The sequence below is a fragment of the Novosphingobium sp. ERN07 genome (genome assembly GCF_012641335.1).
In the GTDB taxonomy this organism is placed as follows: domain Bacteria; phylum Pseudomonadota; class Alphaproteobacteria; order Sphingomonadales; family Sphingomonadaceae; genus Novosphingobium.
Genome location: NZ_JABAID010000002.1, coordinates 227,391 through 458,076 on the forward strand (window position 1 = coordinate 227,391; position 230,686 = coordinate 458,076).

Annotated in this window: 186 protein-coding genes, 2 tRNA genes and 1 pseudogene (1 of these 189 running past the window's edge); 88 read left to right on the forward strand and 101 right to left on the reverse strand. The window is 61.6% G+C overall.

Annotation, left to right across the window (positions count from 1 at the left end; all coding sequences use genetic code 11):
* The first annotated feature begins 3 nt into the window (after positions 1–3).
* The 5 genes from HGI47_RS04255 (at position 4) to HGI47_RS04275 (ending at position 2,806) form a co-directional block, all read left to right on the forward strand.
* The gene (locus HGI47_RS04255) at positions 4–402 is read left to right on the forward strand and encodes a hypothetical protein (RefSeq protein WP_206065987.1); all 399 of its coding nucleotides are present in this window, start codon (positions 4–6) and stop codon (positions 400–402) included.
* Positions 402–893 (forward strand): transcriptional regulator NrdR, encoded by a 492-nt coding sequence (gene nrdR, locus HGI47_RS04260; RefSeq protein WP_168851553.1) that lies wholly within the window; start codon positions 402–404, stop codon positions 891–893. Before HGI47_RS04255 ends, nrdR begins: the two co-directional genes overlap by 1 nt.
* Positions 890–1,645: an RNA methyltransferase gene (locus HGI47_RS04265; RefSeq protein WP_168851554.1), complete on the forward strand. Its 756-nt coding sequence runs from the start codon at positions 890–892 to the stop codon at positions 1,643–1,645. Before nrdR ends, HGI47_RS04265 begins: the two co-directional genes overlap by 4 nt.
* Positions 1,646–1,848: 203 nt before the next feature.
* Positions 1,849–2,460 carry a 30S ribosomal protein S4 gene (rpsD, locus tag HGI47_RS04270; RefSeq protein WP_168851555.1) on the forward strand — a complete coding sequence of 204 codons (612 nt, stop codon included), beginning with the start codon at positions 1,849–1,851 and terminating at the stop codon, positions 2,458–2,460.
* 124 nt (positions 2,461–2,584) lie between these two features.
* The gene (locus HGI47_RS04275; protein ID WP_240949974.1) at positions 2,585–2,806 is read left to right on the forward strand and encodes a hypothetical protein; all 222 of its coding nucleotides are present in this window, start codon (positions 2,585–2,587) and stop codon (positions 2,804–2,806) included.
* Here the strand turns inward: HGI47_RS04275 and tgt are convergent.
* Entirely contained in the window at positions 2,803–3,927 is a 1,125-nt protein-coding gene (tgt, locus tag HGI47_RS04280) for a tRNA guanosine(34) transglycosylase Tgt (protein WP_168851556.1), read from the reverse strand. The genes HGI47_RS04275 and tgt overlap by 4 nt on opposite strands.
* A 62-nt stretch (positions 3,928–3,989) precedes the next feature.
* On the opposite strand from tgt, the gene HGI47_RS04285 reads away from it, so the two are divergent.
* Positions 3,990–4,778, forward strand: coding sequence for a TSUP family transporter (locus tag HGI47_RS04285; RefSeq protein ID WP_168851557.1), 789 nt, complete (start codon positions 3,990–3,992; stop codon positions 4,776–4,778).
* 27 nt (positions 4,779–4,805) lie between these two features.
* Here HGI47_RS04285 and HGI47_RS04290 read toward each other — a convergent pair whose 3' ends face one another.
* The 3 genes from HGI47_RS04290 to HGI47_RS22875 form a co-directional block, all read right to left on the reverse strand.
* The gene (locus HGI47_RS04290; protein ID WP_206065988.1) at positions 4,806–5,666 is read right to left on the reverse strand and encodes a hypothetical protein; all 861 of its coding nucleotides are present in this window, start codon (positions 5,664–5,666) and stop codon (positions 4,806–4,808) included.
* Between the two features lie 36 nt (positions 5,667–5,702).
* On the reverse strand, positions 5,703–24,014 hold the full coding sequence (locus HGI47_RS22550; RefSeq protein WP_168851558.1) for an S-layer family protein: 18,312 nt from the start codon (positions 24,012–24,014) through the stop codon (positions 5,703–5,705).
* Between the two features lie 343 nt (positions 24,015–24,357).
* Positions 24,358–24,480 (reverse strand): hypothetical protein, encoded by a 123-nt coding sequence (locus HGI47_RS22875; RefSeq protein WP_255460642.1) that lies wholly within the window; start codon positions 24,478–24,480, stop codon positions 24,358–24,360.
* 169 nt (positions 24,481–24,649) lie between these two features.
* Here HGI47_RS22875 and HGI47_RS04300 point away from each other — a divergent pair, with 169 nt between their 5' ends.
* The 3 genes from HGI47_RS04300 to HGI47_RS04310 are packed head-to-tail and all read left to right on the forward strand — an operon-like array spanning position 24,650 to position 29,247.
* Positions 24,650–26,386 carry a type I secretion system permease/ATPase gene (locus HGI47_RS04300; protein WP_168851559.1) on the forward strand — a complete coding sequence of 579 codons (1,737 nt, stop codon included), beginning with the start codon at positions 24,650–24,652 and terminating at the stop codon, positions 26,384–26,386.
* Between the two features lie 10 nt (positions 26,387–26,396).
* Positions 26,397–27,731, forward strand: a complete 1,335-nt coding sequence (locus HGI47_RS04305; RefSeq protein ID WP_168851560.1) for an HlyD family type I secretion periplasmic adaptor subunit — start codon at positions 26,397–26,399, stop codon at positions 27,729–27,731.
* The gene (locus HGI47_RS04310; RefSeq protein ID WP_206065989.1) at positions 27,724–29,247 is read left to right on the forward strand and encodes a TolC family protein; all 1,524 of its coding nucleotides are present in this window, start codon (positions 27,724–27,726) and stop codon (positions 29,245–29,247) included. The genes HGI47_RS04305 and HGI47_RS04310 overlap by 8 nt, the downstream gene beginning before the upstream one ends.
* Here HGI47_RS04310 and HGI47_RS04315 read toward each other — a convergent pair.
* From HGI47_RS04315 to HGI47_RS04340, 6 genes are all read right to left on the reverse strand, one after another.
* On the reverse strand, positions 29,244–30,434 hold the full coding sequence (locus tag HGI47_RS04315; protein WP_168851562.1) for a cytochrome P450: 1,191 nt from the start codon (positions 30,432–30,434) through the stop codon (positions 29,244–29,246). The genes HGI47_RS04310 and HGI47_RS04315 overlap by 4 nt on opposite strands.
* A gap of 62 nt (positions 30,435–30,496) precedes the next feature.
* Positions 30,497–31,525, reverse strand: coding sequence for a tRNA preQ1(34) S-adenosylmethionine ribosyltransferase-isomerase QueA (gene queA, locus HGI47_RS04320; RefSeq protein WP_168851563.1), 1,029 nt, complete (start codon positions 31,523–31,525; stop codon positions 30,497–30,499).
* Between the two features lie 42 nt (positions 31,526–31,567).
* Positions 31,568–32,248, reverse strand: a complete 681-nt coding sequence (locus tag HGI47_RS04325; protein ID WP_168851805.1) for a peptidylprolyl isomerase — start codon at positions 32,246–32,248, stop codon at positions 31,568–31,570.
* Between the two features lie 92 nt (positions 32,249–32,340).
* On the reverse strand, positions 32,341–32,853 hold the full coding sequence (gene coaD, locus HGI47_RS04330; protein ID WP_168851564.1) for a pantetheine-phosphate adenylyltransferase: 513 nt from the start codon (positions 32,851–32,853) through the stop codon (positions 32,341–32,343).
* A complete protein-coding gene (locus tag HGI47_RS04335; protein WP_240949975.1) occupies positions 32,853–33,767 on the reverse strand; it encodes a polyprenyl synthetase family protein in 915 nt (304 codons plus the stop codon). Before HGI47_RS04335 ends, coaD begins: the two co-directional genes overlap by 1 nt.
* Positions 33,764–34,015, reverse strand: coding sequence for an exodeoxyribonuclease VII small subunit (locus HGI47_RS04340; protein WP_168851565.1), 252 nt, complete (start codon positions 34,013–34,015; stop codon positions 33,764–33,766). The genes HGI47_RS04335 and HGI47_RS04340 overlap by 4 nt, the downstream gene beginning before the upstream one ends.
* A 72-nt stretch (positions 34,016–34,087) precedes the next feature.
* On the opposite strand from HGI47_RS04340, the gene HGI47_RS04345 reads away from it, so the two are divergent.
* From HGI47_RS04345 to HGI47_RS04355, 3 genes are read left to right on the forward strand one after another with little or no spacing between them, the layout of a single operon-like run.
* On the forward strand, positions 34,088–34,486 hold the full coding sequence (locus HGI47_RS04345; protein WP_168851566.1) for a DUF2177 family protein: 399 nt from the start codon (positions 34,088–34,090) through the stop codon (positions 34,484–34,486).
* A 39-nt stretch (positions 34,487–34,525) separates the two neighbouring features.
* The gene (purL, locus tag HGI47_RS04350; protein WP_168851567.1) at positions 34,526–36,709 is read left to right on the forward strand and encodes a phosphoribosylformylglycinamidine synthase subunit PurL; all 2,184 of its coding nucleotides are present in this window, start codon (positions 34,526–34,528) and stop codon (positions 36,707–36,709) included.
* Positions 36,694–37,452, forward strand: a complete 759-nt coding sequence (locus HGI47_RS04355; RefSeq protein WP_206065990.1) for a DUF72 domain-containing protein — start codon at positions 36,694–36,696, stop codon at positions 37,450–37,452. The genes purL and HGI47_RS04355 overlap by 16 nt, the downstream gene beginning before the upstream one ends.
* A 3-nt stretch (positions 37,453–37,455) precedes the next feature.
* Here the strand turns inward: HGI47_RS04355 and HGI47_RS04360 are convergent, their stop codons facing one another.
* Positions 37,456–38,265 (reverse strand): Coq4 family protein, encoded by an 810-nt coding sequence (locus HGI47_RS04360; RefSeq protein WP_168851808.1) that lies wholly within the window; start codon positions 38,263–38,265, stop codon positions 37,456–37,458.
* A 144-nt stretch (positions 38,266–38,409) separates the two neighbouring features.
* On the opposite strand from HGI47_RS04360, the gene HGI47_RS04365 reads away from it, so the two are divergent.
* Positions 38,410–38,994 (forward strand): hypothetical protein, encoded by a 585-nt coding sequence (locus HGI47_RS04365; protein ID WP_168851568.1) that lies wholly within the window; start codon positions 38,410–38,412, stop codon positions 38,992–38,994.
* Position 38,995: 1 nt separating this feature from the next.
* On the opposite strand, the gene serB is transcribed toward HGI47_RS04365, so the two are convergent.
* Positions 38,996–39,883: a phosphoserine phosphatase SerB gene (gene serB, locus HGI47_RS04370; RefSeq protein WP_168851569.1), complete on the reverse strand. Its 888-nt coding sequence runs from the start codon at positions 39,881–39,883 to the stop codon at positions 38,996–38,998.
* Between serB and miaA the strand changes: the two genes are divergently transcribed.
* From miaA to HGI47_RS04400, 6 genes are all read left to right on the forward strand, one after another.
* The gene (gene miaA / locus HGI47_RS04375; RefSeq protein WP_168851570.1) at positions 39,876–40,850 is read left to right on the forward strand and encodes a tRNA (adenosine(37)-N6)-dimethylallyltransferase MiaA; all 975 of its coding nucleotides are present in this window, start codon (positions 39,876–39,878) and stop codon (positions 40,848–40,850) included. The two genes, serB and miaA, sit on opposite strands and share 8 nt — an antisense overlap.
* Before the next feature lie 187 nt (positions 40,851–41,037).
* Entirely contained in the window at positions 41,038–42,786 is a 1,749-nt protein-coding gene (gene ilvB / locus HGI47_RS04380) for a biosynthetic-type acetolactate synthase large subunit (protein ID WP_168851571.1), read from the forward strand.
* 12 nt (positions 42,787–42,798) lie between these two features.
* The gene (gene ilvN, locus HGI47_RS04385) at positions 42,799–43,317 is read left to right on the forward strand and encodes an acetolactate synthase small subunit (protein WP_168851572.1); all 519 of its coding nucleotides are present in this window, start codon (positions 42,799–42,801) and stop codon (positions 43,315–43,317) included.
* A gap of 46 nt (positions 43,318–43,363) precedes the next feature.
* Entirely contained in the window at positions 43,364–44,383 is a 1,020-nt protein-coding gene (gene ilvC / locus HGI47_RS04390; RefSeq protein ID WP_168851573.1) for a ketol-acid reductoisomerase, read from the forward strand.
* A 297-nt stretch (positions 44,384–44,680) separates the two neighbouring features.
* Positions 44,681–44,896, forward strand: coding sequence for an I78 family peptidase inhibitor (locus HGI47_RS04395; RefSeq protein ID WP_168851574.1), 216 nt, complete (start codon positions 44,681–44,683; stop codon positions 44,894–44,896).
* A gap of 158 nt (positions 44,897–45,054) precedes the next feature.
* Positions 45,055–45,639, forward strand: coding sequence for a YceI family protein (locus HGI47_RS04400; RefSeq protein WP_206065991.1), 585 nt, complete (start codon positions 45,055–45,057; stop codon positions 45,637–45,639).
* A 3-nt stretch (positions 45,640–45,642) separates the two neighbouring features.
* On the opposite strand, the gene HGI47_RS04405 is transcribed toward HGI47_RS04400, so the two are convergent.
* A complete protein-coding gene (locus HGI47_RS04405; RefSeq protein ID WP_168851575.1) occupies positions 45,643–46,776 on the reverse strand; it encodes an epoxide hydrolase family protein in 1,134 nt (377 codons plus the stop codon).
* Positions 46,777–46,986: 210 nt separating this feature from the next.
* On the opposite strand from HGI47_RS04405, the gene leuA reads away from it, so the two are divergent.
* The 3 genes from leuA to HGI47_RS04420 all read left to right on the forward strand — a co-directional run bounded on the left by leuA (position 46,987) and on the right by HGI47_RS04420 (position 50,900).
* Positions 46,987–48,657, forward strand: coding sequence for a 2-isopropylmalate synthase (gene leuA, locus HGI47_RS04410; protein ID WP_168851576.1), 1,671 nt, complete (start codon positions 46,987–46,989; stop codon positions 48,655–48,657).
* A 123-nt stretch (positions 48,658–48,780) separates the two neighbouring features.
* Positions 48,781–49,827, forward strand: coding sequence for an amidohydrolase (locus tag HGI47_RS04415; RefSeq protein WP_168851577.1), 1,047 nt, complete (start codon positions 48,781–48,783; stop codon positions 49,825–49,827).
* A gap of 77 nt (positions 49,828–49,904) precedes the next feature.
* The gene (locus HGI47_RS04420) at positions 49,905–50,900 is read left to right on the forward strand and encodes a nitronate monooxygenase family protein (RefSeq protein ID WP_168851578.1); all 996 of its coding nucleotides are present in this window, start codon (positions 49,905–49,907) and stop codon (positions 50,898–50,900) included.
* 32 nt (positions 50,901–50,932) lie between these two features.
* Here the strand turns inward: HGI47_RS04420 and HGI47_RS04425 are convergent, their stop codons facing one another.
* From HGI47_RS04425 to HGI47_RS04440, 4 genes are all read right to left on the reverse strand, one after another.
* Entirely contained in the window at positions 50,933–51,472 is a 540-nt protein-coding gene (locus tag HGI47_RS04425) for an AHH domain-containing protein (RefSeq protein ID WP_370521626.1), read from the reverse strand.
* Positions 51,463–52,224, reverse strand: coding sequence for a hypothetical protein (locus tag HGI47_RS04430; protein WP_168851579.1), 762 nt, complete (start codon positions 52,222–52,224; stop codon positions 51,463–51,465). The genes HGI47_RS04425 and HGI47_RS04430 overlap by 10 nt, the downstream gene beginning before the upstream one ends.
* 101 nt (positions 52,225–52,325) lie before the next feature.
* Positions 52,326–52,832, reverse strand: a complete 507-nt coding sequence (locus HGI47_RS04435) for a flavodoxin family protein (RefSeq protein ID WP_240949977.1) — start codon at positions 52,830–52,832, stop codon at positions 52,326–52,328.
* Positions 52,822–54,060, reverse strand: coding sequence for a hypothetical protein (locus tag HGI47_RS04440; RefSeq protein WP_206065992.1), 1,239 nt, complete (start codon positions 54,058–54,060; stop codon positions 52,822–52,824). The genes HGI47_RS04435 and HGI47_RS04440 overlap by 11 nt, the downstream gene beginning before the upstream one ends.
* A gap of 132 nt (positions 54,061–54,192) precedes the next feature.
* Between HGI47_RS04440 and recJ the strand changes: the two genes are divergently transcribed.
* The 19 genes from recJ to HGI47_RS23025 all read left to right on the forward strand — a co-directional run bounded on the left by recJ (position 54,193) and on the right by HGI47_RS23025 (position 81,130).
* Positions 54,193–55,971: a single-stranded-DNA-specific exonuclease RecJ gene (recJ, locus tag HGI47_RS04445; protein ID WP_168851580.1), complete on the forward strand. Its 1,779-nt coding sequence runs from the start codon at positions 54,193–54,195 to the stop codon at positions 55,969–55,971.
* 80 nt (positions 55,972–56,051) lie between these two features.
* Positions 56,052–56,126, forward strand: a tRNA-Glu gene (locus tag HGI47_RS04450).
* Positions 56,127–56,197: 71 nt separating this feature from the next.
* Positions 56,198–56,272 (forward strand) — tRNA-Glu (locus tag HGI47_RS04455).
* Between the two features lie 84 nt (positions 56,273–56,356).
* On the forward strand, positions 56,357–56,935 hold the full coding sequence (locus HGI47_RS04460) for an ANTAR domain-containing response regulator (RefSeq protein WP_168851581.1): 579 nt from the start codon (positions 56,357–56,359) through the stop codon (positions 56,933–56,935).
* A 14-nt stretch (positions 56,936–56,949) separates the two neighbouring features.
* Entirely contained in the window at positions 56,950–58,155 is a 1,206-nt protein-coding gene (locus HGI47_RS04465; protein ID WP_168851816.1) for an ABC transporter substrate-binding protein, read from the forward strand.
* 216 nt (positions 58,156–58,371) lie between these two features.
* Positions 58,372–59,751, forward strand: coding sequence for a CmpA/NrtA family ABC transporter substrate-binding protein (locus HGI47_RS04470; RefSeq protein WP_168851582.1), 1,380 nt, complete (start codon positions 58,372–58,374; stop codon positions 59,749–59,751).
* Between the two features lie 16 nt (positions 59,752–59,767).
* The gene (locus HGI47_RS04475) at positions 59,768–60,778 is read left to right on the forward strand and encodes an ABC transporter permease (protein ID WP_168851583.1); all 1,011 of its coding nucleotides are present in this window, start codon (positions 59,768–59,770) and stop codon (positions 60,776–60,778) included.
* A gap of 14 nt (positions 60,779–60,792) precedes the next feature.
* Positions 60,793–62,472 (forward strand): ABC transporter ATP-binding protein, encoded by a 1,680-nt coding sequence (locus HGI47_RS04480; protein ID WP_168851584.1) that lies wholly within the window; start codon positions 60,793–60,795, stop codon positions 62,470–62,472.
* Positions 62,473–62,562: 90 nt separating this feature from the next.
* On the forward strand, positions 62,563–63,822 hold the full coding sequence (locus tag HGI47_RS04485; RefSeq protein WP_168851585.1) for an alginate export family protein: 1,260 nt from the start codon (positions 62,563–62,565) through the stop codon (positions 63,820–63,822).
* Between the two features lie 233 nt (positions 63,823–64,055).
* Positions 64,056–66,551 (forward strand): nitrite reductase large subunit NirB, encoded by a 2,496-nt coding sequence (gene nirB / locus HGI47_RS04490; protein ID WP_168851818.1) that lies wholly within the window; start codon positions 64,056–64,058, stop codon positions 66,549–66,551.
* Positions 66,548–66,889 (forward strand): nitrite reductase small subunit NirD, encoded by a 342-nt coding sequence (gene nirD / locus HGI47_RS04495; RefSeq protein ID WP_168851586.1) that lies wholly within the window; start codon positions 66,548–66,550, stop codon positions 66,887–66,889. The genes nirB and nirD overlap by 4 nt, the downstream gene beginning before the upstream one ends.
* Positions 66,886–69,420 (forward strand): molybdopterin-dependent oxidoreductase, encoded by a 2,535-nt coding sequence (locus HGI47_RS04500; protein WP_168851587.1) that lies wholly within the window; start codon positions 66,886–66,888, stop codon positions 69,418–69,420. The genes nirD and HGI47_RS04500 overlap by 4 nt, the downstream gene beginning before the upstream one ends.
* A complete protein-coding gene (gene cobA, locus HGI47_RS04505) occupies positions 69,417–70,202 on the forward strand; it encodes a uroporphyrinogen-III C-methyltransferase (protein WP_168851588.1) in 786 nt (261 codons plus the stop codon). Before HGI47_RS04500 ends, cobA begins: the two co-directional genes overlap by 4 nt.
* Positions 70,203–70,500: 298 nt before the next feature.
* On the forward strand, positions 70,501–71,448 hold the full coding sequence (locus tag HGI47_RS04515) for a hypothetical protein (RefSeq protein ID WP_240949978.1): 948 nt from the start codon (positions 70,501–70,503) through the stop codon (positions 71,446–71,448).
* Between the two features lie 35 nt (positions 71,449–71,483).
* Complete coding sequence (locus tag HGI47_RS04520; RefSeq protein WP_168851590.1) at positions 71,484–71,951, forward strand: hypothetical protein; 468 nt, start codon at positions 71,484–71,486, stop codon at positions 71,949–71,951.
* A gap of 72 nt (positions 71,952–72,023) precedes the next feature.
* Positions 72,024–73,085, forward strand: a complete 1,062-nt coding sequence (locus HGI47_RS04525; protein WP_168851591.1) for a hypothetical protein — start codon at positions 72,024–72,026, stop codon at positions 73,083–73,085.
* A 48-nt stretch (positions 73,086–73,133) separates the two neighbouring features.
* Positions 73,134–78,209, forward strand: a complete 5,076-nt coding sequence (locus tag HGI47_RS04530) for an isopeptide-forming domain-containing fimbrial protein (RefSeq protein ID WP_240949979.1) — start codon at positions 73,134–73,136, stop codon at positions 78,207–78,209.
* The gene (locus HGI47_RS04535) at positions 78,206–79,369 is read left to right on the forward strand and encodes a hypothetical protein (RefSeq protein WP_168851592.1); all 1,164 of its coding nucleotides are present in this window, start codon (positions 78,206–78,208) and stop codon (positions 79,367–79,369) included. The genes HGI47_RS04530 and HGI47_RS04535 overlap by 4 nt, the downstream gene beginning before the upstream one ends.
* A gap of 96 nt (positions 79,370–79,465) precedes the next feature.
* Positions 79,466–81,130, forward strand: coding sequence for a DUF11 domain-containing protein (locus HGI47_RS23025; RefSeq protein WP_168851593.1), 1,665 nt, complete (start codon positions 79,466–79,468; stop codon positions 81,128–81,130).
* Here HGI47_RS23025 and HGI47_RS04545 read toward each other — a convergent pair.
* Positions 81,123–81,719, reverse strand: coding sequence for a rhodanese-like domain-containing protein (locus HGI47_RS04545; RefSeq protein ID WP_240949980.1), 597 nt, complete (start codon positions 81,717–81,719; stop codon positions 81,123–81,125). The two genes, HGI47_RS23025 and HGI47_RS04545, sit on opposite strands and share 8 nt — an antisense overlap.
* A gap of 130 nt (positions 81,720–81,849) precedes the next feature.
* Here HGI47_RS04545 and HGI47_RS04550 point away from each other — a divergent pair, with 130 nt between their 5' ends.
* Together HGI47_RS04550 and HGI47_RS04555 are read left to right on the forward strand one after the other, a co-directional pair.
* Positions 81,850–82,623 (forward strand): quinoprotein dehydrogenase-associated SoxYZ-like carrier, encoded by a 774-nt coding sequence (locus tag HGI47_RS04550; protein WP_168851594.1) that lies wholly within the window; start codon positions 81,850–81,852, stop codon positions 82,621–82,623.
* Complete coding sequence (locus tag HGI47_RS04555) at positions 82,623–83,573, forward strand: quinoprotein relay system zinc metallohydrolase 1 (RefSeq protein ID WP_168851595.1); 951 nt, start codon at positions 82,623–82,625, stop codon at positions 83,571–83,573. The genes HGI47_RS04550 and HGI47_RS04555 overlap by 1 nt, the downstream gene beginning before the upstream one ends.
* A gap of 4 nt (positions 83,574–83,577) precedes the next feature.
* On the opposite strand, the gene HGI47_RS04560 is transcribed toward HGI47_RS04555, so the two are convergent.
* From HGI47_RS04560 to HGI47_RS04575, 4 genes are all read right to left on the reverse strand, one after another.
* Positions 83,578–85,839: a TonB-dependent receptor gene (locus tag HGI47_RS04560; protein WP_168851596.1), complete on the reverse strand. Its 2,262-nt coding sequence runs from the start codon at positions 85,837–85,839 to the stop codon at positions 83,578–83,580.
* Positions 85,840–85,862: 23 nt separating this feature from the next.
* Positions 85,863–87,890: a TonB-dependent siderophore receptor gene (locus HGI47_RS04565; RefSeq protein ID WP_168851597.1), complete on the reverse strand. Its 2,028-nt coding sequence runs from the start codon at positions 87,888–87,890 to the stop codon at positions 85,863–85,865.
* Positions 87,891–88,011: 121 nt separating this feature from the next.
* A complete protein-coding gene (locus tag HGI47_RS04570) occupies positions 88,012–89,424 on the reverse strand; it encodes a porin (RefSeq protein ID WP_168851598.1) in 1,413 nt (470 codons plus the stop codon).
* A 129-nt stretch (positions 89,425–89,553) separates the two neighbouring features.
* Positions 89,554–90,522, reverse strand: coding sequence for a PQQ-dependent catabolism-associated beta-propeller protein (locus tag HGI47_RS04575; RefSeq protein WP_168851599.1), 969 nt, complete (start codon positions 90,520–90,522; stop codon positions 89,554–89,556).
* Positions 90,523–90,689: 167 nt separating this feature from the next.
* On the opposite strand from HGI47_RS04575, the gene pedF reads away from it, so the two are divergent.
* From pedF to HGI47_RS04595, 4 genes are all read left to right on the forward strand, one after another.
* Positions 90,690–91,133 (forward strand): cytochrome c-550 PedF, encoded by a 444-nt coding sequence (gene pedF, locus HGI47_RS04580; protein ID WP_168851600.1) that lies wholly within the window; start codon positions 90,690–90,692, stop codon positions 91,131–91,133.
* Positions 91,130–91,996, forward strand: coding sequence for an ABC transporter substrate-binding protein (locus tag HGI47_RS04585; protein ID WP_168851601.1), 867 nt, complete (start codon positions 91,130–91,132; stop codon positions 91,994–91,996). Before pedF ends, HGI47_RS04585 begins: the two co-directional genes overlap by 4 nt.
* Positions 91,997–92,285: 289 nt before the next feature.
* Positions 92,286–94,031 carry a methanol/ethanol family PQQ-dependent dehydrogenase gene (locus tag HGI47_RS04590; protein WP_168851602.1) on the forward strand — a complete coding sequence of 582 codons (1,746 nt, stop codon included), beginning with the start codon at positions 92,286–92,288 and terminating at the stop codon, positions 94,029–94,031.
* 149 nt (positions 94,032–94,180) lie between these two features.
* Positions 94,181–94,834, forward strand: coding sequence for a response regulator transcription factor (locus tag HGI47_RS04595; protein ID WP_168851603.1), 654 nt, complete (start codon positions 94,181–94,183; stop codon positions 94,832–94,834).
* Here the strand turns inward: HGI47_RS04595 and HGI47_RS04600 are convergent.
* The 5 genes from HGI47_RS04600 to adh all read right to left on the reverse strand — a co-directional run bounded on the left by HGI47_RS04600 (position 94,831) and on the right by adh (position 100,657).
* Positions 94,831–97,050: a PAS-domain containing protein gene (locus HGI47_RS04600; RefSeq protein ID WP_168851604.1), complete on the reverse strand. Its 2,220-nt coding sequence runs from the start codon at positions 97,048–97,050 to the stop codon at positions 94,831–94,833. The genes HGI47_RS04595 and HGI47_RS04600 overlap by 4 nt on opposite strands.
* Positions 97,047–98,240 (reverse strand): FIST N-terminal domain-containing protein, encoded by a 1,194-nt coding sequence (locus tag HGI47_RS04605; protein WP_168851605.1) that lies wholly within the window; start codon positions 98,238–98,240, stop codon positions 97,047–97,049. Before HGI47_RS04605 ends, HGI47_RS04600 begins: the two co-directional genes overlap by 4 nt.
* Before the next feature lie 64 nt (positions 98,241–98,304).
* Complete coding sequence (locus tag HGI47_RS04610) at positions 98,305–98,679, reverse strand: DUF779 domain-containing protein (protein WP_168851821.1); 375 nt, start codon at positions 98,677–98,679, stop codon at positions 98,305–98,307.
* A 47-nt stretch (positions 98,680–98,726) separates the two neighbouring features.
* Positions 98,727–99,035, reverse strand: coding sequence for an EthD family reductase (locus tag HGI47_RS04615; protein WP_168851606.1), 309 nt, complete (start codon positions 99,033–99,035; stop codon positions 98,727–98,729).
* 101 nt (positions 99,036–99,136) lie between these two features.
* Entirely contained in the window at positions 99,137–100,657 is a 1,521-nt protein-coding gene (gene adh / locus HGI47_RS04620) for an aldehyde dehydrogenase (RefSeq protein WP_168851607.1), read from the reverse strand.
* A gap of 233 nt (positions 100,658–100,890) precedes the next feature.
* Between adh and HGI47_RS04625 the strand changes: the two genes are divergently transcribed.
* From HGI47_RS04625 to phoB, 7 genes are all read left to right on the forward strand, one after another.
* Positions 100,891–102,087 carry a cell wall metabolism sensor histidine kinase WalK gene (locus HGI47_RS04625; protein ID WP_168851608.1) on the forward strand — a complete coding sequence of 399 codons (1,197 nt, stop codon included), beginning with the start codon at positions 100,891–100,893 and terminating at the stop codon, positions 102,085–102,087.
* A gap of 57 nt (positions 102,088–102,144) precedes the next feature.
* Positions 102,145–103,191, forward strand: a complete 1,047-nt coding sequence (locus HGI47_RS04630; protein ID WP_240949982.1) for a substrate-binding domain-containing protein — start codon at positions 102,145–102,147, stop codon at positions 103,189–103,191.
* Between the two features lie 23 nt (positions 103,192–103,214).
* Positions 103,215–104,597, forward strand: coding sequence for a phosphate ABC transporter permease subunit PstC (pstC, locus tag HGI47_RS04635; RefSeq protein ID WP_168851609.1), 1,383 nt, complete (start codon positions 103,215–103,217; stop codon positions 104,595–104,597).
* Between the two features lie 10 nt (positions 104,598–104,607).
* Positions 104,608–105,873, forward strand: a complete 1,266-nt coding sequence (pstA, locus tag HGI47_RS04640; protein ID WP_240949983.1) for a phosphate ABC transporter permease PstA — start codon at positions 104,608–104,610, stop codon at positions 105,871–105,873.
* Between the two features lies 1 nt (position 105,874).
* On the forward strand, positions 105,875–106,690 hold the full coding sequence (gene pstB / locus HGI47_RS04645; protein ID WP_168851611.1) for a phosphate ABC transporter ATP-binding protein PstB: 816 nt from the start codon (positions 105,875–105,877) through the stop codon (positions 106,688–106,690).
* A gap of 28 nt (positions 106,691–106,718) precedes the next feature.
* Positions 106,719–107,405, forward strand: coding sequence for a phosphate signaling complex protein PhoU (gene phoU, locus HGI47_RS04650; RefSeq protein ID WP_168851612.1), 687 nt, complete (start codon positions 106,719–106,721; stop codon positions 107,403–107,405).
* A gap of 75 nt (positions 107,406–107,480) precedes the next feature.
* Positions 107,481–108,170 carry a phosphate regulon transcriptional regulator PhoB gene (phoB, locus tag HGI47_RS04655; protein ID WP_168851613.1) on the forward strand — a complete coding sequence of 230 codons (690 nt, stop codon included), beginning with the start codon at positions 107,481–107,483 and terminating at the stop codon, positions 108,168–108,170.
* 4 nt (positions 108,171–108,174) lie between these two features.
* Here the strand turns inward: phoB and HGI47_RS04660 are convergent, their stop codons facing one another.
* The 24 genes and pseudogenes from HGI47_RS04660 to HGI47_RS04775 all read right to left on the reverse strand — a co-directional run bounded on the left by HGI47_RS04660 (position 108,175) and on the right by HGI47_RS04775 (position 131,082).
* Positions 108,175–109,602, reverse strand: coding sequence for a mannosyltransferase (locus HGI47_RS04660; RefSeq protein ID WP_168851614.1), 1,428 nt, complete (start codon positions 109,600–109,602; stop codon positions 108,175–108,177).
* 71 nt (positions 109,603–109,673) lie between these two features.
* Positions 109,674–109,946: a DUF1467 family protein gene (locus tag HGI47_RS04665; protein ID WP_168851615.1), complete on the reverse strand. Its 273-nt coding sequence runs from the start codon at positions 109,944–109,946 to the stop codon at positions 109,674–109,676.
* A 9-nt stretch (positions 109,947–109,955) separates the two neighbouring features.
* Positions 109,956–111,608 carry a ribonuclease J gene (locus HGI47_RS04670; protein WP_168851616.1) on the reverse strand — a complete coding sequence of 551 codons (1,653 nt, stop codon included), beginning with the start codon at positions 111,606–111,608 and terminating at the stop codon, positions 109,956–109,958.
* Complete coding sequence (locus tag HGI47_RS04675; RefSeq protein ID WP_168851617.1) at positions 111,605–112,387, reverse strand: type III pantothenate kinase; 783 nt, start codon at positions 112,385–112,387, stop codon at positions 111,605–111,607. Before HGI47_RS04675 ends, HGI47_RS04670 begins: the two co-directional genes overlap by 4 nt.
* A complete protein-coding gene (locus HGI47_RS04680; RefSeq protein ID WP_206065995.1) occupies positions 112,371–113,102 on the reverse strand; it encodes a biotin--[acetyl-CoA-carboxylase] ligase in 732 nt (243 codons plus the stop codon). Before HGI47_RS04680 ends, HGI47_RS04675 begins: the two co-directional genes overlap by 17 nt.
* A gap of 4 nt (positions 113,103–113,106) precedes the next feature.
* Entirely contained in the window at positions 113,107–114,570 is a 1,464-nt protein-coding gene (gene nuoN / locus HGI47_RS04685; protein WP_168851619.1) for an NADH-quinone oxidoreductase subunit NuoN, read from the reverse strand.
* A complete protein-coding gene (locus HGI47_RS04690; RefSeq protein WP_168851620.1) occupies positions 114,570–116,138 on the reverse strand; it encodes an NADH-quinone oxidoreductase subunit M in 1,569 nt (522 codons plus the stop codon). Before HGI47_RS04690 ends, nuoN begins: the two co-directional genes overlap by 1 nt.
* On the reverse strand, positions 116,135–118,186 hold the full coding sequence (gene nuoL, locus HGI47_RS04695) for an NADH-quinone oxidoreductase subunit L (RefSeq protein WP_168851621.1): 2,052 nt from the start codon (positions 118,184–118,186) through the stop codon (positions 116,135–116,137). Before nuoL ends, HGI47_RS04690 begins: the two co-directional genes overlap by 4 nt.
* A gap of 7 nt (positions 118,187–118,193) precedes the next feature.
* Positions 118,194–118,499, reverse strand: a complete 306-nt coding sequence (gene nuoK / locus HGI47_RS04700) for an NADH-quinone oxidoreductase subunit NuoK (protein ID WP_168851622.1) — start codon at positions 118,497–118,499, stop codon at positions 118,194–118,196.
* Positions 118,496–119,113 (reverse strand): NADH-quinone oxidoreductase subunit J, encoded by a 618-nt coding sequence (locus tag HGI47_RS04705; protein ID WP_168851623.1) that lies wholly within the window; start codon positions 119,111–119,113, stop codon positions 118,496–118,498. Before HGI47_RS04705 ends, nuoK begins: the two co-directional genes overlap by 4 nt.
* A gap of 12 nt (positions 119,114–119,125) precedes the next feature.
* On the reverse strand, positions 119,126–119,611 hold the full coding sequence (nuoI, locus tag HGI47_RS04710; RefSeq protein WP_168851624.1) for an NADH-quinone oxidoreductase subunit NuoI: 486 nt from the start codon (positions 119,609–119,611) through the stop codon (positions 119,126–119,128).
* Between the two features lie 398 nt (positions 119,612–120,009).
* Positions 120,010–121,044: pseudogene (gene nuoH, locus HGI47_RS04715) on the reverse strand (NADH-quinone oxidoreductase subunit NuoH); the annotation flags it as partial.
* The gene (gene nuoG / locus HGI47_RS04720) at positions 121,041–123,044 is read right to left on the reverse strand and encodes an NADH-quinone oxidoreductase subunit NuoG (RefSeq protein ID WP_168851625.1); all 2,004 of its coding nucleotides are present in this window, start codon (positions 123,042–123,044) and stop codon (positions 121,041–121,043) included. The pseudogene nuoH and the gene nuoG, both read right to left, overlap by 4 nt.
* Positions 123,037–123,198: a hypothetical protein gene (locus HGI47_RS04725; RefSeq protein ID WP_168851626.1), complete on the reverse strand. Its 162-nt coding sequence runs from the start codon at positions 123,196–123,198 to the stop codon at positions 123,037–123,039. Before HGI47_RS04725 ends, nuoG begins: the two co-directional genes overlap by 8 nt.
* On the reverse strand, positions 123,195–124,481 hold the full coding sequence (nuoF, locus tag HGI47_RS04730; protein ID WP_168851627.1) for an NADH-quinone oxidoreductase subunit NuoF: 1,287 nt from the start codon (positions 124,479–124,481) through the stop codon (positions 123,195–123,197). Before nuoF ends, HGI47_RS04725 begins: the two co-directional genes overlap by 4 nt.
* A gap of 1 nt (position 124,482) precedes the next feature.
* Positions 124,483–125,151: an NAD(P)H-dependent oxidoreductase subunit E gene (locus HGI47_RS04735; protein ID WP_168851628.1), complete on the reverse strand. Its 669-nt coding sequence runs from the start codon at positions 125,149–125,151 to the stop codon at positions 124,483–124,485.
* Positions 125,144–125,341 carry a hypothetical protein gene (locus HGI47_RS04740; RefSeq protein WP_168851629.1) on the reverse strand — a complete coding sequence of 66 codons (198 nt, stop codon included), beginning with the start codon at positions 125,339–125,341 and terminating at the stop codon, positions 125,144–125,146. The genes HGI47_RS04735 and HGI47_RS04740 overlap by 8 nt, the downstream gene beginning before the upstream one ends.
* A complete protein-coding gene (locus HGI47_RS04745) occupies positions 125,338–125,688 on the reverse strand; it encodes a nuclear transport factor 2 family protein (protein WP_168851630.1) in 351 nt (116 codons plus the stop codon). Before HGI47_RS04745 ends, HGI47_RS04740 begins: the two co-directional genes overlap by 4 nt.
* Positions 125,685–126,896 (reverse strand): NADH-quinone oxidoreductase subunit D, encoded by a 1,212-nt coding sequence (locus HGI47_RS04750; RefSeq protein WP_168851631.1) that lies wholly within the window; start codon positions 126,894–126,896, stop codon positions 125,685–125,687. Before HGI47_RS04750 ends, HGI47_RS04745 begins: the two co-directional genes overlap by 4 nt.
* Complete coding sequence (locus tag HGI47_RS04755; protein ID WP_168851632.1) at positions 126,893–127,696, reverse strand: NADH-quinone oxidoreductase subunit C; 804 nt, start codon at positions 127,694–127,696, stop codon at positions 126,893–126,895. The genes HGI47_RS04750 and HGI47_RS04755 overlap by 4 nt, the downstream gene beginning before the upstream one ends.
* Before the next feature lie 13 nt (positions 127,697–127,709).
* Positions 127,710–128,270 carry an NADH-quinone oxidoreductase subunit B family protein gene (locus tag HGI47_RS04760; protein ID WP_206065996.1) on the reverse strand — a complete coding sequence of 187 codons (561 nt, stop codon included), beginning with the start codon at positions 128,268–128,270 and terminating at the stop codon, positions 127,710–127,712.
* 5 nt (positions 128,271–128,275) lie between these two features.
* Positions 128,276–128,662 (reverse strand): NADH-quinone oxidoreductase subunit A, encoded by a 387-nt coding sequence (locus HGI47_RS04765; RefSeq protein ID WP_168851634.1) that lies wholly within the window; start codon positions 128,660–128,662, stop codon positions 128,276–128,278.
* A gap of 162 nt (positions 128,663–128,824) precedes the next feature.
* Entirely contained in the window at positions 128,825–130,258 is a 1,434-nt protein-coding gene (locus HGI47_RS04770) for a coniferyl aldehyde dehydrogenase (RefSeq protein WP_168851635.1), read from the reverse strand.
* Positions 130,259–130,299: 41 nt separating this feature from the next.
* Positions 130,300–131,082 (reverse strand): A24 family peptidase, encoded by a 783-nt coding sequence (locus HGI47_RS04775; protein WP_168851636.1) that lies wholly within the window; start codon positions 131,080–131,082, stop codon positions 130,300–130,302.
* Positions 131,083–131,197: 115 nt separating this feature from the next.
* Here HGI47_RS04775 and HGI47_RS04780 point away from each other — a divergent pair, with 115 nt between their 5' ends.
* Positions 131,198–132,394, forward strand: a complete 1,197-nt coding sequence (locus tag HGI47_RS04780; RefSeq protein WP_168851637.1) for an acetyl-CoA C-acyltransferase — start codon at positions 131,198–131,200, stop codon at positions 132,392–132,394.
* Between the two features lie 204 nt (positions 132,395–132,598).
* On the opposite strand, the gene HGI47_RS04785 is transcribed toward HGI47_RS04780, so the two are convergent.
* Complete coding sequence (locus HGI47_RS04785) at positions 132,599–133,021, reverse strand: SH3 domain-containing protein (RefSeq protein WP_370521627.1); 423 nt, start codon at positions 133,019–133,021, stop codon at positions 132,599–132,601.
* Positions 133,022–133,181: 160 nt separating this feature from the next.
* Here HGI47_RS04785 and HGI47_RS04790 point away from each other — a divergent pair, with 160 nt between their 5' ends.
* From HGI47_RS04790 to HGI47_RS04800, 3 genes are all read left to right on the forward strand, one after another.
* On the forward strand, positions 133,182–134,201 hold the full coding sequence (locus HGI47_RS04790; RefSeq protein ID WP_168851639.1) for a D-glycerate dehydrogenase: 1,020 nt from the start codon (positions 133,182–133,184) through the stop codon (positions 134,199–134,201).
* A 122-nt stretch (positions 134,202–134,323) separates the two neighbouring features.
* Complete coding sequence (locus HGI47_RS04795) at positions 134,324–135,643, forward strand: ammonium transporter (RefSeq protein ID WP_168851640.1); 1,320 nt, start codon at positions 134,324–134,326, stop codon at positions 135,641–135,643.
* Between the two features lie 144 nt (positions 135,644–135,787).
* Complete coding sequence (locus HGI47_RS04800) at positions 135,788–136,366, forward strand: hypothetical protein (protein ID WP_168851641.1); 579 nt, start codon at positions 135,788–135,790, stop codon at positions 136,364–136,366.
* Positions 136,367–136,714: 348 nt separating this feature from the next.
* On the opposite strand, the gene HGI47_RS04805 is transcribed toward HGI47_RS04800, so the two are convergent.
* The 6 genes from HGI47_RS04805 to HGI47_RS04830 form a co-directional block, all read right to left on the reverse strand.
* Positions 136,715–138,124, reverse strand: coding sequence for a nitronate monooxygenase family protein (locus tag HGI47_RS04805; RefSeq protein ID WP_168851642.1), 1,410 nt, complete (start codon positions 138,122–138,124; stop codon positions 136,715–136,717).
* Entirely contained in the window at positions 138,124–138,882 is a 759-nt protein-coding gene (locus HGI47_RS04810; RefSeq protein WP_168851643.1) for a class I SAM-dependent methyltransferase, read from the reverse strand. The genes HGI47_RS04805 and HGI47_RS04810 overlap by 1 nt, the downstream gene beginning before the upstream one ends.
* Positions 138,882–140,009: a peptide chain release factor 2 gene (gene prfB / locus HGI47_RS04815; RefSeq protein WP_168851644.1), complete on the reverse strand. Its 1,128-nt coding sequence runs from the start codon at positions 140,007–140,009 to the stop codon at positions 138,882–138,884. Before prfB ends, HGI47_RS04810 begins: the two co-directional genes overlap by 1 nt.
* A 242-nt stretch (positions 140,010–140,251) precedes the next feature.
* Positions 140,252–140,800: a peroxiredoxin gene (locus HGI47_RS04820; protein WP_168851645.1), complete on the reverse strand. Its 549-nt coding sequence runs from the start codon at positions 140,798–140,800 to the stop codon at positions 140,252–140,254.
* Positions 140,801–140,885: 85 nt separating this feature from the next.
* Positions 140,886–143,420: a penicillin-binding protein 1A gene (locus HGI47_RS04825; RefSeq protein ID WP_168851646.1), complete on the reverse strand. Its 2,535-nt coding sequence runs from the start codon at positions 143,418–143,420 to the stop codon at positions 140,886–140,888.
* A 72-nt stretch (positions 143,421–143,492) separates the two neighbouring features.
* Positions 143,493–144,416: an N-acetylmuramoyl-L-alanine amidase gene (locus HGI47_RS04830; RefSeq protein ID WP_168851647.1), complete on the reverse strand. Its 924-nt coding sequence runs from the start codon at positions 144,414–144,416 to the stop codon at positions 143,493–143,495.
* Between the two features lie 589 nt (positions 144,417–145,005).
* Between HGI47_RS04830 and HGI47_RS04835 the strand changes: the two genes are divergently transcribed.
* Positions 145,006–147,786: a ribonuclease E/G gene (locus HGI47_RS04835; protein WP_168851648.1), complete on the forward strand. Its 2,781-nt coding sequence runs from the start codon at positions 145,006–145,008 to the stop codon at positions 147,784–147,786.
* Between the two features lie 54 nt (positions 147,787–147,840).
* On the opposite strand, the gene HGI47_RS04840 is transcribed toward HGI47_RS04835, so the two are convergent.
* Positions 147,841–148,473, reverse strand: a complete 633-nt coding sequence (locus HGI47_RS04840) for a class I SAM-dependent methyltransferase (protein WP_168851649.1) — start codon at positions 148,471–148,473, stop codon at positions 147,841–147,843.
* 186 nt (positions 148,474–148,659) lie between these two features.
* On the opposite strand from HGI47_RS04840, the gene HGI47_RS04845 reads away from it, so the two are divergent.
* Together HGI47_RS04845 and HGI47_RS04850 are read left to right on the forward strand one after the other, a co-directional pair.
* Entirely contained in the window at positions 148,660–150,039 is a 1,380-nt protein-coding gene (locus tag HGI47_RS04845; RefSeq protein ID WP_240949984.1) for an amino acid permease, read from the forward strand.
* Positions 150,040–150,149: 110 nt separating this feature from the next.
* Entirely contained in the window at positions 150,150–151,115 is a 966-nt protein-coding gene (locus HGI47_RS04850; protein ID WP_168851650.1) for a YdiY family protein, read from the forward strand.
* Positions 151,116–151,181: 66 nt separating this feature from the next.
* Here the strand turns inward: HGI47_RS04850 and HGI47_RS04855 are convergent, their stop codons facing one another.
* The 3 genes from HGI47_RS04855 to HGI47_RS04865 all read right to left on the reverse strand — a co-directional run bounded on the left by HGI47_RS04855 (position 151,182) and on the right by HGI47_RS04865 (position 154,104).
* Positions 151,182–151,988 (reverse strand): outer membrane protein assembly factor BamD, encoded by an 807-nt coding sequence (locus HGI47_RS04855; protein WP_168851651.1) that lies wholly within the window; start codon positions 151,986–151,988, stop codon positions 151,182–151,184.
* 74 nt (positions 151,989–152,062) lie between these two features.
* Positions 152,063–152,497, reverse strand: a complete 435-nt coding sequence (locus HGI47_RS04860) for an Rrf2 family transcriptional regulator (protein WP_168851652.1) — start codon at positions 152,495–152,497, stop codon at positions 152,063–152,065.
* A 113-nt stretch (positions 152,498–152,610) separates the two neighbouring features.
* Complete coding sequence (locus tag HGI47_RS04865) at positions 152,611–154,104, reverse strand: carboxylesterase/lipase family protein (RefSeq protein WP_168851653.1); 1,494 nt, start codon at positions 154,102–154,104, stop codon at positions 152,611–152,613.
* Positions 154,105–154,325: 221 nt separating this feature from the next.
* On the opposite strand from HGI47_RS04865, the gene HGI47_RS04870 reads away from it, so the two are divergent.
* Entirely contained in the window at positions 154,326–155,381 is a 1,056-nt protein-coding gene (locus tag HGI47_RS04870; protein WP_168851654.1) for a LacI family DNA-binding transcriptional regulator, read from the forward strand.
* Between the two features lie 9 nt (positions 155,382–155,390).
* Here the strand turns inward: HGI47_RS04870 and HGI47_RS04875 are convergent, their stop codons facing one another.
* Together HGI47_RS04875 and HGI47_RS04880 are read right to left on the reverse strand one after the other, a co-directional pair.
* Entirely contained in the window at positions 155,391–155,789 is a 399-nt protein-coding gene (locus HGI47_RS04875) for a cytochrome c family protein (protein ID WP_168851655.1), read from the reverse strand.
* Between the two features lie 68 nt (positions 155,790–155,857).
* Complete coding sequence (locus HGI47_RS04880) at positions 155,858–156,337, reverse strand: MarR family winged helix-turn-helix transcriptional regulator (protein WP_168851656.1); 480 nt, start codon at positions 156,335–156,337, stop codon at positions 155,858–155,860.
* A 168-nt stretch (positions 156,338–156,505) separates the two neighbouring features.
* On the opposite strand from HGI47_RS04880, the gene HGI47_RS04885 reads away from it, so the two are divergent.
* A complete protein-coding gene (locus HGI47_RS04885; protein WP_370521628.1) occupies positions 156,506–157,042 on the forward strand; it encodes a DUF3237 domain-containing protein in 537 nt (178 codons plus the stop codon).
* A gap of 3 nt (positions 157,043–157,045) precedes the next feature.
* Here HGI47_RS04885 and HGI47_RS04890 read toward each other — a convergent pair whose 3' ends face one another.
* The 4 genes from HGI47_RS04890 to ahpC form a co-directional block, all read right to left on the reverse strand.
* Complete coding sequence (locus HGI47_RS04890; protein ID WP_168851657.1) at positions 157,046–158,512, reverse strand: ATP-binding protein; 1,467 nt, start codon at positions 158,510–158,512, stop codon at positions 157,046–157,048.
* 87 nt (positions 158,513–158,599) lie between these two features.
* Positions 158,600–160,528, reverse strand: a complete 1,929-nt coding sequence (locus HGI47_RS04895; RefSeq protein ID WP_168851658.1) for a glycoside hydrolase family 3 protein — start codon at positions 160,526–160,528, stop codon at positions 158,600–158,602.
* Positions 160,529–160,687: 159 nt separating this feature from the next.
* Complete coding sequence (ahpF, locus tag HGI47_RS04900; protein ID WP_168851659.1) at positions 160,688–162,247, reverse strand: alkyl hydroperoxide reductase subunit F; 1,560 nt, start codon at positions 162,245–162,247, stop codon at positions 160,688–160,690.
* 177 nt (positions 162,248–162,424) lie between these two features.
* Positions 162,425–162,988: an alkyl hydroperoxide reductase subunit C gene (gene ahpC, locus HGI47_RS04905; RefSeq protein WP_168851660.1), complete on the reverse strand. Its 564-nt coding sequence runs from the start codon at positions 162,986–162,988 to the stop codon at positions 162,425–162,427.
* Positions 162,989–163,339: 351 nt separating this feature from the next.
* On the opposite strand from ahpC, the gene HGI47_RS04910 reads away from it, so the two are divergent.
* From HGI47_RS04910 to HGI47_RS04925, 4 genes are all read left to right on the forward strand, one after another.
* Complete coding sequence (locus HGI47_RS04910) at positions 163,340–164,485, forward strand: HlyD family secretion protein (RefSeq protein WP_168851661.1); 1,146 nt, start codon at positions 163,340–163,342, stop codon at positions 164,483–164,485.
* The gene (locus tag HGI47_RS04915; RefSeq protein ID WP_370521629.1) at positions 164,482–166,071 is read left to right on the forward strand and encodes a DHA2 family efflux MFS transporter permease subunit; all 1,590 of its coding nucleotides are present in this window, start codon (positions 164,482–164,484) and stop codon (positions 166,069–166,071) included. Before HGI47_RS04910 ends, HGI47_RS04915 begins: the two co-directional genes overlap by 4 nt.
* Complete coding sequence (locus HGI47_RS04920) at positions 166,071–167,516, forward strand: efflux transporter outer membrane subunit (RefSeq protein ID WP_168851662.1); 1,446 nt, start codon at positions 166,071–166,073, stop codon at positions 167,514–167,516. Before HGI47_RS04915 ends, HGI47_RS04920 begins: the two co-directional genes overlap by 1 nt.
* A 223-nt stretch (positions 167,517–167,739) precedes the next feature.
* Complete coding sequence (locus HGI47_RS04925; protein WP_168851663.1) at positions 167,740–168,525, forward strand: TetR/AcrR family transcriptional regulator; 786 nt, start codon at positions 167,740–167,742, stop codon at positions 168,523–168,525.
* Here HGI47_RS04925 and HGI47_RS04930 read toward each other — a convergent pair.
* Entirely contained in the window at positions 168,494–169,756 is a 1,263-nt protein-coding gene (locus tag HGI47_RS04930) for a YceI family protein (RefSeq protein WP_168851664.1), read from the reverse strand. The two genes, HGI47_RS04925 and HGI47_RS04930, sit on opposite strands and share 32 nt — an antisense overlap.
* A gap of 145 nt (positions 169,757–169,901) precedes the next feature.
* On the opposite strand from HGI47_RS04930, the gene HGI47_RS04935 reads away from it, so the two are divergent.
* A complete protein-coding gene (locus tag HGI47_RS04935; RefSeq protein ID WP_168851665.1) occupies positions 169,902–170,735 on the forward strand; it encodes a TIGR00266 family protein in 834 nt (277 codons plus the stop codon).
* A gap of 69 nt (positions 170,736–170,804) precedes the next feature.
* Here HGI47_RS04935 and HGI47_RS04940 read toward each other — a convergent pair whose 3' ends face one another.
* From HGI47_RS04940 to HGI47_RS04980, 9 genes are all read right to left on the reverse strand, one after another.
* Entirely contained in the window at positions 170,805–173,306 is a 2,502-nt protein-coding gene (locus HGI47_RS04940) for a TonB-dependent receptor (protein WP_168851666.1), read from the reverse strand.
* Between the two features lie 100 nt (positions 173,307–173,406).
* Positions 173,407–173,592: a YezD family protein gene (locus tag HGI47_RS04945; RefSeq protein WP_206065998.1), complete on the reverse strand. Its 186-nt coding sequence runs from the start codon at positions 173,590–173,592 to the stop codon at positions 173,407–173,409.
* A 425-nt stretch (positions 173,593–174,017) separates the two neighbouring features.
* Positions 174,018–174,221: a hypothetical protein gene (locus tag HGI47_RS04950; protein ID WP_168851668.1), complete on the reverse strand. Its 204-nt coding sequence runs from the start codon at positions 174,219–174,221 to the stop codon at positions 174,018–174,020.
* Between the two features lie 473 nt (positions 174,222–174,694).
* Positions 174,695–175,207: a cytochrome C gene (locus HGI47_RS04955; RefSeq protein ID WP_168851669.1), complete on the reverse strand. Its 513-nt coding sequence runs from the start codon at positions 175,205–175,207 to the stop codon at positions 174,695–174,697.
* Positions 175,208–175,217: 10 nt separating this feature from the next.
* Positions 175,218–175,760 (reverse strand): methylamine dehydrogenase light chain, encoded by a 543-nt coding sequence (locus HGI47_RS04960; protein WP_168851670.1) that lies wholly within the window; start codon positions 175,758–175,760, stop codon positions 175,218–175,220.
* A 25-nt stretch (positions 175,761–175,785) separates the two neighbouring features.
* Complete coding sequence (locus tag HGI47_RS04965) at positions 175,786–176,388, reverse strand: methylamine utilization protein MauD (RefSeq protein ID WP_240949985.1); 603 nt, start codon at positions 176,386–176,388, stop codon at positions 175,786–175,788.
* Positions 176,388–176,936, reverse strand: a complete 549-nt coding sequence (locus HGI47_RS04970) for a MauE/DoxX family redox-associated membrane protein (protein ID WP_370521631.1) — start codon at positions 176,934–176,936, stop codon at positions 176,388–176,390. The genes HGI47_RS04965 and HGI47_RS04970 overlap by 1 nt, the downstream gene beginning before the upstream one ends.
* The gene (locus HGI47_RS04975) at positions 176,933–178,096 is read right to left on the reverse strand and encodes an amine dehydrogenase large subunit (RefSeq protein WP_240949986.1); all 1,164 of its coding nucleotides are present in this window, start codon (positions 178,094–178,096) and stop codon (positions 176,933–176,935) included. Before HGI47_RS04975 ends, HGI47_RS04970 begins: the two co-directional genes overlap by 4 nt.
* 97 nt (positions 178,097–178,193) lie before the next feature.
* Positions 178,194–178,877, reverse strand: a complete 684-nt coding sequence (locus HGI47_RS04980; RefSeq protein WP_240949987.1) for a TetR/AcrR family transcriptional regulator — start codon at positions 178,875–178,877, stop codon at positions 178,194–178,196.
* A 180-nt stretch (positions 178,878–179,057) separates the two neighbouring features.
* Between HGI47_RS04980 and HGI47_RS04985 the strand changes: the two genes are divergently transcribed.
* Genes HGI47_RS04985 through HGI47_RS05000 form a run of 4 tightly spaced genes read left to right on the forward strand, consistent with a single transcriptional unit; the run spans position 179,058 to position 183,268 of the window.
* Positions 179,058–179,564, forward strand: coding sequence for a (2Fe-2S)-binding protein (locus tag HGI47_RS04985; protein WP_168851672.1), 507 nt, complete (start codon positions 179,058–179,060; stop codon positions 179,562–179,564).
* A complete protein-coding gene (locus HGI47_RS04990) occupies positions 179,561–181,723 on the forward strand; it encodes a molybdopterin cofactor-binding domain-containing protein (RefSeq protein WP_168851673.1) in 2,163 nt (720 codons plus the stop codon). Before HGI47_RS04985 ends, HGI47_RS04990 begins: the two co-directional genes overlap by 4 nt.
* Before the next feature lie 10 nt (positions 181,724–181,733).
* Positions 181,734–182,711, forward strand: a complete 978-nt coding sequence (locus HGI47_RS04995; RefSeq protein ID WP_168851674.1) for an XdhC family protein — start codon at positions 181,734–181,736, stop codon at positions 182,709–182,711.
* Positions 182,708–183,268, forward strand: a complete 561-nt coding sequence (locus HGI47_RS05000; protein WP_168851675.1) for a nucleotidyltransferase family protein — start codon at positions 182,708–182,710, stop codon at positions 183,266–183,268. The genes HGI47_RS04995 and HGI47_RS05000 overlap by 4 nt, the downstream gene beginning before the upstream one ends.
* 28 nt (positions 183,269–183,296) lie before the next feature.
* Here the strand turns inward: HGI47_RS05000 and HGI47_RS05005 are convergent, their stop codons facing one another.
* The gene (locus HGI47_RS05005; RefSeq protein ID WP_206065999.1) at positions 183,297–184,229 is read right to left on the reverse strand and encodes a DNA-binding response regulator; all 933 of its coding nucleotides are present in this window, start codon (positions 184,227–184,229) and stop codon (positions 183,297–183,299) included.
* Positions 184,219–187,581 carry an ATP-binding protein gene (locus HGI47_RS23030; protein ID WP_370521632.1) on the reverse strand — a complete coding sequence of 1,121 codons (3,363 nt, stop codon included), beginning with the start codon at positions 187,579–187,581 and terminating at the stop codon, positions 184,219–184,221. Before HGI47_RS23030 ends, HGI47_RS05005 begins: the two co-directional genes overlap by 11 nt.
* Positions 187,582–187,925: 344 nt before the next feature.
* Here HGI47_RS23030 and HGI47_RS05015 point away from each other — a divergent pair, with 344 nt between their 5' ends.
* The gene (locus tag HGI47_RS05015) at positions 187,926–190,304 is read left to right on the forward strand and encodes a TonB-dependent receptor (RefSeq protein WP_168851677.1); all 2,379 of its coding nucleotides are present in this window, start codon (positions 187,926–187,928) and stop codon (positions 190,302–190,304) included.
* 116 nt (positions 190,305–190,420) lie between these two features.
* On the opposite strand, the gene HGI47_RS05020 is transcribed toward HGI47_RS05015, so the two are convergent.
* A complete protein-coding gene (locus HGI47_RS05020) occupies positions 190,421–192,004 on the reverse strand; it encodes a sulfotransferase (RefSeq protein ID WP_370521633.1) in 1,584 nt (527 codons plus the stop codon).
* 161 nt (positions 192,005–192,165) lie between these two features.
* On the opposite strand from HGI47_RS05020, the gene HGI47_RS05025 reads away from it, so the two are divergent.
* The 4 genes from HGI47_RS05025 to HGI47_RS05040 all read left to right on the forward strand — a co-directional run bounded on the left by HGI47_RS05025 (position 192,166) and on the right by HGI47_RS05040 (position 194,840).
* Complete coding sequence (locus HGI47_RS05025) at positions 192,166–192,354, forward strand: DUF3008 family protein (RefSeq protein WP_168851678.1); 189 nt, start codon at positions 192,166–192,168, stop codon at positions 192,352–192,354.
* A 5-nt stretch (positions 192,355–192,359) separates the two neighbouring features.
* Positions 192,360–192,770: a low affinity iron permease family protein gene (locus tag HGI47_RS05030; RefSeq protein ID WP_168851679.1), complete on the forward strand. Its 411-nt coding sequence runs from the start codon at positions 192,360–192,362 to the stop codon at positions 192,768–192,770.
* Positions 192,767–194,149 (forward strand): class II fumarate hydratase, encoded by a 1,383-nt coding sequence (gene fumC / locus HGI47_RS05035; RefSeq protein WP_168851680.1) that lies wholly within the window; start codon positions 192,767–192,769, stop codon positions 194,147–194,149. The genes HGI47_RS05030 and fumC overlap by 4 nt, the downstream gene beginning before the upstream one ends.
* Positions 194,150–194,225: 76 nt before the next feature.
* Entirely contained in the window at positions 194,226–194,840 is a 615-nt protein-coding gene (locus HGI47_RS05040) for an alpha/beta hydrolase (protein ID WP_168851681.1), read from the forward strand.
* On the opposite strand, the gene HGI47_RS05045 is transcribed toward HGI47_RS05040, so the two are convergent.
* From HGI47_RS05045 to HGI47_RS05090, 10 genes are all read right to left on the reverse strand, one after another.
* Positions 194,837–195,880, reverse strand: a complete 1,044-nt coding sequence (locus HGI47_RS05045) for a hypothetical protein (RefSeq protein ID WP_168851682.1) — start codon at positions 195,878–195,880, stop codon at positions 194,837–194,839. The two genes, HGI47_RS05040 and HGI47_RS05045, sit on opposite strands and share 4 nt — an antisense overlap.
* Positions 195,881–195,994: 114 nt before the next feature.
* A complete protein-coding gene (locus HGI47_RS05050; protein ID WP_168851683.1) occupies positions 195,995–197,629 on the reverse strand; it encodes an AMP-binding protein in 1,635 nt (544 codons plus the stop codon).
* A complete protein-coding gene (locus HGI47_RS05055) occupies positions 197,626–199,029 on the reverse strand; it encodes an aldehyde dehydrogenase family protein (RefSeq protein WP_168851684.1) in 1,404 nt (467 codons plus the stop codon). The genes HGI47_RS05050 and HGI47_RS05055 overlap by 4 nt, the downstream gene beginning before the upstream one ends.
* A gap of 41 nt (positions 199,030–199,070) precedes the next feature.
* Positions 199,071–201,278, reverse strand: a complete 2,208-nt coding sequence (locus tag HGI47_RS05060; protein ID WP_168851685.1) for a TonB-dependent receptor — start codon at positions 201,276–201,278, stop codon at positions 199,071–199,073.
* A gap of 17 nt (positions 201,279–201,295) precedes the next feature.
* Positions 201,296–201,769, reverse strand: a complete 474-nt coding sequence (locus HGI47_RS05065; RefSeq protein ID WP_370521635.1) for a cytochrome C — start codon at positions 201,767–201,769, stop codon at positions 201,296–201,298.
* A complete protein-coding gene (locus HGI47_RS05070) occupies positions 201,766–202,224 on the reverse strand; it encodes a cytochrome c (protein WP_168851686.1) in 459 nt (152 codons plus the stop codon). The genes HGI47_RS05065 and HGI47_RS05070 overlap by 4 nt, the downstream gene beginning before the upstream one ends.
* A complete protein-coding gene (locus HGI47_RS05075; protein WP_168851687.1) occupies positions 202,221–202,778 on the reverse strand; it encodes a methylamine dehydrogenase light chain in 558 nt (185 codons plus the stop codon). Before HGI47_RS05075 ends, HGI47_RS05070 begins: the two co-directional genes overlap by 4 nt.
* A 3-nt stretch (positions 202,779–202,781) precedes the next feature.
* Positions 202,782–203,369 (reverse strand): thioredoxin fold domain-containing protein, encoded by a 588-nt coding sequence (locus HGI47_RS05080; protein ID WP_206066000.1) that lies wholly within the window; start codon positions 203,367–203,369, stop codon positions 202,782–202,784.
* Positions 203,369–203,857, reverse strand: coding sequence for a MauE/DoxX family redox-associated membrane protein (locus HGI47_RS05085; RefSeq protein ID WP_168851688.1), 489 nt, complete (start codon positions 203,855–203,857; stop codon positions 203,369–203,371). Before HGI47_RS05085 ends, HGI47_RS05080 begins: the two co-directional genes overlap by 1 nt.
* Position 203,858: 1 nt before the next feature.
* The gene (locus tag HGI47_RS05090; RefSeq protein ID WP_168851689.1) at positions 203,859–205,040 is read right to left on the reverse strand and encodes an amine dehydrogenase large subunit; all 1,182 of its coding nucleotides are present in this window, start codon (positions 205,038–205,040) and stop codon (positions 203,859–203,861) included.
* Between the two features lie 149 nt (positions 205,041–205,189).
* Here HGI47_RS05090 and HGI47_RS05095 point away from each other — a divergent pair, with 149 nt between their 5' ends.
* Positions 205,190–205,891 carry a TetR/AcrR family transcriptional regulator gene (locus HGI47_RS05095; RefSeq protein WP_168851690.1) on the forward strand — a complete coding sequence of 234 codons (702 nt, stop codon included), beginning with the start codon at positions 205,190–205,192 and terminating at the stop codon, positions 205,889–205,891.
* On the opposite strand, the gene HGI47_RS05100 is transcribed toward HGI47_RS05095, so the two are convergent.
* Complete coding sequence (locus HGI47_RS05100; RefSeq protein WP_168851691.1) at positions 205,860–206,315, reverse strand: Lrp/AsnC family transcriptional regulator; 456 nt, start codon at positions 206,313–206,315, stop codon at positions 205,860–205,862. The two genes, HGI47_RS05095 and HGI47_RS05100, sit on opposite strands and share 32 nt — an antisense overlap.
* 145 nt (positions 206,316–206,460) lie before the next feature.
* Here HGI47_RS05100 and ald point away from each other — a divergent pair, with 145 nt between their 5' ends.
* On the forward strand, positions 206,461–207,576 hold the full coding sequence (gene ald / locus HGI47_RS05105; protein WP_168851692.1) for an alanine dehydrogenase: 1,116 nt from the start codon (positions 206,461–206,463) through the stop codon (positions 207,574–207,576).
* 27 nt (positions 207,577–207,603) lie between these two features.
* Here the strand turns inward: ald and HGI47_RS05110 are convergent, their stop codons facing one another.
* The 4 genes from HGI47_RS05110 to HGI47_RS05125 form a co-directional block, all read right to left on the reverse strand.
* A complete protein-coding gene (locus tag HGI47_RS05110) occupies positions 207,604–209,217 on the reverse strand; it encodes an NAD(P)/FAD-dependent oxidoreductase (protein WP_168851693.1) in 1,614 nt (537 codons plus the stop codon).
* Between the two features lie 132 nt (positions 209,218–209,349).
* Positions 209,350–210,201, reverse strand: coding sequence for a p-hydroxycinnamoyl CoA hydratase/lyase (locus HGI47_RS05115; protein WP_168851694.1), 852 nt, complete (start codon positions 210,199–210,201; stop codon positions 209,350–209,352).
* Positions 210,202–210,229: 28 nt separating this feature from the next.
* Positions 210,230–211,630 (reverse strand): aldehyde dehydrogenase, encoded by a 1,401-nt coding sequence (locus HGI47_RS05120; RefSeq protein ID WP_168851695.1) that lies wholly within the window; start codon positions 211,628–211,630, stop codon positions 210,230–210,232.
* 374 nt (positions 211,631–212,004) lie between these two features.
* On the reverse strand, positions 212,005–212,988 hold the full coding sequence (locus HGI47_RS05125; protein ID WP_206066021.1) for an NADPH:quinone oxidoreductase family protein: 984 nt from the start codon (positions 212,986–212,988) through the stop codon (positions 212,005–212,007).
* Between the two features lie 30 nt (positions 212,989–213,018).
* Between HGI47_RS05125 and HGI47_RS05130 the strand changes: the two genes are divergently transcribed.
* Positions 213,019–213,225 carry a hypothetical protein gene (locus HGI47_RS05130; protein WP_168851697.1) on the forward strand — a complete coding sequence of 69 codons (207 nt, stop codon included), beginning with the start codon at positions 213,019–213,021 and terminating at the stop codon, positions 213,223–213,225.
* A 239-nt stretch (positions 213,226–213,464) separates the two neighbouring features.
* A complete protein-coding gene (locus tag HGI47_RS05135; protein WP_168851698.1) occupies positions 213,465–213,779 on the forward strand; it encodes a UrcA family protein in 315 nt (104 codons plus the stop codon).
* A gap of 65 nt (positions 213,780–213,844) precedes the next feature.
* Here HGI47_RS05135 and HGI47_RS05140 read toward each other — a convergent pair whose 3' ends face one another.
* The 3 genes from HGI47_RS05140 to HGI47_RS05150 all read right to left on the reverse strand — a co-directional run bounded on the left by HGI47_RS05140 (position 213,845) and on the right by HGI47_RS05150 (position 216,742).
* Positions 213,845–214,774: a DNA-binding response regulator gene (locus HGI47_RS05140; RefSeq protein WP_168851699.1), complete on the reverse strand. Its 930-nt coding sequence runs from the start codon at positions 214,772–214,774 to the stop codon at positions 213,845–213,847.
* Positions 214,775–214,776: 2 nt separating this feature from the next.
* Entirely contained in the window at positions 214,777–216,495 is a 1,719-nt protein-coding gene (locus HGI47_RS05145; protein ID WP_240949988.1) for a hybrid sensor histidine kinase/response regulator, read from the reverse strand.
* Between the two features lie 103 nt (positions 216,496–216,598).
* Positions 216,599–216,742 (reverse strand): hypothetical protein, encoded by a 144-nt coding sequence (locus tag HGI47_RS05150; protein WP_240949989.1) that lies wholly within the window; start codon positions 216,740–216,742, stop codon positions 216,599–216,601.
* Positions 216,743–217,048: 306 nt separating this feature from the next.
* Between HGI47_RS05150 and HGI47_RS05155 the strand changes: the two genes are divergently transcribed.
* The 7 genes from HGI47_RS05155 to glgX all read left to right on the forward strand — a co-directional run bounded on the left by HGI47_RS05155 (position 217,049) and on the right by glgX (position 228,739).
* A complete protein-coding gene (locus HGI47_RS05155) occupies positions 217,049–217,591 on the forward strand; it encodes a cytochrome b (RefSeq protein ID WP_168851701.1) in 543 nt (180 codons plus the stop codon).
* A gap of 329 nt (positions 217,592–217,920) precedes the next feature.
* A complete protein-coding gene (locus tag HGI47_RS05160; RefSeq protein ID WP_168851702.1) occupies positions 217,921–220,332 on the forward strand; it encodes a glycogen/starch/alpha-glucan phosphorylase in 2,412 nt (803 codons plus the stop codon).
* 8 nt (positions 220,333–220,340) lie between these two features.
* On the forward strand, positions 220,341–222,506 hold the full coding sequence (gene glgB / locus HGI47_RS05165; RefSeq protein WP_168851703.1) for a 1,4-alpha-glucan branching protein GlgB: 2,166 nt from the start codon (positions 220,341–220,343) through the stop codon (positions 222,504–222,506).
* Positions 222,507–222,524: 18 nt separating this feature from the next.
* The gene (gene glgC / locus HGI47_RS05170; RefSeq protein WP_168851704.1) at positions 222,525–223,784 is read left to right on the forward strand and encodes a glucose-1-phosphate adenylyltransferase; all 1,260 of its coding nucleotides are present in this window, start codon (positions 222,525–222,527) and stop codon (positions 223,782–223,784) included.
* 88 nt (positions 223,785–223,872) lie between these two features.
* Positions 223,873–225,330, forward strand: a complete 1,458-nt coding sequence (glgA, locus tag HGI47_RS05175; RefSeq protein ID WP_168851705.1) for a glycogen synthase GlgA — start codon at positions 223,873–223,875, stop codon at positions 225,328–225,330.
* Positions 225,327–226,955 (forward strand): alpha-D-glucose phosphate-specific phosphoglucomutase, encoded by a 1,629-nt coding sequence (locus HGI47_RS05180; RefSeq protein WP_168851706.1) that lies wholly within the window; start codon positions 225,327–225,329, stop codon positions 226,953–226,955. The genes glgA and HGI47_RS05180 overlap by 4 nt, the downstream gene beginning before the upstream one ends.
* Positions 226,952–228,739, forward strand: coding sequence for a glycogen debranching protein GlgX (gene glgX, locus HGI47_RS05185; protein ID WP_168851707.1), 1,788 nt, complete (start codon positions 226,952–226,954; stop codon positions 228,737–228,739). Before HGI47_RS05180 ends, glgX begins: the two co-directional genes overlap by 4 nt.
* 3 nt (positions 228,740–228,742) lie before the next feature.
* Here the strand turns inward: glgX and HGI47_RS05190 are convergent, their stop codons facing one another.
* Together HGI47_RS05190 and HGI47_RS05195 are read right to left on the reverse strand one after the other, a co-directional pair.
* Positions 228,743–229,396 carry an alpha/beta hydrolase gene (locus tag HGI47_RS05190; protein ID WP_168851708.1) on the reverse strand — a complete coding sequence of 218 codons (654 nt, stop codon included), beginning with the start codon at positions 229,394–229,396 and terminating at the stop codon, positions 228,743–228,745.
* A 118-nt stretch (positions 229,397–229,514) separates the two neighbouring features.
* A protein-coding gene (locus tag HGI47_RS05195; protein WP_168851709.1) for an FAD-binding oxidoreductase crosses the window boundary here: on the reverse strand, positions 229,515–230,686 show its 3' portion. 460 nt of this gene lie beyond the right edge of the window; 1,172 of the gene's 1,632 nt are visible here — the last part of the coding sequence; the start codon falls outside the window, past its right edge; the stop codon is at positions 229,515–229,517.

Genomic DNA, 230,686 nt, shown 5'->3' on the forward strand with positions numbered 1-230,686 from the left:
GCGATGTTCAGATTTCTCTTTCGGCCTTCGCACGAAAAGCAGTGCCTCAGAGTTTTGGACATCTTTGCCACTGATTTTGCGCAAGAGTGTGCTTGGGAAGATATTCAACGCAAAGTTAGGCACGCCGTCCGCCAGCATTCAAAAGACCTTGAGCGTCGGATCGTTTTTGAAGGTCACCGCCCTAAAGATGTCGTTGGAGATATGATCGCGAACATCTGCTTGAACGATATTGAGATTGGATTCGACCATACCTATCGCGGCGTCCTGAGTATGAACGGCCAATGCAAACGAAACATCTTCGCCAAGGTAATTACTCAACAGTTTGCCGATGGTTGGATAGACGCAACCGAGTTGGGTATAGCGAATGAGAATATGAAAAGCGCAGTTGCAGGTGCAGGATAATGAGGTGTCCGTTCTGTGCCCACGATAACAGTCAGGTAAAAGACAGCCGGCCGAGCGAAGACAACACCTCGATCCGCCGGCGTCGCCAGTGCGAAGGCTGCGGCGCGCGCTTCACCACGTTCGAACGTGTGCAACTGCGCGAAGTGGTCGTGGTCAAAAGCGGGGAGCGCCGTGAACCGTTTGATCGGCTGAAGATCGAACAGTCCGTATCGCTCGCCTGCCGCAAACGTCCGGTGTCGCAGGAACGGCTCGACCAGCTTGTTTCGGGCATCCAGCGCCAGATCGAAACAATGGGCGATGCTGAAGTGCCGTCAAAAGCCATTGGCGAAATGGTCATGGAAGGCCTGCGCCAGCTTGATAGCGTTGCCTATATCCGTTTCGCCAGCGTCTATCGCGATTTCACCGAAGCGCGCGATTTCGAAGAGTTCGCCAGCAGCGTTCAGGAAATGAGCGCAGAGGAAATGCAGCGCCGCGAAAGCCTGCGCGAATGAGCGGGACGCCATCTTCAGACAAGCGCCCCGTAATCGTTCTCGTGCGTCCGCAGCTTGGCGAAAACATCGGCAAGGCGGCGCGCGCGATGCTCAATTTTGGCCTCGTTGAGATGCGGCTCGTCAGCCCTCGGGATGGCTGGCCCAACCCTTCTGCCGGGCCTGCTGCCGCCGGAGCAGATGTGGTGCTGGAACAGGCGCAGGTCTTCGATACGCTAGCCGATGCGGTCAGCGATTGTGCGCACGTCTATGCCACCACGGTGCGCAAGCGCGGCGTGACCAAGCCCGTGCTGACGCCGGAACAGGCCGCAAAGGACGTGATCGGCGCCACGGGCCGCAGCGCGATCATCTTTGGGCCGGAACGTTCAGGCCTTGAAACCGATGACGTGGCCCTTGCCCGTGCAATCATCACCGTTCCGATCAATCCCGAATTCGGCTCGCTCAATCTCGCACAGGCGGTTATCCTCTGCGCCTACGAGTTTTCGAAGCACGTCGATCTGGTGCAGCCCACCGTCGAAGACCTGCTGCCACCTGCCCCGCAGGAGGAATTCGAAGGCATGTTCGAACAGCTTTGTACCCTGCTGGAACCGCGCGGCTATTTCGAACCCGCCGCCCGCGCCACCGCCACGCGCCGCACGCTGCGCACGATGATGACCAAGCCGGGCTGGAATCACCTCGAACTGCGCACCTTTCGCGGCGTCCTCAGCTCCCTGCGCCGCAAACCTGGCTCCCGCCCCGGCGACGCGCTGGAATAGGGCGCCAATCTCACGTCTAGTTATCGTTGCAAGTCTATCCCCCTTGACAACACATCGCATCTCTGTTCTTGGCCGCGCTTCGCAATTGGCCTCGCACACCCGGTGAAGCGGTGGCCGCATCCGAATATCAGGTCGGATGGTGCGGTTCCGGGTCCAGAAGCATCAGCCACGTGGCCGGTGCATTGCAAATTGAAAGGCAGCGCATGTCCAAGCGCAAGGCATCCAAGTACAAAATTGACCGCCGTCTTGGCGAGAACATCTGGGGCCGTCCCAAGTCCTCGGTGAACCGTCGCTCCTATGGCCCCGGCCAGCACGGCCAGCGCCGCAAGAGCAAGGTCTCGGACTTCGGCATCCAGCTCCGCGCCAAGCAGAAGCTCAAGGGCTACTACGGCGATGTGACCGAAAAGCAGTTCAAGCGCACCTATCAGGAAGCGTCGAAGATGAAGGGCGATACAGGTCAGAACCTGATCGGCCTGCTCGAACAGCGTCTCGACATGGTCGTGTACCGCGCCAAGTTCGCACCGACCATCTTCTCGGCCCGTCAGGTCGTTTCGCACGGTCACATCTATGTGAACGGCGTGAAGTGCAACATCGCGTCGCGTCGCGTTCGCCCCGGTGACGTGATCAGCCTCGGCAAGAAGGCCAAGGAAATGGCCCTGATCGCTGAAGCGCAGACTCTGCCTGAGCGTGAAGTTCCCGATTACGTCGCCGCCGAAGGCGACAAGGTCACTTTCACCCGCGTTCCGACGCTCGACGAAGTGCCCTATCCGGTGAAGATGGAACCCAATCTGGTCGTCGAATTCTATTCGCGCTGATCGGTTTCGGATCACTGACCGAACAAGGAAAAGGCGGGGCGCAAGCTCCGCCTTTTTCGCGTTTGGAAACAGCGTGTTATTTCGGATTTCTGCACCCTGTTTTGCGCCGTGTCGTGGAACTGAAATGCGCCTTGGCCATTGGCAGGGCATGACGCACTATCGCTTCGTTACCCCGCACCGCACCGGAAAATGGTATCCCGATCTGATAACCGCCCAGCAACAGGCCTTCGCGATTGGCGCAGGCTTCTACGATGCGCGCACGGGCACATTCTATCCCTACAAGGAAACGCGGCTTGAAGTGGACGGTACTGTCGTTGCTGGACCGCCGGAGGGCATTGCGGCCTAACGCGCGAAGTAGTCGCGCCGGAAATCCGCTGCGAACGCCGCAAAGCGCCCCTCGGCAATTGCCGCACGCATTCCGGCCATAAGCTGCTGGTAGAACCACAGGTTATGTTCGGTCAGCAGCATCGCCCCCAGCATCTCGCCCGACTTGTGCAGGTGGTGCAGATAGGCGCGGCTGTATTTCGTGCAGACGGGGCACGGGCAGCGTTCGTCCAGCGGGCGGGTATCTTCGGCGTGGCGGGCGTTGCGCATGTTGAGCGGGCCGTTCCACGTAAACGCCTGCCCGTTGCGGCCAGATCGCGTTGGCAGCACACAGTCGAACATATCGACCCCGCGCTCCACCGCGCCCACCAGATCGTCGGGCTTGCCCACACCCATCAGATAGCGTGGACGGTCCGCAGGCAATTGCTGCGGCGCAAAGTCCAGCGTGGCGAACATCGCTTCCTGCCCTTCACCCACGGCAAGGCCGCCGATAGCATAGCCATCAAAACCCACGTCGATCAGCGCATCGGCGCTGGCCTTGCGCAGTCCCTCATCCAGCGCGCCCTGCTGGATGCCGAACAGGGCCGACCGTTCGGCATGTTCGCCGCCAGCATCGAAGGCGTCGCGACTACGCTTTGCCCAGCGCATCGACATTTCCATCGACTTGGCGATCACCTCACGCGGCTGATCGGCGCGGGGGCATTCGTCGAAACACATCACGATGTCAGACCCCAGCAGCCGCTGAATTTCCATCGAGCGTTCGGGGCTTAACAGGTGACGCGATCCATCAAGGTGGCTGGCGAAGGTCACGCCTTCCTCGGTGATCTTGCGCAGATCGGAAAGGCTCATCACCTGATAGCCGCCGCTGTCGGTCAGGATCGGGCGGTCCCAGCCCCCGAACTTATGCAATCCGCCAAGCCGCGCCACACGCTCCGCACCGGGCCGCAGCATCAGGTGGTAGGTGTTGCCAAGAATTATGTCCGCCCCCGCCGCGCGCACATCCTCCATCTTCATCGCCTTGACCGTCGCTGCCGTGCCCACCGGCATGAAGGCAGGCGTGCGGATATCGCCGCGCATCATGCGGATCGTGCCGGTGCGGGCCTTGCCGTCAGTGGCGTGGATATCGAAGGCAAAACGGTTCATCGTGCGGTTTCTCAGGCCAAAAGAATGTTGCGGCCCTTAGGCGCAATCGCCAAGAGGCGCAAATGCCCCATTTTTTGCTGATCGATCCCGTAACGCTCGACCTCTGGCTCTATCCCGCGCTGACGCTCGTGGCAGTGCTGACGGGCTTTATCGACGCGGTGGCGGGCGGCGGCGGGCTGGTGATGATGCCGGTGCTGCTATCCACCCCGCTGCCGCCGCATGTCGTGCTTGGGACAAACAAGGTGCAATCGATGTGCGGCACGGCGATGGCAACATGGCGCTACCACAAAGCGGGCCTGTTCAGCTTCCGCAAGAGCGCGCCGACGGCCCTAATCGTGTTTGTCGGCGCGATGGCAGGATCGCTGGCAATTCAGCGACTTAGCGCCGATGTACTGAAGCTTGTCGTGCCCGCGCTCCTCATCGCCGTCGCGCTCTACACCGTGCTTTCGCCCAACATGACCGACGACGACCGCCACGGCCACCTCTCCGAACGCGGTTACATGCCGGTCGGCGCGGGAGTGGGATTCTATGACGGCTTTTTCGGGCCGGGCGCGGGGCAGTTCTTTGCGACAACATTGGTCGGCCTGCGCGGGTTGGGGCTGACGCGGGCGACGGGGTTGACGAAGTATCTGAACGTCACCAGCAACATCGCCAGCGTGATCGTGTTCACCATCGGCGGTCAGGCGATGTGGGTGTTGGGTTTGTGCATGGGTGCAGGCGCGATGACGGGGGCATGGATCGGCTCGCACTTCGCCACAAAGTTCGGTGCAAAGATGATCCGCCCGCTGCTGGTTGTTGTGAGCATCGGATTGACGGTTCGGCTCATCTGGGGGTGGTTTGCCGCCCCCTAGGTGCAGTTAGGTGCATCTAGGTGCACATCAGGAATCATAGGGACACTCGGCTGGCGGCTCGTCCGTTTTGGCCCGCGGCTTGCGTACCAGCAGGTGTTCAGGACGCCGTTCCTGCGCCACTTTGAACAGTTGCGACGTCTGGTTGACGTAGTTCGCGACCGAGCTTGCCCCTTGCATATGTTCGACAAGTTCAGGCGTCCGCTCTGCCTCGAACATGCGTAGAGGCCGCGTCGGATCGTGCGCTTCGAAGCGGGCATAGAACCACGGCTCCCCGCGCCGCAGTGCCAGTTCCTTTTTGGTATCGTACCATTCGAAAGCCCACATCAGCGGGCGCTGCCAGACATGGATCGGCAAGCGCCCGCCGATTACCGCGCCGGGCCAGGGTTCCGGGCGGTAGTGCAGGAACGGCGGCATCTGGGTCATCCAGACGGGTTCGTCGCTGAGGAAAATATAGGGCGTGATGATCTGGATGACAGGCCGTTCTGGGTGCCGCCATTCCTTTTCCGAAACCATCGCCATCATCGCGTTCAGGTGCTTGTTGCGGATCGTGGATTTGTCGCCATCGGCATTGACGAGAACGGGCGCGCCCTTTTCGTTGCGAGCGAAGCGCAGGCGCAGGTCGATAGGGCATGTGATCTCGAACAGGCGGGCTTCGTGATCGATCACGCCGGGGCAATAGTTCACGGACTTGGCATGGCGCGGCGGCGGATCGCCACGACGGACGCGGCGCGGTTCAGCCCAGATGAACCGCGCTTTGTCAGTATCGAGAATCCAGCCGACATCAACCGCGCGCGAAGCAGGCGGGGTTGATCCCACCTGCTTGCCTGCGTCGTCTTCGGCCTTCGCCACACCATTGCCCGAAAGCCAGCTTTTCAAACGTCCCAGCACATCAACTCCGGCATGGCTTGCATCTCCAGTCCTTCCTTAGAGGACGAATTCCGCCCCAAGGAAAGCGGTCAATCCATCGACCTGGAACTGGAAGTCCGCCACGCCATCGCCATCGACATCGCCATAGACGATCGAGTTCGCTCCGATCGCATCATAGCGCAGTTCACCTGCCGTGCCGCTGAAGGCAGCCGTGCCGATAAACGCGAAGGCCTGATTGCCGCCAACAACGCTGTTGGCATCAATGGTATCGAGACGGATGCGGTCCCCTTCGGCCAATGAGAAGTCAGCGATACGGTCGAGCGGTCCGGCGCTGAATTCGGCAAGGCTGGTGAAGACGAACCTGTCCGCCCCGGCTCCGCCAAACAAAACGTCTGCCCCGGCCCCGCCAACCAGACGATCGATGCCGTCCATGCCGAAAAGCGTATCGTTGCCGTCACCACCGGTCAGGCTGTTGTCCAGCTCGTTGCCGGTGCCAGTGAAATCGGCTGCGCCACCCGCAGTCAGATTTTCGACATTCGCGCCGAGCGTGTAGCTGGAAAGCGTCACCCGAACCGAGTCCGTGCCTTCGCCACTGGCTTCGATCACCTCGTCGCCCACATTGTCGACGAAGTAGCGGTCGTTGCCCTGACCGCCGGTCATCGTATCGGCACCCGCATCGCCATCTAGGCCATCGTTTCCGGTGCCGCCAAACAGAACGTCGCTGCCGGCCCGGCCGAAGAGGTTATCGGCACCATCGCCACCATAGAGCGTGTCGTTGCCATTGCCGCCATCAAGGCGATCATTGCCATCATCGCCAAACAGGGTGTCGTTGTTGTTGCCCCCTTCAATCGTGTCGTTCTGGTCGCCACCGTGCAGTTCATCGTCGCCATCATGACCAAAGATGCGGTCGTTCCCGGCACCGCCGAAGACCACATCGATCCCGTTGCTGCCGTTGATGATGTTGTTCGATGCGTTGCCGGTGCCAACAAGACCGCCAGTGCGCAGCGTGAGGTTTTCCAGATCCGCTGCCAGCGTATAACTGACAAAGGATTCCACGGTATCAACGCCGCTGCCACCGGTTTCGTCCACCACATCGCCAAGGCTATCGACAACATAGATATCGTTGCCGTGGCCGCCGAGCAGGGTATCGGCACCGGCACCACCATCAAGGCGGTTTCCAGCGTTGTTGCCGACCAGGACGTTCGCCAGTTCATTACCGGTCAGGTGTACGTTCGCCGCACCGGCTACCGCCTGAACCCGTTCGATTTCCATCCCGGCACCAATCGTCCAGTCCATCCCGGCGATGACAGTATCGTTTCCTTCGCCGGCAAGTTCGACAACCGTATCTTCCGGGCGGTCGAGATAGTAAACGTCGTCCCCGCCCTTGCCCCGCAGGGTATCGGCACCATAACCGCCGTCGAGCGTATCGTTGCCAGCGCCACCATCGATCATGTTGGCCTTGGCATTGCCCGTGCCAACGAAATTGCCAGCACCGATGAACACCAGATTTTCGGTTGCACCCGGCAGGACATAGGTGTTCAGCGTGGTGCGGACCGTATCGGCATCACCACCGCTGTCACCAATCAGATCGCCCACGTTGTCGACGACGAAAGTATCGTTGCCGTTGCCGCCATAGAGCCTGTCTGCGCCAAGCCCGCCATCGAGCACATTGCCGAAGCTGTTGCCGTAGATCGCGTTGTCCAGATCGTTGCCGGTTGCCTCGATGGCCGCAGCGGCACCTTCGACCAAGTAGAGGTTTTCGACATTGGCCGACAAGGCATAGCTGACGGTGGCATAGACCGAATCCGTTCCCTGCGCTGTCTGTTCGACCACGACATCGCCGGCATCGTCAACGAAGTAGCGATCATTTCCGGCAAGGCCGACAAGACGGTCTGCGCCTTGGCCTCCATCCAGCGTATCGTTCTGATTGCCGCCGGTGATCTCGTTGGCAAGAGCATTGCCCGTGCCGGTGAAGTTGCCGAAATCGCGCGTATAAACAAGGTTTTCGACGTGCGGCGTTGTCATCAGCGAGAAGCTGCTGATTTCCGATTCGATGGTATCGATGCCCGCGTCGGCATTTTCGATCACGACATCGTTCACATTGCCGACACGATAGCGATCATCGCCGGCACCGCCGTCCATCGTGTCGATGCCATCGCCGCCATCAAGCAGATCATCGTCGGCACCGCCATAGAGGCTGTCGTTGCCGCCATCGCCATAGAGCGTGTCATCGCCCTCGTTGCCATAGAGGGTATCGTTGCCACCAAAGCCACGCGCCACATCAGGCCCGATGCTGCCGTTGTAGGTATCGGCATAGTTGCCGCCGTCGAAAATATCGCCGGTGGTATCGGGGCTGAGCACGAAAAGCTGATCAGAGAACTGAATGGCTTCCACACCGACCAGATGATCCTCGCCAAAATCGCCGTTTTCGGGGAAGTTATCGACGACGATGTAGCCACCCGAACCATCATAGGTGACCGTGAACTGCGAGCGCGGACCATTGATGTAGAAGATATCGTTGCCATCACCGCCTTCGACGGTCTGGTTGCCCGCGCCGCCGGTGATCGCATCATCGCCAGCCCCGGCATCCACCACATCGGCACCGCTGCCGGTGCGGATCACATCGTTGCCGCTGCCGCCAAAAATCGTGTCAACGCCATTGCTGCCGTTGATCTCGTCATTGTCGTCACCGCCATCAAGCGTGCCGGAGCCGTTGATCAGATCCTGTCCCGCACCGCCATAAAGGCTGCCATTGCCTGACAGCGTATCGTTGCCGGCATCACCATACAGGTTGCCGTTGCCGGTGATCGCATCGTTGCCAATGCCGCCCTGCAGGGTGTTGGTGCCTTCGTTGTCGACGATGACATCATCGCCATCACCGCCGGAAATCGAATCATTGCCATGTTCGCCGCGCAAATCGTCGTTGCCGCTACCGCCGAACAGGGCGTCATCGTTGTTGCCGCCACGGATCAGGTCGTTGTCATCACCGCCATAAAGGATATCCGCGCCGAAGCCGCCGAACATCTCGTCCATGCCTGCTGAACCGGAGATGGTATCATCGCCATCCTCCCCAAAGAGCTGGTCGTCGCCCGCACCGCCATCAACGGTATCGTTGCCGGTGCCAGCAAAGACCACGTCGTTGCCTTCGCCCGACTGAACGTCGTCATTGCCTTCGAAGCTATCGATCCGGTCATTGCCCGTGCCGGTATCGATGGTGTCGTTACCGGTGCCGGTTTCAAGGATATCATCGCCCGCCGTTACGCGCGTTTCGAAAGGTGTGCTGACCAGCAGCGTTTCATCGACTAGCGAAGCCGAAAGATCGGTGGCACGACCGACGTTGAGCGTGCCGAAGGTCAGCGTAGTTGCGCCGAAGACATATTCTTCGATGCCTTGCACCAGATCGTCGCCGCCATTGCCGCGGTTATCGACGATGCGGATGCCCCCGATGTCCTGTGCGACCGTGAAGGTGCTGCGTACGGCCGCGTAGGTAACGCGATCAACATCTTCAGGCAGGCCGGAATCGAGGATGCGATCATCGCCATCGCCGGTAATGTAGCTATCGCTGCCAAGCCCGCCATAAAGGTTCTGGCTGCCCGCAACACCGGTCAGCGCGTCATCACCAAGGCCGCCGTAGAGATCGCCCGTGCCGGTGACGGCATCATTGCCTTCACCGCCATCCAGCACGTTCGCGCCTGACGTATCCGAAAGGATATCGTCACCGATACCGCCATCAAGCGTATCGTCTCCGAAACCGCCGAACAGCGTATCGTTACCGGACAGGCCAAGCAGGTAGTCATCTTCACTACCGCCATCGAGCAGATCGTTGCCATCGCCGCCCAGCAGCAGATCGTTCTGGCTGCCACCATAGAGACTGTCGTCTTCAGTGCCGCCGTAGAGATTGTCTTCGCCCTGCCCGCCGTAAAGCGTATCGGTTCCGGCACCACCGGTGATTTCATCGTCACCGTCATTGCCGCTGAGCACATCGGCCCCGGCGTCACCGTGGATCGAATCCGCCTCGGTTCCGCCATTGATGGTGTCGTTGCCGTCACCGCCATAGAGGGTATCACTGCCGGCAAGGCCTTCGATCAGATCGTTGCCACCATTACCGCGAACGAAATCGTCACCCGAACCAAGATTGATCAGCGGCGGATTGGGCGCGCTGTGATCGTTGATCACGTCGTCACCTTCGGTGCCGTTCACTTCTACCCCATAGTTGGGTGACGTGACGTAATCGGCATCGAGGAAGCGGACATCGTAAATGCCGTAGAGCGTGTCTACGCCATCAGGTGAACCGGGACGATTGTCCGTGACGATGGTTTTTCCGTCGATCGTGACGATCGTGTAGTCGTTGCGGTTCCCGTAATAGTAAACGACGTCGGGGTTTTCCTCGGTCTGGCCGCCGCCGTAGATCTTGTCGTCTCCGCCGCCGCCATAGAAGGTATCGCCGCCAAGTCCTCCGTAGAGACGGTCATGGCCCTGACCGCCATAAAGCGTGTCGTTGCCATCGTCACCGCTGAGGTTGTCGGTGCCGTAGCCGCCATAAAGGGTGTCGTTGCCGGCGTTGCCGTGGAAGGTGCCATCGCCATCGTTGTAGATCCACGGAGCAATCAGGTCATCGCCATCGCCGCCTTCGGCCAGCGTGGTGCCTTCGGCAATGATGCTGTCGTTGCCGTCGCCACCATAGATTTCGAAGCCGCCCTGCAACTGGTCGTTGCCATCGTCACCGAAGACGCGACCGTAACCCCGGATGGTGTCGTTATCGGTGCCGCCGTAGAGGTCTCCGTTGCCGCTCAGGCTGTCATTGCCGGAGCCGCCATAGAGCACGCCATTGCCGGTGATATTGTCGTTGCCATCATCGCCGTAGAGGATGTTGTCACCCTCGCTGTCTACCAGAACGTCGTTGTCCGCACCGCCAGAGAGCAGATCGTCGCCTGAGCCGCCCGCGATGTAGTCGTTGCCGAGTTCGCCGTAGAGAAGGTCGCTGCCTTCGCCGCCGATGATCTGATCGAGGCCGTTGCCGCCATAGATCGCGTCGTCGCCATTTTCGCCAAGGAGGACGTCGTTGCCTTCTTCACCACGGATCGTGTCACTACCGACACCGCCGTAGACGTGATCATTGCCGGTGCCAGCGAACACGCTGTCATTGCCGTCAAGCAGCGAGATCACATCGTCCTGCGCGGTGCCGAGCAGATCATCAAGGCCTGCGGTGCCGGTGATGGTCTGGCCTGCCTGCGCTTCGCCAATGGTCGTATCGGAGAAGGCCAGTTGCTCTACGCCCGTGAGCGTATCGGTGCTTTCCGATGTGAAGTTGGCGATGACGGTGAGAACGCCTTCGGCATTGCGCACCACGGTGTAACGATCACGGCGTTCTGCATAGGCGGCGGTATCGGTATCCGCGCCACCATCGATGGTGTCATCACTGCCATGCGCGAAAGGATCGCTGCCGTTGCCGACGGTCGCGCCGACGCCGTAGACCACATAGTCGCCACGGATCGTGTCGTTGCCGGTGCCGCCATAGAACGTCTGGCTGCCATCGGCCGAGATCTCGTAAAGCGTGGAGCCGCGCAGGTAATCGTCCCCGGCATCGCCGTGGCCAGTGGCTCCGGCATAGACCATGACGGTATCGTCGCCATCATCGCCATGCAGTTCGCCGCTGCCCTTTACGCTGTCGTTGCCTTCATCGCCGTGGGTGAGCGCGGTGACGGACAGGATGCTGTCGTTGCCGGTGCCGCCCGATGCGAGCGCACCTGCGGCGTAGATCGTATCATCATCAGCGCCGCCGTAGATTGTGCCTTCGGCATAGTTGTAGAAATGGCCGATACGGTCAGCCCCGGCATCGCCGTAGATCTCGCCATCGGCATAGATCGTGTCGTTGCCATCGTTGCCGTGAATGACGTTGAGGCCATTCTCGTCATAGATTTCGTCGTTGCCGCCATCGCCAGCGATCTGATCTGCGCCCTGGCCACCGTAGATGATATCGCCGTCTGCGCCGCCAGAAACCACGTCGGAGCCGCTGCCCGCATAGATGTGGTCGATGCCTTCATCGCCGCGCAGGTCGTCATTGCCCGAACCGCCATCCAGCACATCGTTACCAAGGCCCGCGACGATGCTGTCATTGCCATCGTCACCGAACAGACGGTCGTTTCCGGCAAAGCCGGTGATGGTATCGTTACCCGAATCCCCGATCAGGATATCGTCGAACGGCGTGCCCAGAATAGTCATGCCGAAATTCGGATCGGTGGGATAAGGATTGGCGAGTTCGTCGTCGTTGAACACGAAGAGTTCGATACCGGTAAGCGTATCCGTGCCCAGCGGCGAACCGGGGCGCAGATCGACCACGGTGACCGTGCCATCAGCGTTGCCGGTGATACGGAACGTGGCGCTGAGGTATTCGAACTGGCCCGCGCCAAGATCGGTGAAGGTATAGGCACCGATATTGGCTGCGTAATAGGCCTTGTCATAGCCCGAACCGCCATAAATCTGGTCGTCGTGTTCAGCACCGGTCAGGTCATCGTCACCTGCGCCGCCAACGACGATATCCGCGCCGTAACCGCCGTTGATGGCGTCGTCGCCGCTGCCTCCGTAAAGCGTTTCGCTGCCGGAGCTGTAGTAGTAACCCGTCCAGCCCCGGATAGTGTCGTTGCCCTCACCACCATAGGCGATGGAGTAGATGGTGGCGATATCGTCGTTGCCTTCGCCACCGTCAAGTTCGCCCGTGCCCGACATGATGTCGTTCCCGGCATCGCCGAAGAGCTGGCCATCGCCGGTGATGATGTCGTTGTCGTCACCACCACGGACCACGCCATAGCCGGTGATATTGTCAGCCCCTGCACCGCCTTCGATGGTGTTTTCGCCCTGGGTATCGACAATGCGATCCGCGCCAGCGCCGCCATAGATGGCATCGTCGCCCGCGTTGCCGAACAACTGGTCGTCGCCCTCGCCGCCGTCGATCGTGTCGTTGCCATCGTCGCCGTTCACGATGTCGTAACCGGCACCGGTGGAGATCACATCATCCCCGCCACCGCCGTAGACCACATCGTTGCCGATCCCACGGAAGTCGGCAATCAGGCCGGGAACTTCGTTGCCGTCGGCCTCAATGCGATCAGCCCCTTCGCCGCCATAAATGCGGTCGTTGCCCGATCCGGTTTCGATCTGGTCGTCGCCACCTTCGCCCCGCACGATATCGTCATACTGGGTGCCGCTTATCAGGTTCGCGTCGCCATCACCGCCAAAAGTCTGGCCGCTGTTGCCGTCATTGACCTGAAAATCGATGTCGGTGAAGCGCAGGGTTTCGACGTCGGTTACATCGTCCTGCCCTTCGTTGCCGTGGTTATCGACGACCGTGTAGCCACCTGCACCGTTCTGGGTAACCGTGAAGTCTCCGCGAACGCGAGCATAGACCGCAACGTCATCATTGGCACCGCCATCAATGGTGTCATTGCCCGTGCCACCCGTGATCCGGTCTTCACCTGCACCGCCGCTGAGCGCGTTGTCGCCGGAGTAGATGCCTGCGCTGATGATATCATCGCCATCATCGCCAAAAGCGGTGTCGCCGCCATAGATGATCGAGATCGCATCGTTGCCTGCGCCGCCGTAATAGGTCGCGTCACCCTCGTGGAAGATGTTTTGCGCGAAGCTGTCGTTGCCGTCGCCACCATAGGCCGTGGACGAACCATAGGGGACGAGCACATCGTTCCCGGCATCGCCATAGAGCACGCCCGTACCGCTGACGGAATCGTCCCCTTCGCCGCCGCGCATTTCGCCTGTACCGGTAACGCTGTCGTTGCCGCCATCGCCATAGCCGGTGCCGATAACGTTCACGCTATCGTTGCCAGAGCCACCGTAAATCTCGCCCGACCCTGCCAGCACGTCCGCCCCGGCATCGCCGTGGATCAGGTTGGTGCCTTCAAAGTCGGAAATGTCGTCGTTGTTGTTACCGCCATAGAGCGTGTCGTCATGCAGGCCGCCGCGAATAACGTCGTCTTCCTCACCACCGTAAATGGTATCGAGGCCAGAACCGCCATAGAGGTCGTCATCGCCTTCTTCGCCATAGAGCGTGTCGTTTCCGGTGTTGCCATAAAGCACATCCGGCCCGCCCGCGCCGATGACGGTATCGTTGCCGCCACCGCCATTGATCTGGTCGAAGCCCGGCCCGGCATTGATCGTGTCATCGCCCATCAGATCGTAATCGGTAACGGGGTTCGAGATATCGAAGCCGGGTTCGCTACCCGGAATGATCGCGCCGGGCTGCACATAAAGCGGCGTGCCGGGCACGCTGTCGTCCGCGCTTGATCCGTACCAAGTGTAGCCGGCGAACGTGGCCAACGGCAGTTCCTGATCATCGAAGACCAGCACTTCAACGCCTTGCAGCGTATCGGTGCCTGCTGGTGAACCGGGACGATTATCGATGACGGTGAATGTGCCATCGCCATTGTCGGTAACGGTAAAATCGGCGCGGTTGCCGAAATAGCGGGCGGAGTCATAGCCCGAACCGCCCTGAAGGCTGTCGTCGCCAGCCTCGCCATTCAGTTCATCATCGCCAGCATCGCCGGAAAGCAGATCGTTGCCTGCGCCACCGCGCATCGTATCGACGCCATCGCCGCCATAGAGCGACTGCGCGCCGTTGCCGCCACGCACATCGTCGTTGCCAGCATCGCCATAGCCAGTGCCGCCTTCGGTGGTGACCGTCACCACGTCGGCATCATCGCCACCATAGAGCGTGCCCGAACCGGAGAGAGTGTCGCGCCCGGCATCGCCGTAGTAATCGCCAGCGCCGCTGCTCTGGATCGTGTCGTCGCCTTCGTCGCCATGCACCGTACCGCTGGCGACGGCGATGTAGTCATCTCCATCTCCACCGCTCACAGTGGATGTGCCGAAGGAATCGAGGATCGTGTCGTTTCCGTCACCGCCATAGAGGCCATCGTTGCCCTGGCCGCCCTGAAGATAGTCAGGGCCGGTGCCGCCATAGATGCTATCGTCGCCCGAACCGGCGTAGATCGTGTCTGCCCCGCCAAGGCCGGAAATCGTATCGTTCGAGGCAGTGCCGTAAAGAACTTCGCCCTCTGACGTACCTTCGAGCGTTACGCCCGTGCCGCCCGGTGAGTAGTTGGGATCGAAGCTGTCGAGCGTGAAATCCCCGACCGAGACATTCTGCATCCGCACCAGCGCAACAGCAGCGCTTGCGCCCGAACCATCGCGATCAAACATCAGCAGCACGTCTGCACCGTCCTGCACCAGCGCGAGATGGCCGGTAAGGAACGGATTTTCGCCCGACGTATAGCCGATGGTCTGGCTGAGGATCGAGTGCAGATAGAGTTGATCGCCACCGGGGCCGGTGGTGAAATCGGTGATGACGTCGGTCATCCCGCCGACACGCCAGAGAAGCTGGTAGACATCCGCTCCGGCACCACCGGTCAATTGCGATCCGGTATCGCCGTAACCAACCTGCTGGAAGGTATCGTTGCCTTCGCCGCCTTCGATAGTGTTGGCACCTTCGATATCGATCAGCGTATCGTTGCCGATGCCGCCATAAAGCGCATCAGAACCGCGCTGCCCGGCGAGGTAATCAGCACCGTTGCCGCCAAAAAGCTGATCGTTTCCGCGGTCCCCGTAAAGACCGTCGTTGCCATCGTTGCCGTTGATGATGTCGTTGCTGGGCGTGCCATAGAGCGAGTTGCCGCTTGCCCCATCGTTGATCGTCGCGCCCGTGCCATCGGGGCCGAACTGCGGCGTGAAGTTGGCGTATGTGAGCGTGGCCGCATCAACATTTTGCAGGCGCAGAACGGATTCCCAGACGGTGCCTGAAGCATCAGCGCTGTATTGCAGCACTGTGTCCAGACCATCCTGCAACAGGCGTAGATATCCGGTGACGAACGGGTTGTCCGACCCACCGAAATAAAGCGAGTTGATATAGGAAACATCGATCACATCGCCGCCAAGACCGGCAGCGAAATCAGTCACCACATCGGCAGGACGGCCCGTCGTCCACGAAAGGACATAACTGTCGCTGCCCGTGCCGCCGGTAAGAGTATCGACCTGCGTGCCACCGCTGACGTAATAGAACGTATCGTTGCCCTCGCCGCCATCAGCGGTGTTGGCACCGGAATTGTCATAGAAGGCATCGTTGCCGATGCCGCCGAAAAGGGCATCGTTGCCGGTGCCGCCATCAAGCACATCGTTGCCGCCTTCCCCGCGCAGGGTGTCAAGACCGGCACCGCCATAGAGCGTATCGTTGCCGTTGCGGCCTTCGATTATGTCATTGCTGACCGTGCCATAGAGGTTTTCGCCATTGGCCGTGCCGATGATCGTCGCGCCCGTGCCATCAGGGCCATATTGTGGGATGAAGTTATCGTAGCTGAAGCTGGCAGGCGTAGTGCCCTGAAGGCGGAGCACGCTTTGCCAATCATCCCCGATGCCATCGGCGTTGAATTGCAGCAGCGTATCGGCACCATCCTGCTGAAGACGCAGGAAGCCGCGCAGGAAGGGGTTCTCCGCGCCAAGATAAATGCCGCCGACACTGGAAATGTCGATCACGTCACCGCCGATGCCGGTGGCGAAATCGGTCACCACATCAGCCGGATTGCCCGATGCCCAGTTCAGGCCATAGCTGTCACGCCCCAAACCGCCGGTATAGGTATCCGTGCCGCTGCCCTGCCCGACCGTGCCGAAGGTATCATTGCCATCGCCGCCATAGAAGGTGTTGTTGCCTTCGGTATCGGCAAGGTAATCGTTCCCGCCATCGCCATAGAGCGTGTCATCTCCGGCCTGGCCGAAGACGGAATCGTCCCCTTCGCCACCGTGAACCTCGTCCGTGCCATCATCGCCATAGACGATATCGTTGTTGGCATCACCGAACACGAAGTCGTTGCCACGACCGCCGTAGATGACGTCGCTTCCGGTGCCACCATCGGCAAGGTCATCGCCACCACCGGCATAGATCGTGTCGTTTCCGCCCCCGCCATAGATCGCATCGCCGCCAGAGGTGCCGACGATGATCGTGCCGCTGGCACCATCGGTAATCTCGATCCCCGAACCATCGGGGGCATGTTGCGGCGAGAAGTTTTCGCGCGTCAGATCCTCTGGCGACACGCCTTCGAGAACGAGCACGGTCTGCCAGCTATCGCTGCCGCCATTGGTATCGACCTGCACCAGCGTGGCCGACAGGTCTTCATTCGCGACTACCCGCATGAACCCGGCGGCAAAGGGATTGTCACCACCAGGAAGGCCGATTGTCGATGCCAGAACCAGCGAGATATCCAGCACGTCGCCACCGGCCCCGGCTGCAAAGTCTGTCACCACATCGGCGGTGCGCGAAATGTTGACGTAATCGATGCGGTAGCTGTCACGTCCGGCCCCGCCCGTCAGCGTATCGACCGCTCCACCATCGTGGCTGACTTGCAGGAAGATATCGTCCCCTGCATCACCGATGAAGGTTGCACCTGCGCCGTTGACGACAAGCGTATCGTTGCCTTCGCCCCCTTCGACATGCGAACCGGATGTGCCGGAAAGGTAATCATCGCCCAGCCCGCCGTAGATCTCGTCGTTCGGACCGGCGCCGCTGTAGATCGTATCATTGCCATCGCCGCCGGTCAGGACGTCTGCGCCATCGCCACCGTCGATGGTGTCGCCGCCCTCGCCACCCTCGATATTGTCGTTACCGCTGCCGCCATAGAGATAGTCGGCCTCTGTCCCGCCCGCGATAACGTCATCGCCGCCCTCACCATATATGCTGTCGTTGCCGGCATCGCCGTCCAACGTATCGTTGCCGAGGCCACCTGAGATGGAATCCTGACCGGCGCCGCCATATACGGTATCATCGCCAGCCAATGCGTTGACTACATCGTCGCCGCCATTGCCGCTGATCGTGTCATCGTCAGCCGTGCCGGTGAGATTGCCGGGGCCATCGCCGTCGTTGATCGTCACCCCATCGACGCCAGTGGGCGAATAGGCCTGGACGATGTTGTCGCGCACCAGCGTTGCCGGATCGAGGCTTTCGAGCCGCAGCACGGTCGTCCAGTTGTCGGCACCGCCATCGGTATCGATCTGCAGGAGCGTGTCTGCGCCATCCGCCACGAAGCGCATGTGACCACTGCCAAACGGGTTGGTGCCGGTTGCATAGTTGCCGAGCGAGGCAATGAGATAACCAAGATCGAGCCGGTCCCCGCCAAGGCCCGCGCTGAAATCGGTGATCACGTCTGCGGTGTAGGTGGAGTTGAAATAGTACGGCCGGAACACATCGCGACCGTCACCGCCAGTGAAGCGATCGGCAACGCCGCCGCCCAGCGTCAGCCAGGTGAAGAAGTCATCGCCTTCGCCACCGTCGGCGGTGCCGCCACCGCTGCCGGTGAGGTAGAGCTCGTCTGCCCCCGCGCCGCCATAGAGCGCGCCGCTACCGCTCTGGATATAGTCGTTGCCGCCATCGCCGTGGAGCGCATCCCCGGCGTTGCCGCTGCCATAGATGGCATCGTTGCCTTCGCCTGCGTGAACGGTATCGTCCCCGCCGCCATCGTAGATCGTGTCGTTGCCGCCGTTGCCGTTGATGGTGTCGTTGCCACCATCGCCATAAAGCGTATCGGCACCTTCGCTGCCTTCGATGGCATCGTTGCCTTCGCCGCCGCTGATCACGCCACCGTCGCTGTCCGCGCCAAGCCCGATGGTATCGTCACCGCCTTCGCCATAGAGCACGTCATAGCCCGCACCGCCGCCGATCTGGTCATTGCCGCTGCCCGCATAGACCGTATCGTTGCCATCGCCTGCATCGATCACATCGGCCGATGCGCCGGCATAAATCGTATCGTTGCCGCCGTTGCCATTGATCGTATCGGCATCGGGCGTGCCATTGATCGTATTGCCATTGTTATCATCGTTGATGGTCAGGCCGGTGCCATCGGGCGAATAGGCTGCGGTGAAGTTGTCGCGCGTCAGCGAGGCTGGGGCCACGTTCTGCAGACGCAGGATAGTGTAAAGGCTGGAGGAACCGCCTGCATCGCCGTCATAATCATACTGGACGAGCGTGTCCGCGCCATCGGCCACAAACGTGATGTGACCACCGGTGAAGGGATTGCCGCTTTCGGGCAGACCGGAAAACGGAATGGACGCAAAGTCAAGCAGATCGCCGCCTGGACCTGCTGCAAAATCTGTAATTGTGTCGACCGCATAGCTGGGCGAGACATAGGTAAAGATGTAGGTGTCACGGCCGTCGCCGCCGGTAACCGTGGTGAAACCGGCCCCAGCGCTGATGTCGCGGATCACATCGTCACCGTCACCGCCATAGACGGTGTCGGTGCCGTAATCCGCACCGCCGTAGCTCAGATAGATGGTGTCGTTGCCGCCAGCGCCATAGACGGTATCGTCACCTCCACCGCCGTAATAGATTTCGAGCGTATCCGCCCCTTCGCCACCGCGCACCACATCGGCGCCTTCGCCGCCGCGAACGTCATCATTGCCCGCGCCGCCATCGAGATCGTCGTTGCCGACTTCGCCAAAGACGTAGTCGCCATCATCGCCACCGGTGATCGTATCCGCGCCAGTGCCACCGTAAAGCGTATCGAAGCCCGCGCCACCCTGGATATCGTCACTGCCGCCTGCGCCGTAAACGACATCACCGCCGCCGTTGCCGAGGATCGTATCGCCATCGTCGGTGCCATAGAGGTAGTTGCCTGCCTCATCATCGTTGATGGTAATACCGGTGCCGTCGGGCGACCAGTTCTGGACGAGGTTTGCGCGAGTCAGATTCGTGGCGTCAACGCCTTCGAGACGCATCAGCGTGACCCAGCCATCCGACGTGCCAGAACCATCGCGATCATATTCGAACAGCGTGTCCGCGCCATCCTGAACGAAACGCAGATAGCCGTTGGTAAAGGGACTTTCGCCGCTTGGCAGGCCATCGAACGGCAAGCCGCCGAAATCGATGCGATCTCCGCCTTCGCCGGCGGTAAAGTCAGTCACAACATCGGCATCAGAGCCGCTGCCGGGTGCCGCCACCTGATATGTATCGACGCCAAGACCGCCTGTCAGCGTGGCAATGCCCGGCCCGGTGCCGACCTGTGTGAAAGTATCGTCGCCAGCGCCGCCATCGACGGTATCGGTTCCGCTGGTGGAGGAACTGCTGATCGAATAGCCGCGCAGCACGATTGTGTCGTTGCCATCGCCGGCCTCAACAACATCGTCACCACCGGCACCGCCATAGTAGATGCTGTCGAGGTAGATCGAATCGTTGCCGGCACCGCCAAAGATCGTGTCGCTGCCTTGCGTTCCACCGCCGGAGTAATCGTCGCCAATCAGCGTATCGTCGCCGTCGCCGCCGGTGATCGTATCGTCGCCAGCGCCGCCCTGAACATAGTCACCGGTCGCACCGGCATCGATCTGGTCGTTGCCGTCTTCGCCGTAGATTTCGTCATAGCCATCGCTGCCGGTAACGGTATCGCCGCCTGTTCCGCCATAGACTGTCGCGCCATCCGCGCCGGTCTGGATCGCGTCGGCCCCGCTGCCACCATAGAGGTAATCGTAGCCCGAACCGCCATCGATCTGGTCGGGACCGTTGCCGCCGAAGATATAGTCAGTACCGCCAAGCCCGGTGATGGTATCGCCAACCGCGCCGCCATAAAGCTCGTCATTGCCTTCGGTGCCGACGATCGTCAGCGATTCATCGGCAGCAGGATCGAACCCGCCGAAGTTGTCTGCCACGAAATCGGCAACAAGGTGGTTCTGGAAACGCACCAGTTCGACGAAATCGTAGTCTGTGCCATCAGTGCCGTCATAGTCGCCCATCAGGACAACATCGTCGCCATCCTGATCAAGACGGAGATGGCCGGTGGCAAAGGGATTTGAACCATAGGAGTAGTTTGGCGGATTGCCGAAATCGTTCAGACGGAAAACGTCTCCACCTACGCCAGTCGTGAAATCGGTAACGACAACTGCGCCAGGCGCGCTGGACCAGCTAAAGCCGCGATAGTCGTAGGTATCGACGCCTGCGCCGCCAGTATAAGTGCGCGATTGCGAGGAATAGCCGACGCCTTCGAAGGTGTCATCGCCATCGCCGCCATCGACTATGCCGGAACCAGTGGACGTGTAAATCCGGTCGTTTCCGGCCCCGCCGTAGATATCAGCCGAACCGCCATAGACGTTGATATTGTCGTTACCATCACCGCCGATAATGGTGCCAGTGTCCGCGCCTCCTGCTGGCGGGCCAACGACAAGAGCAGCAATCGAAGCCTCGCTGCCGCCACCGCCGCTGCTTGGTGCATAATAGTTGATGGTGTCGTTGCCTTCGCCGCCATCAACCGTGGAAACGCCGTTCTCGGCAGACATACTGTCATCGCCAGCGCCACCATAGAGCGAGTTGGTGCCACCGCCGTAATCATAGATATTGTCGTTGCCTTCGCCGCCATAGAGCGCGTCGTCACCCTGACCGCCATAGAGCGAGTCATTGCCAGTGCCACCGTAGAGCGTATCATTGCCGCTGCCGCCTTCGAGGTAATCGTTGCCATCCCCATTGGTGGGAAGGCCGATCAGCTCATTGCCGCGAATCTGGAACGCCCATACGCCGGGCTGCCCGACATTGCCCGTGCTGGTGTGCAGCGCGTTGTTGATCGGCAGCGAATAGTTGACGCCGCTGAGCGTTATCGTGGGATTACCGAACGAGAAGCCCTGCGCCTCATACCGCAGAACGACATCGAAATCCCCGTCGCCCAAGGCTGTAATCTGAACCTGCGCGGCGACCGGGGTGGTCCCGAACGAAAAGCGGCCAACGTCATCCCAGGTGACGGTGATGGTATTGGCCGCTGCATCGAAATCATACCACGCAAGATTGCTACCGGTGCTGTTGCCACCGGGGCTGGGCTGCATGGCGGAATTGCGCGTGTCGACGTCTGTCGGGATAAGGCCAATCGAAAGGCCACTGAAAGTAACATAACCGTTATTGTTAAGGTTGAAGGCAGTGTTTTGGTTGCCAGCGAACACCCATCCGGTCGAGTCGAACTCGGCAGGGAACACGATGTTGAAGCTGTTATCGTCGTTGCGGCCGACGGTCGCCTCACCAAATCCGGCGGTGCCGCCAAGCCCGTTGATCAGCGCATTGTTCAGCGCGCCGAAATAGCTGGTGAGATCAGCAGGCAATGGCGAAACGTAGACGCCTTCGTCACCGCCGTGGAGGGTGTCGTTGCCGCTGCCGCCATAGAGATTGTCGTCGCCAAGGCCGCCTTCGATGAAGTCGCCCGCCAGACCACCTTCGGCGTAGTCGTTGCCTCCCAGTGCCTCAATCGAGTCCGGGCCAAAGCCGCCATAGAGTGAATCGTTGTCTTCGGTTCCGGTGATCGTCTGGGGATCACCAACAAGCGGGAAGCCGAGATCGATGTTCGCCGCTGTCAGCGTGGCAGCATCAACGTTCTGCAACCGGACGAGATCGAGATAGCCATACATACGGATGAGCGTATCGGGGCCATCCTGCACCGCTTCGAGCGTTCCGTTCTCGAACGGATTGCTACCGCTGGAGATGTTGCCCGAATCAAGCAGGCGGGCAAGACCGATGACATCTTCGCTGACATCGAAGTCGGTCACTACATCGGTCACGCCGGTATCGCTGTTGTATTCCAGATAATAGATATCGGCGCCTGCGCCACCAGTCATGATGTCGACACCAGAATCGCGGAAGTCGCCATGATCATTCTGGGCACGGAAATCTGCGGCATTTACATCGCCCACCGCACTCTCGGGCTTATTCACACGCAGTTCGGGATAGGATGCAGGGCTATCTCCGAATACATCGTTGCCATCGCCGCCGAATAGCTCGTCGGCTCCTTCGCCACCATCAAGCAGGTCGTCTCCGGCCTCACCGTTCAGCACGTCATTGCCCCAGTCGCCAAATACGCGATCGTTGCCTCCTCCGCCGCTGATCGTATCGGTTTCGCCCGTACCGAAGAGGTAGTCGTCTCCACTCCCACCGCCGGATGAGGTGGAGAAGCCCGTGCCATTCCGGGCAATAGCCGGCGTGAAGTTTTCGATCTGCCAATCGTTCAAATCGACATTGGCAAGGCGCAGCATCGTCTGCCAGTTGTCGCCGCTGGCGTTGTAATCCACCTGCAGCAGAACATCGGCCCCATCCTGCACAAGCTGCATATGGCCGCTTTGGAAGGGGTTCGTGCCATAGGTATAGTTGTTCAGATAACCGCTGGAGAGGAAATTGCGCAGATCGATCGTATCGCTGCCATTGCCCGTATCGATCATCTGGAAATCGGTGATGACATCCTCGAAGTTCCCGAAACCATAGCTCAGCACATAGCGATCAGATCCGGTGCCGCCGGTCATCGTATCGTGCGCATAGTTTCCGTTTTGCTGGATGAAGGTGTCATCGCCAGCTCCGCCGAACCATTCGATGGCGTTGCTGCTAACGCTCGATAGCTGGTCGTTGCCTTGGTCGCCGTGAACCTGCGATCCGGTTGAAGATGCCTCGATCCGGTCATCTCCTTCGCCGCCATAGATCGTGTCGGGGCTACCTTCGGAATAATCATAGCTGTAGATAGCGTCGTTTCCGGCACCGCCATAAACGATGTCTTCGCCGCTGCCGGTATCGATCTGGTCATCACCATCTTCACCGGAAAGCGTATCGTTCCCGTCACCGCCCGACACATAGTCGTGCCCTGCCCCTGCCAGAACCTGATCGTTCCCGGAACCGCCATAGATCTGGTCGCCCTGCCCTTGCTGCAGATTGCCGTAAATGTCGTACGATGGTTCGACCACGCCATCGGACCCGGTGATCAGGTCGTCGCCATCATCGCCATTGATATAATCCAGTCCCCCGCCACCGATCAGCGTATCATCGCCCGATCCGCCGCTGATACTTTCGCGCTGAACCGATACGTAGCCGCTTTCGTCAACCGAGATGGCTCCAGTGGCCGAGCCGGTAATCGCATCGTTGCCATCACCGCCATAAAGATATCCGATGCTTCCGGCACCGGCGGCCGTGATCGTATCGTCACCGCCCTGCCCTTCGATCTGATAGCCGCCCGAAGCGGTTGCCACGATCGTATTGTCCAGTTCGTTGCCGCCGCCATACTGAACAGTGGTTTCCGCAAAGGTCAGGTTTTCGACGTTCTCAGGCAGGTAGTAGCCATAGCCTTCGGGATAGGTGGACTGCACGACGACCGTATCGATTCCCTCATCCGCGCCCTCAATCACAAGGTCATCGGGGCTATCGACCTGATAGGTATCGTTGCCGGTGCCGCCGCTCATGGTGTCGTTGCCCGACCCACCATCCAGCGAATCTTCACCGCCAAGGCCGTTCAGTTCGTCATTGCCTTCCAGGCCCTCGATCGTCTCGGCAGCTTCGGTGCCGTTGAGGATGTCGTCATTGTTGGTGCCCAGAACGTCCATGACCAGATCTCCATTCCAACTGGACGGAAGATCAGCGCGGTTGCCAGCAGTTTGCTTGCGGGTGCCTGTGCAAGGTCGGGTATGAACCCATCAATGGATGCCACAATGCAGGAGGCAGCACTCGTAACAAGACTGACAACCCGCTGGCTCTTTTCTGCCGGACGTTAACCACGTCCGCCCCGCCTTACGCATTAATCCATATTCGTGCAGTCAGGCTCTTGCAAGTGATCTGGTTCAACCCCGGACAAGGTTACGCCACTTGTCATCTTTCTAACAACATCGCCAATGGGGTGCTTTCGCAGTCATGAAAATGACAAAATGCGTTGAAAATTCTCTATATTTGTCAATCACAAACCAGTCCAAAATAAGCATATGGATGTTTTGCTTCGATTTGGGCATCGCCGTGGGACATGGGCATTGGAATGGAAGTCGTCCCGATACCGATCAAATTTGCAAATTTGATCACGTGTCCCGGATTGGACCCAAGCTATGCCTTGGCAATAAACTGCAATCCAGACTAGCACACGATTAGCAAGGCCGGGCGAATCGGGGTGCAATGGCAGAAATCCTGCCAATGCGCCGATAATGCAAGCCATGCCCGCAGTTCAGCGATGGTCCGAAACAGGGGAAATTCGGTGTTCTTGACCCGGCCGATGCGCAGTGGCGAACTGTGGGAAGCAGCAAAGGCTTACCGGCGCGTATTCTTTGCGGTAATTGCAGCAAGCGCTGTTTTGAATGTCCTGCTACTTGGCGGGTCGTTCTACATGATGCTGATCTACGATTCCGTTTTGCCAAGCCGTTCGCTGCCCACGCTGTTCGGTTTGCTGGTTCTGCTCGCTGCCGTTTACCTTTTTCAGGGCTATTTCGAAACGGTTCGTGCCGGAATGCTGGCTGACGTCGCCAACGCGCTCGACCGGCGCATGTCGCGGCGGGTGCAGGATGCGATCTCGCAGTTGCGCCTTCAGGGAAACCGTTCGCTGGGCGATGGACTGATCCCGATGCGCGATCTGGAACAGGTGCGCGCCTTCCTTGCAGGTGGCGTCGCGACGCTTATCGATCTGCCTTGGATCGTGTTCTTCATCGCGGTGTTGTTTGCCCTGCACTTCTGGCTGGGCGTCACCACACTGGTCGGTGCGGCAGTTATCTTTTCGCTGACGATCCTGACCAATCGCACCATGCAGCAGCCGTCATCCCAGGTCGCGCAGCTTGCTGCGTGGCGCAACGGGGCGGCTGAGGCGAACTTGCGACATGTCGAGCTTCTGGCAGCGCTTGGTATGCGCGAACGGATGCAGGACAGGTTTGAGGGGATCAACCGCCGCTATACCGGCACACAAAACGCCCTGAACCGCACCGCGACTGCTTTTACCGGCCTCAGCAAGATCCTGCGCCTTGCGCTGCAATCCATTATCCTGACGGTAGGCGCGCTGCTGGTGATCAATGACCGCGCAAGCGGCGGCGTGATCTTTGCAGCTTCGATCCTTTCAGGACGTGCGCTGGCCCCCGTCGATCAGGCGATTGCCAACTGGAAGAACATGATCGCGGCGCGCAACGGCTGGCAACGGCTGACCGAGATGCTTTCCAAGGTTCCTCCAGCAGCCGAAGTTGCCACAACACTGCCTGCACCAAAGGAACGGCTCGAGGTTGAAGGATTGTTCGCGGGGGCACCAGGTTCGCAGACCCCCATCGTCAATGGCGCGCGCTTCTCCCTCAAAGCGGGCGATGCCTGCGGGCTGATCGGGCCAAGTGGTGCTGGCAAATCGAGCCTTGGAAAAGCGCTCGTCGGCATATGGCCAGCCTTGCGCGGGCATGTGCGGCTTGATGGGGGCGCGCTGGATCAATGGACCGAGGCGGCGCGCGGGCGGTTTCTTGGCTATCTGCCGCAAACCGTGGAGCTTTTGGAAGGCACCGTGGCCGAGAACATCTCGCGCTTCGATCCTTTGCGCGACAATGATCCGCAAAGCGTTTCCGAAGCGGTCATCGCCGCCGCGCGTGCTGCCGGCGTTCACGACCTGATTACGCGCCTGCCGCAGGGCTATGATACGCCGGTTGGTGCCGGTGGAGAAACACTGCCGGGCGGACAGCGCCAGCGCATCGGGCTTGCGCGAGCGCTCTATGGCGATCCGTTTCTTGTGGTGCTGGATGAGCCGAATTCGAATCTCGATGCCGATGGCGATGCTGCATTGGAGCAGGCGGTTCTGGCTATTCGCGAACGCGGCGGCATCGCCGTGATCGTATCGCATCGCCCCGGCATCATGGAGCGCACGACCCATGCCATGATCATGCGCGATGGCCAGATTGCCGCTTTCGGGCCGACGCAGGAAGTGCTGGCAAAGCTCATCCCTGCGAAGGCTAACCCGGCGCCGGTCAACTGAAAGGTCTGACATGCAGCAAAGCCTGATTCCCGCGCCGGAACTCGCACTCAACGTGGACTATGATCCCGAAGCCGATGTCGAACGCAAGCTTCGCGCCGTTTCCATCGCCATTGCCGCCTTGCTGGCAATCTTCCTGCTAGCTGGAATACTGGTGCCGATTGGTGGCGCGGTAATCTCTGGCGGGCAAGTTGGCGTGGAATCCCATGTGAAGCGCATCGCCCATCCCAATGGCGGAGTGATTGCAGAAATTCTCGTGCGCAATGGCCAGCACGTGCGCAAGGGGCAGGTGCTGATGCGGTTTGACGACCGTGTGACCGGGGCCGACGCACAGTTTTCCAGCCTTAGCGTCGATCAGATGCTGGCCCAGCGTGCCCGACTTGAGGCGGAGCGTTTGGGCGCATCGAACATCGCGTTTCCTGCTGAACTGCGCCGAGGCGATCCATCTGCGTCCAAAGCGATGGCCGACGAGGAAAAGCTGTTTCGCATCCGCCAGTCTGAACAGGCAGGCCTTACCTCGCAACTCAACGCTCGCATCGCGCAATACAATCAGCAGATCGTGGCGCAGCGTTCGCAGATCCGCAGCCTTGAAAAGCAGTCTGTGCTGATCGAACCGGAGCGCAAGGGCGTGCGGGAACTGTGGGAGCAGGATTTGGTCACGATCAGCCGCCTCAATCAGCTTGAACGCACCGCAGCCGACATCGAAGGCAATATCGGCGCAATGCAGGCCGAAATCGCGCAGGCACAAGCCCGCATTACCGAAGCACGCCAGCAGATAATTCAACTTGGCGAAACGCGCCGCTCCGAAGCGGGAACCCAGCTTGCGCAGTTGAATGCCGTGTTGAACCAGCAGCAGGTTCGCAGCGTTTCGGCAGGCGATGCGCAGGACCGCAGCCTCGTTCGCGCACCCCATGATGGCGTGGTCGATAAGCTGGCGTTCAACACCATCGGCGGCGTCGTCCGCCCCGCCGAAGTAATCATGGAAATCGTGCCCGACAGCGACACCCTGATCATTGAGGCGGCAGTCGCTCCTATCGATATCGACAGAGTTCGCGATGGCCAAACCGCACGCATCCGCTTTACCGCGTTCAGCAACACCGCCACCCCCGAAATTACTGGCAAGGTCGTGTTCGTGGCGGCTGATCGCACCACTGACGCGGAATCAAAGGCAAGCTTCTATCCGGCACGCATCGCGATTTCGGAAACCGAACTCAAACGCTATCCAGAACTGGCACTTAAGCCTGGTATGCCCGCCGAAGTGTTCATCGAGACGGGCAATCGTTCGATGATCTCCTACATCACCAAGCCATTGCGGGACCAGTTCGCACGGGCCTTCCGCGATGATTGATGCGCGATTGCTTAAGGTCGGCTTGGCCGCAGCGCTGTGCGCTGCTTTGCCCGTGCACGCACAGGAAGCCACCGGCACTTCCTCGACGGATCAGGCCACCCAGCCTGTAACCCGGCTGGAACAGGCCTTGGCGCTGGCCTATGATGCCAATCCAAACCTGCTGGCCCAACGTGGCGTTTTGCGATCCACTGATGCGCTCTATCCTGGAGCGAGGTCGGCCTATGGCCCGCAAGTCAGCCTTGAAGGGCGTCACCAGTTTGCGTGGGATCGCACGCAATTGCAAACCGGGAACTATGCCGCAATCGATGGCTTTGCATCTACCGCGGCGCTGATCTTCACGCAGCCTCTATTCAGCTTTGGCCGTCGTTTCGCTTCGGAACAATCGGCGCTGGCGCAGATCGATCTTGGCCGCAACCAGTTGCGCCTGACCGAAGCGCAAACGATGTTCACCGTAATTCGCGATTACGTGTTCCTTGTGCGTGACCGCGCCGTGGCCGATATCAGCGCTGAGAACCTTGATCTGTTGAACCGCCAGCTTTCGGCCAGCGCCGCGCGGTTCAAGGTTCGCGAAGTGACGTCAACCGATCTGCAGCAGGTGGAAACGCGCGTTGCGGTCGGGAGAGCGCAATTGCTCAACGCGCAGGGCAGCGTCGGGGCCAGCCAATCACGCTTTTTGCAAAGCGTTGGCGCGCTGCCCGGCACTCTCGCGCCGCCACCGCCGCTCGACCCCGGAGTGGCGACGCTTGATGAAGCTTATGCCATTGCCGAAGCAGAGAGCGCGCTCATTCAGGCAGCAAGCGCGCGAGAGAGAGTTTCACGCGCCGAACTCGCCGCAGCGCGGGCCGAACAGTATCCCAACGTCACGCTGCAAAGCAGTGGTGCCTATGGCACGGTCACGCCTTATTCGAACAACCGCCGCACCACCGAACTTCGCTCTGCCATCGTGGTCGGTGTCCCCCTGATCGACGGGGGTAGCCGCCGCGCACGGATCGAAGCGGCCGAACAGGCAAACGATGCCGATTGGCGCCTGCTTGATGCAGCGCTGCGCGATACCCGGCAGACCGTTGCCGAAGCGTGGAACACATGGCGCGCGTCCGGGCAATCGGTAGAGCATTTCCGCACCGCCGCGGAAGCCGCACGCAAGGCCTATGACGGCGCGGTCGTTCAGGAAAAGGCTGGCGCACGAACAACGCTCGATGTGCTTGATCTGGCGCGTGATCTGCTCAACGTGCGCACCAGTTATGCCGGGGCGCTGGCGAACGAATATGTCGCGCGGGCGCAGCTTCTGGCGGCGATGGGGCGTCTTGAAGCGCCGCTACTTCTGCCTGATGTGCGCCGATATGATCCTGAGGACAACTTCCGCAACCAGCGCTGGCGCGGTGATGTGCCGCTGATCACCACTATCCTTTCAGGCATTGATTCTGTGCCGGTTCGTGATCTGGAAACCGACCGCACCTATCGCGATGCCGCCGCCAATCTTCGCAGCGGCAGCACCGTGCCTGCCGGTCAGCGCTAGGCCTGCCAAATCAGCGGCAGTCGCGTACAAGCACCGACATTGCCGCCTTTCATGGTCACCGGCTTGTCGGGCGAAAGGCCGAATTCGGGCATCCCCCCCAACCATTCGCGCAGGAACACGATCACCTCCATCCGCGCCAACCCCGCACCGACACAGCGATGCGCGCCGACGCCCATCGTGGTATGGCGGATGGGGGTAAGGCCACGGTCAAAGCGCACGTCTTCGGGCGCATCGAAACTTGCGGGATCGAGATTGTGCAGCACACTAGGCAAGTAAACCAGATCGCCGCTGCGGATCGTCACCCCATCGATCTCCACATCGGCCACCGCATTGCGGCTCACCGCGACGGTGGGATAGCGCCGCATCAGTTCATCCGCCGCATCGGGGATCAGTTCCGGCCGCGCCCGTAGCAATCGCTGGTCTTCTGGATGACGCGCCAGATGGAGCGTAACCATGCCAATCATAGCCGCTACGGTATCAAGCCCGCCGAACAGAAGATTGCGGCACATGCGCTGCGCCTCGTCCACCGTCCATGCCCTGCCCTTAACCGGTTCCGACAGGATGCGGCTGAACAGATCATCCCCCGGCTCGGCCATGCGCTTTTCAATGAACGGCCAGAGGTAGTCATCCGCCGCCTGCCGCAGTTGATCGACTGTCATCGAGCCATCGGGCCGCGTCAGTTGCACGCCCAGCTTGCGCAAGGCGGGGCGGTCCTCAAGTGGCACGTCGATAAGCGACAGGAAGATGTTAAGCGGCAGTATTTCCGCAAAATCGGCCACGAAATCACATGCCCCGCGCGGACGCAGCTCTTCCATCAGTTCCCGCGCAACCGCCGCAACCTTTGGTTCCAGCGCAACGACAAAACGCGAAGCCAAGCCCTTCATGACAGGGTTGCGGAAAGCCTTGTGCTCGGCCCCATCCTGCTGGAGCGGGATAAAGCGCATCACCTCGCCAAGGCCGGGCGTAACGGCAAGGCACTCGCTGGAAAGCCGTTCAGCATCGCCCCACAATTGCCGCACCACATCGCCGCGAGCCGCGATCCAGTGCCCGCCGTTGGCGGTGCTCCAGACCAGTCCCGCCCCACCGGTCAATGTCTTCCAAGCAGCGAAGTAGTCCTGCTCAACACCGGGAGGATTGAAGATGTCAAAATCGACCACACGCGTGGCCGGAACATGTGCCGGAATCATCTGCCTGCTCCCATATCTTTGAACAGCAGGCTAAACACCCAGGATCATGTCGAAACTGGGCATTATGGCAGGAGCAGACTGGAATCCCCGTAACTGTAAAAGCGATAACCCTGCGCAATCGCATGGGAATAGGCTGCCTGCATCCGGTCCAGCCCCATCAGCGCCGAAACCAGCATGAACAGCGTGGATTTGGGCAGGTGGAAGTTGGTCATCAGCCCATCGATAGCCCGGAACGTATATCCCGGCGTGATGAAAATTGCAGTGTCGCCCTCGAACGGGCGGATCACCTTGTCCTCTCCAGTCGCACTTTCCAGCAGCCGCAGCGATGTGGTTCCGACCGCGATCACGCGGTTTCCGGCAGCCCGTGCAGCGTTCAACCGCTCAGCCGTTGCAGCGTCGATGGTGCCCCATTCGGCGTGCATCCTGTGGTCCTGCGTATCCTCAGCCTTGACCGGCAAAAAGGTGCCCGCGCCCACATGCAGCGTCAGCGTTTCCGTGCCGACACCGCGCGCCGCCAGCGCTTCCATCAAGCGCGGGGTAAAATGCAGCGCTGCGGTGGGAGCCGCAACCGCGCCATCCCTTGCCGCAAACATCGTCTGATAGTCTTCGCGATCCTGCGCGTCGGTGGGGCGTTTGCCTGCGATATAGGGTGGCAGCGGCATTTGGCCTGCCCGTTCGAGCAGCACTTCCACCGGCTCGTCTCCGGGAAAGAACAACGTCCAGCTACCATCATCAAGGCGGCTTTCGGCGTGGGCCGCCACGCCATTGGCAAAGCGAATCTCATCGCCTTCGCGCAGGCGTTTGGCGTTGCGCACGAAGGCCTGCCAGCGGCGCAGGTCGATGCGCTTGTGCAGCGTGGCACCAATGCGCGCTTCGCCGCGCTGCCCTTCGAGTTGCGCCGGGATAACCCGTGTGTCGTTGAAGACCAACACATCGCCGGGATTGAGCAACGAGGGCAGGTCCAGCACGCTCAGGTCTTGAAACGGGCCATCCCGCTTCACACCCAGAAGCCGCGCCGAATCGCGCGGCTTTGCTGGGCGAAGGGCAATGTTTTCTGTCGGAAGTTCGAAATCAAAGATATCTACGCGCATGGCCCGCGCCCTATCCGCAAACGCGCGCTTGTGCGACCCCCGTCAGTTCGAGGAGGAGTTGTTCAGCATGTCTGCGGTAAAGGTCTTGGTCTGCTGCGGGGCCTGCACAGCGGGCGCAGGCTTGTTGTCCGACGCGATGGATGCCTGCACGATCTTTGTCGGATTCGCAGGCGGTTCGCCCCTGACGATCGTGTCCACGATGTCCATGCCAGCAATCACGCGACCGAAATTCGTGTATTTGTGATCCAGCGCAAAACGCGGATAGAACACGATGAAGAACTGGCTGTTCGCCGTGTTCGGTTCGTTAGTACGGGCCATCGACACCGTGCCGCGCAAATGCGGGACCGAATTGAACTCCGCAGTCAAATCAGGGAGTTGTGATCCGCCCTGCCCGGTTCCCGTCGGATCACCGGTCTGCGCCATGAAGCCATCGATCACACGGTGGAAAATGATGCCATCGTAGAATCCTTGCCGCACCAGGGTCTTGATCCGCTCGACATGGGCCGGTGCCCATTCCGGCATGAGGCGGATCGCGACACGACCGCCGTTGGAAAGATCAAGGTACAGGATATTCTCACGATCAACGCTTTGATCGGCGTTGACCACATAATTGACCGGCTTGGGCGCAGCTTCGGTTGCCTCAGCCTTCTTGTCCTGCGCCAGAAGCGGGGAAGCCGTCAGGGCAGCGCCGAGCGCGAGTGCGGTGATAAAGCGCGAAACCATGAAAACGTCGAACTCCCGAATGCGTGAAGCGCCGATAGGCTGCTCGCGCTGTCGCTGCAATGAACGATTGCCGTTTGTTTCCGCTGGGGAAATCAATAATCGCCGAGACGGCCCATCTTTTCCACCCGCGCGACAACCTCGTCCCGGACCTTAGGCGTCACGAAATCCGCGATTTCGCCACCGAACAGCGCGATTTCCTTGACCAGTTTCGATGCGATCGGCTGCAAGCTGACATCGGCCATCAGAAACACCGTCTCGATTTCTGCATCGAGCTGCTGGTTCATCCCGGCCATCTGATATTCGTACTCGAAATCCGCAACGGCGCGCAGCCCGCGCACGATCACGCTGGCACCTTGGGCACGAGCGAACTTCATCAGTAGAGCGTTGAAACCAACGACCTCGACATTATCGATACCCTGATCTGCAACTTCGCGCGTGACCATATCCATGCGCTCATCGGTTGAGAACATGGGGTTTTTCGAAGGATTGGTCGTCACCCCGATAATCAGCTTGTCGACCAGCTTGGCCCCACGCCGAATGATATCGAGATGGCCGAGCGTGATCGGATCGAAAGTGCCGGGATAAACGCCGATGCGCTGCGCCATCAGTGATTCCTCTCCACGATGAAGCGCGCCAGTTCGCGCAGCAGATCGGCCTCCGGGCCATAACTGGAAAGATGCTGTATTGCCTGATCTACCAGCAGGCGCGCCTGTTCACGCGCGCGATCCGCCCCGAGCAGAGAGAGAAATGTTTCCTTGCCCTGCGCCTCGTCCTTGCGCAGCGCCTTTCCGGCAGCAGCCTCGTCCCCTTCGGCATCGAGCAGGTCATCGGCAATCTGGAACGCCAGGCCGATATCGCGCGCGTAGCCGCGCAAATGGGTGCGCCCTTCTGGCGGAACCTTGCCGAGAATCGCCCCCATCTCAACCGCAGCAGAAAGCAGTGCTCCGGTCTTCAACTGCTGCAGGCGCGTAACCGTTTGCAGATCAAAGCTGGAACTTTCGGCCACGATATCCATCATCTGGCCACCGCACATGCCGTTCATCCCGCTTGCCGTCGCCAGCGTGCGGATCAGTTCGATACGGGTGAAGGGATCGCCGCTCGTTGCCGGATCGGACAGCACTTCGAAAGCGAAGTCATGCAGTGCATCGCCCGCCAACACGGCAGCGGCATCGTCGAAAGCCAGATGAACCGTAGGCTTGCCGTGGCGCAACGCATCGTTGTCCATGCAAGGCAGATCATCATGGATCAGCGAATAGACGTGGATCGCCTCAATCGCGGTGCCAACCCGAACCGCCGCTTCGCGCGAAACGCCGTGTAGCGCAGCAGAAGCGCAGACCAGCAAGGGCCTGATACGCTTCCCACCGCCAATCGCGGCATAGCGCATCGCCTCTACCAGACGGTCACGCGGATCGCTTGGCACCGGCAGCAGCAGGTCGAAGCTGTTGTCGATATCCTCGGCAATCGCCCTCAGCGCTGGCTTCAACAGTCCGGTTTCAGCCACGATTGTCGCCTCGCTCAACCCTGGTTTTCGTCAAATGGCCGCAAGCCCTGTGGCTTGCCATCGCGGTCCGCCACGATCGCTTCAATCCGGGCCTGTGCTGCATCAAGCCGCGCCTGACAGTGCGCACGCAGGGCATCCCCGCGCGCATACAGGTCGATCGATTCATCCAGCGGAGCATCGCCGCTTTCGAGTCGGCGCACGACGTTTTCGAGTTCCTTCAGCGCTTCTTCGAAACTGAGGCCGGCGATATCAGGTACGGTTCCCATCGGGGCAGCATTGACGAGGCATAAGGGTGCGGTCAAGCTTCGATCCGTGTCCAACGGGGAGAGATGCCGACGATGCAATACCTTATCGCCTATGTCGCTGCCGCGGTGGTGTTCGGTGCGCTCGATGCAGTCTGGCTTGGCTGGGCGGGACCACGACTCTATCGCCCCGCTCTCGGAGACTTGCTTGCCGCGCAGTTCCGTCTTGCGCCAGCGGTCGTTTTTTATGTCCTGTATCTTGCCGGCATGGTCTGGTTCGCCATTCGGCCAGGCCTTGTCCAAGGTGTCGGATCAGCGGCCCTGAACGGCGCGATACTCGGCGCGATGTGCTACATGACTTATGACCTCACGAGTCAGGCCGTGCTGGCACGCTGGCCAGTCCATCTGACGGTGATCGATGTTATCTGGGGCACGTTCGCCACGACCGTTGCCGCAACGGCAGCCACATGGATCGCGCTCAAATTCGCAGGTTAAGACTAGCCTCTTGCGCGCCATATCGCTAAGGCGCGCGCCATGTCCGAGATCACCGCAGATGTCGTCGCCGCCCACGGGCTGTCCGAGGAAGAATACCAGCGTGTCCTGCACGCGCTTGGTCGTGAGCCAAACCTTGTCGAGCTTGGCATCTTCTCGGTCATGTGGTCAGAGCATTGCTCTTACAAATCGAGCCGTATCCACCTGAAGAAGCTGCCCACCTCGGCGCCTTGGGTGATCTGCGGCCCCGGCGAAAACGCGGGCGTTATCGATATCGGTGATGGACAGGCTGCCATCTTCAAGATGGAAAGCCACAACCACCCGTCCTACATCGAACCCTATCAAGGCGCGGCAACCGGTGTTGGCGGCATCCTGCGTGACGTGTTCACGATGGGCGCGCGCCCCGTAGCCAACATGAATGCGCTGCGCTTTGGCCGCCCTGATCACCCCAAGATGAAGCACCTCGTCCAAGGCGTCGTCGCGGGTATCGGCGGTTATGGCAACTGCGTCGGCGTGCCGACCGTTGGTGGTGAAACGAACTTCCACCCCGCTTATGACGGCAACATCCTCGTCAACGCGATGACCGTTGGCGTGGCTGACACGGACAAGATTTTCTATTCTGCCGCCACCGGCCTTGGTAACCCCATCGTCTATGTCGGATCGAAGACCGGCCGCGACGGCATCCACGGCGCAACGATGGCCAGCGCCGATTTCGGTGAGGATTCAGAAGCCAAGCGCCCCACCGTTCAGGTGGGCGATCCCTTTACCGAAAAGCTGCTGATCGAAGCCTGCCTCGAGCTGATGGCGACCGACGCGATTGTGGCGATTCAGGACATGGGCGCGGCGGGCCTTACCTCGTCGTCGGTCGAAATGGCGACCAACGGCAAGGCTGGCATCATTCTCGACATGGACAAGGTTCCGTGCCGTGAAGAGGGCATGACCCCCTATGAAATGATGCTGTCGGAAAGCCAGGAGCGTATGCTCATGGTGCTGAAACCCGGCAAGGAAGCGATGGCCGAGGCGATCTTCCGCAAGTGGGAGTTGGACTTCGCCGTGATCGGTGAAGTGACCGACACCGGCCACATGGTGCTGACCTTCAAGGGCGAAGTGGTGTGCGACATTCCGCTCGGCCCGCTGGCCGAAGACGCACCGCTTTATGATCGCCCCGCCCTGTCGCTGGCTGAATACAAGGCATGGGCCAACGTCGCACCGCTCGGCAATGTCCCGCAAAGCGCAGACCTTGGCGCAGATCTGGTCAAGCTCATCGGCTGCCCTGATCTCGCCAACCGTCGCTGGATTTTCGAACAGTACGATTCGCAGGTTGGCGCCGACACATTGCAAAAGTCTGGCGGAGACGCCGCCGTCGTGCGCATCCACGGCACGCAAAAGGCGCTGGCCATCAGCACCGATTGCACCCCGCGCTATTGCTATGCCGATCCTTACGAGGGCGGCAAGCAGGCCGTCACCGAAACCTTCCGCAACATCTGCGCAGTGGGCGCGCGGCCGCTGGCCATCACCAACTGTCTGAACTTCGCCAACCCGCAGCGGCCTGAAATCATGGCACAGATCGTCGAAGCGCTGAACGGCATGGGCGATGCCTGCCGCGCGCTCGACTATCCCATCGTGTCAGGCAACGTCTCGCTCTACAACGAATCGAAGGCCACTGGCGGCGGTTCGGCCATCCTGCCTACGCCCGCCATCGGCGGCGTCGGCCTGATGCTCGATCACGAAATCATGGCCACCGTCCCGTTCAAGGCTGAAGGCGAAGCGATCTTCGTGATCGGCCACAACAACGGCCATCTTGGCCAGTCGCTCTGGCTGCGCGAAATTCATGGCCGCGAAGATGGCGACGCTCCCAAGGTCGATCTCGCCGCCGAACGCCGCCACGGCGAATTCGTGCGTGACCTGATCGCACAGGGCAAGGTTAGCGCCGTGCACGATGTTTCGGACGGCGGCCTGCTTGTCGCCCTTGCCGAAATGGCGATGGCCAGCGGCATCGGCTGCCAGCTTGAAGAAATTGGCGACCAGTTCACCGCCTTCGGTGAAGATCAGGGCCGCTACATCGTAACCAGCGCGGTTGCCGATACCATTCAGGCGGCAGGCATTCCGATGACCCGCATCGGCACCACCGGCGGCGATGCCGTCTCTGGCCCTGGTTTCTCGGTGCCGGTTGCCACGCTGCGCGAAGCCAACGAAGCCTTCTTCCGCGATTGGATGGAAGCGTGACTCAAGGGTCCATCCGTGTCGGTATCGGCGGATGGACCTACGAACCGTGGCGGGATGGCGAATTCTATCCAAAAGGCCTGCCGCAGAAGCGTGAACTGGAGTACGCTTCTGCCCAACTCACGTGCATCGAAATCAACGCTACGTACTATGGCCGCCAGAAGCCGCAGAGTTTTGCAAATTGGGCAGCCGCAGCACCGGATGGCTTTCGCTTTAGTTTGAAGGCCTCACGCTTCACGACTGTACGCAAGGTCTTGGCGGAAAGCGCGGACTCAATCGCCACTTTCATGAATCAGGGCTTCACCGAACTTGGCGATAAGCTTGGTCCAATTCTTTGGCAATTCCGAGACGGCAAGCGCTTTGATCGAGACGATTTTGCTCGATTCCTTGGTCTGATTCCCGGGTCACAGGCTGGCCTCACGCTGCGCCATGCGCTTGAAGTGCGCGACGAAAGCTTCCGGGACGAAGCCTTTTTCGATCTCTGCCGCGAACGCAACATGGCGGTGGTATTCGCAGACAGTGCCTATTTTCCGGCATTTGAAGAGCAAACGGCTGACTTTACATACGCTCGGTTGCAGCAATCATCCGCAGATTGCCTTACCGGATACGACAACGCCGAAATTGCACACTGGGCCAATCGCGCTCATCAATGGGCAGCTGGCGGTCGTGATGCCTACGTCCTGTTCATATCAGGCGCCAAAGAGCGAAACCCCGCTGCGGCCCAAGCATTGATTGCGGCGGTATGAATTTCAGGCGGCCGCGTTTGCCGCCGCACTATTGCCCAGCAAGTCATAAGGATCGATCCCCATCCCCCGCCAGATCGCGTGGGCTTCGCGATAGCGCTCTGCGGGCGTGACGTTCAGACGCTGGCGTACCTCTTCAATCGGTAGCGGCAGCAGTTCGGTGATCGACTGTTCACACAAACGCGGGCACGCCTTGCCCAGCTTCTGACCTTCGCGCACCGCGCGCAACACCGGTGCGCTGCGCCGCGTCTGCTTGTTGATGTTCAGCCCGGCCATATATCCGATGAACAGATGCGCTGGCGATGGTTGCTGGCTGTAGGTGAAGGCCAGCACGCAAGCCTCGCCCAACGCATCGCGGCCATAACCGGTCAGTACGTGCAACATGTCATGCACATCACGCATCCGGTTAAGATACCACAGGAACTGGTCGTCAAAACGCTCGCGCTTGCTGGCAAAGCGTTCGAACTCGTCAACCAGCCCTTGCGCCGTCAGCCCTTCGCCCTCCATGAAATCGCAATAGGCATGGGCCAGCGATCCCTTCGGTGTCTGGCGCAGCATGGCGTGATCATCGAGAATGGCCGGAAGATAAGGCTCGCGCGCCCGCAACGCCTGTCCGCGCTCGCTCAGCAGAAACGCTTCGGCCCGCCCGCGCAGATTGCGCCACGGCAGAGCTTCGAAGATGTAGAAAACCTCTTCGGTGTTTTCCTTGTCTTTCAGCAGGTTCTGGAAATGGTGCCACGCTTTGAGCGGCTGCATCCGCATTTCAGGGCGGCGCTCGTCATAGATCGGCAGGTCGGCACTCAACGCGCCCGTCATAGCGTTCACGATGATTCTCCCACATTTCTCAATCGTCGCCATATTAACAATACTGTAAATAGATCGTCAATCGCTCATACGACAATCCCGCTTGCTCATGCGTCAGTCACGATGCACCCTGTCGTACAGGGACGGGGAGAAACTATGCCACGCACATGGCCAACCGCGTTTGCAACAATTGCAGCGCTTACGATATTCGCCGCAGGCTTGTTCAGCGGCGGCAACACGTTGGAAGGCTGGAGCCTCGCCGCACGCTGGACTGCACGCGCTGGTTTTCCCATTTTCCTCGCGACCTACCTCGCCTCTTCGCTGGTAAGGTTGGCCCCTGCGCCGTGGAGCCGCGCCCTCATGCGTGACCGGCGCTGGTGGGGCCTTGGCTTTGCCGCAAGCCACACAGTGCATTTCGTGGCACTTGTCGTCGCCACCAACCTCAACCCCGAACCGCGTACCATCGCATCGCTGGTTCCCGGCGGTATCGCTTATGCCTTCATTGCGCTGATGGCGCTAACCTCCAGCAAAGCCGCCATGCGCGCGCTGGGGCAGAACTGGAAGCGTCTGCACAGCACCGGCATCCACGTGATCTGGCTGATCTACACGCTCGCCTATGCAAAGCGGATTCCCGCGCCCGAAACTCGCGCTATCGGCATCGTCATGACGGCGCTGGCCATAACTGCACTCATACTCAGGCTGGCAGCGCGGCAAAAACGCGCAGCCCCCGCCTTCGCCTGACTCAGTCGGCCAGCACCCATTCCGAACGCGGCACGCCCAGCAACGAAAGGATCGCGGTCAGATCGCCCCGGTCGATCCAGCCATCAGCCGCGGCGCGCGCTTTGGGCTTGGCGCGATAGGCAAGGCCGTAGCTGGCCACTTCAATCATCGGAATGTCGTTCGCGCCATCACCGGTCGCAAGGCTAAACACTTCACCACCCAAACGTTCCGTCTCTTCGAGCAGAACCTTCTTCTTGACCGAACTGTCCACGATTCCGCCGACCAAACCTCCGGTCAGCACGCCATCGTGCAGCCCAAGGCGATTGCCTACCACCCGATCAAAACCCAACAATTCCGCCACCGGATCGGCAAAGGAATGGAAACCACCCGTGACCAGCACGGTATGGCACCCGCGCGCCTTCAGCGTCGAAACCAGTGTGCGTGCGCCCGGCACGGGGCGAATGCGTTCATCAAGACACTGCGTGATTGCGCTTTCGGGCAAATCCTTGAGCAAGCCCACTCGTTCGCGCAACGCCGATTCAAAATCGAGTTCACCCTGCATCGCGCGTTCGGTGATCGCCGCAATACGGTCTTTCAGGCCTGCGAAATCGGCCAGTTCGTCGATGCATTCCTGCCCGATCATCGTCGAATCCATATCCGACACGAACAGGTTCGGCACTTCGATAGCGCCTTCGCTGAGCAGCACGTCGCTGTCGGGGAAACATTGGTCGAGGATTTCGCGGATACCTGCAGGATTGCCTTCGACCACTTCGAGTTCCAGCACGTCCTCACAGGATTCGAGCATCCCTGCCCCCGCCACTTCCCAGTCGCGCGCTTCGATCATCTCCATCGCGAGCGAGAGATTGTCACCAAGCGTCTCCGGGTCTGCTATCAGGCGCGCGATGATCAACGAAGAATCCTTCCAGAGCGAGAACGTGAACGGTGCAGCTTCAAAGCCGCGCGTCGCGCTCATCGCAGGGCCGACCGCCAGCGGCAAGAGCGATCTGGCGGTAAAAATCGCCTTGCGCACGATGGCACGGGGGCGCGAGGCCGTGGTGATCAACGCCGACAGCGCGCAAGTCTACGCCGATCTTGCCATGCTGAGCGCAAGACCATCGCCTGATGAGATGCAGGGCGTGCCACATGTGCTGTTCGGCGCATGGGATGGCGCGCAGCCCTGCTCCGCTGCCGATTGGGCCAGAGCCGCCCGGCAGGAAATCGCCACCGCCCATGCCCGCGATGCCCTGCCGATCCTTGTTGGCGGCACCGGCCTTTATATACGCACCTTGCTAAATGGCATTGCCCCGGTGCCCGAAATCGACGCCAACGTGCGTGAAGCCGTGCGCGCCCTGCCCGTTGCCGAAGCTTATGCTGCGCTTCAGGCCGAAGATCCTGACCGCGCTGCACGCCTCGCCCCTGCTGATGTTCAACGCATAACCCGCGCGCTTGAAGTGGTGCGATCCACCGGCCTCCCACTGGCGCACTGGCAGCAACAGCTAAGCGGCGGCATTGGCGATGCCATTGATCTTGCACCGATCATTCTCCTGCCTGAACGACAGTGGCTCTATCGCCGCTGCGATCTGCGCTTTGACCTGATGTGGCAGAATGGCGCGCTGGCCGAGGTCGAAGCTCTTCTGGCGCGGAACCTGCCCGATTCGGCCCCGGTGATGCGTGCCATCGGCGTGCCGGAGATTGCGGCCTTCCTGCGCGGCGATATCGCCGCGCAAGCAGCCATCGCCGCCGGGCAGCAAGCCACACGCAACTATGCCAAGCGGCAATACACCTGGCTCAGACACCAGAATCCGGTAGATTGGCCACGGGTTGAGTACGAAAATTCCATTGACATCGAATATGTAGCAAGTTTATTGCGCACATAGCCGCTTGACACCTCATTTTATGTCAAGTAGCAGGCCGTCAATTGCCTGATCCATCTTGCATGTCGATCAAGCACCCGAAAGGGAGAGACGGCCCGGCGCGGTTAACACCGCAGCCGGGCCGAAATTTTTGTTTTTCCGGCGTGGTATCGGGGCTATCGGCCCCTCACGCGAAGAAGGATGAAGTAACGTGACAACCGAGCGCAGCGGCGCGGAGATTTTGGTCGAAAGCCTTGTCGCCAAGGGCGTCGAATTCGTGTTCGGCTATCCCGGCGGCGCGGTATTGCCGATCTACGATGCGCTGTTTGGCGATGAACGCATCCGCCACATCCTGGTCCGGCACGAAGCAGGCGCGGCCCATGCGGCCGAAGGCTATGCCCGCGCCACTGGCAAGCCGGGCGTTGTCCTTGTCACCTCTGGCCCCGGTGCAACCAATGCCGTTACCGGCATTGCCGATGCCTTCATGGATTCGATTCCGATGGTCGTCATCACCGGGCAGGTTCCCACTGGCCTGATCGGATCGGATGCGTTTCAGGAAGCCGATACCGTCGGCATCACGCGCCACTGCACCAAGCACAACTATCTGGTCAAAGACCCAGCGCAGCTTGCCGCGACGATTGACGAAGCCTTCCGCATCGCCACCGAAGGTCGCCCCGGCCCGGTCGTGATCGACATTCCCAAGGACGTGCAGATCGCAACCGCCGCTTGGAACAGCGCGGCCCCGCAGCAGCGCAATCGCTATTCCCCGCAGACCGAAGGCGGCGCGGACGAAATTGCCGAAGCCATCGAAATGATCGCCAAGGCCAAGGCCCCGGTGTTCTATACCGGCGGCGGCGTGATCAATTCCGGCCCTGAAGCCACGCGCCTGCTGCGCGAACTTCAGGCGCTCACCGGCGCACCCGTCACTTCCACGCTGATGGGCCTTGGCGCGTTTCCTGCGGATCATCCGGCATGGCTGGGGATGCTGGGGATGCACGGCACCTATGAAGCCAACCTGACGATGAACCAGGCCGACCTGATCGTCTGTGTCGGCGCCCGCTTTGATGATCGCGTGACCGGCCGTCTCGATGCCTTCGCGCCCAACAGCAAGAAGATTCACATTGATATCGATCGCGCTTCGATCAACAAGACGGTTGCGGTTGATCTGCCTGTCATCGGTGATTGCGGCAAGGTTCTGGCGCAGTTGATCGATGCCTGGAACCAGCGCGGATTCAAGGCTCAGGATCTTACCGATTGGCACGCCCGCATCGATGGCTGGCGCACGCGCAAGAGCCTCGCCTATCCGCGCAAGTCCAGCGCAATCATGCCGCAATATGCCATCGAACGCCTCTATGAACTGACGAAGGCACACGATCCGATCATCTCGACAGAGGTCGGCCAGCATCAGATGTGGGCGGCACAGTATTTCCACTTCATGAAGCCGAACAAGTGGCTCACGTCAGGTGGCCTCGGTACGATGGGCTATGGCCTTCCCGCTGCCATCGGCGCACAGGCCGGTTTCCCGGAAACGCTGGTGATCGACATTGCGGGCGATGCCTCGATCCAGATGAACATTCAGGAATTGGGCACCGCCACGCAGTATCGCCTGCCGGTGAAGGTATTCGTCCTGAACAACGAATGGATGGGCATGGTCCGCCAGTGGCAGGAACTGACCTACGAAAGCCGCTATTCGAACTCCTATTCGGACAGCCTGCCCGATTTTGTCGCGCTGGCCGAAGCCTATGGCTGGAAGGGCATCCGCATCACGGATGAGAGCGAACTGGACGCCGGAATTCAGGCCATGATCGATCACGATGGCCCGGTCTTCGTCGATTGCCTCGTCGCCAAGGAAGCGAACTGCTTCCCGATGATTCCATCGGGCGCCGCGCATACCGACATGATCCTCTACGGCGATGAAGTGGCCGGCACGATGGACGATGAAGCCAAAGCGCTGGTCTGAGGAACCTTTGACATGATCCATATCCCGCAGGAGGCGCAAGAGCGCCACGTCCTCACCATCACGGTCGACAACGAAGCCGGCATCCTTGCCAAGATCGCCGGCCTGTTCACCGCGCGCGGCTACAACATCGACAGCTTGACCGTGGCCGACATCACCGATGGCCACGATGTCAGCCGGATCACCATCGTCACGCACGGTCCGCCGCCGATCATCGACCAGATCCGCGCGCAGCTTGAACGCCTCGTGCCGGTGCACAAGGTCACCGATCTCACCGAAGTCGGCCCATTCGTTGAACGCGAACTGGCGCTGATCAAGGTTTCGGGCAAAGGTGAAAACCGCGTCGAAGCGCTGCGTCTGGCCGATGTGTTCCGCGCCAAGGTGGTCGATACCACCACGTCCAGCTTCATCTTCGAACTGACGGGCGCGCCCGACAAGATCAACAGCTTCGTCGCATTGATGAAGGAACTCGGCCTTGTCGAAGTGGGCCGCACCGGCATCGTCGGCATGATCCGCGGCGCCACCGCCGCCTGAACAATTCACCCGCCATTTCAACGATTCAACACAGATTGGGAATGACATGAAGGTCTATTACGACGCAGACTGCGATCTGAACCTCATCACCGACAAGAAGATCGCCATCCTCGGCTACGGTTCGCAAGGCCACGCCCACGCACAGAACCTGCGCGATTCGGGCGTGAAGGAAGTGGCCATCGCGCTGCGTCCGGGTTCGGCTAGCGCCAAGAAGGCCGAAGCTGCCGGCTTCAAGGTTCTTGCCAACGCCGATGCCGCCGCATGGGCCGACGTGCTGATGATCCTCGCACCCGACGAACATCAGGCCGCGATCTATGCCGATGATCTGCACGCCAACATGAAGCCCGGCGCGGCGCTAGCCTTCGCGCACGGCCTTAACATCCATTTCGGCCTGATCGAAGCGCGCGCCGACATCGACGTGATCATGATCGCACCCAAGGGCCCCGGCCACACCGTGCGCAGCGAATATCAGCGCGGCGGCGGGGTGCCCTGCCTCGTTGCCATCCACCAGAACGTGACCGGCAATGCCCATGACGTCGCGCTCGCCTATGCTTCGGGCGTTGGCGGTGGCCGTTCGGGCATCATCGAAACAAACTTCCGCGAAGAATGCGAAACCGATCTCTTCGGTGAACAGGCTGTGCTGTGCGGCGGCGCAACGGCGCTGGTGCAGGCCGGTTTCGAAACCCTGGTCGAAGCCGGTTACGCGCCGGAAATGGCCTATTTCGAATGCCTTCACGAACTGAAGCTGATCGTCGACCTGATGTATGAAGGCGGCATTGCCAACATGCGCTACTCGATTTCGAACACCGCCGAATACGGTGACATCACCATCGGGCCGCGCATCATCACCGAAGAAACCAAGAAGGAAATGAAGCGCGTTCTGGCTGATATTCAGTCGGGCCGTTTCGTGAAGGCCTTCGTGCTTGATAACCGCGCTGGTCAGCCGGAACTCAAGGCTGCGCGCGGCCTCGCCAAGCGTCACCAGATCGAAGAAACCGGTGCAAAGCTGCGCGCGATGATGCCGTGGATCGGTGCGAACAAGCTGGTCGACCAGAGCAAGAACTGATCTTCGGTCCAACTCGGACAGAAAATCCCGAAAGGGGCGGCCCCGCGCCGCCCCTTTTTTTGCCGCAATCACAACCTCTTCCACGAAAGCCCCAGACCGCTCGACGAATGGAGTGGACGGGACCACCGCAATCGGTATCAATCCAATTTGGTGTGACCTAGATCACAGGGTTGAGAGATGCGAAAAAGGGTTGCCATAGCCGCGGGTGCGGCACTCAGCCTTTTGGGCAGCCCGCTTCTTGCTGGGGCCGCCGCAGATCTTGCGCGCCCGCCGGTTGAACCATCCAGCCCCAAGCCAATGGCGGAACACGACACCTGCAACCAGCGTCAGGCCCGCCGCTTCATCGGGATGAAGATCACGGGGAAAGTGCAGGATGAAATCGCGCAGGCAATCCGCCATTACCGCATCCGCCTGATCCGCCCCGGTGCGGTCATCACGCAAGAGAGGCGCGCGGACCGCATCAACCTGATTCTCGATGATCAGGGAAAACTCACCACCATGCGCTGCGGCTAGGCTGGCTTTCCAGACTGTTATCAAATCCAGCTTGTGCGCTCTGCCCGGCTTTGGCATCCACCGGTCTCCTTCCTCGCTGGAGATCCCTCCCCATAATCAAGCTTTCCCGCGCACTCCGTCTTGCCCTTCCGCTGGCACTCGTCGCTGCCGCTGCACCGATGGTCGCGCAGATGCCCGAAGTTCCGGGCAAGGCCGACAAGGCGCGCGTAACCGCAGGCACTTACACCGCCGACGCCGGTCACTCGCTCGTCGCGTGGAAGGTCAACCACTTCGGCTTCAATGACTATTTCGGCCTGTTCGGTGATGTCAGCGGTTCGCTGACGATTGACCTGGCCAACCCTGCCTCATCCAAGGTTTCGGTCAAAATACCCGTCTCGAAAGTCGTTACAGCGAACGCTGGCCTCACCGCTCACCTGCTCAAGCCCGGTGCCGAGGGCAAAAGCGCCGACTTCTTCGGTGCGGCCCCTGCGGATGCCACCTTCGTCTCCACAAGCGTCACCCCCGGTGCCGATGGCATGAGCGCAAAGGTCACCGGCGACCTCACGCTCAATGGCGTGACCAAGCCCGTAACCGTCGACGCTACCTTCGCAGGCGCGGGCACCAATCCGTTCAGTAAGGCCGCAACGCTTGGCTTCCACGGCAAAGCCACGATCAAGCGCTCGGACTTCAACATCAAATACGGCCTGCCCTTCGTTTCCGACGACGTGACGCTCGACATCACTGCCGCCTTCGAAAAGAAGTAAGCGCTACTTCATAAACCCAAACGCAACCCGAAGCTCTTTCACAAAGGCTTCGGGTTGTTCCCATGCGGCAAAGTGCCCGCCCTTCTCCGGCTCACCCCAATGCACCAGATTCGGGCAATGCCGCTCGAACCACTTTCGCGGTGCCGGGATAATCTCTTTGGGAAAAGCGCTCGCCCCAACCGGCAGCGGAATGTCCTTCGGCCCAAAGCTCCCGAAGCTTTCCCAGTAAAGCCGAGCCGATGAAGCGCCGCTCGACGTCAGCCAGTAAAGCATGATGTTATCGATCATATCGTCGCGGCGCAGCGCGTCCTCGGCCCTGCCCTCGTTGTCGGTCCAGGCCCACATCTTCTCATAGATCCAGCCCGCCAGCCCCACCGGCGAATCGACCAGCCCGTATCCCACGGTTTGCGGTCGCGTGGATTGCTCCTTGGAGTAACCCGAATCCCAATCTTGATAGCGCTGCATCTTCATCAGGGCCTGCGCCTCATCCGGTGCCGGACCAGCCATATCTTCGGGCAATGGCCGTGCGATGGGCATGTTGAGGTGAATGCCCGCACAGCCTTCTATCTGCTGCACGGCAATCGCAGTCGTCACCGCCGAACCCCAGTCTCCCCCTTGTGCAAACCAGCGCGAATAGCCGAGCCGCCGCATCAGTTCGCCCCAGCTCTGCGCAATCTTCTCAACGCTCCAGCCCTTCACCGCAGGCTTTCCTGAAAAGCCATAACCCGGCAGGCACGGGATCACGACATGAAACGCATCCGCTGCCGTGCCGCCATGCTCTTCAGGGTTCGTCAGGGGTGCAATGCAGCGGCGGAATTCAAGGATTGAACCTGGCCAGCCATGTGTCAGGATCAGCGCCCTCGCCTCTGCGTGCGGTGATCGCACATGCAGGAACCGGATTGCCACGCCGTCGATCTCGGTTTCGAACATGCCCCAGTCGTTCAACAACTTCTGGCAAGCATACCAGTCATAATCATTGCGCCAGTAGCCCACAAAGTCCTGCAACGCCGCCAGCGGCACGCCCTGCGACCAATCGTCCACCGTCTCCCTCTCTGGCCAGCGCGCCATGTCGATCCGGCGGTGCAGATCGTCGATATCCGACTGGGGAATATCCACCACAAACGGGGCAACGGTCATGCAGCATCTCTCCCATTTCGTTTGCAAACATTCTGGACAAGTGCGCTGCAAATCACCATAGGCTTCCTGCATGACCGCTCGACTGGACCTTACCCTGCGACTTATCCGCCCTTGGGCGTGAGCTGACGTGTCGGTCCGTCCCGGCGCGCACGGCGCTCAGGGGATGAAGAACCAGAACCGGCAAAATCCAGATATTTCGAGTGCAATCACATGACCATGCTCAAGAACCCTTCGGTAAAGTACCGTCCGTTCCCTCAGATCGACCTGCCGAACCGCCAGTGGCCCAACCAGACGATCACCAAGGCCCCGCGCTGGCTCTCCACCGATATGCGCGATGGCAACCAGTCGCTGATCGATCCGATGGACGCCGACAAGAAAAGCCGCTTCTTCGATCTGCTGCTGAAGGTTGGCCTCAAGGAAATTGAAGTCGGCTTCCCCTCGGCTGGTGCCACCGAGTACGATTTCATTCGCGGACTCGTCGACGCCGGGCGTATTCCCGATGACGTGTTCGTGCAGGTGCTCACCCAGTCGCGCGAAGATCTGATCAAGACCTCGTTCGAAAGCCTCGCCGGAGCCAAACAGGCCATCGTCCACGTCTACAACGCGGTATCGCCGCTTTGGCGGCAGGTCGTGTTCGGCATGGACCGCAAGGACGTGCGCGATATCGCCGTCGCTGGCGCAAAGTTCCTACGCGATCAGGCTGCGCGCTTCCCGCAGACCGACTGGCATTTTGAATATAGCCCGGAAACCTTCTCCACCGCCGAACTCGATTTCAGCATCGAATGCTGCGAAGCGGTGATGGAAGTTCTCCAGCCCACCACTGAAAAGCCGATCATCCTAAACCTGCCCGCCACGATTGAGGCTGCAACGCCGAACATCTATGCGGACCAGATCGAATATTTCTGCCGCAACCTCCCCAATCGCGATCGTGCGGTGATCAGCCTGCACACCCACAACGATCGTGGCACTGGCGTTGCTGCTGCCGAACTCGGCCTGATGGCAGGCGCAGATCGCGTTGAAGGTTGCCTGTTCGGTAACGGTGAGCGCACGGGCAACTGCTGCCTCGTCACAGTCGGCCTGAACTTGTACACACAAGGCGTTGATCCTGAACTGGATTTCTCCGACATTGATGAAGTGATCCAGACGGTCGAATACTGCAACCAGTTGCCCGTCCACCCGCGCCATCCCTATGGTGGCGAGTTGGTCTTCACGGCGTTTTCGGGCAGCCATCAGGACGCGATCAAGAAGGGCTTCGCCGCGCAGGAACAGCGCAATGACGAACTCTGGGCGATCCCCTACCTGCCCATTGATCCCGCCGATCTGGGCCGCAGCTACGAAGCCGTGATCCGCGTCAATTCGCAGTCGGGCAAAGGCGGCTTTGCGTGGGTGCTGGAACAGGATCAGGGCCTCAAGCTGCCCAAGAAGATGCAGGCTCACTTCTCCCGCCATGTGCAGGAACTGGCCGACGAACTGGGCCGCGAACTGCAGGCGGGCGATATCTGGGGCGTCTTCCGCAAGGCCTATCGCCTCGATGCGCCGCAGCACCTGCAACTGGTCGATTACGAAGAGACGCGCGGCCCCGATGGCACACGCATCTTTGCGGGCAAGATCGAAGTCGATGGCAAAGTGCAGACCGTTTCCGGTCGCGGCAACGGCCTGATTTCCTCGGTCGTCGCCACGCTCAAGGACGGCTTCGGCGTCGATATCGATATTACCGACTATTCAGAACACGCGATGGGCGCTGGTAGCAACGCCCGCGCTGCCGCCTATGTCGAATGCAAGACTGCCGATGGCCGCACGATCTGGGGCGTCGGCATCGATGAAGACGTTGCGACGGCATCGGTCCGTGCCGTGCTTAGCGCAGCCAATGCGGTGAACTGATCAGGTTACGGGCGGTTCACGTGGACCGCCCGTTCAACCGATCGCTTAAATCGCACTTGCGGTCATTAATCGATCCGCCATAGTCCCGCAGCGCCCGCCAGAGGCGCGCAATAGGGACAGGACATGGCCGAAGAAGCGATTCTCGAACCCGATCTGCCGATTATCGATCCGCACCACCATTTGTGGGATCTACGCCCGCTGATCGGTGCCTTTCCGCAGCCGCGCCATCCCTTCCTCGAAGCGCTGACCCATTCGGCCTATTACACGTTCGATCAACTGCTTGCCGATGCGCGTGGCGGGCACCACATCATCGGCACCGTCTTTATGGAATGCGGTGCATTCTACCGCGCTGATGCCGATCAGGCGATGAAGCCAGTGGGCGAAGTCGAATATGTGAATGGCGTCGCCGCGCAGGGTGCCAGCGGCCTCTACGGCGATTTCCGCCCCTGCGCCGCCATCATCGGCCACGCCGACCTTACGCTGGGTGATGGGGCAAGACCAGTGCTGGAAGTCTTGGCGCAGGCCGGCAACGGTCGCTTTCGCGGCATTCGCCATCAAGGCGCATGGGATGCCGATCCCGACCTTCTCGGCCCGGCCTTCCACACCCCTGCCCGCGTCTATCACGCAGACGAATTTCGCAAAGGTTTCAAACACCTTGGCGAAATGGGCCTGACCTTCGATGCCTGGGTACTCGAACCACAACTGCCCGATGTTCTCGATCTCGCCCGCGCGTTTCCCGATCAGCCGATGTGCCTGGATCACTGCGGAACCCCGCTTGGCAGCGGCAGCTATCATGGCAAGTTGCACGAACGCTTTGATATCTGGCGCGAAAACATCCGCGCCATCGCACAATGCCCAAATGTGAACATCAAGCTCGGCGGCCTCGCGATGGCGTTCTGCGGGCTTCCCGAACAGGGTCCGATGGCGGGCCTTTCGTCCGAGACGCTGGCGGCAATGTGGCGGCCCTATATCGAAACCTGCATCGAAGCCTTCGGCCCGGACCGCGCCATGTTTGAAAGCAACTACCCGGTGGACAAATGGGGCGCGAGTTACAACACGCTGTGGAACGCCTTCAAACGTTTGGCCCACGGCGCGTCAGACTCTGAAAAGAAAGCACTTTTCGCAGGAACGGCAGCGCGGTTCTACGGCATCGAACATTCGCTTTCCTGAACCCCTTTGACAAGCGCGGCGGCTTGGCATAGCGATTTAATCAAGCAATTAAATTCAGATAAGAGGACCGGAACCGGATGTCTCAGGCCCCACGTTCATTGCCACCGCTGTTCGCCAACCTGCGCCTGCCTGTCATCGCTTCACCGCTGTTCATCATTTCCTGCCCGGAACTGGTGATCGCGCAGTGCAAGTCCGGGATTGTCGGCTCTTTCCCGTCGCTTAATGCCCGCCCGATCAGCCAGTTGGACGAATGGCTGCACCAGATCACGGAAGAATTGGCCGCACACAATCGCGCCAACCCCGACCGCCCCGCCGCGCCCTTTGCGGTCAACCAGATCGTGCATAAGACCAACAACCGCCTGGACGAAGACATGGCGCTTTGCGCCAAATGGCAGGTGCCGATGCTGATCACCTCGCTTGGCGCGCGCGAGGATGTCTACAATGCAGCCCATAGCTGGGGCGGAATCGTGCTGCACGATGTGATTAACGATCGCTTCGCCCGCAAGGCGATTGAAAAGGGCGCGGACGGCCTGATTCCGGTGGCTGCAGGCGCAGGCGGCCACGCCGGGGCGCAATCGCCGTTCGCCTTGATGCAGGAAATCCGCGAATGGTTCAACGGCCTCGTTGCCCTGTCTGGCGCGATTGCACACGGACGATCTGTCCTTGCAGCTCAAGCACTTGGAGCCGACTTCGCATATATCGGTTCAGCATGGATCGCGACCGAGGAAGCCAACGCCAACGCCGCCTACAAGCAATCCATCGTCGATAGCCGCGCCGACGATATCGTCTATTCCAACCTCTTCACAGGCGTCCACGGCAACTACCTGCGCTCCTCCATTGTCAACGCCGGGCTTGACCCGGACAACCTGCCCGTGAGCGACCCCAGCGCGATGAACTTCGGGTCGGGCGGCAACACCGAAGCGAAGGCGTGGAAGGATATCTGGGGGTCTGGTCAGGGGATCGGCGCGATCAGCGCGGTCGAACCGGTCGCTGTCAGGGTCGATAGACTGGAAGCGCAGTACCGGGATGCCGCAGCGGCGCTTTCGGGCAGTTCTGCACCCTTCCTACGGTAGGTTGCGTGCGATTAGGTGCATTTAGGTGCACTTCAGGCCGCGTGCTGCACCCCGCTGGTTTCAGACCAGAAAAGATCAGTCATTTCATCAAGATGGCTGAAATCCAGGGCCGGGTCACGGGTGTTTAACGGCACCCGCGACCATGTGCGCGGATCAAGGAAGCGTCTGCGCAGCGCACGCTGCAAAAGATCGAACCGCATCAGCGCCACATAGTCGGCCTCGGCACCCTTGCGCCGGTCGCGCGACCAGTCAGCCTCGATCTGGCCGATGCGTTCGATCACCAGTTCGTTGTACGCGCGATGCGGGCCGCGATGGAGCGGCAGTCCGATGCGCCGGGCCACCTGTTCACAACCCGGCAGCAACTGGCCGTTGCGGCGGAAATCGTGGATGCCAAGTCGCTCCACCCCCAATTGCGACACGAATTGGGTCAGTGCGGCAACGTGCAAGATTTGCCGGGGCACAAGATGATGACGCTGCAGCTGCGGCGCATAGCCCGGCTTTCCGGGAACATTGACGCTCCCGAAGGGCAGCTTGCGCCGCTTATGCCTGGAAAGATCGAAGCTCAGTCGCACCGGGCAAGGATACGACCGCCAGTGTCCACCTCAAGAAGGACTGCTCCCGTTCCGGCAAGAACTGCCTCCGTAGGACTACTTATAGGTCCGTGCGCCACAAGCCAGTCAATCAGCCGAATTGCCACGCGGGGAAGCTGTCCGGCATTTTCCGGCGCCGCAGATTGGAGCAAAAATTCTTGTTCTATGAAGAAGTTAAGACCAGTGCTCTGCAAACCAACTTCTGCATTGCCATGCAACGCGACGAAAGCCGGTGCGGGAAACGGCCCCCCCTCCAACCACGGCAACACTGCCCTTTCGAAGAGGTCCACCCTTATCAAAAGTTTGGCTGGAAGCCATGCGATGGCCTTCGCCGGGCCGATTCGCGCCAGATCGAGCAGCAGATTCGTTGCCACGCGAATCACCGGCAGCAGGCGCTGCGCGCCAGCCAGATGCGGCCCTGGTGCCAGTGAGAGGCTTGCCAGCCCATCCAGTTCCGCAGGACTGATGCCGACCCCGGCGTTGACCGATGGCGCGGTCTGCGCCGGACCACCGGCAAGGCCGTTAATATCAAACGTCAGCCCATCGCGCAGGACTTCTGCCCAGCCTTCGACCGCATCATCGGGAGCGTGCGAAACCGAAAAGCCTGATCCGCGCAGCGATTCAGCTTCGAGATCAGACAAGGCCGGCAGGTCCGACGGATCGAGCAGAATCGCAGCAAGGGGCGCACAGTTCATCGGTCGGTCACTGGCGTCAGACCGGTCACTGGCGTCCACGAGCGTCCCTTTTCACAGCATTCCCATTTGTCACATGCAAGACCGGCTTCGAGTCTGGCTATCGCAGTATGCTTCGCGATGGACCTTATAGGCACGAAAGGTCAAAAAACTCCCAGATTGAGCGCAGTTGAAAACGCCTGTCCCAGATCGTGACATCTTTGCAATTGATCGGGTGAGAGCCGCTTGGCGCCAAGGATTTCGTTGGGCGTCTGCGCCTTGGTGCAAATGATCAGCGGTTCCGCCACGCGCCGCAGACGCCATCCGGTAACGATCCGGTCGATCTGCCGCTCTGCCCCGGTTCCATCCGAACCGGCGGCGATCATCGTGGCATAGGGTCGCCCTTCAATCAGCCCAAGCACAGGATAATAGCAACGGTCGAAAAACTCCTTCATCGCGCCGGTCATGCTGCCAAGGTTTTCGGGACAGCAGAAAACATAGCCGCCTGCCGCCAGCAGATCGGCAGGCGTGACGTTCTCGGCAGGTAACAATGTGCACGGCGCAGCGGACGATGCGCCTTCGCCCGCCGCATCCGCCATCGCGCGCGCCGCACCGGTGCGGCTGTGCCAGATGATGAGAAGCCCCTCCCCCATTCCTATGTCAGCAACCATCCCCACCCGCGCCCGGCACGCCCAGCGCTCCGGCCACGGCACCGCCCAACAAGCCACCCAGCCCCTTTTTCTTGGGCTTGCAAGCAGGTGCTGGCTGTTGCGCCCCGGCTGCGGCAGACGCACCGAAACCCTCCATCCCGACAAGGAAGCCGGTGGTGGAGCGATGGCGGATGCGCGCCGTCCATTCCGGCACCCATTTCACTTTGGGATCAGCAGGGCGCGGTGGATAGGCGAACGATTCCTCCGGCCCATAAGCATGCAGCGTACCGAACATGAAATCGGGCGCGGCGGCCTTTACCTCGGCCGGGACAGTGCAGGTGGTGGTCTGTGGAGACAGCACGGTCTTGTCATTGACCAGCTTTGCCACGGTGGCAGGCGCCAACCAGTCGGCCAGACCGCCGCCGAACTGGCGGCTCGCGCTGGACGACCACCAGACGACATCCGACATTTCGCCGCCTTGGCCCGATTGCTTGCCGCCGATCATCATCGCGTAATAGCCGGTTGCATCGGCCACCGCGCCCCAGCGGAGCAGCGTGGAACCGCTGGGCTGCAAAGCGTTCGAGGCATTGAGCGGAGCCATGAAATCCTTGGCCAGCGTAAAGGCCATGTCCGGCGAATAGTTGCCCGCCACCCGGTGTGCACCGATCAGCGATGAATCGGGCTTGGCCGATTTGCCGTCTTCGCCGGGCCAATAGCCGTATGTCTTGCTGGATGATGGCGAAACCCAGCGGTCCATCGGCACGGCGGTGGTAAACAGGCCGGCAGGCACCTGCCCCGCCGCCAGCTTGCTGAAATCGATGACCACGGGCTGCCCTTTGGGCGCGTGTTCACCGCAACCCCAGAAGATCAGCATCCGGCCCTTCGGACGCTGAAAATCAGCTTCACCGGGATCACGCTTCGCGGCTTGCGGCGTGCGCAGCAGCACCGATTTTCCCAGCTTTGCGCCTGCTGGCATGAAATGTTCGGCCTTGGGCTTGCCATCGGCAGCGGCACGGGACGAACCGAGATCGAGCCAGAGCATGTGCTGCGCCTTGGGCGTACCGCCAAAGGCCATCGACATGGCCGCGCCCATGCCGCCGCCACCCGCCATGCCGCCAAGGCCAGACATCGTTTCGGCCCGCATCTCGTATCGTGCCACAGGCACTGCCGCCTGTTGGGCCAGAACCGTTGCCGCTATGGTGCAAAGGGCAGTGCCCCCCACCATGACCGGAATCGCAAACCTGCGCATCGCGTGGATCCTCCTGAAAGCGCCACGAAGCGCGGCGCGGACCGATGCAACCCTATGCCGTGGCTCGCTGTCATTGCGCGTGCGCAAGAGCACAGCCTTTCCGAGCCTCGTCCGATGCTATAGCGCAGCGCCATGATTCCCGTAACGGCGATAACGCACTCTTTTTCCGGTCAGGCTTGGCGCTGGCGCGGCGGCAACATGGATCTCGGCCAAGGGAACGGGACCGGCGACGATATCGTCACGCAGCTCCTGCTTTCGCGCGGGGTAGAGCGCGACGATCTTGATCGTCACCGCCGCCCGACCCTGCGCGATTTCCTGCCCGATCCTTCGATCTTCCGCGATATGGACAGCGCCGCCATCCGCCTGAGCGATGCCATCGAGCAGGCCGAGCGTATCACGATCTATGGCGATTATGACGTGGACGGCGCGACCAGCGCCGCGCTTCTGGTGCGGCTGTTGCGAACGATGGGGGTGACAGCAGGGCATTACATCCCCGACCGCCTTCTGGAAGGGTATGGCCCATCGGGCGAAGCGCTGGTGCGATTGGCACGGGATGGGTCGCAACTGATCGTGACGGTCGATTGCGGCGCGATGGCGCATGAGGCGCTGGCGATGGCCGCTGCCGAGGGTGTGGACGTTATCGTGGTAGACCACCACAAATGTTCGTCTGAACTGCCGCAGGCCACTGCGCTGGTGAACCCCAACCGGCTTGACGAATGTGACGAGGCCGCGTCGCACGGGCACCTTGCTGCGGTGGGCGTGGCCTTTCTGCTGGCCATTGCGACTGTGCGCGAATTGCGCGGGCGCGGCTGGTTCGAGCGCGTGGGGCGCAAGGCCCCCGATCTGATGAATCTGCTCGATCTGGTAGCACTGGGCACTGTGGCCGACGTTGCGCAGCTGCGCGGCCTGAACCGCGCGCTGGTTTCGCAGGGTCTGAAAATCATGGCACGGCGGGAGAACGTGGGCCTTTCCGCATTGATCGACGCAAGCCGCCTGAACCGCGCGCCAACGTGCAGCGATCTGGGCTTTGCACTGGGACCACGCATCAACGCGGGTGGGCGCGTGGGTGAAGCGACGCTTGGCGTCAGACTTCTCACCACCGAAGACGCAGGTGAAGCGCGCGAGATTGCGGCGCAGCTATCACACCTGAACGAAGAGCGCCGCGCGATCGAACAGGAAGTGCAGGAAGCCGCCGAAGCGCAGATTGCCGCGCAGCACAATCGCGCGGTCATGGTCCTGGCAGGGCGCGGCTGGCATCCCGGCGTGATTGGTATCGTGGCGGGGCGCATCAAGGAAAAGACCGGGAAGCCCGCGCTGGTGATCGCACTCGATGCAGAAGATGCGGGCAACGGCAAGGGATCGGGCCGCTCCATCGCGGGTGTAGACCTTGGCGCAGCAATTATCGCCGCACGTGAAGCCGGTCTGTTGGTGGCAGGCGGCGGTCACGCGATGGCTTGCGGGCTGACCATCGAGCCTGACCGAGTCGACGCGCTGGCAGACTGGCTGGATGAACGGCTTGCGCGCGAAGTGGGCGGCGCACGCGCCACGCAATCGCTGCTTCTAGATATCTCGCTCAGCCCCGGGGGCCTGACACCGGAGCTGGTAGAGACGCTGGAGGCAGCAGGCCCCTTTGGCGTGGGCTGGCCGGGGCCGCGCGTGGCCGTGGGACCGGTGCGGCTGGTCAAATGCGATCTGGTGGGCGCCGATCACGTGCGCATGGTTGCAGCGGGCGCGGACGGTCGTTCGTTCAAGGCCATCGCCTTTCGCGCGGCGCATAGCGAGATGGGCCAGGCCTTGCTGCACGGTTCACGCGGGCGGCAGTTCTGGCTGGCAGGGCGTGCAAAAATCGATGATTGGGGTAGCCGTCCGGCCGCCGAACTCCATGTAGAGGATGCCGCTTTTGCCGATTGAAACTTTTCTGCAATTCGCTGCTTGACGCCCCGCAATGATCCCCTTAGAGGCGCGGACCTGCCCAGCGGCGCAAGCCCAGTGGCCCCTTCGTCTAGCGGTTAGGACGCGGCCCTTTCACGGCTGAAACACGGGTTCGATTCCCGTAGGGGTCACCACTTGCTTCTTCCTGAAAGGACCGAAGCAACGGTGCAGAAATTGCCCTCCTGTAACGAGGGTCATGGCACAAGGCCCCTTCGTCTAGCGGTTAGGACGCGGCCCTTTCACGGCTGAAACACGGGTTCGATTCCCGTAGGGGTCACCATCCTTCCACCCGAAAAATACGTGACAAGGCGGCTTGAAACCTGCGCGCCTCCCGCGCACTAGGCTGGGCCATGCGGATCGCCCCATGCGGATAGCCATCGTCGATGAAAGCGCCAGTCGCGCGGCTGTGATCCGCGAAGGGCTGGCCGCGCTTGATGACTGCGAGATTTTCGTGGTGACCGAACGGCGCGGCCTGGTTGCCCGCATTGGCGAGATCGCGCCCGATATCGTGCTGATGGACCTCGGCAACCCCTCGCGCGACGTGTTGGAAGAATACTTCGCCGTCAGTCGCGTGCTGGGCCGCCCGATTGCCATGTTCGTGGATGAAAGCGACGAGGAATCGATCGCCGCCTCGGTCGATGCCGGGGTTTCGTCCTATGTTGTCGATGGACTTGCCCCGCATCGCATCCGCCCGATTCTCGATCTCGCGGTGCGCCGCTTCAATGCCTTTGCCCGCCTGCAGAACGATCTGGCCGAAGCAAAAGGCAAGCTGGCCGACCGCGAAGTGGTGGACAAGGCCAAGCGCATCCTGATGGACAGCCGGTGCCTTACCGAACCGCAGGCCTATGCAGAACTGCGCAAGACCGCGATGAATCAGGGCAAGCGCATTGCCGACATTGCCGAAGCGGTCGTTACCGCGCACCAGTTGATGGGAGGGAAATGATGGCGTCCGAAGCCGTGCGGGGCGAACTGACCATCGGGTTTCTGCCACTGGTCGATGCCTGTCTGCCGATCCTTGCCCGCGAACATGGCTTTGCCGAAGCCCAAGGCCTGTCCCTGCGGCTTGTCCGCGACATGAGCTGGGCGACCGTGCTGGACCGCCTGCTTTATGGGCATAGCGACGCGGCGCACATGGTCGCCCCGCTGGCTATTGGCACCACGCTGGGGCGTGGCCGTCCGGCGCAACCGCTGTCGGTCCCATTCGTGCTGGGGCTGAACGGCAATGCAATCACGATGCGGCCCGATCTGGCGCGCACGACCAATCCCGCTGGCGGATTGGGTGATCCTGCGACGGTTGGTGCAGCGCTGAAAGCCCATATCGTTGCGACCGGACAGAAGTTGCGCTTCGGCGTGGTTCACCGCTATTCCAGCCACAACTACATGCTGCGCTATTGGCTGGCCGCCTGCGGCATTCGCCCGGACGAGGATGTCGAGATCACGACCGTCGCCCCGCCCTTCTGCGCCGATGCGCTGGAGTATGGCGAGGTTGACGCGATCTGCGTGGGCGAACCGTGGAACAGCGTGGCCGTGGAACGCGGTGCGGGCGAAATCGTTCTGGTCACCGCGCAAATCTGGCGGCGCGGCGTGGAAAAGGTGCTCGCGTTTCGCGAACCGGTGCTGGAGGATCGCCGCGACGAAGTGGAAGCGCTGGTCCGCGCGCTGCGTATGGCGGGCGCGCATTTCGTCGATCCCGCCAATCTTGAAACCAACGCTGCAATTCTTGCCCGCGCCGAATATCTCGATGGCGATGCCACGCTGATTCGCCGCGCCATTTCCGACCGGCTGCTGCTGCGGCGCGGCGGCGAACTGTTGCACTATCCCGATTTCATGTTCCAGCACCGCGAAGCGGCGAACTTCCCGTGGGTGAGCCAGGCCGAATGGCTCTACAGCCAGATGGTCCGGTGGGATGGTTTGCCCTTCGATTCTGCGGATGCGGCAAAAGCGGCGCACGTTTTCCGCCCCGATGTTTACCGCAGCGCACTATTGGGAACTGCTGACCCCCTGCCGGGTGCTAGTTCAAAGGTGGAAGGCAGCCTTGCCGGGCCGACGTCAATATCGATGCAACAGGGCATTATTACGCTGGAAAACAACAGCTTCTTTGATGGGAAGGCGTTTGACCCACTGTTGCTGGAATCCTACATCGCTGGGCAGCGTCAGGCATAAAATTCTATTGCAGCGCAAAAAACACTTGCCGGAAGCGGTACGAATCACATAGCTTTCATCCCAAGCCGAACGGTGCCGCCCAAGGATGGTCGGGAATATCACCGCTCGGACCAGCAATTTCATCGCGTGGCAACGTCGCCGCCCAGACCTCCCCTTTCGGGATGCGTTCGGGCGGCTTTTTTGTGTTTGCCACGCCGCTTTCGAGGGGTGGTCGAAATGAACGGACGGAACACATTTGGTCGGCGCAACGTGGTTGCGGCCTTGCTCGCCGGGATCGCTCTGGCAAGCTGCGGCAAAAGCGGCAATGCCCCGGAAAAGCCCGCAGCTTCGGCCAATGGGATTGAAAAGCCCGCTTTAAAGCTCGGCTTCATCAAGCTGACCGATATGGCCCCTCTAGCCATTGCGCAGGAAAAGGGGTTCTTCCGCGAAGAGGGGCTGACCGTCACACTTGAACCGCAGGCCAACTGGAAAGTTCTGGTGGATGGCGTCAGCAGCGGTCAGCTTGACGGCGCGCACATGCTGGCAGGACAGGCAATTGCCACGGCTGCCGGATTTGGTGGCAAGGTTCCCCTTATAGCGCCGCTGAGCCTCGATCTTAACGGCAATGCCATCACAGTGTCGAACAAGGTGTGGAGCCAGATCGAACCGAAGCTGCCCAAGGGGCCGGACGGCAAGGTAACCCACCCGATTTCCGCCGCCGCGCTGAAAGACATGCCGCTGAAGTGGGGCATGGTTTTCCCAACCAGCCCGCACAATTATGAACTGCGCTATTGGCTGGCCGCTGGCGGCATCAACCCCGGCTTCTATCTGCCGGGTGACGTGGCTGGCACCACCTCTGCCCAGATGCAGCTTTCAGTCACCCCGCCGCCCCAGATGCCCTCCACGATGGAAGCCGGCACCATCGACGGCTATTCGGTGGGTGAACCGTGGAATCAGGCTGCGGTCAAAAAGAAGATCGGCGTCCCGGTCATCACCGATGCTGAAATTTTCCCGGGAAACCCCGAAAAGGTGCTCGGCCTGACCGCGGCCTTTGCCGAAAAGAACCCGAAGACGGTCAAGGCCCTGCTCCGCGCGCTGATCAAGGCGCAGCAGTGGCTTGATGCCGATAACGGTGCCAACCGCGCCGAGGCCGTAAAAATCCTCAGCCAATCGAACTATGTGGGTGCAGACGCCGATGTGCTGGCTGCGTCGATGACGGGCCAGTTCACCTTCGGCCCCGGCGACACCCGCCCCGCTCCCGGCTTCAACGTGTTCTTCAAGCAGAACGCCGGCTATCCGTTCTATTCGGACGCCGTGTGGTTCCTCACACAGATGCGCCGCTGGGGTCAGATCCCGGCGGACAAGACCGACCAATGGTATTTCGACACCGCCAAGGCCGTCTACAAGCCAGAGCTTTACATGGCCGCGGCCAGCGAACTGGCGGAACAGGGCGTCATTCCGAAGGATGCCGTGCCGCAGACCGATGGCTTCAAGCCCGAACAGTCCGGCTTCATCGATGGTCAGACCTTCAACGGCAAGCAGCCTAATGCCTATCTCGCCAAGTTCACCATCGGCCTGAAGCAGGGTCAGACGGTGACCCCAGCGGGCGTCAAGTAAACCAAGGATCAGACCGATGAACGCCGTTCCGCTTCGCAAGGACGAAATCTTCGCTACGACGTCCCCGGATCAGGATGAGGGGATCGCCCTCATCCCCGTAACGAAGGAAGACGCGCCCGTGACAACTGCCCCGAAGCTGCCCTTCGGCGTGAAGCTGCCCGATGCACGCAGTGCGTTCGAAGCGCTCTGGCCACCACTGGCGGGGATCGGCGGGTTCCTGGCACTCTGGGCCTTGGCGGCACCGATGGTGCAGACATCGCTCGGCGCATTGCCGGGGCCGGGCGATGTGTGGTCGGCGTTCATAGGGCTGATCGATGAATATCTGGCGGCGCGGGTGACGGCGGCAGACGCCGAAGCGGCGGGCTATGCCTTCACCGGCCCGCCGACGTTTATCGACCAGATCGTCACCAGCCTTGAAACCGTTGGCGCAGGCTTTCTTCTGGCCACGCTGGTCGCGGTGCCGCTCGGTCTTATGGCGGGCATGTCGAAGCGGGTGAACGCGGCGATCAACCCGTTGGTGCAGGTTATGCGCCCGGTCAGCCCGCTGGCATGGTTGCCCATCGTCACGATGGTCGTCTCTGCCTCGATGGTCAGCGATGATCCCACGCTGCCCAAGGCCTTCGTGATCTCGGCTGTGGTCGTCATGCTCTGCTCGCTCTGGCCCACGCTGATCAACACCGCCATCGGCACCGCCAGCATCGACAAGGATCTGATCGCCGTGGGCCGCGTGCTGCGGCTTGGCTGGTTCGCCCGCCTTACCCGCCTCGTCCTGCCTTCATCGCTGCCCTATATCTTCACCGGTATGCGGCTTTCGCTGGGCACCGGCTGGATGGTGCTGATTGCCGCAGAAATGCTCAGCCAGAACCCCGGCCTCGGCAAGTTCGTGTGGGATGAATTCCAGAACGGTTCGGAAAAGTCGCTGGCGCGCATCATGGTTGCCGTCGTGGTGATCGGCCTCATCGGCTTCGGCCTCGACCGGGTGATGATGGCGATGCAGTGCTTCGTCAGCCGAAACCGCACCGTCTGAGAAAGGGTAACGACATGGCCACGATCCTCTCTCTCAAAGGTCTTCGCAAAAGCTATACCGGCAAGGCGGGTGGCGTTTCGGAAGTTCTTGGCGGCATTGATCTGGATGTTGAGGAAGGCGAATTCATCGCCATCCTCGGTTTCTCGGGCGCAGGCAAGACCACGCTGATCTCGGCCATCGCCGGACTTGTCGAACCCGATGCAGGCGAGATCCTGCTGCGTGGCAAGGCGATTGATGGGCCAGACAAGGATCGCGGCCTCGTCTTCCAGTCCTATTCGCTGTTTCCCTGGCTGACGGTCGAACAGAACGTGGCGCTGGCGGTAGATGCTGTCCACAAGGATCGCAGCAAGGCGGATCGGGCGGCACTGGTGCGGCAGAAGGTCGAACTCGTTGGCCTCGGCCATGCGATGGATCGCAAGCCCGCGCAGCTTTCTGGTGGGATGCGCCAGCGCGTTTCGGTGGCCCGTGCCCTGGCGATGGAACCCGAAATTCTCCTTCTGGATGAACCACTTTCCGCGCTGGACGCCCTCACCCGCGCCAAGTTGCAGGATGAGATCGACCGCATCCGTGAAGAGGAAAAGCGCACGATCATCCTTGTCACCAACGACGTGGACGAAGCGCTGCTACTGGCAGACCGGGTGGCCGTGCTCACCCCTGCTCCTGCAGCGCGGATCGGCAGGATTTTCCCCGTCACCCTGCCCCGCCCGCGTGATCGGGAAGCCGTGAACGACAGTCCGGCCTTCCAGTCGCTGCGCACCGAAATCGTCAATTACCTTGGCGGTCTGGCGGGTGAAAAGGCGGCGCTTGGCAGTGACTTCGGCAATCTGCCCAATGTCACCCCGCTCGACCTTGCCCTGCCGCCAAAGGCCTATCAGGACGCGGCGAAGAAGGGCGCAACGCGGCGCTACATGGAGTTCTGGAAGCTCCATAAGGTCTACCCGACGCCCAAGGGTCCGTTGACCGTGGTTGAGGACTTCAACCTCTTGATGGACAAGGGAGAATTCATCTCGCTCATCGGGCATTCGGGTTGCGGCAAGTCCACCGTGCTGACGATGGCTGCCGGCCTGAACGAAATCAGCAAGGGCGGCATCATCCTCGACAACCGCGAGATCGACGTGGCGGGGCCGGACAAGGCGGTGGTGTTCCAATCGCCCAGCCTGATGCCGTGGCTTACCGCGCGGCAGAACGTGGCGCTGGGGGTGGAGCGTGTCTATCCGCACGCAACCCGTTCTGAACGGCGGGAAATCATTGACTACTACCTTGATCGCGTGGGCCTTGCCGATGCGAAGGACAAGATGGCGGCGGAAATGTCCAACGGGATGCGCCAGCGCGTCGGCATCGCCCGCGCCTTTGCGCTTTCCCCGCGTCTGCTGCTGCTCGACGAACCGTTCGGCATGCTGGACAGCCTGACGCGCTGGGATCTGCAGGACGTGCTGGTCGAAGTGTGGAACCGCACCAAAGTGACCGCCATCATGGTGACCCACGATGTCGACGAAGCGATCCTTCTGGCCGACCGTGTGGTGATGATGACCAATGGGCCGAACGCAACCATCGGCAAAGTGCTGAAGGTGGACCTTCCGCGCCCGCGTGACCGCAAAGAATTGCTAAAGCATCCAATGTTTTACGCTTATCGTCAGGAGGTCTTGCACTTCCTTGCCGAATACGATCACGGGCCGAAATCACACGCGGCCTGAAGTGCACCTAGATGCACCTAGAAACACCTAAGCGCTCTTAAAGCGCACGAGAGGATGCCTGATCGGCCCAATCATGGGGGTTCAGGGACTATGAAGAATACCACATTCGCGGCGACGCTCCTCGCGTCGTCGATCGCATTCGCACATCCGGCGCACGCCGGCGGGAAAACCGCTTTCGGTGATCCGATTCCGGTCGCCGATGGCCTGACGCTCGATCCGATCATCGACGCGCGCATTCGCTACGAAGGCGTCGATCAACCGACTGTCGACGCCGATGCGCTGACCGTGCGGTTGCGCACCGGACTGGAATTGAAGCACGCGCCTTCGCACCTTTCGGTGCTGGTGGAGGCCGAAGGCACGCTGGGATTGAACAACGAATACAATGCCTTCCCCTTCGCACTTCCGGGCAGCTCACAGCGCCGCCCGCAATTTGCAGTGGTGGCCGATGGCGAAAGCATCGATCTCAACCGTGCGCAGATCATGTACAAGGTGAAGAACTTTGCGCTGACCGTGGGGCGCCAGCGGATTAACCTTGATGATCAGCGCTTTGTCGGGTCCGTCGGCTGGCGGCAGAACGAACAGACGTTCGATGCCGTCCGCGCCGAGGCGACTATCGGGCCGGTCAGCTTCGACGGCACTTATGCAATCCAGCAGGATTCAATCTTCGGATCGGAAGCCGGGCCGCGCCGGTCGATGGACGGGGACTTCGTGTTCCTTGGCGCGAGCGCAAAGCTCGGACCGATGACCGCCAAGGCCTTCTCCTACATCCTTGATTATGATGAAGCTTTTGCCTTCGCCAACTCTTCGCAAACTTATGGCGCGCGTGTTTCGGGCAGCTTCCCGCTGTCGAAGGCAGTGAAGCTGAACGTTCTGGCCAGCTACGCCCGCCAGTCCGGCATCGGCAGCGCGCCGGTAGCCTATGACGCGGACTATGTGCTGGGTGAACTTGGGCTGGGTTATCAGGGCTTTACCCTGACCGGTGGTTACGAAAAGCTGGGCGCGGACAAGGCCGTGGGCAAATCGTTCCAGACACCGCTGGCCACGCTGCACAAGTTCAACGGCTGGGCCGACCTGTTTCTTACCACGCCGGGAAATGGGCTTGAGGACTATTACGTCACGCTGGCCAAGGTTTTCCCGAAAGTGAAGGCCGTTCAGGGCCTTAACGCCAATGTGACCTATCACGAATTCCGCAGCGATGTGGGCGGTGTGAAGTTCGGCACCGAATTGGACGCCAGCCTGGGTTTCAAGACCAAGAAGGTCGGCTGGCTGGTGAAATATGCCAACTACAACGCCAACAAGCTTGGCGTGGATCGCGAGATTCTGTGGTTGCAGGCTGAGGTGGCGTTTTGATTTGAGTGTGCTGCACTGCAAAATAACACTTGCAGTGCAGCGCCCGAATCGGTTAGCCAAGTGAACGAAGGCCGATGTGCCGCCCAAGGTCGGGCGATCCAGCGCAAAGCCTGAACAATCAACATCGCGTGGCAATGTCGCCGCCCAGACCTCCCTATCGGGATGCGTTCGGGCGGCTTTTTCGTGTTGCGCGTCTGGCCAAGGAACCTCAAGTGAACGCGCCTTCGACCCTGATGGAAAAGGACCGCACCGCGCCTGTGAAGGAACGGCTGGTGGTGATCGGCAACGGTATGGCCGGGTGCCGCGCGGTGGAGGAAATCCTCGCCCGTGATTCGGCCCGCTTCGATGTGACGATCTTCGGCGCGGAACCGCGCGTGAACTATAACCGCATCATGCTTTCGCCGGTACTGGCGGGCGAGAAGGCGTTTGAAGACATCGTGATCAACGGCGATGATTGGTACGCCGACAATGCGATCACGCTGGTTTCGGGCGATCCCATTGTCAGCATCGACCGCGCGACGCAGACCGTGGTGGCCAAATCGGGCCGGGTGGAGCCTTATGACCGGCTGCTGATCGCAACGGGTTCTGACCCGTTCATCATTCCTGTGCCGGGCAAGGATCTGGCGGGCGTGGTGACGTTCCGCGATCTGGACGACGTGGATAAAATGCTGGCCGCAGCCGAAAAGGGTGGGCCAGATGGTCCCGGGCGGGCCGTGGTGATCGGCGGTGGCCTGCTCGGGCTGGAGGCAGCGCATGGCCTCTCGCTCCGTGGTATGAAGGTCACCGTCGTTCACCTTATGCCGACGCTGATGGAACGCCAGCTCGACGAAGCCGCCGGATACCTGCTCAAGACCGAGCTTGAACGGCGCGGCCAAACCATCGTGACTGGCGGTGACACGGCCGAGATCGTCGGAAAGGACGGCCACGTTTCCGCCGTGCGCCTGAAGGACGGGCGCACCTTTGACGCAGACATCGTGGTTATGGCCGTGGGCATCCGCCCTGGCACGACGCTGGCGAAATCGGCTGGGCTGGACGTGGAGCGCGGCATCGTGGTGGATGACCACATGGTGACAAGCGACCCCGCGATCATGGCGGTAGGCGAATGCGTGCAGCATCGCGGAGCCTGCTACGGCCTTGTCGCGCCGCTGTGGGACATGTGCCGTTCGCTGGCCGATGCCGCCTGCGATGCCCCTTCGGGCTACGAAGGTTCGGTCACCTCAACCAAGCTGAAGGTTTCAGGGATCGACCTGTTTTCCGCCGGGGACTTTTCGGGCGGTGACGGGGCCGAAGATATCGTGATGCGCGATGCGGCGCGCGGCATCTACAAGCGGGTTGTCGTGAAGGACAACAAGCTGGTCGGCGCAGTGCTTTATGGCGATACGGCAGACGGGAACTGGTACTTCGACCTGCTGAAAAAGGGCGAAGACGTTTCGGATATCCGCGAAGCGCTGATTTTCGGTCAGGCCTTCGCTTCCGGGGGTGCCCTGCTGGACCCTAATGCCGCCGTTGCAGCCCTTTCGGACGACGCAGAAATCTGCGGCTGCAACGGCGTTTCCAAGGGCAAAGTGATCGGAACCATCAACGCGGGCGCGTGTAGCCTTGATGCGGTGCGCAGCACCTGCAAGGCTTCGGCATCCTGCGGAAGCTGCACCGGCCTTGTCGAAAGCCTGCTGGCGCTGACGCTGGGTGGCGAGGTCCAGTCCGGGCCGAAGACCATGTGCAAGTGCACCAGCTTCAGCCACGACGATGTGCGCCGCCTAATCGGTGAAAAGAACCTCAAGGCGATCCCGCAGGTGATGCAGGAACTGCACTGGACGACGCCGGATGGCTGTTCTTCGTGCCGCCCCGCTCTCAACTACTACCTGCTCTGCGCATGGCCGGGCGAGTATGAGGACGATCAGAAGAGCCGCTTCGTGAACGAGCGTCTCCACGCCAATATCCAGAAGGACGGCACCTATTCGGTCGTCCCACGCATGTGGGGCGGGCTTACCAACCCCAAGGAACTGCGCGCCATTGCGGATGTGGTGGAGAAGTACAACGCGCCGATGGTCAAGGTGACCGGTGGCCAACGATTGGACATCTTCGGCATCAAGAAGGAAGACCTGCCCGCAGTATGGGCCGATCTGAACGCTGCAGGCATGGTTTCGGGCCACGCCTATGGCAAATCGCTGCGCACGGTGAAGACCTGTGTGGGGTCGGAATGGTGCCGGTTCGGCACGCAAGATTCGACCGGGCTTGGCGTAAAGCTGGAGCGGATGACTTGGGGTTCGTGGATGCCCCACAAGTTCAAGATCGCGGTGAGCGGTTGCCCGCGCAACTGTGCCGAAGCGACCATCAAGGACTTTGGCGTGGTCTGCGTGGACAGCGGTTATGAACTGCACGTCGGCGGCAACGGTGGGATCAAGGTGCGCGCCACCGACCTGCTGTGCAAGGTGGCGACCGAAGCCGAAGCGATGGACGTGTGCGCCGCCTTCATCCAGCTTTACCGCGAGCAGGCGCACTATCTGGAACGCACCGCGCCGTGGATCGAACGGGTGGGTCTGGACCATGTGAAGGCCGGGCTGTTCGACGATGCCGAAAGCGTCAAACGCCTCGCCGCGCGGTTCCGCTATTCGCAGACGTTCATGCAGGACGATCCGTGGGCCGAGCGTGTGGCCGGCAAGGATGCCGACCTGCACCAGCACCTTGCCGAAGTGCGTCCCCTTTCGTTCACGGAGTTTGCAGCATGATCGGCGATTGGCTCGATATCGGTCCGGTGGACCAGATCACCTCCGGCACCGCCCGCACTCTGCCAGTGGTGGGTGCAGAGGAAATCGCGGTGTTCCGCACGCAAAAGAACGAATTCTATGCGCTGGTGAACAAATGCCCGCACAAGCAGGGTCCGCTTTCGCAGGGCATCGTTCACGGCAATGTCGTGACCTGCCCCCTGCACAACTGGAACATCTCGCTGAAAACCGGTGAGGCGCTGGGCGATGATGAAGGTTGCGTGCCGGTTATCCCGATGAAGGTGGATGCCGGGCGGATGTATCTGCTGCGCTCTGCCGTGGTGGGGAAGCAGGCAGCTTGAAGCAGATCCGCACCACTTGCGCCTATTGCGGCGTCGGCTGCGGCATCCGCGCCGAAGTTACGGGGGAACGCTCGGTCACGATCAAGGGTGACGCAGAGCATCCAGCGAACTTCGGCAGGCTGTGTTCCAAAGGCACGCATCTGGGTGAGACGGTTTCGCTTGATGGCCGCTTGCTCCATCCGATGATCGGGGAACGGCAGGCCGGGTGGGATGAGGCGCTGGACATGGTGGCGGACAAGATGCGCGATTGCATCGAACGCCACGGGCCGGACAGCGTGGCGCTGTATGTCTCGGGCCAGTTGCTGACCGAGGATTACTATGCCGCCAACAAGCTGATGAAGGGCTTTGTCGGCAGCGCCAACATCGATACCAATTCGCGCCTGTGCATGGCGAGCGCGGTGGCCGCGCACAACCGCGCCTTTGCGGAAGACGTGGTGCCGGTCACCTACGAAGACCTTGATGATGCCGATCTGATCCTGCTGGTGGGATCGAACACCGCCTGGTGCCATCCGGTGATCTGGCAGCGGATCGAAGCGGCGCGGGAGGCACGCGGCACGAAGATCGTGGTGATCGACCCGCGCCGGACCGAGACGGCTGAACAGGCGGATTTGCATGTGCCGGTGGTGCCGGATGGCGATGTGGCGCTGTTCAATGCGCTGTTGGCTGAGATGGGGTGCCGTGGGTTGGTGGGTGAACATGCCCTCCCCCGGCCCCTCCCGCAGGCGGGAGGGGAGAATGGTGGCGTTTCGGTTGAGACGTTTGCCACGCTGGCCGATCTCGTCGCCGCGCATCCGCGCATGGTGACGGTGTTCTCGATGGGGGCGAACCAGTCTGTCGCGGGGACGGACAAGGGCAACGCGATCATCAACCTGCATCTGGCCACGGGCCGCATCAATGCGCCGGGCATGGGGCCGTTTTCGATGACCGGGCAGCCCAATGCGATGGGCGGGCGCGAAGTGGGCGGGCTGGCCAATATGCTGGCGTCCCATCTGGGCTTTTCGGATCAAGAGCGCGCCGATGTGGCCGCCTTCTGGCAGGCTCCGCGCATGTGCGCAGGGCCGGGTCTGAAGGCGGTCGACCTGTTCCGCGCCGTGCATGAAGGCCGCGTGAAGTTCCTGTGGGTGATGGCAACCAATCCGGCGGTTTCCATGCCCGATGCGGGCTTTGTGCGTGAGGCTTTGGCGCGGTGCGAGACGGTTGTGGTTTCGGACGTGATTGCCGATACCGATACGGCAAAGTTCGCCCACGTTCGCCTGCCCGCGCTGGCGTGGGGCGAAAAGGACGGCACGGTCACCAATTCGGAGCGCCGGGTCAGCCGCCAGCGCGCTCTGTTCGATGCCCCCGGCGATAGCCGCGCAGATTGGGCAATCGTGGCGCAAGTGGCGCAGCGCATGGGCTTTGCCGGGTTCGATTGGGCAAATGCCGCAGCGGTGTTCCGCGAATATGCCGCCATGACGTCTTTGGCAGTGAAGCATGACAAGGTGTTGGACCTGACTGACGTGGCCGGGATTTCGGACGCGGACTATGATGCGATGCAGCCGTTCCTGTGGGGCGGGCGGCATCCGATGGCGGGGCGTGCGATGAAGATCGTGCCGGTCGAGGCGCGGACCCGCCTGGCCGATCCCGCCTTTCCGCTACGGCTCAATACCGGGCGCTATCGCGATCAGTGGCACACGATGACGCGCACCGGCCTTTCGCCCACGCTGGCGCAACACCGGCGGGAGCCTTTGCTGGAAGTACATCCTGACGATGCGGCGGCGGCGGGCGTGCTGGATGGTGCCTTGGCGCGGGTGATTTCGGCCAGCGGGGCTTCGATATTCCGGGCAAGCGTGACCGACGCACAAGCTGCTGGACAGGTGTTTGTGCCGATGCACTGGACCGATGCAATGGCGAGCGGTGGGCGCGGCAACCTGCTGCCCGACCAGTCGGTCGATCCCGTATCCGGCCAGCCCGGTTTCAAGAACAATGCCTGCCGCATCGAGCCGGTGGCGAGCGACTGGCGCGCTTTTCTGGTGCAGCGGGATAACGTGGCGCCACCAGGGCTGGTGTGGTGGAGCCGTTCGGCCATTGCGGGTGGCTGGCTTTATGAACTGGCGGGCGATGGCGCGGTGGATGCCGATGCACTGCTGCCTGCAGGCCAGCGGATCGAGGCAGTGGACATGGCGCGCGGGATGCGGCGTCTGGCGGTGCTGGGTGATGACGGGGCGTTGAAGGCGGCGCTCTATGTGACGCGAAGAGGCCAGTTGCCTGCGCGGGAATGGATTTCGGGCCAGCTTGGCACAGCAGGAGCCGCTTTGCCCGAACTGCTGGCTGCACGGCCCAGCACGCCTGCGCCCGACAGAGGACCAGTGGTTTGCGTATGCCACGGTATTGGCGCGATGGAAATCATGGCCGTTGCCGAAAAGGGCGCAGGAACTGTGGCAGAGGTGGGCAAGGCCTGCGGTGCCGGAACCAACTGCGGATCATGCCGCCCAGCCATCGCCCGGATGCTGCGCGAATGGAACGAAGCATGTGTGGAGCCAGCGCAATGAGCGACTTTCCGAATGGCACGGTCTGGCTGGTCGGCGCAGGCCCCGGCGACCCGGAACTGCTTACGCGCAAGGCCGAAAGGCTGATCGGCATGGCGAGCGTGGTGTTCCATGATGCACTGGTGGGGCCGGAGGTGCTCGACCTTGCTGCACCCGACGCGCGACTGGTATATGTGGGCAAGCGATCCGGGCGGCATTCGAAGGATCAGGGCACGATCGACAAGCTGATCGTGGAAGCGGCGCTAGCGGGCGAGCGGGTGGTGCGGCTGAAAGGCGGCGATCCGGCGATCTTCGGCCGCGCGACCGAAGAGCTTGAGGCCTGCCATGCCGCCGGTGTTCCGGTGCGGATATGCCCCGGCGTGACGGCGGCTAGCGCGGCAGCGGCAAGCTTTGGGCAATCGCTGACGCTGCGGGGGCTAGCCCGCAAGCTGACATTCGTGACCGCCCACGCGCGCGCCGGAGAGGAACTGACGCTCGATTGGGCGACCCTAGCCGATCCAGAGGCCACGCTCGCGATCTATATGGGCAAAGCCGCGGCAGGAGCGGTATCGCGCAATCTGATTGCCGCAGGGCTAGCCCCGGATACGCCCGTAGCATTGGTCGAATCTGCCAGTTTGCCGTGCGAGCGCCGGTTCCATTCACGCCTTGATCTGCTGCCGCTGGCGGCGCAGACAGCGTTGGGCGACGGACCTGCGCTGCTGCTCATCGGCAAGGCGATGGGAACTGCCCGTCCGACCACGCCTCACGATGCGTCTGCCTTGGCTGAATTGGGGCAGATCGGCTGACGCAGACCGCTAAAAGCGTCCCTGCGAATCACTCAGAAACTGCCAACTTGGCGCTAATCAGGATACCACAGGCAAAAATAATCGCTTGGGCGGAAAATTTTTGCAGGCGGCAAACGGTTGCCAAATGTTCATGCAAACGTTTGTCGGATATGAACTTTTTGTCACGCCCAGCAACATTTTGACAACTTTGGTTAAGCGCTTCCTCCCTTTGGATATAGGGAGTTTTCCTAAGCGTTTTAGCCTTTGGTAACCACGCAGATTTACTGCAATCTGCATGACAAACCATTGCACAAAGTTCATGATCGCCTCAGTCGCAGCCTCTGCTGCGCTGGGAGCATCGCAAGCCCAGGCTGCCGGGGTTACTGCCGGCACGCTGATCCAGAACACGGCTTCGGCCAGCTATGGCAGCGGTAGTTCGACGACCACGGTCAATTCGAACACCGTTTCGATCCGTGTCGACGAACTGCTGGATGTTGCGGTCACCTCGCTCAACGCAGCAGCGGTTCCGCTGGCCAGCACAGCCGTGCTGACGTATCGGATCGACAACACCGGCAACGGATCGGAAGCATTCTCGATCAACGTATCGCCCACGGTCAGCGGCAATGGCTTTGACGCGACCGTCCAGACCATCGCAATCGACAGCAACGACAACGGCACTTACGAGCCGGGCGTCGATACCGTGATCGCCAACGGCGGCTCCACCCCTGCCCTTGCGGCGGATGCCAGCACCCGCGTGTTCGTGGTGGTGGCGCAGCCTTCTGGCACAGCGGACGGCGCAGCGAGCCAAGTGCGCGTGACGGCGCAGGCGCTGACTGGCGCGGGTACGCCCGGCACCAGCTTTGCCGGACAGGGTCAAGGCGGCGGCGATGCCGTGGTCGGCGCGACGACAGCCAATGCCAATGCGCTGGGTTCGCTGATCGCCAGTTCGGCCAGCGTAGCGCTGGTGAAGTCCTATGTCGTGGTCGATCCGTTCGGCGGGGCCAAGCCGGTTCCGGGCGCAGTGGTGACCTTCACCATTGCCGCCACGGCAAGCGGAAGCGGCATGGTTAACGACCTTCACGTCATCGACGCGATCCCGACGGGAACGACCTATGTCGCCAACTCGGTGACGCTCGAAGGGGCTTCGCAAACCGATGCCACTGATGGCGACGCCGCAATCGCGTCGTCCTCTGGCATCGACGTGACCATCGGCGCGCTGGCGGGCGGAACGAGCCGTTCCGTAACGTTCAAGACCACCATCAACTGATCAAAGCGCGACAGCGCACAAATCGGGACAAGACCATGATCAGGATTATCTCCACGCTATTGGCTTTCGCACTGGCAACCTCGCCCGCGATGGCACAACAGACGCCCAGCGTTGTCCTTGAAGGCGACGTGAAGTTGGAAAAGACTGTCGAGGCAAGCGGTGCCAAGAAGACCGTGCTGGAAGATCCCAAAGTGGTCGTCCCTGGTGACAAGCTGCTGTTCTCCACGCGCTATGCCAACAAGGGCAGCCAGTCGGTTGACAACTTCGTTGTGACCAATCCCGTGCCGCAAGCGGTGCGCGTGGCCGATGACAGCGCAAGCGCGCTTCAGGTGTCGGTCGATGGCGGTAAGGCCTATGGCCTGCTGGCCAGCCTGACCGTGAAGGATGCAGCCGGAGCAGCCCGCGCCGCCCGTGCAGAAGACATCACCCATATCCGCTGGACCGTGCCGGCGATCGCTCCGGGGGGGAGCGGCACTGTCGAGTATCACGCTATCGTTCGCTGAATAAGCTCACGAAAAACCGCCCAACCTGCTGGCGGATTTCAAAGCAGGTAACTTAGACCGGGGATCGTTATCATGAAATGCACCAGCAAGATGCTGGCCGCAACCAGTGCGCTTGCGCTGTTTGCGTTCGGCGCAACCACTGCACACGCCGCAGGGACCACTGCGGGCAACACCATCACCAACACTGCAACGATCAACTATCAGGTGGGCGGCATTTCCCAGAATGCCGAAACCGCCAGCGATACGCTGACGGTCGACCGCAAGATCAACCTGACAGTTGCCGAAGTCGGCAGCGCCACCACCGTAGTGACGCCGGGTTCGGTTTCACAGGTAACGACGTTCACCGTGACCAACAATTCGAACGCGCCGCTCGACTTCGCTCTCGAAGCCTTGCAGCAGACAGGCGGCACCACTGCGCATGGCGGCACCGACACCTTCACCGCAAACAACGTGCGCATCTACGTTGATACCAACAACAGCGGTTCGTATGAATCCGCCTCGGACACGCTCGTCACGTTCCTTGACGAAGTTGCTGCCGATGCAACCCGCCGGGTCTTTGTGGTGAGCGATGTTCCGCTGGGCCTTACCAACGGATCGGTAGCAGGGGTTGCCCTGCGTGCGACGGGTCGTGAAGCCGGCACCGCAGCGACGCAAGGTGCTGCTCTGACCCAGACCACCGGCGGCAACACCGCTGGCATGGATACGGTGTTTGCCGATACCACCGCAGGCACTGACGATGCAGCACGCGATGCCGCCCATTCGGCGCGCGATGACTATACCGTTGCAACGGCTGCGCTAACCGTCGCCAAGACGAGCCGCATCGTTTCGGACCCGGTGAACAACACCACCAATCCGAAGATGATCCCCGGCGCAGTGATCGAATACTGCATCGCCGTAACCAACGGCCCCGGCGCAACGACGGCATCGTCGATTGCCGTGAACGACCCCCTGCCGTCAACGGTCACCTATGAACCGACGTTCGGCGTGAAGGTCGACGGCACGGTTGCCAGCGGCGTCTGCCAGGCTGACGGGGCGACTGCCGGTTCCCAGGCTTCGGGCACGGTTACCGGCACGATTGCAAGCCTTCCGGGCGGATCGACCAAGACCGTCCTGTTCCGCGCGACGATCAACTGACGAGAAAGCCGGTCCCGCCCGCAACGCGGGACCGGCGCTTCCCTTGCGATGACACTTTCCAAAGGCCTCTTCATCAACATTCGGGTTATCTGGTTCTGGCTTACCGGGTTGCTGGCTGCGATGCTGCTGAACGTCCCTTGCGCCGTGTTTGCGCAGGAGATGATCACCAACACCGCGTCTGCGAACTGGACCGATCAGGGCCAGACGGTGAGAGCCACTTCGAACACCGTTTCCTTTCCAGTCGAAACTGCGGTCGCCACGATGCAGACCCTGCGGTATCTTCCCGATGGATCGGGCACGATTGCGCTGGCTCTGCCTTCGTGCGGCCAGCGCAGCATGACTATCTCCGGCTCGCGCACGTCGATCACGCTCAATGGTTCGCTGCTGCCATCGGACAGCTTCCGCATCGGTGAACTTCTCTACGTGCGGATTTCCGCCCCGAGCGCGAACCGGTCTGCCGATGCCATCGATCAGTTGCAGATCAAGGCGACCACTTCGTCGGGCGACGAAGAGCTGATGACGATTGCGGAAACCGGCGTGAATACCGGCCAGTTTCTTGCTGCAATTGCCACCACGGCCATTCCGCCAGCCCCCACGCAGCGCAATTGCCAGTTGAGCGTGCATAGTGGCGATTCCATCACGGTGGAGATCGCTGACGGCCGCTTCCAGCTTGCCGCAACGCCCGTCAGCAGCGTGCAGGTTCTGGCCGATCCCTATGGCCTGGTGTTCGACAGCAGCGACGGTGCGCCCATCGACGGCGTGACGATCACCCTGATCGACAATGCGACCGGTCAGCCTGCGCAAGTCTTTGCCGACGATGGCATTACCGCATGGCCTTCAACGATTGTGACCGGCCAGAGCGTGACCGATGCTTCGGGGACCGTATGGCCGATGCCCGCAGGCGAATACCGCTTCCCGCTGGCCGCGCTGGGCAGCTATCGCCTGCGCGTGGTGCCGCCAAGCGGCTTCACGATGCCATCGACCGTGCCGATTGAAATGCTGCGCACCATTCGCCGCCCCGAAGGCAATCTGGTGGAACTGAGCGACGCCTCGTTCGGTGGCGTGGTTACGCTGACGTCTCCGAACCCGGTGCGCGTCGATATTCCGGTAGATTCACCCAGTGAGCCGCTGGGCGTGAGCAAGGCTGCCTCGCGCGAGATCATCAATCCCGGCGATCCGGTGATTTTCACCGTGCTGGCCAGCAACCCGAATGCTAAGCGCGCGCTGTTTAACGTAACCGTGAAGGACACCCCTTCGCGCTGGCTGCGTTTCGTGCCGCAATCGGTGCGCATCGATGGGCAAAGCGCCGGTTCCACTGTCAGCTTTACCGAAGATGGCCGCCAGATGACGGTTGCGCTGGGCCGCATCAATGCGGGTCAGACGGTGAAGATCACTTACGCCATGACCGCTCGGCCCGATGCTCCGGCAGGCGAAGCGACCAACCTTGTGCAACTTACCGATGAACGCGGCCAGACCAGCACGGCGCAGGCGCGCGTGAAGATCGAGGACGAGGTTCTGGCGAGCCGGATGACGCTGATCGGGCGCGTATCGGCAGGTGCCTGCAATCTGCGCGAGGGCCGCAGCGGCATTCCCGGCGTGCGCGTGATGCTGGAAGACGGCAGCTTTGCGATCACCGATGCCGATGGCCGCTATCACTTCGAAGGTCTGGTGCCCGGAACCCATGTGGTTCAGGTGGCAGAACAGACCCTGCCCGAAGGCGGCCACATGATCGATTGCGCTGCATCCACGCGCAGCGCAGGCAGCGCCACATCGCGCTTTGTGACCGGACAGGGCGGCACCCTTGCGGTGGCCGATTTTAGCGCCGTGTTGCGCGAACAGGCTGCCCCTGCCCCTGAACCCGCTGCAAAGGCTGCCGTACATGAAAAGCCAGCAGCCGTGCAGGAAGCGGAACTGGAAGATCGCAAGTCTGCCGGTGCAGATGCAGACTGGCTGGCGATGGGCGATGGCGCGACCGATTTCCTTTTCCCCACAGCCGACCATAACCCGCGTTCGCCTGCGATCCGCGTTGCCATCCGCCATCGCAAGGGTGAGACGGTGGAACTGCTGGCCAATGGCAAGCCGGTAGATGCCGTGGCCTTCGACGGAGCAAGCGTTTCGCCGCAGGGCTTTGCTGTCAGCGTATGGCGCGGCGTTCCGCTTGATGGCGACACTACGGTTCTGAGCGCCGCGGTGCGTTCTGCCGATGGGCAAGAAGTTGCCAGGCTGAAGCGCGACGTTCACTTCGTGCAGGTGCCTGCGCGCGTCACGCTCGTGGCCGAAAAATCGCGCCTGATCGCAGACGGTTCGACCCGCCCGGTGCTGGCGCTGCGCGTGACCGACCGCAATGGTCGCCCAGTTCATGCCGGCATCACCGGCGAATTCACGCTGAACCAGCCCTATGAAAGCGCGCTTGCTATCGACGCGATGCAATCGCGCACGCTTTCGGGGCTGGATCGCGCCGCGCCCACCTTTGTGATCAAGGGTGACGATGGCATCGCCTATGTCGAACTGGCCCCTACGATGGTCAGCGGCCCGTTGCGCGCCGAGTTCCTGTTCAAGGACGAGACGATCACCCGCCGTCAGACGCTGGAAAGCTGGATCGCGCCCGGCGACCAGAAGTGGACGCTGGTGGGCCTTGCCGAAGCGGCAGGCGGCAAGTCTTCGGTTGCCAAGCAGATGCAGCGCGATGGGCGTTTCGACAGCGATCTTGGCGACAATGCGCGCGTGGCGTTCTATGCCAAGGGCCGCGTGCTCGGCAAATTCCTGCTGACCGCGAGCTACGACAGCGCAAAGCAGAAAGACCAGCAGCGCCTGCTCGGCGCGATTGATCCGAATGCCTATTACACGGTGTTTGCCGATGGATCGAGCCGCCGCTTTGACGCCGCAAGCCGCGACAAGCTTTATGTGCGCGTTGAAGCGCGTGCGTTCTACGCGATCTACGGCGATTTCGTCACCGCGTTCGACCAGACCGTGCTGGCCCGTTATCAGCGCACGGTGACCGGCGCGGCAGCGGAAGGCGCGTTCGGCGCGGTCCACGTGCAAGGCTTTGCTGCGCGCACTGGTGACACCCATCGCCGCGACGAAATTCAGGGCAGCGGCATTTCCGGTCCCTATCGCCTGTCGAGCCGCCGGATCATCGCCAATAGCGAAATCGTGACGCTGCAGGTGCGCGACCGTTTCCGGTCAGAAGTGATCGTCGAAACCAAGACGCTCCAGCGCTTTACCGACTACGACATTGATCTGCTTTCGGGCACGATCACCTTCCGCGCGCCGGTTCTAAGCCGCGACAACAATCTCAATCCCCGCTTCATCGTGGTCGATTACGAAATCGAGCAGGCCGCAGGTGGCGAGATCAACGCAGGCCTTCGGGCTGACGTGACGACGCTGGGCGGCGCACTGCGCATCGGCGCTACCGCCATCACCGATACAGGCGCGAACAATGGCGCGCGTGCGGATCTCGCGGCAGTCGATGTGAAGGCAGCGTTGGGAACCGGCACCGAACTGCGCGCGGAACTTGGCATAAGCCGTCTGGCCGGCGATTATGACAACGCCTGGATCGCAGAGATCGAGCACCATGATGGTGCGATCGATGCCCTCGCCTATATCCGTTCGGCAGGGCGCGGCTTTGGCCTTGGCCAGCTCAACAATGCCGAGCGTGGCCGCCGCAAGGTGGGCATGGATGGTCGCTACCGGCTGAACGAAACCTTTGCGGTAACCGCAAGTGCGTGGTTCGACGACAGCCTGACCGATGCTGCTCAGCGCAAGGCTGCCGAAATCAACGGCGTCTGGCGCAATCGCGATACCGAAGCGCGGATCGGCATGGCGATGTTCGACGACCGCCTGGCCGATGGCAGCACCGCCCGCACCACGACTATCGAAGCCGCAGCGACAAAGCACTTCTTCGACAACCGTCTGGAAATCAATGGCGCGGCCAGCGTGGCGCTGGGAACGGCGGAAAGCATCGATCTGCCTTCGCGCTATCGCGTGGGCGCGGCCTATGCCTTTACGCCTTCGATCAAGCTGATCGGCACATATGAACGTGCAAGCGGCGATGCCGTGTCCGCCGACACCGTGCAGGCAGGCTTTGAGGTCGGCCCTTGGAATGGCGCGCGCGTTGTCAGCAGCCTTGGCCAGCAGTCGCTCAGCGAATATGGCAAACGCAGCTTCGCCGCCTTCGGCCTTACCCAATCGCTGCCGGTCACGCCTTCACTCACCATCGATGCGACCATCGATCATTCGACCACGTTGGCCGGAATCGATGCGAGCAAGCTGATCAACGTCGATCAGCCCGCGTCGAGCGGCGGCAACCTTGGCGATGCCGGAACGATTGCCGAAGACTTCACCGCCGTAACCTTTGGCGCAACATGGCGGCGGGATCGCTGGAGCGTGACCGGACGCGGCGAAATGCGCAACGGGCAGTTGACCGACCGCAAGGGCGTGGTGCTTGGTGCGATCCGCCAGCTTGGCGAAGGCAGCATGGCGGGCGCAGGCTTTACCATGACGCGCGCCGTGGATGAAAACGGACAACGCAGCCGCATCTTCGATGCCGCGCTTTCGCTGGCGCATCGCCCGGCAGACAGCGCCTTCGCTCTGCTTTCCAAGCTGGAACTGCGCAGCGACGAAATCGAGGCAGGCAATGCTAGGGCCACTGGCACGGCAAGCGGATCGCGCACGGCGCTGCTGACCGGCACCGATGCAAAATCCACACGGATGATGGCCAGCGCATCGCTCAACTGGTCGCCTCGCAGCGAAAACGCGCAGCGAAGCGAACTGGGGCTGTTCGGGGCCGTGCGACACACGTTTAATGCCTATGAAGGCTATGATCTGGTTGGAACGTCGTTGATCGGCGGGGTGGATGCACGCTTTGGCATCGGTGAATCGGTCGAAATCGGTGCAGTTGCCACGGTGCGTCACGACCTTTCCAGCGATACGACGAGCTTCGCCTTTGGTCCGCAAATCGGCGTCAGCCCTGTCAAGGACACCATGATCACCATCGGGTACAACATCAGCGGCTATCGCGACCCGGCTTTCATCGCCGCGCGCCAGACCACCAAGGGCCTGTTCGTAGCCCTTCGCATGAAGTTCGACAGCGACAGCCTGGCATTCCTCGGCCTCCGCCAATGATCGGCCTGCTTCGGCGGGCGTTGGCGCCCGCGCTTGTCTTGTGTGTGCCGACCAGCGCTGTGGCCGCGACTTGCAGCGGGGCGAACGAATATGCGTTTGCGTTCTCCTCACGCCCGACAACGCAACTCGCCTATGGTTCGACCTACACCTACACGGCATCGCGCACCGCTGGCGGCAGCGTGAATTTTACTGTTGGGCTTACCGCTGCCAACCTTTCCAGCACGACGGTGGGCGGTGAAACAATGCCGCGCATCACAACGCTGATGTCTGGCGGAACCACCAAGCATCTGACCTTCGGCGGCACATTTACCGGACGCACCACATCGATCACCGGAACAAGTCGGGTGATCGTCGTGACGTTCACATTTCCCAGCCCAATCGTATCATTCGCATTGACAGCGGATGACATCGACTATGGCGCAAATCAGTTTCGCGACTGGATTGCGATCACGGGCGCGAATGGGGCTTCGACTTATACGCCAACCATAACGACCCCGTGGGGCAACAACAACAGCGGCACGAGCACGGCTACGGGTTCGTCCATCGCATTCGGCACGCGAACCGCTGCCCCTGCGCTTACGGCAGCATCGCAGATGGCTGGGGTTGGCACATCGGATATCGGAACATCGACCGGGCGCTTCACCGCCGAGTTCGCACAACCCGTGACGAGTGTAACCGTGCGATACGGCAACTATCCGGGCGAATCCACGACCGGGCAACAGGCAATGGGCATCAGCGACATCAGCTTTTGCGAATTGCCGGAACTGGCCTTTGCCAAAAGTTCCACGCCTGTAACCGGCACACTGGGAGCGTTCGCACTGCCCGGCAACGATGTGATCTATACCCTGACCGTGACCAACCCCAGCGGAACGAGCGTGGACGCGGGATCGATCATCCTGAACGATGTTCTTCCGGCAAACGTGACGTTTCGCAACGAAGCCTTCGACGGGACGACCAGTCTTCCGGTGAAGCTTTCTACCAGCGGAGGACTGACGATGGCAGCAGGGGCCATCGCCTATCGTCAAAGCGGGGGATCGGCGTTCAGCTATACCCCATCGGCGGGATACGATGCGCAAGTGGCTGAACTGCGCATCACGCCGGGTGGCGAGCTTGCCCCTTTTTCGAGCGCGGTGTTCGTGTTTCGTGCACAGGTGAAATGATCCAGGGGTTTATACCTAACCCGTTCTTAACAGTTACTGGTTAGCACCTGACACGGCAGCAGAACGACCAAAACGCAACAGCGTTGGAGTAAACGGGTGAGTATCGGTACACGGCCCTTGCGCAGATTTCCGAAGCGATTGGGCAAGGCCGTGCTGGCGCTTTGCGGCATGGCAATGGCATCAGGCCCGGCCTATGCCCAATTCCGTTCACTGGAAAACCCTTCGTTCGAAGCAAACGATCCAGCGGGCGCAGGTGCCCCCAATTTCGAGATCATGCCCATCGCATCGGTACCCGGATGGGATACCTCCACTGGCGAAATCGAGCTATGGGACAGCAACTTCAACGGCGTTCCAGCTTATGACGGCAGCGTGTTTGCCGAAATGAACGCCAATGTGAACGGCACGTTCTATCAGAACATATGCCTTGTCGCCGGAGAACCGATAGGTTGGACTTTCGCCCACCGCGCCCGTGCCGGTGGTGCGAACACACAGACGGTGCGGTTTCAGGTGGCAGGCAGCACAGGCACGGTCATCCAGACGCTGGCCACGCAGGCCTCGACTACGGCCAATCAGGTGTGGAACGTGAACACCGGCAGCGCGACGTATTCGGGCACGACAGGTCTTCAGCGCGTGCAGTTCACCACTAGCGATCCGGGATCATACGGCAACTTCCTCGACGCGATCCAATTGACCTTGCGCCCGTTCATCCAACTTTCGGTCGCAAGTAGCAGCGCCACCGAGGCAGTGCCATCATCAAGCATTGCCACCCTGTTGGTCACAGGACGCGCCACCAGCGCAATCAGCGTGACGATGACGATCACCGGCGGCACAGCCACGCGGGGAACGGACTATACCACCCCCGGCGGCGGCGCGACGTTCACTGTCACAGTTCCCGCTGGCACGTATTACAATACCGCCATTCCGCTGGGCATCACCATCACTGATGACACCGCAATCGAGAGCAACGAGACGATCACCTATTCGCTCTCCACAGGAACGGGCTACACGCGCGGGCACACCACCACTTGCGGCGGCACGCTGCAATCGACCGGCACTTATACGATCATAGACAACGATTCTCGCGTGACGTTGCGCAAGCAATGGGCCAACGCCACCGTTGGCGATGATGCGAGCGTTACGCTGTCACGTGGCTCCACCGTTATCGAAACCCTGACGTCCGACGCCGGGGCGGCGAGCGAACTGGACACCGACCCAACCCCGACGCCGGTCGTCATCGGTGAGACGGTGTTGCTGGACGAAACGATGCCGATGACCAATGCAGGCCGCTATAACAAGGCCATATCCTGCACAGGTGCTGCCGACACCAATCTGGTTGACGGACTGACCATCGGAGCGGGCGAAACCGCCATCGTGTGCACATACACCAACACGCGAATACCGCGCCTGCTAGTAAGCAAGACGTCCTCGATCCTGTCCGACGGCATCAACGCCACCGGCCCAAAAGCCCTGCCCGGCGCAACCTTGCGATATTGCATACTCATCACCAATCCCGGCACGCTGGCCGCGAGTGACGTTTACGCCACCGATGCCATGCCAACATCGCTGACCTATCTTGCGGGCACCGCGAAATCGGGCACCAGTTGCGCCGGGGCAACAACTGTAGAAGATGACAATGCCACGGGCACTGACGAAAGCGATCCTTTCGGCATCTCGCTCACCGGCTCCACGCTGACCGGCTATGCTGCAAGCCTTGCCAGCGGAGCGAGCTTTGCCATGAGTTTTGACGCGCTGCTCAATTAGCGGGAACGACGGCAGGCGCGGCAGGAACCAGCGGCTTGCCGGCGTCGTGCCACCCCTCGATCCCTTCCGCCAGCCAATGGACGTTGCCGAAACCATCACGTGACAGGCGGCGGGCGGCATTCCAGCCCATCCAGCAATCGGTGCGGCAGAACAGCACGACAGGAATCGCGGGCGATTGCTTCCGCGCCTCTGCCACGGTGGTGCGCAAGCCCAGCCAGAGCGCTGCTTCAGGATGTCCGCGCCCGGTTTCCGGGTGCCAGAGTGCGCCCGGAATGGTCAGGTGGCTATCGGCAAGCTGCCAGTGCCCTGTGATCGGATCGCGAACGCCGCCTTCTGCCGGAAGCACATCAATGAACAGCGCGTTCTCGCCCGGCTTCAAGCGAAGCGCCCGTTCAAGCGAAATGCGTGTCGCCGGGGTTGGCGCGCGGTCGATCGGCCCGCGATACCGGGCTATGCGATAGCCTGCCGGATCGAAATCAACTGCTTCCATCGCAGAACTGTGCGCAACCTCTTCGTGACTGCTGGCACCCGCCGCAACCATCATCGGCAGAAGTGCGGCGCAGGCGAGGAAGGTTTTGATTCCAGGCATTTTCATTCAATCGGCCCTTCCCATTTCGCCAACCCTGATTGCGAGCGGATTGGTCGATGGTTCAATATAACATTGGCCGCGCAGCAGATACATCCTCCGATGGGAGAATGCGCCAGATGGTGAAATCACAATGAACAGGCTGCGCCGGCTGATCGTGGCCGTTGCCGTTGGGTGGGGCTTGCACGCCCTTGCCAGCTACGCCGAAGTGCCCGCCGACCCGCTCGGTTCACCGATGTGGGACCATCATGCTGTGGGCCTCTTCGGCAAGGCACCGGTCAGCTTCGATGTCCGCGTGAACGTGCGCATTCCTGAGATTGCCGAGAACCAGCGCGTATTCCCGGTAACCGTGGATGCGCGGGCACTGAAGGATGCCAAACGGATCGTGCTGCTGGCCGATCTCAATCCCATACCCATCGCTGTCGACTATACCCTTCACGGGGCCGCGCCGTTTCTCGCCACGCGGATCAAGCTGGACCAGCGCACGCCGGTGCGCGCAGCGGTCCAGACGTCGGATGGCGCGTGGCACGTTGGCGGCACTTGGGTTGATGCAGCCGGCGGCGGTTGCTCCGCCCCGCCCGTCAGCCGGGTCAAAGGCGATTGGGCAGACCATCTCGGCGAAGTGCGCGGGGCCGCGTGGCCCGATATCGAAAACGACAAGGTGCGCCTGCGCATGACCTTTCGCCACCCGATGGACACCGGGCTGGTCGAAAACGTACCACCCTACAATATCGAGCGCCTGACTGTGCGAGATACGGCGGGCAAGGTTCTGGGCGAGATGGACGTTTTCGGGTCCGTGGCGGAAGACCCTGCCTTCACGGTGGTGGTCGATGATCACGGCGGAGCGCTGACTTTCGTTGCGCGGGATACAGCAGGCTTGGAATTTACCGGCAAGGCCAAACCGTGATGATGGATCGCAGGCAAATCTTGCGGGCCGGATTGCTAACCCCCGCCCTGCTTACCCCCGCTCTGGCGCTGGCGGAGCAGTTTGCGGGCACCTATCGCCCCCAAGCCGAACAGATTGCAGAAGGCGTGTGGATCGTGCGGGGCGTGGATGAGCCGATAGCCTTTGCCAACGGCGGTGCCATCGCCAATAGCGCCATCCTTGCGACGGAGGATGGGCCTGTACTGTTCGATCCCGGTGTTTCGCGGGAACACGGGCTGGCACTGGGCGCCGTGGCGCTGGACTTGTGCGGCAAACCAGTCGCGCGCGTTTACGTGAGCCATCTGCACCCCGATCATGCGCTGGGAGCGGCTGCCTTTTCTCCGCAGATCGTCCACGCGCTGCCCGCTACGCGCGCCGAACTTGAGCGTGACGGCAATGGCTTTACCGATGCAATGTACCGCCTGCTGGCAGACTGGATGAAAGGGACCGCACTGGTCTTGCCGCAAGGCGATCTGACCGAAGGCGATGTGATAATCGGCGGACGGCATATCCGTCTGATCGCGCTACGCGGCCACTCTGGCGGCGATCTGGCGATATTGGATCAGGCAAGCGGCGTGCTGCTGGCCGGTGACCTTGTGTTCAACAACCGCGCCTCGAGCACCCCCCATGCCGATCTGGCACAATGGCGGCTGGCGCTGGATCGCCTTGCCACAACGCCCCACCGGCTGCTGGTCCCCGGTCACGGTCCACTGGACCGCGATGGCAGCGCAATAGCCCAGACGCGCGACTGGATCGATTGGTTGGAGCCAGCATTGCGCCAAGCCGTGGTGCAGGGTATGGATATGAGCGAGGCGGGCGAACTCCCCATCCCACCACGCTTTGCCGGGATGAAAGCCGCGCGATACGAATTGCAGCGCAGCGTATCGCACCTTTACCCGGCGTTGGAGGCGGAGCTTTTGCCCCGCCTCTAACAGATCAGAACTGCGCCCGGATCGAAACCGTCAAACGGCGCGGCGCCCCCGGCGCATAGGCACGCGGATCTTCCGCGCCCGGCGCTTCGGCCAATTCGATGTCATCCACTTCCGAGAACGTGCCGAAGGTGGCGTAACGCTTGTCGAACAGGTTGCGCACTTGCGCGACGAGACGGATGCCCGGTGCAAGGTTTAACGCAGCGTCGATATCGAACACCGCATAAGCAGGCGTGCGTGCATTGTCGTTGCCATCGTCACCGGCAAGATACTGCCCTGACCGCGCGCGCATGGTCACGCCAGCCGACCAGTTTCGCGCCTCTCGGCCCAACCGCAGGTTTACCGCATGGCGCGGCACCGATGGCAACTGGTCGCCGCGCTCCACGTCCACTTCGCCCTCGTCGTCAGCCGTCGGGTTGGACGGGCTGGACATGGTGAAGTCGGTGCGGAACCGGGCGTCGGTAAAGCCATAGACCGCCGTTGCACGCCAGCCAGCACGCTGCCAGTCAAGCGAGGCTTCGATGCCCTGCCGCCGTGTCTGGCCGAGATTGGCGAAGTAGGCGCGCCCCCGCACTTCCGACGCGATCATTCGGATGTCATCGTGGGTATCGGTCCGCCAGGCATTGAGCCGCCAGGAAAGCGCTGCTCCTGCGCCGGAAATCCCGGTGTGCCAGTTGCGCGCCTTCACCTGCTTGAGCGGCGGATCAGCGATGAAGAAGTTGGCCAGCGTGCACGGCGCATCTGGATCTGCGCAGCTTAGTTCGGCAGGCGTAGGGTTGCGGCTGGTCAGCGAAAACCCTGCAACCGCCTGAATGCCCTCCCCCAGAACGTAGTCGAACTCGACCGAGGGGTTGAACCGGTTGAACTTGTGATCGCCGTCCAGCGCCGTGCCCAGTTGATCATCCATCTTCACGCGATTGTGCGACCAGCGCGCGCCCGCCTCAACCGACAGATTGCGCACCAGCGGCAGTTCGACACTGGCGAACACGGCAAGGTCATCGACTTTCGAGATCACATCGACCGGCTGGATCGCGCCTTCTTCGGATTCCAGCAAAAGCCCCAAAGCTTCGACCGAACGGTCATCTTCCAGTTCGCCCAGTTCGGTCGTCGCGCGGAACCGGGTGCGGGCGTGCTCCCACGCACCGCCAACAGCGATGCGGCGCGGGCCGATATCGGTCTGCTGCTCGCCCAGCCATTGCAGCGTCGCGCCGAAAGCATGGGTGCGTTCCTGCCCACGGTTGAACACGGTGGCCTCATCGGCGTCGGGGTCAGCGGCAACGAACTGTCCTCCGGACAGCAGCCGGTCCTCAAAACCTTCGTCCTCCTCACCGACGCACAACAGGGTAGAATCTGCATCGCAGGGGCCGAAATCGGCCAGATCGCCATTGGCGCTGCGGCGGTTCAGGTGTTGCCAATGCGCGCGCAGTTCGATGCGCCCGGTATCGCCAGTCTCGATATAGGGCGCAGCAACAAGGCGCAGAAAGCGGGTGTGCGTCTCGTCCGGGCGCGTGAACACCGCGTCATACTTGGCATCAAGCAGTTCCACCGGAGACACGCCGTTGCCGGTAAGATGCGTCGACGCACCCAGCGCGGAAAGTTCAACGCCCCAGCCGTCACCTTTCCGAATGCCCTTGGCGAAGCCGCGATAGAGCCGCGAGGGACTGGCAACGCGCCACCCTTCGTCCCGGCGCGCTTCAAACGCGACGAGAACATTGCTTTCGGCGCTGCCCTCGCCATAGCTGACCGCACCGCCGACCATGCCTTCGGTATCGCCATCGGCCTGCACGGTCATCCCGCCAAGGCTCACGCCATCACCGGTTTGCAGCAGCAGCGTTCCGGCCAAAGCGTTGCGACCAAGCACGGGGTTTGCATCGTTCACCTGCGCGTTGACCACCACCGTATCGGGCACAAGGTCGAGCAGCACGACATCACCGAACGGCTGGTTGAAGCGCACCCCATCCAGATAGACCGCAAGCCCTTGCTCGGCCCCTTGCAGCGCACTGGCCGAAAAGCCGCGCCAGCCGATCGTTGCCTGCCACGGATTGCCGTTCGCTTCGCCCAGCGTCAGGCCCGGTATTTCGCGTTCAAGCGCACGGCCCAGATCGGGGCGACCGGACGCATCAATGGCCTTGCGATCAAGGCCACGGGCCTCGTCCGTATCGATCACGCCACCCGGCGCGTTGACGACGATCTGGCGTGCCTCTTGGGCATGCGCGGTCATCGACGCTGCCGTGGTCAGCAGCAGCGCCACAAATTTCGCGGACTTCATAGTACTACCTCTCCCAGAGGAACTTACATGGTAAAGCGGACCCCGGCCCACAGCGTGCGCGGGTTGCCCAGATCGATTGAGCCGCCGGAATTGCGGGTCACGATATCTTCATCGAACAGGTTTTCGCCGCGAAGGACCAGGCTGGCTCCGGCGATCAGCGGCACTTGGGCAAAAAGGTCGAGCGTGGTCGCCGCAGGCAGACTATCGCGCTGCAGATCGTCTTCATATTGCAGTCCGACATGGCGCAGCGTGGCAGCGATCTGCCAGCCTGCTGCTGGCACAAGCGCCAGCGTTCCCGAAGCAGCAATGCGCGGAGTTTGCGCCGGCCGCTTGCCAGTCAGCTCCGATGCAGCGCCATTGCGCACTTCGGCATCGGTCCAGGCAAGCGAGCCATCGAAGCGCACGATGCCCACTTCTGCGCGGGCGCTCGCCTCGATCCCGCGCGCACGGATTTCGGAAACGTTGCGGCGCTGGCGCAGATTGGTGCCAATGGTAACATTGGCGATGGCGTTCTCGATCCGGTTGTCGAAGCCGGTGACGCCGAAACGGACACCTTTGGCCAGAGTGATATCAACCCCCGCTTCAAACCCCTTCTGACGTTCGTTGCGCAAAGCAGCGTTGGCTTGTGTCGTTACCGGAAACACCGTGAACGGGCGGTAGAGTTCGTTCAGGGTCGGCTGACGAAGGCCGGAGTAGGCAGCAGCGCGCAGCGCCAGGGCTTCGCTCGCTTGCAGCAACGCCCCCCCGCGCCACGTGACGGTCCAATCAGTCTGCTTGGCGTAGTCACTACGGCTGGTCACAGCGCCTGCGGCGTTACGCACCTCGAAATACCCATCAGCGATCACCGTCCGGTCTGCGCGAAGCCCCCCGGTCAGCACCACCGGTCCAACCGTCAGATCGTTTTCGGCATAGAAGCCAACGTCGGTGTTCACCCCACCGGCGCGGCGTCGGGCAGTCACGGCACCGGTGGTGGCGTTAAGCGCGTTTTCGTTCATCGTGCCGCTCAGCCGACGCCAATCGACGCCAAGACGCAGAACGTTTTGTTCGCCCACAGGCGGGCGCAGTTCGAACTTGCCACCGATGCCTTGGGCAGGCGTATCGAACTGGTCCAGCGTGGGGCGGAAGCTGGTGGCTGAAACCACCACGTTCGAGAAGTTGCGCGACTGGAAATAGGCCAGCGCATCGAACTGCCATGCGCCCCGCCCGACAAGGCGCAGACTGGCATCCTCACCTTCGGTCGATGTATCAGCGCCACGGAAACGCAATACGCGATCATCGCGGTAAACCGAGATGCGGCTTTGCAGTTCTACGGTATCGGAAAGCGGTGCGACCGCCCGCACGGCGGTGGACCATGATTCATAGCGCGCACGCACGCTTGCAGGCACGCGCTGCGCAGTGGGGGTCGTCCAGAAACCCTTGCCCCGATCCCAACGCGCCGAAACGACCACGAAACCTTCGCCAAGGCGTGGAGCGATGCTAGCGCTGGCTTCCGTCTCGCCCCGCTGGCTGCCAAGCAATTGTGCAGAAACGAGGCCGAGCATTTCAGGCCCTGCACTTTCCAGCTCTATCGTGCCTGAAAGTGCGCCTGCACCGAACGGGCCGGAACCACCCCCGCGCGTCACGCGAATTGCGGCAAGGCCGTCGAGCGCAAGTGCGGTAAGCGGAACGTAGCCAAAGAACGGATCGACCATCGGCACGCCATCGAGCAGCACCAGTGCGCGGCTGGTGGCGTTCCCGCCAAGCGCGCGCAAGGTGACGCCCTGTGCCGATGGGTTCGATGAACGGCTATCAGACCGGCGAAACTGCTGAAAGCCCGCAACCGAGGTGAGAACGTCCTCGATCCGTCCCGACGCGGACGAAACGATGGCATCGCGATCGATCTCTACCGAGGAATAAGCCGGCGTGCCCGGCGTCACCTCAAGTCCCTTGCCGCTCACCACGATCTCGCCGTTCGGCCCTGCCTCGGCAAAGGCAGGCGAACTAGCAAGCGCTAGAGCGAGGGCAGTGGCGATATACTGGCCGTTTGCACGGCAAAAACGAGTGTCATCCATCTGCTGCGACTTTCTGGGTGACGAAGTGGAGAAACGAAATGTGTCGGCAGCCCTTTGAGAGGCTTGCGGGCTGCCGACAAGAGTGGATCAGTCATCTTCCCAAAGAAGATGGTTTTTCCGTTTAGAAGAACAGGATGCCGCCAACCGCCACGGCATCGCTTTCAGCCTTGTTGCCTGAGTGCGCCTTGGCTTGCGAATGGACATATTCCCCGATCAGCGTGACCCAACTGGTCAGGCCATAGCGAAGCTGGCCCACATAGCTGGAGTTCACCTTGAGCAAATTGGGGTTTGCCACCTGATCCGCAGCGCTGGCATAATCGAGCCGGCTTTCGCCGTAGCTGCCACCGATGGAGAACTTGCCAAAGGTTGCCATAGCTTGCGCATAGAAGCCTTCGCTGTCGCGCTTGGCAACACTGGTGCCGGTTTGCGGCACACCGGTATCGAACAGGCCAAGGACCGTGGTGCCAAGGCCGCTGCCGGTGTAGTAGTACCCCGTCGCCGTCAGCGGACCGACGGTGAGCTTGCCCCCCACGTCCACGCCGCTGCCGGTAAAGCTGCCACCCGCGACGAGATCATGCTTCTGCGTGACGCCTGAAACCCAGAGGCGCGTGGCCACATCGCCAAACTTGCCGTCATAGGTCACCTTGCCCTGAAAGCCGGGTGCCGAATTGCTCTCGGCAGGACCGGTAAGCGATGACAGTGGCTGAAATACACCTACGGACGCCTGAAGCCCACCGAAACTGGGCGAAGTGTAGGTAATCTGCGGCTGGAAGTCGGTATAGATATACCCCACGCCGATGCGACCGAGTGACGTGTTGCCCGGCGCCACGTTGCTGCCGGGCGTGCCCGCCGAAAGCAGCGTGATGTCGTTGAGGATCGCTTCCGACGCAAACAGGCCGATATCGCGACCGATCTTGAACGTGCCGATATCGGGCTTGCCAAACGTCATGAACGTCTGGCGGAAATCGATGCCCGCCGTGGCGAGCGCCGTGGGCTGGCCACCATTGTTGGCACCGAGCGCGCCCCACGCGGTGGAGTTGATGCCGGGATACATGCCGAAGGTCGCCCCCACGTCCCAGCCTGCCTGCTTCGTGGCGACCGAAACCTTGAGGAAGCCCGGCAGCAGACCGTTGCGGATCGCGCTGGAATTGTTCGCGCCGACATTGGCGATACCGCCAACCACCGCCGTGCGGGCGCTGGGCGTATCGGGATTGTCGTGCACATAGAAGCCGTTGACCGATCCTGAGAAGGTGATCGTGGCCGGGCCGACTTCAAGGCCGATGCCGCTGTCGGTCATCCGCACCATGCGGGTGGTATCGACCGATGCTTGCGCCTTTGCCATAGCATCGCCTGATGCCGAAGCTGGGCTGGGCGCGGCCTCCTCGGCCATCAGCTCGTTGTATTCCTCATCAGTGAGGATGCCCTTTTCGTGCAACCGCTTGAGCAGTTCGAGCGTGCCAGCGTGGGCGGGTGTTGCTGCAAGGGCAAGCGCGCCCATTGCAACCGAGGCGCAAAGCGCCCTCCTGATGTTCATTGTGTTCCCCTCCGTGAAGGCGTGTCGGTTATCCTGCGACTGCGGGGAACAATGCTGCGCAGCGCGAAACTGCGATATTGGACTTTGGGCGTTGGACTTTGGGATAAGAGGGCGGGATGGAACCGGGCGCTATTGCCCCAGCGCCACACCCCACGGCCCGCCGCCACCGGCAATCGTCGCCACAACGGAAAGCGTGGCCAGATCGACAACCGAAATCGAATCGCTCGCCCCGTTGGCCACGATGGCGCGGCTGCCATCCTTGGTGATCGCCAGATGCCAAGGCCGCTCACCCACTTTCACATAACCGCGCACAGCCAGAGTTGCGACATCGACTACCGCCACGCTGTCTGCCCGCCCCAGCGCGACGACTGCGGTGCGGCCATCGGGCGTAAAACGGATACCGCAAGGCATAACCTTATAGGCAGGCACGTCGGGCGGCGTGAACGTCAGCGTCCGCTCTATCGCTTTGCTGCCGACATCGACGACGTGAACGGTGCCCGCCATTTCCGCCGCGATCCAGACTTTTGCACCGTCGGCCGTAAATTCGATATGGCGGGGCCTTGCGTCCGTCTCCATCTCTTCCACGACCGCGCGTGTGGCCAGATCGATCCACGCCACCGCATTGTCCTCCTCGCTGGTAACGAGCAGCCAGCGACCATCGGGACTTTGCGCCACGCCTTCCGGCTCGTCTCCGACGGCCACCTGCCAAGCCACTTTGCGCGCCTCCAGATCAATGGCTGTAACCGCAGCATTGTCTTCGTTCGCGGCAAAAAGCAGTTTGCCATCCCACGATGGAAAGAACTGCTCAGGGTCCGCGCCCGATGGCAGCGTTGCGATCAAGGCACCCGTCATCGGATCGCGCATCTCGACGGCATTATCCGCGCTAGCGGCGACCAGCAGGGCCTTGCCATCGCGCGTCAGCGTAACACCGCGCGGGCGCTTGCCCACCGGCCATTCGGCCACGACCTTGCCCGCAGCGATATCGATCACGCTGATGGTAGAGCTGCGTTCGTTACTGACCCATGCGGTCTGGGCACAGGCGATTGCCGGGATGCACGATCCTGCTGAAACCAAAAGGGCTGCGATGATGTTTTTCATTGTCCTCTCCATGCCACGCAGCATTAGCCGCGCCAGCCCCGTGCTGAAATGGCACCTTGGTCTTGTACCATTGTCCAATTGGGCGATGCGCTGCGGTGTGAAAATACTTTTGCCAACGGTGCGAGCAGGCATGATTCTGCCGCACAGTCGCAGAGGATGTTTGACCGATGAAAATCCCCCTTGGCCGCGCGGCCTTGCTGACCGCTGCCGTCATCGCTTCGGCCACTGTTGCCACCCGGCTTTCCGCACATGGCGATGTCGTTCCGCAGGCGGTGGATACCTCCGCCCTTCCCGATATCGAAGGCGGCAACGATGCCTGGGTTGCATCCAACCCCTATCGCGGCAACGCCAAAGCCATCGAGATCGGCCAGTCCGCCTATGGCCAGAACTGCGCCCGCTGCCACGGACTTGATGCCATGTCCGGCGGCATCGCGCCCGATCTACGCTACTTGGAACTGGGCGATTCCGGCGATGAATGGTTCCTCGAACGGTTCCGGCACGGATCAAGCCATGACGGCAAAGTCTATATGCCTCCGTTCGGTGACGTGCTCGGCCAGAAGGCTGGCTGGGCCATCCGTAGCTGGCTCGAAACCAAGCATACTGACGAATGAGCCGCCCGGTATTGGGCCGCCGCGAATTTCTCGCCTCAGCCATCTTGTTCGCCGCCTTGCCATCCACGGCCAATGCTGCACCGCTTGAGAAGGTCAAAGACCTCGGAGTCCTTCGGGTCGGACTCTATGCGGACAACCGGCCGTGGTCATGGGCGGAAGGCGGGAAAGCGATGGGCATCGATGCCGATATCGCGCGCACGCTTGCCGAAGCGCTTGGCGTCCGCGCCGATATCCAGTTGTTCCTTGCCGACGAGGACATCTCTGACGATCTGCGCAACGTGGTCTGGCGTGGCGGCCTGCTGGGCTTCCAGCCTTGCGACGTGATGCTGCACGTCCCCTTCGACCGGACGCTGATGCAGCAAGAGAACAACGTCGTGTTTCTATCGCCCTACTATCGCGAAACGTTTGGCGCAGCATGTTCGCGCGAGGTCGGCAATTGCGAGGCGGCACCGGCAGCGTTCAAGGGACGCAAGGTTGCCGCAGAACTGGCGTCCATCCCCGATTTCTACCTGCTCGGCTATGCGGGTGGCACGCTGGCGAAGGATCTGATCCATCTGCCCACCGGCTATGGTGCTGCTGCAGCATTGACCGATGGTACGGCAGACTTTGCCGTAGCCACGACCGCGCAGATCGAAGCCGTGGTGAAAGATCATCCCGATGCGGGAATCAAGGTGCGAAAAGGCCCCCTTCCGATGATGATGTCTCCGGGCTGGGATATCGGTATCGCGGTAAAGGAAAACGCGCGCAATCTTGGCTTCGCGCTTGATGAAGCAATCGAAAAAATGATCGCAAACGGCCGCCTTGCAGCGATTTTCGCGCAGCATGGCGTCGCCTGGAAACCCGCTCTGGCCGCGCAGGCCTGAGCGCAGAAAAGCGATCATCACAGGCTCCGCGTGGAAGGCGTGGAGAACAGGGGGACGGGGATGCCGACTGCGACCGGTATCCCCCGAACCGCTGCATTCCCACACGCCTTTGCTGCGCTGCAAACCAAACGGCCCACTCTCATTTCCCAAGTCTTATCCCAAGGTGCAATTGTGCCTCTACCCCCAAGGGATAGGCTCAGCTTCGACGATTGGGGCAATGCGGCTGACCGGCAGTGCAGGCAGGATTCGCAACCCATCGGGCAAGAATAACCCAAACAGGAGGGACAGGATGAAGCGGCGTTTCTCAACACTTATCGCAGGGCTGGCGGCAGCGACCAGTCTGGCGGCGGCACCGGCCATTGCCGGCGGTCCGACCAGCGCGGATATCGTCAACGATGCTGCAACGCCCGGCGACGTGATCAGCTATGGCATGGGTCCGTGGCAGCAGCGTTTCAGCACGCTCGATAAGCTGAACACGCAGAACGTGACCAAGCTCATTCCCGTATTCGGTGCATCGCTGGGCGGCGAAAAGCAGCGTGGGCAGGAAGCGCAGCCGCTGGTCTATGACGGCACGATCTACGTCACCGGCTCCTATTCACGCCTCTTCGCATTCGATGCGCGCACCGGCGAAAAGAAGTGGGAATACAACGCCCGCCTGCCCGATGGCATCATGCCATGCTGCGACGTGGTGAATCGCGGCGCGGCAATCCACGGCGACAAGGTGATCTTCGCCACGCTAGATGCTCATCTCGTCGCGCTTGATCGCCACACTGGCAAAGTGCTGTGGAACAAGAAGACTGGCGAATATCAGGCAGGCTATTCGGCCACGGCAGCGCCGCTGATCGTCAAGGATATGGTGATCACCGGTAACTCCGGTGGTGAGTTCGGCATTGTCGGTGCGGTTCAGGCACGCAATGTCGATACGGGCGAGCTGGTATGGGAACGCCCGGTCATCGAAGGCCACGTCGGCACGCTGAAGGGCCAGCCCAACGGCATGACCGGCAAGCTCAACGCAAGCTGGACCGGCGATCTGTGGAAGACCGGCGGCGGCGCAACATGGCTTGGCGGCACTTATGACCCGTCGACCAACACCGTGTTCTTCGGCACCGGCAACCCCGGCCCGTGGAACAGCCACCTGCGCCCCGGCGACAACCTCTATTCCGCGTCCACGCTGGCAATCGACGTGGATACCGGCGTGATCAAGTGGCACTATCAGACCACCCCGCACGATGGCTGGGACTTCGACGGCGTGAACGAGTTTGTGCCCTTCGACGCCACGATCAAAGGCAAGCCGATGAAGCTGGGCGCGAAGGCTGACCGCAACGGCTATTTCTACGTGCTTGATCGCACCAACGGCAAGCTGATGGGCGCGCACAAGTTCGTCATGCAGACGACCTGGGCCAACGGCATCGACCTGAAGACCGGTCGCCCCAACTACGTCCCTGAAAACCGTCCGGGCGCGCCCGATGCCGCGGTAAAGGGCAAGTCCGTCTTCGCCAGTCCGTCGTTCCTTGGTGGCAAGAACTGGATGCCGATGGCGTTCTCACAGGATACCGGCCTGTTCTATGTGCCCAGCAACGATTGGGGCATGGACATCTGGAACGAACCCATCGCCTACAAGAAGGGCGCGGCCTATCTCGGCGCGGGCTTCACCATCAAGCCGATTGCCGATGATCACATCGGCGCGCTGCGTGCGATGGACCCGACCACCGGCAAGATTGTGTGGGAATACAAGAACAAGGCCCCGCTGTGGGGCGGCGTTCTGGCCACGCGCGGCAATCTGGTGTTCACCGGCACGCCCGAAGGCTTCCTGAAGGCGTTCGATGCCAAGACCGGTGCTGAACTGTGGAAGTTCCAGACCGGTTCGGGCGTGGTCGGCTCGCCCATCACGTGGGAGCAGGACGGCGAGCAATTTGTGGCCGTGATGTCGGGCTGGGGTGGCGCGGTGCCGCTCTGGGGTGGCGAAGTGGCCAAGACCTTCAAGGAAATCAGCCAGGGCGGAATGCTCTGGGTGTTCAAGCTGCCCAAGCAGTAAACCAAACTATCGGGAGCGCCCTGCGGCAACGTCTGGCGCTCCCCTCCCTCCCCGGGTAGGATCACATGCGCAATACCTACGTGCCGCAAACTGCAAGACTCGCTCAAAGCGCGGAGGCAGTCCCGGTCAACTTATTGAGGGGGACCATCATGGCTGATCTCGGTGCGCCAGACCGCGTGCTGATTGTCGATGATCACTCGCTGGTGCGCGATGGCCTGCGGTCGATCTTCGACGATGCCTATCCTGCCTGCACCATCCTCGAAGCCGACAGCCTCGAAGCTGCCTTGGGCACGCTCGAGCGCGAAGGCGATGTCGATCTGGTCTTACTCGATCTCAATATCCCCGACGTTTCGCATCTCTCCGGCCTTCAGGCCCTGCGCGAAGGATTTCCGGCAACGCCCGTGGTCATGGTGTCCGGCGTGACAGACCGCAATGTCGTGCGCGATGCGCTTGCCGCAGGGGCTGCAGGGTTCGTACCCAAAAGCCTGAAGCGCGCGGCCATCGTCGATGCACTCAATCAGGTGCTTTCGGGCGAAATCTACATGCCCGAACTCGAAGGCGATGAATCTGCTGCCGCCGAAGAAGACCTGATCCGCAGCCGCATCGAAAGCCTGACACCGCAGCAGCGCGTGGTCCTTGGCCATCTCGTCGCCGGTCTTCTCAACAAGCAGATCGCTTATGAACTGGACGTTTCGATGACGACCGTAAAAGCGCACGTTTCTGCCATCCTGCAGAAGATGAACGTGTTCTCGCGCACGCAGGCCGTAATCATGGCCGGGAAGATCGGCTTCAAAGGCAGCTAAAGAACATCACGCTGGCGCAGCAGCGCCCGCAATTGCGCAGGCTTCACCGGCTTATTCAGGATCGGCAGAGCGAGCGACGACAGGTGCGCTTTCGTCTCTTCGCTGCGGTCCGCCGTGATGACCATCGCCGGGATATCGCGCCCGGCATTCTGGCGCAGTTGCGCAATCGCTTCATCGCCGGTCAGACCATCATCAAGCTGATAGTCCACGATCAGCATCGCAGGGCCTTGGCGCAATCCCGCTATCGCAGCGGGATCGGCCGGATCGCGCGCGGCGATTACTTCCAGTCCCCAGTTCTCCAGCAGCGCTTCCATGCCGGAAAGAATGGCCGGATCGTTATCGATCACGATCACAAGGCCGCCGGTGCCGCTCGACCCGCCCTGCCCGGCCTCAACTGCCTTTACCACCGCCACCTGTGCAACGCGCGGCAGCGTGATCGAGAACGCCGAACCGGAACCAACGGTCGAATCCAGTTCCACCGCATGGCCCAGCATAGTCGAAACGCGGCGGACAATGGCCAGACCAAGACCCTTGCCGGGAATCTTCTGCGTCTTGCCCACACGGCGGAACTCGCCAAATATCTCTTCGCGATCCTGCAGCGCAATGCCGGGGCCGGTATCGCGCACGGTGACGCGCACCTGGTCGCCGTCCTCGCAAACCTCGACGGTTACGCTGCCCGTCTCGGTATAGCGGATGGCGTTGGAAACGAAGTTTTGCAGCACGCGCCGCAGCAATCGCGCATCGGACTGCACCCACAGCGCGGTTTCTGCCACGTCAAACCGCAATCCACCTGCCACGGCCAGCGGCCCAAACTCTACGCGCAAGGCATGAAGCAGCCCGCCCAGCGAATGGCCCGCGATTTCCGGCTGAATCGCGCCTGCATCAAGGCGCGAAATCTCGAACAGCGCTTCCAGCAAGTCCTCGACCGAATCCAGCGCGGTGCTGGCCTGCTGCACCAACAGACCGGCCCGATCAGGCAGGCTCAGCCCGTCTACCGCCGAAACGAACAGACGTGCCGCATTCAGCGGCTGCAACAGATCATGGCTCGCCGCCGCAAGGAAGCTGGTCTTTGATCGGTTCGCGGTTTCGGCCTCGTTCTTTGCCTCAACAAGCTGACGGTTCACCTCACTCAATTCCGCCGTGCGCTCAGTGACGCGCCGCTCCAGCAGTTCGGCCGTTTCGGTAAGCGAACGTTGCAGGCGGACATGATCGGTCACATCATCAAACGTGAACACCATTCCGCCACTGCTCAACGGCACCGACCGGATCACGAAATTGCGCCCCGCCATCAGGCAATCAGCCGAGAGCTGGGTCGTCGTCCCCTCGCGCCAAGCCAGCGCATCGGCGCATTCCAGGCCGAGGTGTTCCATGCACCACTGGATCAGTGCTTCGTGGCTTTCCACCTGCCGCATAAGCTCGCCGCCGCCCAGATCGAGCACGCGCACCAGCCCTTCATTCCACGCCTGCATGCGCCGCTGCGCATCGAGCAGACACACGCCTTCGGAAAGCGTGTCGAGAGTCGCTTGCAGCGCAAGGTTGCGCTCGGCCAGTTCCAGCGCACGCTGGCGGGCATCCTCCGCCTTGACCGAGGTGATGTCGGTGTAGATTCCGACAATGCCGCCATCGCTCGTGCGGATTTCGTTGATCTGGATCCAGCGTCCGTCGCTCATCGCCTGAACGTGCGCACCTTCGGCACGGCGATGGCGCTCTACCCTATCACTCAGCCACCGCTCCGGTGCCATGCGCGATCCAACCGTAGCGCCGGTAAAAGCCAGCCTGCTGGCCATTTCGGAAAATTCTGGCGTCTCTCCCGAAATTTCTTCGATAACCGGAAATATCTTCAAGAACGCGCGGTTGCACAGGATCAGCCGGTCATCGGCATCGTAGAGCGCGAAACCATCGTCCAGCGATTCAATCGCATCGCGCAACAGCACCCTTGCCGCCGTCGCATCCTCATTCGCCGCAGCCAGTTCTGCAATAACGCGATTCAACTCGCTCATCGCGGTTTCAAGGGCGCCAGTACGATCGCGCACCATCGCCTCGAGCGCGATGGCCGTCTCGAACATCGAAAACGCTCCGCCCTGCATATCGATGGACCGTTCCACGCGGTCCATCAGCGCGGCGTTGATCTTTTCCAGTTGCCGCACTCGCTCGCGCAGGCGGGCGGCTTCGCTGTCGTCGGTAGCAATGGATGCAGGGGCAGAATGCGTGGTCATTTCCCGATGGCCAGCCCCGTGAACGTCTGATTCATGTGCGCAGCCATGAACTGCTCGCCATAAGTGTTGAACCCGAAGACCCGCTTTTCGACATACATCTGCGATACCGTGCGCGCCATCTGCCGGTCCTCTGCGTCCAGCCGATTCAGCACGCAATCAAAGCCTATAACGTGATCGATCTCGCCCACCTTGCTTTCTATATCGGCAAACAGGCTTTCCATCGCACCTATGCGGTCCACCGGCTCTCCAATCGAAAGCACCACGCCGGTATCAATGGCGCAATAGAACGTCAGTGATCCGTCATTGTTCACGCTCTGGATGGACCGCACATGAAACTGCCCTCCTGTCCGCACTATAGGCGGATGGGCGGCAAAGAAATGCGCGTCGAGTTCGGCACAAGGGCTGCCTGCCAGACGGCGATATTCCTCTGCCGCAGGCGCAGCATTGATTTCCTGCACCACACGCGATTCCGGGTCAGCCTCGGTAATCACCATCTTGGCCGGGCCGGGTTTGTAGAAGTTGGCGCAAAACACATGCAGCGGCTTGGCGGTGGTCAGCAGGACGATCACTGCTGCATCGGCATGAAACCGCCCTTCATGCAGGATCGCCGTGTTGCGGAAGGAAAGTCCGTCCCCGCTCGATCCTCCGATCAATTGGATATCACCAAGCGCGTGTTGCGCGGTCATCGTCAGCAGTTCTTCACGGTGCGAAAGCCCATCGACCAGAAACAGCGCTACCTGATTGGGGCGGCCTTCGGGTGAACGTTCGACCCGTTCCTGCGCCACCAGTTGCCGTATCGCCGCCTGTGCCGATTGCGGATCGAACCGGTCGAGATCGTCAAAGCGCAACGACGCGATGGAAAACACGTTTGCCGGAAACCCGATGAGCACCACGCTGCGGGTGTCATAGCCACGATCGGTCAGCTCGCCGGCGCTGGTGCAGCCGAATAGCTGTACATCGGGCAATTGCACGGCCAGTTCACGCTGCAAGGCTTCGCGTGGATAGGTGTTGGAACAGAACAGCAACGCGCCTGAAAGTTCCGCACCGGCCAGTGCTTCGGCGAGTTCGCCCACAGCCGTCGCCGGGTCCACCGCGCGCGACGTGACAGTGATCAGCCCGCCAGATGTCACAGGAGATGCAGCCTGACCGGAAGGTATCGCGGGCCGCTTATCGACATCAACTTGCAGCATCCTTTGCTTCCTCTTCCCCCGGCCCGCACCTCTTTGAACGCATGACCATCATCCCGGTTGAAGTCTAAGGCGCGCCGGTGGTTCCGCCAAGCGCAATCGCGTCGCCGCGCGGCGGTTCTCCCGCTTTCTCAAGCAGTTCTGCTTCCTCGTCGGTAAACACGCGACTACGTACTATGAAACGCACGCCTTCGGGTGCCTCAAGGCTCATCCCGGCCCCGCGGCCCGGCACCACATCGATGGTAATCTGCGTGTGCCGCCAATATTCAAACTGCGCCGCCCCGATCCATACCGGCACATCATCCGACACATGGCCCAGCAGCACATCCTGCCCGCCAACGCGGAACTCACCCGCCTGAAAGCACATCGGCGCAGAGCCGTCGCAACACCCGCCCGACTGGTGGAACATCAACGGCCCATGCTGCACCTTCAGCCGCGCCATCCATTCCAGCGCAGCAGTGCTCGCCAACACGCGAGAAGGCAGGACGTTCAAACGACTTCCGTGATCAACACGGAGGCGCCGCCGGTCGCAAAATTGGCGATGTCGGCGGTCGCGGCTTGGGCCTCTGGCGATGACATTCCAGAAGCCATCGCAGCTTCGTCGGCAAAATAAATCTGGGCGACGCGGTAATAAGGCGGCGCGCTACCGTCTGCGCCGGCCATGCCCTTAAGCAGAACAATCTTTTCGACCGAAGGAATTTTCGCCGCAATCGGCATGTGCGTTTCAGCGTAGTAGCGCTCGAACGCCTGCGGGTCGGCGGGAGCATTATACATCACGTTGACAACCATCTGCGTCATCATCTCTCTCCACATAGGCGCTCTTGCGGCACCTGCTTGAACGGCCTTTGGCGCGCCCGGCCAGAAGCCGTAGCGCGCCGCATTGCCGCCGGACGACAGCCTCAGAAGAAGCCGAGCGCCTTGGGGCTGTAGCTGACCAGAAGGTTCTTGGTCTGCTGATAGTGGTCCAGCATCATCTTGTGCGTTTCACGCCCGATGCCCGACTGCTTGTAACCGCCGAATGCCGCGTGCGCTGGATAGGCGTGATAGCAGTTGGTCCATACGCGCCCGGCCTGAATGCCCCGTCCAAAACGATAGGCCCGCGTACCATCGCGCGTCCACACCCCGGCACCAAGGCCATAGAGCGTATCGTTGGCGATGGAGAGCGCTTCTTCATCGCTGGAGAACTTGGTCACCGAAAGCACCGGGCCGAAGATTTCCTCCTGGAAGATGCGCATCTTGTTGTGGCCTTCCAGCACGGTCGGCTGCACGTAATAGCCATCGGCCAGTTCGCCGGTGTGCATCGCACGCTCACCGCCGGTCAGCACTTTGGCCCCTTCGTCCTTGCCAATCTGGATATAGCTCAGGATCTTTTCCATCTGGTCGTTCGATGCCTGCGCGCCGATCATCGTCGAAGGATCGAGCGGGCTGCCCAGCTTGATAGCTTCGACACGGGCAATCGCCTTTTCCATGAAACGGTCATAGATCGATTCATGCACCAGTGCGCGGCTCGGACAGGTGCAGACCTCACCCTGATTGAGCGCGAACATGGCAAAGCCTTCCAGCGCCTTATCCAGATAATCGTCGTCGGCGTCCATGACGTCAGCAAAGAAGATGTTCGGGCTTTTTCCGCCCAGTTCCAACGTGCACGGAATCAGGTTCTCGCTGGCATACTGCATGATCAGCCGCCCGGTCGACGTTTCGCCGGTGAACGCGATCTTGCTGATGCGCTTGTTGGTGGCCAGCGGCTTGCCCGCTTCGATGCCAAATCCGTTCACGATGTTGAGCGTACCTGCCGGCAGGATATCGGCAACCAGTTCCGCCAGCACAAGGATCGACATCGGCGTCTGCTCGGCGGGCTTCAGCACCACGCAGTTCCCGGCTGCCAGCGCCGGCGCCAGCTTCCACGCCGCCATCAGGATCGGGAAGTTCCACGGAATGATCTGACCGACCACGCCCAGCGGTTCGTGGAAGTGATATGCCACGGTATCGTGGTCGATTTCCGCAATCGAACCCTCCTGCGCGCGGACGCAGGCGGCGAAGTAACGGAAGTGGTCGATGGCCAGCGGAATGTCGGCAGCCATTGTTTCGCGGATCGGCTTGCCGTTGTCGATCGTCTCGACCATCGCCAAAAGATCAAGGTTGGCTTCAAGCTTGTCGGCAACGCGCAGCAACACGTTCGACCGTTCCGTGCTCGAAGCCTTGCCCCAAGCGTCCTTGGCCGCGTGCGCTGCATCGAGCGCCAATTCGATATCGTCCGCCGTGCCGCGTGCCACTTGACACACGACCTGCCCGGTCACCGGCGAGATATTGTCGAAATACTGCCCGCGCACGGGGGCGACCCATTTCCCGCCAATGAAATTTTCATACTTGTCGCGAATGAGCGAGTCGCCGGTGAATTTGCTCATGGCCTGCTGCAACATCCCCGTTCCTCCGATGAATTGTTGTTAGGATCGGCGGCACTGTGCGCGCCTCGCCCATGCACGCCAATTGTACCTTGGAACGACACTCCAGCCCGCTGCGGATGACCACCGTTTTGTGACTTGCTGCGTGCACGGCTTGCGCCGATGCTCGCCCCTCGCCTATTTGCGATGCAACAAGGCCGAAACATGGATCGGCGATTCGCAGACACAGGCACTCCACGCAGCGTGATTCGATGAAGGGCTTGTCGTTGCCAGTTCCCAGCATCATCGTTGCCTTCTGCGCGGCCGTGGTCATGTACCTTGGCGGTTCTGGCTTCTGGATGTCGCTGGCGATCCTGCTGGTCTGGCTTGCCACACTCTGGCTGGCCCGGCCAGAACCCACCGTCGAAACGATAGACCGCGATGATGGCAGCGTCTCACGTCAGGCGATGGTCGAACTTGTCGAACCCTTCGGCCTTCCCGTCCTTATGCTCGATGGTCAGCGCATCGCTGCCGCCAACGCCGCCGCGCGCGAAGAACTGGGCGCGCATATCGTCGGACAGGACGCCCGCGTTGCCTTGCGTCACCCCGAAGCCATCGGCCTGCTGCAAAAGCCGCAGGGGCGCGCACTGGTTCGCGGGCTCACCGGCGCGCGCAGCATCTGGCAGGTCAGCCGCGTCCCAATCGATGAACGATTCTCGCTGATCGAAATGGTCAACCGCACGGCAGAAGCCGACATCAGCCGCGCACACACCGATTTCGTCGCCAATGCCAGTCACGAGTTGCGCACCCCCCTCGCCTCGATCATCGGCTATATCGAGACATTGGCAGACCCCGATGCCAAGGTCGACGCAGCAACAGCGGCAAAGTTCCACGCCACGGTGCTGCGCGAAGCACGCCGCCTGCAAAGCCTTGTCGAAGATTTGATGTCGCTTTCGCGTATCGAGGCGGAGAAACACGAACTCCCGCGTGATCGCATCGATCTTGGCCAGATGGTGGGGACAATCGCCAGCGAAACCGCGATGACCGTGGGCGAAGACCGCCTCAAGGTGGAAACCGTCGAGGCGGTCGTCATGGGCGATCGTCAGCAACTGGACCAGCTTGTTCGCAACCTGATCGACAACGCCTTCAAATATGGCGATTCTCAAGCTCCCGTTTCCGTCTCCGTCGGTGTGGTGCAGGGCGAAGCTGAGCTTATCGTGGCCGACCGTGGCGAGGGCATCCACCCCGATCACCTCCCCTACCTTACCCGACGGTTCTATCGCACCGATCCGGGGCGTAGCCGCACCGCGGGCGGAACCGGTCTTGGCCTTGCCATCGTGAAGCACATTGTCGAACGCCATCGGGGGAAGCTCGATATCGCCAGCACGCTGGGCAAAGGCACCACTGTCACGGTGCGCATTCCGCTCGTTTTGCAACAGAACGTTGCTGCCGACCCGTCATTGTCATAAACCTGTCACGCAGCCGTCGCATTGGCCGCCCTGCCAACAGGGATAAAGGCTATACCGATGTCGATGATTCGCAATGTTGCCCTTTCAGCCGCCGCGCTTTCGGCGCTCGCTCTTGCCGGTTGCGGTTCGCAGGAAGCGGCCACCCGTGATCAGGTGCGCGCCGTCGGCTCGTCCACCGTTTACCCCTTTGCCAAGGCCGTGGCCGAATCGCTGGCGAAGGCTGATCCCTCGCTCAAGTCTCCGATCATCGAATCGACCGGCACCGGCGCGGGCATGAACCTGTTCTGCGGTGGTGTCGGTGCGCAGTTCCCCGATATCGCCAACGCATCACGCCGGATGAAGAAGTCCGAGTTCGAAGCGTGCGAGAAGAACGGCGTCAAGGAAATCGTTGAAATTCAAGTCGGCCTCGATGGCGTCGCCTTTGCCGAAGCGCAGGCTGGCCCTGGCATCGCGCTCACCCCCGAAGACGTCTACAAGGCCCTCGCCAAGAACCCCTATGGCAAGCCGCAGACGTTCAAGACCTGGAAGGACGTAAACCCGTCGCTCCCCGCCGAACCGATTCTCGTCTACGGCCCGCCTTCCACTTCGGGGACGCGCGATGCGCTGAAGGAACTGATCCTCGCCAAGGGCTGCGACGAAAACGCCGAAATGAAGGCGCTGAAAGACAGCGACAAAGACAAGCACGACAAGATCTGCACCGAAGTGCGCGATGATGGTGCCTATGTCGATGCCGGTGAGAACGACAACCTGATCGTCCAGAAGATCGAAGCGAATCCGAAGGCGATCGGCGTATTCGGCTTCTCCTACCTTGAAGAGAACAAGGGTCGTATCAAGGGCCTGACGATGAAGGGGGTCGAGCCGACTTACGCCACGATCTCGGACTTCAGCTATCCCGGTGCGCGCCCGCTCTACATCTATGTGAAGAAGGCGCACCTGAAAGCAATTCCAGGATTGCAGGCATTTGTCACTGAATGGTCAAAGCTCTGGGGCAAGGATGGCACACTTGCCAAGCTCGGCATGGTCGTCGCACCTGACGATGTGCTTGCGGGCAGCGCCAAGGCTGTTAACGACCTTCCGGTTCTTGACGGTTCGCAGTTGAAGTAAGTTACAGGGGAATACCGGGGGTCATGTCGCCAGCCATTCTGCTTCTGCTCGCCTTCGGGCTGAGCCTTTTGGGCTGGCTGGCGGCACGTTCCCGCGCCTGGGCCTTCCGCAAGGCCGCGCCCGGCGTCCGCCTGCATTCACTGCCCAATTTCCACGGCTGGTACGTCGCCCTCTGGGTCGGCGTGCCTGCCCTGCTTTTTGCCGTGCTGTGGAACGCGATCAGTCCTTCTCTGGTCACGGCACAGGTTCTTGCCGATCCTGCCGCATCAGTGCTTCCCGCCTTCGGATTCGAACGGGAAACCTTTCTGGCAGAGGCGCGCGCGGTTGCGTCGGGTAATGCTTTCGGCGTGTTCAATGATGCTGCGCAAGCCCTCGTAGAGCCATACCGCGCGGCGCTCACGCTCTATAATTCCATCGGCCTTGCGGTCACGATCCTCGTGGCTTTCGCGGGCGGAGCGTTTGCTTTCCTGCGCCTCAAGCCCGATTTCACGGCGCGCACGCGGGTGGAACGTGCAGTTCTGGCCCTGTTGATGATCGCATCTATGGTGGCCATCCTCACCACCATCGGCATTATCGTCAGCCTCGTGTTCGAAACCGCCCGGTTCTTCGGCATGGTTTCACCGATAGACTTCCTGTTCGGCACCCACTGGTCGCCCGATCCGATGAGTTCCGGCGCGCCTGATGGCAAGGTTTACGGCGCGATCCCGCTGTTCTGGGGCACGATCTACATCGGCGCGATCATCGCTATGATCGTCGCGATCCCGCTCGGCCTGATGAGTGCGATCTTCCTGACGCAATATGCCAGCAACGGTGTGCGCAAGGTGATGAAGCCGCTGCTCGAAATTCTCGCGGGCGTGCCTACCGTCGTCTACGGCTATTTCGCTGCGCTCACGGTCGCCCCGCTGGTGCGCGATGCGGCCCATGCCATCGGCATTTCCAGCGCGTCCACCGAAAGCGCGGTCGCCGCAGGGCTTGTCATGGGCATCATGATCATTCCCTTCGTCTCCTCAATGGCGGACGATTCCATCGCGGCCGTTCCGCAATCCCTGCGCGACGGCAGCCTTGCAATGGGCGCGACCACATCGGAAACGATCCGCAAAGTGCTGGTTCCTGCAGCCCTGCCCGGTATCGTCGCAGGCGTCATGCTGGCCATCAGCCGCGCTATTGGCGAAACCATGATCGTGGTCATGGCCGCCGGGGCCTCGGCCAATCTCACCGCCAATCCGTTCGAAAGCATGACCACGGTCACCTTCCAGATCGTCGCCATGCTGACCGGCGAAGGCAGCTTCGATCACCCCGCCACGCTCTCCGCCTTCGCGCTCGGCATGGTGCTGTTCCTCGTCACGCTGACGCTGAACTTCATCGCCCTGCGCGTGGTAAAGCGTTACCGCGAAGCATATGACTGAGGCCTCCCGGATGACCTCCGCCACCCCTTCCTTCGAAGATATTCAGGCCCGCCGCCGCGCCATGATGGAGCGCGGTCTGGCGGCCCGCAAAAAAGCCGACCGCCGTTTCCGCTGGCTGGGTTTTGTCGCTGTTGCCTTTTCGGCGCTCATGCTCCTGCTCTTGCTGGTGAACATGAGTTCGGCAGGCATCGCCGGTTTCCAGCGCAGCGAAGTGCGTTTCGACGTTCCGCTGGCTGGCGCAATGCAGATCGATGCCGAACGTCTGACCCAGCCCGATCCGATGGGCGGGCTGGAACTCGCCGGCCTCGAAAAGGTGGTAGACAACGCCGCCCGCAACGCACTCGGCCCCGATGCCGACGATATTCTCGCAAATGGCGCATGGCGCGAAGTGGCGGACAAGCTGATCGAAGACCCCGGTCTGCTCAACGGCACCATCAAGGTTTCGCTCCCCGCGAGCGATGCTCTCGCCCGCGCAATGCGTGGCGATGGCGATCCCGCACTGCAATCGCTCGCAACAAAGCTCAAAGCCGAAGGCAAGCTGGTCCGCCAGTTCGACAAGGGCTTTCTGACCCGCTCCGATGCCACCAGCCCTCAATCGGTCGGCATCTGGGGGGCGCTCAAGGGTTCGATGCTGACGATGTTCGTCACGCTCGTCCTCGCCTTTCCGGTGGGCGTGCTCGCCGCGCTCTACCTTGAAGAATACGCGCCGAAGAACCGCTGGACCGACTGGATCGAGATTTCGATCAACAATCTCGCGGCCGTTCCCTCGATCATTTTCGGCCTGCTCGGCCTTGCCGTATTCCTCGCAATCTTCCCGCACTATCGCTCCGCCCCGCTGATCGGCGGCATGACGCTGGCCCTGATGACCATGCCCGTCATCGTCATTTCCGGCCGCAACGCGATCAAGGCGGTGCCGCCCTCGATCCGCGATGCCGCGCTCGCTATCGGTGCCAGCAAAGTGCAGGTCGTGTTCAACCATGTCCTGCCGCTGGCTCTGCCCGGCATTCTCACCGGCACGATCATCGGCATGGCTCGCGCGCTGGGCGAAACCGCGCCGCTGCTGATGATCGGGATGCGCGCCTTCGTCGCCAGCCCGCCTTCGGGTTTCACCGCACCGTCGAGCGTTCTCCCGGTGCAGATTTTCCTGTGGTCGGACGAGATCGACCGCGGCTTCGTCGAACGCACCAGCGCGGCGATTGTCGTCCTCCTCGTCTTCCTGCTCCTGATGAACGGTCTTGCGATCTACTTGCGCAACCGCTTCGAAAAACGGTGGTAAAATGAACGCTGAAGCGATCCAGACTGAGCCGCAGGGGCAGGACAAGCCCTACTTCGACGCGCCCCTGAAGATGAGCGCGAAGAACGTCTCGGTATTCTATGGGGACAAGCGCGCGATCGACGATGTTTCGATCGAAATCCCGCAGCGCTATGTCACCGCCTTCATTGGCCCATCGGGCTGCGGCAAATCCACGTTCCTGCGTTCCTTGAACCGCATGAACGACACCATCCCCAACGCCCGCGTCGAAGGCGATATCCTGCTCGATGGGCAGGATATCTACAAATCGGGCATGGACGTGGTGCAATTGCGCGCCCGCGTGGGCATGGTGTTCCAGAAGCCGAACCCCTTCCCCAAGTCGATCTACGAAAACATCGCCTATGGGCCGAAAATCCACGGCATCACCGGCAGCAAGGCAGAGCTTGACGAGATCGTCGAGCAATCGCTGCGCCGCGCCGGCCTGTGGGATGAAGTGAAGGACCGCCTGTCCGACAGCGGCACCGCGCTTTCCGGCGGCCAGCAGCAGCGCCTGTGCATCGCCCGCGCCATCGCGGTCGATCCCGAAGTCATCCTGATGGACGAACCGTGCTCCGCGCTCGATCCCATCGCCACCGCGCGTATCGAAGAACTGATCGACGATCTGCGGGGCCGTTATGCCATCGTCATCGTCACCCACTCGATGCAGCAGGCCGCGCGCGTTTCGCAGCGCACCGCCTTCTTCCACTTGGGTAAGGTCGTTGAATACGGCAAGACTTCCGATATCTTCACCAATCCGCGCGAAGAACGGACCAAGGACTATATCACCGGCCGCTACGGCTGAGCCGCGCAACAGGGCATAAGAGGACGACATGGTGGCCGAACATACCGTCAAGGCATTCGACGAGGACATCACCCGGCTGCGCGGCCTTGTCGCGGAGATGGGTGGCCTGGCCGAACTTTCCGTGTCCGAAGCAATGGACGCGCTGGTTCGTGGCGATCACGAACTCGCCAAGGGTGTGATCGCGCGTGACAAGCGCATCGATCAGCTTGAGGCCGAAGTCGATAAACTCGCCATTCGCGTCCTCGCCCTGCGCGCGCCGATGGCCGACGATCTGCGCGAAGTCATTGCCGCGCTGAAAATCGCGGGCGTGATCGAACGCATCGGTGATTATGCCAAGAACATCGCCAAGCGCGTCGGCATCATCGAAGGCCGCAAACGGTTCGAACCGCTCACCCTTCTACCCGCGATGAACGAACTGGCCGCCGATATGGTCCACGACGTTCTGACCGCGTTTGCCGCCCGCGATCCGATCAGCGCCGAAGAAATCGTGCAGCGCGATGCCAAGGTCGATGCCTTCTACGATTCGATCTTCCGCAACCTCGTGTCGTTCATGGTCGAAAATCCGGCCACGATCAGCAGCGCCGCACAGCTCCTGTTCGTCGCGCGCAATATCGAACGCATTGGCGATCATGCCACGAACATCGCGGAAATGGTCTATTACGCCGCCACCGGCGCGAACCTGCCAGAGCGCGAGGAAGTGTTGCCACCGGCCTGACCGTCCTTTTGCGGCTTCGTCACACGGTGGTAACATTAAGCGTGCTTTGGCAGTATAACTGTCATGGAGGTTCGCTTGCCTGCTCCGAAATTGCTGCTGGTTGAAGACGATACGGCACTGGCCGAGCTGGTCGAATACCGCTTTCGCGGCGAAGGCTACGATGTCCGCACCACCGACGATGGCGATGAAGCCCTGCTTCTCGCTGCCGAGGATGCGCCCGATCTCGTCCTTCTCGACTGGATGATCGGCGGCACCAGCGGTATCGAAGTTTGCCGCCGCCTGCGCCGGAACAAGGATACGGCACACGTTCCGATCATCATGCTCACCGCGCGGTCGGACGAGGATGACCGCATTCGCGGGCTGGAAACCGGCGCGGACGATTACGTCACAAAGCCCTTCTCACCGCGCGAACTGATTGCCCGCGTCGGCGCGGTCCTGCGCCGCGTGCGCCCCGCGCTGGCGGGCGAAACGATCACGGTTGGCGATCTCTCACTCGATCCCACCGCGCACCGCGTTACCCGTCGCGGCGCACCGATGAAGGTCGGCCCCACTGAATTTCGCCTGCTTAAACACTTCATGGAGCATCCGGGCCGCGTGTTCTCACGCGGGCAGTTGCTCGATGCGGTCTGGGGCAGCGGCAGCGATATCGAACTGCGCACGGTGGACGTCCACATCCGCCGCTTGCGTCAGGCCATCGCCATTCCTGGCGCGGCCGATCCGGTCCGCACCGTGCGCTCCGCCGGTTACGCTCTTGAAGGCGTCTGACGGCTCAAAGGTCTTTGGCGATCAACTGGCGGTTGTATTCGAAAACACCCGCCGGTTCGGTGCAAGGCCCATCCCGCACCGCCACGCAATACTGCTGCTCGAAGACCGGCGCGTCGGGCGACATGCACCCGGCAAAGCGATAGGCCGCAGGCAATTCGCCGAGATGCTCTATCGGCGCAACCGCCACGTTGTAGCGGGGCTGTGCCAGCGATGCTGATGCCGCGCCGTCGAGCAGCAGGGCTGGCACGTCCCGATTGAGCATGGCGCGCGACATGAACGGCACGTCGCGGATGCGGTATGTCGCCACGCCGCACAGACCCGGCACGGATCGCACAGTGCGCATCGCCTTGAGCGGCGCCTGCCCGATGGTCCAGTTTATTGCGAACGGCTGAACTGCACCTAGATGCACAGAGAACACCAACCATAGCACCAACAGCAGCGCAAACCGCCGTTTCGGCACGCTTTTTTGCCCTTTGCGCGCCAGCCATTTCAGCAGGTCAACCGATCCGATTGCGGCCAGCAAAACGATCAGCATCACCCCCAAAAGGATGAAGCGATACTCCTTGTGCCCGATGCCGGAATGCACCGCGATGACAGCCAGCGCCGTCGCCAGCAACATCGGATAGCGCTTTGCCCCAAAGATCAGCGATGGCACGATCAGCACGGCGGCAAACTGCCATTGCCAAGCCAACACGCGCAGATACCAGTCCGCCGCTTCTACCCCGTAGGCATAGCTGCGGTTGACAAAAACGTTCGCGAAGACGTTGTTATATATCCACAAAAATGGAATCTGCCCCATCGCGACATTGGCGAGAACATCCACCAGAACGCCGCATGTCGCCCCGCCCAGCAACGGAAACCATGCCCGCCGGACTTCCAGCCTGCCCGCCCACAGAAACGGGATCGCCAGCGCCGGTCCCAGCGGAAACCGCGCGATAAAGCCCAGCCCCAGCAGAAACCCGCCCAGCAAGGCATCGCGCCGCACCCCACCATCACGAAACCGCACCAGCAGCGCCAGCCCCGGCAGGATCGCCAGTGCGGCAAAGCTGTCGCTTGATGGGCGCGCCGCGAAGTAGGCAAAGTCTACCCAGATTGCGGTGACGAATGCGGCGGCGATGGCATGTTGCCGTCCTGCCCGCGCCCCCAGAACCCACGCGGCCCATACCGTTCCGAGCGATGCGAACGCCATCGCGATGCGCGGCAGAAGAAGATGCAATTCCCCTGCCGGATCAAGCAGATACCCTAACCAAACCGGCGGCAGCATTGCCAGCGGGATCAGCCATGACCGGATGCCAAGGCGAATGTCCCAAGTGCGTATCCAGTCGCCCGTGACCAGACCGTAGGCTGGTTCGACATACTGCCAGATCTCGTCCGGGTGGTGATAGACCGTGAACCAAGCAACCGGCAGTCGGACCGCCAGAGCCAGCAGCATCAACCCGGCCAGTGCCGGGTCCAAACGGCATTGCGCTTTGGATGCGTTGCTGCCCGTCCGATCCTGCACCGTCAGTGGGAAAAATAGGTCGTGATGTCGAGATCGGCCACCGTGATCCAGCCATTCACGTAATTTGCGTAATAGAACACGAAAGCAATGGCGGAAAGGATCGTGGCGCGAAAGGCAATGCGGCGCGGGTTGAAATTCCCCGGCGCGCTATCGGCCTGCCCGGCCACTTTCGCCTGCCCCAGTTCGTCATGCGTGCGCACGCCAAAAGGCAGCACGATGAACGCCGACATGACCCAGAACAGGCCGTAGATCGCGATGATCGACGTGATTTTCATGCGCGCGCCTCAGCTTTCCCGCAGCAAGACCTGAACAACCGGCTTCTTGCCCGACCAGCGCTGCCCGGTGCGGCGCACCGCAAGCCGCACGGTTTCAGCCACGGCCAAGCGGTCGCGCTTGCGATCCCCTTTGAGCTTGCGCACGGCCTCTGCCGCCTCGACCTTTGCCTCAGCAATGAAGGCTTCCATATCCTCGTCCAGCGGGATGCCGATGGCGCCGATATCGACGTCTGACGTCAGCACGCCATCGTGCCGCACGGCCAGCGCAACACTGATCAGCCCGTTCTGCGAAAGCTTGCGCCGCGCCACCACGCCTTCGCCATCGGCAGGCGCAATGATATCGCCATCCAGCACGAGCCGCCCGGCGCGCTCTTCCGAAATCTTCTTCGGCCCATCGGGGGCAAGCCGGATCAGATCGCCGTTCTTTTGCAGGATTGCCTTCGGAATGCCCTCACTCAGCCCCAGTTGCGCCTGCTCGGCCATATGGCGAATTTCACCGTGGACCGGCACGAGAATTTCCGGCTTGATCCAGTCGTAAAGCGCAACCAGTTCCGGCCGTCCCGGATGCCCGGAAACGTGGATCATCGACTGGCGGTCGGTCACGATCCGCACGCCCTTTTCAACCAGCGCGTTCTGGATGCGGCCAATCGCCAGTTCGTTGCCGGGAATCTGACGGCTGGAAAACAGCACGACATCGCCCTTTTCGAGCCGCACCGGGTGCTGCTCCCCGGCGATGCGGGCCAAAGCCGCGCGCGGCTCCCCTTGCCCGCCCGTGGCCAGCACCAGCAATTCGCCGCGTGGGACGTCCATCGCGTCGTCCATGTGGACCAGATCAGGCAAGTTTTTCAGATAACCGCAGGATTTCGCCACACGGATGATCCGGTCGAGCGAGCGTCCGGCCACGCAAAGCTGCCGCCCGGTAGCCTGGGCCACTTCGCCCAGCGTCTGCAACCGCGCCACGTTGGATGCAAACGTGGTGACGACCACGCGCCGTCCCTTTTGCGCCGCCACCGCTTCAAGCAGGCCCGCACGCACTTCACCTTCGGAACCCGAAGGCTTGGGATTGAAAACGTTGGTGGAATCACACACCAGCGCCAGCACGCCATCATCACCGATAGCAGTCAGTTCTTCCTCGGTCGCGGGCGTGCCGATCCGCGGTTCATCGTCCAGCTTCCAGTCGCCGGTGTGGAATATCTTTCCATGCGGCGTATCGATCAGGAGCGCGTTGCCTTCAGCAATCGAGTGCGCCAGCGGAACGTAACGAATGCCGAACGGGCCAAGCTGAAAACGGTCGAGATGGTCGATGATGTTAAGTTCGACTTCATCCTCGATCCCGGCCTCGACCAGCTTTTCATGCACCAGTTTGGCGGTGAACGGCGTGGCATAAAGCGGCACCCCAAGGTCTTGCGCAAAATAGGGCACCGCACCGATGTGGTCTTCGTGCGCGTGCGTCAGCACCACGCCCACCAGATCATCAAGTCGCTGCTCGATGAAATCCAGATCCGCGAAAACCAGATCGATGCCAGGGTAGTAGGGATCGGCGAAAGTCATGCCGAGATCGACCATCAGCCACTTGCCGTCACAGCAATAGAGATTGACGTTCATCCCGATTTCACCCGATCCACCGAGCGCGAGAAACAGGAGTTCTTTGGACGATTTCACGATTGCGCCACTCGTTCGGCAAGAATGGCCAGACCATCAAGCGTCAGATCTGTGTCCACATGATCAAAAATATCGGTGTGATCACCGAACAGCACGGCAAGACCACCTGTGGCCACTACCTTTGCCGGGCGACCGATTTCGGCCCGCATCCGCGCGATCAGGCCTTCCATCATCGAAACATAGCCCCAAAACACGCCGATGTGCATCTGGTCTTCGGTGTTGCGGCCGATGACGCTTCTGGTGCGAGTCGGTGCTTCGATGGCAATACGCGGCAGCTTGGCCGCTGCGTTGACCAGCGCATCAAGCGAAAGGTTGATGCCCGGCGCGATGATCCCGCCCTTGTAGGCACCGTTGAAGTCCACCACATCGAATGTCGTTGCCGTGCCGAAATCAACCACGATCAGGTCACCGGGATACTTGGCGTGCGCCGCCACCGCATTGACCGCACGATCAGCGCCGAGCGAGCGCGGCTCATCCACATCGGCTTCGAAACCCCATTCGACGGGCGGCTGCCCCGCGACCAGCGGGTCCAGACCGAAATACTTTTGCGACAGAACGGTCAGGTTGTGCAGCGCGCGCGGTACGACCGTGGAAATCAGGATCTGGCTTACCACCTTGGCATTCAGGCCCTGCAACTGCATGAGTTGCAGCAGCCACACGGCATATTCGTCCGCCGTGCGGCGCGGATCGGTCGCCACGCGCCAGCGCGCCTTGATCTCGCGCCCCTGAAACAGCGCAAAAACGATGTTGGTATTGCCGACGTCAACCGCCAGAAGCATGGGAACCTACCATATCTATGTCGCCCGCGTGGATGGCACGGACCGCGCCATCCGCCAAGCGCAGAAGGGCAACGCCATCGTCATCGATGCCACCAAATGCGCCGATAATGGTGCCCTGATCGCGATCCTTGACCGAAACGAGCGTGCCTGTGGGCAATGCTCGCGCCAGCCACTGCTGCCGCAGCAGCGGCCATTCGCCATAGTGCCAACGGTCGACCGCGTCGCGAAAACGGGCAGCCAGTTCGGCAGCGAAAGCATCGCGGCTTACCGTAAAGCCCAGCGCCGCAAGGCTCGTCGTCGCGCGGTCCGCCAGATCGGGTGCCTGTGCCAGATTAACGCCGATACCCACGACCACGGCATCGCCATGCCTCTCCAGCAGGATGCCCGCCAGCTTGGCCTCATCAACCAGAAGATCGTTCGGCCATTTTAGCCGCAAACCTTGAAGTTCCGGGGCCAGAGCGGCAACCGCTTCATGCGCGGCCAGCCCTGCGACGAGCGCCAAAGTCTGCGGCAAAGGATCGGCGGCGCGCAACTGCACCACTGTCGACCCCATGAAGTTGCCATAGCCATCCGACCACGCACGCCCGGCCCGCCCGCGCCCGGCGCTTTGCCGGTCAGCGATCAGCCAGTCACCCTCGGTCAAACGCTCTCCCCCGCCAAGGCGCGCAAGCAGCGCACCGTTGGTCGAAGGGATTTCCGCGACGGTTTCGATCAATGGCTCAACCGACCGGGAACAGTGCAGCGGCAGCATAGTCCGCCAGCGTGCCGAGGCACTTGGTGCCAAGGTAGCCTAGCGGCGAAATCGCCAGTGTCGCCAGAACCAGCAGCACAGTGTGCGAGGTTTCGCCCGCGCCCTTCACCACATCAGCCGGTTCGTCGAAGTACATGACCTTGACGACCTTAAGGTAGTAGAACGCACCGATCACCGAAGCGGCGATACCGATGGCAGCGAGCACGATCATGTCAGCCTGAACCGCAGCCTGAAACACCACGAACTTGCCCCAGAAGCCGAACAGCGGCGGGATGCCGGCAAGGCTGAACATCACCAAAGCCATCGCCAGTGCAATCCACGGGCGGGTTTTGGAAAGGCCGGCAAGGTCCGAAATCGCCTCAACCTGATTGCCGTTCTCATCGCGCAGCAGCAGCACAGCCACGAAGCCCGCCACTGACATGGCAACGTAGATCGCGATGTAGACGAGCATGGCCGAAGCACCCGCCTTTGTAGCGGTGGCAAGGCCGATCAGGATGAAGCCGACGTTGTTGATCGACGAATAGGCCATCAGGCGCTTGATGTTGTTCTGGCCAATCGCCCCCAACGCGCCGATCACGATGGACAGCAGCGAAGCAAAGATCACCACTTGCTGCCATGCGTGCGGCTGGCTGCCGAACGCTTCGAAGCTGACGCGCATCAGCAGGCCGAGCGCAGACACCTTCGACGCCGTGGCGAAGAAGGTCGTCACCGGCGTGGGCGCGCCTTCATAAACGTCGGGCGTCCACATGTGGAACGGGGCGGCGCTGATCTTGAACGCCAGACCTGCCAGCATGAAAATCACGCCGAATGTCGCGCCGGTCGAAAGACCACCGCTGAGCGCAGCATTGATCCCGGCAAAACTGGTGGTGCCGGTAAAGCCGTAGGTCAGGCTCATGCCGAACAGCAGGATGCCCGAAGCGAGCGAGCCCAAAACGAAATACTTGAGGCCCGATTCCGCCGACCGTTCATCGGTGCGCAGCGATGATGCCATCACATAAGACGCAAGGCTGTTCAGTTCGAGACCGATGTAGAGCGCTAACAGATCGCCCGCAGACACCATCATGCCCATGCCGAGCGAGGCGAAGAGTATGAGCAGCGGAAACTCCGCGCGCATCGCCTTGGCCTTGTCAAAAAACGACTGCGCAACGATCAGCGTAACGCCTGCACTGGCATAGATCAGCAGCTTGGCGAAGGCGGCAAAGGCATCGGCGCGATGCTGCCCACCGAAGGCCGAAACGTCAGGCCCCATCATCTGCCCCCACAGCGTAGGCGCGGTGAGGAAAGCGCAGGCCGTCAGCACAGCGACCGAACCGATGGAGATAAGGCGCGAGGCCTTGTCACCACCCCAAGCGGCGACAAGCAGCAGCACCAGCCCCGATACCGAGATCAGAATTTCAGGCGCAGTGAGCGCGAGTGAACGGGCGAAGTCCATCAGTGTGCCCCCTCAGGCGCGGCATTGTGTTCAGAAGCGTGCCCCGATTCATGAGCAGCCATCGGCTTGCCGGCGGTCGGCTGCGCATCGCCCTTCGGCTTGGCCTGCGCCAGACGCGCGTCGAGCGCAGCGATGTCCTTGCGCATCGGCGCGATGAAGCTTTCAGGATAGACGCCCATCCACAGCACCACGGCAGCCAGCGGCACCATCATCGCCCACTCGCGCTTGTCGAGATCGGGCATGGCGGCGGCGTCAGCGTTCTTCTGTTCGCCATAGGCCACGCGGCGGTAGAGGTAGAGCATGTACGCTGCACCGAGGATGATCCCGGTGGTGCAGATCAGCGCAACCCAGCTCGAAATCTGGTAGATCCCCATCAGCGACAGGAATTCGCCCACAAAGCCGCTCGTGCCCGGAAGGCCAATCGACGCCATCGTGAACAGCAGGAAGAACACTGCGTAATAGGGCATGTTGATCGACAGGCCGCCGTAACGGCTAATCTCACGCGTGTGCAGGCGATCGTAGATCACGCCAACGCTGAGGAACAGCGCACCTGCCACAAGGCCGTGGCTGAGCATGATCAGCATAGATCCTTCGAGGCCCTGCTGGTTGAACGCGAACAGCCCGACCGTGACAATCGCCATATGCGCGACCGACGAATAGGCGATCAGCTTCTTCATGTCGGTCTGCACCAGCGCAATCAGCGAGGTGATGACCACGGCAGCCATCGACATGAAGAATACCAGCGGCGCGAACTGCGCCGAAGCTTCCGGGAACATCGGCAGCGAGAAGCGGATGAAGCCGTAGCCACCCATCTTCAGCAACACGCCCGCAAGGATCACCGAACCACCGGTAGGCGCCTGCACGTGCGCGTCGGGCAACCAGGTATGAACCGGCCACATTGGCATCTTCACCGCAAAGCTGGCAAAGAACGCAAGCCAGAGCCAGGTCTGGGCCTGAACCGGGAAGTTGTAGGCCATTAGCGTCGGGATGTCGGTCGTGCCCGCTTCGTTCACCATCCAGAACATCGCGATCAGCATCAGCACCGAGCCGAGCAGCGTGTAGAGGAAGAACTTGTAGCTGGCGTAGATGCGCTCAGCCCCGCCCCACACGCCGATGATCAGGTACATCGGGATCAGGCCGGCTTCGAACATGATGTAGAACAGGAACAGATCCTGCGCCGCGAACACGCCGATCATCAGCGTTTCCATCAGCAGGAACGCCGCGTAATATTCGCCCTGCCGCTTGTCGATAGACGTCCAGCTTGCGCCGATGCACACCGGCATCAGGAACACGGTGAGCGCGATCAGCAGCAGCGCAATGCCGTCAATACCCAGCTTCCAAGAAAAGCCCGCGAAAATCGCCGCGCTTTCGGTAAACTGCCACTGCGCGCCGCCGATGTCGTAATTCGCCCAGAGGATCACGCCGAGGACGAAATCGATCAGCGTGGCAACGAGCGCGACATTGCGCGCCTGTTCACGCGGCACGACAAGGCAGGCCACCGCCGCAACCAGCGGCACCAGCAGCATCAGCGAAAGAAGGGGGAAGCCGGTCCCAAGAAAACCGTTCATTGTGCGATCACCCAGCTGATCGCGCCGACAAGGCCGACGAGCATGACCAGCGCATAGCTATAGAGATACCCCGACTGGAGCTTGGCTGCGGCGCGGCTGCCCTGAGCCACGACCCATGCGGCACCGTTCGGGCCGAAGCGGTCAATGATGCCCTGATCGACAACCTTCCAGAACACCCGGCCCAGCCACATCGCGGGAACGACGAAGACGTAGTGGTAGAGTTCGTCGAAGTACCACTTGTTGAGCAGGAACTTGTAGAGGAACCCGAACTGGTCGACGAAGGCCGCCGGGAACTTCGTGTTCTTGATATAGGCATACCAGGCGATGAACAGGCCAGTCGCCATCACCGCGAACGGCGCCCACTTCACCCACGTCGGCACTTCGTGCATCGCATGGATCAGGTGTTCGTTGAAGACCAGCGAACCCTTCCAGAAGTGGCCCAGACCTTCGCTGACGAAGCTGTGGTGGAAGACAAAGCCTGCCAGTACCGCGCCGAGCGACAGAACACCCAGCGGCACGAGCATATTCAGTGGGCTTTCGTGCGGGTGATAGCCCGCCGTGCCGTCGCTATGCTCGTCATGGTGTGCGTGGCCATGATCGTCATGACCATGTGCATGGTCGTCATGCCCTTGGCCATGCGCATCGTGAACCGCGTGCTGGATATGCTCCGACTGCTCCCAGCGCGGCTTGCCGAAGAACGTCAGGAACACCAGACGCCACGAATAGAAGCTGGTCAGCAGTGCCGCGAAGATGCCCATGAAGAAGGCGAAGTGCCCCAATTCCGTGCCCTTGGCATAGGCCGCTTCAAGGATCGCATCCTTGGAATAGAAGCCCGCGAAGCCGAACACATCGACAATGCCGACACCGGTTATCGCCAGCGTGCCCATCATCATCGCCCAGTAGGTCAATGGGATCTGCTTCCGCAGGCCGCCGTAATACCGCATGTCCTGTTCGTGGTGCATGGCGTGGATTACCGAACCCGCGCCAAGGAACAGAAGCGCCTTGAAGAAAGCGTGCGTGAACAGGTGGAACATCGCCGCGCCATAGGCCGAAACGCCCGCCGCGAAGAACATGTAGCCCAACTGCGAACAGGTCGAATAGGCGATGACGCGCTTGATATCGGTCTGGGTGGTGCCAACGGTTGCCGCAAATATGCAGGTCATCGCACCGATGAACGTCACGAAGGCCAGCGCCGTGGGGCTGACTTCGAACATCGGTGAAAGGCGGCAGACCATGAAGACGCCTGCGGTAACCATCGTTGCCGCGTGGATCAGCGCCGAAACCGGAGTCGGGCCTTCCATTGCGTCGGGCAGCCAGGTGTGCAGGCCAAGCTGCGCCGATTTGCCCATCGCGCCGATGAACAGCAGGATGCACAGCACGGTCATCGTATCGAAGCGATGACCCAGAAACCCGATGGTCGAACCGGCCATACCCGGTGCCGCTTCCAGGATCGCCGGGATCGAAACGGTGCCGAACACCAGAAACGTGCCGAAGATGCCCATCATGAAACCAAGGTCGCCCACGCGGTTGACCACGAAGGCCTTCATTGCGGCAGCGTTCGCGCTCGGCTTGCGGAACCAGAAACCGATCAGCAGATAAGAGGCAAGACCCACGCCTTCCCAACCGAAGAACATCTGGACGAGGTTATCGGCGGTCACCAGCATGAGCATGGCGAAAGTGAAGAGCGAGAGATAGGCAAAGAAGCGCGGCTGATCCGGCTCCTCGCTCATATACCCCCACGAATAGAGGTGCACGAGCGCCGAGACGCTGGTGATCACGACGAGCATGACTGCCGTCAGCGTGTCGACCCGCAGCGCCCACGAAAAGTCAAGCGCGCCCGACTTTACCCAGTGCAGCACCGGCGTAACGCTCGCTTCGGCATGGCCGCCAAGGAACGACAGGAAGATCGGCCACGACAGTGCGCAGGAGATGAACAGCGCGCCGGTCGTCACGACCTTGGCGGGCACCGCCCCCATGCGCTTGTTGCCAAGCCCGGCAATGATCGCTGCCAGCAGTGGCAGGAATACGATGATCAGGATGGAAGACATCGGAAGTTCAGCCCTTCATCCGGTTGACGTCATCGACGGCAATCGTGCCGCGACCACGGAAGTAGATGACCAGAATGGCCAGCCCGATCGCAGCCTCGCCCGCAGCCACCGTCAGCACGAACATCGCGAACACCTGTCCGACCAGATCGTGCAGGAACGCGCTGAACGCGACGAGGTTGAGGTTCACCGAAAGCAGGATCAGTTCGATGGCCATCAGGATGATGATCACATTTTTCCGGTTCAGGAAGATGCCCAGCACGCCCAGCACGAACAGGGTCGAGCTGACGACGAGATAGTGTTCGATGCCGATCACAGTTGGACTCCCTTGCCCACTTCCGGCTGAAGATTGACGGTCGCCTCTTCAGGCCGACGCGCGTTTTGCTTCGCGATGCTCTGCCCGCGAACGCCAGTCCTCTGACGATGGGTCAGCACGATAGCACCAATCATCGCTACCAGCAGGACAATGCCCGCCGCTTCGAACAGGAACAGGTAGCGGCTGTAGAGCAGCGCGCCGATTGCTTCGATGTTCGAAGCGTCAGCCGCCTGCGCCGCAGACCCATCGGCTTTACCCAGCGCAACCGAACCGGCTCCGCGCACGATCAGCCCGACGAAGAGTTCGACGAACAGCACCACCGCCAGCGCCAATCCCAGCGGGAAGTTCTTCACGAACCCGGCGCGCAGTTCCGCAAAGTCGATGTCGAGCATCATGACCACGAACAGGAACAGCACCGCGACCGCGCCGACATAGACGATGACCAGCAGCATCGCGATGAACTCTGCGCCCACCAGCACCATCAGGCCGGCAGCGTTGAAGAATGCGAGGATCAACCAGAGCACCGAATGCACCGGATTGCGCGCAAGAATCGTCACCGCGCCGCTGAAAATGCAGAGCGTGGCGAAGAGATAGAAGGCAAACACGTGAATCATGAGCGCGGCCCCCTAGCGATACGGCGCATCGGCTTCAAGGTTCGCGGCAATCGCCCGCTCCCACTTGTCCCCGTTGGCGAGCAGCTTCGCCTTGTCGTAGAGCAGTTCTTCGCGCGTTTCGGTCGCGTATTCGAAGTTCGGCCCTTCGACCACGGCATCGACCGGGCAGGCTTCCTGGCAGAAGCCGCAGAAGATGCACTTGGTCATATCGATGTCGTAACGCGTGGTGCGACGGCTGCCGTCCTCGCGCGGTTCGGCCTCGATGGTGATAGCCTGTGCCGGGCAAACCGCCTCGCACAGCTTGCACGCGATGCAGCGCTCCTCGCCATTGGGATAACGGCGCAGCGCATGTTCACCACGGAAGCGCGGGGAAAGCGGGTTCTTCTCGAACGGGTAGTTGATCGTCGCCTTGGGCTTGAAGAGATACTTCAAGGTCAGCCAATGCGCCTTCACGAACTCCCAAAGGGTGAAGCTCTTGATGATTTGAGCGACGGTCATGCTGTGGCTTTCGTTTGCGGCGCGCAATTGCCCGCCAACTGTCGGTCACGTGCCAATTGCCAAATTCCTATGCCGACATCACGCGAAGCATCTGTGTGCACCACACGCCAGCGGATGGCGCCAAGCTCTTCGGTTGCTCCTGAAAACTCTTCATTGCCACCATACCCATCAAACGCCCCGCCAACTCGCGCTCCGATCGTGTGCAGAGAAGCCGGTGCAATCAACGAGGATTTGCTTTCCTCGCCTTTCCATACAAAGCGCAGAGAGAGAGGGCGAGCATTGGGTAGCCGTTTTCCTGCGGTCAAAACTTCCTCATAATTCGCTTCAGTCACTTCGTTGACGAAGCACGAAAAACTCGCGCCCTTGGACGCAGCGAGCCCAGGCATGTCATTGCCGTCGTACCTCGTAAACATGAGCCAGCCCGACACCAGAACCACGAACAGCAGCGATACGGGCAGGAAGACCTTCCAGCCCAGGCGCATCAGCTGGTCATAGCGATAGCGCGGGACGGTCGCCTTCACCCAGCTGAAGATGAAGAAGAAGAACAGGATCTTGAGCAGCAGCCACACGAAGCCCGGCACGAGGTAAAGCACTGGAATGTCGAGCGGCGGCAGGTATCCCCCCCAGAACAGCACGGCGTTCAGCGCGCACATGAGCAGCACGTTGGCGTATTCGCCAAGCCAGTAGAGCGCGAAGGCCATCGACGAATATTCGGTCTGATACCCGGCAACGAGTTCCGATTCCGCTTCGGTCAGGTCGAACGGCGCGCGCGCGGTTTCGGCCATGCCCGAGATCAGGAACATCACCCACATCGGGAACAGCAGCGGGTTCGCGACGAAGCCATTGATGATCCACACGTGGTCGCGCTGAGCCTCGACGATATCTCGCAGATTGAATGTCCCCGCCCACAGCACCACGCAGATCAGGATGAAGCCGATCGAGACTTCATAGGAGATCATCTGCGCCGAGGCGCGCATCGCCGAGAAGAACGGATACTTCGAGTTGGACGACCAGCCCGCGATCACCACGCCGTAAACACCGAGCGACGAGATCGCCAGAACGTAGAGCAGGCCGACGTTGATGTTGGCCAGCACCGCACCCGAATTGAACGGGATCACCGCCCAGGCCATCAGCGCGACGGTAAAGGTGATGATCGGCGCGATCAGGAAAAGGCCCTTGTTCGCCGCCGAAGGAATGATGGTTTCCTGCAGGAACACCTTTAGACCGTCCGCGAACGACTGCAGCAAGCCCAGCGGCCCGACCACGTTGGGACCACGGCGCAGCGCCATCGCCGCCCAGATCTTTCGGTCGGCATAGATGATCATGGCAACGCCCAGCATCAGCGGCAGCGCGATCAGCAGAATGCCAGCAATGGTGGAGATGCCAAAGGCCCACTCGTAGGAAAGGCCAAGACCCATGAAGAACTCGGTCATTCCGCAGCCTCCGCAAACGTCTCACCGTGGAGCAGTTCCGCCGAGCAGCGCTGCAGCGTCGGGCTCGACCGCGCAATGGCGTTGGTCAGGTAACGGTCCTTGATCGGGTAACCCGCAATCAAGCCTTCAGCCTTCCCGCCACCGGCAGGCAGCGCGCCGTAATCGACAAGGCCTTCAACGCCCAATGCCGGAACTTCGGCAACCATCGCCGCACGAAGCTGCTCAAAGCTGTCAAAGCCCACCGAAACGCCCAAAGCATCGGCCATCGCGCGCAGGATCGTCCAGTCCTCGCGGGCATCGCCGGGCGCGAACACGGCCTTTTCGGCATACTGCACGCGGCCTTCGGTATTGACGTAAGTCCCGTCCTTCTCGCTGAACGCAGCGGCAGGCAGGATCACATCAGCAGCGTGCGCCGCCTTGTCACCATGATGACCGATGTGGACGATCATGCTGTCTGCAAACCTGGTGAAATCCACCTCGTCCGCGCCGAGCGAAATGACCATCTTGGGCTTGGCCGCAACCAGATCGGCAATGCCACCCTTCTGCGCATAGCCCAGCATCAGCCCGCCCATGCGAGCAGCCGCCATGTGGACCACGTTGAAGCCGTTCCAGCCATCCCGAACAAGATTGAACTGCTCGGCAAAGGCCAGACCCGCGCCCAACGCGCCCTTGCCCAGCGCCGCACCGCCGATGATGATCGCGGGCTTCTGCGCCGCGCCGAACGCATCGCTGACGTCTGCAGGCAGGTTGCCCAGCACCGCCAGATCGTCACCCAGGAATGTCGCCGGATAGGTCGGATCCCACTGCGGGCCGACGATGAACACCTTGGCGCCCTTCTTCACAGCCTTGCGCAGGCGGGTGTTGAGCAGCGGCGCTTCATCGCGGATCATTGATCCCACGATCAGCACAGCGTCCGCATCCTCGATGCCAGCCAGCGTCGAGTTGAAGTTCACCGCCGCCATGTTCGAGAAGTCATAGGCAAGGCCCGTCTGACGCCCTTCAAGCAGTGTCGAACCCAGCGCGCCAGCCAGCTTCTTGGCTGCGAACATCGTTTCGCAATCGACCAGATCGCCCGCGACAACCGCTACGGCCGAACCCGGATTGATCTTCGCGACGGCTTCAAAAGCCTCAGCCCAAGTGGCCGCAACCAGCTTGCCATCGCGGCGCAGCCACGGCTTGTCCAGACGGCGGCGCGTCAGGCCATCGACCATGTAGCGCGCGCGGTCAGACAGCCATTCCTCGTTCACGTCATCGTTCACGCGCGGCAGGATGCGCAGCACTTCGCGGCCCCGGCTGTCGAGGCGGATGTTCGATCCGATCGCGTCCGATACGTCGATGGAAAGCGTCTTCTTCAGCTCCCACGGACGCGCTTCGAACGCATAGGGACGCGAAGTCAGCGCGCCGACCGGGCAGAGGTCGATCACGTTGGCCGAAAGCTCGTGCGCCGCAGCCTTTTCCAGGTAGGTGGAAATCTGCATCGTTTCGCCGCGATAGAGCGCGCCGATTTCGTCAACGCCTGCCACTTCCTCGCTGAACCGCACGCACCGGGTGCAGTGGATGCAGCGCGTCATCGTGGTCTTGATCAGCGGGCCCATGTACTTTTCGGTCACCGCACGCTTGTGCTCGTGATAGCGCGAAGCACCGCGTCCATAGGCCACCGACTGGTCCTGCAGGTCGCACTCGCCGCCCTGATCGCAGATCGGGCAGTCGAGCGGGTGGTTGATCAGGAGAAACTCCATCACCCCTTCGCGCGCCTTCTTGACCATCTCGGAATCCGTGCGGATCTCCTGGCCTTCAGTGGCCGGAAGCGCGCACGAAGCCTGCGGCTTGGGCGGTCCTGGCTTCACTTCGACGAGGCACATGCGGCAGTTGCCTGCAATGCTCAGCCGCTCGTGATAGCAGAAGCGCGGGATTTCCTTGCCGGCCAACTCGCACGCCTGCAGGACGGTTGCGCCTGCTGGAACTTCGAGTTCTATGCCGTCGACTTTGACCTTAGGCATTCAAAAGCCCTTCGCAAAAATCATCGTCGCCCCGGACTTGATCCGGGGCTTGGCTACGTTCTTCACCGCTGCGGGGAGACACGAGGCTACTGAAGAAAAGCCCGGCCCCGGCCTGCGCTGGGGCGACGGTAGCGGTAAGGGTGATGGTGTTCACTCTGCCGCCTCCCGCACGTTCTCGGCAATCCGGCGCTCAATCTCCGGGCGGAAGTGCTTGATCAGGCCTTGGATCGGCCAAGCGGCGGCGTCACCCAGCGCGCAGATGGTGTGCCCTTCGACCTGCTTGGTCACGTTGAACAGCATGTCGATTTCCTCGACCTCTGCATCACCCGTGCGCAGGCGTTCCATCACGCGCCACATCCAGCCAGTGCCTTCGCGGCACGGCGTGCACTGGCCGCAAGATTCGTGCTTGTAGAAGTACGACAGGCGGCTGATCGCGCGGACGATGTCGGTGGACTTGTCCATGACGATGACGGCGGCGGTGCCAAGGCCCGAGCCCAGCGCGCGCAGGCCATCGAAGTCCATCGGCGCGTCCCAGATTTCAGCGGCTGGAACCAGCGGAACCGACGAGCCGCCAGGGATCACGGCGAGCAGGTTGTCCTTGCCGCCACGGATGCCGCCACAGTGCTTCTCGATCAGCTCGCTGAACGGGATGCTCATCTCTTCTTCGACCACGCAGGGACGGTTCACGTGTCCGCTGATCTGAAAGAGCTTGGTGCCCTTGTTGTTCTCGCGCCCGAACGAGGAGAACCACGAAGCGCCGCGACGCAGGATTGTCGGCGCAACCGCGATCGATTCCACGTTGTTCACCGTGGTCGGGCAGCCATAAAGGCCCGCCCCTGCCGGAAACGGCGGCTTGAGGCGAGGTTGGCCCTTCTTGCCTTCAAGGCTTTCGATCATCGCGGTCTCTTCGCCGCAGATGTAGGCACCCGCGCCGCGATGGACGAAGACGTCGAAATCGTAGCCCGAGCCGGAAGCGTTCTTGCCGATCAGGCCGGCGTCATAAGCCTCCTGCACGGCGGCAAACAGCGTCTCGGCCTCGCGGATATATTCGCCGCGAATGTAGATGTAGGCGGCGCGCGCCCGCATCGCATAGCCAGCGATCAGCGCGCCCTCGATCAGCTTGTGCGGATCGTGGCGGATGATTTCGCGGTCCTTGCACGAACCCGGCTCGGATTCGTCGGCATTGATCACGAGGAAGCTGGGACGGCCGTCCTTGCTTTCCTTGGGCATGAACGACCACTTCATGCCGGTGGGGAAGCCCGCACCGCCACGGCCACGCAGGCCCGAAGCCTTGATTTCCTCGATGATCGCGTCCTGCCCGCGCTGCATCAGGGCCTTGGTATTGTCCCAGTCCCCACGCTGGCGCGCAGCGGCAAGGTTCCACGGCTGGAAACCGTAGACGTTGGTGAAGATGCGATCCTTGTCCTGAAGGGCCATCTTACCACTCCCCTCGATAGTCGTGGTTGGCATCGACCATCGCCGTCAGGTTGCTGAGCGCCCCCGCCGGTTCCACCGTGTGCCGGCCCGGAAGCTGTGTACCGGTCTTCGGCTGCTTGCCCGCGGCCAGCTCGTCAAGGATGCGCTCCATGTCGGCGGGGGTCAGGTCTTCGTAGTTGTCGTCGTTGATCTGGACCATCGGGGCCGACGCGCAGTTGCCCATGCATTCCACTTCGGTCAGCGTGAACATGCCGTCCGCCGTGGTGTGGCCCTTTTTCAGGCCCTTGCCCTTGCAGGCCGCCAAAATGTCGTCAGAGCCGCGCAACATGCACGGCGTGGTGCCGCAGACTTGCACGTGGAAACGGCCAATCGGCGCGATGTTGTACATGGTGTAGAATGTCGCCACCTCGACCACGCGGATAACAGGCATGTCGAGGTACTTGGCAATGTATTCCATCACCGGGATCGGCAGCCAGCCTTGCGTGTTCAGCTCCGCACCCACTTGGCGCTGCGCCAGGTCGAGCAGCGGCATCACCGCCGAACGCTGACGCCCTGCCGGATAACGCCCGACGATGACTTTGGCCTGTTCGGCATTCTCCGCCGTCCAAGCAAAGCCACCCCAGCGCGCGCGCAGTTCTGGGCTATCGGGTTCGATATAGCGATCAGCCATTGGTCCGCCCCCGCTTGAGCCAGAGATCCTGTGCGAAGTGGAACAGCTCGAACCCGCCGATAGCCGTGATCAGCATCGGCAGCGTTTCGGTCTGCTTCGCACCCATATAAAGGCCGCCGAAGTACCACGCGGCGAGCGCAAGGCCCGTCAGCATGGCCCAGAGGCGCATCAGATCAAACGTGGACTTCACCGGATAAACTCCACCCGAGAGCACTTGTCGCCCTCGAAAGAATAGACTGCGATCACGTCGAACGGATCGACCAGTGCCGAACCATCGGTGGCGGGGCCGCGCGTCACGTGCTCGCGCATCAGCACATAGTTGCCGATGGCCTGCGCCTCGACGATCTCGGCATGGTTCTGCGGCCAGCGCGCAAACGCGGCGGCAAGGCCGGAGCGCGTGCCTTCCTTGCCTTCGCGCACCACATCCCCACGATAGTTCGCCTCGCAGGCGTCGTCGGTCATGTACGAAACGTAGGTATCCACGTCCTGCGCGTTGTAGGCGGCGATCATCGCCTTGGCGGTTTCGAGATTGCTCACCGGTCACACTCCCCGAACACCACGTCGATGGCGCCGATGATCGCGGTTACATCGGGCAGCATGTGGCCGACGCTCATGAAGTCCATCGCCTGAAGGTGCGAGAACGCGGTCGGGCGGATCTTGCAGCGGTATGGCTTGTTGCTGCCGTCCGACACGAGATAGACGCCGAATTCGCCCTTAGGGCTTTCGGTCGCAACATAGACTTCGCCCGCCGGAACGTGGAAGCCTTCGGTGTAGAGCTTGAAGTGATGGATCAGCGCTTCCATCGACTGCTTCATCTCGCCGCGCTTCGGCGGGCCGACCTTGCGGTCGGTCGTCATGATCGGGCCTTCGGGCATCTCGGCAATGCACTGCTTGATGATGCGGGCCGACTGGCGCACTTCTTCCACGCGCACCATGAAACGATCATAGCAATCGCCATTTGTGCCGACGGGAACGGCGAAGTCCATGCGGTCGTACACGTCGTAGGGCTGGCTCTTGCGCAGATCCCACGGGATGCCCGAACCACGGATCATCGGGCCGGAAAAGCCCCAGCGCAGCGCGTCTTCCTTCGACACAACGGCGATATCGACGTTGCGCTGCTTGAAGATGCGGTTGTCGATCACAAGGCTCATCGCATCGTCGAACAGCGGGTGAAGGCGTTCGTCGATCCAGTCCGCTATGTCGGTCAGAAGCTTCAGCGGCACATCCTGATGCACGCCGCCGGGGCGGAACCATGCCGAGTGCATACGCGCACCCGATGCGCGTTCGAAGAAGTTGAGGCAGTCCTCGCGGATCTCGAACAGCCACAGGTTGGGCGTCATCGCGCCGACGTCCATCACATGCGAACCGAGGTTGAGCATGTGGTTGCAGATGCGCGTCAGCTCGGCAAACAGCACGCGCAGATACTGCGCCCGCAGCGGCACTTCCACGTTCAGCAGCTTTTCCACCGCCAGCACATAGGAATGCTCCATGCCGAGCGGCGAACAGTAGTCCAACCGATCAAAATAGGGCAGCGCCTGCAGATAGGTCTTGTGTTCGATCAGCTTTTCGGTGCCGCGATGCAGCAGGCCGACGTGCGGATCGACGCGCTCGATAATCTCGCCATCAAGCTCCATCACCATCCGCAACACGCCGTGCGCCGCCGGGTGCTGCGGTCCGAAGTTGATCGTGTAGTTGGTGATGACCTCGTCGCCAGTGGTCGGCGACTGCTCAAGCTGCAAGCTCATGCGCCATCTCCATCGGTCTTGGCAGGACGGTCGTCGGTCGGCTTGGGCGCGGCAGGCTCGTCCGCCTTGCTGGCAACGGGCGCATCGGCAACCGGCTTGGCCGCTTCGGCATTTGCCTTGGCGCCAGCGCCAGTATCGGCCGGCTTTTCGGTCGTCTTGGGTGTCGCCACCGGAGCCGGAGCAGGCGCCGCCTTCTCATCGCCCGGCAGCACGTAATCCGCGCCTTCCCACGGGCTCATGAAATCGAACTGCCGCAGATCCTGCGCAAGCTGCACCGGTTCATAGACCACGCGCTTGTCCTCTTCGGAATAGCGCAGTTCGACATAGCCCGTCAGCGGGAAGTCCTTGCGGAACGGGTGCCCTTGGAAACCATAATCGGTCAGGATACGGCGCAGATCGGTGTTGCCCGCAAACAGCACCCCATACATGTCGTAGACTTCGCGTTCGTACCAGCCAGCATTCGGCCACAGCGTCGTCACGGTCGGAACCGGCGTCGCTTCGTCGGTCGAAACCTTGACGATCACCCGATGGTTCTTCGTCACCGAGAGCAGGCAGTAGCAGACGTCGAAACGTTCCGCGCGCTCAGGGTAGTCAACGCCCGCGATGTCCATCAACTGCTGGTATTCGTGCGCATCGCGCAACAAACGCATCGCGTCTTCGGCGCGTTCACGCACGACCGTCAGCAGGATTTCGCCATGCTCTTCGTCGGCGCACACAACCATGTCGCCCAGCGCAGCGGCTAGCGCATCCTTCACGCCCTCGTTCGAGGACCAGCGCGGCGCGGAGTGGAGAACCGTCATCAGCCCTGCTCCCTCAACGCTCAATCGTGCCAGCGCGGCGGATCTTCCGCTGCAACTGCATCACGCCATAGAGCAGCGCTTCGGCGGTCGGCGGGCAACCGGGGACATAGATGTCCACCGGCACGATGCGATCGCACCCGCGCACTACCGAATAACTGTAGTGATAATAGCCACCGCCATTCGCACATGACCCCATCGAGATCACGTACTTCGGGTCAGACATCTGGTCATAGACCTTGCGCAGCGCCGGGGCCATCTTGTTGCACAGCGTGCCCGCCACGATCATCACGTCCGACTGGCGCGGGGAAGCGCGCGGGGCGACGCCAAAGCGCTCCATATCGTAACGCGGCATGTTCACGTGGATCATCTCGACCGCGCAGCAGGCAAGGCCGAAGGTCATCCACCACAGCGAACCGGTGCGCGCCCACTGGAACAATTCCTCGGTGCTGGTGACGAGGAAGCCCTTGTCATTCACCTCGGCATTGAGGCTGTCGAAAAACGCCTGATCGGGCGCGGCAACCGCACCCTGACCGCCAGAAACCTGGCCTGCGTTGATAAGGGGAGAAGTGGCCATGTTGCTCATTCCCAATCCAGCGCCCCCTTCTTCCAGGCATAGATGAAGCCGATCACCAGTTCGCCCAGGAAGATCATCATCGTGGTCCAGCCTGCCCAGCCGGTTTCACCTAGGCTGACAGCCCAGGGAAACAGGAAAGCCGCTTCCAGATCGAAAATGATGAAGAGGATCGCCACGAGGTAAAAACGGACGTCGAACTGGCTGCGCGGGTCTTCGAACGCGGGGAAGCCGCATTCATATTCGCTGAGCTTTTCGGCGTTCGGGTTGTGCGCGCCCGTCAGGCGCGCAACGCCCATTGGCAGAAACACGAATGCGGATGAAAGCGCCAATGCGATCCCGAGAAAGATCAGGATCGGCAGGTATTGAGCCAAGTATGAAGTTTGGTCGACCAAAGGGCTGACTCGCGTAGCTGCAAGGTTCGCCAGCGCCCTAGTCCCGCCTTCGCCTTCGCGCAAGTGGTGTGCACAGCACTAAGGGCGGATTTGCCCGCCCTTTTCCCCTGATCCCGATCAATCCCGCACCAAAGTCCACCGGCCACGGATTGTATGCCTTACTTACTTTATCTGCATCTTCAGCGTGCGCGCCGTGGCTGCCCCATAAGGCGGCTTCAGGCCAGCAATCTTGGCAAGATCGATCTTCGGCTGCGAATAGACCGCCCGCGCATGGCTGAATTCGCGGAACCCTTCGATCCCGTGATAGCTGCCCATGCCCGATGGCCCGATTCCACCGAACGGCAGATCGTCTGCCGAGACATGAAAAATAACATCGTTTACCGTCACCCCGCCCGAAATAGTGCGGGTCAGCACCCTTTCCCGCTCTCCTGCGTCCTGACCAAAGTAATACAGCCCCAATGGCCTGCCGTGCGCATTGATATAGTCAATCGCCTCGTCAATCGCGCGATAGGTTCTCACCGGCAGCACCGGCCCGAAAATCTCGTCCTGCATCACTTTCATGTCGTCAGACACGTTGCGCAGGATCGTCAGCGGCAGCTTGTTCCCGTTCGAGCCATCGAAATTCTCGTTGCCGGGATTGACCACGATGGCCTCCGCACCTTTGGCCACGGCATCCTCAACCAATCCCGTCAGCCTGTCACGATGGCGGCGGTTGATGACCGATGTGTAATCGTCGTTGGCCAGCAGCGTTGGATACATCTGCGCAACGCTGCCCTGCACCGCGCCAATCGCCGCCTGTTCCATGTCTTCGGGCACCAGCATGTAATCGGGCGCAAGGCAGATCTGCCCGGCGTTCATCATCTTGCCCAGCGCGATCCGCTCTGCCGCGCGGGCCACATCCGCGCTGCGACCGAGGATCGTCGGCGATTTTCCGCCAAGCTCCAGCGTTACCGGCACCAGATTTTCTGCAGCGGCGTGCAGCACGTGCTTTCCGATCGACGTCGCGCCGGTAAACAGCAGGTGGTCGAACGCAAGCCCGCAAAAATCCTGTCCGGTTTGCGGACCGCCAAGGATCACGGCAACTTCATCGGGCGCGAAGAACTTGGGAAACAGCTCTGCCATCAGTTCCGATGTGCGTTCGGTAAATTCGCTGGGTTTCAGCATGGCCCGGTTGCCAGCGGCAAAGGCCTGCGCCAGCGGCGCCATCGTCAGCCCCACCGGGAAGTTCCACGGCGCAACGATGCCGATCACGCCTTTCGGTTCATACCGTACTTGCGCCTTCGCGCCGAGCAAGTTCAGCGGAAAATTGACATGGCGTTTTTCGGGCTTGCTCCACGCTTTTATCCGCTTCTGGGAATAGCGGATCAGGCTCAGGGCGGGCATCACATCAGTCAGCATCGATTGTTCGTGGCTGCGATGGCCGAAATCCGCGCTCATCGCCCGCGCAAAATGCTCACCGTGGTCCAGCAACATGCGCGCGCAGCGTTCAAGCCGCTCGTGCCGTGTGGAAAGCGGCTCTGGCCGGGCGGCGGTAAAGGCCCGGCGCTGCGCGTCCAGTGCAGCCTGCATCTCGGCACGGTCGGTTTCCTTGAACATCAGCCCTCCCCAAAACGCCGAATTGGATACGGTTGATTCGGCTATCCCGGCCCTTGCAGAAGGAACAGCGGCCATGCCGTAGCGGCAAAGCAAGTTCCCAGCGGCAGTGCCGTGTCGGCAGCGATACTACGCTTGCTTACAAGCATGACAATAGCCGCGACGATCCCGACTATGCTCGCCCCCAGCATAACCTCGACCACGCCCAGCGGCCCCAGCCACAGCCCGATTGCGCCCAGCAGCGGCGGGTCGCCCGCGCCCATCCCATCGCGCCCCCGCGCTTTCAAATAGACACGCGCGATCAGCCACAGCAGGCCAAAACCCAGCACGCCGCCAACCAGCGAAACCAGCGCTGGATCGGCGCTCTGCCGTCGCCACGCTTCCGCTAGCACCAGGGCACAACCGCTTACCGCCAGCCAAGCGATCAACACCCTCGGCAGCCACAGATGGCGCATGTCCAGCATCGCCAGCAGCAGCAGTTGCCAACCCAGCACCATTGCCGCCAGCGCATGGCCTTCGCGCGCAAACAGCACAGCGCCCACTGCAATCGCGGCTCCGCCCAGTTCGCAGGCAAGTTGCCACGCGCCGATGCTGCCGCCACAGGTGCGGCACTTGCCCCGCAAAGCAATCCACGAAAACACGGGAATCAGTTCGCCAACGGTCAGGGCGCGCCCGCAGCCATTGCAGGCGGAACGCCCCCGCACGATAGAGCGCTGTTCGGGCAGCCGGGCCAGCGCCGCTCCCATAAAACTGCCGATGACAGCACCCAGCACTGCTGCGCCGCTGACCAGCAGCCACAACGGCACCAATGCCGCGTTGATTTCCATGACGGTCAGACCCAGCCCCCATTTGCTTTTGCTGCAGTGCAGCACTATTAGCGACCCGAAGTCTATCGTAACAGGCACGCAACGCGCACTCAACGAAGAGAGAGGCAGTCAAGTCATGGCACAATTCTCATCAGCCGATCCTGTCGTCATCCTGTCCTATGCCCGCACCCCGATGGGCGCGATGCAGGGTTCGCTTGCCGATGTTGCGGCAACCGATCTCGGCGCAACGGCGGTCAAGGCGGCGGTAGAACGCTCAGGCGTTTCGCCTGAAAGCGTTGAGCGCATCTATATGGGCTGCGTGCTGCCCGCCGGTCTTGGTCAGGCCCCTGCCCGTCAGGCCGCGATCAAGGCAGGCCTGCCCAAATCGGTGCAGGCTACCACGGTCAACAAGGTCTGCGGTTCGGGTATGCAGACGATCATCATGGGCGCAGAAGCCCTCGCTTCGGGCAGTGTCGATGTGATCGTCGCTGGCGGCATGGAATCGATGACCAACGCCCCCTACCTGCTCAAGAAGCACCGTTCGGGCGCGCGCATCGGCCACGACACCGCCTATGACCACATGTTCCTCGATGGTCTTGAAGACGCCTACGAGGCTGGTCGCGCGATGGGCACTTTCGCGCAGGACACGGCAAACGCCTATCAACTAACGCGCGAACAGCAGGACACCTACACCGTCGAATCGCTCCGCCGCGCACAGGCCGCCGTCACCGATGGCACGTTCAAGGATGAAATCGCCCCCGTCACGGTAAAGACCCGCGCAGGCGAAGTCGTCGTCGATACCGATGAAGCCCCCGGCAAGGGCCGCCCCGACAAGATTCCTTCGCTCAAGCCCGCATTTGCCAAGGACGGCACGATCACCGCTGCCACCTCGTCATCGATTTCCGATGGTGCCGCTGCGGTCGTCCTCGTGCGCGAAAGTGTGGCCAAGGCTTCCGGCCTTGCACCTGTGGCAAAGATCGTCGCCGTTGCCGCCCACGCGCAGGAGCCAAAGGACTTCACCACCGCTCCGGTCGGTGCGATGCAAAAGGTGCTAGAAAAGGCAGGCTGGTCGATTGCCGATGTCGATCTGTTCGAAGTCAATGAAGCCTTCGCCTGCGTTGCGATGTTCGCGATGCACGATCTCGGCATTCCGCATGACAAGATCAACGTCCACGGCGGCGCGACCGCTCTGGGCCACCCCATCGGCGCATCGGGCACCCGCATCGTCACCACCCTGCTCGCCGCTCTGAAAAAGCACGGCAAGACCAAGGGTGTCGCCAGCCTCTGCATTGGCGGAGGCGAAGCCACAGCGCTGGCCGTCGAACTGGTTTGACGATTTGATGCAATGATCCCCCGGCCCGCAAGGTCAGGGGATTTTTCTATGACGATTATGTCGTTTGCAGACACGGGGGCGCGCAAGCCCACCCCACTGCGACTAATTTCGCCTTACGGCTCAACAAGTCTCGCTCCCCTCCTGCAGGCGGGAGGGGTTGGGGGTGGGTTTTTCCACCCCCGCGATTGCAATCTATTCTATCCGCTAAGGTTTGCCTGCGCCCCAGACGCTCGACGCTTTGGCAAACCCCTTACGGCCGTCCACGTCGAACACGCACCAGCCCGCGTCGCAATCGCCCACCTTGCCGATCACGCCCGGCCCCACGCGCCATAGCACGCGGCCACTGCCGCCCTTGTTCTCCCGCAGGCCGGTGATGCCGCCCTTCACGATGCCCGCACGCGCCCGCGTCAGGAATTGCGAAAGAATCCACCCGCGCGCGCCTTCCGGGTCTTCGACCAGACGCCAGCTACCCATCACGCGCAGCACTTTCAGCGGCACGCCTTTGCGCACATAAGTCCAGTTGATGCGATACTCGCGGCCTGGCCCCACGCGCATGTTGGCGGTGTCCTTCGCGGTGGACACCCAATAGGGCACGCCGTCGTCCGCATCCTGTGCGATGGCGGGCACGGCGGCAAACAAAAGGACTAGACTGGCTGCAATCCGCAATATCATGGCCAAGCCGTCGCAAAATCGCGCGCAAAGGGCAACACCTGCCGCCGCGCTGTCCACCATGATGGTAACGCCCCCCGCTTGACCGCCGCCTGTCCTCAGGCCTAGCGTCCGGGACATGCCGAGTTCCGCCGACTATCGCCCCGCCCGCCGCGTCGAAGGCAAGCCCCGCGTGTTCGTCACGCGCCGCCTCCTGTCCGAAACCGAAGCGCGCATGGCCGAACTGTTCGACGTCACGCTCAACGCCGAAGACCGCCCGCTCACGCGCGACGAACTCGTCGCCGCGATGCAAAGCGCGCACGTTCTCGTCCCCACCGTCACCGACCAGATCGATGCAGACCTGATCGCACAGGCCGGCCCGCAGCTCGGCCTGGTCGCCAACTTCGGTGCAGGCACCGAACACATCGACCTTTCCGCCGCCCGCGCGCGCAAGATCATCGTCACCAACACCCCTGGCGTCTTCACCGACGACACGGCCGACATGGCCATCGCTCTCATCATCTCGGTCGCCCGCCGCCTCAACCACGGCGGCCGCACCCTGCGCGCCGGCAAGTGGGAGGGCTGGGCACCCTCGACCATGCTCGGCCACCGCCTCGCTGGTAAGACGCTTGCGATCCTCGGTATGGGCCGCATCGGCCAGGCCGTCGCCTATCGCGCCCGCGCGTTCGGCCTCAACGTCGCCTACCACAACCGCCACCGCCTCCCCGAAGCGCTGGAGACGATGTTCGGCGCCCGCTTCGAACCTGATCTCGACACGCTAGTGGCAGAAGCCGACATTCTCACCCTGCACTGCCCCGCCACGCCCGAAACGCACCACATCATCGACGCCCGCCGCCTCGCCCTGATGAAGCCCCATGCCTATCTGGTAAACACCGCCCGCGGCCAGTTGGTCGAGGAAGAGGCGCTAATCGCGGCCTTGGTTGAAGGGCGCATCGGCGGTGCAGGCCTTGATGTGTTCGAGCATGAACCGCAGGTCGATGCCCGCTTGCTTGCCCACCATAACGTCGCCATTCTGCCGCACATGGGCAGCGCCACTTTCGAGGGCCGCCTTGCATCGGGCGACAAGGTGGTCGCCAACATCCGCTTTTGGGCCGATGGCCACCGCCCGCCCGATCAGGTTCTCGAAGGTCTGGTCTAGACCGATCCCCTTTTCGCACAACAATCAATCACGCCCACGCTTGTGCGGTGCCGCAATATTGCCCTAAAGCCCAGCTTGAGAGGATCTGGCGCAGCCTGCTGCGCGGGAGGGGAGTTCTGTTGATGCGAAACGTGATGGCGGCAATCGTCGCTCTCTTTGCCGTGCTGCTGCCATCGCTGGCACTGGGCCAGACCGGCCTTGAAACTGTCAGCGTCGAAGACGTGGCCGATACCGGCGACACCGCATGGATTCTGGTATCGTCCGCTTTCGTACTGATGATGGCCATGCCCGGCCTCACCCTGTTCTACGGCGGCCTTGTCCGCGCCAAGGGCTTCCTTGCCGTGCTGGTGCAAGTCGGCGCGATCGCCGCCGTGGCCTCGGTGCTGTGGGTGATGGTGGGCTACACGCTGGCGTTTGGCGACGTTGCAGGCGGCTGGCTCGGCAGCGGCAACGCGTGGATGCTGCTCAACCTCGGCAACGTGCGAGCGGGCACGACCATCCCGGAAAGCGCCTTCGTGCTGTTCCAGATGTGCTTCGCGCTGATCACCCCCGCCCTGATGGCCGGTGCATGGGTAGACCGCGCCCGCTTCGGCTGGGTCGTGGCCTTCTGTGCGCTCTGGGGCCTGATCGTCTACGCCCCTGCGGCCCACTGGGTCTGGGGCGGAGGCTGGCTCGCCACCAAGTTCGGCACGATGGACTTTGCCGGCGGCATCGTCGTCCACACCACTGCCGGTATCTCGGCGCTGGTCGTCGCCATGCTGCTGGGCAAGCGCGCGGGCTTCCCCAAAACGCTGATGCTCCCGCACAGCCCCTCGCTGACGATGGCAGGCGCGGCCCTGCTGTGGGTCGGCTGGTTCGGCTTCAACGGCGGCTCAGCACTCGCGGCCAACGATGATGCGGCGTCTGCCATCATCAACACCCACGTCGCCGCATGTGTGGCCGCCCTCGTCTGGCTCGCCATCGAAAAGTTCTCGGTCGGCAAACCCACCTCGGTCGGCTTCGCCACCGGCGCGATTGCGGGCCTCGCCACCGTCACACCTGCCGCGGGTTACATCGCCCCCGGAGCCGCCATGCTGTTCGGCGCGCTGGCCGCCGTGGTCTGCTACCCGATGATCCAACTGGTGAAACAGAAGCTCCAGATCGACGATTCGCTCGACGTTTTCGCCGTTCACGGCGTCGGCGGAATGCTCGGCTCACTGCTGCTGGCGGTGTTCATTTCTGAGTCGTTCGGCGGCACCGGCTACAACGAAGGCATGGACCTCGCCCGTCAGATCGTCGCCCAGATCGCAGGCGTCGGCATCGTCGCGCTATGGAGCGCCTTTGCCACTGTCGTCTGCGCGCTGATGGTCTCAATGGTCATCCCGATGCGCGTGACCGAAGACGAGGAACGCGAAGGCCTAGACATCACCAGCCACGGCGAACGCGCCTGGGAAATGGACTGATTGTGGCGCTGGGAGGGGGTGTCCCTCTCCCGGCGTTGGAGTGGCAGCAATTACTGACTTTTGCCGTTCTGGACACGACGCTATTGCGGACACTTTCTGAAGCGGCTCTATTCGCTCGGCAAACTGTCACTCAAAGGGGAGATTATGGCCGCGCTTTCAAACCGGCTCAAGTCTGCGACATTGGGCTTTGGCATTACGGTTGCACCGTTAGCTATCGTTGCCGCTGCGCACCTAACTTTTATGCCGCAGATCGTCGCAGCTATGGAAGGAATAGACAATAACGATCAAGCTTTGGCGGTCTCTTCATTGAGAATGGAATGGCTTGCGACACACAGTATAGTGGCAGCAATATTCGTGATTTACTGGTTTATCACAGCACTATTTGGGCGAGACCAAATATTAAGGTCCAGATTTTCCAATAACACATTGGCTTTTTGCGTCGCCGCTTATCTGATAGTAACTTTATATTATATCTTTTTTCGGTGGAACGATGGATTAAAGATTTTATGCCCGCTTCTCGGTATCTCTGATACGGACGCTCCACCTTTTGCCTGCGACCCCCAATCATCCTGCGGCGCTTTCGCCTACGCAGCCCACCAAATGATATTTTTGGGGCTTTTGGGGTTAGTTGTCCCCCTAATCATTAGCTTAGCTGTCCGCATAATTTCATCTCATCGCGCATATCAGCGAAGCGATGACCCGCCTCAACCGTTGCTTGAATGACCGCTTCCCACCCAACTGCCGTCATTTAGTCAGATTTGCCGCCGCTCCAAAATCCGCCATTCATCTGGCCAGCAAAATACCCTCAAATCCCAAAACCCACTATCGTCGCCCCGTGCTTGACACGGGGCTTGGCTACCTTGCGACATAGCCCTCCCACAGATCCCCCAAAGGAAAACTCTGGTCGAGGCTGCTGTACCCGCCAATCCCGACTTGAAGCGAACGGGATAGCCAAGCCCCGTGTCAAGCACGGGGCGACGGGTGTTTGATTTAAAGGTTAGCCACCAACCCAACAAAAAAGGGCGGCCCCGGCACCCCGGAACCGCCCTTCTCAAACCCCAAAAACCCAACTCAATCCCCGGTCAAAATCCGGTCCACCAACTGCTTCACCGTCGGCGTGAAGTTGTTGGAATAGAACGGGTCCTGCTTGAACCGATAGGCCGCATGGCCCGCAAACATCAGATTCTTGTCGATGTCCCCGCCATGCGCGATGTCCTGCAAAGTCTTCTGGATGCAGAAGCTGCGCGGGTCGGCCAGACGCCCGGTGGTGTAATCGTCATGGTCCTTCCATGAAGAGAACCCGCAGTGCGAAAGGCAGCCCATGCAATCCTTCTGATCCTGCTGAATTTCATCGCGCTCTTCGGGCGTCACGAACACCATCGTATCGTCCGGCGTGCGCAGCGCGTGGACATAGCCTGCGCCATGCCATTCGCGCGCCCGCGCCAGATCGTTCGGCGTCACCCAGAAGTTCTTGCCGCGCACGCCCACGTCAAGCTGCACAGTGTGTTCGCCCGCTTCCACGCGCGAATAGGGAATCTGCCGCTCTGACCGCGCTTCCAGCGAACGCAGGAACGGATTGCGCACCGCCGATGAATAGAACCCCGTGGGCGAAAACTTGTGCAGCAGCACATCGCCCGGCTCCAGCTTGCGCAGATGGTCTTTCCACCCCTGCGGAATCGGGCTTTCCTCGGTCAGCAAAGGCCGCGTGCCGAACTGGAAGGCAATCGAACCGAGTTCGGGATTGTCGATCCAGTCGTTCCATTCGCGCAGGAACCACACGCCGCCCGCCATCACGATCGGCACATCGTCCGAAATGCCCTCGGCGCGCATCACATCGCGCAGCGCTTTCACGCGCGGATAGGGGTCTTCCGGCTTCTTCGGGTCTTCGGCATTGGACAGGCCATTGTGTCCGCCCGCCAGCCACGGGTCTTCATAGACCACCGCGCCCAGCAATTGCGGAACCTTGTGATAGGCGCGCTTCCACAGCGCGCGGAACGCACGGCCCGATGACACGATGGGCAAATAGTGGACGTTATAGCGTTCAGCGATTTCCGAAAGCTTGTAGGGCATCCCGGCCCCGCAGGTAACGCCCGTCACCATCCCGCGCGTCTTGTCCAGCACCGCTTCGAGGATCGGCTGAGCGCCGCCCATTTCCCACAGCACGTTGATATTGATCGCGCCCTTGCCGCCCGCGATTTCGTGCGCGCGCTTCACCTGCTCCACCGCGCCATCGATGGCATAGCGCATCAATTGCTCGTGGCGTTCCTTGCGCGTCAGCGCATCATAAACCTGTGGAACAATCTTGCCTTCGGCGTCGTAGCTGTCGGCATTGACCGCGCTGACCGTGCCGATCCCCCCGGCAGCGGCCCATGCGCCGGAACTCATGTGGTTCGTTGCTGCAACACCCTTGCCGCCCTCAACCAATGGCCAAACCTCACGGCCACCATAGAGAATCGGCTTCAACCCCTTGAACGCAGACATCAATTTCCTTTCAAGGCGCTTGTCGCGCCAGCACCCTTCGCCGCTTTCAACCGGCACGGTTTGATCGCACCCGGTTCGGGCCGCGTCTGCGCTGCCACGAACTGTGCATAATACCCCGCTAGCTCCGGTTTACGGTGAAATTCATCCAAACGAAAGCCCACGGCCTCCATCTCGCAGATCAGCAGCGCGGGCGGGATGCCGTGGCGATCGGTCGACCGATCCGCATCGACCACCAACACGCGCCCGCCCGGTTTCAACGCAGGCCACAGCCGCCATGCAAAGGCATAAGGCTCGGCCACTTCATGATACATATGCACCAGAAACAGGCGGTCAAAACTGCGCGTCGGCAGCTTTGGATCGTCTGCGCCGCCGGGCTTGATCGAAACATTGTCGAGCCGGTCCGCCTCGACGCGCGCACCAAGGCGGCGCAAAGCGTCTCCATCGATATCCTGCGCCACGACCCGGCCCGTCGCCGTCACCCGCTCGGCCAGACGCACGGTGTAGTACCCCTCACCCGCACCGATATCGGCCACGCTCATGCCCGGTTTGACGTCAGCCAGGTCCATGACTGTGTTGGCTTCGTTGCGCTCCTCACGATCACGTTCGTTCGAAACCGAATTGCTGCCCAGCGCCGAAACCGGCCTGTCAGCTTTGGGAAAAGCGCGCGACGTTTCGGCACGGTCATCCTTCGGCGTCGGCTCGCACGCGCCGAGCAGCGCCAGAAGCGCAAGCGACGCAAGGGCCGAAGCCCGCGGCATCAGTCGTCGTCCTCCACGTTCACCTTCTCGCCGGTTACCTTCTGCGAAAGCGCAGCGGCCATGAACGGATCGAGCGCGCCATCCAGCACGTCGGTGGGGTTGGTCGATACCACACCGGTGCGCAGGTCTTTCACCTGCTGATAGGGTTGCAGCACATAGGACCGGATCTGGTGGCCCCAACCGATTTCGGTCTTGGCCTGATATTCACCGCTGGCCGCAGCTTCGCGCTTGGCCAGTTCCGCTTCATAGATGCGTGCCTTCAGCATCCCCATCGCGGTGGCGCGGTTCTTGTGCTGGCTGCGGTCGTTCTGGCTGGCCACGATGATGCCGGTGGGAACGTGGGTGATGCGCACCGCCGAATCGGTGGTGTTAACGTGCTGCCCACCCGCGCCCGATGCGCGATAAGTGTCGATCTTCAGGTCGGCCGGATTGATCTCGACCTCGATATTGTCGTCGATTTCAGGATAGACCCAGACGGAGCTGAACGACGTGTGCCGCCGCGCCGAACTGTCATAGGGGCTGATGCGGACCAGACGGTGCACGCCGCTTTCGGTCTTGGCATAGCCATAGGCGTTCTCACCCTTGATCAGCAGCGTGGCCGATTTGATCCCGGCGGCTTCACCGGCGTGATAGTCCACCAGATCAACCTTGTAACCGTGGCGTTCGGCCCAGCGCGTGTACATGCGCTGCAACATTTCGGCCCAGTCCTGGCTTTCGGTGCCGCCTGCGCCTGCGTGAACTTCAAGGAAGGCGTTGTTGGCATCGGCTTCGCCCGCCAGCAGCGCCTGAATCTTGTCATTGTCGGCGCGTTCGGCCAGCGTGGCCAATGTGGCCAGACCTTCGCTGATCGTGGCTTCATCGTCTTCCATCTCGCCCAGTTCGATGAACTCGACGGCGTCGGCCATTTCCTGGCCGATCTGGTTGACTGTGCCGATAGCCGCCTCAAGCCGGCGCCGCTCGCGCATGACTTCTTCGGCCTTCTTGGGATCGTCCCACAGCTTGGGATCTTCGACACGGGCATTCAGCTCGTCAAGACGGCGAACCGCACGGTCCCAGTCGAGGAACTTGCGCACCAGTGCCAGCGCAGCATTGATGCGGTCGATGTGGGCCTGCCCTTCGGCACGCATGGCGGGAAACTCCGGTCAAAACGCAAAACGAACTGCGCCGCTTAGCGAAGCGGGCAGGCATGTAAAGCCCAAGCGTGAAATGGGTTTCGGTTTGGCGATCAAACGACATGCGTAAGCCAGCGCCGTGACCCCCACCCCTCCCTCAAGGGAGGGGCGCGAGACTTATCGAACCGCAGGTGAGATTAGTCGCAGCGGGGAGGGTTTCCGACCTGTCGTGCTTGCGGCATCGCAGGTTCAGGCGCTCAGCCCTTGCCCTTCAGCTTGCGCACGGCGGCCAGCGTCATCTTCACATGGTCGCGGTAATCCATGTCGGAATGCACCATCACCACCTTGCCGTTGCGGGCGATGACATAGCTGGTGCGCTTGGTGAGGCCCGTGGACACGCCATCGGGCTTCTTCAGATCGACGTCATAAGCCTTGATCACCGCCGGGCTGGCGGCGGCCACGGCAAACTTGTCACGGCAGGCCTCGGTAGAGAACTTCTGCAAGGTGGCGATATCGTCGTTTGACATGCCAACCACCGTCGCACCTGCCGCAGCAAAATCGCCGCTCGCTTCGGCAAAGGCGTGCGCTTCCAGCGTGCACCCTTGCGTGAAGGCCTTGGGGTAGAAATAGAGCACGACCGGACCCTTCTTCAGCGCCTTGGCCAAAGAGAACGCAAACGGCTTGCCCGCCAGCGCGCCCTTCGCCTCGAAAGCGGGCGCTTTCACGCCATTGGCAAGTTCCGCCGATGCCGGAACAGACAGAAGAGCGAAGGCCGCAATGGCGGCAGGCAGGGTGCGCTTGATCATAAACGGAAAGCTATCAGAAGCAGAGCGTTAGCGCCAATACCTTTACGGGCAGTTGGGCCTTTACGGGCAGTTGGAAAAATCCAACTCAGTAGATCCCGCCCTGCTCCTCAAGGAAGTCCTGCTCAGCCGGAGCCTCTTCCGCCCCGCCATCGGTAATCCCCCGGGCCGCCCGCGCCCGACGCAAGGCATCGATAACCGCTTGTTTTGCAGTCACTTCACCCTCACGCGCCGTCCGCTTCGGCTCGGTGTCCGGCTTGAACGCCTCCCAGATCACCGATGCCTTCGCGGCATCGTTCTCCGGCGTCCCCCCAAACACCCGCTTGCCCGAAACGCGGTCGATCTTAACCATCCGCACGCCCTCAGGCACCCGGAAAGGAATATCCTTCCACCGCGCACGTGTTTCCTGAACAAGCTGCTTGAACACCGGCGCCGCGATCCGCCCGCCCTGCGCGTATCCGCCGAGGCTGCGGGGCTGGTCGTAACCTATGTAGACGCCCGCGATTATATCGGGCGATCCGCCGACGAACCAGACGTTGGTGGGGCCAGATGTCGTGCCGGTCTTGCCGAACAGGGGCAGGCCGAGGTCGCGCAGCGTCACCGCCGTGCCGCGCACCACCACGCCTTCGAGCATGTGGACGACCTGATAGGCGGTGCGGGGGTCCATGACCTGTTTGCCGCCCGGCTTGAAGCGCGGCATGGGCTTGCCGTCCCATTGTGGCATCGAGCAGCCATCGCAGCGACGGTTGTCGGCGCGCAGGATGACCTTGCCGTTGCGGTCCTGCACGTAGTCGACCAACGTCGGCGCGTGCTGACGGCCCTGATCGGCCAGCGCGGCATAGGCGTTGACCATCTTGAGAACGGTGGTGTCACCCGCGCCGAGTGCCATCGAGAGATAGGGTTCGTACTCGCCTATCCCCACGTTCTTGATCGTGCGGACCACCTTTTCCATGCCGACATCGTTCGCCACGCGCACGGTCATCAGGTTGCGCGATTGCTCGAGTCCCCAACGCATGGTGTGGCTGCCCGAACCGCCTTCGTTGCCGAAGTTGCGGAAGCACTTTTCGCCCAAAGCCGCACCCTGATAAACGCAGAAAGTTCCATCGACGACCATTGAGGCCGGCGTCATCCCGTTGTCCAGCGCGGTGGCATAGACGAAGGGCTTGATCGTGGAGCCGGGCTGGCGATTGGCCTGCGTAGCGCGGTTGAACGAGCCGAGGCGCGCATCGAAACCGCCCTGCATCGCCAGAACGCGGCCGCTCTGCGGGTCTTGCACGACCATACCGCCCGATACTTCTGGCACGGTCCGAACCGCGTAAGTCCCTGAATTGACCGGAGCGACGGCCGTAATGTCACCGGGGCGAATCTTGTCGGGCAGGCCAATCAGGTCAGCGGTAGCGCCATCCGAGAATCCGACCTTCCCGGTCGATCCGCTGCGCGACAGCAGCACGCCCACGCGCCAGTTCTGATAATTGATCGAAATGTTGCTGGTGATCAGTTCGGTCTGCCAGCGATCACCGTCCACATCGACGCGGGCAATCGGACCATGCCAGGCCCGCCCGCCGGAATAGCGCAGCAAGGCCGAGCGCAGCGAGTTCTGCGCCGCCGTCTGCAACTGGGTGTCGAGCGAAGTGCGCACCCAGAGGCCACCAGCATAGACGCTGTTCGGCCCGTTCTCCGCCTTTTCGCCAAACTTGTCGATCAATTGGCGGCGCACTTCTTCGAGGAAATAACCCGCATCCGCCGTGTAGTTTTCGGCCCGGCGGGGTTTGAGGCCGAGCGGCATTGCTTTGGCCGCATCAGCAGCCTGCTGTGTGGCCCAACCATTGCGGACCATCTGATCGAGCACCCAGTTGCGGCGCTCGATCGCCATCGATTCATACTTGGCCCGGCCATAGCGTTCGGGCGCTTTGGGCAGGATCGCAAGAAACGCATCTTCGTGCAGTGCAAGTTCGCCCACGTCCTTGTCGAAATAGGCGCGCGCAGCCGCCTGGACGCCAAAGCTTTGCCGACCCAGCGGAATTTCGTTGAGATAGAGTTCGAGTATCTGCTGCTTTTCCAGCACGCCTTCGATACGCCGGGCGAGGATCATTTCCTTGAGCTTGCGCGAGATAGAATATTCATCGCCAATCAGGATGTTCTTGGCGACCTGCTGCGTAATCGTGGAGCCGCCACGGGCGCGTTCGCCCGACCCGAACTTGAGCGCATAGTCGGCAACGGCCCCGGCAAGGCCGAAAAAGTCGATCCCGCCGTGGGTCCAGAACGTCTTGTCTTCAGCCGCCAGAAAGGCGTTGATCATCGGCTCGGGAAAATCAACGAAGCGCAATTGCACGCGCCGTTCGCGCGCATAGCTGGAAACGATTTCCCCATTGGTGCCGCGAACCATCGTCGGCAGCGGCGGCTGATAGGTCAGCAGGCTATCTGCCGATGGCAGCAGGCGAATGACCGTGACCCACAGCACGAACCACCCAACCAGCACCGCGCCAGCAAGGTAATTACCCAGACGGAACCAGCGGCTTGCCCGCCATTTCGTGCGATACCATTCGGCAAAGGTGTGCCACCGCACAAGGCCATCCTCGCGCAGGAGCTTGAACCGGGACTGCTGGGACGTGTCTTCAGCCATTGTGCTGCGCCTCTAGCACGGCCTCACGCGTGCAAGCCAGTACCTTAGGATCAAATCGGCTTCAAAAGCGGTTCAAGGCGTATCGGAACCCTGCGCCGACGGGTCCGATGCGGGCGCGCTTTCTGCGATGGAGGGCGCCTGACGTTCGGCCAGAAAAATCCCTATCGCCTTGGCAATGGTCCCGGAAAAGCCCTTGCGCCACGCCGGATCACGCATGGCCTTGGCGTCTTCATCGTTGCTGATGTAGCCCGCCTCGATCAGCGCCGATGGCAGATCGAGCGATTTCAGCACGACAAAGGCAGCCTCACGCTGCGGTGTGGCATGGAAGCGCAATTTTCCGTCAGCTTCGCGGACGACCAGTTCCCCAAAGCGCAGCGAGCTTTTGCGCATGTCACGCCGCGCCAGATCCACGAGGATCGAGGACACCACATCGCCTTTGCCATCAAGCGAGACGCCATTGATCGCATCGGCCTTATTTTCGCGCTGGGCCATTGCTTCGGCCACGGCGTCGGAAGCCTTGTCCGACAGCGTATAGACTGTAGCGCCGCGTGCAGCGGTGCTTTGCGCCGCATCTGCGTGCACCGAAACGAACAGTGCCGCGCCCAACCGGCGGGCAATATCTGCCCGTTCATCCAGAACGAGGAAGCGATCATCATCGCGCGTCATCGCAACGCGCACATCCCCTTCGGCCAGCAACCGATCACGCAGCGACCGGGCCAGCGCCAGCGTGAGATCCTTTTCCCGCTCACCATTAGCCCCGCTGGCACCAGGATCGTGGCCACCGTGCCCCGCATCGATTACCACGAGAGGGCGTGAGGTATCGGCAGGCCCCTGAATTGGTGGAAGGCCGATCCTTGTGCCCCCTTCGGGCAAATCGATGCGCACGACATAGCGCGGCGCGATATCGGCAATACCGGTAGAGAATGCGGCCCACATCGCCGCCGCAGCCAGAACCGGCGCAGCAAATACCGCAACAATGAGGCCCCTGTCTTCCATCCACCAACGCCTATGCTCTGCCGCCGCCAGTGCGGTCCAGCGCAAAATGACGGGTATGGTTAACGGATTCGTCTCGCCATTGTTTTAATTGCCGCTTTGCAATTGCAGTGCTAGCACCCATCTACCGGGGCGAGCCAGCAACGGAGCGTTTCACGCCGAAACCGCCAGAAAGCGCAAGACTTGCGCTGCGGTGGGCGAGGAAAACCTGCTGGCGAAGATCCTGTAATCGTGGGAGAAAGAAGCGAAATCGCTCCTCTGCCACGCCACAAGGTTGATGTAGTGATGATGAGCCGCGTTTCGTTCCTGCCAAACTGCCCCACGAGGGCAGTTGCGGCTTGGACGATTTGCGACACGCGCATTTCGCCGCGAATTGTCTTCATTGCAGACACAAACCAACCGCCGCCGGGCGGCGAGCGACAGGGCAAGGCAGCCGAGATGCTGCGCGCCGAAACGCTCCGATCCGGCAAACCCGCATTCGCGATCACCGCTGACACGGAACCATTCCGGTCGCCACGGTGCCGCGCATCCCACAAGATCCGCGCCAGACACGCAGGGGCAACCCGGCGGCGGCGCGGCTGGAGAATTTATAATGACCACGCGCATGTTAATCGATGCGCGCCACCAGGAAGAAACCCGGGTGGCGGTGCTGAAGGGCAATCGGATTGAAGAGTTCGACTTTGAATCTGCCGATCACAAGCAGATCAAGGGCAATATCTACCTCGCCAAGGTAACACGAGTAGAACCATCGTTGCAGGCGGCGTTCGTCGATTTCGGCGGCAACCGGCACGGGTTCCTTGCGTTCAGCGAAATCCACCCTGACTACTATCAGATTCCCAAGGAAGACCGCGAAGCGCTGCTGGCTGAAGAGGCCGCGCACGCTGAGGAAGAGGCCGCGCTGCGCGCCGCCGAAGACGCGGACGACGAAGATTACGCCGATGGCGAAAGCTATGATTCCGAAGATGGCGTGACCGAAGTCGACACGTCGGAAAAGGATCAGGTCGCCACCATCGAAGGTGGTGTGGTCGAGAACGGGTTCGACCACGACGCCGAAGAAAACTACGACGCCGAAGCGTCGGACGCTTCCGATGAAGGCGAAGACGGTGGTGATAATCGTCGTCGCGGGCGGCAGGGCCGTCGCCGTCAGGGTGGCCGTTCGCAGGGCAAGGAAGCCGACGAACTGCGCGCCAAGCGCATGGCACTGCGCCGCCGTTACAAGATTCAGGACGTGATCCAGCGCCGTCAGGTGCTGCTGGTGCAGGTCGTCAAGGAAGAGCGTGGGAACAAGGGCGCTGCCCTCACCACCTATCTCAGCCTTGCGGGCCGTTACTGCGTGCTCATGCCGAATTCGAGCCACGGTGGCGGCATCAGCCGCAAGATCAACTCTTCGGCTGATCGCAAGCGGTTGAAAACGATCATTTCCGAACTTGAACTGCCGCGTTCGATGTCGTGCATCGTGCGCACCGCCGGGTTGCAGCGCACCAAGACCGAGATCAAGCGCGACTTCGACTACCTCGCCCGCCTTTGGGACGAGATTCGCGAACGCACGATGACGTCGGTTGCGCCTGCGCTGATCCATTCGGATTCCGATCTAATCAAGCGCGCGATCCGCGACATCTACAATCGCGAAATCGAGGAAGTGGTGGTCGAAGGCGAGTACGGATATCGTGCTGCCAAGGACTTCATGAAGCTGCTGATGCCCAGCCACGCCAAGCGGGTGAAGGCCTATGCCGATCCGGTGCCGCTGTTCCAGCGCTATGGCGCGGAAGACCAGTTGACCGCGATGTATGATCCGGTGGTCCAGCTCAAGAGCGGCGGCTATCTGGTGATCAACCCGACCGAAGCGCTGGTTTCGATCGACATCAACTCTGGCCGTTCCACCAAGGAACACGGCATCGAACAGACCGCCGTTGCCACCAACCTTGAAGCGGCGCGCGAAATCGCCCGCCAGCTTCGCCTGCGCGACATGGCCGGGCTGGTCGTGATCGACTTCATCGACATGGAATACGGATCGAACGTCCGCAAGGTCGAGAAGGCGATGAAAGACGCGCTGAAGAACGACCGGGCGCGCATTCAGGTGGGCCGTATTTCGGGCTTCGGCCTGATGGAAATGAGCCGCCAGCGCCTGCGCACGGGCGTGCTGGAAGCGACGACGCGCGGTTGCCCGCACTGCGATGGCACCGGGCTTGTCCGTACCGCTTCGTCTGCCGGTCTTTCGGCGCTGCGCCTGATCGAAGACGAAGCTGCCAAGGGCAAGGGCAACGTGGTTTCGCTCTATGCTTCGCAGGAAGCGGCGATCTATGTGCTGAACGCCAAGCGCACCGACCTTGCCGAGATCGAGGAGCGCTATGGCGTTTCGGTCGAGGTCATCCCCGAAGGCGAGAACGAGGGCGCGAAGATGCGCGTTGCCTCGCGCGGACCGAAGCCGGAGTTCGTGCCGCGCTTCGAGCCGATCATCGAGCCTGAGGAAGAGGACGATATCGTCGAGGACAGCTACGACGACGAGGACGAAGCCGAAGAACAGACCGCTGGCCGCGAAAGCGACGAGGGCGAGCGTGGCGACAACCGCCGCAAGCGCCGCAAGCGCCGCCGTGGGCGCAACCGCGACCGTCGTGAAGACGGTGGCGAAGGTGCTGCCGAAGGTGAGGCTGGCTCTGAAGCCGAGGGTGACGACAGCGAAGGCGACGATGCCGGGACGGAAGCACCTGAAGGCGGTAGCGAAAGCGCGGACGAGAACGAGCGTGGGCCGCGCAAGCGCCGTCGGCGCGGGCGTCGTCGGCGTGGCGGCCGTGAGAACGGCGAAGACGCGGGTGAGCAGGCCGATGCAGAAGATGGTGCCGATGCGCCGGTCGAAGCCGAGGCGGCTCCTGCTGTCGCAGAGGTAGAGGCGGAACCTGCGCCGGTGGTCGAGGCTGCGCCTGCCGAAGCGCCGGCTAAGCCCAAGCGCACGCGCAAGAAGAAGGTTGAAGTGGCGGCTGAGGCCGTTGCCGAGGTTGCGCCTGCGGTGGAAGTAGCGGAACCGGTTGCCGAAGCGGCGGCGGAACCTTCTGAGGCCCCAGTTCCGGCCCAAGTTCCGGCCAAGCCGAAGCGCACGCGCAAGAAGAAGGTTGAGGCCGAAGCCGTGGTTGCGGCTGAGGAAGCGCCCGACGTTGTGGTGGAAGCCGCTGCGGAACCTGCGGTGGCCCCTGCTCCGGCCAAGCCGAAGCGCACGCGCAAGAAGAAGGCCGACGCCGTGGCGGCAGATGCCGCGCCGACCGAAGCAGTCACTGCCGAAGCGCCCGCTGCGGACGAGGCTGCCACACCGGCAGCCGCCGATAACGCCGACGATGCCTCACCGCGTCGTGGCTGGTGGCAGCGCACGTTCGGGGCTTGATCGCCCTTGAACCAATAGCAAAAGGCCCCGCTTCACGGCGGGGCCTTTTTCGTTTCAGGCGCGTTTCATGGCCGCGCCCCACTCCATCCATGCCGCCCACTTGGGCATTCCGGGCATGTAGGTCTGCCCCGTTTGCGAAACATCGAACCCGGCCTGCTGCACCGGGGCGGTAACCGGGCGACTGAGATGGCACCCGCCCATCAGCGGCTTCCACAGCGGTTCGATCCGGCGCTGCCAGCGCGCAACCTTGCCATCGGGGCTGAGACCATGTTCGAGAAACAGCAAGATGCCGCCGGGCTTGAGGATCCGGCGCAGTTCGGACAGGACTTTCGCCGGATCGTGGACCGAGCAGAGCGTGTAGGTGCAGACGGCGGTGTCGAAGCTCTCGCTCTCGAACGGGATGTCCTCGCCCACGCCTTCGCGGATATCGGCCTGCCAGCCCTTCTGCGCCGCGGCATCGCGCGCGTAGTCGAGCAACTTGCCAGAAGGGTCTATGCCGGCAAATCCAGCGACGCGGGCGGTATCGTAGAACTGCTGGTTCAACCCGCCGCCGCAGCCTATCTCGAACACCCGGCCCTGCGCGAGGGGGACGACGCCTGCGCGCAAGTCCATGATCGCGGGCGAGGCACAGGCGCACTTGATCATGCGGGGCACGACCTGCGCTTCCCAGAACGACTTCAATCCCATCCCCATTCCCCACAATTGTTATCGAACTGAAACTGCATCGCCCACCGTGATGGCGCAAGCGCGTAGGAATGGCGTTTCATTCTGCGGGTGCGGGCCACGCCCACTTTGTTGCGGACGAAACCATGTGACTACTGGTGCGGTCCGGGCTTTCGGTTATGGTCGGCGCAAGGGACAAAACGCAGGATCATGATGCACGGCCAAACCGCGACGCACGACGAGCACAAGCTGGACGCGGCACTTCATGCCCGCCATGTGGCGATGATCGCAATCGGGGGGATCATCGGAGCAGGCCTGTTTGTCGGGTCATCGACATCAATCAACCAGATCGGCCCAGCGGTGGTCGTCAGCTATGGCATGGCGGGCCTCGTGATTCTGATGATCATGCGGATGTTGAGCGAAATGGCCATGCTCAATCCCGGCGCGGGGTCTTTCACCGAACATGTCCGCATCGGCTTTGGCGACAAGTGGGGGCCGCTGGCGGGTTTTGTAACGGGCTGGCTCTACTGGTATTTCTGGGTAATCGTGGTGGCGATCGAGGCGATCGCCGGTGCGGTGATCCTGGCGTTGTGGCTGCCGTTCGAGGTGTGGCAGATCGGCTGCGTCCTGCTGGCACTGATGACGGTGGTGAACCTGTTCTCGGCCCGATCCTACGGCGAGTTCGAGTTCTGGCTTTCGGCGGCGAAAGTAGCCGCAATCCTTGGGTTTATCGCCATTGCCGGGCTGTGGGCCTTTGGCGTGACGTCGCCTGACGGCCCGACCTTCGCCAACATTACCGGCCACGGCGGCTTTGCGCCCAAGGGATGGGGCGCGGTGATCGGCGGGGTGACGAGCGTGATCTTCGCCCTGTGCGGAGCGGAAATCGCCACGGTGGCCGCTGCAGAATCGCGTGCGCCCGCAAAGGTTATCGCCCGCATGACGGGATCGGTCGCGCTGCGCATCCTGCTGTTCTATATCCTGTCGCTGATCCTGATCGTGGCGGTGCAGCCGTGGGACACGGTCGTGCCGGGCCAATCGCCCTTCGCCAGTTCGCTGGGACTGATGGGCATTCCGGCGGCTGAGACGATCATGAACGCGGTGGTTCTCGTCGCCGTGCTGTCTTGCCTCAATTCCGGCCTTTACGTGACATCGCGCGCTCTGTTCGGGCTGGCCCGACATGGCGACGCGCCGCAAAGCCTCATCCGGCTGAACAAGCGAAAAGTCCCTGCCCGCGCTACGGTTATCGCCAGCCTGTTCGGCTATGGCGCGATGGCGGCATCGGTGCTGTCTCCGGGCGGCGTGTTCAGCTTTCTTGTCAGCGCATCGGGCGCGTTGATGCTGGTGATCTATCTGATGGTCTGTCTGGCACAGGTCAGGATGCGCCGCATCGTGGAGGCCACCGCGCCGGAGCGGCTCGGCATCCGCATGTGGCTGTTTCCGTGGCTGTCCTATGCCACCATTGCTGCCATCGTGATCGTGCTGATGGCGATGGGACTTGTGCCCGAATTGCGCGCGCAATTTCTGGCAAGCACATTGACGGTAGCGTTGGCGGCGGGCGCATGGTGGCTGCTGCGCCGCAAGCGACCCTGAATACCATTTGTCGAGCGCCGGTGGGTGGCACATCGCAGCTTCGATGTGCTAAACGAATTTCCTATTGTTTGGAGAAGCTTAACATGCCCGCCTGCCTGATGATCGTTGCAATGGCCACGGCACCCGCGGTGGCACAGGCGGCGGAGATTGGGGCCCGACACCATGTAGGCCTTTCCCCTGCCATAGCAGCAATCATCGATGCAGCGCTCGCTTCTGGCGATCGGGCGGAGATCGATACGGTGATCCGCACGGCCAAGCGGGCGTTGCCGCAATCGGCGGACGCAATCGACCGGTATGTGGCCAGCAGAGTCGACGCACCGATCAGCATTGCGCCACCTGCCCCAACCCCGCCCCCTGTCCTTGCAGCAAACAGGAAGACGCCGGGCAACAAGGCGCCATCGGCAGCGAATCAGCCGCCATCTGCCGACGGCGCGCCCGTCAAATGGTCGGGCGAAGGTGAAGCTGGCGCTTTCGTGAACACCGGCAATGCGCCGGGGATCGGGCTTGTCGGCGGTTTCAAGATGCTGGTTGAGGGCGAAAACTGGCGCATCGGCACCAATGCTCGTGCGGACTATCAGGAAACCAACAGCGTCGTCACGCGCGAGCAATACCGGTTTTCGGCAGAGCCGAACTACAAGTTCGACGAGCGCGGCTATCTGTTCGGGTTGGGCCAGTATGAGCAGGACCGCTTTCAGGGCTTTGCATCACGGTACAGCGTATCCGGCGGTCTTGGCTACAGCGTGCTGAAAAGCGATTCGGCGCGATTGAGCGTGAAGGCGGGGCCAGCGTGGCGCGTAACAGAGCCGGTGGCGGCCGCGCGCGAATCCGTGGTTGCTGGCCTTGCCTCGATGGAAGCCAAAGTGAAGATCACGCCGTCGCTGGAATATAGCCAGGATGCCAGCATCTATTCCGATGCGACGGGCAGCACGTTTTATACGCTGGCTGCGCTGGATTCCAAGCTCATCGGCAAGTTGAAGGCGCGCTTTTCATACATGGTGCAGCACGAAACCGCGCCCGAACTGGGGCGGTTGGGCACCGATACGACGAGTCGGCTGAGCCTTGTTTACGGGTTCTGAGAGACGCGAAAGTTCAGGTCGACCTTCGTAACCCTGAACTTCATTGCTGACCGACGCCGCCAAGCCTCAGGAAGCGGTGGTGCCGGGGGCGTGCTTGTTCATCAGGTCGTATGAGCGTTCGTACCACTTGTTGCCCGGATAGTTCGTGCCAAGCACGGCTGCGGCCTTTTGCGCTTCCTGCGGCAGGCCGAGCGAAAGATAGCTTTCGACCAGACGATAGAGCGCTTCGGGCGCATGGCTGGTGGTCTGATACTTTTCCGCGACGGTGCGGAAACGCAGCGTGCCGGCAAGCCATTTGCCGCTGCGCTGATACATGCGACCAATCTCCATCTCCTTGCCCGCAAGGTGATCGTTGATCAGGTCGATCTTGAGGCGCGCATCGGCTGCGTAATCGGTGTTCGGGTAGCGGCGAACCAGCTCATTCATCGCGGTCAGCGCTTGCTGGGTGATCTTCTGATCGCGCGTAACGTCGGAAATCTGTTCGTAATAGCAGAGTGCCACGAGATAGTACGCGTAGGGCGCGTCCTTGTTGCCGGGGTGGATCGACAGGAAGCGCTGCGCAGACTGGACCGACTTGGCATAATCGCGCGAAACGTAATAGCTGAACGCCGACATGAGCTGCGCCCGGCGCGCCCAAGGCGAATAGGGATGCTGGCGCTCAACCTCGTCAAACAGGGCTGCGGCCTGCTTTGAATCGCCCTTGTCCAGACGATCTTTCGCCGCAGCATAGAGCGTGTCCACATCGCGCGCGACGTAGGCCACATCCTTCTTCTTGTTGCCTCCGCCTGCACAACCGGCAGTCAGCCCGATGGCCACGGTGGCAGCAGCGATAACGGCGAAGCGCAAGGGGCGGCGCGTGGCAAGATGCGTCATGCCGACCCTATAGCCAGCAGGTTCCTGAACGCCAAGTGAAGTTACCGTGTTTTGCGCGAAAGCGATGAAACAGATCACGCTTCGGGGAACGGCGCTTCGACCGCAATCGGATCGGCAAGGGTGAGACGATCCAGAATTGCGGCGCTTTCATCGCGCAATTGCAGCATAAGGCCACGCAGGCGGCATTCCGCCTCTGGCAGGCAATTGTTGCAATGTTCGTACGCGTTGCGACTGGCGCAGGGAACAAGCGCAATACTGCCGCGCGTCAGACGGATGATATCGCCATAGCGGATATCGACCGGCGGCAAGGCGAGTTCATAGCCGCCGTCCCTGCCCCGATGCGAAACCACGATTCCTTCGCGCGCCATTTCCGAAAGAATCACGGTCAGGAATTTGCGCGGAATGTTTTGCGCTTCGGCAATGTCATCAAGGCGTACGGCCCCCTGACCAAAGGTGTCGGCCAGATGCTGGAGGGCGCGGATGGTATATCGCGTCTTTTGCGAAAGCATGAGAAACAGATGAACGCTGGCGCTGGAATGTCAACGCCAGCGGTAGAATTAACTGCTCAGTATCGGCGGCAACCCACCGGTTTTACCAGAAAACCGGTGAGTTGTTGGCGAACCTATTTCCCCAATGCCAGCGCTTCGGCAAAATCGAGGCGGGCGCGGTAGGGGTCTTCGACGTGGGCGGCCCCCTTCTCGTCGATCAGCATGACTTTGGTATCGCCGGTTGACGCGGCAGGCCAGCTTGCGCCGGGATTGCCCGCACGCGCGAAGGCGACCCACAGATCGTGCGTGCGTTTGGCAACGGCGGCTTCGGCAGGCACCATCTTCCACTGGGTGCGCGCGGCAACCGTATCAAAGACATAAGGCAGTTCGCTGGCATGGGGTGCCCCGCCCATCGCCTTCTGGAAATCAGGATGGGCATAGGCGAAGCGGAACAGGTAGGCCTGCTGGCCCCGCGCCGCCAATGCACGCGCGACAGCGCGTGCGGGTTCGATGAACATCTTGTCGGCGCTGGTCATCGTGCCCACGACCAGCCCGGTTTCGGTTCCGGCAGGATCATAGAGCTTGCGCGCTTCTGCCGACTTTGCGCCATAGCTTGCGAAGATTGCGTCCTTGTCGGTCACCATCGGGAAGCCATCGGCCGAATTGGCACCGACAATGACCGGAACATTGGCGTATAGCCCTGCGGTTATCGCATCAATGCTGGAGCCGAAAATGGTCCGCCCATCGACCATCGGGCCGGAATAGCCGGGCTTGCCCATCGTCATCATCGAAAGGTCGGCGGTGACCTTTTCTTCCGGCAGAGCGCGCAGGGCCGATGCGGTCAACCCCGGCGCAAAAGCCTCGCCCGCTTTGGCTGCGGCGGCGATGGTGGGCATCGGCAGGGTCCGGTCGCGCCCGCCGCCGCTTTCGATGATCGCCTTGTGAAACAGGCCGCGCGCTTCGGGGGCCTGAAGCAACATGTGCATCGACATGCCGCCCGCGCTTTCGCCAAAGACAGTGACGTTAGCCGGGTCGCCGCCAAACGCGGCAACATTCGCCTGAACCCATTTCAGCGCGGCGATCTGATCGAGAAAACCGAAGTTGCCCCCGAAACCTTCGGCAGCAAGGGCAGGATGGGCGAAGAAGCCATAGCGGCCCAGACGATAGTTGAGGCTGACCAGCACCACGCCATCGCGCGCAAAGTTGCTGCCGGAATAAACCGCGGGCGAGCTGCCCCCGTTAACGAACCCACCGCCGTGGACCCAGACCATCACCGGCAGCTTTGCGCCTGCCTTGGCCGAAGCTGGCTTCCAGACGTTGAGATAGAGGCAGTCCTCCGAAGGCTTCGTCTGAATCGGCGCGGCGTCGGGCGGGAATGGTGCCTGCGCGCAATCGGGCGCATACTTGCTGGCATCACGCTCACCGGTCCAGGCCTTTACAGGCTGGGGCGCGCGCCAGCGGTTTTCGCCAACCGGCGGTGCCGCATAAGGAATGCCAAGGAATGCGCTGACACCGGCAGCAGGTTCGGCCCCTTTGACAGCGCCAGAAGCTGTTTGCACCGTTTGCGCATGGGCCGCGCCCGCGATGAGGCTCGCGCCGAGTGTGAGTGCCGCGATTGTCTTGTGCATCTTCGTGTCCAACCTCTCCACAACGAGTCTCCAGGCGCTCGCTAGGCAAGACTTGCAGTTTGGTGACAGGGCTGTCAAGTTCAGGTCCAGAGGGGAATGCGCGCCTTCCGTCAACGCCAGAACAGCCGCTCCATCCGATTGCTTACACGGGTGCGAATAGGATGATGACGGGGCTGAACTATCGGCTAAAAGGCGGCGCACGAAAGGATCGGGTTCACGGAATGAGTCTCGCAAGCACTGGTCTGGCAAGTACTGCACACGGCATTGGCCATACGACAATGGAAGACGTGGCCAAGCTGGCCGGAGTTTCGCTCAAGAGTGTATCGCGGGTCATCAATTCCGAGCCGCACGTTTCGGGCAAATTGCGGGCAAAAGTGGAAGCGGCGATTGCCGAGTTGAACTATGTGCCCGATACGGCGGCACGATCGTTAGCGGGATCGCGCACGTTCATCATCGGCCTGCTGTTCGACAACCCAAGCCCGAACTACACGATGGACATCCAGAAGGGCGTTTACGAAGCCTGCCGTGCCAACCAGTACCACTTGCGCATCGATAACGTGGATTCGACCGTCCCGCGCGAGCAACTGGAGACGCAACTGCTGGCACTGGTGCGCAACAGCCGGTGCGATGGTTTCGTGCTGACGCCACCCCTGACGGACGATATGGTCCTGCTCGATTTCCTTGAACGATCGGGCATCCGTTATGTGCGGATCGCGCCCGCGATGCAGCCGGACCGGTCGCCGGGGATCGGGATCGACGATCGGGCAGCCGCAGCGGCAATGGCGCGGCATTTGTGGGATTTGGGCCATCGCCGCATCGCGGTTTTGCGAGGACCGGCGTCGCACAGCGCGGCGTCGTTGCGTCTCGATGGGTTTATCGAAACGCTGGGCGAACTTGGGTTGGAACAGACGCTGATCGAGGCCGATGGCGGGTTCAGCTTTGACGGCGGCATTCGCGCCGGGAGCGAGGTTCTGGCGATGAACCCGCGCCCGACCGCGATCTTTGCAACCAACGACGATTCCGCTGCAGGCGTGATGGCCGCCTGTTCGCAGGCCGGGCTGAAAGTGCCTGAAGACGTTTCGGTATGCGGCTTCGACGATAGCTGGATCGCCCGTTCGGTCTGGCCCTATCTGACGACAGTGTATCAGCCGGTCGAGGAAATGGGCCGCGCCGCCGCATCACTGCTGCTGCGGCGCGACGAACCGGAGCACGGTTTGCGCCTGCTCGATTTCCATCTGGTTGTCAGGGATTCCACCGCCCCGCCGAAGGCAGTGTAAAGCAAATGATCAGCGGGCCGACTGTTCCAGAAAGGCGATCAGATCGGCCCGATCCTTGGCATTGGCCATCGGCGGGAAGGCCATGCGGTTGCCGGGGGCATACTTGGCCGGAGCTGCCAGAAACTGATCCAGCGAGGCGGCGTTCCAGACAACCGCCTTGTCTTTCAGCGCCTGCGAATAGTTGAAACTGGGCGATGTGCCGGACGTGCGACCGATCACGCCTTTCAGCGACGGGCCAAGCCGGGTCGCCCCGGTATTGAGATCGTGACAGGCTGCGCAGCGCGCATAAACCGTCTTGCCGCGCGCAGCATCGCCTTCTGCGCTTTGAGCAGATGCGCTGGTGATCCCCGCGAACGCTGCGCCCGCGATAGCAAGCACGGCTGCACCTGAAAGGACAAAACGCTTCATCAACTTGGTTTCCTTGGTCATCGCGCACCAATGCAACACGGCGGATGCACGATTCCTGAACGGACCGATCAGTCTTTTGCAGGTGCCAGAAGATAAAGCTTCATCAGGATGCGGAACAGTTCGGACTTTTCGCGCGCGGTGAGGCTGGAGGTCAGTTCGTCTTCATGCGCAGCGATGACGTCGCGCGCCTTGGTCAGCACTTCGCGGCCAGCATCGGTGAGCCGCAGCCCCCCTGCCCGCCGATCAAGCTTCGACGGCTCATTCACGATAAATTCGTTCTTGAGCAGTTGCCGCACGAACTGGTGCACCGTGGGCCGTTCGATCTGGAAGAATTTGGACAGATCGGTCTGCTTCACACCAGGGTTCGCATTGACCAGCCACAGGATCGCGACCTGTTTGGGCGTGACATTGAGCAGATCGAGCCGCTTTTCCGTCCGGGTTACGAACAGCGTATTCACGGTGCCGATGTGCAGCCCCAGAACGGAATCCAATCCATCCAGATCAAGCTCCGGGACGGCAGCCTGCCTTGTGATTTCCGCCGTTGCCAAGAACTGCTCCTCCAAACCTCAATACCATCGGTGATCGCAAATGCGCCCTCCCGGCGCAGCGTGCGAAGTCTCTGCATTTTCCATTAGGGAAACATACAAAATTCTGCAAATCCTGCCGCAGTGCAAAATGCACCGGTTTCACGAATGAACCACATTAGGAGAGGCAAAGTGTTGATTGGGAAGCTGGCGACGGCATTTGCGGCAACGATCATGGCGACGTCAGCCTTTGCGCAGGATGGCCCTGCTGCACCTGCTCCCTCGTTGACATACGCTTTTTCGGTGCGTGCAACGCTTGATCCGGTGGTCGAACAGGGCGAGGTTGACGGTGGTCGCCGCCGGTTCATTCCCATCACCGGCGGCACGGTGAGCGGGCCGGCACTTTCGGGCACGGTCCTGCCCGAAGGCGGCGATTGGCAGGTAATCATGCCGGGTGGCCTGACCAGCATAGAAGCACGCTATTTCATCAAAGCAACTGACGGCACCGTGATCGAAGTGACGAACCCCGGCGTCCGCACCGCCGCACCTGAGGTGATCGAAAAGCTGGCCAAGGGTGAGCCGGTCGATCCTTCGGCCTACTACTTCCGCACGACACCGCGTTTCATGGTCAAGGACGGCATCCATGCGTGGATGCGCCGCAAGGTTTTCGTCGCGCGCGGCATCCGCAAGCCCGACAGTGTGGTGATCGACTTTTATACCGTGGAGTAAGCGTCAGGCCTCAACCGGCGCTGTGGTCATCCCCAGCGCCGGAATGCCGACCGAGCGCCTGCCGCCATAGTCGGTACGCACCACGATCAGATTGCTTTTTTCGAGGTGTTCCAACAGTCGGCGGATGCGGCCCGACGAGCGCGTGCCGTAAATCTCGGCCAAGCGGTCATCATCGGGGCAAGGCGCACCTTCCAACGCTGCGCGGGCAAGCGTGAGGAACGGCGCGAGAAGATCGTCGGGCACGTCCTTGCCGATACGCAACAAGTCCTGCCATTCCGGCACTGTGTCGTCCGATATCCCTGCCACCGCCATCGCAAAGCGGCGGCGAAAGGCGGTAAGGTCCATCCCCGGCAGAATGCGCAACATCCGGCAGCGCACCGTGAAATCCTGATAAAGCTGCGCTGCGGGCTGGAATGTGCAATCCGGCTCCTGCGCCATCTCTGCAAGGATCGAAGCAATGCTGGCGGCGGTTTCCTCAGCCTCGAACAGGCTGGGCGCAACCGGCGGTTCGACCTGTTCGGCGGCGGGAACATAGCCTTCGATCTGTTCGAGCAGTTCCTCGCTCTCAACCGGCAACAGTTCCGGTTCGGGCGCACGCGGTGGCGGTTCCATCGCCAGCGGTTCCGACAGCAGCAGCGATTCCATCTCTGCCCCGCCAGCGTTGGGCAGCGGCATAAGCCCCTGCACCACATTGCGCGCACGGGTCTGTACATCAGCAATGCGCACCCCCACCGGACGGCGGGCGATGGCGGGACCGAGGCCGAGGAAGTGCCCGCGTTCCAGATCGCGGATCGTTTCGGCCTGCTTGCGCTCCATGCCAAGCAGATCGGCGGCGCGTGCCATATCGATATCGAGGAACGTGCGCCCCATGAGGAAGTTCGATGCTTCTGCCGCAACGTTCTTCGCCAGCTTGGCAAGGCGCTGCGTAGCGATGACGCCTGCAAGCCCGCGCTTACGGCCACGGCACATCAGGTTGGTCATGGCCGAAAGACTGAGGCGGCGCACTTCGTCGGACACATCGCCTGCGGCGGCTGGGGCGAACATCTGCGCTTCATCCACCACGACAAGCGCGGGATACCATTCTTCGCGCGGGGCATCGAACAAGGTGTTGAGAAACACCGCCGCACAGCGCATCTGCGCTTCGAGCTCCAGGCCATCGAGCGCAAGGATCACCGAGGCGCGATGCTTGCGGATGCGCGCAGCCAGTTTGGCAATTTCAGGGCCATCATACGCCGAACCATCGACCACGACATGGCCAAACGGTTCGGCCAAAGTCACGAAATCGCCCTCTGGATCGATCACCACCTGCTGAACGATGCTGGCGCTTTCTTCAAGCAACCGGCGCAACAGGTGTGACTTGCCAGACCCGCTGTTGCCCTGCACGAGCAGGCGGGTGGCAAGCAGTTCTTCGACGTCGATCCTGACAGGGGCGCCAGACCGGTCGGCACCGATGACGATTGTGGCGCTCACGCAAGACGCTCTGGCGAAGCACGGGAGAGTCGGCAAGGCCGGGACACGCTTATTTCCCCGGCCTTTTATCCGACAATCTTTTGCCGATCAGGGCAGGAAGATGCCATCCCCGCGTTTGTAGAGCGGATTGGCGCTGTCATCCGGGCGACCGGGATGCTGATCCTCCACCGCCTTGGCCGAAGACGGGAGTTCGAACGGCAGCTTGCCTTTCGATTTCGCCTTGCCCGTCACAAGATCCAGCAGCACGGCATCGCTCGCGCCGAACAGACCATAGAGCGCGCTGGCCTTGTCCTTCAGCAAAGTGAGAACAGCGGGACGGTCAAGATCGACCGCCACGATTGTCGGCACCTTGGCAGCCGCGTTGAATACAACCTTTGTTGCTTCGTCATCGGCGCGGAAATCTAGACGGCCTTCGTGCTGGCGCGAACCGAAGAAGTGGTTGGGGTGAAGCATTTCGTGCGGAGTGCCTACGCGCACGATGGCGACATCGGCCTGTTCGGCGCTGTCAACCACGATCAGCCCCGCCGCCTTGGCCACGTCAGCCGAAACGCCCGAAAGCCAGACCTTCTTGCCTGCCGACAGCGGCAGCAGCCCACTCTTGTTTTCCAGCAGAACTTGCGCCGCACGTTGCGCGGTATCGGCCTCAGCCTGCGTCGCCTTGCTGCCGACCACACGCGCGGCGGCATCTGTATCGACATATGGGTTATCGAACAGGCCAAGATCGAACTTCAACCGCAGCACGCGCCGCGCAGCTTCGTTCACGCGGGCAAGCGGAACCTTGCCTGCCTTCACCGCAGCCAGCAGCGGCGCAGGATCATCAACGCCGCCGAACTGGTCAATGCCAGCGTTCGCTCCCACCGCGTAACGGTCTTCCTCGGCCAGATTTTCGACGCCCCAGGGCATGGCGATGGCAAAGCCCTGCGGCTTTTCGGCGGTTGGCGCCATGCACTGTTCAGGGCAGGTGTTGGTGATCGCCCAGTCTGAAATGACGATGCCGCCGAACTTCTTGGTGCCGCGCAGCAGGCCTTCGATCATCGGCTTGCTGAAACCGGCTCCGACCTGCGGCACGGGCTTGCCATCGATCGTCACACCTTCGGCAATGACATAAGTTGGCATGACGCCTGCCGATTTGGCGGCCAGCGAGCCATCGAACGCCGCGACGTGCTGTGCAAAGCTTTCATTATCGAGCTTTGCCGTGCGGCCATAATAGTTGTGGCCGTCAAAGCCTTCGGGTTCCGCCCCATAGCCGACCCAGTGCTTCACCACAGTGGCAACGCCAGACTTTACCAAGCCCCCTGCACTGCCCTGAAACCCGCGCACATAGGCACCGGCAAGGCGCGATACAGTCGACGGATCGGCTCCGAACGTGGCGACGCCGCGCGGCCAGCGCGGTTCGGTGTAGAGGTCGGCCTGCGGACTGAGCGCCATCTGGATGCCGACCGCGCGGTATTCGGCGGCGACCAGTTTGCCGAACCGTTCGACCAGCGCTTCATCACCGATGGCGGCCATGCCCAGCGTTTCGGGCCATTGCGAAAAGCCGCCCGTTTCGGAACTGGCCCCTGCCGTCACGGCAAAGTGATTGCGCGGATCGGTGGAAATCGTTGCAGGAATGCCAAGGCGGGTTGCTTCGGCCAATTTTTGAATTGCGTTGTTTTCCTGCGCAAAGGTGCGCGGATCAGGGCCGATGCGCGTGATGAAGCTGTTGACGCCGCGCGCCAGCAGTTCCTGCGCAGAGGCTTTGTCATAAGCTTTACCCATGCCGATGCCGCGCCCGCCTTCGGCCTGCAGAGAGCCGTGCAGCATCAGCGCGACCTTTTCCTCGAGCGTCATGCGGCGCATCAGGTCTTCGACGCGCTTGTCCACGGCGAGTGCCGGATTTTCGTAAGCATCCCGCTTGCCGTTGTGGTTGAGATCGCGGAACGGAGCTTTTGCCGCTGTTGGCAGCGCGGCGACCATGCCAGACACTGAGGCAAGCAAAACGGCACCACGAAGGATCGAGCGGGCGGACCGGGGCATTGTTGTTCTCTCCCATTGCGACTGACAGCGCAAGACACCCGAAACGCTAACCGCGCGCCTTTGCGAAGGCAACTGCGAATACGAAAGCGGCGGCAAGACCAATGCCTTGCCGCCGTTCCTGAGACCCGATGGACTGCGTGCGCGGCCCTTTTCGGGAATTCAACCGTGGCGGATCAGATGATCGAAAGCGGAAAGTGCGGCCTTCGATCCTTCGCCCATTGCGATGATGATCTGCTTGTATGGCACCGTCGTCACATCGCCCGCAGCGAACACGCCGGGTACGCTGGTTGCGCCGCGCGCATCGACCTCGATCTCGCCACGTTGTGAAAGCCCAATCGCGCCCTTGAGCCATTCGGTGTTGGGAACGAGCCCGATCTGCACGAAGATGCCTTCGAGTTCGATGGTGTGCAGGTCTTCGGTCGCGCGGTTCCTGTAGACCAGACCGGTCACTTTCGCGCCATCGCCCAGCACTTCGGTGGTGAGCGCCGAGGTGATGATCGTGACGTTGGGCAGCGAGCGCAACTTGGTCTGCAATACCGCATCGGCGCGAAGCTGATCGTCAAATTCGATCAGCGTGACATGCGCGACGATGCCCGCAAGATCGATGGCCGCTTCGACACCTGAGTTTCCGCCGCCGATCACTGCCGTGCGCTTGCCCTTGAACAACGGGCCGTCGCAGTGCGGGCAGTATGCAACGCCCTTGTTGCGATACTCGTCCTCGCCCGGCACGCCCATCTGCCGCCAGCGTGCGCCGGTGGAAAGGATCACGGTCTTCGCCTTGAGGCTCGCCCCGTTCTCAAGCCGGATTTCGTGCAGGCCGCCCGCTTCCGCCGGGACCAGCGCGGTCGCCTTTTGGAGGTTCATCACGTCAACGTCGTATTCCTTGACGTGGTTCTCAAGTTGCGCGGCCAGCTTCGGCCCTTCGGTGTGCTGGACCGAGATGAAGTTCTCGATCCCCATCGTATCGAGCACCTGCCCGCCGAAGCGTTCTGCCACCACGCCGGTGCGGATGCCCTTGCGCGCGGCATAGATCGCCGCCGCAGCACCGGCAGGTCCGCCGCCGACCACCAGCACATCAAACGCATCCTTGGCGGCGATTCTCTCGGCAGCCTTGGCCGAAGCGTTGGTGTCCAGCTTGGCCACGATCTGCGCAAGGTCCATACGACCCGATCCGAAAGGCTGACCATTGAGGAACACGGTCGGCACGGCCATGATCTGGCGGCGATCAACTTCATCCTTGAACAGCGCGCCATCAATGGCGACGTGCGTGATGTTCGGGTTCAGCGCGGCCATGATATTCAGCGCCTGCACCACATCCGGGCAGTTCTGGCAGGTCAGCGAGAAGAACGTCTCAAAGTGCAGCGGACCATCAAGGCCGCGCACCTGATCGAGCAGATCGGCGTCTTCCTTTGGCGGGTGGCCGCCGACATGAAGCAGCGCAAGGATCAGCGAGGTGAACTCGTGCCCCATCGGCAGGCCTGCAAAAACGGCCTGCGCCCGCCCTTCGTCGGCGCGAATGGTGAAGCTGGGCGCGCGTTCATCAGTGCCATCGAAGCGCGCGGTCACCTTGTCCGATTGCGCGGCGATCTCTTCAACCAGCCCACGCATCTCGGCCGACTTGGCGCTGTCATCAAGCGTGGCGACCAGGTCGATGGGACGGCGCAGGTTGCCGAGGTAGGCCTTCAACTGGGCGGTGGTGGCGGCATCGAGAACGGGCATCTTGCAAACCTTTCAGGCAAACGGAGCCGCGCGTCACCGTCTGGCCGGCGCACGGGGGATCACACGGAATTTCTGGATCGGTGGCGTGGGACCGGCGGGCCGCCCGTCAGCGGCACGGCCCATCCGGCGTCTATGGCAGGACGTTCAACCCCACGCGGCGAACGCCCTGCCGGATAATCAGATCTTGCCGACGAGATCGAACGAGGGAGCCAGCGTTTCAGCGCCTTCTTCCCACTTGGCTGGGCAAACCTGACCGGGATTTTCGCGCCAGTACTTGGCAGCCTTGATCTTGCGCAGCAGTTCGGCAGCGTTGCGGCCCACGCCTTCGGGCGTGATTTCGACAAGCTGGATCGTGCCATCGGGATCGGTCACGAAGGTGCCGCGATCGGCAAGGCCAACGCCTTCGCGAAGGATGCCGAAGTTGTTCGAGATGGTGTGGTTCTGGTCACCCAGCATGTAGTAGTTGATCTTGCCGACAGCCGGCGAGCTGTCATGCCATGCCTTGTGGCTGAAGTGCGTGTCGGTCGACACCGAATAGACTTCCACGCCAAGGCCCTGCAGTTCTTCATAGATGTTGGCGAGGTCTTCGAGTTCGGTCGGGCAGACGAAGGTGAAGTCGGCGGGATAGAAGAAGAACACGCCCCACTTGCCGAGCACGTCCGCATCGCTGACGTCCACGAACTTGCCCTGATGGTAGGCGGTTGCCTGGAACGGCAGCAGCTTGGTTCCGACGATCGACATAAGACTCAAATCCTTCTCTTGGTGGATTGGTGAACTGGGTTACGGATGCCGAGGTAGTGCATGGCAGGCGGTTTTTCCAATGAGCAATTCCGCCCTGTTTGATTGATTGCATCGATCAATCGCGCATTTTTCAGTTTTGTTTCAGCACAAGACTGATCGCACGACATTTTTCCGCCGACGATACACCTTTTGCAAAATGGCCCGGAACGCTGGGAAAATGGCAGCGTTGTGCGCCGCAAATGCATTTTCTGCACCGCGCATACCAATTTCCGCACTTGAAAAGCTGTGGCGATTAAACCAAGTGGCAAATCGCAACGGAACGATTCCGTTCTATTTTTAAATGGACATCAGATGGCCGCCACCGACGACATTTCCTCCGCCGCTCCCGCACAGATCGGAAGGGAGGATCAGCGCAAGAAGACCATTGGCCGCATCGCCGTCGGCGTGCTTGGCGTAGGCGCGCTATATGGGGCTTGGACGCTTTACGATTACCAGACCGTCGGCCGCTATCTGCAGGACACCAATGACGCCTATGTGAAAGCGGATGGCGTGACGATCAGTTCCAAGCTCGGCGGTTATGTCCGCAATGTCGCCGTGCAGGAGAACCAGTCGGTTGGAGATGGGGCCCTGTTGGTCCAGATCGACCCGACCGATTACAACACCCGCCTTGCGCAAAGCAGCGCCCAAGTCGACGTCGCCCGCGCCACCGAAGCCGCATCGCGCGCCGCCATTGCCGAAGCGCGCTCTGCCGTCGGTCAGGCCAAGGCCGCGCTCGATGCGTCGCAGCGCGAACTTTCCTATTTCAACGGTGAAGTCGCGCGGATGCGCCCGCTCGTCGCTTCGGGTGCGGAACCGAAGCAGGCGTTCGACCAGCTTGTCGCCAATCGTGACAAGGCGGCATCCGACGTTGCGGCCAAGCGTGCAGCGGTTGCCGCCGCCAATGACCGCGTTGCCAGCGCGCAAGCACAGGCCGGCCAATCCGCCGCCCAGATCAAGGCCGCACAGGCACAGCGCGATGCCGCCAGCACCGATCTGGCCACCACGCGCATCATCGCTCCGATTGGCGGCAAGGTGGGCAATTCCACGGTTCGCGTCGGGCAATTCGTGCAGCCCGGCCAGCGCCTTATGACCATCGTTCCCACTGAAGCGATCTATGTCGAGGCGAACTTCAAGGAAACGCAGATCGGCCTGATGCGCGCTGGCCAACCGGTCAAGGTCCACGTCGATGCCCTGCCCGATGTCGATTTCCAAGGGGTGGTGGAAAGCATCACGCCCGGCACCGGCGCGAATTTCTCGTTGATCCCCCCGCAGAACGCCACCGGCAACTTCACCAAGATCGTGCAGCGCGTGCCCGTGCGGATCCGCATCAACGCCGGACCTGAATCGCGCAAGGTGCTGGTCCCCGGCCTGTCGCTGACGGTCGAGGTCGATACCCGCGCCGCCAAGTCCTCTATCGAAGCGATCCGCAAGGAACAGGAACGGACGTCTGCCAAGTGAGCAGTTCCGCCACCCTCGACGATACCCTTCCCGACGAGCCGCCCTCGCCCGCCGGAAAGGCCGATATCACCGCTTGGCTGGGCGTTGCTGCGGGGGCCATCGGCTCGCTGATGGCTACGCTCGACATCTCTATCGTCAACGCATCATTGCCGACGATTCAGGGCGAAATCGGCGCGTCCTCCAGCGAAGGCACATGGATCGCCACTGCCTATCTGGTGGCGGAGATCATTATTATCCCGCTTACCGGATGGCTTGAGCGTGTGTTCGGCCTGCGCCGATTTCTGATGATCGCCACTATCCTGTTCACCGCGTTCTCGGTGATGTGCGGGCTTTCCACATCGCTGACGATGATGATTCTTGGACGTGTCGGACAGGGCTTTACCGCCGGCGCAATGATCCCCACCGCACTGACCATCATCGCCACGCGCCTTCCACCCAACCAGCAGCCCATCGGCACCGCGCTGTTCGGTCTGACGGTCATCATGGGGCCAGTCCTCGGCCCGCTTGTGGGCGGCTGGCTGACCGAAAATTTCAGTTGGCACTACGCCTTCTTCGTCAACGTGCCGATCAGCATCGTTCTGATGACGTTGCTTTATATCGGGCTGCCCAAAGGCAAGATGCAGCTTGGCGAACTGATCAATGCCGATTGGCTGGGTGTCATCGGCATGGTTCTTGGCCTTGGCGGCATCACCGTGGTTCTGGAAGAAGGTCACCGCGAACAGTGGTTCGAATCCGCGCTGATCTGGCAGTTGAGCGCCGTGACGCTGCTGGGCTTCGTGATGATCGGCCTTGGCCAGTTCTATGCGCGCCGCCCGGTGATCAAGCTTTCGCTACTGCGCAACCGCGCCTTTGCGGCGGTCTTCGTGCTGGCTTTCGTGCTGGGCGCGGTGATGTTTGGCACTGCCTATGTCATCCCGCAGTTCCTTGCCGCGATTGCCGATTACAACGCGATGCAGGCGGGCAAGATCGTCTTCCTTTCAGGCATCCCCGCGATGATGATGATGCCGCTGTTTCCGATCCTGATCTCGCGCGTCGATCTTCGGCTGATCGTCGGCACCGGGATCGTCCTGCTGGGCTTGTCCTGCTACCTCGATGTGACGCTCACTGCCCAATCGCGCGGCGACGATTTCGTCGTCACGCAGCTTATGCGCGGGCTTGGCACCGTGTTCTGCATGATGTTCCTCAACCAGGCGGCGATCAGTTCCGTTTCGCGCGACGAGGCTGGCGATGCTGCAGGTCTGTTCAACGCAGCCCGCAACCTAGGCGGCTCAATCGGACTTGCCGCGCTTGCCACCCTACAGGACGAACGCTGGGAGTTCCACCGCTGGTCGCTTCACAGCGCATTGGGTGCAAACGACCTGAACGTACAGGCGTGGATCAGCCAGCAGACCATGACGTATGGCGGCGGCCCCGATGGGCTGACAGCGGCGATCCGCTCGCTCGATGGCATGGTCATGCGCGATGCGCTGGTCATGGCCTTCAACGACGATTTCATGGCGCTTACGATTGGCATTTTGCTGGTTGCGCCGCTTGTTCTGCTCCTTCGCCCGCTTCCAAAGGGCTACCACGCAAAGGCTGGTCACTGATGCCTCGCTCGCTCGCTTATCGCCGCGCCACCGCTGCTACGCTGCTTGCCGCCCTGCTTGCAGGCTGCGCCACGGTCGGCCCGAACTACGCCGGAGCGCCGGATTCGGCACCGCAATCGACAGCGCGCGGCACGTTCGTCCGCGCCGATAGCGCCGCAACCGCAACCGCCCCATCAGTCCGCTGGTGGGAAAGCCTTGGCGATCCCGTGCTGAACCAGTTGGTTGACGCTGCTCTGACCGACGCCCCCGGCATTGCCGCGGCCAACGCCCGCGTCGCCCAATCACGCGCCGCCCTCGCTGCCAATCGCACGTCTGCGCTGCCCACCATCAGCACATCCTTTGCCGCGCCATACATCAATGTGCCCGGCAATCTGCTGGGTGAAGGCAGCGGGCGCGACGAAATCAACGCCTACAATCTGGGCTTCGACGCTTCTTGGGAAATCGATCTGTTCGGCGGAACCCGCCGCAAGATAGAAGCTGCGGCTGCACGCGCAGAATCCTCGGAAGCCGCCGCCGCCGATGCGCACGTTACCCTGTCGGCAGAAGTCACCCGCGCCTATGTTGGCCTACGCGCCCGCCAGTCGATGAAGTCGCTGCAAAAACGGCAGGTTGAAATCGATCGTGAACTGGTGGCTCTTGCCAAACAGCGCTTTGCCGCAGGCACGATCCCCCGACAGCCGTTGAACGCTGCCGAAGCGCAGGCTTTCGCCAGCGAGGCCGATCTTGCGCGCAGCGAAGCCGAAATCGCGGTGCTGATGGACCAGATCGCCGTGCTGACGGGCAAGGAACCGGGCGCGCTTGACCGCTTGCTCGGCACGCCCACGGCCGTGCCGCTGCCCCCTGCGCAAGTGGCTGTGGGCGATCCGGCCACACTGCTGCGCAGCCGCCCCGACATTCGCATGGCCGAACGTCAACTGGCCGCCGCCAATGCCGATATCGGCGCGCGCATTGCCGACAAGTTCCCCAAGATATCCTTCCTCGGCCTGCTCGGACTTGGCGGGCAGGACATTGGCGATGTGTTCGATCCGGGCAATCTGGTCGGCATTGCCCTGCCGCAGATCAAATGGAACCTGTTTGATGGTGGCCGGGCAGAACGGCAGGTCGAAGTCGCCAAGGGTGCTTATGCCGAGGCTGAGGCCAACTATCGCAATGCTGTGCTCCGCGCGTTGCAGGATGCCGAAGGTTCGCTCGCCCGCTTTGGTGGGCAGCGCGTGGCTTTTGGCAAGGCACTGGATGCCGAAACCAGCGCGCGCCGCAATGTCGATCTGCAGCGCCAGCGGCTTGCTGCGGGCAGCATCGGCAAGCCCGACGCGCTGGATGCTGAACGACAGGCGCTGCAACTGGCGATGGCATCGTCTGCCGCGCGCGCCGAATTGACCACCGGCTTTATCGCCGTCGAAAAGGCACTGGGCCTTGGCTGGCAAAGCGCGGACGCTGGTAAATGAGACGGTTTCGCCCATTTTATAGTATATTGACTCTGCCGTCGGCTGAGGCACTCTCTCCGCATAACAACTCGTCTGAACGAGGGTATGGGAAAGATGCGCTGGATAACCGATGCAGGCTTACGCCTCTGGCAGGCCTATCGCAAAGGATTGGAAATGTCGTGCCCGGTTCGCAACCGGTTGGCCGATACGCTTGCCGAGCGTTTGTGCGAGCGGGATCGCAATCATGACACTTCCGCACGATTGCCCGGATCGGCAGGAACAACCCTGCACTGATATCGCGCCTGCTGCTGGCCACGCGGCAAGCGATGGCACGGCCAATGCCGGGTCATCGCAGGCAGGCACCCCTGGGGCGACCACGATCAGCCGTCGTGGTCGCCCTTCGCTTGAAGAAGCCCAGCGCCTTCCCACGCGCATTCTTGAAGCGGGATGGGACGTTCTCCTCCAACATGGCTTCGAAGCCTTTACCTTCGATCGCGTTGCCCGCCATGCCCGCATCGGCAAGGCCACGATCTACACGCGCTTTTCCAGCAAGCGCGAATTCCTTGAGGCCCTGCTCGCACTCAAGACGAGCGAGCGCAGGCTGAAATTCATGGCCATCGGTGCCGGTTTGCCTGCCGAGGAAGCTTTCTGCTTGCGCGCTGCCGAGATCATGGAAACGCTGCAATCCACCGACGGCCTGATGATGGAACGTCTGGTGGATTGGTGCGATCAGGAGTTCGGCGATAACACATATGCCTATCGCTCGGCGATGTATGCCGAAGCCATCGACAGCGTGGGCGAAGAACTGGCACAGCTTGCAAGCGAACGGCAGATTGCCTTAGGCAACCCCGAACTCGCCGCACGTTTCTGGATCGAGGGAATTCTTGGTCACGTCCGCATGGCCGGTGCCGCTCCGCAGCCTTCACGTGAAGAGACGGAGCGTTGGGCGCGGGCTTATTCGGAATTCTTCTTTGCAGGGCTGCGCAATGCGGGCAGCCTCAGTCTCCCTGCCGTGTCGCCCGAAAGTTGAAGTCCACGCCCACCACATCCTTCAACTGATCGGTGGCAGACCACTCCGCCTCGCCGACGCCAAATGATAGCCGCTGCAGCGTGGCGCTGCCCGATGCGGTTGCCTTGTCGCCATCGATCTTGAGGCTGAACCGCACTGCAACCGGCTTGCGCTGGCCATGCAAAGTCAGCGTGCCGTTGGCGATATAACGCCCCGCGCCCGCCTCACGGATCGATGTTGAGGTGTATTGCGCTGATGGATTGGCGCCTACACCAAAGAAGCTGTCGCTTCGCAGCATGTCGTCGCGCTGGCCATCGCCGCTTTCGACAGAGGCGAGATCGATCGTGGCCCGGATGGAGGAACCGGCCAGATCTTCGGGATCGAACACGATCTTCGCGTCCCAGCGTCCGAACGATCCCTTGATCGCCTCACCATTATAATCGGCTGTAAAGCCAAGCCGCCCGCCCTTATCCAGCTTCCAAGGCACGGCCTTGGTGCTTGCCGCCGCTTCAGAGGCGACCTCGGAAGGCGCAGCCACCGCTTCGCTCTCGCTGGCCTCAGGCAACGCCTGCTCCACCACTTCGGATGCAGACGCCTGAACCGCAGGCGCGGCCGCCGGTGCAGCAAAGGTCATGCCCCTGCCCCCGCTCAGCGCCACAAACCCCGCAATAATCGCAACACCCGCCGCAATGCCCATGCCACGCCAGCTTGCAATCGCCGCAGGCAGCATACGCCCGATCACATCCTCACGCTTGAAGTGATGGTAGAGCGCACCCGCCAAATGCAGCAGCACCAGCCCCAGCGTCATCGGCCCCAGCAACCCGTGCAAAGCCTCTGCCGGTTCGTGCAGGGCCTGCCCCACCGGCAGATCCGGCCAAGGCACCACTCCGAACAGCATGGTCTGCAACCGCACCTTGGCAGTCGAAACGATGATCCACCCGGTGATCGGGCCACCGATCATGATCGCATAGAGCAGCACATGAACCGCGCTCGCCAGCATCATCTGCGCCTTGCCATCGGGCACAGGCGCAGGGCGTGGCTTGATCAGACGCACGCCCAGTCGGGCAAGGCTGAGCAGCAGGATCAGGATGCCCACGGATTTGTGGAACTGATACCCGGCAAACTGCGCAACGCCCTTGGGCAGATGCTCCAGCCCCCCGCCAAGGCCGACCTGAAACAGCAGCAACAGCGCCAAAATCCAGTGCAGTGCAATAGCTGTGGCAGAATAGCGGGACGGCGAAATGGCGGTCATCAGCGGCCTTCTCGAAAAAAATCAGGCGCCAATGCACCCTGCCATGACGAGTGGCATATCTGCATCGACCAACGCAAGGTATCGTCACTTCAATTGCCACAACCTGTCGCTACATCAGCGACAGTCCACCCGAACGGAGATCACAATGTCGAACAGCCCTTGGTCGCACCACCGCAGCGCGTCGATTGCCGACGACATCGATTTCGAGATCAAGGGGCAGGAACTCCAGTTCCTCGAAATCGAACTCGATCCTGGCGAAAGCGCGGTGGCCGAAGCCGGCGCCTTGGTATGGAAAGACGGCTCGGTCGGCATGACCACCGTGTTTGGCGATGGCAGCGGCGCGGATCAGGGCGGTTTCATGGGCAAGCTGCTCGGCGCGGGCAAACGTCTGGTCACCGGGGAAAGCCTGTTCACCACCGTCTTCACGCATAACGGCCACGGCAAGGCCCGCGTCGCTTTCGCCTCGCCCACCCCCGGCGCGATCCTGCCGATGAAGCTGTCTGACGTTGGCGGCACCCTCATCTGCCAGAAGGACAGCTTCCTCGCCGCCGCACGCGGTGTATCCATTGGCGTCGCCTTCCAGCGCCGCGTGATGACCGGCCTGTTCGGCGGCGAAGGCTTCATCATGCAGAAGCTCGAAGGCGATGGCTGGGTCTTCGTGCAGATGGGCGGCACCATCGTGGAGCGTGAACTTGCCCCCGGAGAGGAACTTCACGTCGATACCGGGTGCCTTGCAGCCTATACGCCCTCGGTCGATTTCGATCTGGTAACCGCAGGCGGCGTGAAGTCCGTCCTGTTCGGCGGTGAAGGCCTGTTCTTCGCGCGCCTGCGTGGCCCGGGAAAGGTCTGGATTCAGTCCTTGCCCTTCTCGCGCCTTGCCGGGCGGATGCTTGCCGCTGCCGGTTCGCGCGGAGGCCAGAACCGGGGCGAAGGTTCGATTTTGGGCGAACTGGGCGATTTCATCGGCGGCAACAACTGACGACAAAGAAGGGCCGACGGTTTGCACCGTCGGCCCCGAAGTACCGCAGGTCCTGCGGGGTGGGAGGGATCAGAAAGCCTTGCGCAGGGTAAAGCCCCATGTGCGCGGATCGCCCGGCAGCCCGGCAATCAACCCGGTGTTGCCCGGCCCGACGAAAAGCTGCTCGAAGTAGTTCTGGTCAAAGGCATTGCGCACCCAGCCATAGATATCGAACCCGTCATCGGTGCGGAAACCGGCGCGGAAGTTCGACAGTGAATAGCCATCAACGTTCGTGTAGATCGACGGCGAAGGGTTTGACGAGAAGTCCGAACGATAGCTGCCGTCATAACCGAAGTAGATCTGGCCATCCTGCGCCAGCAGCGAAACCGGCGCATTGGCCTCGAACCCGAACGAGAACGACCACTTCGAAACCCCCGGCAGGCGCTGGCCCGAAATGTCGCAGTTTGCAGGGCTGAGTGCTCCCGGTGTTCCGGCAGCACCCGGCACCTGGCTACCCGTCGCCACGGTCCCGCCCGAAAGCTCTGGCGGGCACGGCGCATCGGTGAACTTGCGATAAGTCGCATCGGTATAGGCCGCGTTAGTATAGGCGTTGAACCGTTCGCTCGGCCGGATCGAAAAGTCGGCTTCAAAACCCTGTGATCGAACGGCCGAAGCATTGGCCAGATAGCCACGCAGCACCCCGAACTGGCCATTGTTCACATTGGCCTGATAGTCCTTGATATCGGTGCGGAAGGCCGAAAGATTGAAGATCGCGCCAATGTCGCGGAATTCGGTCTTGATGCCCACTTCATAGTGGTTGACCGATTCCGGTTTGACCGTCGCCGTGCCAAGCAGCGGATTGTTCTGCGCATCAGTCGGCACGCCGTTCTGGTTGATCCCGCCCGATTTGAACGACTTGGCATAAGTCGCGTAAGCCAGCACGCCTTCGGCCACCTTGTAGCTGGCGGTGAAGTCGTAGCTGAAGTTCCAGTCGCTGAACTCCGGCGAAATTTCCTGAGGGGTGAAGATGGCAAGCTGCGCCGTCTTGGTCGCGCTGGTCGTTCCATCGAGCAGGATTTCGGTTCCCGCGCCGTTGAACACCCGCCGCTGGTAGAATCCGTCCTTCTTGTCGTAGTTGACGCGAAGGCCGGGTTGCAGCGTCAGTTCGGGCGTCACTTTCCAGCTTGCCTGACCATATACCGCAACGCTGGTGTTCTTCAGGAACTGCGTGTTGCGCGCGGTCAGCCCGTCCAGCACGTTGGAATTGTACAGCGCGTTGGTTGGCGCGAGATTCCACTTGGTCGATGCCGAACCATGCGATTCCGTGCCTTGCGTGTCGATCCGCTGGTAAAAGCCGAACGCCCCCACCACAAAGTCTACCGTATCGCCGCTGTAGTTATAGCGCAGTTCCTGCGTGTACTGGTCCTGCTGCGATGGGTTCTGCGACCGCGTAACGATCGGCAACCCGGTAAAATCGCGGTCGTTCTGCGGCTGCCAGTCCCAAAAGCGCCACGCCGTGACGGACGTCAGCGTGCCCGGCCCCACGTCCCACTTCAGCTTGATCGAAGCACCGCCGATCTTGTTACCCGCCTGAAGCGCAGCATCCAGATCGGTCACGCGATCAAACGGATTGGTGCTGACCGGCGAATAGCCCTGCGCCGCTGCCAGCGCTGCGAACTGCCGGTTCAGCGCGCGCTGCGTGGTGCCGGTCCTGACATAGACCGAACCGCAGCACACCGCGTCCTGCTCGCTGTAATCACCAGCCAGCGTGATGCTGAAGGCGTCATTGGGCTGAAACAGCAATTGCCCGCGCAGGCCAATATTGTCCTGGCTCTGGATCCACTGCCGCGACGTGGCGTTATAGATCGTACCGCTCCGGTTAGTCGATGAAACCGCCAGACGCGCCGCCAGCGTATCGGTAATCGGGCCGGAAACTGCCGCCTTTGCCTGAACATAATTCAGGTTGCCGACGCTCGCCTCTGCCCGCGCTTCGAAATCGAAGGTCGGCTGGTTGGTCGTGATGTTGATCGCACCGGCGGTGGTGTTCTTGCCATAAAGGGTGCCCTGCGGCCCGCGCAGCACTTCGATCTGCTTCACGTCGAGGAAGTCGAACGTGGCTGATGCCACGCGCGAGTTATAAACGTCGTCGATATAGATGCCGACGCCCTGTTCGATCCCATCGTTAGTCAGGCCGAACGGCACGCCAAGCCCACGGATATTCACTGCAGTGTTACGCGGGTTGGACGAATAGAACTGCAACGTCGGCGTGATCTGTTGCAGACGGCCCACGTTGAAGCTGCCGGTGCTGTCGATCTGGTCGCCGCCAACAACCGAGATGGCCAGTGGGACATCCTGCGCGGTTTCGGCACGACGGCGCGCGGTAACGACAATCGTCCCGCTTTCGTTGGCCCCGGTGCCGAAGGAAGATTCCTGTGGCGGCTCTGCTGCTTGGCCGACTGTTGGATCGCCGGCAGTCGTGTCGACGGTTTCAGGAAGCGCTGCCGAAGCTGTAACGGTTTCTTCAGCAAGCGCGCTGGACGAAACTATGGCAAAGGGCGCAGCCCCCGCCAGAAGCAGGACACGGAAATTCATCGCAAGGACCTCATGGTTTCCCGAACGATGCTTCCGGTGGTCCGGTCAGCGGCGCGGATTTTGGATTGTTTTGTTATTCTAGGGTATTTTGACGAGACGATCAGTTCGGCTTGAGCCGTCGCTTCTCGGTCACATCGATCTGCACAACCCGGCCCTCATGGACCGTTAGCTGAACCGCGCCATAGCGCAGCCCGGTCAGGGCTTCGCGCACGCTGGCGAGGCTTTCTTCAAGATGGCGTTCCGCATCACCGGGGAGGTGTCTGCCGGAAGGTGCTGGTTCGATCATCGCTCTGTTCATCCTGTATCCTCGCAAGCCAATCGTTTGCCCAAAGGCCATCGCCGCCCCGGCGCAGCTCGATCTCCTTCCGATTTTCTCGGCGATTCGATCAACCTTACCGGTCATGTATACTCAATTATTTCAGTAGACATTAAATTTCGACTATGGCGTCCAATAGGCAAACTTCTCTCTCGTTCGCGGGAGTAGAGCGGCAGGCACGGGTACATGCGCATACCCGCCCTGCCTGCGTCAGGACATAACTCTACTGATGATGTAGACAATATGCCTGCGACAAAGCGAGCGGTGCGCCAGACGAGTTGCCGGAGCAAGTTCCGCGCGGATCACCGGTTCGCGGCAAAGCAAGGTGGCGCGTAGTTACTCCAAGCTGTTCAGAACTGAACGGCCACCCTATCCGATGCCGAACGGGCAGCCCCTCAGGAAGAAGCGACCAACCGCAGTGTGGGCCGTCGCCGTCTGCCTCCGCAATCGTCTTGCGGCGCATCGAGGCAAGCGCGCAGGCAGTCCACTGCCATCGCCAGATGCAACGCTGCCATAGCTTCGCCATGCTGATCGAGCGCGTCCAGCGCGCCCGAAAGGGTAACGAACACTTCCTCCAGTGGCTTGGCTGCTACGTGCATGGCGACGCCCCATCCTGTTCATTAGCGGTCTTGTGGCCGGACGAACCGTTCAGGCTTTCTCGTGCCACCCGCGATCATGCTGGGATTGGTAGCCAAGTAGCGCGCGAGCGAAAGGGAAGAATGCACCGCTTAAGAGGAAACAATCGCGCGCCAGAACCGCGGAGCGTCATCATTCCCGTATATTTACTTACTCTCCTGACAGTTAGCACATTACCAAGCTACCATGCCCTGCTGGCTGCGCTTTGGTGCTGACGCCCACAACTGGTTCAGGAATGGAGACAGCGGGCTATATGGCGGTTCCAGCGCAGCCATTGGCAGCATCTAGGCCAAGATGTGATCCGAATCACACCACGGCTATTGCTTGGTCCACCCCGTGGCATCCGTGTGAACCGTCACAAACAGATCTGCCTTCACGGCCCAATTATGCACCGAGATTAATCTTCCAAAGCGGAACATATACGCGCCCATTTCGCTCAACGCGGGCGATAGAAATCGCGAAAAGCTTCCGGCGCGCCGCACTTGGCGATAGCAGTTTCGACATGGCGCTGCCGTTCAGCGACCAGTGAAGCAGAGGTCAGCGCAAAGCGCCGTTCGTGCGCCACCTCGCCCGCCGTGAAAGGACGCGTGCCAGGGATCACGCTTTCCCCGCCCAGACCGAACACCATGAAGTTCAGCATGTCGGCCAATTGCTGATTGTCCGCGATCCGGCTTTTGGCGATGTTGGGCAGGCGCAGCAGATAGGCGCGGGTATCGTCGGTACACATCATGTATCCCACGCGCCCCCGCAATTCCGGCAGCTTGGCTGGGGCGGAAAGCCCCTGCACCCCGTGGCACCCGGCGCAGTGTTCCACATAATCGCCACGCGCCAGTTCAGGATCGCTGATCGCCGCCAGCCCTTGCGCGACCGTTTCGGCGCGCGGATCGTCCCGCGCGACCAGTTGTGGTGCCGCCATCAAGGCCAAAGCCGCCAGAACCAGCGCGCGCATCGTCCGATCCTCAGGCTGCGCCGATCATCATCGCGGTTGAGCAATGGTATTCCATGCTGCTCGTCCCAAAGCACCAGATAATGTTATTGTTAAGCTGCGGCAGGTAAAGCTGCGTCTCACGGTCGATATTGTCGCAGCCGCACTGGCCACACGTCGGCTTTCCGCAGCAATCGCGATAGGCGATCATGTAGGCCTTGCCGTCATCGGGATTGATGCACGATCCCACCCACGAAACCGGCGAAGGTTCAGATCCTGCCGGGCACGTGTGGATGCCGCCGCCGCAACAGGTGCATAGCGATCCATCGATAGCGCAGTAGCGCCAGTAATCGCACTTGGTATCGTCCTTCGTCTGCGCAGAGCGCGCAAAGGCGGTCTTGGCCTCAGGCGAACGATCAGGCTTGGCTGCTTCGGCCCGGCTTACGGGCAGCAGCGGAAACACCGGGGCTGCCACCAGTGCCGCACCCAACCTTGAAAGAATGCCCCGCCGCGAAGTGCCCCCGGCCAGTCGCCGCAACAACTTCTCGCCAGCAGCATCGGGATTGAACCTGATCATCGAATGCCCCCTTCGTTCGTCCCGTTCACGCCGCAACCGGCTGTTTCAGCCCCGAAATGTAGTCCTGTACCGTCGCGATCCCCAGCTCGTGCGCCACGACAAGGCTCTCCAGGTGCTCGCGGCTGTTCACCAGCCCCTTCGACAGGATCACGCCGTCAGCATCCAACAGCACCGCATAGGGCAGCTTGCCCACCTCGAACGCCTGCCCAACTTCCGGCCCATTGATAAAGCGATAGCCCTCCAGCCCCTGCGTCGCGATCAGGCCCTGCTGCGCCGTGACGGTATCGTCACCCACGAAAGTCAGTTCCACACGCTCGTCCTTGGCAAAAGACCGCGCCGCCGGGATCAGGCCCTTGCACAGCGGGCACGTGGCCGAAACGAACATCAGCAACCGCAGCGGCACGCCCTTGGCCGCCCCGCCAACGATCACGTCGCCGCCTGCAAGCGTCTTGGCAGGCACGGACGGAGCCTTGCCGCCCACTGCAGGGCCACCGCTCGTCTGCAAGGCCCCCGCTGGAGCGACGCGCATGTGCAGCACGCCCACCTGGCGCGCCAGCGCCAGCAGCGCCACCACCAGCGCGATGATCACCACCCACGAAAGCACCTGCCCCACGATCAGCGCAGTCATCATCGCGAATTCCTTTCAACAGCCAGCGGCCCCGCCGCCAGCGCGGCCAGTGCGTTCACCAGCAAAGTCATAAGATAAAGCGCCAGCCCTCCGGCCAGTGAAAGCCCCCACGCCAGCGATCCAAACGCAGGCAGGCCCATCAGCGCAGGCACCAGCAGCGCCGCAAGCACCACATTGCGCGCCACAAGCGTCCGGCTCAACGGTTGGCGCAGTTCCGAACGCCCGCACCCGCAATCGATATGCGCACGCCCGCGTCCGATATTCACCGCCATCGCCACGGCAAAGGCCAGCAGCAAACCCGCAGCAGGCACTGCGGCGAAGGCTGTTCCGCCTAGCAACGCAGCGCCGATCAGCACCTCGGCCCACGGCAGCACCGTCGCCACCGGCCCGACCAGCGCATCGGGCAACAACCGATAGTTCGCCACAACGCCCGGAAACACGCGCCGGTTGCGCAGCTTGGCTACGCCTGCAGCAAGGAACACCAGCCCGTTGCCCACGGCAGCCACCCCGCCGCAGATCGCCAGAGCCGTGTCGAAAGCCTCGCTCACTTCGGCTCGACCACCGAAATAAGCCCACCGCCCGCATTCTCGATCTCGTGCTTCACTTCGCCGGTTTTGGAATCGATAATCGTGGCGTTGTTTTCCATGCCGTTGACCATGATCATCGCGGCATCGTCCTGCGTGATCTCGATGTTGCGCGGATGGCCCTTCACCGGGATGCGCTTGATCAGCTTCTTCGCTGCCAGATCAAGGCCCCAGATCTCTTCGGCACCTTCCTTGTGGCTCCAGTATTCACCCTTGTGCATGAGCACCCATAACGTGCCGCTTGGGCGATGCAGCGCGCTTGGCTGCATCCCGCCGGGATACCATGCGATGTCCAGCGGCTTCACGTCGGCTGCGCGCATACCGCCGGCTTCCTGAATGGAGAACGGCGCGCTCACCACCGGAGCCGCGCCCATCGCCACTGTGCGCACCTGCCCGGTATAGCTGAGCAGAACCGCCATCTTCTTTTTGCGATCATAAGCTACGTTGGAATAGATCGGGTCTGCCGCCGCATCAAAGAACTCGGCTGAGCGCGTGATCTCCTGCGTTGCCCCCTTCACAGCTACCGTCGCCAGCGTGCCATCGGCACAAAGTGCGGAAAAGCCGACGCCGGGATTGACGATCAGGCTGGCACAGCCCGGCAGTTCAATGGCCCGCACGAACTTGCGCTTGGCCATGTCGATGATGTTGACCGACGATGCCGGATCGAAGTTGTAGTCATAGGCGGTCTTGCCATCGTCGCTCAGCACGAAGTTGGTTGTAAAGCCGCCCACGATCAGCCGACCGGGCGTCGGGATCTCGGTTATCAGCTTCAACGACTTGCTGTCATAGACGGAAACGAAGTCCATCCGCGTTCCACGGTTGACCTTCGACCACATCGTCTCGGCCACGTAATAGAACTTGCCGTCAGGATCAATCGCCAGATCGGAATCGCGACTGGTGGAAACCATCCCCACCATCTTGCCCGTCCCGGCATCGAAAATGCTCGATCCAGCACTGCCCCAACCGCCGCGTACATAGAACCAGTTCGCCTTGGGAGCCTCCATCGTGCTGACGCTGGCTTCTTCTGCCTCGGCAATCACGTTCTCGGCCATGACCGGGGCCACGAATGCTACCGCTGCCGTAGCGAAAAGCGCCACCCGCGCCACCATGCTCAAACGCGTCATCACGGCCCCCTGATCTAACCCGCAGGACCAATGCTTGACGACTGTCCGGATTCGGTCAAGCGCCTTATTGCAACTGCGAAAGAAAGGTGGATTTGCGCTATGCCCGCCGGTTGTCGAGGCCAGCGATCTGCGCAGGGGTGATGGTCTTGGCAAGTTGCACCAGCCCATGCGCGGCAATCGCCGTGAATGCCGACATCCGATCCGCCCAAGGTTTTTCGTACCCCAGAAACGGCGTCGCCCCTTCCATCGAAGCGCTGATGAACAGTGCCATGTCACGCACCTGCTGCTCATTCAACGCAGGGTTCAACAGCGCCACATATTCCGCAATGATATCGTGAACCCGCTGGTAGAACACCCGCACCCGGTCGGCCACGAACTCGTTGTGGTTGGCCAGCGCCCACAGTTCGGGGAACAATCGGGTGGTGCGCTTTCCGGCGATATCGTCAAGGCACATCACCACAACCAGTCGCAGCCGTTCCTCGGCATCAAGCCCCGGCTGGCGCACGGTGCGTTCCAGCAGCTTGTCGTAATTGCCGATGATATCGTCCAGCAGTGTCTGGATCAGCAGTTCCTTCTTGGGGAAATGGTAGCTGACATTGCCCACCTTCATCCCGCATTCCGCCGCAATCCGGCGGATAGTGAACGCGCCCGATCCTTCATCGATCAGCACGCGCAGCGCGGCCTTGATGATTGTGTCCACCGTCTCCGTCCCGCGCGCATAGGTTCCGGGGCGCGGAGCAGAGGGCAGATCGGTGTCCAAAGGATCGGGGCGAGCAGCCATAAGACCCGCGCATAACACCAAGGTCGCGCCCGCGCCAAGGACATTGGTGCCACCAGACCCGATAGGGGAACAAGGCGCTTGACCCCAACCGATCACCTGTCCAGATTCCAGCCCAATCGGAAAAGCGCCAACAGCAACGCTTTGATGCGCGTCTGAAACATTTGCCGGAGATTCAACACGATGAGCGTCACCCTCACCGTTAATGGTCGTAAGCGCGCGGTCGATGCAGAGGCAGACAAGCCCCTGCTCTGGGTCTTGCGTGAAGACCTCGATATGCCCGGCACGAAGTTCGGCTGCGGCGCAGGGCTGTGCGGTGCCTGCACTGTCCACCTTGATGGCGAAGCTGTCCGTTCGTGCCAGACACCGATTGCCGATGCCGCCGGAAAGCAGGTTACCACTATCGAAGGCGTGGCCATGAACGATCTGGGCAAGCGCGTGGTGGAAGCGTGGACGGCATTAGACGTGCCGCAGTGCGGCTATTGTCAGGCCGGGCAGATCATGTCGGCCACGGCCCTGCTCAAACAAAACCCCAAACCCACGCCCGAAGATATCGACGGCTGGATGAGCGGCAACATCTGCCGCTGCGCCACATACCTCCGCATCCGCGCCGCCATTCGCAAGGCAGCTGGCCTTCCCGCCGAGATGGCCGATGCCTCAGCACTCCCCGTTGCGGAGAATCTGGCATGAGCGATACCATTGCCCTGTCCCGCCGCTCCTTCCTCGTCGCCTCGATGGCAGGCGGGGCCGCGCTCACGCTCGATGCCTCGGTCGTTCTCGCCGCAGCCAGCGCAGCCGCGCCCGCAGACGTGCTCAACGCCTTCGTCCGCATCAATGCCGACAACACTGTCACCATCGGCGCAAAGAACCCCGAAATCGGCCAGGGCATAAAGGTCATGCTGCCCATGCTGATTGCCGATGAAATGGACCTTGCATGGGAACAGGTCCGCATTGAACAGACCGATGCGAATGAAAAACTCTATGGTGTGCAAACCGCGGGCGGCAGTACCGCCACCCCGCGCAATTGGATACCCATGCGCCAGGTCGGGGCTGCGGCGCGCGAAATGCTCGTCCTTGCCGCCGCCAAAAAATGGGGCGTCCATCCCGCCACCCTGTCCACGGCCAAGGGTGCGGTCATCCAGACAACATCGGGCAAAAGCGCGACTTACGCCTCACTGGCCAAAGATGCGGCCGCGCAAACTCCGCCGGATCTCGCCAAGGTTACGCTGAAAGAGCCTGATGGCTTCCAGATCATCGGCACGTCCAAACCGGGCGTCGATGTGCCGAAGATCGTCAAGGGCGATCCGCTGTTCGGCATAGACACCCGCGTGCCCGGCATGGTCCACGGCGCTGTCGTCAAATGCCCTGCCCACGGCGGCACGCTGGCCTCTTTCGACGATGCAGCCGTAAAGGCCATTCCCGGTGTTCTTGCCGTCGTCGCGGTCAACAGCGGCTTTGTGCCTGAAGGCAAGGCCGATACGCTCGTCATTGTTGCCGATAGCTGGTGGAAAGCCAGCAAGGCGCGGGAAAAACTGTCGGTGAAGTGGGACAATGCTGCCGTCACCGGCTTCACCACTGCCAAGTATGAAGTCGATGCCGCAAAGCTGGTCGCTGGCCCCGCGCAAACCAACGTCTTCAAGGCTGGCGATGCCGATGCTGCTCTGGCCAAGGCGGCAAAGGTCGTCACCGCCGATTACGAATACCCGTTCCTCGCCCACGCCACGCTGGAACCGCAGAACTGCACCGGCTTGTTCAAGGACGGCAAGCTTGAACTTTGGGCACCCAGTCAGGCCCCAGCGGGCGGTCGCGCCGAAACAGCCAAGTTGTGCGGTCTTGCCCCTGATGACCTGACGATCCACATGACCCGCATCGGCGGCGGCTTCGGTCGCCGTCTTATGAACGATTACATGGTTATCGCGGGGCAAGTGGCAAAGGCCATGCCGGGCAAACCGGTAAAAGTCCTGTTCGACCGCACCGACGATTTCCGCCACGATTTCTACCGCCCCGCAGGCTGGCACCGCCTTACCGCAGGGTTTGGCGCAGATGGCGCACTCACCGCGTTCAAAGACCATTTCGCCACATTTGGCACCGATGGAAAGCCGGTGCGCGCGGCGCAGATGAACCCGGCGGAATACCCTGCGCAAGTCGTGCCGAACGTCGATCTTGGCGTCAGCTACATGTCCACAAACCTCGCCACCGGCTGGCTGCGCGCGCCCTCGTCAAACGCGATGGCCTTCGTATTCCAGTCCTTCCTCGATGAAGTGGCCGAAGCCGCCGGGCTGGACCTGCCCGAATTCATGCGCCGCACGCTGGGTGATGCACGCGAACTTCCCGGTGAACGCGCCAAATTCCACACCGGTCGCGCGCGGGGCGTGATCGATGCCGTGTGCAAATCCGCTGGCTGGAACGGTCGCCAGAAAGGGCGCGGTTTCGGCTTTTATTTCTGCCACTTGGGCTATTTCGCAGAAGTGGTGGATATCGCGATCACCGATGGCGCGCTGAAAGTGGACAAGGTGTGGGTGGCAGGTGACATCGGCGCACACGTCATCAACCCGCTCAACGCGATGAATCAGGCCCACGGCTGTGTGATCGAAGGATTGGGTCAGGCGATGATCGGGCAAAAGATCGTGCAGGAGGCAGGCGCGATCACCGCAGAAAACTTTGGCGATTTCGGCCTGATGCGCATCGATGCCGCGCCGCGCGAAATTGCGGTGGAGTTCGTGAAAACCGATTTTCCGCCCACCGGCCTTGGCGAACCGGCCCTGCCCCCGGTCATTCCAGCGCTGGCCAATGCGATCTACACCCTCACCGGAAAACGCCATCGCCGTCTGCCGTTGGAGTTGGTATAGCGCGCAGCCTATGATCGCTGCCACGCCACTCGATATCCTGCGCTTCCTCGCCGCCCATGCGGAAGAAGGCATTGAATGCGTTCTCGTGACGCTCGTCGGAATCGAAGGCGGCTCCTCCCGCGCGGTGGGGGCGCAGATGGCGATTGCTGCGGATGGGCGGCGGATTGGCTCTTTCTCTGGCGGCTGCGTCGAAGATGCCGTCGCCGCCGAAGCGCAGGAAACGCTGCGCGATGGCTGGGGGCACGTTGTGCGTTACGGCGTCGGGTCACCCTACATCGATATCCGCCTGCCGTGTGGCGGCGGCATCGATCTGTTGTTCACGCCGCGCCCTTCCCCCGAAGCAATTATCGCTGCACTTCAATTGCTTGACCGTCGTGAACCGGCCGCACTACGTATCGATTGTGATGGCGCTGCACTGGCCGATCCGCTGGCACCGAAGGCATGGGACGGGCGCGACGTGACGCTGGCCTATCAGCCTCCTTTGCGCGTGATCGCACTCGGTCAGGGTGAGGATCTGACGGCTTTTGGCCTGCTTGCCAAAGCATTCGGCACGCAAGTGCTTGCTTTAACGCCCGATTCCGGCACGCAGCAAGTGCTTGCGCAAGCGGGGGTCGCCAGCTTGGCGCTCCCCACACGCAACGCATTGCCGCCGCTGCAAAGCGATGCGTGGACGGCCATCGTCTTCCTGTTTCATGGACGGGATTGGGAAGAATTCCTTCTGGCACAAGCGCTTGCCCTGCCGGCCTTTTATCACGGAGCTATCGGCAGCCGCCGCACGCATGCCGCCCGCCTCTCAAACCTGCGTGCGGGCGGCCTTGGCGAAGAGATGATCGACAGGGTGCGCGGACACATCGGCCTGATCCCCGCAACGCGCGATCCGGCAACGCTGGCTCTGTCGATCCTTGGCGAAATAGTTTCCGAATACAATGCTTTGGCCAACTGGACTTACTGGACCGGCGAACCTCTCAGCGCTGCCACGCTGCGATGACCGCCCGCCGCATCGCCGTTATCCTGCTCGCTGCTGGGCGCGCCACGCGCTTTGGCGGCGGCAAGCTTGGCACCGCGCTGGCCGGAAAACCTCTTGCCCGCCACGCCGCAGACAATCTCAGCGACTTGCCGTTCAGCCGAAAAATTGCGCTTTGCTCAATCCAAACCCCTCACCTTCCAGGCTTTTCCCGCATACTGCTGGATCCCTCCAAAGCGCCGCTATCGCAATCCATCGCAACCGGCATCGCCGCACTGACCGACGAAGATGCCGCGCTGTTCGCCCTTGCCGACATGCCGCTCGTCCCCACACAGCACTTCGCGGTGCTGATCGCACGGTTTGATGGAGACAGGATCGCCACGCGGGTCGATGGGCGCAACATGGTTCCGGCCATCTTCGGCAGGCAGCATTTTCCAGCGCTCAAAAAGCTTGTTGGAGACAAGGGCGCGGGCGCTCTGCTGCACGATGCACGCTCGGTAGAACTCAGCGCAGAACATGCGCTCGATGTCGACACTTTGGCCGACCTGCAAAGCGCGCTGGAACACCTTCAAGGCGGTTAGGTGCGCTCTAGGTGCATCTAGGTGCACTTCAGGTTATCGTCCTCACGGCAAAGGCAGCGGCGGCGGCGCGCGTTTCAACGCCAAGCTTTTCAAATACTTGCTCAAGGTGTTTGTTCACCGTGCGCGGGCTGATCCCCAAAATCTCGCCAATCACGCCATTCGGCTTGCCATAACTGATCCACAACAGCACTTCGGCTTCACGCAAGGTCAGGCCATAGCGTTCGCGCAGCAGCTCCACCTCTGCCCCTTCGCGGATCACGTTGAGCCGCACCAGCATCTCCTCTCCCCGCATCGGTCCCACCAGCACGAGTTCGATGGTCTGTCCGCCAACGTCGAAGCGCAGCGACGTTCCGGGGTGTTCGCCCGGCATCAGCAGGCGGGCAAGCGGTGCCTGAAACGCAGTGGGAAGCACATCGGCGCTACCCAGTGAATCCAGCAATCGTTCCACCTGCGGCGTAGCCCAGAGCAGATCGCCACCGGGCGTCACCGCAAAAAGATGCCGCCCGGTGGCATCCAGCGCGCTGCGCCCACCTTTGGAAACCCGCGCCGCCGCCAGATGCACACGCATCCGGGCCAGCAGTTCCTCAATCGCGATGGGTTTACGAACATAATCGACCCCGCCTGCCTCAAGCGCGCGGACGGCGTGTTCGGTTTCAGTCAGCCCGGTCATGAAAATCACTGGAATATCGGCAAGGCGCGGCTGCTTCTTGATGGCGCGCGTGGTGTCGAACCCATCAAGCCGGGGCATGATCGCATCGATCAGAATCAGGTCGGGCGCGACATGTTCGAGTAATTCCAGCGCGTCCTGACCATTGGTGGCAATCAGCACGGTCATCCCTGCGCGCTCAATGGTATCGATCAGGAAGTGCAGCGATTCCGGGTTGTCATCGACCACGAGAACGGTGTCCCGCCCGACGGCGGCGATGGTCCCGCCTTCTGCGATGGCCGCGCTAACCGACATCGACGACGCCGCGTTTGAGGGATTCTCGAAGGCTTTTGAAATCGAAGCATTCAAGACAGGTGCGAAGGTGGGCGACGAAGCGGGCTGCATCGGGAACGGATTCCTCCAGTTCTGACAGACGGTTCTGGATCGCACGGACATTGCCGATCCGCGCAAGGCTTTCGAGTTCGGACACGAAGGGCAGCGCAGCGGCAGGCAGATGAAGCTGGATTGTCGAACGCGGCTGCGCCTCTCGCAGGGGTGAGCCATCGGCCACGGTCCATGTCAGATCCAGTTGCCACGCCAGCGCATCCAGCAGGTTGTCGAGCTGGATCGGCTTGGTCAGGAACATGTCGTGTGCGTCGTGCCCGTCCCCTCCGCGCCGGAACTGATGCGCATCGGCGGAAACCATCACGATGCGCAGACCATCGCCATGCGCAGCACGCAGCGCGGCGGCGGTTTCCCAGCCATTCTTTCCAGGCATCGAGATATCGAGCAGTGCGATATCCGGCCTTGCCGCAGCGGCGAGGACTACAGCCGTTTCACCATCGCGCGCGCCGGTGACATTGAACCCTAGAGGGCGGAGCAGATTCTCGATCACAGCGGCCTGCGCGGCATCGTCATCAGCGATCAACACGCTGCGGCGCGGGCCTTCATAACCAGTGATCACATCGGCGCGATGGCTTTGCACGGGTTGCGTCACCGGTCGCGCCAGCATCAGCCGCAGAGCAAAGCGGGTGCCCTCGCCCGGCGTGCTTTCCACGTTCAGTTCACCGCCCATCACATGCACCAGCGTTGATGTGATGGCGAGGCCAAGGCCGATGCCGGGCTGCCCCGCTGCCGATTTGCTGCTGCCACGTTCGAACGCCACAAAGATGCGGTCCATATCTTCGGGCGCGATGCCGATGCCGGTGTCGATGACCTCGAATGTCGCGATCTCTCCGCGCCAGCCAATGCGAAATGTGACCGAGCCTGAAGGCGTGAACTTGATGGCGTTGGACAGCAGGTTGATCAGCACCTGCCGCAAGCGCTTCTGATCGCCCCGCACGAATTCAGGCAATTGCCGGGGCACTTCCAGCGTAAACTTGATCCCCTTTGCCCCGGCCTGCGGACGAAACATATTGGCGATCTGTTCGACGAAAGCAGGCAGGCGAATGGTATCGCGCGAAAGGCGCAGCACACCCGCCTCGACCTGAGCGATATCCAGCAACCCATCGACAAGGTTCGAGAGATGTTCGCTCGATCGGCAGATGACCTTGCCCGCCTCTTCCGGCTTCAGATCGCTGCCGCGTTCGAGCAACTGGGCGTAGCCGTAGATCGAATTGAGCGGTGAGCGGATTTCGTGACTGACCGAGACGAGATAGCGGCTCTTGGCGGCGTTCGCGGCCTCCGCCACTTCGCGCGCCTTTTGCAGGGCGGCGTCGGTTTCTTCGTGCGCGGCAACTTCCTGCTGGAGTTCAGCCAGATGACGGCGGGTTTCATCCTGCGCGGCGCGGCGGCTCTGGTGGGCCAACACGATGATCCAGCTACCAAGGCCGGACATGAAGAAGAACACGATGAACACCGCCAGCAGGATCGCCCAGACATGCGATGACAACGCGGGATGGTTGCGTGAATATTCCCGCCCGATCACCCCGATGACCAGCGCATTGGCCAGCGTGAATGCGCCGATCACCCCGATGAAGTGCCCGGTTGTGGTATGAACATAGCGGGCAAGCCGCCGGGGCAGCAGCCGTTCGGCCAGATTGGTAAACTGCTGCGTGGCGCGGCTGCCCTGCTTGCACAGATCATGGCAGCGCGTTTCCAGCGTGCAGCACATCGAACAGATCGGCCCTGAATAAAGCGGGCAGTGCGCGGTATCTGCGGTCTGGTAAGAACATTCGCAGACGGCGCAGGTCTTCTCCGGCTCGCTGTCCCCTTCACGCTGCCGGGCGATGTAGAAGCGCCCCTTGGTGAGCACCGCAATTGCGGGGGCCGCACCAAAGGCCACGCCAAGGCCGATCAGCGGTGCGAATGCCTGCGCCGCCTCGCCAAACAGGTGCAACTGGCACAGCCCCGATGCGGTGATCGACAGCAGCATCGCACCAACGCCGACCGGGTTCACGTCATAAAGGTAGGCGCGCTGAAATTCGACATGGGGTGGACTGAGGCCCAGCGGGCGCGATATCAGCAAGTCTGCTGCCAACGCACCGATCCAGCCTGCGGCAAGGCTGGCATAAAATAGCAGAACAGCCTCAAGCGAGCGGGTGAAACCGAAGAGCAGCAGGATCGTGGCGATGCCGACATTGAACAGCAGCCAGACCACGCGCCCCGAATGGCTTTGCGTCAGCCGCGAAAAGAAGTTCGACCAAGCGACGGACCCGGCATAGGCATTGGTCACATTCGCTTTCATCTGGCAGACCACGATCAGCAGCGCGGTGGCGATCAGCGCCGCACGCGGCCCGCCCAGCACCGGTTCGAAGGCATGGCGGAACATGCCGGTGGGTGATTCCGAAAGTGCAGGCGATACGCCAGACGACACCGCCCATACCGCAAGCACCGATCCCAGCAACATCTTGGCAGCGCCGATCAGCGTCCACCCCGGCCCGCCCAGCAAAACCACCGTCCACCAGCGCCGCGCGCCGATCACCTCGCGCCGGGGTAGGAAACGCAGATATTCGGCCTGCTCCCCGATCTGCGGCAAAAGGCAAAGCATCAACGACAGCGCCAGGCCGAATGCTATCAGCGGCGGGCGCGCCGCATAGATGCCGGTAAACTGGCTCCATGCTTCCAGAACCTCGCCGCCCTGCGCCAGCAAATAGGCCACGGGCAGCAATTGCAGCACGATCCACAGCGGCTGTGTCCACACCTGAAAGCGGGAAATCGCGCCCATCCCGTATTGCGCCAACGGCAAAACCACCAGCGCGCACAGGATATAGCCATATTGCACCGGCAAACCGGTCAAAGCACGCAGGGCCACCGCCATGATGCTCGCTTCGGCAGCGAAAAGCAGGAAGGTGAAAGCCGCGTAGATTAGCGATGTGATGGTGGAACCAAGATAGCCGAACCCTGCCCCGCGTGTGAGCAGATCGATATCGACACCACGCCGCGCTGCGTGGACGGCGATGGGCAGGCCTGTGACGAACATCAGCAGGCACGCAGTGAGGATCGCAGCGACGCTGATCGAAACGCCGTGCAGCAGCGTGATCGACGCGCCGATGGCCTCGCACGCAAGGAAAGCCGTGCTGCCCAATGCGGTGTGCAGCACCACGCCAGGCGACCATTGTCGCGCCGCATCGGGGGTAAACCGCAGCGCCGGATCGCTGCATGTCTGCCCGGCAACCCTCTGGTTGTAAGAGCGCCGTTCGGGAACGACAGTTGCAGATCGCGCCACGATCAGCCGCGCCTGCACAAGAGGTGCGAAACGCTTTTCGCGGTGGCGCCGTATCGGTTCATGCCGCCGATAGTGCAGCCCACCGCCGCCCGCGGGCATGGGCCGATTTACGTATGCCGGATCGGGCGATCACGGGCGGTTTCGCTGGAAACTACGTCAAATGGCGAATGTGCCGCTTTTTGCAACCGCGTAGCTTTGACCCCGTTCTGGATGAAACGCCGGACCCGATCTGGGGAGAAGCCAATCGGGGATTACCGGCCGGGTCGAAACGGCTCCAGCACACAAGAGAGCCGTAGGCGGGGATGACTGAAACCATGAAAAGAAACAACAACATGAGGGTTTCAATGAACTTTTCTCTGAAGCGAGCGGCGCTGCTATCCGCGAGTGCGATCGTAAGCGTAGCTGCCCTTCCCGCTTTTGCGCAGGAAGCCCCGGAAGCCGCCGAAGAGCCCGGCACCGAAATCATCGTTACGGCAACGCGCCGCGCGGTTTCGCTTCAGAATGCACCGATCAACATTTCCGCCGTCACCGCTGAAAACCTGAAAGATCAGCGGGTGGACGATGTGCGCTCACTCGCCGCGTTTACGCCGGGTGTAACTATTCAGGACACTGGCCCGCGTTCCAGCGGCTCCATCGTGATGCGCGGTCTTTCGGCCAGCGATACCAGCGCTTTCGGCGCCAACAGCGACAACACGCTGGCCACCTATCTCGGTGAAATCCCGCTCTATCAGGACTTCAAGTTCATCGACATGAACCGTGTCGAAGTGCAGCTTGGGCCGCAAGGCACGCTCTATGGCCTTGGCACGCTGGCAGGCGCGATCCGCTATATCCCCAACCGGCCCGATCCTGATCGCTGGGAAGGCGCATTCCACGCCCGCGTCTATGACGTTGCCCACGCAAAAGACCCCGGCTTCGTCGTCGATGGCATGATCAACGTGCCGCTGATCCCCGGCAAGGTCGCGTTCCGCTCTGCCACCGGCTATTTCAATGATCCGGGCTTCATCGATTACAACTACCTGCTTAATACGCCCGGCGTATCGAACCCGCAGCCGAACCGCCCCGGCACGTTCTTCGGATCGATCGGCACGGCGGATCAGATCGCGCAGAACTTCCACACCTATGAAGATGCGAACTTCGAACACACTTTCACCACGCGCAACCAGCTTGGTCTCTATCCGTTCGAAGGGCTGAGCGTAACACTCAGCTATGTGCGCCAGCAGACCGACACCAACGGGCGTCAGGCCAACGGCGGCGGCGTGTTTGGCACCGGCAAGTATGAAGCGCCGTGGCGCTACCTTGAACCGGCCAAGCGTGTGGCCGATCTTTACGCCGCCGAAGTGGAAGCGGAACTGGGCGATATCGCGCAACTGGTTTCGGCCACGGCCTTTACTCGCCAGAAGTTCAAAAGCTCAGCCGACGTGACCGACCTGCTGCTCGATCTGGACTATGACTACGAACTGTTCCCCGCCTTCTCCGGCTATACCCGGTCGAACGGCGAGAACGAACAGTTCAATCAGGAAGTGCGCCTTGTTTCCACCCACGGCGGACCGTTCAGTTGGGTGTTGGGCGGGTTCTACAACCAGCTCAAGACCAAATCGGACTACCGCGAAATCGTGCCCGGATACCCGGCATGGGCGGGGATAAACCGGCCTGATGAAGTGGAATACGCATCCTATGTGAACACCAAGACCACCGAAAAGGCGGTGTTCGGTGAACTGACCTTCCAACCGATTGACGCGCTGACGCTGACGGCGGGCGGACGCTATTTCAAATACGATGCCTATGTGATCGGCGGGCAGGCGCTGCCGCTGTTCCAGACCTTCCCGAACATCAACTTCCGTTCGCGCGAAGGCGATACCAGCGACGATGGTAACGTGTGGAAGCTGAACGCATCCTACAAGTTTTCGCCCGATGTCATGATCTATGGCACGTTCAGCAAGGGCTATCGAATTGGCGGGGTAAACCGCGTTGCGCCTTGCGTGCTGCCGCTGCCGCCGGGCCAGAACCTTTGCGCGCTGCCCAACGAGCTGTCGTTCGCGCCGGATACCACGAAGAACAAGGAAATTGGTATTCGCGCCAGCCTGTTCGATGGCAAGCTGCGCACCACGCTGGCGTTCTTCCACATCGACTGGGACGGCATCCAGCTTGATGGCCTGACCGAAAACGGTGCTATCGGCATTACCGTGAACGGCGGCAAGGCGGTGTCAAAGGGCGTTGAATTCTCGTTCAACGCAAGGCCGTTCGAAGGCTTCAGCGTTCAGGGCAACTGGTCCTATACCGATGCCTATCTGACCGAGGCTGTGCCGGGCCTGCTCAAGACGCGGACGAACGAGTTCGACGCGCTGCCGGGTGATCGCCTGCCAGGTTCGACCAAGGTTTCCGGTTCGCTGGGCATGAACTACGAATTCCCGGTGGGTGAAGACACCATGACGCTGAGCTGGACGTCGACCTACACCGGCGACATCTTCACCCGCGTGGGCGCACGGGGCGGCGGCGAAGTCCTGCCGGCCTATACCACCCACCGCGCGTCGATTGCCTATGCGCTGGATGATACGCTGGAGTTCCGCGTCTACGCCGACAACCTGACCAACAAGTTTGCGGTGATTGCGGTGTCCAACGACCTTTCGCGCCGCATCGTCAACGATGGCGTGGTCTCGCGCTACTATGCAAACTCAGTGCTCAGCCCGCGAAAAGTGGGCTTCGAGATGACCAAGAAGTTCTGACGCCTCAGCCCCGGTCCGCGCAATGCGCGCAGGCCGGGGAAGATGCTGCGAACACGTTCCTGCGAAGGACTGGGCCGCTGCTCCGCGAGGACAGCGGCCTCTTTTTGTGTGGGCGATCAGTCCAGCGGGATTCCGTTGGCTGTGAAGAAGTCCATTACTTCACCCAAGTGCGCTTCATAGGCACGCCACCGACCAATGGCGCGCGCGTTCATCGGTTCGCGCACCTGTTGAGCGCTGGGCGTGGCCACAGCAGCGGCGTTCTGATGGAAATCGAGGCAAGCTGCATCCCATTCCAGCCCGCAATGGGCCAGCATCTTGCGCGTGTTGGCTTCCTGATCGACCACCAGCCATTCGTAAGTCACTTCATGAATGCGACCCGGAAAGCGCTGCCGCCAGAAAGCCATCAACCGCTGGAACACGAGCACATAGCGCGCGGTGTCCATCAGATCATAGGACCAGCGGTAATAGGGCGATCCGGTGGCGAACAGGTGCTTGTAATTGGACCAAACGCTGTCCATCGCGCCGCGCCGCAGGCACAGCACTCTGGCATTGGGAAATGCTTGAAGAATCCAGCCGATGTATAGAAAATTCAAAGGAAACTTGTCGGTAAAGCGCGAACTTTGCGCACCTGCGTTCTGGCGCGCTCGGCCAAGGTAGAGTTCGCCCAAGACTTGCGCCGACGCGCCGCGCAGCGCTTCGATCGTTTCGGGATCGAGCACCATGCGCGATCCTGTCTGCGCAATCTGCTTCACCGCCAGCGGCATGGCCTGCAGTTCCCCGGCGGATGTGACCGCATGATGCGATGACACAATACGATCCACCAACGTGGTGCCCGTGCGTGGTAGACCGACGACGAATAGCGGCGCATCTTCCAGTGTGCTGTCGGGGCGCAAAGGCAGATCGGCCACAAAACTGCGGCGCACTGCATCGAACACCGCTTCGTCATCGGCAAAGGCATAACCCAGGCGGGCGCGATGGATCGCATTACCCTTTGCGAGGTGATCGAAAGCGCGGTCGTGATCACTCAGCCCTTCCAGCCCGGCTGCAGCGGCATAATGCAGGCGCACTTGTTCGAGCGGATCGTCCGCACCCGAAAGCGCGCGCTCTATCCGCGTCACGCCTTCCGAGGTCGGCTTGCGCTTCAATCCGGCAAGGCCAAGATGAGCGCGGCCATGCGCCGGTTCGCGTGCAATAATCGCCTCATACTGCGTCACCGCGTCGTTCACCCGCCCGAAAAAGCCGAGCGTGCTGGCAAGATTGAAGCGATATTCCACCGCGTCTGGCTGCGCCGCAACGGCCTGTTCAAACAGCGGCAGCGCCTCGTCATGCGCGCCGAGGCGGGCAAAAACGCAGCCGATGGTATCAAGCACCAGCGGATCTGATGGCCCCTTCTCCACCGCCGCACGCGCCGCTGCCAGTGCATCGCCCTCGCGCCGCGCCAGCAGCAGAATGCGGGCCTGCTGCGCAAGGTATTCGGGATTTTCCGGAACAGCGCGGATCACGGCGCCAATGGCCTTCAGCGCATCGGAAACCCGGCCCGTTTCGGCCAGAGCCACAGCGGCGACGAAACCGGCATCAACATCCGCCTGATCACGCGCGAGCGCTTCACCCGCAGCGGCCAGTGCCTTTGCCGGATCGCCTGCCGCCAGCATGGCGCGCAATGGCGAATATGCGTCGCTGTTGAGTACCGCCCCTGTCACGTCGCAACTCCTTGTGGAGGCCCCTCGATGACCTTTCCGCCTACCCTACCTGCGGTGCAAGGCTTCATTCCTACGCCGATTGACGCATCGCGCAATGCGCAGCCTGGAACGGCATTTTACGGTTCGCGTTGTGGGTGCGGACGGTCACAAGGAGGCAACCTATGCCTGCAAAATCCGCAGCCCAGCAAAAGGCGGCCGGCGCGGCCCTTTCCGCCAAACGTGGCGATACGCCCAAGAGCAAGCTCAAGGGCGCATCGAGAGACATGGAGAAATCCATGACGGAAAAGGAACTTGAGGATATGGCGTCGACCAGCCGGAAAGACAAACCGGAGCACGTCGACAGGAAATAGGGCATATGGACGAGTTCTTCACGCGGGTTGCCAATCGGGTCTCGCTCTGGGCGGGTCAGGCCGGAACATTCATCCTGGCGCTGACGATCATCATTGTCTGGGGCGTCAGCGGGCCGATCTTCCAGTGGAGCGATACTTGGCAACTGGTGATCAACACCGGCACTACCATCGTGACATTCCTGATGGTGTTCCTGATCCAGAACAGCCAGAACCGCGATGCGGCGGCGATGCAGGCCAAGCTGGACGAGCTGATCCGCGCTGTGGACAAGGCGCGGGTTGGGTTCGTCGGCATCGAACACCTGACCGAGGACCAGATTGAAAAGCTGCGCGATGCGCTGGAACGCGAGGTAAAGGCGACCGGTGACCGGCAAGCTACTGCCGACGAAACCGTTGAACGGCTATTGGATCGTACATGACCCAGTTCCGCAGCGAGAGCGACAGCATCGGCACGGTTCACGTCCCTGCGGGGGCTTATTGGGGTGCGCAGACGCAGCGCAGCATCGATAATTTTCCATTCGGCGCGATGGAGCGTATGCCCATTGGCATCGTGCGGGCGCTGGCCGTGGTGAAGCAGGCGGCGGCGCGGGTGAACCGCAGGCACGGCCTTTCGCCTGAGCTTGCGGACGCGATAGAAGCAGCGGCGGCAGAAGTGGTTGCCGGGATACTCGACGATCAGTTTCCGCTGGTGATCTGGCAAACGGGCAGCGGCACGCAGTCCAACATGAACGTGAACGAGGTGATCGCTGGCCGCGCCAACGAAATGTTGACGGGCGTGCGGGGCGGAAAAAGCCCGGTGCACCCCAACGATCATGTCAACATGGGGCAATCCTCCAACGACACCTTCCCCACCGCGCTACATGTGGCGGCGGTGGCCGCGCTGCACAGCGATCTCTATCCTGCGCTGGGACGATTGCGCGGAAGTTTGGCGGGCGCAGCGCTGGCTTGGAAAGATCTGTTGAAGATCGGGCGCACGCATTTGCAGGACGCCACGCCGCTGACGCTGGGTCAGGAATTCTCAGGCTATGCCCAGCAACTGGCGAATGTAGATGCGTTTCTGAAGTGCACAGAGATGCACCTACACGCACTTGCACAGGGCGGAACCGCCGTTGGCACGGGCCTGAATGCGCCTGAAGGCTTTGCAGAAGATGTTGCTGCGGAGATTGCGGGGTTAACCGGCTTGCCCTTCACCACCGCGCCCAACAAGTTCGAAGCGCTCGCCTCAAACGATCCGCTTGTTCAACTTTCGGGCACGCTGTCGACGCTGGCCGTGGCGCTGACCAAGATCGCCAACGACATCCGTCTGCTGGGTTCCGGCCCTCGGTCCGGCCTTGGCGAACTGGAGCTTCCTGCCAATGAGCCGGGCAGTTCGATCATGCCGGGCAAGGTCAACCCAACGCAGGCGGAGATGCTGACGATGGTGGCCGCGCAAGTGATCGGCAACCATCAGGCGGTGACGGTGGGCGGGATGCAGGGGCATCTGGAACTCAATGTTTTCAAGCCGATGATTGGCGCAGCCCTGCTGCGGTCGATCCATCTCCTCTCGGTCGGGATGCTGAGTTTCGCCACGCGCTGCGTTGAGGGGATCGAGCCGAACCGGCGGCGGATCGGGGAGTTGGTGGAGCGGTCTTTGATGCTGGGCACCGCGCTCGCACCCGAAATCGGCTATGACAACGCCGCGAAGATTGCCAAGCACGCGCACGAGAATGATCTGAGCCTGCGGGAAGCCGCGCTGGCGCTCGGTCTGGTGGACGAAGCGACGTTCGAGCGACTGGTCCGGCCCAACGAAATGATCTGAAACGGGCGTAAGTGTTATCTCGGACTTAACCTCGTTTCTTGGGTTGGTGCTAAGCCGGGTCTGACCATATGGTCGTATGACGATCCGCGCCGCCACCCTGCTTGCCTTTGCCAGCCTAGCGCTGGTGGCTCCGGTGGCCGTTCCTGCGAAGACGACGATGACCGCGCAACAGTTGCGGTTTGGGCCGTTCGTGGTCGTATCGGCAGATAAAGCGCGATTGGTGGGGGTTACCGATAGCGGTTCCCCGGCGGCGTTCCTTGCGATGATCGAGGCTTATCCGGCTATTCGCGCGCTCGAACTGGTCGATTGCGCCGGGACCAGCGACGATATTGCGAATTTGCGACTGGGCCGGATGATCCGCCAGCACGGCATCGCCACGATTGCCCCGGCGGGCGCTTCGGTGCGGTCTGGCGCGGTGGACATTTTCCTTGCCGGTGCGCAGCGAACGGCAGCAGCGGATGCACGCTTTGCGGTACATGCCTGGCTATCAGCAGACGGGCGCGAGGCTGGTGCGGCACAGGCCGATGATCCCGCACGCACCGCCTATGAGCGCTATTACCGCGACATGGGACTAGCGGCGGACGATGCGCGCGCCTTTTACGCGCTCACCATCTCTGTGCCGAACAACCGGACGCTGCAACTGGCCCCGCGCGATCTGGCGCGCTTTACCAAGGTTGCGACAGCGGGTTAACTCCGCTTCGACGCACCGCAGGCCTGCGCCAGTGCGAGGACGCTGGAAGGGCCATCCTGACCGCCAAATTCCACCGTGGCATTCTGGCCTGCAACCACGATCTTGTCGAACTTCATCAGCGCTTGCAGTTCTCTGGCCGAGAGCGGGTGGCCTTTGCCGTCCTTGTCCGGTTCGACCGGGAAGCGAGCGAGCATCTGGCCCTTGGCATAGACCTCAGCCGTGTTGGCCGGACCGTTGACCGACTTCATGAATGCCGTGGCATTCTGAGCGGCAGCATCCTTGACGCTGGTGTGGACCGCACCGTTGCGGAACATGGCATAAAGTTGTCCGGCGCGGCAGGTGAGTTCGAAGTTGAAGCTGGCCAGTTCATTGCCCGGAAAACCCGAAACCGAGGAAAACGCCTGATAGCTGCCGCGTGCCGGATCGGGCGACAGGAGACCGGGCGCAAAAACCCAGCGCGACTGAACCGGCGGCGTCGGACGGCTGCTGCTTTCCACAGCCATACGGCTTGCGCGGATTGGTGATGCACCGCCGCAGACCAAGGCATTGGTTGCCGTGAGCGAGCCATTGCCGGTGAACCAGAACACCTTTTCACCGACCTTGATGGTCAACGAGCGGGCCGAGCGGATCAGACCGTACTGTTCTGCCGAGAGATAGCCTGCGACGTAATCGGCAATGCCGGTGTGGCTCAACTGGCCCTTGCCTTCGAGCGCGACGCCGAATTCCGCCCATGCCGACTGCGATTCCACCGAGATGGTGATCACTTTAGGGCGAGCCGTTGTCAGTGCCTTGAGCAAGCCGGTGCCATCTTCGTTGCGATAGGCACCGAAGATCAGACGGCGGCCACGCATGTCGTTGGCATCGCACTGCACGCCAAGCATCGCGCCAGACTGCTGCCGCCCTGCGGAAACCAGCGCAGTGCTGCCAGCTTCGGCAAGCCGCCAATCGGCCTGCGCGGAGACGACGCCTTCGGCACAAGCCTGCGCGGGCACAGCGGCGAGCGCGACGGCGGCGAGCCATTTTGATGCGGAGCGCGACATTTCTTGGACCCCCAACTCGATTCCAGTTGAGCCGGTGTTAACCACATCCGGCAAGCATTGGCTTACCAGTGAGATACGCATAAATCCTTAATGTCACTGCCGAATGTGGGCAATTCAGACGCTGGCATCCGCCAGTTCAGCTTCCATCATCTTGCGCATTTCGAACTTCTGCGCCTTGCCGGTAACGGTCATGGCGAACGCTTCGACCACGCGAACGTGGCGGGGCACCTTGTAGTGCGCGATGCGGCCTTTGCAGTGAACCAGCACGTCATCGGGCGAGATCGCCTCGCCTGCTCGCGCGATCACCCATGCGCAGACTTCCTCGCCATACTTCTCGTCGGCCACGCCGAAGACCTGCGCATCCTGAACCGCCGGGTGGGTCAGCAGGAATTCCTCTATCTCGCGCGGGTAGATGTTTTCGCCGCCGCGAATGATCATGTCCTTTATGCGGCCGGTGATGCGGATGTAGCCCTGTTCGTCCATCGTGGCGAGATCGCCTGAGTGCATCCACCCTTCGGCGTCGATGGCTTCTGCGGTCTTGGCCGGATCGTCCCAGTAGCCGAGCATGACGGCGTAGCCGCGCGAGCAATATTCGCCCTGTTCACCAATGGGCAGCGTCTTGCCATCAAGGCCCACGACCTTGGCTTCGGCATGGGGATGGACGCGGCCCACGGTGCCGACGCGCTCTGCCAATGGATCATCGGTAGCGGTTTGCGTGGTGAGCGGGCTGGTTTCGGTCATGCCGTAACCAATGGTAACCTGCGTCATGTTCAGACGGTCCATGACCTGTTGCATGGTGCTGACCGGGCATGGTGAACCAGCCATGATGCCGGTGCGCAGGGTGCCTACATCGTAGGCGTCCAGATCTGGCTGGGCGAGGATCGTGATGAACATCGTCGGCACGCCATAAAGCGCGGTGCAGCCTTCAGCCTGAACGGCTTCAAGCGCCAGTCTGGCATCGTAGGCCTCGCCCGGATAAACCATTGCCGCACCGCTGGCGAGCGCGGCAAGATTGCCCAGAACCATGCCGAAGCAGTGATAGAGCGGCACCGGGATGCAGATGCGATCCAGGTTCGTCAGCTTGATCGTGCGGGCAGTGAAATGTCCGTTGTTCAGGATGTTGCGATGGGTGAGCGTGGCTCCCTTGGGGAAGCCGGTGGTGCCGCTGGTGAACTGGATGTTGATCGGGTCGTTACAGTCGAGCGTGGCATCGACGGCGGCGAGCGTTGCGGCGTTTGGTTCAACGCGCAGGGCTTCCCACGGTTCGAAACCTTCGTGTGCTTCATCGCCCAGAACGACGATGCTGCGGAGCAACGGCAGTTTTTCCGGGCCGAGTTCACGCAGCATCGCCACATAATCGCTGCTCTTGAAACGGGCGGCAGTGACGAGGAACGTGCAGCCCACCTTGTTCAGCGCATACTCCACCTCGCTGGTGCGATAGGCCGGGTTGATGGTGACGAGCACCGCGCCGATCCGCGCGGTGGCGAATTGCAGCACGGTCCATTCGGCGCAATTGGGCGCCCAGATGCCAACGCGGTCACCCTTCGTCACGCCGCGTTCCAGCAGGCCCGTGGCAACGCGATCAACCTCCGCATCGAGCTGGCCCCACGTCCAGCGAATGCCTTGGTGGCGGGAAACAAGGGCGAGGTCCGCCCCCCATTGCGCAGCGGCATCGCGCAAGGCCTGTCCGATAGTCTTTTCCAGCAGCGGTTCGTCAACCGCACCTTTGGCATAGGAAAGCTGCGTCATCGCTTGATGTTCACCACTTGCGTCTGTGAGTATTCGGCAAGGCCTTCGACCGACTGTTCGACGCCGAGGCCGCTGTTCTTGAATCCGGCCATCGGGATGTGGGGACCGATGGCGATATGCTGGTTGACCCAGACCTGCCCGCTTTCGATGCGCGCTGCAATATCCGCCGCTCGACCAATGTCCTTTGACCAGACCGAGCCGCCGAGACCGTATTCGCTGGCGTTGGCGCGGGCGATCACGTCTTCCACATCGTCGAACCTGATGAGCGGGAGGATGGGGCCGAACTGCTCCTCATCCACGATACGGTCGCCATCGGTAACGTCGCGCACGATGGTCGGGCGGATGAAATAGCCCGCGCGCTCCATCACTTCTCCGCCAGCAACAACAGTGCCTTCGGCGCGGGCAGATTCGAGGAAGCCCTTGACCTTTTCGAACTGCATCGCGTTTTGGATAGGGCCGATCTGGGTGCCCTGCTGCAAGCCATCATCGACTACTGCAGCTTCAGCAAGGCGCGCGAGTTCACCGCACATCGCATCGTAGATGTCGGCGTGTACATAGGCGCGCTTGATGGCGAGGCAGACCTGCCCGTTATTGAGGAAGGCGTTGCCGAAAATGGTCTGCGCGGTTTCGCGCACGTCCACATCTTCAAGAACGATGGCCGGATCGTTGCCGCCGAGTTCGAGTGTGACGCGCTTCAACGTGTCCGCACCGCTGGCGGCAATGCGCTTGCCGGTAGCCGTAGAACCGGTGAAGCCGACCTTGGCGACATCGGGATGTGTGGTGAGATGCGGGCCGAGGTCGTTGGCGTCGGTGATCACGTTGACCACGCCCGCCGGAAAAACATCGCGGCATATCTCGCCAAGGATCAGCGCACACACCGGCGTCGTCGGGGCGGGTTTGAGCACGATTGCGTTCCCCGCCAGCACGGCCGGGCCGATCTTCCAGCAGGCGACGAGCAGCGGGAAGTTCCATGCGATGATGCCCACGACCACGCCTAACGGACGGTGCTTCACCGCGATGTAGCCAGTTTCATCATCCTGAATGATCCGCTCCGGCAGTTCCAGCGTGGCGTAATGGCGCAAGTAGCCGTCGGTCCATGCCAGTTCGCCCAGCGCTTCGGCCAGTGGCTTGCCCTGCTCCATCGTGAGTGCGCGGGCGATCTCGTCCTTGCGAACGGCGATAGCATCGGCCAGTTCGATCAGCTTGGCCTGCCGATCTACCCAAGGCAGTGTCGACCAACCCGGCACCGCCGCCTTTGCCGCCGCGATGGCAGCATCGGCCTGTGCGGCGCTGGCGCGGGGAACCGTGCAGAACGGCTCCCCTGTAGCCGGATTGATCACGTCCATCGTCATGTCGCCATTGACGAGGGCGCCGCCGATCAGCAGCTTGTATTGAGGCATTATCCTCTCCCGACGGCTTTGCCGCCTTGATGGTCAGGCTATCAGAATTTCATGCCCACGCTCACCCCATATGTGCGCGGGTTGCCGATGTGATTGTAATCGAAACCGAAACCAGCGAGCAGATCGACGCGCGAGGTAAAGTAGAACTTGTCGGTCAGGTTCTTGCCCCAGACCGAAGCGTTGAAACGGCCATCGGCGCTTTCCCAATCGATGTGCCCGCCGACGATGGCGTAGCTGGACTGCCGCAGACGCGAGACGTTGAGCACTTCGAAGAACTGGCTCGACTGGTAGGATATGTCAGGGTGGACGGAGAACTTGCCCAGGTCACCATCGAACAACGTCAGATCGACAGTGGTGTTGAAGGTAAAGCTCGGCGCGTTGGACAGGCGGTTTCCAGCTACGTTTACGCCGCTCACGATCCCGCGTTGGATGCTGGTGGACAGTACGCCCACGCCGGAATGGATGGTCAACTGGTCGGTGGCACGGATCGTCAGTTCCGCCTCGCCGCCGTAGATGCGCGATTTGGGGATGTTGAGCAGGGTTTGCGCCGCAGTGGCCGGATCGATGTTGATGAATTGCTGGTTCTTGTAATCGTAATAGAACCCGGCAAGATTCAGCGTGATCTTGCGATCCATGAACTGCGTCTTCAGGCCCGCTTCGTATGAGGTGACTTCCTCTGGCCGGGCGATTGAAAGTTCGGACGGATCGAAGAAGGCCTGCGCGTTGAAGCTGGGCGCGCGGTAACCACGGCTGACGCTGGCGTAGAGCAGGTTGCCGCCCGCCAGCTTGTAATCCACGCCGATCTTGCCCGACAGGTTATCCTGCGAATAGCGCAGGGATGATAGCGGAATGAGGTTGGCGATCAGCGTGCCATCGACGCCCAGCGCATCGGACGAGAAGTTGCTCTGCGTGCCGGTATCATGCGTGTAGCGGAGGCCGCCGCGCAGGGTGATGGCATCGGAAGCGGCGAACTTGAAATCCGAATAGAGCGCGTAGCTGTTCTTCACCTGATCGAACTGGTTGCGGAACAGACAGGCGAGCGGCAGGCCGACCGCGCAATCGTTGGCAGTAATGCCGGGCTGGCCATCGGAATCGATGTCCTTGCCGATCTCGAACGTGGTCTGGTTATAGACTTTTTCGCGGTTGTAATAGGCACCGAGAATGAAATCGAAGGGGCCGCCGGTATCGCTGGTCAACCGCAGATCCTGCGCGAACTGCGTGGCGCGATCGAGGTAGGGGATTTCGAGCAGTTCGGTGGCAGTGCCATCGGTATCTTCGTAAAACGAGAGGTTGCCCTTGTCCCACGAGGTGATGCTGGTGACAGTAAGCGCGTCGGACACATCGAACGTTCCGGTCAGCGCGACCGAATATGTGCGGGCGCGGCGCTTTTCATCAATGTTCGACGCGATTTCGCGTTCGCCAAGACCGGGGCGATTGGCGGCTTCGGGCTGGGCATAGATGCCGTAGTTTCGGGGGTTCTGGAAACTGCTCGAGGCGCGCAGCACGAAGCGCACGGTGTCGCTCGCCTCAACGTTCAGCGTGGCGCGGATGGCATATTCGTCGGTCGAAGCAAGGTCGGGCTTGCCGGGCACCACGTTCTTGAACCAGCCATCGGCGCGGCTGTAGGTGCCTGCCACGCGCAGCGCAGCCTTTTCACCCAGCGGCAGGTTGATCGCGCCATTCAGGTCGACGCGATTGTAATTGCCATAGCCTGCGTTGGCATAGCCGCTGGTTTCGCCAAGCTTTGCGGGCGCTGCGATGATGTTGACTGCGCCGCCGGTGGTGTTCTTGCCATAGAGCGTGCCTTGCGGGCCGCGCAGAACTTCCACACGCTCAAGATCGTACATGGCAACGCCAAGGAAGGCGAAGTTGCCCTTGTAGACTTCATCGTAATAGGTGGCGACCGGGCTGGACTGGTTGAGGCTGTAGTCCGACATTGAGACGCCGCGCAGCGCGAAGATCGGCGTGTTGTCGCCCACGATGGAGGTCAATTGCAGGTTGGCGACCTTGGTGACGAGGTTGTCCACGCTGTTCACCCGCGCCTTGGCCAGCGTATCGCCGCCGATGGCAGAGACGGAGATCGGCACCGATTGCAGACTTTCCGCACGTTTTGTGGCCGTGACGACAATCTCGCCATCCGGCACAGCGGGTTCGGCCTGCGCATCCTGCGCGAAAGCCGGTGCTGCCGCAAAAATGGATGCGGTGGCGACCCCAGCCAGCGCGATTCCACGATAAAGACGTTCCCTCATGACTTGCCTCCCGAATGTCAGGGTTGATGCGTTCCTGCTTCTTCCTGCGTGAACCCTGCCACCAGTCGCGCTCTCATTTCGGCGCGTTCCAATCGCAGGGGGTGGCGGCGCAACTGCCCGATCTCTTCCGGGGTGTAGGGCCGGAAGTCGGCGGGCAGGTGTGCCGCATCAAATGTGTAGAGCGTCCAGTTGACGAGGTTCGCCAACCGCACATTGTCGAGGTCGACGGTCGACACACCGGGCACGCGACCCAGAAATTCGCGTCCGCCCGGTACGGACAGGAACTGCGCGACGATGTGCTTCATCGGCGGATTGGACTTGTAGTCCCCGCTGCCATCCGGGCGATGGCATCCTTGGCATTTGAGCATGTAATCGACACGGGCCTGCTGCGGATTGGACACACCGCGCATGGCACTTTCGCTGGCTCCCGCAGCCACGCTTGCCGCCGCGATGGCAGCAAGGGCAGCGACGAGAGGCAGCCTGATTTTCACCGTCCGCCAACCTCTGCGTGAAGTTTGCCGATGTCAGCGGGCGAAAGCGCACCCACCGATGCGCGGTGAGCGGCTACCTCTTTGTCAGTGAAGAACTTCATCGCAGGGCCGGTCTTGGCGATCTGCGTGCCGACGTGGTTGAGGACGGCGGCGGTGGCCCCATCGTCCAGCGATTGCGCGGGCATGACGCCGCGATAGGACTTGCCTTCAACCGTGATCGGCCCGGAAATGCCGCGGGTGAGGACCAAAACGAGATAGCGCCGACCGGCAGGCTTGGCTGCGAGGGCGCGGAAATCTGCCGACAGCGGTGGGAACGCGCCGGGCAGCCCTGCACCGGTCTTGGTGTGGCAGGCCGCGCAACGGGCATAGATCGCCGCGCCATCCGGCGCTGCCGTTGCAGGCAACGATAGCGCCGCCACGGCCATCGCCGGGACGATGAAGCCAAACGCTTTCACTTCTGCCCGTCCAACGCCACACCGATGATCACGGCGGTGGAGCAGTTGTAGATGCTGCTCTCTGTGCCAAGGCACCAGTTGTAATCGTTGTTCGATTGCGGGCGGACCTGCGGGCGGTCCCCTTCGTTGCGGTTGCACAGGCACTGGCCGCAGGACGACACGCCGCAGCAATCGTTGTAGCTGATCACATAGGCGCGATTATCTGCCGGGTTGGTGCAAGTTCCGACCCACGTGATCGGAGACATTTCCGTGCCCGGCGGACAGGTGCTGACCGAACCACCGCAGCATGAGCACAGGAAGCCATCGATCGCGCAATAGCGCCAGTAATCGCAACTCGCCTGATCGCCGGGGTCTTGAGGATTGCCGGACGAAATCGGGGCGTGCCCCCCTGCCCCGCCGTGCGGACTGCCGGCAGCAGCGCGTGCAACGGGCAGAACGGGGAACACCGCTGCGCCGGTGATCGTTGCGCCGAGCCAAGCCAGAGTGCTGCGGCGCGATGTGCCGCGCGCCACGCGGCGCGTCAGGCGTTCAGTCCATTTGTCGAAAGCGCTCATGGATCAGGCCTCCTTCCGACGAGCGAGGAAATCCTGGATCGAGGCGACACCCCGCTCCTTCGCTTCGAACAGGCTTTCCAGATGTTCGCGGCTGTTTACGAGGCCGAGCGAGGCAACACGGCCTGCTTCGTCCAGCAGCACCGCATAGGGCAGCTTGGAGACGCCGAAAGCGCGGCCCAGCGCTTCGGACAGCACCGTCGGCACCCGTTCAAGCCCGTGAATTTCGCGCAAGCGCTGGTATTCGGCCTTAGTGCCATCGCCAGCCACCACAACATCGAGCCAGCCAGCCTCGGCACTGGCGGCAGAGCGCACAACAGGCAGCAGTGACTTGCACATCGGGCAATCGGGCGAGGCAAAGAACAGGAGCTGGCTACGCCCTTCGCGCTTGCCGCCCACTTCCAGCGGCGTGCCATCGATGGTGGTGACCGTCATCGGGCTGGCGACTTCACCGACTTCGACCTTCTGATTGAGAGTCAGCGCACCCGCCGGGGCAATACGTTCGTGCAGGATGCCAACCTGACGGGCGAGCGCTGCGATGAGTAACCCTTCCGCAATCACGGCGGTCCACAACAGGATCTGCGAAGTCAGCATCACGATTTCCTCCAGCGAGGGTGGGGAATGGCGAGAAGTTTCGACGCGCTGAGATAGAGCGCCAGGAAAGCTACGGCGGCGAACGGGGTGTCGAGCGCGAAGCCCTCAACAGCCGGAAGAGTGGAAGCGAGCACAGCCAGCGCGGCGAGCAACGCTGGGCGTGCGATGACCGGCCCGTCCACCGGCTTTTCGCGCGCCACCAGATCACACCCGCAATCGAGCGTCCGCCCGCGTTGGCGCAGCAATGCCGCCGAATAGGTTAGCCAGATGCCCGCAGCGACCAGCCCACCGAGAGGTCGCAATGCGGGCACGAGCAACATGGCTGCTGCTGCCAGTTCAAGGCAACCGGCCACGATCAGCGCCAGCAGTGCTTGTGAACGCAGGCCGGTCAACCGTGCAGCGGCAATTGCCATGCGATCACGCGCCAGCGCCTTGTGTGCGGCGGCACCCGCCAGCAGCAGCGCGAGGAAGAGGGAGAGCGCGGTCATATCAAGGTGCCGTGATCAGGATGGGATTGGCGCCGCCCGCAGTGCCGAGCGAGCGGACGAACGCGCCGCTCGCCGCATCGTGGACATCGATCACGCCATCGGCGCGCGCGACGATCAGTTGCGGGTTGGCTCCCTTCGTCAGCCCGATGGCACTGGCGATACCGCGCAGCGCAATACGGGCCACGCGGGCTTTCTTGATGGGATCAGCAACCCACACTTCGGTGCCGCCGTCCTTGTGGCTGCCTTCGCGGCCGTTGGGACTCATCAGGACATAGAGTTTGCCTGCAGTGTCGATTGCGATCACCTGCCAGCCACCGGGACGCCATTCGGGCGCAGCACCTTCTGCCGTGCCGAGATCGAACGCGCCGGGCAGCACCTTGCCCACGTCGCCGGAAAAATCGAAGCCCTGAATACGGCCATGATAGCTGACAAACCACGCTGTCTGCCCCTGCCATGCGGGCGTTCCAAACAGGGGCTGGTTGTCGATATCGTGGATGTTCTCGACTACTTTTGAAGACAGCGCCTGCCCATCCGGCCCCAGCTTGACGCTGATCAGTGAGCCATCGGCGCAGAAGCTGGAGAAGCCGCGCGCGCCGGTGGGATAGAGCTGAGCGCAGCCGGGCAGATCAATCTCTGCAATCACCTTGCGCGCGTCGAGATCGAGCACGCTGACCGATTGCGCGGGCGTGAAATTGGCGACCAGTGCCCACTTTTCGGCATTCGTGAACTGGAAGAGCTGTGGGTAGGTGACCGACTGCTGGCGCTTCCCGCCGGGCAGCACGATCTCCTCCTTGGGCCGCAGTGTTGCCATGTCCCACAGTGTCACCACGTCTGTCCGTTCTCCCCGGGTCAAGCGCGAGTAGAACGTTTCCGACGTCAGCACTTCACCGCGCCGGGGAGATACCAGCGTGTTGGCGAACTGCGCCGCGCGGACGATGCCCTTCACTGGCTTTTCGGCCGAGGTGGTATCGACCAGCATCACCCGGCCATCGAGAATGGAACTGAAGTGGAAATCGTGGACCAACACCCAGCCTGACGGCCACTGCGCGGGCAATTCTTCCACCGCCGGGATCTGCTCTTCCGGCAAGGGGTTCGGGAATGCAGCAGGTGCGGCAATAGCCGGAGCATCCATGAACGCCGCAATCGAAACCGATGCGGCAAAAGCCAGTACGAACGACCTCATCCGAGAACTCCCTGACCCGCCGGGCTGGGGCAACCGGCGACAAGCTCATAGTCTCAAACAGGCAACAATTCTGTCAAGTGACCCAAATATGTCGTATGACAAGTTTCCAGACTGTGTTACCATCAACGCTCAAACGGGGAATTTCGTTTATGGATCAGCATGATACTCATCCCATTACCGTAACCGACATGATCATGCCTGAGCGTGACGGCGGTTATCTGAAGGGCTATGAAACGCGCGAGATGATCCTGCGCACCGCGCTTTCGATCCTGATCGAAGAGGGGTATCGCGCCATGTCGATGCGCCGAGTCGCGAGCGCCTGCGGCATGAAATTCGGCAATCTCACCTACCACTATCGCAGCCGCGAAGACCTCGTGCGCGAACTGCTGGACGCGGTGATCCGCGCCTATGAAGTGGAATTCGCCACGATCATGCACATGCCGGGCGTCCCTCCGGAGGAACGACTGAGCCGCCTTTGCACACTGGTTCTGGACGATATCCGCTCAAAAAAAACCACGCGGTTCTTCCCGGAACTGTGGAGCCTTTCGAACCATGATGCTTTCGTGCTGGAACGAATGCAGGAACTCTATGTCCGCGCGCGTGCGCCCTTGCTGGAAATCATCGCGGAGATGCGCCCCGATCTTTCAGGTGACGAGCGTGAAATCATCGCCCTGTTCATTTCGGCATCGATGGAAGGCATGACCATTTTTGCAGGCCACGAAAAGCCGTTCGAGCCGCGAATGCCCCAGCTTGAACGGATCGCGATTGCCACGTTCTGCCATATGGTAAAGACCATCACGCCTGCGCAAATCGCTGGCCTCAACGCACAGGATAACCCCGCATCTGCTTGATCCGGCGCAGCGAAAAACTGGATCGCATTGCGGAAACCCCCGGCAAGCGGGCAAGGCAATCGCGATGGATCGAATCATACTGGCCAAGATCGCGCGCCGCCACGCGCAGCAGATAGTCTGCGGTCCCTGACATGAGATGGCATTCCAGAATATCGTCGAAATCGCCAACTGCTCGCTCAAATCGGTCCATTGCCTCACGGCTCTGGCTGTTGAGAGTGATCTCGACAAAGACTTCCATTGTCAGACCCAGCAGCTTTGGATCGAGCCGCGCACCGTACCCCGCAATTACGCCAGTTTGCTCCAGCGCCTTCACTCGCCGATGGCAGGCAGAGGGCGAAAGCGCCACACGCTCTGCGAGATCGGCGATCGACAGTGACGAATCGTTCTGCAACGCCTCAAGCAGCGCGATATCAAATCGATCCATGAAATATTTTCCCAGCAATGGAGATAAAGACGAAAGATATTACCATATCTCATCTCAGGGACGGTGAAAAAAGGCAAGAATTGCCAGAAACTTCGCTGTAGTTTCCAAATTACAGAGCAAGGCTTCAGGCAAAGGAAATTCCACCATGCGCGTCGGCACCGTCAGAGAAATCAAGAACCACGAATATCGCGTCGGCCTCACCCCCGAAAGCGCGCGTGAACTGGTTGCGCATGGGCATGACGTGTGGGTGCAAAGCGGCGCAGGCAATGGCATCGGCGCAAGCGATGCGGACTACGAAGCTGCAGGCGCCACGATCAAGCCCGATGCCAAGACGGTGTTCGATGGTTGCGAGATGATCGTAAAGGTCAAGGAACCGCAAGCCGTGGAGCGCGCAATGCTGCGCAAGGGCCAGATCCTCTATACCTACCTCCACCTTGCGCCCGACCCCGAACAGACCGCGGATCTCATCAAATCGGGCGTCACCGCCATCGCCTATGAAACGGTGACCGGCGCGGGCAACGCCCTGCCCTTGCTGAAGCCGATGAGTCAGGTTGCAGGCCGCATGGCCATTCAGGCCGGGGCCACCGCGCTGGAAAAGGCGCACGGCGGACGTGGTGTATTGCTCGGCGGCGTACCGGGCGTGCTGCCGGGCAAGGTCGTGGTGATCGGTGGCGGCGTGGTGGGCTTTAACGCGGCGCAGATGGCGGTGGGCCTTGGCGCGGACGTGACCATCCTTGATCGTGATCCCGATGTGCTCGAAAAGCTCGACAACCACTTCGAAGGCCGCGCGCGCACGCTCTTTTCGGGCAAGGCCGCGCTGGCTGCGCTTGTGGCCGAGGCAGACCTTGTGATCGGCGCGGTGTTGATCCCCGGAGCCGCAGCGCCCAAGCTGATCACGCGCGATATGCTGTCCACGATGAAGCCCGGCTCGGTGCTGGTGGACGTGGCCATTGATCAGGGTGGCTGCTTCGAAACCAGCCATGCAACGACCCATGCCGAACCGACCTATGTCGTCGATGGCGTGGTCCACTATTGCGTTGCCAACATGCCCGGCGCGGTGGCGCGCACCAGCACTTATGCGCTGAACAACGTGACCCTGCCCCACGCCCTGCGCATCGCGGACAAGGGCTGGAAAGCGGCGCTCAAGGCCGATGCGAACCTTGCTGCGGGTCTCAACGTCCACGAAGGCAAGGTGACCTATGAAGCGGTCGCAAACGAACTGGGCTACGCCTACACGCCCGTGGCCGAAGTGCTTGCCTGATATGATCGCGGGTGGGGCAGTTCGCCTTCACCCGCGATGCAGCAGTTTCCACAAAACGGACCGGTCGCGCAGAATTTCACGCGCAGCATTATGCCCCGGCGCGCCGGTCACCCCGCCACCGGGGTGGGTACCCGAACCGCACATATACAGCCCCCAGATAGGTGCGCGGTAATCGCCATGCCCCAGCACCGGGCGCGCCGACCAAAGCTGGTCAAGGCTCATCCGCCCGTGGAAGATATCTCCGCCGACAAGACCGAACTTTCGCTCCAGATCGAGCGGCGAATGGATTTGCCGCGCAATCACGCTGGCCTTGAAATTTGGCGCGTGGGCGGTGACAGTATCGATGATCAGGTCCGCCGCCTCTTCACGGCAATCGTCCCACGAACGGCCATCTGGCAGCGTGGGTGCAAACTGCTGGCAAAACAGGCTGGCCACATGGCAACCCGGCGGTGCAAGGCTGTCATCAAGCGTTGAGGGAATTAGCATCTCGACAATCGGCTGACGTGACCAGCCATGCGCTCTGGCATCATCGAAGGCGCGGTCCATGTAATCCAGCCCCGGCGCAATCACGATCCCGGCGGTGTGATGTCCGGCCAGCGCCTTTCCGGGCAGAACGCTGAAATCGGGCAGTTCGGACAGCGCAACATTCATGCGGAACGTGCCCGAACCCGTCTTGAACCCTGCGATACGCCGCCGGAAATCAGCATCGAGATCGCTGTCCTCCACCATCTGCCGATAAAGCAGTGCCGGGCCGACATTGGCCGCAATGATCGGCGCATAAAGCTCCTCACCGCTTTCCAGCCGCACGCCCGCCGCCTTGCCCTTATCGACCAGAACCTTGGCAACAGGCGCTTCCAGACTGATCTCCACACCCGCAACGGTGCAAGCAGCCGCCATCGCTTGCGTGATCGCACCCATGCCGCCAATTGCATGGCCCCATGCGCCTGCCTTGCCGTTCACCTCACCGAACACATGGTGCAACAGCACATAGGCTGACCCCGGCGTGGAAACCCCGGCGAAGTTCCCTACCACCGCATCGAAGGCAAAAGCGGATTTCACGCGGTCATCCCTGAACCACCCGTCCAGAAATTCGCGAGCAGAGCGGGTAAATATCTCCAGCAAATCGCGCTGCGCTGCCGCATCCAGCTTTGCCAGCGGCCAGCCCTGCCGCGCCGCGGCCTGCAACGCGGCAAGCCCGCCCCCCACGTTAGGGGGCGTCTGCAGCGCAAGGTCACGCAGCACATCGGCAAGTCGGCCCAGCGCGGCGTCATAACGCGGATACGCTTCGGAATCGGCAGGCGATATTCGCGCGAACTCAGCTTGCGTGCGCCCTTCCCCTCCGCCCAGCTTCAAATAGCTGTCGGCAAAGGGCAGAAAGTTCGAAAGTTTGCGCTCCACCACGCGGTAGCCGTGATCGTGCAGGCGCATGTCCGCAATCACTTTGGGCTGGAGCAGGCTGACGGTGTAGCTGGCAGTCGAATTGCGGAAGCCGGGATGAAACTCCTCGGTCACCGCCGCACCGCCCACCACATGCCGCCGCTCAAGCACCCGCACGCGCATCCCGGCGCGGGCAAGGTAGAAGGCGCAAGTCAGGCCGTTGTGGCCTCCACCGATGATCAGAGCATCGTAACGGTTGGACAAAGGTCGCGTCTCGCATTCTGGCAGGACGCCCCCATCCTAACGATGCCCGGTCCCAAGACCATCGCCTTTCGCACGAAAAAGCCCCGGCCGCACAGGCGACCGGGGCTTTTCGAAATCCATCCGGTTAAAGGATCAGCCTTCGACCTTGCTGGTATCGAAAGTGCCCAGACCCGGCTTGAAGCTCTTCTCATCAAGGAACTGACGCGTCGCTTCCTTGCGGGCTGCCGCACCACCGAAGCTGTGCAGCGCTTCCTGCGCGCGGATCTGGTATTCCAAACCGTTGTCATAGGTCATGTCGACCATGCGGCGCACAGCCCACTTGGTAGCGCGAAGGGCGTGGCCGTCCTTCTTCTTCAGCGCTTCACAGATTTCCAGCACACGCGCCTTCAGCTTATCGGCAGGAACGGCTTCGGTAATGAGTCCCTGCTCTTCAGCCTGCTTGCCGGTCAGGTTTTCACCCATCATCGCGTGATACATGGCCTTGCGGAACGGCATTAGTTCCTGCGCGACCTTCGAAGCGCCACCGCCGGGAAGAATGCCCCAGTTTATTTCCGAAAGGCCAAACTGCGCATCTTCCGAAGCGATAGCGATATCGCAGCCGAACAGCGGGCCATAGCCGCCGCCGAAGCACCAGCCGTTGATCATCGCCACGGTCGGCTTTTCGTACCAGCGCAGGCGTTCGAACCAGCCATAGCTTTCGCGCTGCGACTTGCGGATCGCGCCAAGGCCCTGCGCTTCGGTTTCGCGGAAATATTCCTTGAGGTCCATACCGGCAGTCCAGGCATCGCCTTCGCCGGTCAGCACCAGAACCTTCACGTCATCGCGGAATTCCAGTTCTTCCAGCACGGCCTTCATACGGCGGTTGAGCTTCGGGCTCATGCAGTTGCGCTTTTCCGGGCGGTTGAACTTTACCCAGGCAATGCCGTCTTCGACGGTGAAAGCGACGGTATCTTCTTCCGTGCGCTCAATCTTCTGTTCGGTCATGGTCTTGTCCTTCAAGATAATAGCAAAATCAGATGGGGAAATGGCCGGGCTGGGTTTCCATCGTGATCCAGCGCAGTTCGGTGAAGCTGTCGATCCCGGCCTTCCCGCCAAAGCGGCCATAGCCAGAGGCACCCACGCCGCCGAAAGGCATTTGGGCTTCATCGTGCACAGTAGGTCCGTTGACGTGGCAGATGCCGGACTTGATCTGGCGCGCCACGCGCAGACCGCGCGCCGTGTCTCGCGTGAAGACCGCAGCGGAAAGCCCGTATTCGGTGTCATTCGCCAGTTCGATGGCGTGCGCTTCATCACGGGCGTGGATGACGCCGACAACCGGGCCGAAGCTTTCATCGCGGAACAGCTTCATGTCCTGCGTAACCCCATCGACGACGTGCGCGGGCATCAGCACATTTTGCGTCGTCTCACCACCGGTAAGCAGTTCGGCACCCTTGCTCAGCGCGTCAGCGACAAGGCTCTGGCAATGCGCCACGGTCTTCGCATCCACCACCGCGCCCAGCGGCGTTGTGCCTTCGCGCGGATCGCCCACTGCCATGCTCCCGACCTTGGCCTTGAACTTCGCGGCAAATTCGTCCGCCACGGCATCGACCACGATGATCCGTTCGGTCGACATGCAGATCTGGCCCTGATTCATGAATGCGCCAAAGGCCGCAGCCTTCACCGCCTCGTCCAGATCGGCGTCATCCAGCACGATCAGCGGCGCCTTGCCCCCCAGTTCCAACAGACAGGGCTTGAGGTGCTGCGCCGCTCGTGTAGCAATGATCCTGCCAACAGCAGTAGAGCCGGTGAAGTTGATGCGCTTCACTTCCGGTGCATCGATCAGCGCACCAACCACGTCCGCCGCGTCGGCAGGCGCATTGGTCACCACATTCACCACACCTTCGGGGAAACCCGCTTCGGCAAATGCCTCGATTATAAGCGCGTGGGTGCGCGGACATTGCTCGCTGGCCTTTAGGATCACCGCGTTGCCACAAGCGAGCGGGACCGCGATGGCGCGCACACCAAGAATGATCGGCGCGTTCCACGGCGCAATCCCAAGCATGACACCGACCGGCTCACGCAGCGCCATTGCGACACAGCCCGGCTTGTCCGAGGGGATCACCTCACCCGAAATCTGGGTGGTAAGCGCTGCAGCTTCACGAACCATGCTGGCGGCAAGGCCAAGGTTGAACAGCGCCCATCCCTTGGTCGCGCCAATTTCACCCATCATTGCTTCAACGAAGGCATCTGCGCGCGATTCGAGGGCGGTTGCCGCCTTCATCAGAACGGCGCGACGGGCATTCGGCCCCATAGCCGCCCACGCCGGGAAAGCTCTTGCAGCCTTGGCCGCGATTGCGGGAATATCCGATGCTTGCATCGCCTCTGCGCTGGAGGCGATGTCACCGGTAAGCGGATTGATGCGTTCGAAAAACATGACTGCTCTCCCAATCTGTTATGATTTATAGCAATCATGATCGATGGGTCAACAGGCTATTCGGCGCCACAAGCGCCTGATAATTTGTGCAGGTGCAGCAATTTTGATGACTCACCCTTCGGCCTAGGCCGTCATTGCGGGCCACTCATTATATTGATAACGCAGTCAATTTCTTCACACCCAAGAAAACCTAGCCATCTTCGCTCTATGATTGTAAAAAATGCAACACACCATTCGTTATTCGCACTTGCGAAGAATCGGCCCGACGCCCATCTAGGTGAGGCCTTTCAGGCATCCTCTCCCAAACTTTCCAAGGGCCGCCCGGCAACGGTGCGGCCCCTTTTTTGCCTGAACAGATCACCTGTCCGTGCGGGTCAGCTCTGATGCGGCAGGATGACACTGCGGCCTATCACATTGCGCTGTTCCATCGCGCGATAGGCACTGGCCCATTCAGACATGGCATAGCGCGCGTGGACATGCGGGAGAATCCGCCCCTCGCCAGCGAGTTTCAGAATGCTTTCGATATTCTCGGCACCGCGTTCAGGAAACCGACGGCCATATTCGCCAGCGCGCACACCAACGACCGAAAACCCTTTGATCAACGCAATGTTCGCACCGATCTGGGGGATGCGCCCGGCAGCAAAGCCGATCACCAGCAACCGCCCGTTGAACGCAATGCAGCGTGTGGATTCGTCGAAAACATCGCCACCAACCGGATCGTAGACCAGATCAGCTCCTCGTCCGTCGGTGATCGCCAGCACCTGTTCACGAAAGCCGGAACCGCCATCGATCACATGGTCAGGCGCATACAGACTGGCGATGGCATCCCGCTTTGCCTGCGTCGATGCGACCGCGATGACTTTCAGCCCCAGCGCCTTGCCTAGGTCCACCGCAGCCAGTCCCACGCCACCCGCGGCGCCGTGGACCAGCAACCATTCACCCGCCACCGCCTGCCCCCGGCGAACCAGCGCCACCCATGCGGTAAGATAGGCCGCGCGCAACGCCGCGCCCTCAGCCATGTCCAGTCTGGCAGGCAACGGCACCACCGCCTCTTCGCGAAAGGCCCCATACTGCGCGACCGCGCCCGTCAGGCCGCCGACGATCACCCTGTCACCTTCACGCAAGCGATTGCCCCCCCGCGCTTCGATGACGGTCCCCGCTCCTTCCATGCCGGGTACGAAAGGCAAAGACGGTTTGGCCTGATAACCACCGCGCGTCATCAGCAGGTCGGGAAAGCCCAGAGCGGCTGCCTCGATCCGTACCAGCACTTCGCCCAGCGCGGGCACCGGCATTGGCAGTTCCGTCAGCGCCACGCCGCCAAGATCATCGCTCAACCGCTGCACCTGAACCGCCTGCATGGTCTTCATATCGTTCTCCCGGAACGGACATTGGCCCAATCGACGGAGCCGACCAAGCCCGGTTTCCTGACCGATCAAGGCGCAGCGCCAAAACTTTTTGAGCAGCGCCTTGCTGCGGCGCAGCATCAGCTTTGGTCTACAGACTGCCTCGCCGCTCACCCTAGAGATTTTCAACAAAAGCCCGGCTTTTGGGACTTTTCGGACATCCGTCCAGATTTGGCGTATTACGACTTGTGATAGACGTATGCCATCACCCCAGCATTGAACCGCCCTTTGCTGCAAGGCACAAGTAGAACACCATGAATTACTTAGTTTTATTTATTAAAATAACTTGTGCACCCCAGTCACCAGACCTATTCTTGAACTTGGATTGGAATCAATCGGGAATACCCGCCAGTCCACAAATAACCGCCAATAAGGCAGCAGGAGCCGGAAAGCCGGACCTGACCAGAATAGTGTTTCGCAGGAGAATGCCCATGACCAAACTTCTCGCCGCAATCGCGGCGGTCGGACTGCTGTCTGCGCCGCAGATCGCAGCCGCCGCTGCGCCCGCCCAGACCGTAAACATCTCGGTCTCCGCCGATGGCCTTGACCTCACCCGTGCAGATCACATGCGAAAGCTGCGCAACCGCATCGCGGATGCCGCCGCCGAAGCCTGCGATCCTTCCGACCGCATGATCGTGACGCCGATGCCCGACTACCGGTGCCGCCGTGCGGCCGTCGCCAGCGTTGAGCCGATGGTTCAGGAACTGGCGCAGGCCGCCCGTCACGGCACGATGGCCAGACGTTAAGCTATTGCAAGCAACAGCACGCTGGTGCGGAGACGTTTCCCCTCCGCACCAGTTTTGCCTCCGCCTCAGGTGCCGAGCACCTTGATCGCCACTGCCGCTGCGGCTGCGCGGGTTTCCACACCCAGCTTCTCGTAAATCCGCTCAAGGTGTTTTTGCACCGTGCGCGGGCTGATCGCCAGAACTTCAGATATCATCCCGTTCGATTTGCCATAGCTGATCCAAAGCAGCACTTCAGCCTCACGATCTGTCAACGACAGGCGCTGCTGCAACCTGGCAACATCGGCACGTGGATTCAGCTCGTTCAGCCGGATCAGTACCTCGTTCTCGCGGTAATGCGCGATGATCACCAGTTCCAATGAACCCTCGCCCTGCTCGATCCGCGCCGTCGCGCCGAGTTCGTTGCGCGACAGCAGCCGCGTCACCGGCCCGCGCAAGGCATCAGGCAAAGTGCCGCGTTCACGGTTCCATTCCGGGCTGACGCGCGTGATCGCCAGATCGGCCATTGGCGTGCACCACAGCAACTGCCCTTGCGTATCGGTCGCCATCATCAGCCGTCCGGTGGCATCCAGCCCCGCCGCGCCAGCCTGCATGGCGCGGGCGTGGCCGATGTGCACGCGCACTCGCGCCAGCAGTTCGTGGACGTTCACCGGCTTGCGCAGATAGTCCACCCCACCCACCTCGAACCCTTCGACCACGTGTTCGCTCTCGGTAAGCCCGGTCATGAACACCACTGGCACATGGGCCAGCGCAGCGCGCGCCTTGATCCGCCTTGTTGCTTCGAATCCGTCGATCCCCGGCATTACAGCGTCCATCAGGATCAGATCGGGCGTGATATGCTGCAACAGGTCCAGCGCGGCATCGCCCGAAATGGCCACCAGAACGGTGATGCCAACACCTTCCAGCGTGTCGGTAAGAAAGCGCAACGAATCCGGTTCGTCATCGACAACAAGCACCGTATCGCGCCGCGCGCCCGCGCCACTTGCGGTTTCACTCATCGTCAAAGCTCCTCAAGCGTCTTCCCCATTGCGGCCAGATCAAACCGGTCAAGGCAGGCATACAGTTTGGCCACAAGCGGCGCAGCGGCTGCATCGGCCTGCTCCAGCGCGCGGATTTCACCCTCCAATGCGCGCACGTGGCCGATCCTTACAAGTGATTTCAGACGTTCTGCATGTTCGCGCGCTGCATCTGATATGCGGGCCGCGGCCTCGGCAGGCCGTTCGGCAGGCGATGCGACCTGCGGATAGACCCACGCCAGCCCCAATTGTCGGCCAATCGCATCGATCAGTCCGCCCAGTTCCACGGGCTTGAGCAGAAACGCATCATGATCCGCCGCCTGCCCCGCCAGCCCGTGCCGTTCCTCGGCATTGGCGGACAGCATCAGAATCTTCAGCGCAGGCCCGTGAACCGCACGCAGGTGCGCAGCCACTTCCCACCCGGTCATGCCCGGCATACTCACATCCAGCACCGCCGCATCGAAGCGCCCTTGCGCCGCAGCACTCCCGGCAAGCGCCAACGCGGTCGGCCCGTCGCTGGCCAGCGAGACTTCGAAGCCCACTTCACCCAGCGCCGTCCGTAGCACTGCCAGATGATCGCGGTCGTCATCCACAAGCAGGAGCGATCGCACCGGTCCGGCATATCCGCTCGGCCGCACCAGATCCGCCGCGCGATCCACAAAGCCGGAAACTTGCGGGGCCATGATCACGATGCGGAACGTGCTGCCCACTCCTGGCGTGCTTTCCAGTTGCAGATCACCACCCAGCATTCGTACGATGGCGCTGGTTATGGCAAGGCCCAGCCCCGCTCCTTCCTGCGGCTGCGCGGCACCATCCCGAACATAGGGCGCAAAGATCGCATCGCGCCGATCATCAGCAATGCCCGGCCCCGTATCGCGCACCTCAAACGTCGCCATCTGGCCCGACCATCGGAAGGCCAGTGTAACCTCGCCCGCTTCGGTGAATTTCACGGCGTTAGAGACGAGATTGATCAGCGCCTGCCGCACGCGGCGTTCGTCCATGCGCACGAATTCGGGCAGCCGGTCAGGCAGGTCGCAATGGAACGCCAGCCCCTTTTGCGCCGCCAGCGGTGCGAACATGTCGGCCACCTGCTGCACAAGCCCGCCTGCGCGCACCACGCCGCTATCCACGCGAATCACGCCCTGTTCGACAGACGCGAGATCGAGCAGTCCTTCGACCAGATTCGTCAGGTGTTCGGCGCTGCGGCGGATCACGCGCGCGGCGTGTTGCGGATCAACTTCGGCCCCACGCTCCACAAGTTGGGCATAGCCATAGATCGCGTTGAGCGGAGAGCGAATTTCGTGGCTGACATTGGCCAGAAAGCGGCTCTTGGCGGCATTGGCAGCTTCGGCAGCCTCCAATTCGCTGGCGAGCTGCGCCATCTGTTCCTGCGCAGGCCCGGTCGGCATACCCGCCCCATCGGGCAAATCGTCCGTCCGGCCAAGGAACTGCCACAGGGCAATGGCCGCAATCACTAGCGTGCCACCCAAACTCACCCACCGAAACGCCCGCGCGCGACCAAACAACTCCAGCGTGTCTGCCAGCATCAGGATCGCCACGATCAGCGCAAGAACGCAAAGTGCAGCACCAACCATCCGCCCCCGCAAAATCGTGGACGGACGAATGAAACTGCGCTGCCCGCTTCCGCCTTCACGGAACATGACCATGCCAATCGACCCCGCGCCCGTGTCAGTCAGGCACATGCCCTTCTGCCGACGCGCGAAAGATTGTGCACTGCAACCGCAGCGAACTCAACCCCCGGAAGTGGCACGCCGGGTAAGACCAATTGCCAACTGGGTGCGGCCTTCAGATCACCTGATCGCGCTGCAAACGTTGCAGGAGGCGCACCGCCACCGAATGCCTGATAGCCTTGCCTTCGCGCAGCTTGACCCAAGTATTCAGGCCGATTCCAAAGCTGGTTTGAATAACTTCGGGCTTCTGGCTCTTCAACATGGACGCCATCTTGTGGACCACGGCAGGTTCAACCTGGGTAAGACGCTGGGTAGACATTTGCCCTCACGATGAAGTTGGACCGTCCTTGCGACCTCATGGAGTTTCGGGCGGTCTCGTTGGTTTCTGCCGACACCATATTTTTTGCAGTGCAAAATCTCCCATACGTCATTTGCCGCATGGCATTGCTTGACGCCCGTCCTGTTTTGCGACGCCCGCTCCTTTTAGCCCCCCCCTCGCAACGCAGCGTGACACCGGCAGCCAGTTCATGCCATCTCGTGCACGGACATTTACGGGAGTCGGGGAATGGCAAGTATCGCAGGCGGCGCAGAATTGGTTCGCTACAACACCGTTGCGCGCACGCTGCATGCACTGATCGCGGGCATGGTGATCTTCAACCTCGCTTCGGGCATCGGCGGTGATGCGCTGGAAGATATCTGGAACCCATTTCCGCTGCACAAAGGCACCGGCATCATCATCCTGCTACTTTCGCTCATCCGGCTTGGCTGGCGGTTCACTTGGACCATGCCCGCATGGCCCGCCACGATGAGCAATCTCCAGCGCCTAGCAGCCAAAGTCGCCCATGCCGCACTCTATGCGCTGATGCTGATCGTGCCTGTCACGGGGTGGATCATGTCCTCGGCCAACAGCAAATATCCGATCAGCATCTGGGGCCTTTTCGAATGGCCCAAGCTGGCCGTCACCAAAGGCTCTGCGCTGGCAGAGGCCGCGCATGAAGGCCATGAAGTGCTTGGTTTTCTGATGGCCGGGCTGGTCGTGCTGCACATCGCGGCGGCGCTCCACCACCATTTTGTGATCAAGGACACCATCTTGCGCCGCATGTTCTGAACCGCAGACGTATTCTCGCACACTTCGCGCAATTGCGCGCCTACAAGTGGCGGCGTGAGGACTGAGCAGTGGGGCAATCCATCCGTAACGGAACCTGAAGTGCGGCAAGTCTGCGCCACCCGCAGATTGCCGCTTGCCCGGCGTGCGCAGCCTGTCATACCTTTGTGTGGGGAGTAAGATGGTTTGCTGCACAGCCCGCCGCCTTTCGCACTTGTGCAAGGCCGCAAAAACATCGGGCGTGCTGGCGTGAAGGGCCGGTGCAACACGCATCGGCGCATGGTGGGCCACGCCTGCTTGCGCGCCGGGCCAAGCAGGGTGAATCGCGTATCATGACCCTCGAATCCAATTCCAAAGCCGCCGAAATCGACGCCCAGATCATCGACGTGCTGCGCAAGCGCGTGGGCAAGGACGAACGCGCCGCAAAACCGCACGATTGGTACACCGCCACCGTGCTGACGCTGCGCGATGCGATCATCGACCGGTGGATGGAATCGACGCGCGAGACCTATGACAAGGGCGCAAAGCGGGTCTATTATCTCAGCCTGGAATTCCTGATCGGCCGCCTGCTGCGCGATGCCCTTTCGAACATGGGTCTGACGCGCGACATGGAAAAGGCGCTGCGCGAACACGGCTTCGATCTTGCCGCGCTCGAAAATCTTGAACCCGACGCGGCGCTTGGCAACGGTGGCCTAGGTCGCCTCGCCGCGTGCTTCATGGAAAGCCTCGCCAGCCTTGGCATCCCGGCTTACGGCTACGGCATTCGCTATGTGAACGGCATGTTCCGCCAACGCATCGATGATGGTTGGCAGGTCGAACTTCCCGAAACATGGCTTTCTCACGGCAACCCGTGGGAGTTTGATCGCCGCGAAAGCGCCTATATCATCGGCTTCGGCGGTGAAGTGGTTGAAACCGGCGATGGCGTGGAATGGCGCCCGGCTGAAAAGGTTGAAGCCAGCGCGGTTGACACTCCTGTCGTCGGTTGGCGCGGCAAGCGTGTGAACACGCTGCGCCTGTGGACCGCGCACGCTTTCGATCCCCTGCGGCTCGATGCGTTCAACGCGGGCGATCACTTTGGCGCAATGGCCGAACAGGTCCGTGCCGACAGCCTTGTGCGCGTGCTTTATCCGGCGGATTCCACCGCTGCCGGTCAGGAACTCCGTCTGCGGCAGGAGTATTTCTTCACCTCTGCCTCTATTCAGGACATCGTGCGCCGCCACGTGCAGTATCACGGCGATATCCGCACCCTGCCCGATAAGGCGGCGATCCAGCTCAACGATACGCACCCCGCTGTGGCCGTGGCCGAACTGATGCGCCTGATGGTCGATGCGCACGGCCTCGAATTCAACGAAGCGTGGGAACTGACCAAGGCGACCGTCGCCTATACCAACCACACGCTCCTGCCCGAAGCGCTGGAATCGTGGCCGCTGCCGCTGTTCGAACGCCTGCTGCCCCGCCACATGCAGATCGTCTACGCGATCAACAGCCGCGTGTTGCGCGAAGCGCGCAAGGCCGGGCTTGACGATGCAGCCGTCGCCGCAATCAGCCTGATCGACGAAGGCGGTGAACGCCGCGTGCGCATGGCCAACCTTGCCTTCACCGGCGCACACAGCATCAATGGCGTGGCCGCGCTCCACACCGATCTGATGAAGACCACTGTCTTTTCAGACCTGCACAAGCTTTACCCCACGCGCATCAACAACAAGACCAACGGCGTCACCCCCCGTCGCTGGCTGCAACAGTGCAACCCCGGCCTCACCTCGGTCCTGAAGGATGCCATTGGCGATGCCTTTCTGGATGACGCCGAAAAGCTGGCCGATCTCAATGCACTGGCTGACGATGCCCAACTGGGTGAACGCATTGCCGAGGTAAAGCGCTCGAACAAGATCGCGCTGGCCAAGCATATCAAAGACGTGATGGGCGTCCGCCTCGATCCCGATGCCCTGTTCGACGTCCAGATCAAGCGCATCCACGAATACAAGCGCCAGTTGCTCAATCTGGTGGAAACGGTGGCGCTCTACGATCAGATCCGCAGCCACCCCGAACGCGATTGGGTGCCGCGTGTAAAGATATTCGGCGGCAAGGCAGCCTCGAGCTATCACAACGCCAAGCTGATCATCAAACTGTCGAACGACATCGCACGCCGCGTCAATTCCGATCCCTCGGTAGGCGGGCTGCTCAAGGTCGTATTCGTGCCAAACTACAACGTCAGCCTTGCCGAAAAGATCATCCCTGCGGCCGACCTGTCCGAACAGATTTCCACCGCCGGCATGGAAGCATCGGGCACCGGCAACATGAAGTTCGCGCTCAACGGCGCGCTTACCATCGGCACGCTCGATGGCGCGAACGTCGAGATCAAGGACCATGTGGGCGACGCCAATATCGAAATCTTCGGCCTCACCGCCGACGAGGTCGAGGACAAGCGCGCCAACGGCTACAACCCGCGCGAGATCATCGAAGGATCGCGCGAATTGCAGCAGGCCCTTGCCGCCATCGCCACCGGCGTATTCTCGCCCGACGATCCGCAGCGCTATGCGGGCCTGATGGGCGGCATCTACGATCACGACTGGTTCATGGTCGCCGCCGATTTTGACAGCTATCACGCCGCCCAGCGCAACATTGATCGCCGCTGGGAACAGCAGGCCAAATGGCGCGCTTCGGCAATTCGCAACATTGCCAACGTAGGCTGGTTCTCATCCGATCGTACGATCGGTGAATATGCCCGCGATATCTGGGGGGTCTGAAGGCCAGCATGAAACCACCGGCGAGCGCCATCGAAGCCCTTCTGAACGGGACGCACGCCGATCCTTTCTCGGTTCTCGGCATCCACGAAGGGCCGGACGGCGCATTCGCCCGCGCGGTCCTTCCGGGTGCCGATGAAGCGGTGGCATGGTCGCTTTCCGGCGCGAAGCTGGGCAAACTCACCCGCATCGACGGGCGCGGGTTGTTCGAAGGCAAGGTCAAAGGCCATCGCCAGCCCGTCCGCTATGCCTGCAAGGCGGGTGCCCACGAATGGCTGGTCACAGATGCCTATTCGTTTGGCCCCGTCCTCGGCCCGATGGACGATTTCCTGATTGCCGAAGGCACCCACCAGCGCCTGTTTGACAAGATGGGCGCGCACCTGATCGAGCATGAAGGCGCATCGGGCGTTCACTTCGCGGTCTGGGCACCCAACGCCAGCCTCGTGTCGGTCGTGGGCGATTTCAACGATTGGGACCACCGCCGCCATCCGATGCGCCGCCGCGCGGACATCGGCGTGTGGGAAGTGTTCATCCCCGACATTGGCGAACACCGCGCATACAAATACCGCATCGTGGCTGCAGATGGCATGGTGCTTCCGCTCAAGGCAGACCCGTTTGCGCAAGCCGCAGAGTTCCGTCCCAGCACGGCGTCTATCACCGCACATCCGGTCAAGATGGACTGGGGCGATGCCCATCACCGCGCCCACTGGGCCAGCATCGACGCGCGCCGCCAGCCCATGTCGATCTACGAAGTCCACCCCGGATCATGGCAAAAGCCCCATGACGATGGCTTCTATACGTGGGACGAACTGGCCGACCGTCTGATCCCCTACGTCGCGGAAATGGGCTTCACCCATATCGAATTCCTGCCGGTTTCAGAACATCCCTACGACCCGTCATGGGGTTACCAGACCACTGGCCTCTACGCCCCCTCCGCCCGCTTCGGCCCGCCCGAAGGCTTCGCCCGGTTCGTCGATGGCGCACACCGCGCAGGCGTTTCCGTGCTGATAGACTGGGTGCCCGCCCACTTCCCCACCGATGAACACGGCCTCGTCAATTTCGATGGCACGGCGCTCTATGAACACGCAGATCCGCGCCTTGGCTTCCACCCTGATTGGAACACGCTGATCTACAACTTCGGCCGCCGCGAAGTCGTCAGCTTCCTCGTCAACAACGCGCTGTTCTGGGCAGAGCGCTACCATGTCGATGGCCTGCGCGTCGATGCCGTCGCCTCGATGCTCTACCGCGACTATTCGCGCAAGGCGGGCGAATGGATTCCCAACGCCGAAGGCGGGCGCGAGAACTGGGAAGCGGTGGAATTTCTGAAAGCGATGAACCGCGCTGTCTACCAGACCCACGCCGGTTTTCTGACGATTGCCGAGGAATCCACCTCATGGCCTGGCGTCAGCAAGCCCGCCTTTGACGAAGCCCCACGCGAACACCTTGGCTTCGGGTTCAAATGGAACATGGGCTTCATGCACGATACGCTGCAATACATGGCGCTTGATCCGATCCACCGCCAGTATCATCACAATGAAATTACCTTCGGCCTGACATACGCCTTCAGCGAAAACTTCGTCCTGCCCCTGAGCCATGATGAAGTGGTCCACGGCAAGGGCAGCCTGCTGAACAAGATGAGCGGCGACGATTGGCAGAAGTTCGCCAACCTACGCGCCTATTACGGCATGATGTGGGGCTATCCCGGCAAGAAGCTGCTGTTCATGGGTCAGGAATTCGCCCAGCGCCGCGAATGGAGCGAAGCGCGCAACCTCGATTGGGACCTCCTCGATGCGCCCGCCCACGAAGGCGTCCGCCGCTGGGTGCGCGATCTCAACCGCGTCTACACCACCCGTCCTGCCCTACACGCCCGCGATTGCGAGCGGGAAGGCTTCGAATGGCTCGTGGTCGATGACGCCCAAGCCTCGGTCTTCGCCTGGCTGCGCAAGGCCCCCGGAGCAAAGCCCGTGGCGGTCATCTGCAACATGACGCCAGCCGTGCACGATCACTATCGCCTGCCCTTGCCGCACGATGGCGCATGGCGCGAAGTGCTGAACAGCGATGCGCAGGATTATGGCGGCAGCGGCATCGGCAATCTGGGGCAAGTCACCGCAGAAGGCGGCGCAGCCTTCGTGGTTCTGCCGCCACTCGCCACATTGATTCTGGAATTCGAAGGATAAGACGGAGGGCTACCGGGGATGCGTGAAACTTACTCTCAGCCGCTGGCGCGCGATGCGATGGCCTATGTCCTTGCAGGTGGTCGCGGCAGCCGGTTGAAGGAATTGACCGACAACCGCGCCAAACCCGCCGTCTATTTCGGTGGCAAATCGCGCATCATCGATTTCGCCCTCTCGAACGCGATCAACTCCGGTATCCGCCGTATCGGCGTGGCCACGCAGTACAAGGCCCACTCGCTGATCCGCCACATGCAGCGCGCGTGGAACTTCATGCGCCCCGAACGCAACGAAAGCTTCGACATTCTGCCCGCCTCGCAGCGCGTGTCCGAAGATCACTGGTACGAAGGCACGGCCGATGCCGTGTTCCAGAACATCGATATCATCGCCTCCTACGCGCCCAAATACATGGTCATCCTTGCGGGCGACCACATCTATAAGATGGACTACGAGCTGATGCTGCGTCAGCACGTCGACAGCGGTGCAGACGTGACCATCGGCTGCCTTGTCGTGCCACGGATGGAAGCCACAGGGTTTGGCGTCATGGCGGTAGACAAGGCCGACACCATCACCGACTTCATCGAAAAGCCCGCCGATCCCCCCGGCATTCCCGGCAACGAGGAAATGGCACTGGCATCGATGGGCATCTATGTGTTCGAAACGAAGTTCCTCTTCCAGATGCTGCAGGAAGACGCAGACGATCAGAATTCCAGCCGCGATTTCGGCAACGATATCATCCCCAAGATCGTGAAGAATGGCAAGGCTGTTGCCCACCGCTTCACCGCCTCGTGCATCCGCGCGGCTGAGGAGATTGAGGAATACTGGCGCGATGTCGGCACGATCGACGCCTATTTCGAAGCCAATCTCGATCTTACCGACATCGTGCCCAAGCTCGATATGTATGACCGCGAGTGGCCGATCTGGACCGACCAGATCATCGCCGCGCCGGCCAAGTTCGTGCACGATGAAGAAGGCCGTCGCGGCATGGCAATCTCCTCGCTCATCTCGCAGGACTGCATCGTCTCCGGCGCCACCGCAAAGCGCAGCCTGCTGTTCACCGGCGTGAAGATGGGCTCATTCTCAAGTTGCGAAGAAGCAGTGATCCTGCCCTATTGCAACATCGGTCGCAGTGCCCGCCTCAGCCGTGTGATCATAGATTCCGGCGTCCGCATCCCCGAAGGACTCGTCGTGGGCGAAGACCCCGAACTCGACGCCCGCCGCTTCCGCCGCTCCGAAAGCGGCGTCTGCCTGATCACCAAACGGATGATCGACCAACTGGTATGAACGCCAACGCACCATACCTCGGCCAACGTCGCCCCTCCTGCCTGCGGGAGGGGTCGGGGGAGGGCCTGTTACGAACTGACCGCTCCGCATGACCACAAAAGTCCTCTCGGTCGCCTCAGAGGCTGTCCCGCTGATCAAGACCGGTGGCCTTGCCGACGTGGCCGGCGCCCTGCCCGCCGCCGTCGCGCCGCATGGCGTGGAGATGACCACCATCCTCCCCGGCTATCCGGCGGTGATGAAGGCGCTCTCCCGCCCCCGCGCGCTCCACACGTGGGACAATCTGCTGGGCGAAAAGGCGCGCCTTGTCGGCGGCAAGATTGATGGGCATCCGCTCCTCGTCGTCGATGCTCCCGCCTATTTTCAGCGGGATGGCGGCCCTTATGTTGATAGTTCGGGCCGCGATTGGGCCGACAACTGGCGGCGCTTTGCCGCTTTCGGGCGCGCCGCCGCCGACGTTGCAAGCGGCGCGGTAAAAGGCCGCAGCTTCGATCTGGTCCATGCCCACGATTGGCAAGCCGCGATGACCCTCGCCTACCTCCGCTTTGCGCCGCCTGAAGGTGGCCACCATGTACCCTCGGTCATGACCATTCACAACATGGCGTTTCAGGGCCACTACGGCGCAGACCTGTTCCCCGCGCTCGCCCTGCCATCCCATGCCTTTGCGATGGACGGCGTGGAATATCACGGCGGTATAGGCTTTCTGAAGGGCGGCCTCGAAGCCGCCAGCGCAATCACCACCGTCAGTCCCACTTATGCGCGCGAAATCCGCACCGCCGAATTCGGCATGGGCCTCGAAGGCCTGATCGTCAGTCGTGGGGAGCGTGTCCACGGCATAGTCAACGGGATCGATACCGCACAGTGGAATCCCGAAACAGACCCCGCGCTGAAAGCCAAATTCAGCGTCAAAGCGCTGGCCAAACGTGATGCCAACAAGCGCGCGCTGGAGTCCGAATTTGGCCTCGAAAGCAGCGATGGCCCCCTTTTCGTCGTGATCACCCGCCTCACTTGGCAAAAAGGCATCGATGTCCTTCTGGAGTGCATCGATCATCTCGTCGGCATTGGAGGACGGCTCGCCCTGCTTGGCTCTGGCGACAAGGCGATGGAAAACGCCTTCCACACCTCCGCCATGCGCCACCCCGGCAAGGTCGGCGTGCGCATCGGCTATGACGAAGCCCTTTCCCACCAGATGCAGGCGGGCGGCGATGCCATTCTCGTGCCAAGTCGCTTCGAACCCTGCGGCCTCACCCAGCTCTATGGCCTTGCCTATGGCTGCGTCCCCGTCGTCGCGCGCACGGGCGGGCTTGCCGATACCGTGATTGACGCGAACCTTGCCGCTGTCATGGGCGGCGTCGCCACCGGCGTGCAGTTCGATGGCGTTCACTATGCCGCGCTGGCCGACGCCATAAGCCGTGCCGTAACACTTTACTGGCAACGCGACACGTGGCGTGTCATCCAGCGCGCCGGCATGAAAACAGACTTCTCGTGGAGCCGTTCGGGGAAAGCCTACGCGGATCTATACGCCAGCCTTATTGCGGAGAACCCATGACCCGTACCGTTGCGTCGACGCCCTATTCCGGCCAAAAGCCCGGCACCTCCGGCCTGCGCAAGAAGGTGAAAGTATTTCAACAGGATAACTACGCCGAAAACTTCGTGCAGGCGGTGTTCGATGTGGTGGAACGCGCAACCGGCAGCACCCTGGTCCTCGGCGGAGACGGACGCTATCACAACCGCACCGTCATCCAGCAGACCATCCGCATTGCCGCCGCCAACGGCTATGTCAAGGTTCTCGTCGGCAAAGGCGGCATCCTGTCCACCCCTGCCGCATCGAACGTCATCCGCAAATATGGCGCATCTGGCGGGCTGATCCTTTCAGCAAGCCACAACCCCGGCGGCCCGGACGAAGATTTCGGCATCAAATACAACATCGCCAATGGCGGCCCCGCCCCCGAAGGGGTGACCGACGCGATCTACGCCCGCACCCAGACCATCGACCGCTGGCTGACCGTGGACGCGCCTGACGTAGACCTTGATACGCTTGGGGCTACCCAAGTCGGCGGCATGACTGTCGAAGTGATCGATTCCGTTGCTGACTACGCCGAACTCATGGAATCCTTGTTCGATTTCAACATGATCCGCGCCAACGTCGCCGCGGGATTCACAATGGCATTCGATGCGATGAGCGCCGTCACCGGCCCTTACGCCACAGAAATCCTCGAAAATCGCCTCGGCTTCCCCAAAGGCACCGTGCGCAACGGCGTGCCACTCGAAAACTTCGGTGGCCACCACCCCGATCCCAATATGGTCCACGCGCACGAACTGTTCAAAATGATGTTCGCCTCCGACGCCCCCGATTTCGGCGCGGCATCGGACGGTGACGGGGACCGCAATCTGATCGTCGGACGGCACCGCTTCATCACCCCGTCAGACAGCCTCGCCATGCTCGCCGCCAACGCCCACCTTGCGCCGGGATACGCGAGTGGACTCAAGGGCATAGCCCGCTCGATGCCGACCAGCGCCGCCGCTGACCGCGTTGCCGAAGCGCTCGGCCTGCCCTGTTTCGAAACGCCAACCGGCTGGAAATTCTTCGGAAATCTGCTTGACGCAGGCATGGCCACGATCTGCGGCGAAGAAAGCGCGGGCACAGGCAGCGATCATGTGCGCGAAAAGGATGGCCTCTGGGCCGTCCTCCTCTGGCTCAACATTCTCGCCGTGCGCAAGATCAGCCTCGATGCGCTGGCGCGTGAGCACTGGGCCAGGTTTGGCCGCAACTATTACGCCCGCCACGATTACGAAGCCCTGCCGACGGACAAGGCCGATGCGCTGATGGCGGAACTCAACGCCGCGCTGGCCAACCTGCCGGGCAAGTCCTTCGGATCGCTGGAAATTGCCGAAGCCGATAACTTCTCCTACCTTGATCCCGTCGATGGTTCGACGAGCAGCAATCAGGGCGTGCGCGTGATGTTCGTCGGCGGATCGCGCGTCGTCTTCCGGCTCTCCGGCACTGGGACCGAAGGCGCAACCTTGCGCGTCTATCTGGAGCGCTATGAGCCGGTTGGCGGTGACCTCGACCGCGAAACCCCTGAAATGCTTGCTGATCTTATCGCAGCGGCAGATGCAATCGCAGGCATCACCCGCCATACCGGCCGTACCGCGCCCGATGTGGTGACGTGAAGCCGGGAGTTCTGATAACGGACGGCAAAACCCGCTTCACCGTCCGCTCCCCCCGCGCCGAAGCGCTGACGCTCTGTCTGTTTGACGGCGATGCCGAACAGCGCGTGCCGATGGTGCGCGATGGTGACAATTGGAGCGTTGAAATCGCAGGGGATTTGCGCGGAAGCGCCTATGGCTACCGTGCGTCTGGTCAATGGAATCCACCCGCCGGGCTGTGGTTCGATCCTGCCAAGCTGCTGGTTGACCCTCACGCGCTCGAACTGGATCGCCCTTTCACATATGACCCTAGCTTGTCCGCCTATGGCATTGATACTACCGCGATAGTTCCAAAAGCGGTTGTCACGGCGCCCCCATCAATCACCCCCGCCCCGCCCCTGTTCCGCCACGGTGGACTGATCTACGAACTCAACGTGCGCGGCTTCACCATGTTGCACCCGGATGTGCCCGAAGCTATCCGCGGCACCGTGGCCGCCCTAGCGCATCCGGCAATTATTAATCATCTCAAACGCTTGCACGTTTCAGCCGTCGAACTCATGCCCATCGTGGCGTGGATTGATGAGCGCCACCTGCCCCCGCTCGGCCTCAGCAATGCATGGGGATACAATCCCGTCGCCATGATGGCGCTCGACCCGCGCCTGTGCCCCGGCGGCGTGCCCGAATTGCGCGATACCGTGGCCGCCCTGCGCGCCGAAGGCATCGGCACTATCCTTGATATCGTGTTGAATCACAGCGGAGAATCCGATGTTCTCGGCCCGGTGATCTCGCTGCGGGGGCTGGACGATGCCGCTTATGCCAAGGCGCCCGATGGCAGCCTGATCAACGATACTGGTTGTGGCAACACGCTCGATTTCGGCAATCACGCCGTCCGCACGCTGGCGCTCGATACGCTGCGCCACTTCGTAAGTCATTGCGGCGTCGATGGTTTTCGCTTCGATCTGGCGCCGATCATCGCGCGCAGCCCCGGCTTTGCCGCCGATGCTCCGATCTTCGCCGAGATTGCCGCCGATCCCGTTCTGGCGGACCGTGTGATGATCGCGGAGCCGTGGGATATCGGGCCCGGCGGATACCAGTTGGGAGCCTTCCCGCCTAATTGGCTGGAATGGAACGATAGATTCCGCGACGATGTCCGCCGCTTCTGGAAAGGCGAAGCCGGGCTTGGCCTTTTGGCGACGCGGATTGCCGGGTCTTCGGACATTTTCGGCAAAGCCTGCCGCGCAATCAACTTCCTCGCCGCGCACGATGGCTTCACGCTGGCCGATATGCTCGCCTACGAAGCGCGCCACAATTGGGCCAACGGCGAAGAGAACCGCGATGGGCATGGCGAAAATTTCAGTTGGAACAATGGCATAGAGGGCGACACTGATGACGCCACTGTGCTCTCCGCCCGCACCACCTATGCCCGCGCGCTGCTCGGCACGCTGTTCGTCTCTACCGGATCGATCATGCTGACGGCGGGCGACGAATTCGGTCGGACCCAGCGCGGGAACAACAATGCCTATGCGCAGGACAATGATACGACATGGATTGACTGGGAGCGGTGCGATCTGGCGTTGGAGGCCTATGTCTGCGAACTATCCAGTTGGCGAGCCTCGATAATTTCCGAGCTTCAGCGCTTTCCAGAGGACGGAAAGTGGCAAATCCTGAAGTGCACCAAGATGCACCTAGATGACACAGAGATGCACCCGGACGACTGGAACAGTCCTCTAACCACCGGATTCCGCTGGCAAAATGCCACTTACGGATTCACGGTTGACCGGGCCGGTCCAAAGGCCGGTCCGGCCTGACTATCATGCGCCAAGGCGGCGCAGCGACCGGTCGGGTTGGAAGTTCCCAACCAGCGTGCGCGTGTCGGACTTTTCCAATCCGAAAGCGTCGGGCAGCAACTGGTTGAGCAGCAATTGCCCGAAGGCCCAATCGCCAAGGCCCGATTCCGCATTGATGTGCCCGGCCTCACCCGCATCGGCAAAGCGGCTGCCCCAAGCCCGCGCCAGATTCCGCGCCTGACCGATGCCCATGTAGGGATCGTTGCGGCTGGCAACGAGGATCGAGGGGAACGGCAGCTCTCCATGCGGGAACGGCGCGAAGCGGGTCAGGCGGCGGTCTATCGGGCGCACCTCGACATCGGGCGGGGCGACAAGAAGCGCGCCTATCACTTTGCCATCACTCGGTTTTTCGAACTCGGCCCACCACGCCACCGCAAGGCAGCCAAGGCTGTGTGCCACCAGCACGACCGGACGGTCGGCGCGGTGGACGGCAAGATTGATCTTGTTGACCCAGGTGTTGCGATGCGGATCGTCCCACAGGCCGAGATCGACCCGCTGGGCGTTGCCAAGATATTGTTCCCAAAGCGTTTGCCAATGCCCCGGCCCGCTATTGTTGAGGCCCGGTACGGTAAGCACAAGCGGGTCTTTTCCCGCTGCAAACGAGCGTTGTTGAGTCATCTGTGCTGTCTCCTGAAACGGAAAGCCGGTCGACTCGGATTACGTCCCGACATGCACCCTAAATAACTCAACTAAATTTATAGACAATTAGATTGCGCCATAGTGACCGCTGTGTGCGTTATAGTGAAATCCCCGACTTTCCGGGCGCGATAACGCCATTGGGATCGAGCGCCGCCTTGAGCCGCTGGTTGAGCAGGCGGTTCGCCTCACCATATTGGCTGGCCACAAGGTCCATCGTGCTGACAGCGGTGCGATAGGCGGCCCAGCCCTTTTCCCCGAAGCGATGGATCATCTCTTCGGTGCATTGCTGCGCCTTGCGCTCCTCTGCCGGATCATCCTTGTCGAACAACAGGAAGATCAGGTGGTGCAGTTCGCGCCCGCCGATGGCGAAAGCGCCGTTGTAATCGAAATCGTATTTGCCCAGAATTTCCTTGGCGAGCGCGGTCTGCGCAGCGGTTTCCGCGCCCTTTGCCGGGGCGACGGGGGCAAAGCAGATCATCCCGCCACCAGGGCCGCGCCAGCGCACGATGCCGATTTCCTCAAGCGTCAATCCGCCGCGCATCAACGACTTGTGGTGTTCGAACCACGGATTGCCGGACATTTCCTTTTCGGTCAGCACTTCGCCGCCCGTCGCCTCGAAAGCGCCGCGCACGATGGGTTCGACCGCAGCGATGATCTCATCCGTGCCATAGAGCGCGAAGTAGGTGTTCCACATGCCGAGGCCGTTCTTGACCGCCTCTGCCCGGATCGCCTCGTCCGTGACCGAGCGCTTCTCGGTCCAGATCTCGTCACGCCGTTTGAACATGGCGAGCTGGTAGGCCGCGCCCATCATCAGCACGCAGTTGGGGATCAGGTTGTTCATGCGGAATGGGCGGATCGCATCGACGATCTTTGCCACATCGGCAACTTCCATGTGGCGCACCATGAACGGCTTGTAGACCGGCGGCGCGGGCATCAGCCACATTCCCAGTTTGGTGACGACGCCAAAGTTGGATTGGGTGAACAGACCATCGATATAAGGTCCGTAGCCCCACTTGAACGCCTGCCACGTCGTCGAGTTCTTTACGCTGCCCATGCCGGTGCGGACCACGGTGCCATCGGCCAGCACCACTTCCATGCCGCACTGCATGAAGAAGTGATCGCCATAGGGCGTATAGCCGACGCCGCGTTCAAGCGTGTTGCCCAGCGGCGAGACGATGGGGCCAACGGTGGGCACATCGATCCAGTAGGGCAGCTTGTGGGCCTGAAGATAATCGTGGAGATCCTGATAAGTTACGCCCGGTTCCACAA

Excerpts from the sequence above, each read along its gene's own strand:
- HGI47_RS04255 (WP_206065987.1), top strand. The coding sequence starts at position 4 with ATGTTCAGATTTCTCTTTCGGCCTTCGCACGAAAAGCAGTGCCTCAGA.
- nrdR (WP_168851553.1), top strand. The coding sequence starts at position 402 with ATGAGGTGTCCGTTCTGTGCCCACGATAACAGTCAGGTAAAAGACAGC.
- HGI47_RS04265 (WP_168851554.1), top strand. The coding sequence starts at position 890 with ATGAGCGGGACGCCATCTTCAGACAAGCGCCCCGTAATCGTTCTCGTG.
- rpsD (WP_168851555.1), top strand. The coding sequence starts at position 1,849 with ATGTCCAAGCGCAAGGCATCCAAGTACAAAATTGACCGCCGTCTTGGC.
- HGI47_RS04275 (WP_240949974.1), top strand. The coding sequence starts at position 2,585 with ATGCGCCTTGGCCATTGGCAGGGCATGACGCACTATCGCTTCGTTACC.
- tgt (WP_168851556.1), bottom strand. The coding sequence starts at position 3,927 with ATGAACCGTTTTGCCTTCGATATCCACGCCACTGACGGCAAGGCCCGC.
- HGI47_RS04285 (WP_168851557.1), top strand. The coding sequence starts at position 3,990 with ATGCCCCATTTTTTGCTGATCGATCCCGTAACGCTCGACCTCTGGCTC.
- HGI47_RS22550 (WP_168851558.1), bottom strand. The coding sequence starts at position 24,014 with ATGGACGTTCTGGGCACCAACAATGACGACATCCTCAACGGCACCGAA.
- HGI47_RS04305 (WP_168851560.1), top strand. The coding sequence starts at position 26,397 with ATGCAGCAAAGCCTGATTCCCGCGCCGGAACTCGCACTCAACGTGGAC.
- HGI47_RS04310 (WP_206065989.1), top strand. The coding sequence starts at position 27,724 with ATGATTGATGCGCGATTGCTTAAGGTCGGCTTGGCCGCAGCGCTGTGC.
- HGI47_RS04315 (WP_168851562.1), bottom strand. The coding sequence starts at position 30,434 with ATGATTCCGGCACATGTTCCGGCCACGCGTGTGGTCGATTTTGACATC.
- queA (WP_168851563.1), bottom strand. The coding sequence starts at position 31,525 with ATGCGCGTAGATATCTTTGATTTCGAACTTCCGACAGAAAACATTGCC.
- HGI47_RS04325 (WP_168851805.1), bottom strand. The coding sequence starts at position 32,248 with ATGGTTTCGCGCTTTATCACCGCACTCGCGCTCGGCGCTGCCCTGACG.
- coaD (WP_168851564.1), bottom strand. The coding sequence starts at position 32,853 with ATGGCGCAGCGCATCGGCGTTTATCCCGGCACTTTCGATCCGATCACG.
- HGI47_RS04340 (WP_168851565.1), bottom strand. The coding sequence starts at position 34,015 with ATGGGAACCGTACCTGATATCGCCGGCCTCAGTTTCGAAGAAGCGCTG.
- HGI47_RS04345 (WP_168851566.1), top strand. The coding sequence starts at position 34,088 with ATGCAATACCTTATCGCCTATGTCGCTGCCGCGGTGGTGTTCGGTGCG.
- purL (WP_168851567.1), top strand. The coding sequence starts at position 34,526 with ATGTCCGAGATCACCGCAGATGTCGTCGCCGCCCACGGGCTGTCCGAG.
- HGI47_RS04360 (WP_168851808.1), bottom strand. The coding sequence starts at position 38,265 with ATGACGGGCGCGTTGAGTGCCGACCTGCCGATCTATGACGAGCGCCGC.
- HGI47_RS04365 (WP_168851568.1), top strand. The coding sequence starts at position 38,410 with ATGCCACGCACATGGCCAACCGCGTTTGCAACAATTGCAGCGCTTACG.
- miaA (WP_168851570.1), top strand. The coding sequence starts at position 39,876 with ATGATCAACGAAGAATCCTTCCAGAGCGAGAACGTGAACGGTGCAGCT.
- ilvN (WP_168851572.1), top strand. The coding sequence starts at position 42,799 with ATGATCCATATCCCGCAGGAGGCGCAAGAGCGCCACGTCCTCACCATC.
- ilvC (WP_168851573.1), top strand. The coding sequence starts at position 43,364 with ATGAAGGTCTATTACGACGCAGACTGCGATCTGAACCTCATCACCGAC.
- HGI47_RS04395 (WP_168851574.1), top strand. The coding sequence starts at position 44,681 with ATGGCGGAACACGACACCTGCAACCAGCGTCAGGCCCGCCGCTTCATC.
- HGI47_RS04400 (WP_206065991.1), top strand. The coding sequence starts at position 45,055 with ATGGTCGCGCAGATGCCCGAAGTTCCGGGCAAGGCCGACAAGGCGCGC.
- HGI47_RS04405 (WP_168851575.1), bottom strand. The coding sequence starts at position 46,776 with ATGACCGTTGCCCCGTTTGTGGTGGATATTCCCCAGTCGGATATCGAC.
- leuA (WP_168851576.1), top strand. The coding sequence starts at position 46,987 with ATGACCATGCTCAAGAACCCTTCGGTAAAGTACCGTCCGTTCCCTCAG.
- HGI47_RS04415 (WP_168851577.1), top strand. The coding sequence starts at position 48,781 with ATGGCCGAAGAAGCGATTCTCGAACCCGATCTGCCGATTATCGATCCG.
- HGI47_RS04420 (WP_168851578.1), top strand. The coding sequence starts at position 49,905 with ATGTCTCAGGCCCCACGTTCATTGCCACCGCTGTTCGCCAACCTGCGC.
- HGI47_RS04435 (WP_240949977.1), bottom strand. The coding sequence starts at position 52,832 with ATGGTTGCTGACATAGGAATGGGGGAGGGGCTTCTCATCATCTGGCAC.
- HGI47_RS04440 (WP_206065992.1), bottom strand. The coding sequence starts at position 54,060 with ATGCGCAGGTTTGCGATTCCGGTCATGGTGGGGGGCACTGCCCTTTGC.
- recJ (WP_168851580.1), top strand. The coding sequence starts at position 54,193 with ATGATTCCCGTAACGGCGATAACGCACTCTTTTTCCGGTCAGGCTTGG.
- HGI47_RS04460 (WP_168851581.1), top strand. The coding sequence starts at position 56,357 with ATGCGGATAGCCATCGTCGATGAAAGCGCCAGTCGCGCGGCTGTGATC.
- HGI47_RS04470 (WP_168851582.1), top strand. The coding sequence starts at position 58,372 with ATGAACGGACGGAACACATTTGGTCGGCGCAACGTGGTTGCGGCCTTG.
- HGI47_RS04475 (WP_168851583.1), top strand. The coding sequence starts at position 59,768 with ATGAACGCCGTTCCGCTTCGCAAGGACGAAATCTTCGCTACGACGTCC.
- HGI47_RS04480 (WP_168851584.1), top strand. The coding sequence starts at position 60,793 with ATGGCCACGATCCTCTCTCTCAAAGGTCTTCGCAAAAGCTATACCGGC.
- HGI47_RS04485 (WP_168851585.1), top strand. The coding sequence starts at position 62,563 with ATGAAGAATACCACATTCGCGGCGACGCTCCTCGCGTCGTCGATCGCA.
- nirB (WP_168851818.1), top strand. The coding sequence starts at position 64,056 with ATGGAAAAGGACCGCACCGCGCCTGTGAAGGAACGGCTGGTGGTGATC.
- nirD (WP_168851586.1), top strand. The coding sequence starts at position 66,548 with ATGATCGGCGATTGGCTCGATATCGGTCCGGTGGACCAGATCACCTCC.
- cobA (WP_168851588.1), top strand. The coding sequence starts at position 69,417 with ATGAGCGACTTTCCGAATGGCACGGTCTGGCTGGTCGGCGCAGGCCCC.
- HGI47_RS04515 (WP_240949978.1), top strand. The coding sequence starts at position 70,501 with ATGATCGCCTCAGTCGCAGCCTCTGCTGCGCTGGGAGCATCGCAAGCC.
- HGI47_RS04520 (WP_168851590.1), top strand. The coding sequence starts at position 71,484 with ATGATCAGGATTATCTCCACGCTATTGGCTTTCGCACTGGCAACCTCG.
- HGI47_RS04525 (WP_168851591.1), top strand. The coding sequence starts at position 72,024 with ATGAAATGCACCAGCAAGATGCTGGCCGCAACCAGTGCGCTTGCGCTG.
- HGI47_RS04530 (WP_240949979.1), top strand. The coding sequence starts at position 73,134 with ATGACACTTTCCAAAGGCCTCTTCATCAACATTCGGGTTATCTGGTTC.
- HGI47_RS04535 (WP_168851592.1), top strand. The coding sequence starts at position 78,206 with ATGATCGGCCTGCTTCGGCGGGCGTTGGCGCCCGCGCTTGTCTTGTGT.
- HGI47_RS04545 (WP_240949980.1), bottom strand. The coding sequence starts at position 81,719 with ATGCCTGGAATCAAAACCTTCCTCGCCTGCGCCGCACTTCTGCCGATG.
- HGI47_RS04550 (WP_168851594.1), top strand. The coding sequence starts at position 81,850 with ATGAACAGGCTGCGCCGGCTGATCGTGGCCGTTGCCGTTGGGTGGGGC.
- HGI47_RS04555 (WP_168851595.1), top strand. The coding sequence starts at position 82,623 with ATGATGGATCGCAGGCAAATCTTGCGGGCCGGATTGCTAACCCCCGCC.
- HGI47_RS04560 (WP_168851596.1), bottom strand. The coding sequence starts at position 85,839 with ATGAAGTCCGCGAAATTTGTGGCGCTGCTGCTGACCACGGCAGCGTCG.
- HGI47_RS04565 (WP_168851597.1), bottom strand. The coding sequence starts at position 87,890 with ATGGATGACACTCGTTTTTGCCGTGCAAACGGCCAGTATATCGCCACT.
- HGI47_RS04570 (WP_168851598.1), bottom strand. The coding sequence starts at position 89,424 with ATGAACATCAGGAGGGCGCTTTGCGCCTCGGTTGCAATGGGCGCGCTT.
- HGI47_RS04575 (WP_168851599.1), bottom strand. The coding sequence starts at position 90,522 with ATGAAAAACATCATCGCAGCCCTTTTGGTTTCAGCAGGATCGTGCATC.
- pedF (WP_168851600.1), top strand. The coding sequence starts at position 90,690 with ATGAAAATCCCCCTTGGCCGCGCGGCCTTGCTGACCGCTGCCGTCATC.
- HGI47_RS04585 (WP_168851601.1), top strand. The coding sequence starts at position 91,130 with ATGAGCCGCCCGGTATTGGGCCGCCGCGAATTTCTCGCCTCAGCCATC.
- HGI47_RS04590 (WP_168851602.1), top strand. The coding sequence starts at position 92,286 with ATGAAGCGGCGTTTCTCAACACTTATCGCAGGGCTGGCGGCAGCGACC.
- HGI47_RS04595 (WP_168851603.1), top strand. The coding sequence starts at position 94,181 with ATGGCTGATCTCGGTGCGCCAGACCGCGTGCTGATTGTCGATGATCAC.
- HGI47_RS04600 (WP_168851604.1), bottom strand. The coding sequence starts at position 97,050 with ATGACCACGCATTCTGCCCCTGCATCCATTGCTACCGACGACAGCGAA.
- HGI47_RS04605 (WP_168851605.1), bottom strand. The coding sequence starts at position 98,240 with ATGCTGCAAGTTGATGTCGATAAGCGGCCCGCGATACCTTCCGGTCAG.
- HGI47_RS04610 (WP_168851821.1), bottom strand. The coding sequence starts at position 98,679 with ATGGCGCGGCTGAAGGTGCAGCATGGGCCGTTGATGTTCCACCAGTCG.
- HGI47_RS04615 (WP_168851606.1), bottom strand. The coding sequence starts at position 99,035 with ATGACGCAGATGGTTGTCAACGTGATGTATAATGCTCCCGCCGACCCG.
- adh (WP_168851607.1), bottom strand. The coding sequence starts at position 100,657 with ATGTTGCAGCAGGCCATGAGCAAATTCACCGGCGACTCGCTCATTCGC.
- HGI47_RS04625 (WP_168851608.1), top strand. The coding sequence starts at position 100,891 with ATGAAGGGCTTGTCGTTGCCAGTTCCCAGCATCATCGTTGCCTTCTGC.
- HGI47_RS04630 (WP_240949982.1), top strand. The coding sequence starts at position 102,145 with ATGTCGATGATTCGCAATGTTGCCCTTTCAGCCGCCGCGCTTTCGGCG.
- pstC (WP_168851609.1), top strand. The coding sequence starts at position 103,215 with ATGTCGCCAGCCATTCTGCTTCTGCTCGCCTTCGGGCTGAGCCTTTTG.
- pstA (WP_240949983.1), top strand. The coding sequence starts at position 104,608 with ATGACCTCCGCCACCCCTTCCTTCGAAGATATTCAGGCCCGCCGCCGC.
- pstB (WP_168851611.1), top strand. The coding sequence starts at position 105,875 with ATGAACGCTGAAGCGATCCAGACTGAGCCGCAGGGGCAGGACAAGCCC.
- phoU (WP_168851612.1), top strand. The coding sequence starts at position 106,719 with ATGGTGGCCGAACATACCGTCAAGGCATTCGACGAGGACATCACCCGG.
- HGI47_RS04660 (WP_168851614.1), bottom strand. The coding sequence starts at position 109,602 with ATGCTGCTGGCTCTGGCGGTCCGACTGCCGGTTGCTTGGTTCACGGTC.
- HGI47_RS04665 (WP_168851615.1), bottom strand. The coding sequence starts at position 109,946 with ATGAAAATCACGTCGATCATCGCGATCTACGGCCTGTTCTGGGTCATG.
- HGI47_RS04675 (WP_168851617.1), bottom strand. The coding sequence starts at position 112,387 with ATGCTTCTGGCGGTTGACGTCGGCAATACCAACATCGTTTTTGCGCTG.
- nuoN (WP_168851619.1), bottom strand. The coding sequence starts at position 114,570 with ATGGACTTCGCCCGTTCACTCGCGCTCACTGCGCCTGAAATTCTGATC.
- HGI47_RS04690 (WP_168851620.1), bottom strand. The coding sequence starts at position 116,138 with ATGAACGGTTTTCTTGGGACCGGCTTCCCCCTTCTTTCGCTGATGCTG.
- nuoL (WP_168851621.1), bottom strand. The coding sequence starts at position 118,186 with ATGTCTTCCATCCTGATCATCGTATTCCTGCCACTGCTGGCAGCGATC.
- HGI47_RS04705 (WP_168851623.1), bottom strand. The coding sequence starts at position 119,113 with ATGATTCACGTGTTTGCCTTCTATCTCTTCGCCACGCTCTGCATTTTC.
- nuoI (WP_168851624.1), bottom strand. The coding sequence starts at position 119,611 with ATGACCGTCGCTCAAATCATCAAGAGCTTCACCCTTTGGGAGTTCGTG.
- nuoG (WP_168851625.1), bottom strand. The coding sequence starts at position 123,044 with ATGCCTAAGGTCAAAGTCGACGGCATAGAACTCGAAGTTCCAGCAGGC.
- nuoF (WP_168851627.1), bottom strand. The coding sequence starts at position 124,481 with ATGGCCCTTCAGGACAAGGATCGCATCTTCACCAACGTCTACGGTTTC.
- HGI47_RS04735 (WP_168851628.1), bottom strand. The coding sequence starts at position 125,151 with ATGGCTGATCGCTATATCGAACCCGATAGCCCAGAACTGCGCGCGCGC.
- HGI47_RS04750 (WP_168851631.1), bottom strand. The coding sequence starts at position 126,896 with ATGAGCTTGCAGCTTGAGCAGTCGCCGACCACTGGCGACGAGGTCATC.
- HGI47_RS04755 (WP_168851632.1), bottom strand. The coding sequence starts at position 127,696 with ATGACGGTTCTCCACTCCGCGCCGCGCTGGTCCTCGAACGAGGGCGTG.
- HGI47_RS04760 (WP_206065996.1), bottom strand. The coding sequence starts at position 128,270 with ATGGCCACTTCTCCCCTTATCAACGCAGGCCAGGTTTCTGGCGGTCAG.
- HGI47_RS04770 (WP_168851635.1), bottom strand. The coding sequence starts at position 130,258 with ATGTTCAAGGAAACCGACCGTGCCGAGATGCAGGCTGCACTGGACGCG.
- HGI47_RS04775 (WP_168851636.1), bottom strand. The coding sequence starts at position 131,082 with ATGGAAATCAACGCGGCATTGGTGCCGTTGTGGCTGCTGGTCAGCGGC.
- HGI47_RS04780 (WP_168851637.1), top strand. The coding sequence starts at position 131,198 with ATGGCACAATTCTCATCAGCCGATCCTGTCGTCATCCTGTCCTATGCC.
- HGI47_RS04790 (WP_168851639.1), top strand. The coding sequence starts at position 133,182 with ATGCCGAGTTCCGCCGACTATCGCCCCGCCCGCCGCGTCGAAGGCAAG.
- HGI47_RS04795 (WP_168851640.1), top strand. The coding sequence starts at position 134,324 with ATGCGAAACGTGATGGCGGCAATCGTCGCTCTCTTTGCCGTGCTGCTG.
- HGI47_RS04800 (WP_168851641.1), top strand. The coding sequence starts at position 135,788 with ATGGCCGCGCTTTCAAACCGGCTCAAGTCTGCGACATTGGGCTTTGGC.
- HGI47_RS04805 (WP_168851642.1), bottom strand. The coding sequence starts at position 138,124 with ATGTCTGCGTTCAAGGGGTTGAAGCCGATTCTCTATGGTGGCCGTGAG.
- HGI47_RS04810 (WP_168851643.1), bottom strand. The coding sequence starts at position 138,882 with ATGCCGCGGGCTTCGGCCCTTGCGTCGCTTGCGCTTCTGGCGCTGCTC.
- prfB (WP_168851644.1), bottom strand. The coding sequence starts at position 140,009 with ATGCGTGCCGAAGGGCAGGCCCACATCGACCGCATCAATGCTGCGCTG.
- HGI47_RS04820 (WP_168851645.1), bottom strand. The coding sequence starts at position 140,800 with ATGATCAAGCGCACCCTGCCTGCCGCCATTGCGGCCTTCGCTCTTCTG.
- HGI47_RS04825 (WP_168851646.1), bottom strand. The coding sequence starts at position 143,420 with ATGGCTGAAGACACGTCCCAGCAGTCCCGGTTCAAGCTCCTGCGCGAG.
- HGI47_RS04830 (WP_168851647.1), bottom strand. The coding sequence starts at position 144,416 with ATGGAAGACAGGGGCCTCATTGTTGCGGTATTTGCTGCGCCGGTTCTG.
- HGI47_RS04835 (WP_168851648.1), top strand. The coding sequence starts at position 145,006 with ATGACCACGCGCATGTTAATCGATGCGCGCCACCAGGAAGAAACCCGG.
- HGI47_RS04840 (WP_168851649.1), bottom strand. The coding sequence starts at position 148,473 with ATGGGATTGAAGTCGTTCTGGGAAGCGCAGGTCGTGCCCCGCATGATC.
- HGI47_RS04845 (WP_240949984.1), top strand. The coding sequence starts at position 148,660 with ATGATGCACGGCCAAACCGCGACGCACGACGAGCACAAGCTGGACGCG.
- HGI47_RS04850 (WP_168851650.1), top strand. The coding sequence starts at position 150,150 with ATGGCCACGGCACCCGCGGTGGCACAGGCGGCGGAGATTGGGGCCCGA.
- HGI47_RS04855 (WP_168851651.1), bottom strand. The coding sequence starts at position 151,988 with ATGACGCATCTTGCCACGCGCCGCCCCTTGCGCTTCGCCGTTATCGCT.
- HGI47_RS04860 (WP_168851652.1), bottom strand. The coding sequence starts at position 152,497 with ATGCTTTCGCAAAAGACGCGATATACCATCCGCGCCCTCCAGCATCTG.
- HGI47_RS04865 (WP_168851653.1), bottom strand. The coding sequence starts at position 154,104 with ATGCACAAGACAATCGCGGCACTCACACTCGGCGCGAGCCTCATCGCG.
- HGI47_RS04870 (WP_168851654.1), top strand. The coding sequence starts at position 154,326 with ATGAGTCTCGCAAGCACTGGTCTGGCAAGTACTGCACACGGCATTGGC.
- HGI47_RS04875 (WP_168851655.1), bottom strand. The coding sequence starts at position 155,789 with ATGAAGCGTTTTGTCCTTTCAGGTGCAGCCGTGCTTGCTATCGCGGGC.
- HGI47_RS04895 (WP_168851658.1), bottom strand. The coding sequence starts at position 160,528 with ATGCCCCGGTCCGCCCGCTCGATCCTTCGTGGTGCCGTTTTGCTTGCC.
- ahpF (WP_168851659.1), bottom strand. The coding sequence starts at position 162,247 with ATGCCCGTTCTCGATGCCGCCACCACCGCCCAGTTGAAGGCCTACCTC.
- ahpC (WP_168851660.1), bottom strand. The coding sequence starts at position 162,988 with ATGTCGATCGTCGGAACCAAGCTGCTGCCGTTCCAGGCAACCGCCTAC.
- HGI47_RS04910 (WP_168851661.1), top strand. The coding sequence starts at position 163,340 with ATGGCCGCCACCGACGACATTTCCTCCGCCGCTCCCGCACAGATCGGA.
- HGI47_RS04920 (WP_168851662.1), top strand. The coding sequence starts at position 166,071 with ATGCCTCGCTCGCTCGCTTATCGCCGCGCCACCGCTGCTACGCTGCTT.
- HGI47_RS04925 (WP_168851663.1), top strand. The coding sequence starts at position 167,740 with ATGACACTTCCGCACGATTGCCCGGATCGGCAGGAACAACCCTGCACT.
- HGI47_RS04930 (WP_168851664.1), bottom strand. The coding sequence starts at position 169,756 with ATGACCGCCATTTCGCCGTCCCGCTATTCTGCCACAGCTATTGCACTG.
- HGI47_RS04935 (WP_168851665.1), top strand. The coding sequence starts at position 169,902 with ATGTCGAACAGCCCTTGGTCGCACCACCGCAGCGCGTCGATTGCCGAC.
- HGI47_RS04940 (WP_168851666.1), bottom strand. The coding sequence starts at position 173,306 with ATGAATTTCCGTGTCCTGCTTCTGGCGGGGGCTGCGCCCTTTGCCATA.
- HGI47_RS04945 (WP_206065998.1), bottom strand. The coding sequence starts at position 173,592 with ATGATCGAACCAGCACCTTCCGGCAGACACCTCCCCGGTGATGCGGAA.
- HGI47_RS04950 (WP_168851668.1), bottom strand. The coding sequence starts at position 174,221 with ATGCACGTAGCAGCCAAGCCACTGGAGGAAGTGTTCGTTACCCTTTCG.
- HGI47_RS04955 (WP_168851669.1), bottom strand. The coding sequence starts at position 175,207 with ATGCGCGCGCTGGTTCTGGCGGCTTTGGCCTTGATGGCGGCACCACAA.
- HGI47_RS04960 (WP_168851670.1), bottom strand. The coding sequence starts at position 175,760 with ATGATCAGGTTCAATCCCGATGCTGCTGGCGAGAAGTTGTTGCGGCGA.
- HGI47_RS04965 (WP_240949985.1), bottom strand. The coding sequence starts at position 176,388 with ATGACTGCGCTGATCGTGGGGCAGGTGCTTTCGTGGGTGGTGATCATC.
- HGI47_RS04975 (WP_240949986.1), bottom strand. The coding sequence starts at position 178,096 with ATGACGCGTTTGAGCATGGTGGCGCGGGTGGCGCTTTTCGCTACGGCA.
- HGI47_RS04980 (WP_240949987.1), bottom strand. The coding sequence starts at position 178,877 with ATGGCTGCTCGCCCCGATCCTTTGGACACCGATCTGCCCTCTGCTCCG.
- HGI47_RS04985 (WP_168851672.1), top strand. The coding sequence starts at position 179,058 with ATGAGCGTCACCCTCACCGTTAATGGTCGTAAGCGCGCGGTCGATGCA.
- HGI47_RS04990 (WP_168851673.1), top strand. The coding sequence starts at position 179,561 with ATGAGCGATACCATTGCCCTGTCCCGCCGCTCCTTCCTCGTCGCCTCG.
- HGI47_RS04995 (WP_168851674.1), top strand. The coding sequence starts at position 181,734 with ATGATCGCTGCCACGCCACTCGATATCCTGCGCTTCCTCGCCGCCCAT.
- HGI47_RS05000 (WP_168851675.1), top strand. The coding sequence starts at position 182,708 with ATGACCGCCCGCCGCATCGCCGTTATCCTGCTCGCTGCTGGGCGCGCC.
- HGI47_RS05005 (WP_206065999.1), bottom strand. The coding sequence starts at position 184,229 with ATGTCGGTTAGCGCGGCCATCGCAGAAGGCGGGACCATCGCCGCCGTC.
- HGI47_RS05015 (WP_168851677.1), top strand. The coding sequence starts at position 187,926 with ATGAACTTTTCTCTGAAGCGAGCGGCGCTGCTATCCGCGAGTGCGATC.
- HGI47_RS05025 (WP_168851678.1), top strand. The coding sequence starts at position 192,166 with ATGCCTGCAAAATCCGCAGCCCAGCAAAAGGCGGCCGGCGCGGCCCTT.
- HGI47_RS05030 (WP_168851679.1), top strand. The coding sequence starts at position 192,360 with ATGGACGAGTTCTTCACGCGGGTTGCCAATCGGGTCTCGCTCTGGGCG.
- fumC (WP_168851680.1), top strand. The coding sequence starts at position 192,767 with ATGACCCAGTTCCGCAGCGAGAGCGACAGCATCGGCACGGTTCACGTC.
- HGI47_RS05040 (WP_168851681.1), top strand. The coding sequence starts at position 194,226 with ATGACGATCCGCGCCGCCACCCTGCTTGCCTTTGCCAGCCTAGCGCTG.
- HGI47_RS05045 (WP_168851682.1), bottom strand. The coding sequence starts at position 195,880 with ATGTCGCGCTCCGCATCAAAATGGCTCGCCGCCGTCGCGCTCGCCGCT.
- HGI47_RS05050 (WP_168851683.1), bottom strand. The coding sequence starts at position 197,629 with ATGACGCAGCTTTCCTATGCCAAAGGTGCGGTTGACGAACCGCTGCTG.
- HGI47_RS05055 (WP_168851684.1), bottom strand. The coding sequence starts at position 199,029 with ATGCCTCAATACAAGCTGCTGATCGGCGGCGCCCTCGTCAATGGCGAC.
- HGI47_RS05060 (WP_168851685.1), bottom strand. The coding sequence starts at position 201,278 with ATGAGGGAACGTCTTTATCGTGGAATCGCGCTGGCTGGGGTCGCCACC.
- HGI47_RS05075 (WP_168851687.1), bottom strand. The coding sequence starts at position 202,778 with ATGAGCGCTTTCGACAAATGGACTGAACGCCTGACGCGCCGCGTGGCG.
- HGI47_RS05080 (WP_206066000.1), bottom strand. The coding sequence starts at position 203,369 with ATGCTGACTTCGCAGATCCTGTTGTGGACCGCCGTGATTGCGGAAGGG.
- HGI47_RS05085 (WP_168851688.1), bottom strand. The coding sequence starts at position 203,857 with ATGACCGCGCTCTCCCTCTTCCTCGCGCTGCTGCTGGCGGGTGCCGCC.
- HGI47_RS05090 (WP_168851689.1), bottom strand. The coding sequence starts at position 205,040 with ATGAGGTCGTTCGTACTGGCTTTTGCCGCATCGGTTTCGATTGCGGCG.
- HGI47_RS05095 (WP_168851690.1), top strand. The coding sequence starts at position 205,190 with ATGGATCAGCATGATACTCATCCCATTACCGTAACCGACATGATCATG.
- HGI47_RS05100 (WP_168851691.1), bottom strand. The coding sequence starts at position 206,315 with ATGGATCGATTTGATATCGCGCTGCTTGAGGCGTTGCAGAACGATTCG.
- ald (WP_168851692.1), top strand. The coding sequence starts at position 206,461 with ATGCGCGTCGGCACCGTCAGAGAAATCAAGAACCACGAATATCGCGTC.
- HGI47_RS05115 (WP_168851694.1), bottom strand. The coding sequence starts at position 210,201 with ATGACCGAACAGAAGATTGAGCGCACGGAAGAAGATACCGTCGCTTTC.
- HGI47_RS05120 (WP_168851695.1), bottom strand. The coding sequence starts at position 211,630 with ATGTTTTTCGAACGCATCAATCCGCTTACCGGTGACATCGCCTCCAGC.
- HGI47_RS05125 (WP_206066021.1), bottom strand. The coding sequence starts at position 212,988 with ATGCAGGCGGTTCAGGTGCAGCGGTTGAGCGATGATCTTGGCGGCGTG.
- HGI47_RS05135 (WP_168851698.1), top strand. The coding sequence starts at position 213,465 with ATGACCAAACTTCTCGCCGCAATCGCGGCGGTCGGACTGCTGTCTGCG.
- HGI47_RS05140 (WP_168851699.1), bottom strand. The coding sequence starts at position 214,774 with ATGAGTGAAACCGCAAGTGGCGCGGGCGCGCGGCGCGATACGGTGCTT.
- HGI47_RS05145 (WP_240949988.1), bottom strand. The coding sequence starts at position 216,495 with ATGTGCCTGACTGACACGGGCGCGGGGTCGATTGGCATGGTCATGTTC.
- HGI47_RS05155 (WP_168851701.1), top strand. The coding sequence starts at position 217,049 with ATGGCAAGTATCGCAGGCGGCGCAGAATTGGTTCGCTACAACACCGTT.
- HGI47_RS05160 (WP_168851702.1), top strand. The coding sequence starts at position 217,921 with ATGACCCTCGAATCCAATTCCAAAGCCGCCGAAATCGACGCCCAGATC.
- glgB (WP_168851703.1), top strand. The coding sequence starts at position 220,341 with ATGAAACCACCGGCGAGCGCCATCGAAGCCCTTCTGAACGGGACGCAC.
- glgC (WP_168851704.1), top strand. The coding sequence starts at position 222,525 with ATGCGTGAAACTTACTCTCAGCCGCTGGCGCGCGATGCGATGGCCTAT.
- glgA (WP_168851705.1), top strand. The coding sequence starts at position 223,873 with ATGACCACAAAAGTCCTCTCGGTCGCCTCAGAGGCTGTCCCGCTGATC.
- HGI47_RS05180 (WP_168851706.1), top strand. The coding sequence starts at position 225,327 with ATGACCCGTACCGTTGCGTCGACGCCCTATTCCGGCCAAAAGCCCGGC.
- HGI47_RS05190 (WP_168851708.1), bottom strand. The coding sequence starts at position 229,396 with ATGACTCAACAACGCTCGTTTGCAGCGGGAAAAGACCCGCTTGTGCTT.